This is a genomic window from Stenotrophomonas sp. LST15-1-1.1 (assembly GCF_040815575.1).
GTDB lineage: Bacteria > Pseudomonadota > Gammaproteobacteria > Xanthomonadales > Xanthomonadaceae > Stenotrophomonas > Stenotrophomonas lactitubi_B.
In genome coordinates this window covers 1-225,182 of record NZ_JBFPNJ010000001.1, presented here as the reverse complement: position 1 = coordinate 225,182, position 225,182 = coordinate 1, and the positions used below count along the sequence as shown (strand labels likewise).

The following is a 225,182-nucleotide window of genomic DNA, read 5'->3' as shown; positions in this document are numbered from 1 at the left end:
TGCCCCTTCCTGTTCGAGCAGGTCGGGCTGCGTCGGGTGTATTCCATGCTGGCACCGGATGCGAGCGCCCAGATCGTGGATACGTTGCACTCGATCGGGTTCAAGCAGGAAGGCGTGCTGCGCGACCATCATCTGGACGAAGCCGGCTGGCAGGATCGCCAGCTGTACGCACTGACTGCGCCAGCCTGGTTGCAGCGGCAGTCAGCGGAAAACTAGCGCACCCGCTCCAGCGAAGCATCCGCACCGGTCAACACGCTGCAGGCGTGGTCCTGCAGCTCCTCGGCGCTGGCATCATTACCGCTGCCTGGATCCAGCTGCGTTGCCAGCAGGATGAAGCCGGGGGCGCCGTGCACGTCCTCGTGCCCCGCCACCAGCAGGCTCCATTGGCCGACCTTGTCCACTCCGCTCAGGTCATAGGCCAGCAGGTTGAGCGGATTGGCGGTCAGTGCTTCGCCCGGCAGCAGCCGCGCCTGGTACCGATGGCCGCGCAGCGGCACAGGCAGCGGTGCCCACTGCGTGCCGAGGCTTGTGCGGTTGTCTTCCAGCGCACGCAGCACATCGCTGCGCAGGCAGTCGACGTGGATGTGCAGCTGATGCTGCGAACGGCCATGCGGTGAATTCAACGCCAGGCTGGCGACGCTGCGCGGCAGCGGCTGGCCCAGCGCCTGTTCGGTGCGTGTGCGGGCCTGCCAGGCGGCAGCGAAGTAATTGGGTGCGCCACGCCGGTACAACGCGGGGCTTTCGATTCCACTGACCTTGTCCAGCGGCATCAGCAGGAACTGATAGTGGCCGTGCGCGTCCTTGACCAGCACATCGCGGTGGTCGACAGCCGGGCGCACCTGCAGGCAATCGCCGCGTGGCGACTGTGCGCCCTGGCAATCACGCTCGATCAGGCGCCACAGCGCATCCGAATGCGCCGGCGGCGGCGCGGGGGGCACGCTGGTACAACCGGCCAGCAACATCAGGGGCAGCAGCAGAAATCGCACGGCAACAACTCACGGGATCAAGCGCGACATTCAGCGCCGCGCGCCATTCTAGCCAGTAGGATGTGGCAATCAGTAGGTGCCGAACGGCACTTCAACCACAACCGGGGCGCCCGCAGGCAGCAGCTGCAGGGTGTAGCGGTCCAGTGCGCCATCATCATCGGCCAGCGGCTGGCGGTGGAACTGCAGGCGATAATGGGCCTCACCCAGGCGTACCTCGCTGCCGTCGGCGGCCAGCGCAGCGGCGTCGGGCAGCAGCAGCCCGCCCAGATCGCTGTAGGCACCAGCAACATCGGCGAAACCATAGTCGGCCAGTTCATCCACCCGCTGCATCGCATAGACATGCGGCAGATACGGGCGCGCCGGGCTGCGGCCATTGCTGAGATCGGTCACCCCAGCCTGCGGCAGGTGGTACTGCTCGCGCAGCGCGGCAACACCCAGCGACTCGCTGGCCACCTGCAGGCAGCACACCGTGCGCTTGCCTTCACGGTCGAGGATGGCGAAGCGATCACCACGGGTTGCGGCCTGCGGCAGCATCGCGAAGGCCAGGTTGCGCTGCGCCGGCTGATAACCGGCTTCGCTCTGCAGGTTGCGCCAGCCACCAAACGCCGGCGTTTCGGCAGCGGGCGCTGCGACCGGTTCGGCGGCCACGGCTGCCTCTGCCATGCAAAGCAGCGACAGCAACGCCATCGCCTTCACTGCGTTCTGCCTGCCTCGCAAACTGCCTGCCGTCATACCCGATCCAACACCTGCACCGGACTGGCCCGGTCTGCCCGCCGGCGCGCTGCCGGCAACGCCGGCCACTATGCAGTGCGGCGGCCGCGCGGGCAATGACCCGAACGCTGCCGGGTTTCGCGCGGTCAGTGCTATCGTGCCGCCAATCCCCTGCGCAGGAGCGCCCGCATGACCATCCGCCTGACTCTGTTGCTGCCCGCCTCGGCCTTGTTGCTGTCGGCCTGTGTCAGCACTCCCGGCCCGGAGGTCAAGGGCAGTGGCCGCTGCGATGCCAGCCAGCTGGGCTGGGCCATCGGCCAGCCGGCCAACGAGCCGAACATCCGCCGCCTGTCCAGTGAAAGCGGCGCCGGCATGGTCAATCCCATCGGCCCGGCCACCATCACCACCAAGGACATCCGCCAGGACCGCCTGCGCGTGTTCGTGGACAAGGACAACATCATCACCGCCACCCGCTGCGAGTAAACGCGCCAGCGTCGTCGCACAGAGCCGGGCCCCTGCCCGGCTCCATCGCTCAGGGCTCGGTGTAGCCCGAGCACTCCGGCAGTGGCTGGTCCGGCTGGTAAGCCCCTGAGGTGAAGCGGAAGACGCGCGTGTAGCTGCACTCCGCATCCTGTTCGGTACGCAGGTCCTTCTTCTTCAATCGTCCTTTGGCCAGCGAGTCCCGCTGCGGCGATACCCCGGCCGGATAGTCGCTGGCCTCGGTGCGGTAGCGCAGCACGGGCATGTCCTGCCCTTCGGTTGCCAGCACAAGTTCCGCATCGAAACTGTACTCGTCGTGGCAAGCACCGGCGCGCTGATTGAAATCGCGCTCGCTGAAACAGGCCCGGATCATCTTGTTGGCCGACCACGCAACGGACAGCACGTCGGCGTCCACCTGGACGCCATCATCGAGATGACGGATGCGCGCCAGTTGCAGGGTCGATGCGCTGGCACCGCCGCCGGAATACATCGCGCGGGCCTCCAGCAGACCGCCGACCAGCACGTTCTGCAGTGCCGCCTGTTGCGGATCGGCCACGGCCTGACCTGCCCCCGCGCCGGGGGCCAGGCGCACGATGAAAGGCCAGACCCGCAGGTCGCCATCGTCAACCACCTCGATGGGGACGTGGCGCATCCGCGGTTCGGCTTCATCACCCGCACGCTCGGCGACTTCCAGCGCTGCCGGCTGGTATTCGCCCGTTGCAGGCAACGCCCGCACGCACCACTGGCCATCGGCAGTGCAGTAGCGCTCGGGGTCGTCCGCTCCCTGCTCGCCCTGCAGCAACAGCGCTTCCAGCCGGTTGCCCGCGGCATCCTGTTGAACGGGTGCGACGGCCTGCGCAAGCAGTGGAGCGGACAGCAGCAGTGTGCTCAGCACGGTGCGAATAATTGTTCTCTGCATCGCAATTCCTGCGCATCGGTGCGTGCCTACGGAACACGGATGGTAACGCAGAGAAGAACGGTCTCCCCGCATCAGTTTCCGATCACGTCGCAGGCGATGCAGTGAGCCACCAAGCGAACGGCATCCGGGGCTATCCGCTGATGCTACGCAGAATCGCAGGGGGAGCAAAATCATCATCGGCGTCTGATTGCAGGCCGCCGTCATTCCAACGCGACTGTTGGATCCACTCCAAGGCCTTCGCCACAAAATCATCAAAAGTACGTGCGAGAAGATATTTCGTATCTTCGTCACCCCCAAACGCAATCATCTGACCTTCAGACCCACCCGCATCGGGATCGAAGTCCAAGCCCATGTGATTTCCACCGCCGTCATGCGTGAGCGGTATCCAGCGCGCATTCGTGTACATGGGCTTCACCACTCCCGGAGGACTAGCCTCCATGAACTCAGCGCAGTCTTCATTCATCCCGTCAGCCTCGATCTCGCGCCATCCCTGCCACTGCCGCAGGATCTCCGCTATCGAGAGCATCTGATTTCCGAAAAGAAGACCGAACCCATCCTGTCCGTCGTGAATCGCCAGCATCTGCTTCAGCAGATCTGGCAGAACAACTCCCAACTGGGCCTCCAGTTCAATCAACTCACTTTCGGAAGCTCCTGGCCGTAGCCGCATCTCATCCAGACAGTTCTTCTCGAAAAGCGACGCTTTGATGGAAACCCATATTTCATCTGCGCTCTGCATCGATCCTGTATCCGTCTAAGGCGAGGGCTCAGGCTAGTGCCAAGGCGACGAGTCTGGAATACAAAGAATCCGAATTTTCGAAGCGTTTGCCATCAGTGCCCGTCGCAGTCGCGGCTACCCCACCCCCTCGCCTTCGACGTCTGGCCGATGCCGGGGTTGAAGGTATTGCTCGGGTCCAGCGTGCGGTAGAAGGCGGCCAGCGCCGGCTTGGCCGGATACAGGTGGCCGACGTTGTGCTCGGCCGGATACTCCGCACCGCGCTGGTCCAGCAATGCCCACATCGCGTGCTCGATGGCCATCGGGTCTTCACCCCTGCGCGCGATGTAGTCCTGGTGGAACACGTGGCACAGGAAGTGGCCGTAGTACAGCTTGTGCAACAGGCGGCCGTCGATGTCTGCCGGCAGCTGCTCGAACCAGTCGGCATCATCGCGGCGCAGCGCGATGTCCAGCGCGACGATGTCCTGCACCTGTTCGCGGTGCACTTCGCGGTAGCGCACCGCTGCACCGGCCACGGCAAAGCGATGCAGGAACGCCTTGCGTCCTTCGTCGGCCGTGCAGTGGAAGTAACCGCCTTCATGGCCGTTGAAGAAGCTGCGCAGCCACGCCTCGGTGGCGGCCGCATCCTGTGCGGAAACCTTCAGCAGCAGATGATGTTCATAACGCTGGCGGAACTCGCCCATGCGCTTGGGCAGGTGCGAAGGCAGCACACTGGTCAGCGCCTGCATCACCCGGTCGGTGACACCGCGCAGGCCAAGCCGTTCGAACCAGCCATCGACCCGGCTCTTCAGCGCGAATGCAGCCGGAACGCGCGCGGTACCGAGCTTGTCGATCAGCAGGAAACTGTCCTTGCCGTAACGCTCGCCGATGTCATAGGCATCACGGTGGATGTACTCGCCGGCGATGGGCAGACGCTCGAAGCCGGTCAGCAGCTGGCGGCGGATCGCGGTCAGGCTGTCGGTGCGGTTGCTGCCGATGTAGAAGACCTCGGCGGCCTCCTTCTCGAACGTATCCAGGCGCACAGCGAATACCGCCAACTTGCCTGCCGAACCGGCTGCCTCGAAATGGCGGCTGGGATCGGCATTGAAGCGAGCCGGGGTACCGGCGTCCACCTTGCGTACTTCCTCGGCGTAACGCGGATCGGAGGCGGCACGGCCATCCCCATTGCTGACGTCTGCAGCGCGGTAGTCACCGTCCTGCAGGCGCTGCAGGATCTGCTCGGGCGTGTCGCCCAGTGCGATGCCCAGATGGTTGACCAGTTGCAGTTCGCCCTGTGCGTCAACCTGTGCATACAGCGCCAGCTCGGTGTAGGCAGGGCCACGGCGCACCAGTGCGCCCCCGGAGTTGTTGCAGATACCGCCCAGCACCGAGGCCCCAATGCACGAAGAGCCGATCACCGAGTGCGGCTCGCGGCCCAGCGGTGCCAGCGTCTGCTCCAGGCGGTCCAGCGTCGCGCCGGGCAGGCACAGTACCTGCCGCCCTTCGTTCAACAGCTGGATGCCGGTCAGGCGCAAGGTGCTGACCAGCACGATCGGCCGGCCGTAGTCATCGCCATCCGGAGTGGAACCGCCGGTCAGGCCGGTATTGGCTGCCTGCAGGATGATCGCCGCGCCGCCCTGCACCGCCGCCTGCAGCACCTGCCACAGCTGCAGCAGCGTGCCGGGGCGCACCACCGCCAGTACCGGGCCGTCGCCGAAGCGATAGCCGCGACGGAAGCGGCGGGTGGCCTTGTCGCCGGTCAGTACGTGGCGGTGCCCCACCGCCGAACGCAACTGCGCCAGCACCGTATTGCGATCACTCATGGCAGGCGCACCAGCGAATCACGGCCGATATCGGCGATGCGGTGCGCACCGGTCAGTGTCATCGCCACGCGCATCTCCTTGGCGATCAGGTCCAGCAGGTTGGCCACGCCGGCCTCGCCCTGCGCGGCAAGCGCGTAGACGAAGGCGCGACCCAGCAGCACGGTATCGGCGCCCAGCGCCAGCATGCGCACGACGTCCAGCCCGGTGCGGATGCCGGAATCGGCAAGGATCTTCAGGTCGCCCTGCACGGCGTCGGCGATGGCGGGCAAGGCGCGTGCGGTGGACAGCACACCATCCAGCTGGCGACCGCCATGGTTGGAGACCACGATGCCATCGGCGCCGAAAGCGACCGCATCACGCGCATCGTCCGGGTCGAGGATGCCCTTGATCACCATCGGGCCCTTCCAGAATTCGCGGATCCACTCCAGGTCCTTCCACGAAATGGACGGATCGAAGTTGCTGCCCAGCCAGCCGATGTAGTCCTCCAGGCCCGTTGGGTTGCCACGGTAAGTGGAGATGTTGCCGAGGTCATGCGGGCGTCCGCGCAGGCCCACGTCCCACGCCCAGCGCGGATGAGTGATCGCCTGGCCGATGCGGCGCATTGCAGCATTCGGACCACTCATGCCCGAGTGTGCGTCACGATAGCGCGCGCCCGGCACCGGCATGTCGACCGTGAACACCAGGGTGGTCACACCCGCCGCCTGCGCGCGCTCCAGCGCATTGCGCATGAAACCGCGATCGCGCAGCACGTACAGCTGGAACCACATCGGGCGCTGGATCGCCGGCGCGACTTCTTCGATCGGGCACACCGACACCGTGGACAACGTAAACGGAATGCCGCGGCTGTCGGCTGCGCGCGCCGCCTGCACTTCGCCACGGCGGGCATACATGCCGGTCAGGCCGACCGGGGCAAGCGCCACCGGCATCGCCAGCTTCTCGCCGAACAGCTCGGTTTCCAGGCTCAGATCGGACATGTTGCGCAGGATGCGCTGGCGCAACGCGATGTCGGACAGGTCGGACACGTTGCGCTTCAGCGTGTGCTCGGCATACGCGCCACCATCGATGTAGTGGAACAGGAACGGCGGCAGCCGACGCTCGGCTGCTGCACGGTAATCGGTGGAGGCGGAAATGATCATGGGGTCAACCGTGTGGGGAAGGCAGGCGCGAGGCCCGCGTACGCCGGGCTTCGTTGTCGTCGAGCGTGCGCAGCGTGGTGTGCACGAACTCAAGATGGGCATGCGCGGCGGCGCGCGCACGTTCGGGATCGCCGGCCAGCACCGCATCCATCATTTCGCGGTGCTGGTCGGACAGCGGCGAGAAGGTCCTGGCCGAGGTGTACAGCTTTTCACGGCTCTGCGAGATGTTGGTCTGCAGCAGCTCGAACAACCCCCGCATCACCTGCAGCAGCACCAGGTTGTGCGACGCCTCGGCGATGGACAGGTGGAAGGCCGCGTCGGCCTCGGCTTCGCCGGTGGGGTCGTCCTTGCCATGCGCGTCCATCATGGTCTGGAACGCCTGGGCGATGCGCGCGCGGTCCTCGTCGGTGGCGCGCAGCGCCGCGTGCCAGGCCGTGGCGCCTTCCAGCGCGTGGCGGATTTCCAGCACGTCGAAGCGGTATTCCGGGTCGCCCTGGAACAGCGGCAGGTACGGTACCAGGGGTTCATCCAGCGCCTGCCGCGCACGCGCGGCGGGCTCGCTCACATAGGTTCCACCACCCACGCGTGCGGTCAGCAGACCGTGGCTGGCCAGCTGCGCGATGGCCTCGCGCAGCGCGGTGCGCGAGACCCCCAGCTGAACCGCCAGCGTGCGCTCGGCCGGCAGCCTGTCGCCCGGCTGCAACTGCTGTTCCTGCACCAGCGCACGCAGCTGCGCGGCCACCTTGTCCGAAACCCGTTGTGTGGTCATGGCGCCATTGTGGCCCGAAGCACGCCGCTGTTGGTCGGCCTGCTCTGCATGCTCAGGGAATCATCCAGGTCAGCCAGTAGGCCTGGGCCAGGGTGATCAGGCCGACCATCGTGGTGAAGATCAGGCTGTGCTTGACGGTGAAGCGGAACAGGTCCGACTCTTTGCCAGCAAGGCCCACCGCTGCACAGGCAATGGCAATGGACTGCGGCGAGATCATCTTGCCGGTGACGCCGCCGGTGGTGTTGGCCGCCACCAGCAGCACGTCGGACACGCCAATCTGCTGCGCGGTGGTGGCCTGCAGCGCCGAGAACAGCGCATTGGACGAGGTGTCCGAACCGGTCAGGAATACGCCGAGCCAGCCCAGGAACGGCGAGAAGAACGGGAACGCCTTGCCGGTGTGCGCCAGTGCCAGCGCCAGCGTGGCCGACAGGCCCGAATAGTTGGCGATGAAGGCGAACGCCAGCACCATGCCGATCGAGAAGATCGGCATGCGCAGTTCGCGCACGGTTTCACCGAAGGTCTGCAGCGCCGAGCGCGCGGGCATGCGCAAGGCGATGATCGCGATCACCGCGGCGAGGATGATCGAGGTACCGGTGGCCGAGAACCAGTCGAACTTGTACACCGCCTCATAGCTCAGCGGCGCTTCGACGATCGGCGGCATCTTCTGCACCATCTGGTCCAGGCCCGGCACCGGAATCTTCAGCACCCAGCTTTCAAGCGGGCCACCGGCTGCGAACAACGACTTGAACGGCTTGATGCTCCACACGGTGACCATCGCGGTGAGGATCAGGAACGGCGACCACGCCTTGGCGATCTGGCCAACGCTGTGGCGCGGTGCTTCCAGTGCCTGTGCCGCCGCCTCGGCGCTGGTTTCGGTATCGAAGCGGAAGATCCGTACCGGCTTCCAGCGGCGCAGGAACAGGGTCAGGCAGACCAACGATGCCAGCGACGCGGTGATGTCCGGCAGTTCCGGGCCGATGAAGTTGGAGGTCAGGTACTGGGCAATGGCGAACGAACCACCGGCCACCAGCACCGCCGGCCAGGTTTCCTTGATGCCACGCCAGCCATCCATGATCGCCATGATCCAGAACAGCACGATGATGGTCAGGAACGGCAGCTGGCGGCCGGCCATCTGGCCGATCTCGAAGGCATCCAGGCCGGTCACCTGCCCTGCCACGATGATCGGAATGCCCATTGCGCCGAACGCCACCGGCGCGGTGTTGACGATCAGGCACAGGCCGGCCGCATACAGCGGTTTGAAGCCCAGCCCGACCAGCAGCGCGGCGGTGATCGCCACCGGCGCACCGAACCCGGCCGCGCCTTCCAGGAAGGCACCGAAGGCGAAGCCGACCATCAGCATCTGTAGCCGCTGGTCTTCGGTGACCGACAGGATCGAGGCACGGATGATGTCGAACTGGCCGGTCTTGACCGAGACCTTGTACAGGAACACCGCGCCGATGATGATCCAGGCGATCGGCCACAGGCCATAGACGAAGCCGAAGCCCGCCGCGCCCAGCGCCTGCGCCACCGGCATGCGATAGAACAGCAGTGCCACGCCAAGCGCGATGGCCACGGTGATGGTGCCGGCGATCCAGCCCTTCATGCGCAGCACGGCCAGGGCAATGAAGAAGAAGGCGATCGGCAGCAGCGCGATCAGGCTCGACAACCACAGGTTGCCAGCGGGGTCGTACACGTGTTGCCAGGGCTGCATGAGGGCTCTCGACAGGAACAGGAGGTTCCCCACTGGGTGGGGGCGTCGCGTCCGCCATAATTGGTCATACCGATTTGACCGATGATCGGACCACAGGCGCGAATTGAACCGCCAATCCTGCGAAGAACCTATTAGACCATAGGGCTATACGAAATTATTGGTCGTACCAGTTTCCGCCCTACAGCTTCTTTTCCACCCGCCGGATCAGCGCGAGCACCAGCACGCACAGCACGCTGACGCCGAACGCGATCAGGTACTTGCCGATGCCCACGGCAATGCCGATGGCCGCCGCCATGATCAAAGAGCTGGCCGTGGTGAGCCCGCTGACCTGGTCCTCGCGATTGCCACGCAGGATGGTGCCGGCGGCGACGAAACCGACGCAGGCCACCACCGCTTCGATCAAGCGAACTGGGTCGACCTGCAGCAGATCGCGGTAGCGCTCCTGCTGGAAGTGTTCGGCCACCGAGTCACCGAGGCCGACGATCAGCGCAGCGGCACCGGCAATCAGCATGTGCGTGCGCAGGCCGGCAGCGTGCTTGCCCATCTCGCGCTCGACGCCCAGCACGCCGCCAAAGACCATGGCGGCGGCCACGCGCAGCAGAATGGACATGTCCTGGGTGAGTTCCATAGGGAGGCTCCGGTAGTTTCCCGGAGCGTTGCGCGGTGGCCGTGGGACGGCGGTGAAGGCGATGGCACGCCCTCTTCACCGCGCGGATTCATCCACGCATGGCATGGATCTGGTGATCACCGCCATGCCTACCCCTGTTGCACCCGGTTACTGCGCCAGATAGCCACCATCGATGGCGTAGTACGCGCCCGTCGCGAACGAGGCATCGTCGCTGGCCAGCCAGGCCACCAGCGCGGCCACTTCCTGCGGTGTCCCCAGTCGCTTCAGCGCATGCCGCCCTTCCAGCGTTGCACGCACCTTGGCGTCCATCTTTTCAAGCAATGGCGTGTTGATGAAGCCCGGGCCCACCGCATTGATGCGGATGCCATCGGCGGCGTGCTCCCATGCAGCCGTCTGGGTCAGGCCGACCACGCCGTGCTTGGCCGCCGCGTAGGCGGTCGAGCCGGCATAACCCACCTGGCCAAGGATGGACGCCATGTTGATGATGCTGCCGCCGCTGCCCGCCGCACGCATCGCCTGGATCTGCGCCCGCTGGCAAAGGAACACGCTGGTCAGGTTCACATCGACCACGCGTTTCCAGCCATCGATCGGATAGTCGCCGCTGCTTGCCGCAGGCCCGCCGATGCCCGCATTGTTCACCGCGATGTGCACGCCGCCCAGTTCCGTCACCGTGCGCTGTACCGCAGCTGCCACCGCCGCCTCGTCGGTGACATCCAGCGCGATGCCGACGGCCTCAGCACCCTGGCTGCGCAGCGCGGCTACTGTTGCATCCACCGCTTCCTGCTTCAGGTCCCATACCGAAATACGCGCACCCGATGCAGCGAGCGTTTCCGCTACCGCCAGGCCGATACCGGAAACACCACCGGTCACGATCGCGGTTTTTCCGTTGAGCTGGTAATCAATCATCTGTGGTCTCCATGTGGGGGAATCGATGCGGACAGAAACGTCCGACCTCATAGACACTACGCCTTTCTTCGTGACGAAAGCGCTGCATGGGGGATACTTGCGTGCATGCCCGGCCAAGAACCTCCCACGCGTACAGCCTGCGTTCCGCTTACTGCCGATGCCGAACGGCGCCTGGACACCGATTCCTGCCTGCCTGGCGACCTGTATGAGGTGATGCTCAGCGATTCCACGGTCGATCTTCTGTTCGACAGCGGTTTCCTCACCACCCTCAATACCCGGTTCGGCCTGCTCTTTGACCGCTACGAAGACGAATCGATCACCCGCGCCGAGCAGTTGCAGTACGCACGCGCATTGCTGCGCGGCCTTCAACTTGGCCGTAAATGCCAATCGATTGACCCGCTGGATATCGCATTCGGGCTGGCATTGGAGAAAATGACGGGAATCTATTTCTACCTCTGAAAGCGCAGGACCGATCCGCGCTGCAGGTGCACGATGGAACGTGCGGGCACATCGTCGCCGGCACCCGTCTTTTATTGTTGAGCGCCGAGCGATGTCCCGATATTTCACGTTTGCCGATTTCCGCCGCTTTGGCCAGCGCCATGGCTATGACTACCGCGCCGATCCCCGCTACCTGCGCGAAGAACAGTGGGCCGGCCACGGTGACCTGCACGAGCAGACCCTGCGCGGCGGCATGAGCCTGATCGCCTCGGACGTGCACAATCGTTTCGCCTACACCGCCACCGCGCATGAGCGCCCTGGCCTGGTCATCCGGCTGATGTTGCAGGGGCAGGTCGATGTGCAGGTCCCGCAGCGCAGTGGCTTCACCCTGCGCGCCGGCACGGCGGTCAGCACCAGTCACCGCGACCATATGGCGACGGTGGGTACGCATCCCGGCAACACCCGCCTGCGTGGCATCAGTCTGTTGGTGCCAGCCGATATGGATCCGGACGTGTTCCAGCAACCGCAATTGCAACAGGCGTTGCGCGCGCCACTGGAATGCCGCCACTGGGCCATCCCGCACACGATGCTGCCGACTCTCGCGCAGTTGTTCGAGAGCCCTTGGCAGGACGACCTTGATGCACTCTGGCGCGAGGGCGTGGCGCTGCAGGTGCTGACGGTGGGCCTGCAGGCCGATGATATGCACGTTGAAGGCGCACGCATGCTGCGTAGCGGCCAGCGCAACCGGCTCGAGCGCGTGCGGGCCTTCCTGCACGATGACCCCAGCCATGCGCACAGCCTGGTCGAGCTTGCCCAGTTGGCCTGCATGAGCCCCAGCGCGCTGCGCCGGCACTTCGTCCAGGAATATGGCTGCTCGGTGTTCGACTATCTGCACGAGCAGCGCATGCGTCACGCCGAGCAGGGCCTTCGTGAATCCGGCTGGAGCGTGGAGCGGGCCGCTGCAGAAACCGGCTATCGACATCCCAGCAACTTCGCCGCGGCATTCCGCAAGCGCTTCGGGCTGGTGCCCAGCCGCTGGCGCACCGGGCCGTCGAAGGTGGGGTGAAGCTCTGTGCGTTCCTGTCCGCGCTGGACCCTGCAGGGCCCAGCGCAGCATAAACGCTAGTGGATGCCGCTATCCTCCGCCGCCTGCATTACTACCGCAGGTACCTGGCAGGGCCGCTTTGGATCGCTGTCCACGCGCCAGCCTCGGCCCAGCAGGACACCTGAGTCGCCCTCGCCCCCACGCTGTTCCTTGCTGCAGTGAATGGCACTGGCCAGTACCTGGCCGTCAGCTCCAAGCCACTGGCGCACTCCATAGTTCGTGTCGTCCACGGCAATATCCAGCGACAGGGCGAGGATCCCAGGCACGCGATCGCCGCCTTCGCGCACAGGCACCCTGCCCATTGCACCGGATTCGAACCGGCGGCGCACCAGCGCGCGCTGGTTGCCATCGAACAGGGTGATCTCGCTTTTCCAGTCGCCATCGCGTCCGACGTGCTGGCGTGTCCAGACCCGCTCGGCCGACATCGGCAGGATCTGAGCATGGATCGGCGGCAACACCTCGCGACCATCGGCCAGCATCATCCCGTAGCTGCCGTCACGCAGGAAGATCAGATGCGCGGCCGTCAGCTCTTCGACCGAGCCGAAGGATGTCGCCACGACCTTCCCCTGCTGCATGTTGTAGAGGTGCGCGTTGCCTTCGTCATCGCCCAGCACCAGCAGGGGTGGAGCGATGTAGTCTTCCTGCAGGTGCAGGCCTGCTGGCATCAGGTGCGGCCGCAGATCGCCGCCGATCCACAGGCGCGGTGATCGTTCCCCCGCCAGCGTGCCAAGTACACCAGCATCGGTCGCGCGGTAGTCGACCACGTCTGCCTGCTCGAACAACACCCTGCCATCACAATCGAGGATCGCCGCGCCGACGCCAGCATAGGCATTGCGCAGCCGCCATGGAAACTGCGGATGGTCGTTGGAACCCAATGAGCGCGCCTGCGCGACCACCGTTCCCTGTGCGTCGATGATCGAATCGACCTCGCCTTCGGCGCGCAGCAGCCAGCGTCCCGGGCAATAGTCCATCATCGAGCCGGTGGCGCTCGCAGGCAGGGCGACGAAGCGGCCATCCTGCAGCAACCAACCACGCTCCGGCGCGTCGCTCTCAAGGCCGTTGGCATGGCGATTCATCTCCAGTGGTCTGTCTGCAGCACGATCGAACCTGACGCTGCTGCGATAACGTGGCCATCGCGCCACGCCCTGGTACAGCGCCCGGTCAACGCGCGTGCCCGCCGCATCGACACGCGCCCAGGTGTCCAGCTGTCGCAGCCACCAGCCGTCGTCGTCTGCTGGACGCGCCTCGTCGAAGATGGCGCTCAACAGCACCGCGCCCTTCTCATCCTGCACGCGGCATGGGGCCATTTCATAGTCGCCGCAGATCACGTACACCTTCCGATCTGCGAAGGATCCGCCCACCCATATCTCCTGCGCATCGATGTGCAGGACTTCGCGGCCGTCGAGGCTGAAGATGCGTGCCCCGCCATCGCGCCCCTGCCAGGCCATCCGATCCGACGCGATCACCATCCAATCACCAGCCTCGCGCATCGGTGGGAAATGCACCTTTCCCTGCACATCGGCCAACCCGGTTCCCAGGTAGTGCCCCTGCGCATCGCGCAGCTCAACCTTCCAGAGCACATCGCTGCCCTCAAGACGGTCGCCGTAGCGGATGCCTCCCGTGGACGCGTGCAGCAGCCGGCCTTCATCATCGAACCACTGCGAGCGCTGCGCTTTGCCGTTGCCTGTCTGCCGGTACCAGTCGCTGCGGTACCAGCGATCCGGTCCCAGCGGAATGATGTTCGAGCCATCAGGTGCCACCCGCAAGCGACCATCCGCACCCAGCAGTGGATCGCCTTCAAATCCGCTCGGCTGCGGCGCGAAGGCACCAGGACCGGCCATCGCCACACCGCAGGCCGACAGCGCGCAGCAGAGAAACATCCTTTTCATCGTTCACACCATCCAGAGCAGCGCTGCACGCTATGCGATGCTGGTGAACGATGCAATCGAAGCATTGCCGTTGCGCGGGCGGATGCCGACCTTGCGTCGGCATCCATCCCGGCAGAGTCAGCTCAATACACCGGCAGCTCGATGTAACTGGCCTGCGCGGCGCTGTGCCATACCCGCTGCGTGGCCTTCTGGTAGTCACCCGGCTTGGCCAGGTAGATGTTCGGCACATAGGTCTGCGGGTTGCGGTCGTACAGCGGGAACAGGCTGGACTGCACCTGCACCATCACCCGGTGGCCCTTCTGGAAGGTGTGGTTGGCATTGGGCAGGTCGAAGCGGTACGGCAGCACCTGGTTGGCCGCCAGCGCCTTGGGATCGCTGAAGCTCTCGCGGTAACGGCCACGGAAGATCGCCAGTGACACCGGCAGCTCATAGCCGCCCATCTCCGGCGTCGACGCCTCCTGGTCCGGATACACGTCGATCAGCTTCACCACCCAGTCGCTATCGGTGCCACTGGTGGACGCCTGCAGGTTCACCACCGGCGTGCCACCGATGCGCAGCGGCGCGGTCAACGGTTCGGTGATGAAGGTCAGCACGTCAGGCCGGCCATCGACAAAGCGCTGGTCCTTGACCAGCCAGGTGGTCCACATGTCGCGGTCGCCGAAGCGCACCGGCCGCGGCACGAACGGCACCGGCTTGGACGGGTCGGACACGTATTCCTCGAAGTCGCCCTCGCCCGCCGCCGGCGCCTGGAACGCCAGCTTGCCACCGGCACGCAGGTACAGCGGCTTGCTGCTTGCCGCGCACGCCTTCTCGCAGCTCCGCGGCCAGCCCTGCAGGCGGTCCCAGTGGTTTTCACCGGTGTTGTAGACCAGCACCGGTGGCGTATCGGCCTTCCGCGCGCCGTCCACAAGGTACTGGTCGAAGAACGGCTTGAGCACGTCGCGGCGGAACTGCAGCGCGGTATCGCCGTCGAACTTCAGCGCTCCAAGCTGGCTGCCGTCATAGTTCACCTGGCTGTGCCGCCACGGCCCCATCACCAGGTAGTTGTGTGTGTTGCCGGTATCGCGTCCTTCCATCGCCTGATAGGCATGGTTGGCGCCCCACATGTCCTCCTGGTCCCACAGGCCCTGCAGCCACATGGTCGGCACCTTCAACGGCGTCTTCGCCATCACCGCATCCAGCGCCTGGCCTTGCCAGAACGCATCGTATGCCGGGTGCTGCACCAGCTTCTTCCACCAGGTCAGCTGGTCCACGCCGGTGAAGCGTGCGTAGTCGCCGGCCGAGCCGATGCGCAGGAAGGTGCTGTAATCGTCGTAGCCCAGCGACGGCAGTGGCGTGCCCTTGCCGCGCTTCTCGGTCTGCATGGCGAAGTAGTTGAAATTGACCTGGCGGAAGGCGCCGTAGTTGAGCCAGTCGTCGCCCATCCAGCCATCGACCATCGGACTCTGTGGCGCTGCCACCTTCAGTGCCGGGTGCGGATCGGTCAGTGCCATCACCACGGTGAAGCCTTCATACGATGAACCGAGCATGCCGACCTTGCCGTTGGTTTCCGGCACATGCTTGACCAGCCAATCGATGGTGTCCCACGCATCGGTGGAATGATCGACCTTGGTACCGTTCAACGGCCCGCGCAGCGGCCGCGTCATCACATAGTCGCCTTCGGAGCCGTACTTGCCACGGATATCCTGGAACACGCGGATATAGCCGCCATCGACGAACACTTCATCGCCCTGCGGCAGCAGATCGCGCATGCGCGGAGAATCACTGCGGCTGGCGCGGCCGGCGGCGTCGTACGGTGTGCGGGTCAGCAGGATCGGCGCGTTGTGGGCGCCCTTGGGCACCACGATCACCGTATACAGCTTGGTGCCATCGCGCATCGGCACCATCACCACGCGCTTGTCGTAGTCGCGGCCCACATCGGGAGCGACGAAGGGTTTTCCGCTGATGTCCGGGGTCATCGGCGGCGTGTCGGCGGCCAGCACGGCGCTGGACAGGCTCAGGGCTACGGCAACAGCAACGGCACGCACACGCATGGACATCACCTCCCGGCAGGAAAGGCCCCAGCCTACTCCCGTAGCACCCGCCAAAGCGCGTGCCTGCTTTGCATTCTGCGGTGTTTACAGGCAGGACTGATGGCACATGTGCGGGCTGCGCCGCTGCGTTCGCCGGGCATGGCCCGGCGGATCCATCACGTCACCGGCACTTCATGCAACGCCAGCCAGCGCCAGCGCCCGTCTTCCTGCCGCAGCACCGCAAGCGATTCCCGCCATGTGGTTTCTCCCTCGCCTACGGCATGTCCCTCGCGATAGCGCAGCACCGCCAGCGGCGACGGGGCGTCGACCGCCTGCACAGCCTCGACGGCGATCTGCAGCCCAGGTCGTGCACCGTGGCCACCCGCGAACAACGCCTGTACTGCACTCCGGTCCAACCTGCGTCCGGCAATGCCGACCATGCTGAAGTCCGCGCAGAAATGCGCCATCAGATCGTCCAGTGCATCGGCCGCGATCTCCGCGCGGAACCAGGCCTGCAGCTTGTCGTGCAGAAGGTGGATTTCGTGTTCGGCGGTCATGTCCATCAAGCGGTCTCCGTCGTGGAAAGGGAATGCAGCTGCGCGCGGTGCAGCAGCGCCAGCGGCAACAGGGTGAGTGCGGCCGCCAGGCCCAGTGCCACGCCGGTGGCATGCGTCGGCCACCACTGCATGGCCAAGGCCAGCAGCAGGGCGATGGCGGCGGTACCCAGGCAGAAGCTGAGCTGGCGGTTGAGGTTCCACAGCGCACTGGCATCGCCCAGCGCCTCGGCGTCCACACCATGGAACGCCAGTGTCTGCGCGGTGCTGCTGCACAGGCTGCCACCCGCCCCCATCAAGGCGAACAGCATGACGGCCAGCACGAATGACGGCTGTGATTGCAGCGCCATCAGCAACAGACCGCTGGCCTGCAGGACCATGCCCAGCCGCAGCACCGTGCCCGGCCCGACGCGCACCAGCAGTCGCCGGCTGCCGGTGATTGCCAGTGCCGAGGCCAGCGCCCACGGCAGCATCAGGGCGCCGATCTGCGCGGCGCTGTAACCGGCGTGGTTCAACTGCAGGGTACTGGCCAACTGGCTGCCGATGAATACCCCCGGTACTGCCAGATACACCAGCATCGCCATGCGCAGGCCTCTGTGTGACAGCAGCGACCAGCGCAGCAGCGGCTGCGGCTGTCGGCGCGCATGGCGTAGATGGGCGATGGCCAGCACTGTCGCCAGCAGCAGCAACCCTGCACCGGCAAAGCGATGGCCGGGCTCACCCAGCCAGGTCAGCGCCAGCAGCAACGCGCCCAGCGCAGACATCGCGGTGGTCAACGCATAGCCCTGCAGGCGCGGCGCACTGCGCCGGCCATCTGCTGGCATCCACGCCAGTACCAGGGCGATCGCCAGCACCGCCAGTGGCAGGCTGGCCCACAGCACGCCGCGCCAGGACAGCCATTGCACCAGCAGGCCGCCAAGGGCCGGTGCCAGTGCCGGCACCAGCAGCGCCACCAGCAGGATGCGCCGGGTCAGCGCACCGCGTTGTTCAGGCGTGCACTGTCGGTACGCAGCCGCCTGCGCCACCGGAATCAGCAGGCCACCGGCCAGCCCCTGCAGCAACCGCCAGCCCAGCAACCCGCCAATGGACGGCGCGGCGCCGGCCAGGCCTGCGGCCACTGCGAACAGCAGCAGGGCCATCAGCAGCAGGCGACGCTCACCGCAGCGCGCGGCCAGCCACGGCGCCAGCGGAATCACCACGCTCAGGCCCAGCATGTAGGCGGTGCCCACCCAGGCCAGGGTGCCGATGTCCGCATGCAGCTCGGCCGCCAGTGCCGGATAGGCCACCGTGGCGATGAACATGTTGACCAGGTCCAGGGCGAACACCAGCAGGAAGATCGCCTCATGGCGCAGGCGCGGGGAAGGCATCAGCAGGCTCCAGCAATGAAGGCGCCAGCATGCCGTCCGGGCCTTGTTGGAAAAACACGACAACAGCTGCAACACTGTCAAACCTGTTTTGACAATGAGCCACCATGGTCAGCCTGGATCGCTTCGACATCTTCCGCGCCGTGGTCGAGGCGGGCAGCCTGACCGCCGCTGCCGAGCGCCTGGGCCTGAGCCGTGCAGTGGTCAGCTTCAACCTGAAGCGGCTGGAGCAGGAACTTGGCGTAACCCTGCTGCTGCGCAGCACCCGCCACCTCGCGCTGACCGAGGCCGGCGAACAGTTCCTGCAGCACTGCGTGCAGGCGCTGGATGCCGCGCAGGCGGCGATCGATGCCGCACGCCGCGACCAGCATCAGCTGCAGGGCATGCTGCGCCTGACCACCACCCCGGAGTACGCACAGCTGCGGCTGATTCCAGCACTGGAAGCCTTCCGTACGCAGCATCCAGCGCTGGCGCTGCATCTATCGACGTCACCGGCACCGGCCGACCTGATTCCCGAACGCTTCGATCTGGCGATCCGCCTCGGCCGCCTGCCGGACTCGGGACTGCATGCCAGCGAGCTGGAGCGGCATCCGCTGTGCGCAGTCGCCGCGCCCGCTTTGCTGGCTCGCCTGGGGTCCGCTGAAGCGGCGGACGATCCGGCACAGTTGGGCACCCTGCCCCGCCTTGGCTATCCGCGCCTGGCCGATGTGCCGGTGGTCGCGCCGGATGGCAGCGATGCCCTGTTCGCCACCAACCCGGGCAACGCAGTGATACGCGTGGATGGGGCCAGCAGCCTGCGTGCGTTTGCCCTTGCCGGTGCAGGCGTCACCGTGCTGCCACGCTGGCTGATCGAAGACGACCTCGCCCACGACCGCCTGCGGCCCGTTCTGCGCCAGCACCGATTTCCGCAGCAGAGCGTCTACGCGGTGTACCCGCACAGCAACCAGCCCTCGCCGAAGGTGCGGCAGCTGATCGATTTCCTGCGCGTGTGGTTTGGTGACGACGCCGGGTGAATCCCCCGCCCGCCGGGCCATGCCCGGCGAGCGCAGCGGCCCCCCGCAAACAAACACGGCCCCTTGCGGGGCCGTGTCTTCAAGCATCAACAACCCGCCGTATCAGCGCAGCACCTGCTCCACCAGCTGCACGTCCACGCTCTGCAGCGGCTCGGCAGCATTGCGCGACAGCTGCACCTGGTAGGTGCCGCCATCGATCTTCCATTGGCGAGCCTGTGCATCGTAATGGGCCAGGGTCTTCGGCTCGGCTTCGATGCGGATGCGGCGCTGCTCGCCCGGCTGCAGGTTCACCTTGTCGTAGCCGATCAGGCGGATCGGCGTGGTGCTGCCAGCCGGCAGCTTCAGGTACAGCTGGGCGACATCTGCACCGGCGCGCTTGCCGGTGTTGCGGATGTCGACGCTGGCGACCAGGCGCGAACCTTCCACGCTCACCTTCAGGTTTTCATAGGCGAACGAGGTGTAGGACAGGCCGTGGCCGAAGGCAAAGGTCGGGGTCAGGCCCTTGGCCGCCATCCACTTGTAGCCGACGTTGGCGCCTTCGATATCGAAATCGAACACATCGCCGAACGGCTTGGCCGGCTTGAAACCGAGGCCATCGATGTGCGGGCGCGGCAGCTGCGATTCGTCCACCACCCAGGTCACCGGCAGGCGGCCGGACGGATTGGCCTGGCCGGTCAGCAGTGCGGCAATGCCTTCACCGCCGCGGATGCCCGGGTACCAGGCCTGCAGCACCGCCGGTACCTGCGCCAGCCACGGCGTGCGCACCGGGCCATTGGTCTCCAGCACCAGCACGGTCTTCGGGTTGGCCTTGGCCACCGCCGAAATCAGCGCATCCTGGTTGTCCGGCAGCTGCATGTCCGGCAGGTCCACCGATTCGGCGGCCCACTGGGTAGCGAACACGATGGCCACATCCGCCTGTGCAGCGGCCTTGGCTGCAGCGGCAGCATTGGTGCCGTCCACATAGGTGATGGTGGCATCCGGACGCGCGGCACGCAGCGATTCCAACGGCGAGGACGGGTGGAAGATCACCGGGCCCGGCCAGGTGGTCGGCAGCACCCCCGGCACCGCGTTGGTGCCCTTGGCCGTGACGCCCACCATCGACGAACCACCGCCACCGATCACGCCCTTGTCGGCATGGCCACCGATGATGACGATGCGCTTGGCACTGTCGGCCAGCGGCAGCAGGCTGCCTTCATTGCGCAGCAGCACGCTGCCTTCTTCCACCGTGCGCTGGGCCACGGCGAAACCGGCTTCGGCGTCGACCTTCTGGTGCTGCGGCGGGTTGTCGAAGTTTCCGTGCAGGAACATCGTGCGCAGGATGCGCGCCACCATGTCGTTCAGGCGCGCCTGCGGCACCACGCCGCCGTGCACCGCCAGACGCAGCGGCTCATCGAAGAACACCGCTGCATCGAACACTTCACCGGCCGACTGCTGGTCCAGGCCGGCCAGCGCCGCCTTCGAACCGCTGTGTACGCCGCCCCAGTCGGACATCACGAAACCGGGGAATTTCCACTCCTGCTTCAGCACCTGGTTCATCAGGTAGCCGTTCTCGCAGCCGTAGGTGCCATTGATCTTGTTGTAGGAACACATCGCCACGCCCGGACGACCGGCTTCCAGCGCGATCTCGAACGCCAGCAGGTCCGATTCGTGCATGGCCTGTTCGCCGATGCGCACGTCGTGGAAGTTGCGGCGGGTCTCCATGTCGTTCAGCGCGAAGTGCTTCATCGAGGAGATCACGTGCTGGCTCTGCACGCCCTGGATCACCGCGCCGACCATCGAACCGGCCAGCAGCGGGTCTTCACCGGCGTATTCGAAGTTGCGGCCGTTGCGCGGGTCACGCTGCAGGTTGACGCTGCCGGACAGCAGGATGTTGAAGCGCTGCTGCCAGGCTTCGCGACCCATCGTTGCGCCACCGGCAAACGCAACACCGCGGTTCCAGGTGGACGCCGTGGACGGGCCCGACGGCATCGCCGTGGCGAAATCACCCGGGCGGATGCCACCCGGATTGGTCACGCCCACGCCGGCGTCAGCCGACTGCTGCGACGGAATGCCCAAGCGCGCCACACCCGGCACGAAACCGGCCGAGCCCACCGCACCTTCCGGCAACTTGCCACCATCCTTGCCCAACCCGAAGTAGCTGTGCAGCATCTGGAACTTCTCGTCCTCGGTCATCGCCTTCAGCAGCAGCGCAGCGCGTGCATCGGCAGTGAGCGTGGTATCCATCCACGGCTGCTCGCCCCCCTTGTCAGCCGCATAGGCCAGGGTCAGCAGGGTCGCACGCAGCGTGCTGCCTTCCACCTTGAACGGCGCACTGCTGGCAGCCTGGAAACCATCGCTGAAATAGCTGGCATCGGCTTCCAGAGCCACGCGTGCCGGGTCGAAGCCGGCAGCCTTCGCCGATTCACCGGCTACCGCACCGAGCAGCACCGCCGGGGCGCCGAGCCGCGAACGCGACACCAGCGCCGGCAGCTGCGTGGCACCGGCGCCTGCGTCGGTGTAGACCGCCACCGCATGGCGGCCGTCATCCAGGCGCAGGTAGTTCAGGCCCGGCTGGTCCGGGCCGGATTCGGCAGCGATCGGCAGCCGGGTCAACACGGCCTGGCCGTGCTGGGTCTGGCCATCATCCTTGCCGGCGGCGATGAAGCGGTACTGGTAGCCCAGGCCATCGGCCAGCAACTGCAGCGGATCGACCTGGCCGATGCCGCGCTGTACCTGGCGAACGCTGACCGCGTCCACCTGCAGGGTCTTCAACTGGGCAGCCAGGGCCGGCATCGCGTCCGCTGTCGGCGCCTGCTCCAGGGTCAGCACGGTGAAGGCGGCGGAGTCGGCCCAGGCCGGGGCGGCCAGTGCGGCAGACAGGGCCAGGGACAGGGCGAGCGGCTTTGTAAACGTTTTCATCGGCGGGCGTAATTCCGTTGCCAAGGCAATCGGTCCAGGGAAAGTGCCGCCGAAGGGTGCAGCGTCATGCCGCGCATGCGTTGCCGGGCAACGCCTTGCAGGCCAGAGGACGGACCGGTCTGCGCGCGGGACCCTCCTCCCGAGCGTGACAACCTGCCTGTCCGGGCCGCGCAGGGCGACCCATCATGTGAAGAGTGTGCGAGGGCGTTCATCGCTGTCAACAGGACCTAAGTCACAGGCGCTACCTGCACGATGGTTATCAGCCCATCACCGGCGGTCATCAGCGGGCCGCGCGAGGCTGCCGATAATGGATCTCCCCAGCGACGAATCGAGCCCATGACCGCACATCGCGACTTCGACCATCTCTGGCGCGACCGCTGTGACACCTCCAGCCAGCGCAGCCCGCGCGTGCTGATCCGGGTATTCGTCGCCCCCGGCGAGCTGGAACGCAGCGTGGCCTTCTACGAGCAGCTGCAGGGTGTGGTCGCCGATGCCGGCTTTCCGTTTCCCGAGGCGGGCCTGCGGCTGGCGATGGTCGGTGCGTTCCTGCTGATCGAAGGCTGCGACGAGGCGCTGGCGCCCTTCACGTCGACCACGGGTACGCTGCTGGTCGACGACGTCCGTCCGTATCACGACAGACTGGTGGCAGCTGGCGCCGAAATCATCTTCCCGCTGCAGGTGGTGCCCACCGGTGCGGCGTTCAATGCGGTGCATCCCGATGGCACCGTGGTCGAGTACGTGCACCATCGGCCGGACCCGCAGGGGCGCTGAGGTGGCGGCCGGGCTGCGCCCGGCACCCGCCGAGGCAACGGCGTAGGCAACTGCAACAGCCGAAGCAAAAGCTGGGTTGCTGTGGGTAGGCGAGGTAGGTCCGGTTGCGGGGGACGGCGCAAGTACGTCCATGTAGCCTCGGTCGCGCCATCCATGGCGCTCACGCCCCCGCAACCGGACCCACCCCGCCTTCGACAGTTCCCCGCTGCTGTTGGTAGGTGTCGACCTTGGTCGACACGGAGATCCACGCCATGCGTGGGTGTTTTTCTCATGAGCCTTTTGGACATACGTCATCCACGCATGGCGTGGATCTACAATTCCCCCATGTCCTCCCCCGCTCTGCCCTGGAATGGCACCCTGCTGCTGGATGCACACGTTGCCGTGCTGCAGGGCCACGCCGGCGACAGCGCTGCGCATGCGCACTACGCCCATCAACTGCTGCTGAGCGAAGGTGCGCCCTGGCAGGTCGAGATCGATGGCGTGCCGCAGCAGGGCCGGCGCGTGTGGCTGCCCTCCTTCCAGCCACACGCGATCCTGTCGGCTCCCACCGACGGCTGCACGGTGTTCCTCGAACCGGCGCATGCCGACCTCGAACAGATCCAGCAGCATCTGCAGTCGTTGCCAGGCAATGCCGCGCAGCTGCACGAGTGGCTGCCGCGCCTGAGCCGCCCGCAACCCCTGGACCGTCGCGTGCAGGCGGCGCTGGCCCGCATCACCCAGCACCTGCCCGGCCCGGTGCCGGCCGCCGATATCGCCGAGGCCGCGCATCTGTCGACCAGCCAGCTGCATCGGCGCTTCCAGTCCGACCTGGCCGTGACCCTGCGCGGCTGGGTGCTCTGGCAACGGCTGCGCAGCGCGCTGGCGCATCATCTGCGCGGGCACAGCCTGACCGACAGCGCACATGCCGCCGGTTTCGCCGACCTTCCCCATCTCTCGCGCAGTCTGCGCCGCATGTTCGGCATCGGCGCCGCACAACTGCAGGGCCTGCAGCTGCACGCGGCCTGACGCCCCGATCAACCGCGCCTGCGCAGGCCCTCCGGCAGCTCCGGCACATCGCCATGCGGCAGCTCGCGGAACGGCGCCAGCAGCTGTGCGGAATACGCCTGCGGATAGTCCGGCTGGCTGCCGATGCCCAGATCACGCTGCCCCAGCCGATAGCCCGGCGCATCGAACGCCGTTCCCAGCAAGTGGTCCCACACGGTCAGGAACAAGCCGAAATTGACGTCGCCCGCAGTGCCATAGCGGATGTGGTGGAAGCGATGCAGCGGCGCCCATGCCATCACCCTGCCCAGCACACCCGGGCGCATGTCCACGTTGGAATGCTGCAGCAGCAACTGGATCGCAATGGCAAACGCCAACACTGCGGCCACCGGCATCGGCATTCCCAGCAACAGCAGCGGCAATACGCCACCCACTGCTTCGGCGGCCTGGTGCAGCGGGTGTTTCATCAATCCATTGAAACCGTACATGCGGGTCACGCTGTGATGCACCGCATGCAGCCGCCACAACCAGCCGATGCGATGGCTGGCGTAGTGGACCAGGGTGATGCCAAGGTCAGCCGCGATGATCGCCACCAGCACCTGCAGCGCGAATGGCCACTGCGTCGGCCAGATGTGCCAGGGCACGATCACCGCCAGCAGCGGCACCGTGGCGATCGACAGCAGGTTCAGGCTTTCATTGACCAGCGCATGCAGGACGTCACGCAGGCGGTCGCCATGGTCGTGGTTGAACGCCGGATCGTATGGCCACATCCGCTCGGCAACGAACGACACCGCGATGGCGACAGCCAGCAAGGCAAGCAGCCACAACGGGTCACCGTGATGGTGACCGACCCAGCCGATGGCGGCTGCAACAAAACCCAGCAGGAACAACGGGGCATACAGGCGGAGCATCCAGTGCTTCATGGGCAACCCGGGAAGTGAGGGGCCTGCATGTTGGCGGGGCATACAGGTGGTCGGCTTGAACAAACGGCGCAACACCCCGCGTCATCCACCCACGCATGGCGTGGATCTACTGCGGCAAGGCCGGCTTTTCCGCATCCAGGCCACCCACTCCCCGGTAGATCCACGCCATGCGTGGATGCTTTACCTCCTTCAGCAAGCTGAAACCGCACCCTCCGATTTCATTAGTAACATTACTCACAAGCCGAGTAGCATGTCCGGTCTCAGCCCCTGATACCGGCCTGTCGATACTCGCTCCATGCCTGCCTTTTCCGCCCACTCCTGCCGCTTCCTGCCAGCCCGGCGCCTCCCCCGGAGGACCGGCTGATGGGCGCCGTCGTCGCCCTCGACCGCCTGCTGGACGGCCGCCAGGTCTGGCGCGGACCGGCACGCCAGGGCCAGGCCAGCGACCATCTGGCCAGCGGCCATCCGGCGCTGGACGCGCGCCTGCCCGGCGGTGGCTGGCCTGCCAGCGGGCTGTGCGAAGTGCTGCAGGCCGCACCCGGGGTCGGCGAACTGGCCTTGGTCTGGCCGGCGCTGGCAAAGCTGAGCCAGCGCGAACGGCCGATCGTGCTGGTCGCCCCGCCCTACCGCCCGCATGCCCCGGCATGGGCCGCTGCCGGGCTCGACCTGGCCCAGCTGCAGATCATCCACGCTGCACCAAAGCAGGCCCTGTGGGCGACCGAGCAGTGCCTGCGCTCTGCTGCCTGCGCCGCCGTGCTGTGCTGGCCGCAGCAGGCCGACGATCGCGCCCTGCGCCGCCTGCAGGTTGCCGCCGACAGCGGCCAGTGCCTGGGCTTCGTGTTCCGCGAGGCCCGCGCCGCCCGCAACCCCTCTCCGGCCAGCCTGCGCCTGCAGCTCGACCACGGCCAGGTGCGGGTGTTGAAGTGTCGCGGCGGGCTGCCACCGGCGCAGCCGTTGCCGCTGGCCATCGCCCACTGAGGCGGCGCCATGCACTGGGCCTGCCTGTTGTTGCCGCAGCTGGCGCTGGACAGCGTGCTGCGCCTGCAGCCCGATCCGCAGCGGCCGCTGGTGCTGCTGCAGGGGCCGGCGCAGCGTCGTGTGCTGCGTGCGGTCAGCCCTGCCGCGCGGGCAGCGGGGCTGCGCCCGGGCATGCTGCTGTCGGCTGCGCAGGTACTGGTGCAGGACCTGCAGCTGCATGACTACGATCCCAGCGCCGAACAGCACACCCGGCAGTTGCTGGCCAGTTGGCTGTATGCCACCAGTTCGCTGGTCAGCCTCGATTTTCCGCATGCGCTGGTGCTGGAAATCGGTGCCAGCCGTGCCCTGTTCGGCGATTGGCTGACGATCGAACAACGCCTGCGCAACGGCCTGCATGAACTTGGCTTCCGTCATCGCCTGGTCGCCGCTCCCAACCCGCATGCCGCGCGCGTGCTGGCCAATGTGCACGATGGCCTGGGTATCGATGCACAGCAGTTGCCCGCCGCACTGGCGCAGCTGCCGCTGGCGCGCAGTGGCCTGCCCGTTGATGCGGTGACCGTGCTGGCACGCTCCGGCCTGCGCACGCTGGGCGCGGCCTTCGACCTGCCACGCGAGAGCCTGGCCCGCCGTTTCGCCCCCGAGGTGCTGCAGCAGCTGGATGCCGTGCGCGGCCTGGGCAACGCGCCGTTGCGCTATTACCAGCCGCCGGACCGGTTCGATGCGCGCATCGAATTCGAATACGAGATCGAATCCAGCCAGGCCCTGCTGTTCCCGCTGCGGCGCCTGCTGCTGGACCTGGCCGCGTTCCTGTGTTCGCGCGATGGCGGCGTGCAGCGTTTCGACCTGCATTTCGAACACGACCTGCTGCCGGCCAGCGTGCTGACCATCGGCCTGCTGGCCCCCGAACGCGATGCGGCGCTGCTGTTCGAGATCGCGCGCAACCGCATGGAAGCCTTCGCCCTGCCCGCCGGCAGCCGTGCATTGCGCCTGCAGGCCGAGCAGCTGCCGCCGTTCGTGCCGGCCGCGCGCGACCTGTTCGACACGCGTCCAGCGCAGGCGATGCCATGGACGCAGCTGCGCGAGCGCCTGCGTGCACGCCTTGGCGATGACGCCGTGCAGCCACTGGCGGTGCAGGCCGACCACCGCCCTGAACGTGCCAGCGGTACCCAACCGCCGGCCAAGCCACCCGCCTGGTGGCCGTTGCGTCCCGGCTGGCTGCTGGATACGCCACAGCCACTGCGCGATCCGCGCCTGCGCATCGTCGCCGGGCCGGAGCGGATCGAATCGGGCTGGTGGGACCAGGCCGATGCGCGCCGCGACTATTACGTGGTGGAAACCGCACAGGGCCAGCGTGGCTGGGCCTTCCGCACGCGCAATGATCCGCATGCACCGTGGATGCTGCACGGCTGGTTCGGTTGAGCCCCATGCACACCGACCTGCCCGGATATGCCGAACTGCATTGCCTGTCGGCCTTCAGCTTCCAGCGCGGCGCGTCCACCGCTGAGGAGCTGTTCGCACGCGCCGCCGGACAGGGCTATCACGCACTGGCGATCACCGACGAATGCTCGCTGGCCGGCATCGTGCGGGCCTGGCAGGCGGCGAAGACGCATGGGGTGGCGCTGATCGTCGGCGCCGAATTCCAGGTTGAAGACGGGCCGAAGCTGGCCCTGCTGTGCACCGACCAGGCGGCCTATGCGGGGCTGTGCCAGCTGATCACCACCTGCCGCCGGCGGGCAGCCAAGGGCGAATACCGCTGCCTGCGTGAGGATCTGCAGGGACTCCCCGAGGGCCTGCTGTGCCTGTGGCTGGACCGGCAACCGGCGGCCACCGAACTGGAACTGCTGCGCCGTTGTTTTCCGCAGCGCCTGTGGCTGGCGGTGGAGCTGCACCACGAACACGATGACACGCGCCGGCTGCAGCAGCTGCAGGCTTTCGGCGAACGCCACCAGTTGCCGCTGGTCGCCAGTGGCGACGTGCACATGCACGTGCGCCGGCGCCGCGCCCTGCAGGACACGCTGACCGCGATCCGCCACCGCTGCAGCGTGGCCGAAGCCGGCTGGCGGCTGTTTGCCAACGGCGAGCGCCATCTGCGCCCACTTACCGCACTGGCCCAGCTGTATCCGCCCGGACTGCTGGCTGAAACCCTGCGCATCGCCGAACGCTGCCACTTCACCCTGGACCAGCTGGAATACACCTACCCGCGCGAACTGGTACCCGAAGGCCACGACCCGGACAGCTGGCTGCGCGTACTGGTCGAGCGCGGCATTCCGTGGCGTTGGCCAAAGGGCATCAAGCCCGCGCAACGTGAGCAGATCGAGCACGAACTGGCGCTGATCAAGCAGAAGCAGTACGCCTCCTATTTCCTCACCGTGCAGGACATCGTGCGTTTCGCCCGCAGCCAGGACATCCTCTGCCAGGGCCGCGGCTCGGCCGCCAATTCAACGGTGTGTTTCGTGCTGGGCGTGACCGAGATCGACCCTGCGCGCAGCAATCTGCTGTTCGAGCGCTTCATCTCCGCCGAGCGTGATGAACCACCGGACATCGACATCGACTTCGAGCACGAGCGCCGCGAGGAAGTACTGCAGTACGTGTTCAACCGCTATGGCCGCGAGCGTGCCGCGTTGACGGCGGTGGCGATCAGCTACCGTGGCCGCAGCGCGATCCGCGATGTCGCCCGTGCGCTTGGCCTGCCGATGGACCAGGTCAACGAACTGGGCGCAGCGATGGACCATTGGGGCGGCAACATTCCGCTGCCGGAAACCCTGCGCGAGCGCGGTTTCGATCCGGAGACACCGTTGATGCGGAGGCTGCTGGCGTTGACCGCCGAGCTGATCGATTTTCCGCGCCATCTGTCGCAGCATCCGGGTGGCTTCGTGATTTCCGAACACCCGTTGTCGACACTGGTGCCGGTGGAGAACGCGGCGATGGCAGACCGCACCGTCATCCAGTGGGACAAGGACGACCTGGATGCCACCGGCCTGATGAAGGTCGACTGCCTGGCACTGGGCATGCTCACCGCCATCCGCAAATGCCTGGCGATGCTGCAGCAGCACGGTCTGCACGAAGGACGCATGGATGCAATCCCGCCCAAGGACACAAAGACCTTCGACATGATCTGCGCCGCCGATACCATCGGCGTATTCCAGATCGAGTCGCGCGCGCAGATGGCGATGCTGCCACGCATGCAGCCGCGCACGTTCTATGACCTGGTGATCGAAGTAGCAATCGTGCGCCCCGGCCCGATCCAGGGCGACATGGTCCATCCTTACCTTGAGCGGCGGCGGATCCTGCGCGAACAAGGCCCTGAGGCACTGAACGATCCGGACAATCCACTCTACCCACCGCAGCTGGAACGCGTGTTCGCACGCACGCTGGGCGTACCGCTGTTCCAGGAACAGGTGATGCAGCTGGCGGTGGATGCAGCTGGTTACACCGCAGGCCAAGCCGATGCACTGCGCCGTTCGATGGCTGCCTGGAAGCGTCGTGGCGGCCTGGAACCGCACCGCGAAAAACTGTTGACGGGCATGCTGAAGAACGGCTTCAGCCGCGAATATGGCGAGCACCTGTTCGAGCAGATCAAGGGCTTCGGTGATTACGGTTTCCCGGAGAGCCATGCGGCCAGCTTTGCCCTGCTCACCTACAACAGCTGCTGGTTGAAGTGCCATCATCCGGCCGCGTTCACCGCCAGCCTGATCAACAGCCAGCCGCTGGGCTTCTACAGCCCCGACCAGCTGCTGCAGGATGCGCGCCGGCATGGCATCACGGTACTGCCGGTGGACGTGCGCCACAGCGACTGGGACTGCACGCTGGACTTCAGCAAAGGCGCGGCGGCAATCCGCCTCGGCCTGCGCCTGGTCGATGGATGCAGCGAACCGGCCGCGCAGGCCATCATGCGCGAACGCGCGCGGCGACCATTCGACGATGTCGGCGACCTCTGCCAGCGCACCGCACTGGATCGCCGCCAGCAGGGCCTGCTCGCCGATGCCGGCGCGCTGCGCGGCCTCAGCGGCCATCGCCACCGTGCGCGCTGGGATATCTCCGGCGTGGAGAACCGCCTGCCGTTGTTCGATCAGGCCCGTGCCACCACCGAAGCGCGCGTGGCCCTGCCCCTGCCCACCGCCTGGGAAGACATGCAGGCCGACTACCGCAGCACCGGTACCACCTTGGGCCGCCATCCGATGTCGTTCCTGCGCGCGCAGCTGCGAACCCGTGGCTGCCTGGATGCCGCACAGCTGGCCAGCCACGGCCATGGCCGGCGCGTGCGCATCGCCGGCCTGGTACGCATGCGCCAGCGCCCGCAGACCGCCAGCGGCGTCACGTTCCTTACCCTGGAAGATGAAACCGGCATGGTCAACGCCGTGGTCTGGCGACACCTGGCCGACCGCCAGCACCACATCCTGGTAGACACGCAGCTGATGCAGATCGATGGCCGACTGGAACGCGTGGATGGCGTGCAGCATGTGATCGTGCAGCGCATGCATTGCCTGGACGAACTGCTGCAGGGACTGCGCAGCCACAGCCGCGACTTCCATTGACGATACACATCGTCACACAACGAACTGGCCACGACCGACCGGATTCCGCTATCGTCGGTCACATCCAAGGAAGGAATACACAATGGCGCGTGCCCTGACCCTGACCACCCTGGTGGTCGCCATACTTGCGTTGCTCGTGTCCGGCTGGACCGCCTGGAACCTGCATCGCAGCCAGTCACCGCAACGCGTGATCGAAGCGCGCGGCCTGATCATCCACGATGCCAGCGGCCAGCCGCGGGTGATCCTCGGTGCACCGGTCCCCGATCCCCTCAGCCAGGGCCGTCCGCAGGGGCCGCGTGCCACCGCGCTGTCCGGCCTGATCCTGCTCGGCCCCGATGGTTCCGAGCGCGGCGGCTACGGCACCAGCGACCGGGGTGGCGAGGCGCTGCTCACCCTTGACGATGCCACCGGCACCACCGAAGTCTTCAAAGTGGTGGCCAACCCGGACCGCGGCGCCAGCCTGATGGTCAAGCACCAGAACAACACCGGCGCCATGCTGAGTTCCTGGCAGGGCAAGCCGGAGCTGGTGTTCCTCGACGACAGCGGCCAGTCCTACTACGTGCGCCCCGGCGCCAGTGCCGCGCCCTGATCTGCTTTTGCAGAGTCGAGCCATGCTCGACTTCTTTTGGCAGAAGCGGTCGAGCATGGCTCGACTCTACAAACAGCACACCGCCGCCAGGTCATCGGCCAACCGGCGCTGCTGCTGCGGGCCCAGTGCTGCACAGGTGATGCGCAGCCCATGCGCCGGTGCAGACACGGCAAAGACTTCACCCCCACGCACATGCCAGCCACGCGCCGCCAACGCCAGCACCTGTGGCGTGCTGCCGGCCGGCAGGGGCAGCCACAGATTCAAGCCTTCCATCGGCATGGGGGTCGGCAGCCCACGCGCCTGCAACAGCGCCTGCAGACCCTGCAGCCGCTGCTGGTAGCGCTCACCGGCCGCAGCGACCTTCGCCCGTTGCTGCGCCGACTCCAGTACCGAACTGGCCGCATCCTGCAACAGATGGCTGACCCAGCCGGTGCCCGCCGCCAGGCGCAGGCGCAGGCGCGCTGCGGTCTGCCCATCGCAGGCCAGCCAGGCCACGCGCAGGTCCGGGCCCAACGCCTTGGACAACGAACGCAGCAGCGCCCAACGCCGACCGTCCATCGGCAGCACCGAGTGATACGCCTGCTGCGAGAGCAGTGCGTAGTGATCGTCGATCAGCACCGCCACCTGCGGATAACCGGCCAGCAACTGGCGCAGCGCACGCGCCCGCTTCGCATCCAGGCTGGCACCGGTGGGATTGTGTGCGCGCGGGGTCAGCAGCACCGCACGTGCACCCGCATCCAATGCCTGCCGCAGTGATTCCACCTGCATGCCGTGCGCATCCACCGCCACCGGCAACGGCGCGTGTCCGGCCGCACCGAGGACATTGAGGCTGCCCAGGAAACAGGGATCCTCCACCGCGATGCGGTCGCCCGGCAGCAGCCACGCCGACAACAGACGCTCGATGCCATCGACCGCGCCATGGGTCAGTTCCAGCGCATAGCCCGGCGGGCAATCGGCATCCAGCGAGGCCCGCGCCAGGCGTTGCATGCGTGGATCGACCGTCTCCACCCCATACAAGCGCGAGGCCACCGCGGCCACGCGCAGGCTGGGCAGGCAACGCGGATCGGGATTGCCGCCGGCCAGGTCCTGCAGGGCCAGTCCGGGCACACTGCCCTCGCGTGCCATCGTCGCCGGCAGGCCGCGCACCACAGTGCCGCGACGCCCCGCCGTACTGGCCAGGCCTGCCGCGTCCAACCGCTTGTAGGCGGCGGCCACTGTATTGCGGTTGACCCCCAGCTGATCAGCCAGATCCCGCACCGGCGGCAGCACGCTGCCCGCCGCCAGATGGCCACTACCGATGCCCTCGCGGATGCTGTCGAAGATCGCTTCGGCGCTGCTCCCGGTGATTTTCATTTTGTCCTATGCCAAACTATCTCTTGTCCTGTGCCAGTGTATCCCACCCTGGCCACCCCGCACCGGAGGTGCCCCATGTCCCTCGCCCCCGCCGACTGGCCCGTCGCCCAGTCCGTCGAACAGATCGCCGCCAACCTGGCCACCGTTCGCCAGCGCATCGCCAGCGCCTGTGCCCGCGCCGGTCGTGATCCGGCCAGCGTGCGCCTGCTGCCGGTCAGCAAGACCGTCGATGAAGCACGCATCCGCATGGCCGTAGCCGCCGGTTGCCACGAGCTGGGCGAAAACAAGGTGCAGGAAGCGCAGCGAAAGGCCGAGTCCATGGCCGACCTGGGCGTGCACTGGTCGGTCATTGGCCACCTGCAGACCAACAAGGCCCGCTACGTCGCACGCTTCGCCAGCGAGTTCCAGGCGCTGGACAGCCTGCGCGTAGCCGAGGCGCTGCAGCAGCGGCTGCTGCTGGAGGACCGCACGCTGGAGGTGTTCGTACAGGTCAACACCTCGGCCGAGCCCAGCAAGTACGGCCTGGAGCCGGCCGCGGTGGCCGACTTCGTGCAGCAGCTGCCCGCCTTCGACCGCCTGCGCGTGCGCGGCCTGATGACCCTGGCCATCTTCACTCCCGAGGTGGAACGGGTGCGCGCCTGCTTCGTGCGCCTGCGGCAGCTGCGCGACCAGCTGCAGCAGACGGCGCCGGCTGGCCTCGACCTGTCGCAGCTGTCGATGGGCATGTCCGGTGACTTTGAAGTCGCCATCGAGGAAGGCGCCACCGTCGTCCGTGTCGGCCAGGCGATCTTCGGTGCCCGCTCCACGCCCGACAGCTTCTACTGGCCCGCCCCGGGAGCGTCGGCATGAAGCGCGCCGTTGCTCTTCAGCATGTGGCCTTTGAAGACCTCGGCACCCTGCAGCCGCTGCTGCTCGCGCAAGGGTGGCAGGTGAAGGTCCTGCAGGCAGGCGTGGATGCACTCGACGACGCCGAAGATGCCGATCTGCTGGTAGTGCTGGGTGGTCCGATCAGCGTCAACGATGCAGCCGCCTATCCGTTCCTCGCCGACAGCATCGCATTGCTGCAGCGTCGGCTGCAGCAGCAGCGTCCGACGCTCGGCATCTGTCTCGGCGCCCAGTTGATGGCGCGCGCACTGAACGCCGACGTCGCCCCCACCGGTGGCAAGGAAATTGGTTTCGCGCCGCTGCTGCTCACCGATGAAGGCCAACGCTCACCATTGCAGGCATTGCAGGGTATCCCGGTGCTGCACTGGCATGGCGAAGCCTTCGAACTGCCGGTGGGCGCACGCCGCCTCGCCAGCACGCCCGCCTGTCGCCACCAGGCCTTTGCCATCGGCCACCACGCCCTCGCCCTGCAATGCCATCCCGAACTGGACGCGCGCCAGTTCGAGCGCTGGCTGATCGGCCATGCACTGGAACTGGCCGAAGCTGGCATCGATCCCATCGACCTGCGCGCGCACGCCCGACGCTATGGCGGCCCCCTCGCCGCCGCCGCGACCGCGATGTTCCATCAGTGGCTGCACGATCTTCCGGAGATCCGCCCATGCATTACCGCCTGACCATCCAGCACAACGGCATCCATTGGGGCCATGTCGACTGCGACGGTCCCAACGCGCTGCAACGCATCGATGCCATCGCCGCACGCCTGCCCGCTGCCGAAGGCTTCACCCTGCAACGGCAGAAGGGAATCGGCGAGGAGCGCATCCTCTCCAGCACCGCCGATGGCCTGCGCGTGCTGGCCGCGCAGATCCAGTACCGCGACCTCTGACCCCGCTGGGGATGCTGCTTCCATCGCCGCAGCGCGCTGGCGGAGGCGCGACAGGAACGGGTGGTGCCGGTGGAGTACTACCTGCGCTAGGCGCTGTAGGCCTCGGCCTCGATCTCGAACAGCATTCCGTCCAACGCCAGCCGCGGCACCGGAATCAGCGTGCAGGTCGGTGCCTGGCGATTGGCCCAGCGTCGCCGCACCTGGCGGGCGATGATGCCCAGGCGATCCTCATCGTGGTCGACCACCAGGATCCGCAGTCGCGCAACATCGGTCAGGTCCGCATGGGCCGCGCGCAGCGCGGTCTGCAGATTGTCCAGTGCCTGCGACACCTGCTCCTCGAAACCGGGCGACAGGTTTCCCTGGTCGTCTTCGCCGCCCTGACCAGCGATGTGGATCACACGCGCCGGCAGTCGCACCACCGCCACATGCGAATATCCGTTGGCACTGGGATCGTGCAGGCCGGGGGGATCGAACAGATCCAGCAGGCCATGGCTGAAGTCCGGAGTGGTCAGCAGGTTCATATCGCATGCCTCGTGGGGAATGCGAGGCAGTCTGCGACCTCAACTGCTGTTGAGGTCAAACCCATTGCATGCAACAGAGCGGTCCACCACGCGCAATGATCGGCAGCAACAACATCACGTCCACGCCGGGTCCGCAGTGAAATCGATTGTCAGCCAGAACGTGCTGCCTCGCGCGTCCATCCGCACCGCGATCTCATCGCGCATCGCATCCACCTCGCCTACCGTGCCCAGTGGGGTCGACGGCGAGGTCAGGATGTGGATTTCGATGAACCGCATCCGCCCCATCTTCGCGACATGGCTGGTGAAGCCGGCATAGCCATGCTCGGCCACGAACGCCTGCATCACCTGCTGCACGCGCTCGTCCAGGTCATCGGGTGCCACCTGCAGCACTTCCCGCATCGCCTTCCACGCACTGCGCGCCGGCACCGGCAACACCGCCAGGCTGATCAACGCCAGCACCATCGAATCCAGATAAGGCACCCAGTGGTGCCACTGCCCACCGTGCAGCGCCAGCGCCAACACGAAGGCCAGCACCACCGCCAGGCTCATCAATCCACCCAGCAGCCAGCCACGCACATCCAGCCACAGCAATGCCGAGTGCAACCTGCGCGCACGCTGGGCCACGAACGCGGCCATGCCCAGGTTGCTGGCACTCAGCAGCGCCGCCCACCAGAGGGCGGGCCCGAACTTCACTTCGTGCCCGCCGGTGGTCAATCCAATCACCGCGTTGGCCAGCGCATACACGCAGGCCAACGACAGGATCACTCCGCCCAGCGCCTCGACCATCGGCTCCAGGTGCCAATAGCCGTACTGGAAGCGCGGGCTGTGCTCCCGCGCCACCAGCCGCAGCACCGACAACGACACCAGGGTCAGGGCTACGTCGACCAGGCTGTAGATGCCGTCGAACAGGATGGCCTGCGATCCCACCAGCAGGCCACCGATGAAGCCGACCGCGCTGACCGCCACGGTGACCCCGATCGAGAACTTCAGGATGCGTTGCTCGCGCGCGGTATCCATCGTTCGCCGAAGGGCCGACCGTACCGGCTCAGGCCTTCAGCACCTCCACCTTGTAGGACGGCACGTCGCCATCGCGCTCGATGATAAGGCCATGCACGTCCGACTCGAAACCCGGGAAGCGCGCGTTCTGCTCGCGGGCGATGCGCAGCGACTGGATGATCGGCTCGTCGCGGTCGCCGAAGCGCTCGCCCGGCATGATCGTCGGGATGCCCGGCGGGTACGGCACCAGCATCGTCGCAGCGATACGGCCACTGATCTGCTCGATGTCGACCCGCTCGATCTCGCCCTTCACCAGATGGTTGTAGGCATCGGCCGGATTCATCACCGGTGTCGGCAGGTCCACATACATCTCACGCATCACCTTGGCGACCGCGAACTCCTGGTTGAACGCATGCAGTGCATCGCACAGGTCACGCAGGCCCCAGCCGGCATAGGCGTGGGGATAATCGGCGGCCAGCGACGGCAAGGCCTGGCTCAGCGGCGCGTTGCGGTCGTACAGCTCCTTGAACGCCATCAGTTCGGTAACCAGCGTGCTCCACTTGCCCTTGGTGATGCCCATCGAGAACAGGAACAGCACCGAGTACAGGTTGGTCTTCTCCACGGTGATGCCGCGGCCCCACAGGAACTTGCTAAGTACTGCAGCCGGAATGCCAAGCTTGCCCATGCTGCCGTCCATCGACAGGCCCGGCGTCAGCAGGGTCACCTTGATCGGATCGATCAGCACATAGTCATCGACCAGGTTCTCGAACCCGTGCCAATGCGCATCGGGCTGCAGGTACCATTCCTCGCGCTTGGCGACCAGCGGCGCCGGCGTATCGCCCTTGTCCAGGCTGCGCTCGACCTTCGTCGGTTGCCACACGCTGAACCACCAGTCATCGCGGCCCAGATCGTCGCGTACGTGCAGCATCGCACGGCGGAAGGCGATCGCTTCGTCATGCATTTCCTGCACCAGCGAACGACCGGCATCGCCCTCCATCATCTTCGAGGCCACATCGCACGCGGCGATCACCCCGTAGTGCGGGCTGGTCGAGGTATGCATCATGAACGCTTCGTTGAAGCGCTCGGCATCCAGGTCGCGGCTGGCCGAGTTGCGCACATGGATCATCGACGCCTGCGAGAACGCCGCCAGCAGCTTGTGGGTCGAATGGGTGGTGAAGATGATCGCATCCTGCTCGCGCGGCTTGCCCTTGGCCATGCCGTAGTGATTTTCATAGAACGGATGGAATGCGGCATAGGCATACCAGGCCTCGTCGAAATGCAGGAAGTCGACCGCGCTGCCGATCTCTTCAGCGATCTTCTCGGCGTTGTAGCACAGGCCGTCGTAGGTCGAGTTGGTCACCACCGCGATACGCGGCTTGGAGCCGGCCTGGTAGGCCTGGCTGGCCAGCGGATTGGCGGCGATGCGCTGCTGCAGTGCTTCCGGAGTGAACTGGTCCAGGCTGATCGGCCCGATGATGCCGTGTGCATTGCGGCTGGGCGTGAAATACACCGGCACCGCACCGGTCATGATCAACGAATGCAGCAGCGACTTGTGGCAGTTCCGGTCAACGAACACCACGTCGCCGCGGGCCACAGTGCCGTGCCACACGATCTTGTTGGCCGTCGACGTACCGTTGGTGACGAAGAAGGTGTGGTCGGCACCGAAGTTGCGCGCGGCCTCGTTCTCCGCATCCTTGATCGGGCCGGTGTGGTCCAGCAGCGAGCCCAGTTCCGGCACTGAAATCGACAGATCGCTGCGCAGCGTGTTCTCACCATAGAACTGGTGGAAGGCGCGCCCGACCGGTGACTTGGTGAAGGCCACACCACCGGCATGGCCCGGCGTATGCCAGGAATAGTTCGACTCGGCGGCGTGATGGATCAGCGCCTTGAAGAACGGCGGCAGCAGGTTCTGCATGTAGTCTTCGGCTGCTCGCATCACCTGCCGCGAGATGAAGCTCTTGGTGTCTTCGAACAGGAAGATGAAGCCGTGGATGTACTTGAGCAGCTTGCTCGGCACCTTCTCGATGGTGCGTCGTTCGCCATACAGGAACACCGGAAGATTGGCGCGGCGCGCACTCTGTTCGCGCAGGAAGGCGGTCAGGCGCAGGAACTCGCCATCGACCTCCTCGCTGCCGTCGATCGAGATCAGCACCGCCGAGGCAGCCACGTAGGTGCGGGCGCCGGCACGGGCATCATCCAGGTTCAGGCCGCACAGCACGCGCTGGTCATTGCTGCGCAGTTCTTCCACCAGCGCGCGGATGAGGATGCCGCCGATGCGCGGCGAATCGTAGTCACCATCAATGACGATGACCGGATAATCCAGGGACTTGAAATACACGTTGATTCTCCTTGTCTAACTCAGGAACGCTGCGCGCCGGCCGAAATCGCCGCCGCCTCGCGGGAACGCTGCCGCTGCTGGCGACGCTCCTCGCTGAAGAAGGGATAGAACACAGTGATGAACAGCACGAACAGGAAGGCGTACTGCACGATCGTTCCCGACGAGCCATAGATCGCCCAGAGGCAGTACACGACCGTCAGGCTGGTCAGGGTCCAGAACGCACCGGTGTGCACCAGCGTGTGCGAACGTTCCACCACGAAATAGCAGGCGACGCACGAGTAGATGTACGGCAGCAGCGTCAGCACCACCGCTGCCGAGGTGATCACGTCGAACTGGGCCGAGGCGGTCTTCGAGGTGGAGGTCACCAGCACCGCCAGGGTCATCAGCACGGCCACGATCAGCACGCCCTTGACCGGCACGTCGTCCTTGTTGGTCTTGCTGAAGATGCTCGGGAACAGGCCATCATCGGAGGCCGCCTTGGCGCTCTGCGCGGTCAGCAGGATCCAGCCGCCCAGCGAGCCGGCGGCACCGACGAAGGCACACAGGCTGACCAGCGCTCCACCCCAACCACCTACGGCCTTGGCCGCTGCCAGCGCGAACGGTGCGTCGGACACCTGCAGCTCGCCGTTGGGCACCATGCCCATGATCACCGACGAGCTGGCGATGTAGGCGATGGCGGCCAGGAACACACCGGCCAGGGTGGCGCGGGCCACGTTCTTCTCCGGATTCTCGACCACGCCTGCCGTCACCGACGCCGACTCCACGCCGATGAAGGCCCACAGGGTCAACGCCGCGGCACTGGAGATCGCACCGAAGTTCGATTCGCCGGACACGTTGTAGGCGCCCTTGAAGATGTCGGCATCGAAGAAGAACCAGCCGAAGATGGCGATGCCCAGGATCGGCACCAGCGCGAAGCTGGTGGTGACCGTCTGCACGCGGCTGACGAATGCCGGGCCGATCATGTTGGCAAAGCTCAGCGCCCACACCAGGATCAGCACCGCGATGCAGCGCACCAGCGGCTCGGACAGGATCGGGAAGAAGTAGCTGAAGTAGCCCACCGCCGCGATGGGAATGGCCACGTTACCGATCCAGTTGGCGAACCAGTAGATGGTGTTGGTCTGGAAGCCCATGTAGGGACCGAACCAATCGCGCGCATACGCGTACGGGCCGCCCGCCTTGGGTGCCAGCTTGCCGAGCTTGGCGAACACGAAGGCCAGCAGCAGCGCACCGGCCGTGGTGATCAGCCAGCCCCATATCGAGGCGGTACCGATCTTGGCCAGGCTGGAGGGCAGCAGGAACACCCCTGAGCCCATCATGTTGCCGGCGACGAGGAAGGTGGCTCCGACCACCCCGATTTTCTTTGCTTCTGCCATGACAATCTCCTGTACCTGGCATGGGCCCGGTCGACCCGGGCGTGGGGAATGGCTGCGCTGGCGTACTGCCGCTGGCGCCTACTTGATGAAGTTGTATTGCAGGCTGCCCTGCACCCGGACCGTGTCGCCGCGCGCTCCACCCTGCTGCTGCAGGCGGCCGTACAGCAGCTCCATGCCCATCGTCCACGACGGTGCCGGGCTCCAGATCAGGTTGAACACGCCGTAGCGGCTTTGCCGGAATGCATCGGTCGGCAGCGCTGCATTGCGTTCCAGGGTCAGCTGTCCGTAGATCAGGTTCGAGCGCCACAGATCCGACCAGTAATGGGTGTAGCCGACGAAGCCACCGTGCAGGTCCAGCGCATCGATGCGGCCATCGGCCCCTACCACGGCATCCAGACCGGAGCCAGTGAGGTCGGCGGTGTAGCGGCTCAGGCCGCGGCCACCCAATGCGCCGAACAGCAGCAGATCGCGGTCCCCCACCGAGGCCGAGCCACTGAGCTGCGCGCCACCGGCAAAGACGCGGTCACGACGGACATCGCCGTCGTAGGCCAGATTGCGCGCCACGACGCCCAGCTGCAGGTGACCCCAGTCGCGCTCCATGCGCGCGATGGCACTCACATCCGGCAGTCGATTGACTGCCGCCATCGCCTCGCTGGCGCCAGCCAGCTCGGTATCCGGGTCTTCGGCGGCCAGCGTCAGGGTGTTGCCCTTGCCCAGCGCAAAGCTGTGATGGATGCCGGCCACGGGCAGGTAGCCGGCGCCGCCGGGGCCCGCAAAATCCAGCGTGTCGGGCAGGCTGTCCGGATCCATGAAACTGGAATAGCCATAGCCCGCGTAGGTGTTGCCCAGCTGGCCATAGGCATGGCGCAGACGGAATTCATAGCCATCGCTGCTGCCGAAGAAATCATTCTCCAGATAGAAGCGCAGGTTGCCGTGCGTGGTCGGCCGCCGCGCCTCGAAGCTGAAACGCGTCTGCTTGGCGTGGATGTTGAAGTTCGAAACATCCCGATGGTTGCCGCCCACCGGCATCGACGAAGGAATGAACTGATCCTCGTCCCCTGCCCCGCGCGAATCCGCAATCGCATCGAGCTTGGCATAGCCGCCAATGCGGATCACGGTGTCGGTGCCGGGAATGGCGAAGAAGCCTTTCAGGTCCGGATCGGTGGGGCCGGCGGCGCTGTCTGGACGCGAAGCCGCCGTTGAAGGATCGGCCACCGATTCACGCTGTGGCAGCACCGGCTGCGCAACGCCAGGCACCTGGGTGGGGTGAAGGATCCCACTGGTGGTTGGCACATTCAGGGTCGACTGCGCTGCTGCGGGCATCGGCGACGACGCGGCAACGGGAGCCGCAGCCGCACGTTGTTCGCGCCGTTCAAGCTGGTCCAGGCGCTGCTGCATGCTTTCCAGCGTCTGCCGCATCGCGTCGATCTCCCGACGCAACGCCTGCGCATCCTCCTGTGCATGCAACGGCATCGCTGCCATCGCCGCCAGACACCCCAGACTCAGTACCGCCAAGCGCATTGCATCCTCCCTGGACTGGAACTCCCGCTGTCTGCCCTGGCAGCGCGCGAGCGCTGCCCCGACCTCAACGAGCCGTTGCTGGAAATGCAGTTACTGCGTGGACGACCGTCGCCAGCCTGCGCGTTGCAGGCAACAGGGCAATGACGCTGTCCCGATTGCCAACACTGCGCCGGAGTCGCTCCCACTGCAGCAGTGCTGCCGAAGGGGTGGCGACCGCAGCGGACTGGGTAACAAGCGCTGGGTGAGAGTGTCGTGAATGGCATTGCGCGCACGTCCTCTCGAGGGCGTGACGTATGCGGCATCCATTGCGCAGTGACGCTGTATTCCATGCGCCAAGGCTAGTTCGACTGTCGTTTTTGGCCTTGATTGGGATCAAAGCGAAATGCTTGATGTCAGTCACGATTCAGACGTGACATCTGTTCACGACGTGCGCAGCCCTCATCGCCGGGAATGTCGCAGAAAGCAACAGGCCCGCACGTTGCCATGCGGGCCTGTCGCTCACTACAGCATGCCGGGATGCCTCAGCGTGGGCCGAGTACCGCCTGCAGATCGTTGCCCTGCGGTAGGCCGGCACGTCGCTGCACCTGGCCCTGCGCATCCTGGAACAGGATGCCCGGCGTACCCTGGAAGCCCATCTCCACCATCAGCACCTGGTTGGCATCCAGCTTGCCAGCGATCTCCCGGCTGATGTTGGGCAGCGGCTTGATGCCACCTCGATCGAACTGATGCTCGTTTTCCAGCAGTGCGGCGCTGGGATCGCGTGCGGCCATGATCGCCGCCGCCTTGGCCGGGCTGTCCTCGCGGATCACGCCGACCATGATGTGGCGCAACTGCACCTTTCCTGCATCCACCCAAGGCCGTGCCGCCTCCCAGAACTTGTGGCAATACGGACAGTTGGCGTCACTGAAGGTGTACACCACACGCGGCGCATCGGCCTTGCCGTCGCGTACCCAGGCACTGGCCTCGAGCTTGCTCCACATCTTGGCCGACATCGGCGCGGCAACCAGCTTCTCCAACGTCTCGGCTGCAACTTCATTGCCCTCGGCGTCGAACAGGCTGCCCACCAGCACATGCTTGCCATCGGCGGTCACGTAAGCCGCCGCCGGCTGCTGGCCGCCGACCATGCCGGCAAAGCCACGCAGGCCGCCCGGCGCATCGAATTCAGAGACCACCTCGAAGCCGTGCTTCTCGATGCCCTTCAGGACAGCCGGCAACTCACCCTTTTTGGCGGCTACCGATGCCGAAGCCGTTGCCGGTGCAGCGGCATCCTTGCCCGGCGGGGTCTGTGCCTGGCTGCAGGCAGCCAGCGCCAGCATGGCCGGCAGCATCAGCGTATGCGCGATGCGCGGGGAAATCGACAACATGGAAACTCCGTAGTGGGATGCCAGCGCAGGCTACCGCAGCCGGCGCAGTTTGTGTTCAAGACCGGCTTGGGTCAGTTCGCCGAGATGCAGCTCCTGCAACCGCCCCTGCGCATCGAAGAAGAGCGTGGAAGGAAAAGCCCGGACGTCCAGCGTGGTCGACGCAGCGGAAGCCTCATCCAGCAGGACGTTGCCCAGCGAAAGGTGTTCAGCGGCAAGAAAGGTCTGGACCTCCCCAGGGGTCTCGCCCTGGTTGAGGAAGACGAACTGGATATCGGCATGTTTCTGCTGGTCCGTCGCCAGCACCGGCATCTCCCGGCGGCACGGGCCACACCAGCTGGCCCACAGATTCAGTACCAGCGGCTTGCCATGAAACTGCTGCAGGTCAATCGCCCCGCCCTTCAGGTCGGCCACCTGCAGCGTCGGCAGTGGCATCTGCTTTGCCTGCCAGTACGCGAGCCCCTGGCTTGCCCCGCCCCACAACAACAACCCAACCAGCGCACCTGCCAGCACCGGCGCCCGCAACGGGCGCTGCCTGCGCAGCCGCCACAGCGCCCAGGCCAATCCAGCGCCAACGACAACGGGCAGGTGATACCCGCCATCGGCAATCTGCAGCATGCTCCAGGGCGCTTCACGATAGAGGCTGAAATGCGCTGCGACGAAGGACAGCCGGCCACACAGCAGTCCCACCAGCAACATGTCCAGCACCATTCCAGCCGCGGGCGGCCGGGCTTGGCCGCGCTCGCCACGCGACCAGATCCGCGCAATGGCCATCGCCAGCAACAGGAAGATCAGAATCAGTACCACCGGCATCGGCACCGGCCCAACACTCGACATCAGCTCACCCGCGCTCGCCTGCACAGACCGGCATGGTCAAAGCGTCGAGCCCGCGATGCAAGCACGACGCGCTCGACCTCGTTCATCAAGCAGCGTTGCGACCCAGTTGCGCGCCCGACGGGACACTCAGCCCACGCAGACTGCCGGCCACGGCAGGCGTCAATGGTCGGTCGCGGCGTTTGCTGCTGACGTGGCGGCGATAGTTGGCGGGCGTCATGCCGACAATACGCAGGAACAGCCGGCGGAATGCGCTCTGATCGGCGTAACCCACACCCCAGGCAACTTCGTCGATGCTGGCGCCATGCTGCAGCAACGTCTGCGCCTTGGCCACGCGCAGTCGCTGGCAGTACTCGATGGGTCTTAGCCCGGTCGCCTTCAGGAAACGACGCTGCAGGGTACGCGGCTCCAATCCCGAGATCTCACAGATCGCCCCCAGCGTGGCCCCACGTGCAGCCGTGGTATGCAACCAGCGCTGCGCCTTCAGCACGTCACGGTCGCCGTGGGCGAAGTTGGCACTGAATCGCTCCAGATCCTGCTGGATGCCGACCGGCACCACGATGCCCAACTGCTGTGCCACCGCGCTGGCCACGCCCTGGCCGTGCAGCCGGTACAGCAGGCGCAAGCCAAGGAAGCGCCACGCCTGGGCGCCGCCCACGGTAAGCAGATCTCCATCATCGACGAGCGCCCGCTCACTGGGCGCCCAGCTACCGACCTGCACCTGCAGCGCCGGATGCCGGTTGAGGTCAGGGCCGGAAACCGTACGCCCCGTCAGCAGACCGGCCCGCGCCAGCACACTGACACCGTCACCTGCGGCGGCCAGCAGGCTGCCGCCGTCGTAGTGGGCCCGCAACCAATCCAGCAGAACGTCCTCGGCACGCACCGACGCGCCGGAACTGACCTGCCCTGGCAAGGCGATCACCGCAGGAATGGCCGCGTCCAGCATCTCGGCACCGGCAATACGATGCACACCAGTATTGCTGGCGGGCACGATCCAGCGGGTCACCAGCACCCGCTTGCAGGGCCGCCGTTGCTGCTGCGCCAGTCGATTGGCGACGTGCGCCATTTCGGCAAGAACCGATGCAGCCGACGGGTCGCCTCCGGGGTATTCAACCACCGCAACCTCGACGAATCCCTCGTTCCTGATTCCCTCCACTCCCCACCTCCTCTTCCGGTTCAGGCCGTCGAGCGGCCGGTTCAGGCGCAGGGTAGGAACTGCCTTGCCCCGAGGGCTATGAAGAAAGTTGCAAAGTGTGCTGAATAGGCGGCGCCGGCGAAGCCTTGACTCTTGACCAGAGTCCAGGGATGACTATGCGCGGCAGGTCCCGAGGAGTCCGCCGTGAACATTGGTCAACTGGCACGCCAGGCAGGCGTCCCCATCGACACCGTCCGCTACTACGAACGTCAGCGGCTTCTGCCCACTGCTGCGCGCTCGGCAGGTGGCTACCGCATCTTCGGCGAGCAGGACCTGCGCCGTCTGCGCTTCATCCGCCGGGCAAAGGCGCTGGGCTTCAGTCTCGATGAGATCGGTGAACTGCTTTCCCTCAGTGACCATCCTCCGCAGGACATGGGCAGCGTGCGTGACACCGCGCGGATACGCCTGCAGGACATCGAACTGCGGATGGCAGAGCTGCAGCGCATGCATGGCGCCCTGTCCCAGCTGGTCGATGCCTGTCCCGGACATGGCGCGCTCGACCAGTGCCCGATCCTGGCTGCGCTGATCGGCGAAGACCGCTGAACCCTTCGCTTCTGCATCGATACCCGTGCTGCCCCGCATGCGGAAAACGCAGCTGCGCCATCGCGCGCGCTACGTGAAGAAAAGTGCAACAAAGCGCTTGCCAACCCCCGGGGGCACAGCTATTATTTCGCTCCTCAGCGACGTGGGGCCATAGCTCAGCTGGGAGAGCGCCTGCATGGCATGCAGGAGGTCAGCGGTTCGATCCCGCTTGGCTCCACCATACTTTCGGCATTAGGCCGTCGAAAGGTCGCAAAGAACATTGATGAGATCTGCGTCCCCATCGTCTAGAGGCCTAGGACATCACCCTTTCACGGTGGCGACCGGGGTTCGAATCCCCGTGGGGACGCCACTCATCATGAACAACGAGGACCCGGCCGATAACCGGGTCTTTTTTGTTCACCGCCCACCGGCATTCAGGTTGTGGCGTCGGAACGCTCCCTGCCCTTGTGGCAATGAACGATTCGATGAAAAAGCTTCAAAAAAAGCTTCCACAAATGTGAACAGGCAGGTATGATAGGCGGCTCGGTAACACGGGGCCATAGCTCAGCTGGGAGAGCGCCTGCATGGCATGCAGGAGGTCAGCGGTTCGATCCCGCTTGGCTCCACCACTTTCGACATTAGGCCGTCGAGAGTTCTACAACTTGAAGTTTTTCGTGCGTCCCCATCGTCTAGAGGCCTAGGACATCACCCTTTCACGGTGGCGACCGGGGTTCGAATCCCCGTGGGGACGCCAGTTTCAAAAAGGACCCTGCTCCCAGCAGGAATCCGACGTTTCATGGGGCCATAGCTCAGCTGGGAGAGCGCCTGCATGGCATGCAGGAGGTCAGCGGTTCGATCCCGCTTGGCTCCACCACTTTCGGCATTAGGCCGTCGAAAGTTCTACAACTTGAAGTTTTTCGTGCGTCCCCATCGTCTAGAGGCCTAGGACATCACCCTTTCACGGTGGCGACCGGGGTTCGAATCCCCGTGGGGACGCCAATCTTTGAAACCCCGGCCTCGGCCGGGGTTTTTCTTTGCCTGCGATTCCCGGATGACCGCAGATCAGAACCGGCGATACATGCCGATCGAGGCGGGCGCGGTCGGCGCAAAGCCAAACTGCGCATACAGCCGATGTGCCTCGCCATCGGCCAACAGGCTCACATACGCCGACGGCGGCAGGTTGCCCTGCATCCAGTCGCTCAGATGCTGCATCACCGCCTTGCCCAGGCCCCGCCCCTGCAGACGGGGCAGCACAGCGATATCGCAGACCTGCAGATGGCAACCGCCATCGCCGATGATCCGACCCATCGCTACCAGCTCGCTGCCCTGGTAGGCACAGACGCCGAAGACAGTGTTGGGCAATGCCCGCGTCGCCGCCTCATGGGTCTTTGCACTGAGGCCGGCCAGTGCACGCAGCTGGCAGTAGTCTTCGACCGTCGGCACCGCCTGGCGGAACTGGATCGTCTCTGGATCATTCATGCAACGTCTCCTGGAAGGTCGAGCTATCCTGCCGCATCCGCGTCGCAATCGCCGCGACCCATCTTCCGGCAGAGTCCCATGTGCTATTCCGCCCTGATCCGCGCCGACTACGCCAAGCTGGTGCGCGAGTTCGGCGCCGTCCTCTCCCTGGAGGAATTCGCCGAACTCTACGCGCATGATCCAGGCAAGAAGCGGCCGAAGACGCCGAAAGCCATGGACGACGGATTTGCGGGGGCGCGCACCGAACTGGGCCGCGACATCGTGGCGAAGATCCAGCAATGGCATGCACAGGAGCGGCAGCAGCTGCAGGCCGAACTGGAACGTCAGCTTGAACGTCGCGACATCGCCAATGCGACCCTGGCCACCCGGCCCACGCAGAAGGCGCGCAATGACCTGCGCGTTGCCGGCAACCGCATCGACCGCGCGCAGGCACGGCTGGACGACCTGCATCGGGAACAGCTACTGCCGCGTGACAGCCGTATTTTCCCCGGCACATACGCACCAGTGATGGTCAGCGAGAATGGCCGGCGCGTGATCAAGCCCATGCGCTATCAATGCCGGCTGCCGGACAAACCCGCGCGCAACGATGCGCTCTACCCAGGTACTTACAACGCACGGCGGGACAGCCTGGAAGGCTATTGGCGCGGGGCCTTCGGGCTGCGCCACGGCGTGGTGGTGGTACAGGCGTTCTACGAGCACGTACCTCGCCATGCCATTGCCGGCCGCAGCCTGCACAACGACGAGAAGGCGCAGGATGTGGTGCTGGAATTCCGCCCCGACCCGCCGCGCGACCTGCTGCTGGCCTGCCTGTGGGCGGAATGGGACGGTCCGGAAGGACGCCTGCTGTCTTTCGCCACCATCACCGATGGACCGTCAATCGATGTCGCCGCTGCCGGCCATGACCGGGGAGTACTGCCGATCCGCACCGAGCATCTGGACGCTTGGCTCAACCCGGACCCGGATGATCTGGCTGCGCAGTACGCCATCCTCGACGACCGCGAGGACATCCGTTACGTCTACGAGGAAGCCGCCTGAGCGGCGGGATCAGGCGTTGGCGCTGGAACGCCCAACGGCGCGGACCAGGGCCTTGGACAGATCAACGGACAGATAGGGCTTGATCAGCAGCACGCCGGATTGCATCGCGACCGGCAGTTGTTCAGCGGCCATGCCGGTGGCGAGCACGAACGGCACACCACGCGCCGTAAGCGCCGCAGCAACCGGCTCACTGGTCTCGTTGCGGGCCAAACGGTAATCCAGCAGGGCCACGTCAGGAGCGGTCTCTTCCAACACGCGCAGCGCCTCGGCAACGGACGCGGCCAGGCCGACGACCAGAGCGCCGGACTGCACCAGCTGCATCTGCAGCAGGGCCGCACTCATCTCGTCGTTTTCAACTACCAGCACCCGCAGGTCCTGCAACGCTGCCATAGCGCTATCGCTCCCGTGCCTGTTAAGCCTTCACAGTATAGCCAGCAGCCAGCCGATACCGACAATTCGACGCCATTTCGGCCCCGTTCGCCCGCACCTCTATGAACGCCCGCCGGGCTCGGGTACACTAGCCCGCTGCTGCCGGTGTGGCGGAATGGTATACGCAGCTGACTCAAAATCAGCCGGGGGTGACCCCATGAAGGTTCGAGTCCTTTCACCGGCACCACGATCAGAGGCCAGGTCTACGACCTGGCCTTTGTCGTTTCCGGCCTTGCCCTGCCCGACCGACGCCGCCGACACTGCAGCGATGGCAGTGCACTCCTCTCCCATCCTTCCTCCAGCGTTCCCGGCGCATCTGCGCGAACTGGCCCTGCAGGACGCGGTCGCCTGGTCGTACTATCTGTCGCTGCCAGGCGCGGTCGAGCACACTAGTTGGGGCGATGTCTCTGTAGAGGCTTTGCGGCGGCAGATCGTCGACCCTGCGCACACCACACGCTGCCGCCGCTGGGCGATCCTCGACAGTGACGACCAGCTGCTGGGCACCGTCGGCCTCAACGACATCGACATGGAGCACCACCGCGCCGAACTGGCCTACGACCTGTCCCCTGCCCACCAGGGACGCGGGCTGGCGACCGAAGCTGCGCGGGCGGTCGTCGCCTGGGCGCATACCGCACTTGGTTGCGTACGCATCCAGGCCACCGTGCTCGACAGCAACCTGCGATCCATTGCCGTGCTCGAACGCGTGGGCATGCAACGCGAGGGATTGCTGCGGTCCTATCGCCATGTCCGTGGGCAGCCGCGCGACTTCTGGATGTATGCGCGCACTCACCCGCAGCTGCATGGCGGCCAGGGCGACGACCGCGCCGCCCCATAGGCCGCGCTGGTCTGCGCCCTACACCACCCGCAGCGCCGGCGCATGCACGCCATGGCCATGGGCCGCCCCCGCCCCCGCGTGCACACGGAACCCTGCCACCGTCTGCAGCAGCTGAGAGGACTGCTCCTCCATGCTGCGCGCGGCCGCTGAGGCCTCTTCCACCAGTGCTGCATTCTGCTGCGTGCCCTGGTCGATCAGATCCACCGCGTGGTTCATCTGCTGGATGTCGTCGCTCTGCTGTTGCGCAGCGGCGCTGATCTCGGTCATCAGGTCACTGACCCGGCGCACGTCGACCACGATCTCGTCCATGGTCCGCCCTGCGCTCTCGACCTGCGCCGTTCCGGCGCCGACGTTGGCAACCGACGCATCGATCAGCTGCTTGATTTCCTTCGCCGCACCCGCCGAGCGCTGCGAGAGCTCGCGGATCTCGGTGGCGACCACGGCGAAACCACGACCATGCTCACCGGCACGCGCTGCTTCCACGGCCGCGTTCAATGCCAGGATGTTGGTCTGGAACGCAATGCCATCGATCACCCCGATGATGTCGACGATGCGCCGCGAGGAGGCGTTGATCACTGCCATCGTCGAGACCACTTCATGCACCACCTGGCCACCGCGTGCGGCCACGTCGGCGGCGCCACCGGCCAGTTGGCTGGCCTGGCGCGCGTTGGTCGCAGTGCGCTGCACGGTCTCGGCCAGCCCCTTCATCGACACGGCGGTTTCTTCCAGCGATGCGGCCTGCTGCTCGGTGCGCTGTGACAGGTCATTGTTGCCTTCGGCGATCTCGCTCGCACCCACTGCAATGGTGTCTGCGGCGAATTTGATCTGGCCGATGATCCCGGCCATCGCTTCGACCAGCGCGTTGACGCCGCCACACAGTTCGGCGATCAGGCCGCTCTTGTCGGCCATGGCGATGCTCCGGGTCAGGTCGCCCTCCTTCGCCGATGCCACTACCTCGCGCGTCTGCGCCACGGCGCGCTGCATGGCCTGGCTCTCATGTACCTGTGCGGTGATGTCGGTGGCGTACTTGACGACCTTGAACGGCCGCCCGCCCGCGTCGAGGATCGGGTTGTACGACGCCTGGATCCACACTTCGCGGCCACCTTTGCCCAGCCGCCGGTACTGGCCTGCGTCGTACTCGCCAGAGCCGAGCTTTTCCCAGAACCGGCGATACTCGACGCTGGCCCGGTAGTCGGGCTCGACGAACAGCGAATGATGCTGGCCGCGTACTTCTTCCAGCGTATAGCCGGTGGCGGCCAGGAAGTTCGCATTAGCCGTCAGGATGCGGCCATCCATGCTGAACTCGATGACTGCCTGCGATTTGTCGATGGCGGCCAGCTGCCCCGCCGACTCGGCTGCCTGCTGCTTCTGCGCCGTGATGTCAGTCGCGAACTTGACCACCTTGTATGGCCGCCCGTGCTGGTCAAGCACCGGGTTGTAGGAGGCCTGGATCCATATCTCGCGCCCACCCTTGCCGAAGCGCTGGTACTGCCCTGCATCGAATTCGCCGCGGCCCAGCCGCGCCCAGAAGTCACGGTATCCGCTACTGCGCGCGTGTTCGGGATCGACGAACAGAGAGTGATGCCTGCCCTGGATCTCATCCAGGCGATATCCCACCGCCTGCAGGAAGTTGTCATTGGCCTGCAGGATGGTGCCGTCGAGCGCGAACTCGATGACCGCCTGCACCCGATGCAGTGCAGCAACCTGGGCTTCAAGCTCGACGTGCCGCCGATGCTGCTCGGCTACCTCGGTGGCGCGGCGCTGCCTGCCCAACACCCCCTGCAGCGCGCGCAGGGGAGACCAACGGGTGAGCACTTCGACCGGCGCCTGAGCACCTTCCATGGAGCCTGAAATAAGCATCGTCTGATCCTCGGTGTCCGGGTAGCGGTTGCGACCCGCCGGACGGGATGCCCGGCGGCAACTTCGATTGCCTGGGACTGCAGACGCCGGAAGGCGTCACTCGAGCGACTGGCAGGAACAGTACGGCAGCTGCGATCGTCATCAAACAGCGGCGGAGCACACGGCACGGGCCGCCCATCGGAGGCAGCCTCGGGTCCGGCAGCGGGGGCCCGCAGCGGGCTCCAGAGAAGGTATCGGCGGGGCGGCCAAGTACTTTAGGGGGCCAGCCCCTGGTCGGCAGCGCGCCGCAGCCCCCAGCGCAGCAGCATCGTTGCCAGCACCGCCGGCAGGTAGCCCAGACCGCCGCAGACGACCAGCAGGGAGGGCTCCACCAGTGGCCCGCCGCCGCCGAGGAACCAGTTGCGAGTAGACAGGATGTACAACGCGAACGGCACCAGCAGCAACGGCGCCAGCCGCAACAGCTGCCACCGCCATCTGCCCGGCCCGATCCAGCCGGCCAGGGCACCCAGCACGGCACCTGCGGCGATGATGGGGGCGATTTCATCCATGACGCGCTTCCGGAAGTCTTCCTGCCACCATTCTGGACCAGCACCAACGAAAAGGGGATGCGGCAGGCACGCAGAAGGTTGCAATGACCATCGGGACATCCCGTGCCGGCGAGCTGCCGGCAGCATGCGCCCACTGACTGGATTCTCCCCTGGAGGCAGCATGCTTCGACGCTTGAGCGCCATCGCCATCCTCAGCCTGTACAGTGCCGGCGCATTGGCCAGCGACGCGGGCTTCCGCCCCAGCTTCCATCCCGACCAGCTGAAGGGGCCGCCCGTCGGTCGCCGCAATGAAGTACTGGTACTTGGGACAGCGCATCTGTCAGGACTGCCGAACACCTTCGAGCCGGCCATGCTGGAGCCGCTGCTGCAGCGCCTCGCGCGTTGGCGCCCGGACGCGATCGCCACCGAGAACCTGTCCGGCCTGCAGTGCGACTTCATGCGTCGCAATCCCAGCCGCTATGCCGAAAGCGTCGAATCCTACTGCGTTGATACCGACGCAGCCCACGTCGCCACCGGCCTCGACGTGCCCAGCGCCAACGTCGAGATGGAACGCCTGCTGTCGACGTGGCCGGCAGACCCGACAGCAGCGCAGCGTCGGCACCTGGCCGCAGTGTTCCTGGCCGCTGGCGAGCGCGGGTCGGCGCAGGTGCAATGGCTGCGCCTGCCTGTGCAGGACCGCATCACCGGCGACGGTCTGGATGCCGCACTGGTCGAGATGCTCGACAAGAGCCTGACCCGCCGCAACGAAACCAACCTGCTGGCGGCAGCCCTCGCTGCCCGGCTGGGGCTGGAACGCCTGTGGGCAGTGGACGACCACACCGCCGATTCGCCAACTCCGCCCGAGGATGAGAAGGCGGCGGGCGAAGCGCTCATGAAGGCCTGGGACAACCCGCAGGCAAACGCACGGCGGGACGCCGACAAGCCACTGTATGCCAACATCGGCAAGGTCGATGGCGTGCTGGACCTGTATCGCGCCTACAACCGCCCCGGCGTAGGCCTGCAGGCCTACCAGGCGGACTTTGGAGCCGCGCTGGCCGAACCCTCACCGCAGGGCTTTCGTCGCAACTATGTGGGCTACTGGGAAACCCGCAACCTGCGCATGGTCGCCAACATCCGCGAAGTGCTGGGCGAGCGGCCAGGAACCCGCCTGCTGGCCATCGTTGGCGCTTCGCACAAGGGCTACTACGAGGCCTACCTCAACATGATGCACGACGTGCAGTTGGTAGATGCCGAGGCGGTGCTGCGCTGAGGCCGTGGCGACGCGCACCTACAATGTTGAGTTTCCTGCACGGGAGTTCCAGCATGCTCAAGGTCATCGCCGAGGATTTCATACATCCTGACGCGGTCGAAATCGTCCTGCCGCTATACCGCGAGCTGGTTGCCTGCACGCGGAGCGAACCTCTGTGCATCGCCTACGACCTGTTCGTCGACCAGAAAGATCCCGGCCACTTCATATTCATTGAGCAGTGGCCGGATCGCGCAGCGCTGGACACTGATTGCGCAACCGAGCACTTCCGCCGCCTGGTTCCCCTGATCGATGCGCACCAGCGCAGTCCAGGCACGTTCCTGCTGATGGATCCGGCTGCGCTGTAGCCGTCCACCGCCCGCCCAGCGCTGCGTGCAGATCAAGGGCGTTGCTGCGCATCACGACGCCCGGCGCGCCAGATGGTCACGCTGGCAGCAACGATGCAGCCCAGCGTGACCAGCAGCATCACCGCTACGCCCCACTGCACCACGGGGACCAGCATCCGGGCCTGCTGATCATTGCGCAGCTGCTCCAGACGGAGCCAGCCGGAGACAGCCAGGAGCCAGCCGACAACGGCTGGCGCATAGGCACGAACTGCACTCAGGTTCCAGGACGTCATTTCGTTTTCCTGCGAAGGCGGGCGTTGGCGCAGTATTCGCCGCGCCCCTCTCACAGGCTGAGATCAACCGTCGCCGAGGTCGCTGCCGTCCGCGGGCGAGCCGCCGGGAAGTTCGCTGGTTTCGCCCTGCACCTGCACGTTGTTGCGGCCCATCGCCTTGGCCCGGTAGCACTGGGCATCCGCCGCCGCGACGGCCTGGTCCACGCTCATCCCGGTAGCAAGCGGCGCGATGCCGATGCTGGCGCCGATCCGCAGATGGTGCTGGTCCCAAGGTATGGACAGGTTGGACAGGGTATGCAGCAACTCACCGCCGATGCGCGCGGCTCGCCGTGGGCTGCACCCGGACAGGATCACCGCGAATTCGTCACCGCCCAGGCGCGCCACTACATCCGAATCGCGGACACCATGGCGCAGCACGCTGGCCACGGCCCACAGCACGGCATCGCCTGCCAGGTGGCCAAAGGTATCGTTGACTGGCTTGAACCGGTCAAGATCGATATACATCAACGACGCCGCCTGGCCGGTCCGCTCGACGCGGGTGATCGCCTGCTGCAGATGCACTTCGAAGCCGCGGCGGTTGCCCAGTTCGGTCAGCGGATCCATCTCGGCCAAGTGCCGCGCCTCACGTTGTCGGGCGCGCTGTTGCGTGTCATCGCGCAGTACCCACACGGCGCCGCGTACATGGCCCTCATCGTCGCGCAGCCAGGCCCGGGTCAGGTCCACCGGTACTGTCGCCGCTCCTATCTGCAACAGCAGATCCGCATGCAGGTCCACCGCATTGCCCTCTGGATCAAGCAGCACCGCTACGTCCAGCAACGACTGCGGGGCATACTCGGTGGTCAGTGCCAACACATCCTGCACGTTGTGCCCGGCCAGCGACAGCGCGCCATCGCCGGCAAGCAGACGCACCGCAGCGGCGTTGGCATATTCGATGCGGCCATCCAGTGCAACGCTGAGCACCAGGTCGGCGACGGCATCCAGAGTGATTCGACTGCGCTGTTCGCTTTCGAACAGGCGCTGCTCGCTGCTGCGCTGGGCGCTGACATCCTGGATCTGCGACACGAAATGCAGCGGCTCGCCGCGCTCGTTGCGTACCAGCGATACCGACAGCCGTGCCCAGATGGTGTTGCCGTCCCGGCCCACGTAGCGCTTTTCAAGGTGATAGTGGGTGCGCCGCCCCGCCAGCAGATCCTGCACCAGCGCCAGGTCGGTCTGCAGATCGGCCGGATGGGTCAACCGCTGGAAATCGACCTGCAGCAGCTCCTCGCGCGGATAACCAAGAATGCGGCACAGCGCATCGTTGACGTCCAGCCAGCGACCTTCCAGCGACACCAGTGCCATGCCCAGTGCCGCCGAGGTGAACGCACCGGCGAATTTGTCCGCGGCAAGTCGTGCCTCGGCGCGAGCCTGCAGGATTTCGGTGATGTCGATGGCCATGCCGACGTAGCCGATGCGCTCGCCATCGGCGCCATCCATGCGGCTGATCGACAGGCGCACCTGGCGACGCTGGCCATCCTTGCGCAACAACGTCCACTGCCGCGAATACGTCTGGCCATCGGCGCGCGTACTGAGTGCCTCGAACACACCCGGAACCTGGCCATCAGCGGTTGCCAACGGTTGCAGCCACGCCTGCAGTTCAACCGGGTCGTGGAAGGCGTCCAGCCGGCGCCCACCCACTACTTCAGCAGCGGTGTAGCCGAGCAGCCGCTGCGCACCCGTATTGAACAGGGTGATGGTGCCGTCGGTGTCGGTGGCGATCACCGCCACTTCGTCGGATGCATCCACCACTGCCTGCAGGCGCTGCCGCATTTCGGCCGCATCCTGACGCGCCTGCTGCAACTCGGTGACGTCGGCGTGGGCACCGGCCATCCACAGCGGCCGGCCCTGCCCGTCCCATTCGAATACCCGTCCGCGGTCGTGGATCCAGATCCACTCGCCGTTCCTGTGGCGCATCCGCAACAGGCAGACATAGTGGTCGGTGCGGCCATCGAAGTGGTCCTGCAACGCCGCATCGGACAGCGCCAGGTCATCCGGATGGACCAGCGCGATGAAGGTCTTCTGGCAGATCGGCTCCAGCTCGTCCAACCGGTAGCCGACGATCTCGGCCCAGCGTTCGTTGACCCGCATCTCTCCGCTCTGGACGTTCCATTCCCAGGTGCCGGCCGCGGTGCCCTCGATGATCATCGCCAGGCGGCGGCGCTCTTCGGCCAGTTCCTGCAACCGGCGCTCCAGCAGTGCGTTGCCGCTGTTGCCCTGATCGGCCATCAGCCACCTCCCCTGCAGACGCAGCTGCCCGCGGGCCGTGGCGAGGTGCCACAGCGGTCACGGAACCAGGCGGATGGTGCTGACGGCATGGCCTCCCCAGCGACAGCGGGGCCCCAGGCGCCCCTTCCAGCGCAAGTGTGCGCATTGCCGGGGAACATCGACAAGCCCCCCACCCGGCCCGCGCCGGATGGGGGACGGCAGACTCAGCTGCGCTTGGCCCGGGCGAAGGCCTCGGCGAGGGCATTGTTGGCGGGCGGCGCAGCCTGTGCCGGGCGTCCGCCGTTGCCCGGGGTGCGGCTCTGGCCACCGCGTCCCTGCCCGGGGTTGCCCGCATCGCGACGCGGCGCCTGCCCCTGGCTGCGTTCGTCACGACTGCCCGGGCGGCTGGTGGCCTGGCCGGGCGTATCGTCCAGGCGACGGGTCAGGGCAATGCGTTTGCGCGGCACATCCACCTCCAGCACCTTCACCTTGACGATGTCGCCGGCCTTGACCACGTCGCGCGGATCTTTCACGTAGGTATCGGACAGCGCCGAAATGTGGATCAGGCCGTCCTGGTGCACACCGATATCGACGAACGCACCGAACGCGGCCACGTTGCTGACCACACCTTCCAGCACCATGCCCTCGCGCAGGTCCTTGATGTCCTCGACGCCATCGGCAAAACGGGCCGCCTTGAACTCCGGGCGCGGATCACGGCCGGGCTTTTCCAGTTCCTTGAGGATGTCGCGCACGGTCGGCACACCGAACGTTTCGTCGGTGAACTGCTCGGCCTTCAATCCGCGCAGGAAACTGCCGTCGCCGATCAGCGCCTTGATCGGGCGCGCGGTGCTGGCCACGATGCGCTCGACCACTGGATAAGCTTCCGGATGCACCGACGATGCGTCCAGCGGCTCATCACCATCGGCGATACGCAGGAAACCTGCACATTGCTCGAACGTCTTCTCGCCCAACCGCGACACCTTCAACAGGTCCTTGCGACGCTTGAACGGACCGTTGTCATCGCGGTGGCGCACGATGTTCTCGGCCACCGTCGACGACAGGCCCGACACGCGCGACAGCAGCGCCGCCGAAGCAGTGTTTACGTACACGCCCACAGCATTCACGCAGTCTTCCACGCGCGCATCCAGCGCACGCGCCAGGCGGTACTGGTCCACGTCGTGCTGGTACTGCCCGACACCGATCGCCTTCGGCTCGATCTTCACCAGCTCGGCCAGCGGGTCCTGCAGGCGGCGCGCGATCGACACCGCGCCACGGATCGACACGTCCAGGTCCGGGAACTCCTTGGCCGCCGTTTCCGACGCCGAATAGACCGACGCCCCGGCTTCGCTGACCACGATTTTCTGCGGTGCGTTGTCACCCAGCGCCTTGATGGCTTCTCCGGCCAGCTTGTCGGTCTCGCGGCTGGCGGTGCCGTTGCCGATCGCGATCAGCTGTACGTTGTGCTTGGCACAGAGCTGCTTGATCGTCTGCAGCGACTGCTCCCACTGCCGACGGGGTTCGTGCGGGTAGATGGTATCGGTGGCAACCAGCTTGCCGGTGGCGTCGACCACGGCGATCTTGCAGCCGGTGCGGATGCCCGGGTCCAGCCCCAGCACGCTTTTCGGGCCGGCCGGCGCGGCCAGCAGCAGATCCTTGAGGTTGTCGCCAAACACGGCGATGGCTTCGGCCTCGGCCTTCTCGCGAGCCTGGTTGAACAGGTCCAGCAGCAGGTGCATGTGCAGCTTCGCCCGCCAGGTCAGGCGGCAGGCATCCAGCAGCCAGCGATCACCGGGGCGTCCCGCATCGCGGATGCCGGCGTTGTGCGCCACGCGCCCTTCGGCGTACTGATGACCGGCCTCGGCATCTTTGCCCGGGTCCAGTTCCAGGAACAGGATCTCCTCGCGACGCGCGCGGAACAGCGCCAACAACCGGTGCGAGGGGATCTTCGCCAGTGACTCGGCATGTTCGAAATAATCGCGGTACTTGGCGCCCTCGGTTTCCTTGCCCTCGGCAACGCGGGCACGGATCACGCCCTGCTCGCTCAACCAGCTGCGCAGTTCACCCACCAGCGTGGCGTCCTCGCCCCAGCGCTCCATCAGGATCGCGCGGGCACCTTCCAGCGCGGCCTTGGTATCGGCCACACCCTTGTCGGCATCCACGAACGTGGCCGCAACGACCTGCGGGTCCTGGGTCGGATCACCCAGTAGACCATCGGCCAGCGGCTCCAGCCCGGCTTCGCGGGCGATCTGCGCGCGGGTGCGACGCTTGGGCTTGTACGGCAGGTACAGGTCTTCCAGCCGGCTCTTGGTGTCGGCAGCGAGGATCTCGTTGCGCAGCTCATCGCTGAGCTTGCCCTGTTCGCCGATGCTGGCCAGCACCGCCGCACGGCGGTCTTCCAGTTCGCGCAGGTAGGTCAGGCGGGTTTCCAGGTTGCGCAGCTGGGTATCGTCCAAGCCGCCGGTGACTTCCTTGCGGTAGCGGGCGATGAACGGAACGCTGGCGCCTTCATCGAGCAGGCCGACGGCGGCGCTGACCTGGGCGGTCTGGGCACCGATTTCAACGGCGATGGTCTGGGCGATCTGTTGGGCGAGCTGGCGCTGGGCGTGCTTGGCGTCGTGCATTGTTTCCGGCCTGGGCCGCATTGCGGGAAAGGCCCATTCTTGCAATGCGCGGGCGGCAGGGACAAGGCGTTGACAGAACGGCGGTTCAGGCGGCGGGTCCGGATTGGACGCCGGCATCCTGGCAAAGGGGGCTCGGACTGGCCCCGGGGCTGGGATGCCGGCGCGGACGCGCGATGGTGAGGCGCGTCCTGCCGCGTAGTGCGAAGGTCAGCGGTAGTGGCGAGCGGCACGCTGCATGACGATGTCGTCACGCAGGCTCTCCAGCGCCATCAAGCGGACCTTGCCGACACCCTGCAGTTCCATGAACCGCTCCGTGTAGAACTCCGGCCCCAGCGCGGTATCGGCGCGGGATTTGCTGAAGCCATAGGGCACCACGCCCTTCTCGCCATCCTTGCTACCACCGACATAAAGAACGATTGCCATGTGATGTATTCCTCCAAATTGCTACTGCGTACTGCACACGATGAGCGGTACTTGCGAGCCCATCGGGATAGAGCTTACCGCGACCAAGCTGACTGGAACGTCACGAAGACTAATGACGATCGGTTGCATGCAGATGACTGCGGGATAGCAGCAGAATGCTTACGGATCTTTAACTTCCGTCTAACGAATGGAGGGTTTCCAGCCAACGGCGCAGCCCCTCGTGGGCGGGTTGGTTGGTCGCGGAATGCAAAAGCCGGATTACTGGGGCTGGCCGGGTGGGTAGGCATTACGGGGACGCCGTAAACCCATCCCTGGGGGCTTGGCCGCGGCATCCATGCCGCGGACACCCCGCAATGCCTACCCACCCGCCCGCTGACAGATTTCTGGTGTCTGCTGCCACCCACGGAAAAGAAAAAGAAGATCAAAAGCAAAAGCGGCTTGGCTGGCCGCTTTTTTGTAGAGCCGAGCCCAAGCTCGGCTGCTTTCAGGCCATTCCGCGAAGCCGAGCGCAGGCTCGGCTCTACACGAGCAAGCGCAGCGCGCGACCCGCTTCTGCTGTTCTTTTTCTTCTCCGTGGCTGGACGCGCCGAGAAACTGTCAGGGGCCGGGCGGGGTGGGTTCGCGGGACCGTTGGCGCCATGGATGGCGCCATCGAGCCCCCAGGGATGGGTTTACGGCGTGTCCCGCGAACCCACCCCGCCCGGCCCCATCACATGAACCGCATTTCGCGCCCACCCACGAGGGGCTGCGCCGTTGGCTGGAATCTACGGCCACCAGCCATGCCCGAACCGCGCGTAATGATCAGCCGCACGCTCGAACGGATTGCGCGCACTGACGCCACCACACAACAGATACACCGGCAGGTACAGCGGCCCCAGCACCAGGTACTGGTATACGTGCGCACGCTCGTGGTCATCCAGCCGGATCAACGGTTCCACGCCCCATCCCGCCTGATGCGCGTAGGTACGGCAGCACATGCCCAGGTCGTAGCCGGTGTGCAGGATCACGTTGCCCAGAGTGATCGCTCCGCCTGGCCCCCACGGCCAATGGTCGAACACCATCGCGCAGTCGCGACCGCTCCAGCGCATCTTCGCCCCCCCCAGCAACCCGGCCAGACCGCCAAGCAGGCCGATCAGGGTATTGGGCACGGTCCACAGCGCGCCCAGCACCTGCAGCGCGCGCAGCCAGATCAGCCAGGGGCGGTCAACGGCGTTCAATCGGCCTCGTTGGGAATCAGCAGCCACAGCAGCAGGTAGACCAGGATGCCCGGGAAGGCGGCCGACGCCAGCGAGACCACCACGTACAGCACCCGTACCAGGGTCGGGTTCCAGCCGAAACGATGGGCGATGCCGCCCATCACCCCGGCAATCATGCGGTCGTTCAGCGAGCGCGACAGGGTGCGCGGCACAGCGTTCATGGCGAGGTCTCCCGGCTGACTGGCTGCGGCCACTGTAGCGCCGGCCGTGTCTACGGCGTGCGTTGGCGCAACGCCTGCAGGCGCGCGCCGAACCACGCCGCAGAGGTCTGTTCGGGCTGGCCGGGGCAGCGGATCCGGTACGCCTTGCCACTCATGCTGCTCTGGCTGGCCGCACGCTCGATGAACTGCTCGGCGGTGTCGACCATGTCCTTCTTCAGCAGGTAGTCGTACTTGCGCTGCAGGTGCGAACGCGCCTCGGCGGGACCGTACCAGCTGCCGTTACGCTGGAACTGGCACTGGGAGCCGTCCAGGCTGCCAATCAGCTGCGTGATCTCGCGACGCGCATCGGTGCTCGGCGCTGCGTCGGCAAGGCCCGGCGCCAGAGCCAGAGCAATTGCGACCAAGGGGGGATACTTCATGGCGTGCGTTCCTTCAGCCAGTTGTCGATGGTCGCCGGCACTTCGCGCTGCGCGCGCCCGGACACGTAAATACCAATATGCCCACCGCGGAAACTGGACTCGGTGTAGTCCTGCGTACCCAGCCGGCCACGCATCGCACGTGATGCATCCGGCGGCACCAGGTGATCCTGTTCGGCGTAGATGTTGAGCACGGGCAGAGTCACTTGCGACAGATCCACCGCCTCTTCACCGATCTTCACCGTGCCGTTCATCAGCCCGTTGCCCTGATAGAACTGCTTGATGAACTCGCGGAACGCCTCGCCCGCCAGATCGGGCGAGTCGAAGATCCACTTTTCCATGCGCAGGAAATCTTCCAGCGCCGCCTTGTCATCGAGGATGTCGAGCAGGCCCACGTACTTCTGCACGTTCAGGCGGAACGGCTTGAGCATCAGGTAGCTGGCATTCATCAGATCGGCCGGGATGTTGCCCAGCGTGTCCACCAGCAGATCCACGTCCACCTGCTGCGCCCAGTGCGACAGCATGTTGTCGGCGGTCTGGAAATCGACCGGGGTGACCATGGTGATCAGGTTGCCCAGCTTCTGCCGGCGCAATGCGGCGTAGCACAGCGCGAACACGCCGCCCTGGCAGATGCCGAGCATATCGACCGGGCCACCGCTGCGCGCGCGCAGCGCATCCACCGCGCCATCGATGTAGCGCAGCAGGTAATCCTCAAGCGTCTGGTAGCGCTCTGAACGATCCGGATAGCCCCAGTCCAGCACGTACACGTCCTGGCCCAGCGCCAGCAGTTTCTGCACCAGTGAGCGATCGGCCTGCAGGTCCACCATGTATGGGCGGTTGACCAGCGCGTACACGATCAGCAGCGGCGGGCGACGGACCGGCGCGTTCTCGCCGACGAAGCGATACAGCACCACCTTGCCATCGCGCCAGACTTCCTCGCGGGCGGTGGCGCCATAGTCGACATCCTCCACCTGCGGCAACAGCTTCAACCCTTCCATCAGCTTGCGCTGCATGGCCAGGGTCTCCTGCATCAGGTCATCGGCATTGAAGCCCAGCGGTCCTTTCATGGCTTACGACTTCCGCGTGGTCGTGCGGGAGGTGGCCTTTTTCGCCGGCGTCTTCTTCGCGGCAGCCTTCTTTGCTGGTGCCTTCTTCGCGGGAGGCTTGCGCGCGACGGGCTTCACCCTGGCAGGCGCCGGCTGGGCCACCGGATCGACCGCATCGGTACCGGCAAGCACCGCCACCTGTGCCTGCAGCCGGCGCAGATTGCGCTCGAGCTCGGCGATGCGACGGTGGGCGGCATCCATCTCGGTGCGGGTCGGCAGGCCGATGCGTTCACTCATCTGTTCAACCTCGCGTTGCAGCCCCGCGCGCAGGCGCATCTGCGCATTGCCCAGCGCCGCGTAGATCTGCTGGAAGGGTGCAGACATGGCGACCTTGGCGTAGGCCTCCTCGGCCACTTCGATCCACAGGTCGAACATCGCCCGTGCGCTGGTCAGCTGGCTGCCGGGCTGCTCATGCTGGGCCAGGCGCTGCTCGAACAGGTCGAACGCCTCTTCCAGTGCCTGCTTGATCTGCTCGACATAGGCCTGCGAGTGATGCTGGTATTCCTCCTGCGCGCGCAGCAGGGCCTGCCACCGCGCCTGGTGCTCGCGGCCGGGCCCGAACGCCGGGCTCTGCAGCCAAGGACCGGCCAGCGTCTGCAACTGCTGGAACCACGCCGTGAACTCGGGCGGAGCAGCGCCGGCGTGGGTGCTGCCGCGGGCGCCCTGCAGCATCCACTGCAGCATGCCGTCGCCCTGCCCCTTCACCGCTTCACGCCAGGCCTGGGCAACCTCGGCACTGCTGGCATCGCGGCCGGCAAAGCGTGCAGCCACTTCCTGCATGGTGCCGTACCAGCTGCCAGCCTGTTCACGGAACCGCCGCACCGCCTCTTCCGGTGCGGCCGCACCGGTCTCGGGCAGCAGTTGGCCCCACCAGTCGAACAGGTGCTTCCAGCTGCCCGGATCGTCGCCAGCGGGAGTTCCCGGCACAGCCGCGTGGCGCAGGGCATCGCCCCAGGCGCCGAAGTACTGCCGGGCCAGGTTCTCGAAATCGCTGCTGCCGGGGTCGTTGGCCGAGCTGGTCATCGCGCTCCTCCGCAGGGCTGGATCATGGCTTGGGAATGCGCAAGGTCTTGCTGATCATCAGCGACCCGGACAGCGCGAACAGCAGCACCAACGGATGCAGCTGCCAGGGGCCGATCTGCCACTGGCCCAGCCACAGGTCGTGGCCGATGGCATCGGTGCCGGCGGCAATCGCCAGCACAATCACCAGCGCCAGGCTGGTGGGAATCGGCGTTCCCTCGAAGTACTTCACCTTGCCTTCGTCACCGCTCATCGCCTCGGCGGTCACGTTGTACCGGGCCAGGCGGCTGACGCCGCAGCAGACGAAGTAGCTCAGCACCAGCCAGTCCCAGCCGCCCTGCATGCCACAGGCATAGGCCAGCGCTGCGGGAGCAACACCGAAGGAAATCACGTCCGACAGCGAGTCCAGCTCGCGGCCCAGCGTTGAACTGGACTTGCGCCAGCGCGCGATGCGGCCGTCCAGTGCATCGAAAATGAAAGCCAGCGGGATCAGCGCCATGCCGAACAGCAGATAGCCGCGCTCGCCATCCTGCAGGAAACGCATCGCGGCAAACACCGCGCCGGTGCCGCAGAAAGCGTTGGCGAGGGTGAACCAGTCCGCCAGATGGAACTCGCGCAGCATCGAGAAGTGACGTTTCATGAAGTCTCACGGGGCATCAAGGCCCACAGGGTACCGCGAGCGCCGCCACCGGCAACAGCGTGGGCTGACCCCGCCCTTCACCCGTCACTCACCGATCCTCACCAGCGGTGAATTTTTCGCCACCCATCTTGACAGCCTAGGGGGGTGGCGCCTGCCAGCGCTTATCCACAAAGTTGCCCACGCGTAATCCACACCCCCTGTGGACAACTGGTTCTCACCGACTGCGACGCTGGACATTTCCTGATCACCCCGAGCCGGGGTTTCCCTACTTCCCAACCCGTTCGGCTGGCGCTATGGTCTGCGGCGGACCCGCCGCCGCCACGTCCGACTCCTTACCCACGGACGATGTTGATGCTGGATGCACGCACCCTGGCCGCGCAGTTGCGGCAGCCCCATGGCGAGGCCGCGCTGGCCGTGGCCGAATCGATGAACCGCAGCAATGGCGCCCTCAACCAGGCAGCAATCGCGTTGCTGGCGGTTGCTCCCGGAGAGCAGGTGCTGGAGATCGGCCCGGGCAACGCCGCCTTCGCGTCGCTGCTGCTGCAGGCCAGCGGCAGTCGCTACGTGGGCGTCGAGCTGTCCCGTGCCATGGTCGACGCCGGCAACCAGCATCTTGCCGCCAGCGGCCTGGCCGGGCGTGCCGCGCTGCGCGAGGGCGATGCCCATGCCCTGCCCTTGGCGGATGACTGCGTCGATGCTGCGCTGGCAGTCAACACGTTGTACTTCTGGCCGAACCTGGCCCCGGTACTGGATGAGCTGGCGCGGGTGCTGCATCGCGGCGGCCGGCTATGCCTGGCCTTCGGCGAGGCCGGATTCATGCGCAGCCTGCCCTTTGCCGGCGACTTTGAACTGCATGAGCTGGATGCCGTGGAGCTCGCGCTGCGGATGTCCGGTTTCAGCGTCACGGCCTGGCGCTCACATCGCGAATGCACGGCCGGCAATGACGGCCAACAGCGGGAAAGGCACTTCCACTTGCTGCTGGCGCGCCGTCGGTAGGGGCGGCCATGTCAAAGACGGCTGAAGGACCAGCTCTGCATGCGTCCATCCCGATAGGGCATCACCCCGTGGAAAGGGCGCGGATCGGCATCGAACACCAGCGGCAGGAAGTTGCGGTCGCCCTCCCACATCGGCAGCTGGTCGAGCTTGTCCACGTCCACCCACTCCAGGGTGCCTTCGTGGTTGCCGCCGTGCGGGGCACCCTCGAAGCTGTCGATGACGAACACGAAACCGAACCAGTCCTCGCCGTGCTTGCCGAAACCCGGCCAGCTGATGGTGCCGCGCAGGCGCATGGCGGTGCAGTCGATGCCGGCTTCCTCGGCGATTTCACGGCGCATGCCGGCGGCCACGTCCTCGGTCGGTTCGACCTTGCCGCCAAGTCCGTTGTACTTGCCCAGGTGGTGGTCGCCCGGACGGGTATTGCGATGGATCATCAGCACCTGGCGACGATCGGGCGACAGCACATAGCCCAGGGTGGCGACGATCGGGGTATACGGCATGTGCGAATCCGGCGGCTGGTCAGCCGTGGATTATGGCCGATCAGCGTACCAGTGACAGGCGACGGTCGCCGGCGCCCACGGTGTTGCCGTCAGGGTCACGGCGCAGGGTGGCCACGCCATGGCCGCGTTCGGCCAGGTATTCCAGCCATTTGCCGAGGAAGGTGTTCATCCGCATGCGATGGCTGATCAGCTCGGCCGGCGGCGGGTACAGGCCCATAGTGTCCTGCCAGCGGCGGCCGACGTAGCAGTGGGTGGTCTCGGCCTGGCGCGCGTCGCGGTACAGGCGGACGAAGGCCGATGGGTCCGGTTCACCGGTCACCGGGTCGGCCAGGTCGTAGGTCAGGCGCAGCTCCACCGTGTAGCGGTGGCACTCGATCACATCCAGACGCACATCCAGGCCATCGCCCACCGAGGAGACGTAGCTTCCCGCCACCAGCTCGGCCGGCGCGAACAGGCGCACCAGGTGGCGGTAGTTCTCCGCGTACAGCCCCATCAGCCAGCTCAGCCGGCTCAGGCGGGGAATACGCTCGGTACGGGGCAATGCTCGGGCCATGGGCTGATCCTACACGTTGGTGCTTCAACGTGGGGACGGTTCAACCCGCAGCCAAGCCGCCAACGGCGATCACCCCTGTAGAGCCGAGCCCGTGCTCGGCTGCTCTTCGGCCAGAACCCGGTGGCCCAGCCGAGCGTGGGCTCGGCTCTACAGGGCGCAGTTGAAGCGCCCATTGGCAGTGCCGACCGCTGGCCGGCAGCGCGGCGCGAGGGAAAAGATCAATACAGCTCGCGCTGCAATCCCAGCGTACCCAGCACCTTGCTGGAGATCTCTTCGATCGAGGTATGGGTGGTGCTGAGGGTCGGGATGCGTTCCATCTGGAACATGACCTCCGCCGCGGCCACCTCGCGCTTGCAGGTGTCCAGGTTGGCGTAGCGCGAATTGGGCCGGCGCTCCTGGCGGATCTGCTGCAGGCGGTCGGGGTCAATGGTCAGGCCGAACAGCTTGCGTCGGTAGTTGCGCAGCCGTGGCGGCAGACGGTCGCTCTCCAGGTCCTCGTCGGTCAACGGGTAGTTGGCCGCGCGCACCCCGTAGTGCAGCGCCAGGTAGATGCAGGTGGGCGTTTTGCCGGCCCGCGACACCGCCACCAGGATCACGTCGGCATCGTCGTAATTCACCGCGATGCCATCGTCATGGGTCAGCGCGAAGTTCATCGCGTTGATGCGCCGGTGGTAGGTGTCGAAGTCGACCATGCCGTGGGCCTGGCCGACCCGGTTCAGCCGGGAGCTGGACAGTTCGCGCTCCAGCGGCTCGATGAACGGGGCGAACACATCCAGCATCAGCGCCCCGCTTTCGGACAGGATCACGCTCAGGCTCTGGTCCACGCAGGAGTTCACCACGATCGGCCGGACCTGGTACCGCTCCCCCGCCGCCTGGATCCGGGCACAGGCTTCCCGGGCTTTTTCGGGGTCATCGACAAATGACATCCGGTCGGTAATGAAGCTGAACCCGGAGAACTGGGTCAGCAGGCTATGCCCAATGGTTTCAGCGGTGATACCGGTTCCATCGGAAACGTAGAACACCGGACGGATGGTCGACATGCGCGCATTTACCCCCTACGAAGCCTAAAAGGGCCGCCAACACAAGCTTGTGCCGACGGTGGTCTGCCCGGCATCATATCGACTTCTTCCTACGGACGCGGCCATTCAGCCCGCCTCGGGCGATGGCCAAACGGAGCATCGCGCTTGAACGAGAACATCCTGTGGTTGCACGAACTGCGTCTGGCCGACCTGGCCCGCGTAGGCGGCAAGAATTCCTCGCTGGGCGAGATGATCGGCAACCTGGCCGGTCTGGGCGTCTCCGTTCCTGGAGGTTATGCGACCACGTCTGAAGCCTTCAAGGACTTCATCGCGCACAACGACCTGTCCAAGCGCATCTTCGACAAGCTGGCCACGCTGGACGTCGAGGACGTCACTGCGCTGACCGCGGCCGGCAAGGAAATCCGCAGCTGGGTGATCGATGCGCCGCTGCAGCCGCAGCTGGACCAGGACATCCGCAGCGCCTACGCCAAGCTGAGCGCCGACAACGGTGGCGGCGACGTGGCCGTAGCCGTGCGTTCGTCGGCCACCGCCGAAGATCTGCCCGATGCCTCCTTCGCCGGTCAGCAGGAAACCTTCCTCAACGTCACCGGTGCCGACGATGTCGTGCACAAGGTCAAGGAAGTGTTCGCCTCGCTGTACAACGACCGCGCCATCGCCTACCGCGTGCACCACGGCTTCAAGCACGAGGACGTGTTCCTGTCGGCGGGCGTGCAGCTGATGGTGCGTTCCGGCGTCGGTTCCTCCGGCGTGCTGTTCACCCTGGACACCGAATCCGGCTTCCGCGACGTGGTGTTCGTCACCTCCTCGTTCGGCCTGGGCGAAATGGTCGTGCAGGGCGCGGTCAACCCGGACGAGTTCTACGTCTACAAGCCCACCCTGCAGGCCGGCAAACCGGCGATCCTGCGCCGTTCGCTCGGCAGCAAGGCAATCCGCATGGTGTATTCGGATGTTCCCGGCGAGCGCGTCAGGATCGAGGACACCCCGGCCGAACTGCGCACCACCTTCTCGATCAACGATGAAGACGTGGCCGAACTGTCGCGCCAAGCGCTGACCATCGAAAAGCACTACGGCCGCCCGATGGATATCGAGTGGGCCAAGGACGGTGTCAGCGGCAAGCTGTTCATCGTGCAGGCGCGCCCGGAAACTGTGAAGTCGCGCAGCCATGCCACCCAGATCGAGCGTTTCGCGCTGACCGAAAAGGGTGGCAACGTTCTCGCCGAAGGCCGCGCCGTCGGCGCCAAGATCGGTGCTGGCGTGGCCCGCGTGGTGAAGACGCTGGAAGACATGAACCGCGTGCAGCCGGGCGACGTGCTGATCGCCGACATGACCGATCCCGATTGGGAGCCGGTGATGAAGCGCGCATCGGCGATCGTCACCAACCGCGGTGGCCGTACCTGCCACGCCGCGATCATCGCCCGCGAGCTGGGCGTGCCGGCCGTGGTCGGTTCAGGCAACGCGACCAAGGTCATCGAAGATGGCCAGCTGGTCACCGTCAGCTGCGCTGAAGGTGATACCGGCTTCATCTACGAAGGCAAGCTCGGTTTCGAGCGCACCACCACCGATCTGGGCAACATGCCGCCGGCACCGTTGAAGATCATGATGAACGTGGCCAACCCGGAACGTGCCTTCGACTTCGGCCAGCTGCCGAACGCCGGCATCGGCCTGGCTCGCCTGGAAATGATCATCGCCAGCCACATCGGCATCCACCCCAACGCGCTGCTGGAATACGACCGCCAGGACGCCGCGACGAAGAAGAAGATCGACGAGAAGATCGCCGGTTATTCCGATCCGGTCGGCTTCTACGTGGACCGTCTGGCCGAAGGCATCGCCACCCTGACTGCCTCGGTCGCGCCGAACCCGGTGATCGTGCGCCTGTCGGACTTCAAGTCCAACGAGTACGCCAACCTGATCGGCGGCAGCGGCTACGAGCCGCACGAAGAGAACCCGATGATCGGCTTCCGCGGCGCCAGCCGTTACGTCGACCCGAGCTTCTCGGCCGCCTTCGCACTGGAGTGCAAGGCCGTGCTGCGCGTGCGCAACGAGATGGGCCTGGACAACCTGTGGGTCATGATCCCGTTCGTGCGCACCCTGGAAGAAGGCCGCAAGGTCGTCGAGGTGCTCGAACAGAACGGCCTGAAGCAGGGCGAGAACGGCCTGAAGATCATCATGATGTGCGAAGTGCCGTCCAACGCACTGCTCGCCGATGAGTTCCTGGAAATCTTCGATGGCTTCTCGATCGGCTCCAACGACCTGACCCAGCTGACCCTGGGCCTGGATCGCGACTCGTCGATCGTCGCGCACCTCTTCGACGAACGTAACCCGGCGGTAAAGAAGCTGCTGTCGATGGCGATCAAGTCGGCACGTGCCAAGGGCAAGTACGTCGGCATCTGCGGCCAGGGCCCGTCCGATCATCCGGATCTGGCCGAGTGGTTGATGCAGGAAGGCATCGAGTCGGTGTCGCTGAACCCGGACACCGTGGTCGATACCTGGCTGCGCCTGGCCAAGTTGAAGGCCAAGGGTTGATCCAGCTGCAAGCTGAATAAAGAAACCCCGCCTCGGCGGGGTTTCTTTTTTTGGGGAGGACCAACCGGGGCTGATGCGCCATTTGCAACTATTCCAGTAGGCCCCCTGAAATGGCCGACGCACACTTGGAGGACTAAAATCACTTCCCGGCAACTTTCGCCCCATGACCATCCCATTCGCACTTGGACTGTTCAACTACTCCGGTCCGTTGGCAGGAGCGCGGGAATTCCAGGAGTTTCACGAGTTTGCTATATCCATGCTCGAAGAGCGTGGAGTACAGGCCACCTACTTTGCGTCTGACGGAAAGGGCCACAGCAGCAATTTGGCGAAGCTGGGCAATGCAGCACATCGAAGACTTCTGGCCAGTGGCTTCAACGAGCTGACTCTCCTCAGTGTTGTCGCTGTCCCCAAAGGGAGTGACGCGCCCGCCTATGATCTGACGGCATCAGTGGATTTCTACTCTAGTCACGAGCTTGGAACGGAATTCGCTCTGTTTTCCAAGGACGCTCGCTTCCCTCTGGAACCGCAGTCCTTCCGGGAGCTCCTGGTGGGGCTGATCGCCCTGTATGACTGGGACTTCGGCTACGTCACTCAACCACCCTTCGAGCGCAGCCCGCAGGCCTACATCAGTGGCTACTGCGATGGAACCCAACCCAAGGACGAAGAAGACCGCAACCAGATCTGGTATGACGCTCCGCCGGAGGTGCGCCTGCGCAGGGCCCGCAACATTTTCCCCCTTAGCCTGCTGAATCCAGCGCAGCTGGTTGCGCCTGTGGCGCCCGGCAAGACACTGGCGGGGATACTGCAAGGTACTCCCGGCTGCACCTTGGACGAACTGGTGCCCGGCCGCCTCTGGCTCAGCACGGTAGAACCGCATCTGGTGCAGGGACTACGCTCGCTGCTCAAGGGTACAGGCGCATTGATCGAAGGCGGCTGACACCACGTTCATCCCGCCATGTCGATAATCTGCTCGCATGCAACCCGCCTCTGCGGGGTTTTTCGTTTCTGGCGTTCTTGAGCGCCGCGCCCGGTTCGACAAGGAGCCCGCATGATTGCTACTGCCCCACCCGCCCCCGCCACCACGTCCTGGTTCCATTCGCTCGACTGGGAGCGCCTGCTGGAAACCTACGGCGTGCCGTTGCTCGCTGCCATCGTCGTGTTGCTGGTCGGCATGTGGGTGGCGCGTCGCCTGTCCAATGCGATGCCCCGCGCGACCGCGCGCATGGGTGTGGACCCGATGCTGGGCAGTTTCCTGCGCAACGTGGTCTACGCGGCCTCGCTGGTGATCGTGGTGATCCTGGCCATCGGTACGCTGGGTGTGCAGATCACTCCGCTGCTGGCCGTGCTCGGCACCGCCGGCCTGGCCGTTGGCCTGGCACTGAAGGATTCGCTGTCGAACATCGCCTCGGGCGTAATGCTGGTGACCTTGCGCCCGTTCCGCGTAGGCGATGTGGTGACCATCGCCGGGCAGACCGGCACTGTGCGCGAGGTGCGCATTTTCCAGACCGTGATCACCGGTGCGGATAACCAGCACACCACCATTCCCAACACGCTGATCACCGCCGCACCGATCATCAACCTCACCGCAGAGCCCACCCGCCGCGTCGAGCTGGTGGTGGGCATCGGTTACGAAGACAACATCCAGCTGGCGCGTGATACCGCACTGGCGCTGATGAAAGCCGACCCGCGCGTGTTGCAGACGCCGGCACCCGACGTGGTGGTGTACGAGCTGGGGGCGCACGCGATCAATCTGGGCATCCGCTGCTACGTGAAATCGACCGATCACTTCGGCACCAAGGTCACCCTGCTGGAGCAGATCAAGCTGGGCTACGACAAGGCCGGCATCAACATCCCGTATCCGCAGCAGGACATGCACCTGTACCTGCATGGCAAGGATGGCGGCGTGGTCGAAGCTGACGCGCTGGTGCGCGACAGGCCCTGATCCAACCTGGTAGTGCCGACCAACGGTCGGCACCCACCCACCAGCATCGGTAGAGCCGGGCCATGCCCGGCGGACGCGGCATCAGGCCTGCACGGCCTCCTCCAGCGCCGGATAGTCGGTGAACCCGACCGCGCCACCGCCGAAGTACGTCGCGCGGTCGGGAAGATTCAGCTCCGCGCCCACGCGCAGGCGCTCGGGCAGATCCGGGTTGGCGATGAACGGCCGGCCAAAGCCGATCAGGTCGGCCCAGCCTTCCGCCAGCGCCTGCCCGGCACGCTCTGCGGTGTACTTGCCGGCGTAGATCAGCGTGCCCGGATAGATCATCCGCAGTGCCTGCTTGAACGCCACCGGCATCAACGGGGCGTCTTCCCAGTCGGCCTCGGCGATGTGCAGGTAACCCACGCCCAGCTCGCCCAGCAGGTGCGCGGCAGCCAGATAGGTCGCCTGCGGCGTGTCATCCACCGCCCCCTGCAGCGTGGTCAACGGCGCCAGACGCACGCCGACACGCTCGCCGCCAGCGACATCGACCACCGCCTGCACCACCTCGCGCAGGAAGCGCAGGCGATTCTGCAGCGCGCCGCCGTAGCCATCGGTGCGCTGGTTGGCCTGCGAGTCGATGAACTGGTTGATCAGGTAGCCGTTGGCACCATGCAACTCAACGCCATCAAAGCCAGCGGCCAGTGCATTGCGGGTCGCCTGCGCATAGTCGGCCACAATGCCCGGAATCTCTTCCACGCCCAGCGCACGCGGCATCGAGTGCTGGATCATCTCGCCCACGCCGGATTCCGGACCGGCACCGGCGGGGTCGACAAAGACCTTCACCCCTTCGGCCAACAGTGCCGAGGAAGAGACCGGCGCCGCGCCGTCCGGCTGCAGAGCAACATGGGACACCCGGCCTACATGCCAGAGCTGGGCATAGATGCGACCACCGGCCGCGTGCACGGCATCGGTGACCCTGCGCCAGCCCTGCACCTGTGCTTCGCTGTGAATGCCCGGGGTCCACGCATAGCCCTGGCCCTGCGAGCTGATCTGGGTGCCCTCGCTGACAATCAGGCCAGCACCGGCACGCTGGGCGTAGTACTCGGCCATCTGTGCGGTGGCAACATTGCCGGCAGCCGCACGCGAGCGGGTCATCGGCGGCATCACGATGCGGTTGGGCAGCGTCAGCGCGCCCAGGCGGTGGGGGGTGAACAACATGGCGGCATTCTCTTGCGGGGGATTGCCGGCAAGGATGGGGATCGCGCTGCGCGCGCAACAGGCGCGTTCGCGCAAAACAGTTGTGCCTGCCAAGCAAGGGTCAGAGCCCTTTCCTGCGGAAGGGGATCCGACCCTGTGCCAGGTCGGGGTCGGATCCCTTTCCGCAGGAAAGGGCTCTGACCCCATCGTTACAACGTCGGCTCGATCAACGCCGCACCGTGCGCGATGCGGTCATAGCAGGCGCGCACCACTTCCTCGCCGTACTTCAGCTCCAGCCGGCGCACGATGAAATGGCCGCGGGCCATGTCCTGGTAGTAGTCGGTGAACATGGTATTGAGCGTCGCGCCGGCTGCCGCACCGACGATCGGCACCGCCTGCGCGGCAAACTTCTCGGTGATCACCACACCGAAGCGCGCGGCGACCTTTTCCACCAGCTTGGCCAGCAGCTTGCCGGCTTCCTTCGGCGCAACGCCCAGGGTCAGGTCGCGCCCCGTCACCACGCGCCCGGCCAATTCGGCCGACAGGTGGCGCATCACATCGGTGGTGAAGCCACGGGCCAGGTAGTAGCCGGTCTCGCTGGCATCGTCGCGCGGCGAATTGCCGCCCAGCGCGAACACCTCCAGGCAGGCCTGGCGGGTGCTGAACTGCGATAGATCGAAGCCTTCGCTGCGGGCGACGTCGGCCACCGCACGCATCATGATCGTGGTCGACACCGGCAGCTCGATGAACAGCGCGGCGAAGCCGAACGCACCACCGACCGCGCCGGACGTCGCCGCCGCCAGTTTGTGCCAACGCGTCGAGGCGTTCTTGCCCGGAGTGTTGTCCATGCTCCACAGCGCGGCCTGCACCGATTTGGACAACGCCGCCTGCACCGCACCGTGGATGCGGTTGGAGACCGAGGTGGGAAGCGCCTTCACCGCGAACTCCAGCGGCGTCCCGACAAGGTTGGCCATGCGCGCGGTGATCGTGGGTGCTTCCAGCAGGGCTACTGCCCGCTGCAGGTCAGACCAGTCGCAGGCGTCGTGGGCGATATCACGGGGCAGCAGGATGGGCTCGTTCATGCGCCGATCTTAGCGCTGGAGAGTTGAACGGTTCGTGGTGGCCCGGTCGGAAGGGGCTATGATTCCTCCAGCCGCCCCGTATGCCGGGCGGCATGGATGAATCACTACAAGGACGCGCCATGTACGCACGAATGCTGCTGATCGGAACCCTCATCCTTGCCAGCCTCGGCTGGGCAGGCCAGGTGAACGCCGAAGGCCGCTGCCCGCCCGGCTCCTACCCCATCGGCAGCGAGACGGGGGTGATGGGGTGCGCGCCGATTCCTGGCGCTGGTGGTGAAAGCAGCGCTGGCATCGGACCTCCCACTCAGGGCAACAGAGTCAAAATGGTTCCTCAGTGGGTCGCATTTGCCCGTTCGCCGAACGGTCAGGTCATTGGCTGGAGTGTTCGCCAGCACAAGCAGAAGGCGGCCGACAAACAGGCGCTGAAGACCTGCAACAAGCGCAGCGGGGAGCAATGCGAAGTCATTGCCTCATTCACCGAAAGGTGCGCCTATGCGCTGCAGCACTACGAAACCGGTCAGTTCGAGGTGGTGTTCCGCAACGACAACGAAGTGGTGATGGGCAGCGAGGTCGCGCGCCAGACCTGCCCGAACGGCTGCCGATCTGTCCATTTCGAGTGCGCCAGGGCGTTCAACCTGTACGGCAGTGGTCCCGACCAAGGGCCGAATTGGTCTCCTTGACGGAAAGAGGAGCCCAGCGCTGCGGGGCCCATGCCTGACGGCTTTTTCGTCAACCCAGCGTAGCGCTCGCCGGGCATGGCCCGGCGCTACCGCAATCTTCAGGCGCCCGGCAGCCCCGACAGCGCGCCCATGAACTGGCGGTAGTGACGCAGTTCGTTGATCGAATCGTGCACATCGCTCAGCGCGGTGTGGTTGCTGTTCTTGCCTACGCCAGCGGCCACGGTCGGCGCCCAGCGCTTGGCCAGTTCCTTCACCGTGGACACGTCCAGGTTTCGATAGTGGAAGTACTTCTCAAGCCGCGGCATCTGCCGGTGCAGGAAGCGGCGGTCCTGGCAGATGGAGTTGCCCGACATCGGCGACACGCCGGCCGGAATCCACTGTGCCAGGAAGGCCACGGTCTGCGCTTCGGCCTGGCCGAGCGTCGTGGTGCTGTCGATGACACGCTGCCACAGGCCCGAACGACGATGCTGGTTGCGGTTCCACTCGTCCATCGCCTCCAGTGTTTCCAGCGGATGGTGGATGGCAAACTCCGGGCCCTCGGCCAGCACGTTGAGCTGGGCATCGGTGACCACGGTGGCGATCTCGATGATCGAATCGTTGTCGGTATCCAACCCGGTCATTTCCAGGTCGATCCAGATCAGTCGCTCGTTGGCCGCGCCGTTCTCTGCCATCGTGTCGCCTCGTTGCTGGGCAGGCACGAGGCCGGCCGGTAAAGGAAAGTGGCGGCCATCATACCCTTTCGCCACTCAGCCCTCGCCAGCGTGGTCCTCCAGCAGCAGCGGCGGCTTGCCGCGCTTGGCCCGGAAATAGTTGGTCAGGCGGTTGCCCGCCTCCTTGGCCAGCACGCCGGCATGGACCTCGACCCGGTGGTTATGGCGGGCATCACCGACCAGATCGAACACGCTGCCACAGGCGCCGGTCTTCGGATCGCTGGCGCCGTAGACCAGGCGCGCCACACGTGCATGCACGATCGCCATCGCGCACATTGCGCAGGGCTCCAGCGTGACATACAGCGTGCTGCCGATCAGGCGGTGATTGGCCAGCAGCCGCCCGCCCTCGCGCATGGCCACGATCTCGGCGTGCGCGCTGGGATCGTGCGAGGCGATGTTGAGGTTCCAGCCCTCGCCCAGCAGCTGGCCGTCGGCACCCACCAGCACTGCGCCGACAGGGATCTCATTGAACTCGCGTTGCGCACGTTCGGCCAATGCCAATGCGTGACGCATCCAGCTCTCGTCGACGTCGTGCACCGGCACGCCCAAGGCATCAGTCATGGCGTTTCTCGGATTCAAGGAGTGAGCGCGCGGCTAGTGTAACGCAGGCCTTTTGGCGCTTCCGCTGCCTGGATGTGAAGCACCGCGCCACGCCAACACTGCATCGCGACTTGATCTTGCGTGAAGACTCCTTCACGCTTCGCCAGCGCTTTCGACACTTGACGACGGTGCACTGCCGTTTACCGGCAACGATTTCACCTTTCGATCTCTACAGGGGGTAGTTTTGAACGCAGTTGCAGATACCACCGTGCAGGCCACCAGCCCTGCCGGAAAAGCCGCATGGATCACGCTGGCGATCGCTTGGTTGTGCTTCATCGTGCCGTTCCCCGGCCTGGGCCTGTTCCTGGGCTGGCCGTTGAACCTGGTGGCCTTCATCCTCGCCATCGTCGCAATGGCCAAGGGCGGCGCCATGAAGGGCCTGTTCCAGCTGCTGGGCTCGATCATCGTTTCGCCGATCGTGTACTTCGTCGGCCTGGCGATCTTTGCCGGCACCATGAGCGGCATCAGCGCGCAGAGCAAGGGCCAGCACGATGCGGCCGTCGCTGAAGCCAGCGTCTCGTCCGCCGCCGCGGAGGCAGATGCTGCCGCCAAGGCCACGGAAACCGCAGCCCCCGCAGTCGCCAGCGATGCCGCGATGGCACCCGCCTCGGCGCTGGAAGTGACCGCCACCACGATGTTCAGCGATTACCAGGACAACGAGATCGCTGCTGACGGCAAGTACAAGGGCAAGGCGCTGCTGGTTTCCGGCACGGTCGATTCGATCAGCTCGGACTTCATGGACAAGCCGGTCGTCCAGCTGAGCGCCAAGCCGTTCGGCTTCGTGCAGGCCAGCGACCTGCCGAAGGACGTGGCTGCCAGCCTGAAGAAGGGCCAGAAGGTCACGCTGGCCTGCACCGGCAATGGCGAAGTCATCGGCTTCCCGGCCGTGTCCGGCTGCACCGTGCAGTAAGGCACACAGCGAACGCTGATGCTCAGAGCCCCGCTTCGGCGGGGCTTTCTGTTTGTGGATATCACATCGGTACAATCCGGGTATTCCGAAGCACCTTGGCCTATCCCATGACCACCCTGCGCCCTTCCCGCGCCACCGATGGTGACGCGCTCGTCGATCTCTGGCGTCGCGCCGTCGACGCCACCCATGACTTCCTCAGTGTCGCTGACCGCCAAGCGATCGATGCTGAAGTTGCCGGCTTCCTGCCACAGGCGCCGCTGGTGGTGGCAGCCGACGACCAGGACCAGCCGCAGGGCTTCATGCTGATCGACGGCTCACACATGGAAGCGTTGTTCATCGATCCTGACGTGCGCGGAACCGGCATCGGCCGCCAGTTGCTGCTGCATGCGCTGGCCCTGCATCCGCAACTGACTACCGACGTCAATGCGCAGAATGCGCAGGCCGTGGGCTTCTATCGGCGCATGGGTTTCACCGAAACCGGTCGCTCGCCGCTGGATTCGCAGGGTCGTCCGTATCCCCTCATCCACCTGCGCCATCAAGGCTGACTGGCGCCCGGAGCGCCGGCCATTCCCCGATCAGGCAACCGCGTCGAACGCCGGCGAGTAGCGCACCTCGCCCTGCGCCATCGGCGGCTGCAGGCACAGGGCCTGGAAATACGCCGCCGGCACGCCCGGCAACACCAGATCCGGCACGGCACGAAAACCAAAACGCCCGTAATAGCCTGGCTCGCCCAACAGCACGCAGCCTCGCGCCCCCTGAGCACGCAATGCGTCGATCGCGGCCTGCATCAGCGCCGTGCCTACACCCCTTCCCTGCTGTTCTGGAAGCACGGAAATCGGCCCCAGCCCGAACCAGCCCTGGCTGCCGTCCTGTACGCGGACCGGGGAAATCGCGACATGCCCCACCAGTTGGCCCGCATCCTCTGCCACGAGCGAGATGCTCAACTCGCCCCGCTCACGCAATGCGCCGACGATGTGGTGTTCGGTGTGGCTGCTGTGCACAGCATCGCGGAACGCCATTTCGGTGAGCTCGTGAATGGCGACATGGTCGTCGATGGATTCTGGGCGGATTGCAAGGTTCATGGCAGGCACTTTGTCAGGGTAAGGAAGGTGTGAATTCATGATTCAAGTCACAAATTGATAGTGAGAGCCGATCGCGACATTGAAACGCCTTGGCGCTATCGAATCGCCTGTGCCGCAGTCGATTCACTGGCATCACCCTTCGCCGAATGCGTCAATAAATCGCCACCCTTGTCCAGAGACGGCTGGCGCCAGCTTTCCCGGGCACTCCATAATCGCCGGACCTGTCACCAGGGAAGGATGCATGGACATGGATGTACCACGCCGTTTCACGCCAAAGGGAGCGCATGAACGTCGAATCGCTCCTGATGCATGTCCCCCGCGCATCGAAGAGATTGCCGGATATGGCGCAAGCGGCGAGGAAACCCCGACGCGCTACCGGGTCGATCTGCGTGACGCGTTACTCTCAACCATGATCACTGCGCAGAATCTCGCGCGGAGAGTGGCCTGCTCCATATATCCCTCTATGCCCCAGGGAGGCCGACATTGCGCCCCAAGATGCTTCCGTGCCTTGCTCTGCTTCTATTGACCGCCTGCAACCCGGAGTCCGCCATGAACCAGGAACGTGCCGCTGCCGAAGCCGATGTCGCCCAGGGCGGGCGTGGCCTCGCCAAGCTCAACCCCAGCCCGCGCAAGGCCTATGAACTGGTGCTGCGCCTGAAGGATGCCCCCGGAGATTTCGCGGTGGTCGAGGGCGTTGCGCAGTACGACGTCATCAACGAAGACCAGTGCGGTCACATCGAGCCCGCCACAGGCACCGCAGCGCGCATCACCAGCCAGGAACCGGTGCAGCTGCGCAAGGTTGCCGATGGCGAGTATCGCGGCACGTTGTATGTGGACCGCATGCTGGATGAGGACTACTACGGCCGCGGCGTCTGCAGATGGGAATTCAGCGGAGCCGGTGCCATGCTGAAAGCAACCGGCGCCGAAGACGAAACTCGCTTCCTGACCTTCGTCGATGCCAAGCCGCTGACCGACGGCAGCGCGCATACGCTCTACTATCCGGATCTGGTCTATCCGCGGGCAGATCGCGTTCCCAATTTCCCGGCCAGTGGTGAGCCTGATCGCAGCGGCTATGCCGCCGACCTGCAGGACAAGCTGTTCACGATCAGCCTTTCTGCGAGTGAGGTCGCACCGTGACCATCACCTCCCAGGACTACGCTGCGTTATCCGATGACGCCTACAAGGACCGCGCCGTCGGCCGACGTGCACCCGGCCAGGAAGAAAAGGTCACGCTCAACGGCCATGAGTACAAAATACTCGAGCATGTCGACAACCGGCTCAACGGCTATCAGGGCACCGTCTATCAGCGCGTAGACAGCAAAGAGATCGTCATTGCCCATCGTGGCACGGAGGATATTGCCCGCGATGCGATCCTGACCGATGGCGGCATGGTAGTAGCGCGCACCAATGTGCAGGCACCTGACGCGATCGCATTGACCCAGAGAACGCTTGAATCTGCCGCACTCCAGTCCCGCTTGAATGGTGGACATACTCCCCAGGTCACCGTCACCGGCCACTCCCTCGGCGGCGCCCTTGCCCAGATCACCTCGCACCACTTCAACGTCAAGGGTGAGACCTTCAACGCCTATGGCGCGGTCAGCCTCAGCTACCGCATCCCCGAAGGCGGCAACACCATGATCAACCACGTCATGGCGTCCGATCCGGTCAGTGCTGCTTCGCCGCACTTCGGCCAGGTACGCATCTACGCCAACCCGGATGAGATCAAGAGGCTGTCAGCGGCCGGCTTCAGCAACCACCCGCTGCGCGACCTGATCCCGGATCGTCCAATCCTTGCAGCAGGCAGCTCGTTCGGCGCGCACAAGCTGGGCAACTTCCTCGGCGACGGCTCGGTCCTGAAGCATCCGGATACGCAGCAGCTGGCGAAAGACAACGCCAAGATGATCGAGGAGTACCGTGACGACGTGGAATCCCTGCGCAGTGGCGTTACCCGCGCAGCGCGCGGCATTCCCGGCGGCGCCATCGATCTGTACGACCACATCCGTGGCCCGCTGCAGCCCGGTGAGCCGGCACGCCGCGAAGCGGAGAGGAACGGCCATCACACCAGCATGCTGCGCATGGACGATGCCAACCATCTGGGCAACCCGCTGTTCAACGACGCGATCCGTGGCGTGCATGCCCAGGATGTGCGGGCCGGGCGCGTGTCGGACGTGATGAGCACGCAGCTGGCCGGCAGCCTTGCCGCCGAGATGCATGCTGCAGGCGGCAAGCGCATCGACGACGTGGTGATGAATGCCGATGCCTCGCGCAGCTTCGCGGTGCAGGGCCAGGGCGGTGACCCGGCACATCTGCGCGTGTCGGTGGACACTGCCGTGGCGATGAACACATCACTGGAGCAGAGCAGCCAACGGATTGATCAGCAGGCTGTCGAGCAGCGCCTGGCGCAGAACCGCGACCAGCAATTGGAGCAGCAGCAGAATCAGTCCCGCAGCATGCAGGCCTGACGAAAAAACGGGAGCCGATCGGTCAGCTCCCGTTTTTCTCTGAACTTGGCTATCAGGGGCTGGAAACCGCTGAGTTCGCCGCCGGCCCTGCCAGCACGTACGTATCGGGGCCCGAGTCCGGGAAACCGCCACAGGCCTTGTCGCCCGGCGCCACGGGATCACACGGCCACTGTGCGCGCGTCACCGTATCGCGCAGCTCGAAGCCCGTGCCGTTCCAGACCACGAAGGCCAGGTGCTCACGGTTCCAGTCGCTGAAGCTGTGCGGACCGGTCTTCTGCGGTGATTCCGGGTACTGCACGAACCAGCGCATGGCCGGTCCGTACTGCAACTTGCTGTGATCCAGGCTGATCTTGCCTTCGCGGGTGCGGTGACGGGCACGATCGGCCTCGGCGATCGACGGTGCCGCCGGCATCAGCTTTGCGGTGATGTTCTGCGGCACGCCATCGCTGCCAACCTGGTACACGCGCTGGCGGACGTAGGCCTGTCCGCAACTGCCGGCTGCGAGCCGGACAGGCTCTGCGGTGTTCTCGTTTGGCAGTGCGCCGTCGGCACAGTCGAACGGCGCCGAGACAAGATAGGTGGTCGTGGAAGCATCTGCGCCTTCAAACGAGCGCACCCAGATATCGCCCAGGCGCCCGATGAAGTCCGGACGTTGGCCCATGCCGGCCACGGCCTTGAACCATGCCTTCTGGCGCACTTCACGCTCGCGCCAGCTGCGCGGCAGGTGGATGTCCTGCTCGGGCAATGCCACCAGCAGCGCCGCCAGATGCGGCGGCAGCGTGCCCTGGCAGGCACCGATCATCAGATCGCCCTGCGGTGCCAGGCGCCCGGCCAGATCGACCGGGCAGCGCGCACCGAGCTGGCGCTCGGCGGCCTGGTCCGGTGCGAGCGGGATGATCGGTGGTGTGACAGGGGCTGGGGCTGACGGCGGGACTGGTGCCGGGGCCTGTGCGGTGTCGGGCACCTGTGCAGCGGCGGCAACGGGGGCCGGCACCTGCGTGGGAGCCGGTGGGGCTGCGACAGGCGTAGCTGGCGCAGCATTGGCGGAGGTAATGTCGGCCGCTGGTGCTGCCGCGGGCGCTGGCGCTGGCGCAACTGCGGGTTCGGCGGCGACGGCTTCTGGAGCAGCGTCCGTCGTCGATGCCGGCTGCGGTGCTGCTGCGGGCGGTATGGACGGCTCCGCCGCAGGTGCAGGTGCAGCAACCACGGCCGGCATCGGCTCAGGCGCGGCGACGGGTGCCGGTGCAGCAACAGCATCCGTTGCGATGTCAGCGGGCGTCTGCGCGTCCGCCGCGGCCACTAGCGGTGCTGGCACAGCCTCCTCGACGGCGGGAGCCGCCGGGGCGTCCGGTGCCTGCTGTGCGTGGGCCATGGCGGCAGCCAGTCCCAGCGGCAACAGCAACAGTGCCGAAGCGCGACCACGCTGGGCCACGTTGGAATGCAGGAAAGTGTTTCGCATGTTGTGTCCTTACAAAGAGATCCATGTAGGCACCCGAGGGTGCTCGGTGTCGTGCGATGGGCCCGCCGGTTTCCGACCTGCAGGCGGTTCCCAGATTACAGCGATCGCGGGCGGTTCTGCTCCTGCTCGCGAGTAACCGAAGCGGTCTGTTCCTGTCGGGAAGAGGCTTCGGCCGCCAACTGCTGGCTGCTCTGCTCGAGCGGCAACTGGGCGGCGACCTCGCGCTCGACCATCGAGCGCTGCATCGCCGGGTCGCCCATGACGCCCTGCACCGCAAACAGCGCCCTGCCGTCGGTACCGGCCACCACGTGATCGATACGGCTCATCCCTGCCTTCTGTGCGCTCAACGCCAGCGCCCCGGCCGCATTGTCCAGCTCCTGCTGGCTGCGCAGGCCACTCTGTGGACCCATCTGCTGCAGATGACCCCGTGCGTCGGTGAACAACCGGTTGCCGGCATGGGCCGGATCGGACATATCGCGCGCGCGCTCAGGCAACTGTGCAGGCTCGCCCACTTCGCCGCGGGCAAGCCGGTCCATCACGTCCGGGGTCAGCTTCTGCTGCCACGCCTCGAAACGCTTAAGCCGGTCCTCTACCCCGTTGATGGCGCCGTTGATGGCGTAGGTTGCCTCGCGCACGTCCTCGCGCGCGTGTTCCGGCACACGATTCTGCCATTGCCACACCGCGATGCGCCCAGCGTGTTCCGGCTGCGACGCCAGCTCGGGATGGTTGACCAGATCCAGATCCAGCGCGCTGCCGGCGCGCTCGTAGCTTTCCTTGCCGGTCAGCGGCAGATAACCGCGCCCGTGGTACTTGAGCGCATCACCGGGCGCATCGTTGCCCATCCGGCCGCCATACATCAGCTCGGCCAGGTCATCCGGACGCCCTCGCAGGGCTTCCTGGCGCGCAGACTCCAGCGCCTCGGTGCCATTGCGCCACGCCGCTTCGACCGGGATCTGCGAGATGCCCCGGGTATAATTGAAACTCTCGTTGAGCCGGCTCAGGCCACGCGACTCGTGCCCTGCCTGGGCCATGAAATTGGCCAGTTCAAGGGGGGAGTCGATGCCGGCTTTCGTCGCCTGCCGCAGCAGTTGCGACTCTCTATCGGTCGACACAGTGCAACTCCTGGATGTTCATCAGCGCGGATTCCTTTCCGCCGGTTGGAGCTTGGCTCATGGAAGCGACACCTCGGCGACACTGGACGGGTCGAAGTCCTCGAACCGCACCCTGCCCAGTTCCGCCACCGAGAAATCCCGGATGTTGGTCGCTTCGGTCTCGATGTCCACGACCTTGCGTCTCACCCCATCCACCCAGCAGGCCTTGTCCGCCGAGGCATAGCGGAACCGGTACGTGCTGCTCCAGCGCTCGCGGCTGCCGCCGTTGGTGATCACGCTGAAGGTGTCTTCCTCAACCATTGCATACGCAAAAGGGTCGCCAGCCAGGCCACCGCGGGTGGAACACGGCACCAGCTTGTCGTTGCGCGCGGCCAGCTGCCAGCGCCCGCGCCCGTCACCGCGCAGCAACAGCAGCACCCGGTTCGGTCCGTGCTGGCCGGGCACCAGCCCTTCCGGCGTTGGTTGGTCGATGACCAGAAGCTGGTACTCGATGCCATCGCCGTTGAGCTCGCCCCTGACGGCTTCCAGCAGGTTCGCACCGGACGGAACGAATGCCAGGGCATCGTCCATGTGTGCGCCAAACCTGTCGTCCATCCCCTCCCACTCCTTCAATGTCGTCTTGCCGATGCCCGCCTCCCTGGCCGGTCGGAACGCGGTGTCCCGGCTCGCCCGCGCCTGCGCTGATGCGGATCATAGCCCCGCGCACGGCGTGGCCGCGATAGTGGCAAGCGTCACCCGGTGCATGGGCTGACAGAGTCCTCATTGGACGGAAAAGCTCCTGCAATCGGCGGCACTGGCGCGTCATTTTTATGACGCGCGGGGAGCTTACCGCGAGGAGCTTCGCCGCGTCGAAGGTCGGGAGAAGCGAAAAGCGGAATTGATCACATAAAAACTGGGCTTAACGTGAATGGTGCCCTACCTGATGAACAGATCCGCGGTGCAGGCCGTGTTGGCGATCCTGCATTGATCCTGGGGCATCCGCTTCCACGCCGCCTTCGCGTTGCATTGCTGCATAGCGACAATGACCGCTCCCTGTTCGGACATGGCGGCGGCGACACTGGTGGTTTCAGTACCCAGCCCTGCGTGAGCGACCGCCACGCACTGCGCCTGGAACAGGGTCGCCAACGTGCATTCGCCCTTGCCGAATTCCCTGCACTCTTTCATGGACGCGCGCTTGGCCTTGCCGCGGGACCGCATCGAGTTGCTGATGAAAGTGTCACCGCGGGCATCCATCGCCACGCCGCGCACGGTCTGCGCCCAGTTGGGGCGATTGCTGTACGGCGAACCTGTGCTGCTCACGGGGATGGGCGCGCCCCCCTGCGCACCCTGGCCACCGATGGGATACATGCCCTGCGGGCAGCGGCCGATCAGATAGCCGCCCTTCGCGCCAATATCACCTTCACATCGGCAGCGCGAAGCTTGCCCTTGTCTTGGGGAGTCAACACGCTTGGGCACTGGTGGTTCCGTGGCGCGGTAGCTAGAACGCCTCGTAGACCGGCTCAGAACACGCTGAGTAAGCAATTTTGCACTGCGCCCCAGAAGGATCGATGCAGATCTTCTGCGCCTGCACGATGGCTTCCTTCATATCCTGCCCGCTCGCAACGCCACTACGCGCCCCATTCCCCTTGTTCTGAGGAACCAGCCAGGCTGCACACTGGTTTCTGTACGCGATGAGTATTCTGCAATCACGAGCAGCGTGCATTCCGCATCCCTCCAGAGCAACACGCTCCGCGTCCTCTTTCGTCGCCTTCCCTGTCGCAACACCTGCTTCAGACTTACTCGGCGAGGAAGCAATGGCGCCCCACGTCTTACGCCACTGCCCAATAGGTTCCGGCTCACGGCCGGCTCCCCCCGCCCCAAGAATCGGAGCGCACCCGCCGACTCCTTGATCGCCGATGGGGTACTGGCCGGCTGGGCATCGGCCCTCGGCATTCGCATTACCGGTAACGACGAGAACGACAAACGCCACCGTCAAGGCCAAAGAAATTGCAGTACCGCTCAAAGGCCTGAAGTCAGCCATTGCAAAGACTCTCCCAATATCGCTTTTGATCACCCTTTAACCTGATGCTCCGCGCCCGCAATCCTCCTTGAAGCCCTCCGCAGTACTTCGAGCAAATTTCAAGGAACCGGAGGCAACAAAATTCGCCAGATCAGCCCTCCTGAAAGAAGGGCTTGGTGCAGTCCGAGTGGAAAACAGAGCATTCCTGACTTCCCAAGCCCTTGCAATCCTTCACTGCCCGCTCCTGCGCCTGTTCTTTCGTCGCGCCGGTGTTGAACCTCATACCATTCTCCGGTCATGCAGCCCGGACAACCGCATAGCACTGGTTGTAGTAGGTAAAAACGACTGTGCAGTCCGTAGCTCCGCCTTGCCGGCATCGCTCGACGGCTTGGCGCTCTGCCGAAGCCTTAGCCTGATGCCCAGTAGCTGAACCTGCATCTCCACCAGGGGAGCTGGCGACAGCACCCCATGTCTTGACCCAATGCCCGGGATTCTCCTCAGGGGCGCTTTGTCCTGCGCCTGGTATGGGAGCGCAACCACCAACGCCTTGGTCGCCAATCGGGTACTGACCAGGAGGGCAGCGACCTTCAGCGAACGCCGAACTTATGTATACAGAGCCCAGCAGGACCAAGGATAGACACAGATGCTTCAAGGATACGCTTAGGTTCATCAGCTGAATCTCTACTTCCCATGACTCGGATTTGCCGCACCACGCTGACCGGGAATTGCTGAGCCGGGACCTCCCGTTCCACCAAACATATCCCCGTCACCGATTGCCGACCATGAAAGCTTGAGCCACAAGACAACTCTGCTGCCGCCAGCTGGAACAACTCAGACAGCAAGCTCAGCAATCAAGCTGCACTGCTGCTCAACGACTGCCGAAGCAACGTTCAATCCTCGATATAGTGCGGCGCACTGCATGAGGCATACAGCAGGATGCAACTCTGCCCGCCATCTTCCGCCTCGCACTGCCTCATCGAATCTTCCTTGGCCTTCTCAAGACTGCCCGCCCTGGAGGCATTAAGAACACCGCCGCGAGCCTTCAACTGAGAGATGTCCGGACCAGAGAACGCAGCGCATTGGTTATGGTAGGCCAGAAGTATCTGGCAGTCCCTTCCTCCCCTCTGCTCGCACTGAGCAAGCGCAATCCGACCTGCATCGGCCTTCGTTCCCATGGACTCAGCCACACCAATTGCGAGATTCGTACCCGGGATTGGCTTCTCATCCTTCGCAATAGCCCCCCAAGTAGTCGCCCAGCGGCCACTCGCTTGCGCGCCCGCACCACCTGCCGCCCCCGGAATCGGGGCGCAACCGCCAACTCCTTGATCACCGATAGGATACTGACCTGAAGGGCAACGCCCCTCCGCCATCACAGCCGACGGTGAAAAAGCCAGGATCGGCACCAAGAACAGAAGACTCAAAATTCACATTTGAATTCCAGGCAGTCTGACATTCACTTCACCTCGGCGTTTCCAAACTTCCCTGCGGTCTGTGCAGGAGAAGAAGATCCTGCACCACCCACCGCGTAGCCAGACATCTGCGATGCTCGCGCGCCACCTCCAACGCTCGCACTACCCTGATCCATTGCCGGCGGAGGAGGCGACATACCCGGCGGACGACCATCGGCACTCGGCGAGGCGCCGGCGCCGCCAACTACCTGCGAATATGCCATGAAGGTACCCAGTGTGCCCTGGAAGAACATCGCGGCCATTGGGGGCGCAATCAGGATCCAAGGTCGTCAAGATCAGACCAATGCCCACCCTGCTGCGTCGCCTGGCTGGACAAGCCGCTCTCAAACGCAGGGCCAAGAATCAGCTTCGTACCTGCCGATTCCAGCCAGAAAGCTTTGGCCACGCGGAACACCATGGCCAAGGCGATACCTGTCATTGCAGCCAGGACTGCCATGGAGAACAGCGCACCTTTGCCATAGAACAGCCGTCGCTGGAACAGTTACTTCGTCTGCTCCAACAACAAACCGAGGATGAACAATGGGCCAAGGCCAATGAACAGCGCGATTGCTATCTCATCCAACAGCAGCATTGAGCCTGCTGTGACGGCCGGACCTACGGCACCCAGCCCCATACATCACATGCCCCGCGCCTTCTGCCCCGTCGATGCCGGCCACGGCGGCGCTTCAAAGAACTTCCAGATTAGATGCCAACTCCATGACGGAGGCAACACGAAGTCGGCACCTACACGGTAACGGCCAACCTCGCAAAAATGCATTGCGTCATTGACCCACCTTCAATAGGACTGATAAATGGGCTCGCTGCATTCGGAATAAACTACCCGACAGTTGAGCCCACCTTTAGCTTCACACCGTTCCAATACCATCTTCTTCGACTGCTCAATTGTCGGAGAACCTGCGAAGCTCGTCCCACCTGCGCCGGCACCTGGTACAGCCGCTGCCGCGCATTGGTGCTTGTACGTAAAGGAGGCTGCACAAGCTCGGCCGCCACTGTTTGCACAAACTGCTATAGCGTCCCGTACCGCTTCGGACTTGCTCAACCTCCCTGCGGCTGCACCGGAAGCGCCATCAGGAGAAAGCGAGATGGCGCCCCAAGTTTTTATCCATTTACCACTGGGGCGAGCCGGAGCGGCCACCCCACCGCCACTTGGAATTGGCGCGCAGCCCTGAACACCTTGACCGCCTATCGGATACTGCCCCTGAGGACAACCGCCCTCTGCCTTTACCAATGTTGGGCACGACAAAGTCACCATCGCCAATACTGCATAAAGAACTGAGCACCGCAGAGAAAGCCTGGACATTCTTTACCTCAAGGTCAACATGACGGCTAACACGAAAGCTGAGCTTCAACTCGAGGATCCATACTTGCCAGTGGTCAGACCGTTGTTGGATGGGGGGGCAGAGGGAATGCTAGTCCCTGCCACTCTGGTCGAAGCATCTTGGCTACTGCTACCTGTCATCGCGGGCGCAGGTGCTGGATGACTACCCGGCGGACGACCATCAGCGCTTGGGGTAGCCGCCGCGCCGCCGCCTATCTGCGAATATGCCATGAAGGTGCCCAAGGTGCCCAGGAAGAACACGGCGGCCATTGGGGGCGCAGTCAGGATCAGGGTAGTCAGGATAAGCCCCATGCCGCCCTGCTGCATCGCTTGGCTGGACAGGCCGTTCTCGAAAGCAGGGCCGAGAATCAGTTTTGCGCCGATGGACTCAAGCCAGAATGCCTTGGACACGCGCAGCACCATATCCAATGCGATGCCGGTCATGGCGGCCAGTACCGCCATCGAGAATAGCGTTCCGATGCCGTAGAACAGCCACCGTTGGAACAGGGATTTGGTCTGCTCGAACAACAAGCAAAGGATGAACAGCGGACCCAGGCCAATGAAGAGGGCAATGGCCACCTCGTACAGAAGCAGCATCGAGCCTGCAGTAATTGCAGGCCCAGCCGTGCCAAGACCGACATACAGCATGGCCCGCGACTTCTCTTCAATCATCTCGGGATCGGCCATGACGTCGATCGCGTCAATACTGGCCAGCGCCACCTGCAGATAGGCCAGGTTGCCATCGTTCTGCTCTTCCGGGGACTTGTCACAGCAGTAATGACCCGGACCGCAGCCTTACACCAGCATCCTGCTGGTGATCTAGAAAATCGCATTGCCCCTCTTCAATGTCCGGGCAGGCGCACTCAAAATCAGCATCCAGCCGTCCGAAAAGTGGGAAGACCCCATCAAGAAGACGAACAAATCAAAGAGCAACTATCATCCGAGCAAGGATTAGATGCGAACGATCACTTGAAGGACTTGAACTCAGACATGCTGCATGCGGAGTAGATCACCGTACAACCGCTACCGGAACTCCGAACCTCACAGCCTTCCAACGCTTTCGATCTCGCCTGTTCGATTGTTGGCGCACTGAAGGTGTAAGTGATTCCCCGTCGTGATGGGTTGTAGACCGTCCCCACAAGTGCGGCGCATTGATTGTGGTAATCCAATAGCACCTTGCACCTCCGCCCACCTGCCCGCTGACACTGTGCAAGGCTGGTCGAAGTCGCCTCCCGCTTTGACTTTTCCGATTCTGCAACACCAACAGGCATGCTCCCACCGGGCAAGGGATCGGAGTCCTGCGCAATCGCGCCCCAGCGGGTCTCCCACTTGCCGGTGGGAACTGATGCGGGAATGGCCGGCCCTGACGACGGAATGGGAGCGCACCCCTGAACACCCTGCCCGCCGACGGGGTATTGCCCGGGCGGACAACCACCTTCAGCGAAGGCTGGGATTGTCCAAAATAGCACCAGCAGAAAAGTCAAATACTTCATGGCGATCATCTCAGTCCTTCAGAACACTAACCAACATTCGCATTCCCATACTTACCAGAGCCCTGGCTGGGTGCATCCTGATTTTGTTTGCTCATTACAGTGTAATTAGCAGCATTCCCACTCGCGCCACCGGCGGTGCTGCCACTGTTAGTGGTCTGCTCCGGCGTATGCTGACCCGGCGGACGCCCATCAGAGCTCGGGGTAGCCGCCGCGCCGCCGCCTATCTGCGAATATGCCATGAAGGTGCCCAAGGTGCCCTGGAAGAACACGGCAGCCATTGGGGGCGCAGTCAGGATCAGGGTCGTCAGGATAAGCCCCATGCCGCCCTGCTGCATCGCTTGGCTGGACAGTCCGTTCTCGAAAGCAGGGCCGAGAATCAGTTTTGCGCCGATGGACTCAAGCCAGAATGCCTTGGACACGCGCAGCACCATATCCAATGCGATGCCGGTCATGGCGGCCATTACCGCCATCGAGAATAGCATTCCGATGCCGTAGAACAGCCACCGTTGGAACAGGGATTTGGTCTGCTCGAACAACAAGCAAAGGATGAACAGCGGACCCAGGCCAATGAAGAGGGCAATGGCCACCTCGTACAGAAGCAGCATCGAGCCTGCAGCAATTGCAGGCCCGGCGTGCCAAAACCGACATACAACATGGCCCGCGACTTCACTTCAATCATCGGGGCCAGCGATGACGTCGCTCGCGTCAATATTTGCGAGCGCTACCTACAGATAGGCCGGGTTCTCGTCGTTCTGGTCTTCCGGCGAGTCATGAGAGGCGGTCACCACGAACGTAATGATGGCCCTATCCGGCAATCACGCTATCCGGTTGAACCTCGCGAACCGGAATGAAGTCGCCCAATGCAGAATATTCAGTACTTAACGAATTCAGGGGCAGTGCACGCCGTGTACACCGAGTGGCATCCTTCTCCCCCTCCCTTCCTGCAAACACTGTTCGCCAACTCAGCAGCCTTCTCAACGGTCTCGCCACCACCAAAACTCGTCCCCCCCCTGCCAGAGCTCGGGACTACAGCAGCGACACACTGATTCTTATAGGCGAATGAAGCTCGGCACCCCTGACCGCCGGACTCGATACACTGACCCATCGCCTCGCCCTCAGCTTCAGATTTGCTGCGCTTGCCGACAGCGACACCCGACTTACCATCGGGGGACACAGATATTGCCCCCCAAGTCTTGATCCACCGGCCTGTAGCACGGGGAGCAGTCGAATCACCTCCGCCTGCACCAGGAATGGGCGCACATCCCTGCACCCCCTGCCCACCAATCGGATACTGGCCGGCAGGGCAACCGCCTTCAGCGAAAGCAGTTGACTGAAATGCAACGAGGGATATCCCTCCAAGAACCAAACAAGCGCACAATCGTCTTGTATACCGTCTCAACATTACGCCCTCCCATCCCAGCTTTTAGCACCAACTACCATTAAATTCATCTTGCTGCGCCGAGCCTACCAGTATCGACCTGCGGACTAGTGGAGCCTCCGGAACTTCCGAAGCTACTCATCCGACCGGGGTCACTGCCGCTAGGAGAAGCGCTCGAATACGAAGGCTGCTCCGGCGTATGCTGACCCGGCGGACGCCCATCAGAGCTCGGGGTAGCCGCCGCGCCGCCGCCTATCTGCGAATATGCCATGAAGGTGCCCAAGGTGCCCTGGAAGAACACGGCAGCCATTGGGGGCGCAGTCAGGATCAGGGTCGTCAGGATAAGCCCCATGCCGCCCTGCTGCATCGCTTGGCTAGACAGTCCGTTCTCGAAAGCCGGGCCAAGAATCAGTTTTGCGCCGATGGACTCAAGCCAGAATGCCTTGGACACGCGCAGCACCATGTCCAATGCGATGCCGGTCATGGCGGCCAGTACCGCCATCGAGAATAGCGTTCCGATGCCGTAGAACAGCCACCGTTGGAACAGGGATTTGGTCTGCTCGAACAACAAGCAAAGGATGAACAGCGGACCCAGGCCAATGAAGAGGGCAATGGCCACCTCGTACAGAAGCAGCATCGAGCCTGCAGTAATTGCAGGCCCAGCCGTGCCAAGACCGACATACAGCATGGCCCGCGACTTCTCTTCAATCATCTCGGGATCGGCCATGACGTCGATCGCGTCAATACTGGCCAGCGCCACCTGCAGATAGGCCAGGTTCTCGTCAATCTGGTCTTCCGGCGAGTCATGGGAACCGGTCACCACGTACGTGATCTCGTCACGCACGTTCTTGGTCAGGAACGAGTGCAGGTTCGTCCCGAACATGCCCATGCTCGACGCCACGCTGACGATCAGCGCGGCACGTGCCATGTTGGTGACCAGAATCATCATCGAGTCCCGGCTTCGGCCGGTCACGATGCGGAAACCCTGGATCAGTACCCAGAGCGTCATCAGGACGAGTGAGATGCCAAGCACCCACTCCATCATGTTCCCCATCAACTCCAGGCCGAATTCACTGATTCGCTTCCGCAGGAAATTGAGGATCAGACGGAAAAACACGAAATCGCCAAGGGAATCAACGCGTGTGGCGATTCCAAGCAGTTCGTGCAGACCACCGGAAAACTCAAAGCTGGCGACCGATCTCATCATTGTCCACATTCCTTGGGCATACAGCCCGCTCCTACCCGATGACTGCCCCGGCGGAAGCCGGAGCAGCACATTTCCTTACTGGTCCAGTGCACCGGCCAGGATGGCCGTCTTGGCAACGTCGCGAACGAAGCGCGTTGCCGGATCACCCTTCAAGGCGGTCTTGCCGATCAGCTTCTGGTTGACCTTCAGAACCTCAATATAGGCATCGTACGACCGCATCTGGCCTTCCCACTTCTGGGTAGCAACAGCCAAGTCGTTGGCGGTGCGCAGCGATTCGCTGTCAGCGCCCTGAACCGTGCCTTGATTGTTGTTCCGCTGACGCTCCTTGAGGATGTCAGCCAGTGCGTGCTCCATGGTCGGCACGGTTTCGTTCAGGAAATCAATCGACTCGTTGTACTTGCGGTTTTCCATCATGCGGATGTTCACGCAGATCTGCTGCTGGCGCTTTTTCAGATCCTGGTCGCCGCTCAGACCGATCGTACTGATCAGCCCCGACAGCGAAAAATCCATACCTTGGCCGCCACAGGTTTCAGCAACCATGTATTTCGGATCAACCTTGACCAGCGGCTGCCCCTCAGGCAGCCCGATTGCGCGCAACTGCGCCTGGATCTGCACCAATGCCTGCTGATACTGCTTCATTGTGTCATCCCAGCGCTTCGCCTGCTTTCCGAACTCGATCAAGTCCTGGCCAGACTGCTTGTCGATGAGGCCCCACTCTTCAACCGCCTGCATCAAACCCGCGAAGTCGAAGACCGGCCAACCACTTGCCGACACAGGATTGGTCGAAAGCACCGCTGCGCACCCCAGCACCAGGGCAGCGAAACGCGAGCGGCGCGGGCCGCGGCCAGACCTGCGATTGTCGTTTGCCTTGTTCATGTCGTTCTCCACGGAAATGGAAGTCTTCATCGTCATCCCTGTTCGTTGGCGCTCAGGCCGCATCGGATTGGGCGGCAGCCTTGCCCGATCCCTTTCGATTCTTGTAGAAATCTTCCAGCCACTGCTCCGGCGTCAGCTCGTCCACGGTAATCCGTGCACGAACCGCTGCGCTCTGGAGCACGCGGTGCATGATGTCGATGTTGTCGGTCGATGCCGAGATCACCGACAGGATGTCATCCATGCCGCGCAGGTTGAGCTGACACACGCTCGAAGCGTGACCCTGTTTGACCAGGAAGCAGCGCGAACGCTCGTCCAGGGCGGTGACCACCTTGAACTCGGCCTCGGTCAGCTTCAGGCCCTCCATGTAGTCGCTCTTGCTGGCATTCGGGTTCGGCAGCAGGATCAAGGTGGCAGTCTGTTCGATCAGCGCGGCGGAGATATCGCTCTTCAGCGCATCCTCCGGACTCTGCGTCGCAAAGATACCCATACCATTCTGCTTTCGGATGGTCTTCTGCTTGTTCTTGGCGAACTCCTTCAGTCCACCCTCACCGTCCAGGATCTTCCAGAACTCGTCCATCACGTAGATCAACGGGCGACCGTCGATCAGCGACTCCAGTCGATGCAGCAGGTAATTGATGACCGGCACGCGCACTTCAGGGTTGTCGATGATGTCGGTGTAATCGAAACCAATAATGTTGGCCTTGCTCAGGTCCACGGTATCGACCGGGTTGTCGAACACCCAACCCAATGAGTTGCCTGATGTCCAGCGACGCATGCGTGCATACAAGCCGTCATCACCCATGTTGGGCAGGCTCTTCTGGAAATTGGTCATGCTGCGCAGGTGCATTGGTGTGTCGAGCATGCTCTCCACCGCGCGATAGATATCCTCTTCTTCGCGGGAGCTGTACTCACGCTTGCCTGCCAGCACCTTGATCAAGTCTGCCAGGAACTGCACATTGCCTTCGTTGTTCTCGCACTGGAACGGGTTGAACCCAGTCGGTGCACCGTTCTCCAGGGCGAGGTAGTTGCCGCCGCACGCGCGCACGAAAATCTCGGCACCGCGGTCTTTGTCGAAGAAGAATATAGTCGGTGATGGCTCGTACTTTTGCACCTGACTGAGCAGGAAGTTGATCAGCGCGGTCTTACCAGTACCCGATTTACCGATCACCATGGTGTTGGCGATCGCCTTCTCACCCAGGGAGTTCTCGGACGGATGGGTCGCGTGGAAGTTGAAGTAATACGGCTGGCCATTGGTGGTCTGCAGCGTAGTAACGCAATCGCCCCAAGGGTTGTTGTGCTGCTTGCCGGTGGCGAAGTTGTGCAGCGGCGACAAACCGAGGAAGTTGAGTGAGCTGACGTTGGCCAGACGAGTACGGAAACGCCAGTTGGCGGGAAGCTGCGAGTAGAACGATGAGGTGACGGCCAGGTCTTCCTTCGTCGTCACGAAGCCGGCGTTAGACAGCTCGGCGCGAGTCGAAGCAACGTTCTGAGACAGTCTGGCCTGGCTATCGCCGTACACCGCCATAAGGAAGTGGTACTCGCCCAGCACGAAATTACCCGATGACAAGTGATCCATCGCTTGGTCCAGCTCGACGATCTGACTTACGGCCTTGTCGCCGGAGGAGATCATCATGCCCTTGGTGCGATCGAGCACCTTCAGTGCATCCTGACGGCCCATCGGACTGAATGAGTGGGTGATGACGTACTCGAAGTCGAGATACTTCAGGCCATTGAGGATGCCTGGGTATGTGCCCTCGGCATACTCCTTGATGTTCAGGATGGCACCGAAGTGATTGGCACCATTCGGCGTGTTGATAACGAAGTCGCCGGTCTTGGCCGAGAACATGTGCCGGCTGACCGGCAGATAGTCCTTCACAGGGGCCGACAGCACCGGCACCGGCTCATCGATACGATTGATCAGGTAGCCGAACAACTCAAGTGTTTCCGAAAACACCACGCCGTTCTTTGCCTCGTACATGCCGAGGCGGTACGGCGCGTAGTCACGGATAACAGCTTCGACATTCCCGGCGAGCTCCATCAGCTTCTCTACTGCTTGCTCCTGTTCGGCGCGCAGCTTGTCGACGTTGGCGGATTTTTCCACGAAGCGCTTACCGGCCACCACCGGACGATAGATCATCGTCAAGTAGAGTTCGTTTTGCATGATGCGCTGCGAGGACAACATACCCATGTACTGATCGGATACGTCCTGGTTGAAACGCTGCTTGTAGTGACTCTTGCCTTTCAGCGTGCGGCGACGACGGATGTCATGAACCCAGAAGGCCACATTGACGAAATCCGGCGCTCGAAGAGTCTGCAGCAGCCGATTGAACGTGTTGTGTCGATGTTCAAGCTCCCACTCTTCACGTCCAACAAACGGCAACCCTTCCAGGTGCCACGTCAACAGGTAATCTCCGCCGGTGGTCTTCACCACATTCGGGGCTACATGCGACGACAAGGGAATGAATTCGCTGATGGACGTATCTGGGTTGAACATACGACTGCTTCCAAAAGGTACTGCCGACGAAAATTCGGAGTGGGCCAAGCGGGCGTCAGACGCCCACCTGGCCGGATCCAGCCCTCAATCCATTCGGGCCGGCTTGCTGCGGTAATGATTCGGATTGAACACCCACATTCCGTCGTGCTCGCGCACGTTGCGGACCCTGAGCTTGAACAGCAGGCGCAGCCCCAACAGCCGGAAGATCATCTCGTCACGCTTGGCCATCTGGCGCATGAAGAAGATGGCCACTGGGATGCTCAACAGGAACCAGAAGTTGGTGTACATGCTGAGGAGCAACAGCCCACCTGCCACCATGAAAAATGGCAGGTAAGGCACACCCAGGAACATCGCTGGGCGCGTGCACCCCCGGAACAGAACGTTCTTATGCACTGTAGTACTGAACGGCGTGTTTGATCATTTCAAACGCCATACCAGCACCATCTGTGCCACCGCTCACGTTGTCGCAGTTACCCGCTTCCTTGCCGAGCAGCATGCGTGCGATCTGGCCCGCGGCACCAATCAACACGCCGCCGATCAGGATCGGGGCGACATCACCAATGCGCTTGTGGGCAAAGGCGATCTGGTAGCCGGCAAAGATAACTGCGATCGTCACGACTGCGATCGAGGCCATGTTCAGCAGGCCATTGATGTTGGTAAAGAAGCCGCAGACCTTGCCGTCGGTACCACCGAAGTCAGGGCCGCCTGCCAAAGCCTGCGGAGCAAATACAGCGCCAGCGAATGCGACGGCCATCAGCATGGTCTTCAGCGTACGCTGGGCCTGGACGAGGTCGAGATTGAATCGCTTCATGGATTGATTTCCTTGTTGATGGACTAACACAACTGAATCGACCAGCCGGGGGACCGGTCGTACCACGACTTCGTCAGAACACGAAGGCCGCATCCCCTGCGGGAATCTGTTGCACTGGCATCTGTTGCGCCGGCGCGTTGTACATGTTGTTGGGGTCTGACGATGCGCCCTGCTGTCCCCAGGGCTGCAACATCACTGGGCTCTCGCCACCAGCTGCAGCGGCACCTGGCAACTGCGGCGGCATCATAGGCTGTCCGCCCTGCCCTGAAACGCCATTCGGCAACTGTTGCGGCAAGCCCTGCGGCGCCTGTTGCGCATAGCCGCCGTTTGGCTGCGCCTGCGGCTGCATCATGCGGTCGACTGAGCCCAGCACGACCCGCGACAACGCCTGATCGGCAAGATTCACCAGGCTGCCACGCGCCATCGCTCCCGTGGATGGATAGACCGTGTAAGCGCGTGCAGGATCGTTGGACGGCACATACACCGGCGCGCTGGCCTGGGCAACGATTCGCGCCTCGGCGGGCGATGCCGACTGAGGATGGTGTTCAACCTTGACTGTGCGGCGCTCGCCGCGGCTCACCACATCGATCGGCAATGCACCGTTGCTGGCCACCTGCTGTCCACGCCGCATCGAATCGTAGATCTTCTGCACATAACCGTGGCGGAAGCCCGTTTCGAAGTTGCCCGAGTAGTAGCAGCTGAATGACTTGCCCCAGTCTTTGCCCGAACGCTTGTAGCACTCGGCAAGGATGCGTGAGCCAGCCTGTAGGTTCGGGCACTGCTGAAATGCTTTTTCGTACGAGTCCAGTCCGTACTTGCCAAGGTTGTAGCGATTCACCTGAGCCAGCCCGATGGAGAAGTTGTATCCCTTTTCCTCGAGCATGCGCACAGTGGCCAATGCCTCGTCGAGTGTCTTGGGCTGGCGCACGAGCGCGCCACCGACTACGCCGATCGCATAAGGATTGCTGGACGATTCCACGTTGATGACGTGCTGCATCACGTCCATCGAGACGGCCATCTCGGGGCACGCCATCATTTCGAGTCCTGGCAACATTGCTCAACCCTCCTGCCCCTGGGCGCGCCCAGGATTGAAATCAATACCAGTGATATAGCGCGAGCCTGCATGCGCCTTGATATGCACGACGATATCGATGGTCATCATCAGCAGACGCTTGATGACGTTGAATTCGAGACCCGAACCTTCGTTGGACGCTTTTACCATCAGAGCCAACTGGTCCCAGGTCTGCTCCGGGCTGCCGGCGTGGCAGCTGGTGATTGAACCCGGGTGACCCGAGGCGCAGTTACGGATGAAATAGAACGCTTCATCACCACGCAGCTCGGCCAGGATGATTCGCTCCGGCTTCATACGCAGACAAGCTTCCATGCAGCTCTTGGCCGTCACGTTGCTCGCGCTCTGGCCGCCCTTGGAATACAGCAGATGCACAACGTTGGGCTGGGTCAGAAACAGCTCGCGCGCGTCTTCGATGGTGACCAAACGCTCGCTGTCCGGAATGTGGTTGACCAGCGCCTTCATGAAGGTGGTCTTGCCGCTGCCGGTGGCACCCGAGACGACGATGTTCTTGCGGTACATCACCGCGCGCCTGAAGAATTCAGCGTATTCGCGGGAATGCCGCAATTCCAGCAGCTCGCGATCCTGCTCGCTGACCCCACCATCCTGCTCGAGAATCTGGTTGAAGAAACCATCCTCGTGATACTGGGTGAGCGACTTGGTGTGCTTGGACGGCAGACGGATCGTGATTGATACCTTCCCAGCATCGCAGGCAGGCGGAATCACGAACTGCGCGCGCTGCCCGGTCGGGAACGTCAGGGACACCACCGGATCGGCATCGGTTATGCGCTGACCGGTGTTGCTCTCGTTGACCACCGCGGTGCAGAACTGCCGGGCCCGTTCGAACGTCAGGCCCGGCACATCCACGCACTGCCACCCTGCCCGCGTCTCCAGATACAACTCACCCGGACGGTTGATGCAGATTTCCGTCACTTCGGGTGAAGTCATGTACTCGGCGATGCCCAGCACTTCGTACTGATAGCGCAGGAAATCGCTGGAGACGAGGGCGAGAGGTGACACTTCGGCGTCCATGATCGTTCTTGGTTACCGGCGGGGGTTCAGTACGTTGGTGAAATCCACGTCTTTTGCGACGTAGACATTGATGATCGTGCCTTGGTTGATGGTGACCGTCGGCGGTCGACGGCCGCTGCTGAGCGCTTCGTTGGCCAGTCGCTCCATGGTGCGTGCGGTCGAGCTTTCATAGGGCGACTGGATCGTCATGCCGTTGTTGGCAACGGTGGTTGTCTCAGGCCCGTGCTCGGCCGCAGCGTACTTGAAGGCATCCGCGATCAGGCTGATCATCAGCGCCGAAGCAATGCGGCTGCCCCAGTGCGCGCTGTACTGACCCGGGTGACCAGCGCCACCCAAGCCGTCGACACCTGGGCTGGACATCGCCACGTCAATGCCATTCGGGGTGGTGATGCGATCCCAGATGACCTCAACGCGCTTGCCCGCTGGACCACCGCCGTAGGCACCGTAGATCTTCGAGCCCTTGGGCAGCAGCAGGCTACGGCCATTGATCGAATAAACGGGCTCAGTCAGCAGGCAGGACGTATATCCGGCCAAGTCGGTGATGATGCGGGTTTCCAGCACGCAGCGCAGATAGGTGCCACGCACCAGCAGCGCGTCAGGACTCTGGATGTACGTTGCGCTGGAAACATCATCGACATCCGGGCCTCTACGGACCCTGGAGGGCGCGCCGGTGCCGTTCTGCCCCTGCAGATTGGCGATCATCGCGCGCTGATATTCGCTCATGCCGCCACCAGCGGCGCCCTGCCCCTGTGCGTCACCCGCACCGGCACCCCCCGATGAACCGATGCGACGATCCAGCAGCGACGGGCCACGCTCGATTGGCCGCTCCTCACGATCATCACGCGGCGGCATGAAGCTCGAATTGCGGGAGGCGGCGGGAGGCGGCGGCAGTGCCGGCAACATCGGGATCGGCTCGGCAGCGGCCACCGCTTCGGACGGCGGTGCCGGAGCAACGTTCGGCAACTGCGGGGTACTTGCGCGCGCCACTTCCTTCGGCTTTGACACATCCTCTTTGTTGTCCTGCCCCTTGCGGAACAGCAGAAGGCCCATTGCCACCAGCAACACCACGATGCCGCCGAGGAACAGCAACGCCTTACGGTTCAAGCGCTGCTCTTCAGCAGAGCGCAGTTGCGGCGCACTGGCGTCCAGATCCGGCGCGGCGCCGGACCGGGCGTTGCCGAAATAGGGGTTGGCAGGTGCTTCAGGTGCAGCGCCGGGAGCGCTGCCATACGGACTATTGCTCTCGCCCTGCCCGTTGTTCGGATCGTTTCCGGGAGTGTTCTGCTGGCTCATTTCTTCACGTTCCTTCGCAGACCAACGACGTAATCGCCGTGGCGGATGACCAGGTACGGGTAGGTCCCGTGGACGATCAAGGTATTGCCTTCAACGGTGGTATTGACCACGAAGTCCTCACCGTACTCCTTCTCACGACCGAACACGGCCGGGAAGATACCCGTCTTGTATTCGGGAGAATTCGGCAGTTTCAGATAGGTGAAGCTGCCATCGTCGTAGGCGTTGACCGGAATCAGCCACCCCATCTTCTTCGCCTTGCTGGTCGAATAGGAGTAGTTGAAGTTGTACTGGCGATCCTTGGCCAGTTCGGTGCTGAGCAACGGCTGCGCTTCTTCCTCCACTGCCTCCTGCGCAACACCAAACACGGTGTCGTTCGGATAGATGAAGGCGATCTTGTACTGCACGCCAGAACGGCGGGCCTGTTCGAGCTGACGCCAGTCGGTGGCAACAACCTTCAACTCGAAGATGTACGAGTGGGTCGCAGTCCGCACCATCATGTTGGTGTCGACGTCGACGTTCTTCGGCTTGATATAGAACACGTTCTCGCGACGGGTCAGCTCCCAGCCACTGCTGAAACCGGTGCTGTAGTCGAGGATCTTTTCGTTCGGGCTCAGTTCGATCTGGGTGGTCAGACCCAGGCCGGTGCGAACCGGATAGATGCGATCCTTCTCATACTCGTAATGGTCCACCGCCTGTGCCATCGCTGCGGTGGAAAACACCAGCGACAGCAACGACAGCAGCGCCAATGCGCTTCCCCTGACTTTTCGACTACTCATCGGTTGCTTGCTCCATCAGCATTTCCGGTGGAATTGTTCGGTGCCGGCGGCATCGCCGGCTGCCCGGGCATGGCCTGCCCCGGCATCGTCTGACCCGGCATCGTCTGACCCTGCATCGGCTGGCCTTGCACCGGCTGCCCCTGCATCTGTTGCATCTGGCCATTGACCGGTGCCGCCACGGGCTGGCCGGTTGCCGGATCGATCATGGTCGCAGCGGCGGGGTTGTTCGGGTCGTAGATCCCTTGTGCCTGCTGCGCGGCCAACTGCGCCTGCTGCGCGGCCTGCTGTGCCTGGTCCTGCATGGCGCTGTCGTCCGGCACCGGCACGCCACGGGCGTAATCGTTGTCGACGCGATACTCGGTAACCTGGAAGGCCAGCGGATTGAGCACGCGATCCTGCTCGGACAGCGCGAGGTTCTGGTTGTACTCGAAGCGCATCGTCACCAGCTGGTTGTCCAGGTAGGTCGCGGCCCCCGTGCGCTTGTCGAGCAGACTGCGCTGGATGCGCACAGAGGCGCCCCGGAAGCTGCCATTCGCCTGCGCGCCGAGCGGGGTGATGCTGAGGATCTTGACCCGGATCGCCTTGCCGCGCCCGTACATCACGAACGGGTTCTGCGGATTGTTGCCGGCATAACGGAGCTTCATGCTCTGCGCCACCGGATCGCTGGACATCACAAACACCAGCTCCCAGTCGCGCAGGCCCATCACCGCCGAGTCGTACGACTCACGCGCCAGCACATACTGGGCGACGTTGCTGCGATTGACCGCTTCGTTGGTGGTGATCGTCTCACCCTGGAACGTGCCACGCAGCCGCGCAACCGTCGCCGTGCCCGTATAGGCATCGGCCATCACCAGGAACGGCACCTTCTCCTTCAACGGCAGCATGTAGTAGTAGCCACCGGCCAGCGCCAGCGACATCAGCAACGAACCGGTGGCGACCCACCAGGCACGACGCTCGCTGCGCCGGGCCATGTCGGCCACGGTGATCTCGTAGCTGACCGCCTTGGCGACCGACTGCTCGACCTTGGGGCTGTTGCCTGCATCCTTCTTGCGGAACATGGGTTCTTCCGTACTGCTGAAACATCAATGGGCGCGACGCCCCTGCGCCAGGCGCGGGGTGCGGCACGTTCGATGATTTCGACGCGGTCTCAGCTGCCGCTGCTGGCCTCAGGATCCTGGGCCGACGCGGTCGGCGTCGATCCAGCGCTCTGCACGACGATCTGGTTGCCGACGATGGAGACGGAAACGCCCTGCGCTGCATAGGCCGCCGTGAGATCGATCACGGCCTGCTGTGCGTTGGTGGTGTCGATCTCCGACACCGCGCCATACAGGGTGAAATCCGAACTAAGGCGATAATCCAGCGTGCGGCCGGAATCCTTGGCCCAGCGCTCGAGCATGGCCTTCAGCGTGCGATCCATTGGCGACGCCTGATAGACGTAGCTGGAGTACAGCGGAATCTCGGTCGGAGCCGTCGCGAAACGGTTGACCGGCTTCCAGCGTCCCCCGAAGTCGGGTGCGGGCTTGGTAGCACAACCTGCCACCATCAACGCCGCCACTGCGGCGATGGACATTTTTGCAATAAACGCCTGATTCATACGGGCTTCACTTTGACGTACGAAAAAGCAGTCCCGATGTTGGTCCCCTGGTCGTCCGGCACTGCGCGATGCACGCCGGAAACGTAACGAATGCACTGCTTAACAGCACATGGGCACGGTTCCCCTGCAGCTCGAAAGCTGCCAACCAAGTCGCGTGAAGCAACCTCATCCGAGGCCCCTCTCACGCACCCTCACCAACGTCGGAACCATCCCTGTTCCCATGGCTGAAACTCCTGGCCACTCTGAAAGCATGACGAATCACACAGATTCGCAAGCCATGCATAGATTCGCACAACCACACGTCAATTCCATGTCAGACAAATCTGAAATCTACCGACGTATGGCATTTTTTTGACGTGGCGCACTAATTCACTTCCATGAATGCGTGCATCCGTCACACTTTCAAGCCTGCAACTTAGACATCAAGCATCGGCACGTCAACCTTTGGCAGTAGTCGTGACGTGAAATAGCGGTCTTTGTAGTAGCGAATCTTGTCGCATTTGACGGGATGCGGAATGCCTTCGTACAGGAAGACCTCCTTGTCCGGCCCCATCGCCTTGAGCTCCTGCGGCAGCATCAGCGCGCGGCGCTCCTCGGTGAAGCTATGGGTCTTCTCACGCGCGTGGGTGACGTTCTTCTTGCGGATGGTCGTGTAGCCCAGCATGTCCGAATAGTCGTTGGCATCCTGCTGTTCGCGCGGGGCGTACAGGATCTGCAGCGCATGGTTGGTAATGATCGTGCGTGAGACTTCTCGGCCATAGGTGGCATCGAGCTGCGACATGCTCTGGATGATCGGCAGCAGGCGCACGTTGTAACCGGCCATGTAGGACACCGCCGAGGCGATGATTTCGACCTTGCCGATCGAGGTGAATTCGTCCATCAACAACAGGCACTGGTACTTCAGGTCCGGATTGGACTTGGGCAGTTCCTTGGTATTGAGGTTGATCAGCTGGCTGAAGAACAGGTTGATGATCAATCGGCTTTCGGCCAGCTTGTTGGGCTGGATGCCGATGTAGATGGTCATCTTCTTCTTGCGCACGTCGGTGAGCAGGAAGTCGTTGGTGCTGGTGGCCTTGTCCAGTACCGGGTTGATCCAGGGATTCAACGGTTCCTTGAAGGTGCCCAGGATCGAGGCGAAGGTCTCGTCGGCCTGGGACAGCATGTTGGCGAATGCCGAGCGCGCGTTGCTGCTCAGGAATGGACGCTCGGACAGGCCCTTGAGGAACTTCTTCAGGTCGCTGCCATCACCGGAGGACAGGCGGTAGACCGCACCCAGGGTCGGCGTGCCCTGCCCGCCCGGGAAGCCGCTGCTGCGCTCGTCATCCCAGTTCTCGAACAGATACAGGGTGAAGGCGATGAAGGCATTGCGCGCCTGGCTGATCCAGAACTTCTGGTCTTCCGAACCGTCGGGATAGAGCATCGCACCGATGCTCATCAGGTCCGACACCCGGAACGCCGGGTCGTCGGAGACGTAGCTGAGCGGGTTCCAGCGATGGGTACGGCGATCTTCGGCGAACGGGTTGAACAGGTAGATCTCCTGCCCCTGGCTGGCGCGCCAACCACTGGTCAGGTCGAAGTTCTCCTGTTTGATGTCCAGCACCACCAGCGATTCGCCGTACTCCAGCAGGTTCGGGATGACCACGCCGACGCCCTTGCCCGAACGGGTCGGGGCGGCCAGGATGACGAACTGCTGGCCATCCAGCCGCACCAGCTTGCCGCCATGGCTGCCGACCACGATGCTCTGGCCGCTCTTCTTGAACATGCCATGCTTGGCCAGATCGGCGCCGGTGGCAAAGCGCGCGTCACCGTGCAGCGAGCGCTTGTCCTTCTTCAACAGCACGACCAGGCCCACGATGGCCAGCACCAGCAGCGGCAGGCCGAAGCCCAGGTAGCCGGCCCATTTGATCTTGCCCACGAACGGGGCAACCTGCGGCTGGCCGATGGCGTGGAAATACTGGTAATAGGTATTCCAGGTGAGCAGCTTGGTATCCAGACCAAGCAGCAGCAGCGTCAGGTAACCGGAAAGCACGAACCCGAGCAGCAGGGTCGCCAGCGTGATGATGGCGATGAGCAGATACTTCTTACTGGACAACACCCGAATCCTCCATGATGCGCCCCAAGGGCGCGACGGCTTAGCGGCGGCGTCGCTGCGACGCCTTCTTCCGCAGGTTGACTTCATTCTCCAGCCCGGGCTCCACGCCCTCTTCCCGCACCAGTTCCTCAAGGTACCGGCGCGCATCGGCCAATGACATCAGGTCGGTCAGACGCTCCCCACCATCGACGATGACCGCATGGCCGACCACATCGCCGGGAGCGTACACCGGCTCGTGGGTCACCGCTACCAGACGGAAGCGGCCGCGTAGTTCCAGCTGATGGGTGTATTCCTGCATGTCTCATCTCCCTGATGGAATCCAGATGCCATTCCTGCAGCGTCCGATGATGCCTGCATGGCCGTGGTGGCGGCATGCAGACAGTCCGTACGACAATACACGCTTGCACCGGGACACGCTTGCACCGGGGAGATCGCAATGGACTGGGTAGCACGCGCTCGCACGCTGGCGATGGAGGCCCATGCCGGCCAGGTCGACAAGGCAGGACACCCCTACATCGGCCACGTTGGCCGGGTGGCCGCTACCGTGCGCGGCGATGATGACGCCGAGGTGGTGGCCTGGCTGCATGATGTACTTGAGGACTGCCCTGCCTTCGCTGAGCGGGTACAGGCCTTCCCAGACCCGTTGCAGCACGCGGTGCGGTTGCTCAGCAGGACGTCTGCGGCGGATGCCGCCACGTACTACGCGCGGATAGCGGCAGATCCGCTGGCGCTGAAGGTCAAACTGGCCGATATCGCCGACAACGCGGATGAAACGCGCTTGGCATCATTGGATGCCGCCACCGCCGAGCGCCTGCGCGACAAATACCGACAGGCGCTGGCGGCGCTTAGCCAGCATTCCACGCGGGCAGCACCACCCATCGAACACTGATTTACCTCCAGCCTGGCTGATGCCTGCTGCGGTGCAGCAGTACAATGTGGCGCTTCCCCGCCCCTTTGCGCCCCGCATGAGCCCCAATTCCCCTCTGGCCGCTCGGCTGACGCCGCGCCAGCGCACCCTGATCATCCTCGCCCTGTCGTTGGGCGGCTTCGCCATCGGCACCAGTGAGTTCGCCAGCATGGGCCTGATGCTGGAGATCAGCCGTGGCCTTTCGATCAGCGAAACACAGGTCGGCCACCTGATCAGCGCTTACGCCATCGGCGTGGTGGTGGGTGCACCGATCCTGGCCTTCGTCGGCGCCAGCTTCCCGCGCCGCAAGCTGCTGCTGGCGCTGATGGGGTTCTACGCCGTCGGCAATCTGGCCAGCGCGTTGGCACCGAACTACGGGACGATGCTGGTGGCGCGCTTCGTCGCTGGCCTGCCGCATGGCGCCTACTTCGGCGTGGCGATGCTGGTGGCGGCCGCAATCAGCCCGGCCGGCCAGCGCGGGCAAGCGATGTCGCGCGTGCTGCTCGGCCTGTCCGTGGCGATCCTGATCGGCAATCCGCTGACCACCTGGCTGGGCCAGCAGCTGAGCTGGCGCACCGCCTTCGCCCTTGTCAGCGTGCTGGCCATCGCCACGGTGGCGATGATCGCGCGCTTCCTGCTGCCCGACCCCGATGAGGTGCGGACCTCGCCGATGCGCGAGCTGCGCGCGTTCAATACCACCCAGGTGTGGCTGGCGCTGTCGATCGGCGCGGTGGGTTTTGCCGGCATGTTCTGCGTGTTCACCTATCTGGCGCCGACCCTGGTGCAGGTGACCGGCGTGGCCGAATCGTGGATGCCGCTGGCGGTGGGCGTGTTCGGCATCGGCGCGATCATCGGCAACATCGCCGGCGGCTGGCTGGTCGACAAGTTCCACTTCAAGGCCGCTGCGGTGGTGCTGGTGTGGTCGATCGTGATGCTGCTGCTGTACCCGCTGGCCGCCGAGTCGGTGTGGACCATCGGCCCGATGATCATCACCGTGGGCACGATGGGCGCCCTCGCTGCGGTGCTGCAGACCCGCCTGATGGACGTGGCCGGCGAAGCGCAGACCCTGGCCGCCGCCTCCAACCATGCGGCGTTCAACACCGCCAATGCGCTCGGCCCGTGGCTGGGCGGCATGGCGATCAGCGCCGGCTTCAGCCCGGCCACCACCGGTTACGTGGGTGCGGCGACTGCGGTCGGCGGCCTGCTGCTGTGGTGCGTGTCGGTGATGCTGGAGAAGAACCGCAAGGCCGCTGTCGCCGGTAGCCGCTGAGCCTCAGCTTCTCATCGCCTCGTTGATGCCCCACCATTTACGCAGATTGGCCGCAACCGGCGGCCGAGCGTCATGCTCAAGGATGCTCCGTGGCAGTTACTCCCCATAGACGCGAGAAGCTGCTCGATGATCTGCTTTCGCTGGGCCGCAACTGGGCCTTGGCGATCGCCATCGCCGGTGCCGGCGCGGCGGTGCACTACAGCGAATCGGTCTACGAGGCTGGGCTCTGGCGCGGGCTGCTGCCAACGCTGTGTTTCCTCGTCAGCGTGGTCTGGATCGTGCTGAGCATCATCCGCTTCGATCTGACGCTGCAACAGCATTTCGAACGCAAGCGCTCACGCTGGCTCAGCCGCATGCTGTATGTGGTGCTGCTGGGTGCTGGCATCACGGCAGTGTTCTTCGTGATGAAGCTGGCCGGGAACAACCATATCGCCAAGATGTGCGACTCGGTGGCAAACGAACTTGGCAGCCGCATCCATCGCTCTGAGGAGTGCCAGCGGCTGTTCAAGCACCGCGCCGAGTACCGGCGTCGCCTGGAAGCGGCGGACGGCGAGTTCGACTGAGGCGACCACGCTGCGCGTGCGGTAACCACAGTGCAGGCTGACGAACACGCGGCGTAGATCCGCCTTGCTGCAGAGTTGCGCACGCCAGCTCACCACGTGCGACACAGCCCTCATGCACCGCCAGATTTCCCCCACCTGCCACGATGCGATTGCCCTGCGGGCCGGCGCGCTGGGGAGCGTGCTGGGCGTGGTGCTGTTCAAGGTCTTTGCGTTGTCCGCCGCAGCAGCCGGCTCGATGATGACGGTGGGGCTGTGGCTGCTGGGATGCGTGCTGCTGGCGGTCTGGGCGCTGGCGGCCTGCCTGACCTGCCTGGCCCTGAGTCGGCGCGTGTTCGTGCTGATGCTCGCGCTGTCGACGGTGTTCCTGATCTGCATTGCCTGATCGGCTGCGGCCAGCTTCCGAGTATTCCCACAATTGTTATTTAATAACAAGTGCTGCCAGTCGGATTGCGCGTGCGCCGGGTCACGGATTGAATTCGATGGCCAGATCGGCCCCTTTCCGAGACCCTCATGCGCCTCCTGCAGCCCCTGTTCCGCTCCGCCCTCGGGGTTCTCGCACTCGCGTCGATCAGCGCCTGTGCCACCTATGATGATTCGGCCATGCATGCCGCCTGCCAGGAGTCGCCGCATGTGAAGGACCTGCCGCCGGAGGTTGCCGCCCGCGAAAGCCGATGCAGCAAGAGCGTTGAGGTCTGGTCGAGCGAGCGTAAAGGCAGCGACCAGCCGCTGGACCTGAGCGGGAAGAAGAAGGACCTCTGAAAGAGGGCGGCGCAGCCCTGTGCGGGCTGCGCCGGAACTCAGGCAATCGCCTCCCTGCCAACGGGGCACCCCCATTGCCGTACGGCCTGCGCCAGTCCCGTCGCATCGGCACCATCACTGGCCCAGGCGACAATGCCGTCCGGACGAACCAGCAGCGCGGACAGGCCCAGCGAATCGACAGCCGGCTGCTCGATCCACAGGATGCGGGTTCGTTCGATATCCGCCGCCTCTGAGCACGGGATAGCGGCATCGAACACCAGCAGCACCGCCTCCCCTGCGCGCAGCAGTTCACCCATGCGGCGACCATCGGCCAGCAGGAAATCCGGCGCGCTGCGGCCGACCAGCGGATGGGCCTGACCCAGATCCAGCTGCTGGCCCACACCCCACACGCGCTCGGCAAGATACGTGGCGCCATCGCGTGCTTCTGCCAGATCGGCCACGATGGCAGCCAATGCGCGTGAGCCCGCGCCCGGGCGCATCAGTGCGACCTGCGCGCGCGACCACTCCAGCACGCGGGCGCCGATCGGATGGCGTTCGGCCTGATAGGTATCCAACAGCGCTTCATCTGCGTCGCCGCGAACGACGGCGGCGAGCTTCCAGCCAAGATTCATCGCATCCCCCAGGCCCAGGTTCAGCCCCTGCCCGCCCAGCGGTGAATGCACATGCGCGGCATCGCCGGCCAACAGCACGCGGCCACGACGATAGGCGGTGGCTTGCCGTGCGCCGTCGGTCCAGGTGGTGGCCAGGTGCAGTGTGGTGATCGTTGCGTCGCGGCCGGAGATACGGCGCAGCAGCGCCTGTGCCGTATCGCGATCGAGTGGCTGGCGATGGCCTGCGCCGCTGTCGAAATCGGCCAGGGCGATGGTGCCCGGCGGATTGAAATTGCACATGCCCTGCGCGGTGGTGTGACGCCCAGGGCTGAGCACCGTCGGATCTTCCAGCTCAGCGCTGAGCGAGTGGCCAGTGAACTCCGGATCGGTACCGGCGAAGGCAAAGCCGCACTGCTTGCGCACGGTGCTGCGGCCACCGTCGCAGCCGACCAGCCAGCGCCCACTGAAGGTATGCCCACCCGTCCCGACCCGGACCTCGTCGGAACCCAACTGCACGTCCTGCACGCCCGCACCACGCAGGATCACCACGCCCAGCGCCTGCGCGCGCTCGGCCAGCACGGCCTCCAGCGACTGCAGTTCCACCGCCATCTGCGTGCCGACCGGGCTGGGCAGCCGCCAGGGCCAGCGATCGCTGTCGACGTTGTCCAGCGCGAATGGAATGCCGGCGAAGTGCCCACCCAGCCTGCGCGGCTGCGACAACCAATGCGCGGTGCCCGGCGGCGGCGGACCTTTCTCCGGCTTCAGCACCTGGCCGGCAGCGACGGCATCCAGCAGGCCGCGCCGGTCGAGCGCCTCCAGCGTGGGGGCATTCAATCCGCGCAGGCCGAAGGGCAGGCGCTTCAGCGGCGACTCCGGCGAGGCCGCCTGCTCCAGCACCAGCACCGAGCATCCCGCCTGGCCCAGTTCGCAGGCTAGGAACAGCCCAACCGGGCCAGCCCCGGCAATGACGACGTCGTACCGCATTGAAAATCCTCGTGAGCACCGGGTCGGCGCTATGGCGGGGACAATGTTACACTCGGTGTACGTTTCTACAAGTGAACCACCCATGACCCCGCCACCCGGCCGCCGTGAACAACGCAAAGCCGAGACCCGACAGGCGATTTCCGACGTCGCCACCCGGCTGATCATCGAGCGCGGCTTCGAGGCGGTGTCCATGAGCGAGATCGCCGACGCCGCCGGGGTGTCGCGCAAGACGGTGTTCAACTACTTCTCCAGCAAGGAACAGCTGGTGTTCGACCGCGATGAGGAAGCGCGGCAGCTGCTGCGCGAAGGCATGGCCGCGCGCGCATCCATGACGCCTCTGGCTGCCTTCCAGACGCTGGTGCGGGAACTGCTGGACACTGGCCATCCGCTGCTGCGGGTCAATGCCGGTGCAGCGTCGTTCTGGAAAACCGTGGCCCAGAGCGCGGTATTGGTGGCCCATGCGCGGCAGCTGCAGGCGCTGCTGACCGATGACCTGGCACAGTTGATGGCTGAGTCTGCGGGGCGACCCGTCGAGGATGCCGACGCGCGACTGGGTGCATCGATGCTGATGGCGTCGATGGTGACCGCCTACGAACAGGGACTGCGCGTGCTGTCGGACGGCGGCGATCCGCGGCAGGCGATGGTGCCGCTGATCGTGCGCGGCGCCACGGGGACGCTGGTGGCACTGGCCGGTACGCCCTATACGGACCCGTCCTCGTGTCCATAGCGCAATCGGGGGATGGGTACCGGGTCGTCGCAAATGCTAATCTTTCTCATTTGCAGCCACGTCGACAACGCCCATGCCCCATCTCCTGCCCCGCCAGAGCATTCTGTGCCTCACCACGACACTGGCCTTCGCTGCTACAGGCTATGCCGCCGACGCTCCGTCGAGGAGCGTGCAGGAGCTGGACAAGGTGGAGGTGCGCGGCCGCGCTCAGACGCTGTACCGGGTAGATGATGCCGCTGTCGGCACCCGTACCGATACCCCGCTGGAACTCGTGCCGCAGTCCATCCAGGTGCTGCCGCGCGAGCTGATCGACGACCAGGCCGCACGCCAGGTGACCGATCTCTATCGCAGCATCAGCGGCATCAGCTACTTCAGCTATGCCGGGGTGACCCTGCGTGGGTTCCGTCAGGAGAACGTGCTGTATGACGGCCTCCGCGGCGATCCCTATGCGGGCTTCTCGGTACCGCAGTTGTTCAACATCGAGCGGGTGGAGGTGCTGAAGGGGCCGGCCGGCGCGTTGTACGGCGGTGGCGACGCTGGCGGCGTGATCAACTATGTGACCCGCAAGCCGAAGGCCACTGCCGAGCGCCGCGTTGAACTGCAGGTGGGAAACAGGGATTTCCGCGCCGGCTCGATCGAAGGTACCGGTCCGTTGAATGCCACCGGCACGGTGCGCTACCGCGCCGGCCTGTATGGCGACAGCGAACAGGGCGTGCGCTGGAACACCGACAGTGAAAGCGTGATCGGCGATGCCTCGCTGGCCTTCGACGTGGGCGACACCGGCGAGTTGACGCTGCAATTCACTGACATCACCCAGAACCTTGGCGGCAACCGCCTGCGCGGTGTGCCGGTCGATGACAACGGCAATTTCCTGACTGACCGCCGCTGGAACCACAACGAAGCCAGCGATTTCCTGGACATGCGTGCCAAGGTGGCGCTGGCGCAGTACCGCTTCGCGCCGCGCGACGACCTGGACGTGGACGTCGCCGCACGCTGGTTCAGCAACAACGAACACCAGATGTACCACGAGCCGATGGGCCTGATCGACCGCGACCGCGATGGCGTGGCCGAATGGATGACCCGGCAGCTGCGCAACCAGATCCGCGACAACGAGGCGTTCACCGCCAACGCCAATGCGGTGTGGCGGGTAAGCACCGGTCCGGTGGAACACAAGGTGCTGTTCGGTGCGGACGTGTACCGGCTGGATGCGGATTTCACCGCGCAGACCGCCAACAGCGCCGACCTCGCCCGCGGCGCCGGCCCGGTGCGTGGCATTGATCTGTTCAACCCGGTGTACGGCGCCAGTACCTGGCACGACTACAACCTGTCGGCGCTGCCCTGGCGCAGCACCAGCACACGCAGCAAGCGCTATGGCGGGTATCTGCAGGATGAGCTTGCCTTGACCCCGCACTGGCACGTGCTGGCCGGCCTGCGCTGGGATGGGTTCAAGGATGATGACCGCATCGCCGGCAGCAGCGTGGACGGCAACGACATCAGCTGGCGGCTCGGCAGTACCTTCACCGTGCGCGATGGTCTGAACCTGTATGCCAACGTGGCCAGCGGCTTCGTACCGCAGTCAGCAGCAAACCAGAACTCCGCGGCAGGCGGACCGTTCGATGCAGAGCGCAGCAGGCAATGGGAAGTGGGCATGAAATCGCTGCTGGCCGAACGCGTGAGCCTGAACCTGGCGGCCTACCGCATCGACCGCAGCAACATCGTGCAGGCCACTGGCGAGGTCATCAATGGCGTGAACCAGCTGGCGGCGTTGGGCCTGGTGCGCAGCACCGGCATGGAACTGGATCTTCTGGCCGACGTGACCGAGCGCTGGGTGCTGAACCTGACCTACGCCTACAACGATGCGCGGGTGAAAGACGCGGGGCCCAACGGCATCACCAATGCCTCTGGCGACCGCTTCGCCAATGCACCGCGCAACAAGCTGGGCCTGTGGACGCGCTACGATCTGCCCGCGATCCGTTCGGCCGTCGGCTTTGGTGCCGACTACGTGGATGAGCGCATCAGCCTGGATGGCCAACGGGTGAAGCCGTACGCGGTGTTCGATATGAGCTGGAAAACCACGTGGAAGCAGTGGCAGTTCCAGGCCAACATCAAGAACCTGTTCGACAGGGTGTACGCGGCCAGCGGCTTCATCGAGCGCAACGGCCATTTCCCGGGCGAGCCGCGCCGGGTGTATGTGCAGGCCGGTTACACGTTCTGAACTGCGCAACGCTGCCTTGCAGGAGCGGGCCAGGTTCGACCCTGCGCTGTGATGTTGATCCGATGCGCAATCATCCCATCCGCATGGCAGGATTCTCCAGCGCCTGGATGTCGATCTCCTGCTGACGCTGCGTTGCCCGCTGCTGCCGTTCCATGCTGTCCGTCCCCATCTGCCGCAGCGACTGCTCCACCGGTGTCTGCACTGCCACGTCCGTGGGCATCGATGCGCGCAGGTGGGCGGGATCGCCCAGGTCTCCCTGCACCACGAACACGTTGCGGCCAGCGGGGCTGTCCGCCGTCTGCGCACTGAGCAGCACATGGTCGGCACGGTCCAGGTTGTTCTGACGGGCAAGGGCCATCACGCTGGCGGTCAGTCGTTCACTGCTTTCATCCGACGTGCGCCCCGCTCTCGCATCGATGCCGGCGACATGTCCGCTGACCTGTTGCAACAGGCCGTACTCGGCATGCCCCGGGCCAATGTCGGCCAGACGCGTGGGCGACCGCTGGAGATCCGGCAGGCCATCGACCGATGCGGTAAGCGGGCTGCGGGTGATGGTTCGGTACGAATCTTCCGGGTGGAACTGGGTGGCCTTCTGCTGGCGTTCCAGGCGGACTTCGCGGGCATCGTTGAGTTCGGCGATGCGGGCCGGATCGGTGATCTCGCGCAGCGAACTGTGCCCACCGCCGGAGGTGACACTGACCCACTTGCCGTCCTTTTCAAAGTACAACGCGTAGGAATTGAGGCCGCCAATGACGTTGGGGTCAACCGAGGAGCGGCCACCCAGAGCCTGAGTGACTTCATGGAACGTCAGCGTGCCGAGGTACTGGCTACCCTTGCTCAATCCCATCTGGGTGATGGCATCGCGGCTGGTACTTCCCACTCGCGGAAGTCCGGCCCCATCGTTGTCGAGCATGTTGGTCCAGATCTGCTCCAGCTTCTGCGGGCCGCTTTTTTCCAGTGCGGCCTGAAGGAGCACGCGAGGGGTCCAGCAGTTGGGGTCGAGACGATGCTGCTCGAACGCACGGTCGTGCGCGGTCATCACATCCTTGCCGGGCAGGTTCAAGGCAAGATCCGGGCGCTGCTGCTGCGACCAGTACTGCCGCAACACGAGGTCCTGCTTGAGCAGACTCTGTCCGAAGGCTTCCCATTGCCGTTCACTCAACACCGCATTGGGGAAGCGTGAACCATCGTCGTGCTGCGTTCTCGCATGTTCCTGTGCGTAGCTGTTTGCCACCCGCCCGGGCAGGCTGTCGTTGCGCACAACGCCCAACGCAAGCGTTCCATACCCGTCTGCACCGGGAAGTTGCGAAAGATAGTTCCAGTAGAGCTCCCGGTTGCCCGAATCCGCATAGGCAGTGAGGATCCTGATGTCCTTCTGGGTCAGTCCACCCATGACTTACTCCTTGAATTGTCTTCGGATCACCTGGCTTTGGTGCGTGCCAAGGCATCCCGTACCGCGTCTTCCATGCGCTTCCAGTCCTTCAGAAATGCCCGCTTGTAGTTCAAGGTGATCGAGAGCTTGTTCTCGACATCCACGAAATAGTGCGTACATCCTGCTGCCACCGGGTCTTCCAGGTCGATCACCCGATCACCTTCCAGGCGCACGCCATCACCCCGGAATCGGGTGGTCTCGCACTTCAGGAACGAGGTGAGCTGACCATCGTCACCGCGCGCAACGTACCAGTCATCTTCATAGGCCGGGTTGCGAACAGGAGGCTTGCCATAGCGGGCTTCGTAGTCCTTTGAGTAGCGGACCATCTTCTCTTCATCGATGGCATACGGGATCAGTCCCAGTGTCGGTGACCGGGCAATACGCAGGTCCAGGCGTGCCCGTGGATCACCTCGCTCCACCGATCCCTCCTCGGTGAGGGCCTCGTTGGACGACAGTCGGGCAAGCGAAGTTTCGATTGGAATCCTGTCGATGTAGTTCACCGCCACCGCGATCTCCTTGCGGAAATCATTCGTACGGGGGTTGGCCCGTGCGCCCGGTGCGGTTGGCGTCATGTCCGGCCATTCAATGACCAGCGAAACGCCTTCACCCGGCCATGGCGCGATCTGACTGTCCAGATAGTTGGCGGGGATACGGAAGGTGTTCGGCCCCAGCTTCACGTCCACGGGTGCGTTGGTATAGGTATGGCCGTTGAGGGTGCGGCCGGTCTGCGTTGCGCCGGACATGGCAGGATTCCTTTCGTTTTCGGTGGACGGCGCACGTGCGCAGGCACTGGCGCTAACGGCGATTGCGAGTGCGAGTGCCAGGCAGCGCCCGGAGGACATCGGGTGCATCGGGCCATTCCATTGCGGGGTCTGGAGCCACTATAGGCAATGAGAGATCAACGGGACAGGAACGTCATCACTACCCGCCCAGGATCAGATTTTCCCTACACATCTGCACCGTCTTGTCGGAGGCAGCCTTCAACGCCACTGCAGATCGACGTGGCATCGCGGGCAGGAGTGGTAGGCAGATGATGGACGGACCACGAGTGCGCCAACAATGCCGATCAGAATCGATAGAACGAGCATCCCCAGCACGCCCATCAGTACGAAACCGAATACCCCGCCAAGCAGCGCCAGAAGCATAAAGGCCCACCCGGAGCCAGACCAATGCCTGCGGCCATCGCTGATGGCCATCTGGCCGCGGTATCCGCAGGCAAGGCAGATTGCCGATGTTGTGCTGCCACGCGGCGTTGGCCGCGAAGACGGCTTCATACGCTACTCCGACCCACGATGCTACAAATAATGTAGCATACGAAATGTGGGGCGATTGCCATCCTGTAGACCGTTACAGGATGCGCCCAGGCGGGTAATGTCCCCCACACCTCTCCGCGACCAGTTCACCAAGCGCCTCAAAGAAGCGCGCTTGGCGATGGGTATTTCCCAGCGCGAGCTGGGCCGGCGCATTGGCTTGTCTGAGGACGTGGTGTCCAGCCGGGTGACACGTTACGAACAAGGCACGTCGGAGCCGGACTTTGCCACTGCCGGCAAGATGGCTGCCGAACTGGGCGTCCCTCTCGCCTATCTATTGGCCGATAGCGATGTACTGGCCAATGTCATTCTCGCCGCCGCCAGGATGCCGCACGCAGAACAGCGACGCCTGGCCGCTGAGTTGAAAGAGCGCGCGAAGCGGTCGAGCGGCGCAGAGCAAGCAGAAAGCGACAGCGAGTAGCACGGCGCTTGAACCGCAGGCATGGGGACGGAAGTCCCCACCCTGCCCGTTGCGGCGCACCAGTGAATCAAGGGTCAAGACAGCGCTCTACTTGGAGCGACAGCGCCTCGCAGGCGTCAAACAGACCGTCGACCAACGCCGCCGACGGATAGAAGCCCGGCTCATCGTTCTCCCGGGCCACATGTGCGGCGTGCAACATGGCAGTTAGCGCGGTGATGCCCGAGGCGCTACGGGTCGCCAAGGCCAGGTCGAATGCGCGGCCGGGTGTTAGGCGAGTATCGGCCCAAGGCTTGCCATCAGCACAGTGGTCTTTGCCATGGCCTTGCAGGAAAGTGAAGAACGCCGAGGGAGGCGCGGACTCGGCGGCATCGCTGAGTGCGTCCTCCATCTTTTCGGCGAGAGCATTGGGAAGATCGCGCACGGCATCGCCGAGCAGCGCGTGCAGACGGGGATAGTCGGGAAGCAGGTCAGGCATGGCAGCAACCTCGCGGTGTGGCCACCTGCAGATGCAAGGTGGCGGACGGTGCGGGTTGGCGTGCCGGATACATGACGCAAGAAGCCGACGGATCAAAGATCCCCACGCACCGTCCGCCATGAACTGGCAGGGCGTGCATTGTCGCGCATCATGTAAGTTCGAGACGCCAATCCCGGCCAAGGCGAGTGCCTTGGCGCAACCATCGTCCACGCGTTCTTTCAGCAGATCGAGGGGGAAATGCGTCGGAAAGTGGCATCAAGACTGGGACGAGAGCGCATTGATCCCAAAACGTGAACATCAACACCAATGCATTGTGCGGCCCGGAAGATTTCGTCAACGCCATAGGCCGCATGATGCTCCGCGGCTGTCGCTCCTGCTACTCATACGAGTAGATTCCGACAGCCATTGATCGCAGCTTACCTTCGCCGGATTCGTGTAAAGTCACGCCGATAGGTGCAACCCGCCGATCAATGGCGATTTTCTCGGGGAAAGAATATGCATTCCACAGCTGCAAAGATCACAATGCGAGCGGCGATGGTCGCTGTTCCGCTGCTGGCCGCAGGTTGTTTCATGCCCACCAAACAACCCGACGCAGCAATGGTCAAGCCGGCACCTGCAGATCGGGTATTTGCACTCCCCGACCAAGGCGCTTCCACCGGGAATGTGGTGGTAACCCGCGACATCGGCGCTGTTGGTAGCAAGTGTGCAATAGGCGTTATGGTCGATGAGCAGATGGCCGCCCATCTCAACACAGCCGAATCGGTCACCTTCGCACTGAAGCCAGGTCGGCACTTGCTGACGGTAACCGGAATTGACGGCCCTGGCCTGTGTTCATTCAATGCCACCAAATCCGCGCTGGCCAGACGCCGTTCGAGCGAGATCTTTGTAGATGCCGATACGACGCGGAGGTACCGGCTATCTTTCCCCGCAGTGGAATCACCGCCTGTGATCGAACCTGCGTTCTGACAACACGGTCTCGTTCCTTCACAAATGCAAACGCCCCTTTCGGGGCGTTTTTGCATTCTTGGCGGAGAGAGTGGGATTCGAACCCACGGAAGGTTTAACCCTTCGCCGGTTTTCAAGACCGGTGCCTTAAACCGCTCGGCCATCTCTCCGTATCGGCCCAGCCTGCTGGCCGGGCACGCATTCTCGCACGGCCGGGCGATTTGCCCAAGACCGTTGTTCCGTCGGGGCGGCGCCTCAGCCCGCGTCCACCGCCAACGCACCCAGCGCACTGGCCTTGATACGCTCCTTGGCCTTCTCGCAGGCGCCACCGCAATCCAGGCGCGAGGCCTCCAGCTGCGGCGGCAGGTGTTCGGCCAGGAAGTCGATGAATACCCGCACCGCCGGCAGCAGGCCGCGACGCGAGGCGAACACGGCATGGCACACGCCCTGGGGCAGCGACCAGTCCGGCAGCACCACTTCCAGCTCGCCGTTGCGCACGGCATCGGCGCAGACGGTTTCCGGCAGCATGGTGATGCCGAAGCCGTCCTTCACCATGCTCTGCAGCAGCGGGAAGTCGAAACCGGCCACGCGCGGCTGCAGGTCCACCCGGCGCACCGCGCCTTCCGGCCCATGCAGCTCCCAGCGCTGGCGCGCTTCGTCTTCGCTGATGCTGAGGGTTACGTGGTTGGCCAGCTCTTCCGGGTCCTTCGGGCGACCGGCGCGGTCCAGGTACTTCGGGCTGGCCACCAGCAGTTCCTGCACCTGGCCGAAGCTGCGCATCACCAAGCTGCCGTCGTCGTCCAGCCGCGAACGCACGCGCAGGGCGACGTCGTAGCCCTCGTTGATGATGTCGACACGGCGGTTGCTGATGTTCAGCTGCAGCCGCACCTTCGGGTACTGCTCGAGGAACTTGGGCAGCAGCTTGGGCAGCTGCATCTGCGCCAGCGATACCGGCACGCTGGCGCGCACCAGGCCGCGTGGCTCGGCGCTGAGGCGGTCCACCACCTCGCGCGCGGCCTGCGCCTCGGCCAGCATGGTCTGGGCGTGGCGGTGCACGCTGGTACCGACGTCGGTGACAGCAAAACGCCGCGTGGAGCGCTGCAGCAGGCGCACGCCCAGGTCGGTTTCCAGCTGGCTGATGCGGCGGCTCAGGCGCGACTTGGGGATGCCCAGTGCGCGCTCGGCGGCGGCGAAACCGCCGTGGTCGACCACCATCGCGAAGTAGTACAGATCATTCAGGTCATGCATACCCGAGTTCCATTGATAGAACAATACGTGGCATTCAACCACCTTTATCCCGTCGACGCAACAACCTATCGTTCTCTCCGTCGGCGGCAAGCCCGCCACCTCTCCCGAACATAGGTACTGCCATGAAGCTTCTGCACATCGACGCCAGCGTGCTTGGCGACAACTCCGTCTCCCGCCACCTGACCGCCGCCGTGGTGGCCCAGTTCAAGCAGCAGATCGACGGCCTGCAGGTTGATTATCGCGATCTTGACGCCAATCCGGTACCGCATCTGCGCAGCGGTTCGCTGGCCAAGACCGATGCCGCCGAGGCTGCCGATGCTGAACAGGTGCTCGAGCAGTTCCTGGCTGCCGACATCGTGGTGATCGGCGCGCCGATGTACAACTTCAGCGTGCCCTCCACCCTGAAGGCCTGGATCGACCGCGTGGCGGTGGCCGGGCGCACCTTCAAGTACACCGAGAACGGCCCGGTGGGCCTGGCCGGTGGCAAGCGGGTGATCGTGGTCAGCAGCCGTGGCGGCATCTACACCGATTCGCCGGCCGACTTCCAGGAGCCCTTCCTGCGCCAGACGTTCGCCTTCTGGGGCATCAACGACATCGAGTTCGTGCGTGCCGAGGGCATTGCCTATTCGCCGCAGCACCGCGAAGACGCGATTGCCGGTGCGCTGGCAGCGCTGCCGTCGCATGAGGCGGCGGAAGTGGCGGCGGCGTAATGCGTTCCAGCGTTCGGCGCCTCTCTCCCTCGTCTGGGCGCTGAACGCGGGCCGGGATTCCCTCCCCCATCCCGGCCCACCCTACCCTGGCGGCCCTGCTTTTGCGGGGCCGCTTTTTTTTGTAACCATGGCGCGATGAACTACATCGTGACGGCTGCGCACCGCAGCGAATTTCCGCACCCGATAGCCCTGCACCGTGGGCAGGCACTGGTGGTGGGCGAGCGTTATGAGGGGCCCGAGGGTTGGGAGGACTGGTTTCTGTGCGAGGCCGAGGGGCAGCAGCCGGGATTCGTGCCGGCACCGGTGATCGGTCGCGATGCGCAGGGTGGCGCGTTTGCCACGGAGGACTACTGCGCGCGGGAGCTGGATGTGGACCCGGGGCAGGCGCTGCGCGGGGTACGCACGCTCAATGGATGGGCGTGGTGCGTGCCGGCAGCTGGCGAGGCCGGTTGGGTACCGCTGGAGAAGCTGCGCTTGGTGGGTTGATGGATTGCGTCATCCACGCATGGCGTGGATCTACTGCAAAGCCCGGGCCTTCGGGTACATCGATGCCGCACCGCCTCAGTAGATCCACGCCATGCGTGGATGCAGCACCGCCTCAGTAGATCCACGCCATGCGTGGATGCCACACCGCATCAGTAGATCCACGCCATGCGTGGATGCGGTGCCGACATGGCCGGCACTCATCAAAAGGCCGCCGGGCATGGCCCGGCGCTACCGGCTGATCAGCCGATGGTTTCGATGCCGCCCATGTACGGGCGCAGGGCTTCGGGCACGGTGATGCTGCCGTCGGCGTTCTGGTAGTTCTCCATCACTGCGATCATCGCGCGGCCGACCGCCACGCCCGAGCCGTTCAGGGTGTGCGCCAGCTCCGGCTTGCCGGTGGCCGGGTTGCGCCAGCGGGCCTGCATGCGGCGGGCCTGGAAGTCGCCACAGTTCGAGCAGGAGGAAATCTCGCGGTAGGTCTCCTGCGACGGCAGCCAGACTTCCAGGTCGTAGGTCTTGATGGCCGAGAAGCCCATGTCGCCGGTGCACAGCAGCACCTTGCGGTACGGCAGGCCGAGCTTTTCCAGCACCACTTCGGCGCAGCGGGTCATGCGCTGGTGCTCGGCGTCGCTGTCTTCCGGGCGGCAGATCGAGACCAGCTCGACCTTCTCGAACTGGTGCTGGCGGATCATGCCGCGCACGTCGCGGCCGCCGCTGCCGGCTTCGGAACGGAAGCACAGCGAGTGGGCGGTCATGCGCAGCGGCAGGCGCTCGGCGTCGAGGATCTCGTCGCGGGCGATGTTGGTCAGCGAGATTTCCGAGGTCGAGATCAGGTAACGCTTCTGCTCACCCAGCTGGGTGATGAACATGTCCTCTTCGAACTTGGGCAGCTGGCCGGTGCCGTACAGGCTGTCGGCGTTGACGATCACCGGCACGTTGGTTTCCTGATACTCGTGCTCGCCGCTGTGCAGGTCGAGCATGAACTGGGCCAGGGCACGGTGCAGGCGCGCGATCGGGCCACGCAGCACGGTGAAGCGCGAGCCGGACAGCTTGGCCGCGGTCTCGCCGTCCAGCCACTTGTTGCGCGCGCCCAGTTCGACGTGGTCGAGCACCTTGAAATCGAACTGGCGCGGGGTGCCCCAGCGAGACTGCTCGACGTTCTCGCTCTCGTCGGCGCCGGCCGGCACGTCATCGGCGGGAATGTTCGGGATGCCCATCGAGATCGTGTCGATCTTCTCGCGCAGCACGTCGAGGGCCACTTCCGAGGCCTTCAGCTCATCGGCGAAGGCGGCCACCTCGGCCATGATGGCCGAAACGTCCTCGCCCTTGGCCTTGGCCTGGCCGATGGCCTTGGAGCGGCTGTTGCGCAGGCTCTGCAGTTCCTGGGTCCGCACCTGGATGCGCTTGCGATCGGCCTCCAGTGACTCCAGGGCAGACACGTCGAGCTCGAAGCCGCGGCTGGTGCGCAGGCGTTCGGCGAGGTCGGCGGGCTGGTGGCGGAGCAGGGCTGGATCAAGCATGGCGGGCGTCGTGGTGGGTAACAGGAACGGGATTATCGCCTGTTATACGGAATTCTGCCGCCCGGTTCATTCCGGCCGTGGCAGAATCAAGGCATTCCGTACTGGTCTGGTCCATGTCTGCTCCCCGTCCGTCGCCTGCCAAGTCGTTCACCGTGCATATTCCGCGCAACGCCCTGAAGATCGCCGGCATCGCCTTCGGCGTGGGCATCCTGCTGTTCGTGCTGGTCTGGCTGACCGGTCGCGACAAGGAATTCTTCCGCGCCGATCCGGCCGCGCAGACGCCGCAGGAAACCGCCCAGGTGGAACCGCTGCCCGAGCCGCTGGCCGCAGCGGCGGGTTCCAGCGACATGCCCGACGCCAAGCCGGCCCCGGTGCCGGACGAAGACGATGCGCCGAAGCTGGTGGAAACGGCCCCGCCGCCGCCCCCAGCCACGATTGAACCCGCCCCGGCCGCGCCGGGTACTGCGGCACCGGCAACTGCCAATGCGCAGCCGATGCCGATTGCCGGCCAGTCGCCGCCGCCGGCCTACCCGGCCGCCGCCCTGCGACGCGGCGAAGCCGGCAGCGTGGTGGTGCGCGTGGAGGTGGACGCCACCGGATACCCGAACAACGTGACGGTGATCCAGCGCAGCGGTTCGCGTGAACTGGACCGTGCGGCAACGGATGCGGTGCGTCGCTGGCGCTTCAGCCCGGCAGTGAGCAATGGGCAGCCGGTGCCCGGCAGCATTGAAGTGCCGTTCGACTTCAAGCCGCAGTAACTGAACGTTTCCCCGCAGAAAAGCTGAACCTTGCAGGTTGCGTTGACGCAATGCTGACACGCTGCGACGCCGCCTCGCGCAACACTCTGGGCGTCGTTACTGACGTGAGGAGTTTGCGATGACTGCCACCACCCACGAAAACCTTCATTCCCCTCAGCTGCAGCAGGATGGCGCGCTTGCGCCCCGCTCGGCCTCTCCTTGGCTGTGGCTGGCCCTGATCGTGGCGATGTTCGCCGCCGCTCTGGTCTGGCTGCGTTTCGCCAACCATGACGACGTTGCGCCTGCGCCGGTGAGCGAGCGCATGCTGCCGGCCACTGAAACGCCGGTTGCCACCATGCCTGCCCCCGCTACTCGCCAGGCCGCGCCCGCGCCGAGCGAGCGCAAGGCGGCCCCGGCTGTACGCAACCGTGAGGCGCGTCCGCTGGCCAGCAACAGCAAGCCCAGCTATCCGGCCGCCGCGCTGCGTAGTGGCGTGCAGGGCAGCGTAGTTGCCAGCTTGAACGTGGATACCCGCGGCAACGTGACCAATGCGGCGATCGTGTCGCGCAGCGGTGAACGCAGCCGCGACCTGGACCGTGCCGTGCTGAACACCTTGCAGGGCTGGAAGTTCGAGCCGGCCGTGCAGCAGGGCCGTGCCGTGGCCAGCGTGGTGCGCGTACCGGTGGATTTCCGCACCGAGCGTTGATCGTCGGTAACGCCTGAAATGGAAACGGAGGCTTCGGCCTCCGTTTTTTTCATGCGCAGAAGCATGCCAACCAAGGTTGGCATCTATCAGGCCATGTGATCCGCCAGGCCACGCCCGGCGGATGCGGTGCAGATCAGGACAGGTTGAAGCCGGCGCTGCGGGCCAGTCCGTCGAAGTCCGGGAAGGACGTTGCGACGTTGGCGATGTCGTTGATGCGTACTTCGCCATGGCTGATCTGACCCGCAATGGCGAAGGCCATCGCAATCCGATGATCGCCGTGGCTTTCAATGGTGCCACTGCCCAGCGACACGCCGCCGTGCAGGGTGGCGCCATCCTCGGTCTCGTCCACCTGCATGCCCAGCGCGCGCAGGCCGGTCGCCATCGCCGCCAGACGATCGGATTCCTTGACCCGCAGTTCGGCGGCGCCGGTCACCACGGTCTGCCCTTCAGCAGCGGCAGCAGCGACGAACAGGGCCGGGAACTCGTCGATCATGTCCGGCACCAGCTCCTCGGGAATACGCGCGCCCTTCAGCGGTGCGTAGCGCACCACCAGATCGGCCACCGGCTCGCCGCCCTGCTCTGCCGGATTCTCTTCGGTGATGTCCGCGCCCATCAGGCGCAGCGCGTGCAGTAGGCCGGTACGGCGCGGATTGAGGCCGACCTGCTTCAGGCGCAGCTCGGAGCCAGGAATGATGCTGGCTGCGACCAGGAAGAACGCGGCCGAGGAGAAGTCGGCCGGCACCACGATGTCGGTCGCGCGCAGGCGCTGGCCGCCACGCAGGCGCGCCTTGCCCGGCGAGAACGCGATGTCCACGCCGAACGCGGACAACATGCGCTCGGTGTAGTCGCGGGTCGGATGCGGTTCGGTCACGCTGGTCTCGCCGTGCGCGTAGAGGCCCGCCAGCAGCACGGCGGACTTGATCTGCGCGCTGGCCACCGGCGAGGCAAACTCGATGCCGTGCAGCGTCTGCCCGCCATGCACGTGCAGCGGCGGCGTGCCGTCCGCCTCGGTGTCGATCTTCGCGCCCATCTGTGACAGCGGGCCGGTGACGCGGCGCATCGGGCGCCCGGACAGCGATTCGTCGCCGACCAGCGTGCAGTCGAATGCCTGACCGGCCAGCAGGCCGGCCAGCAGACGCATGCCGGTGCCGGCGTTGCCGCAGTCCAGCGGCGCGCTGGGCGCCTGCAGGCCGTCGATGCCGACGCCATGCACGATGCGCTGCGACGCGCTGGGAGTTTCGATGCGCACGCCCAACTGGCTGAAGATGCGCGCGGTGGCGCGGGTGTCTTCGCCTTCCAGGAAGCCTTCGATATGCGAGGTACCATCGGCCAGCGCGGCGAACATCACCGAGCGGTGCGAGACCGACTTGTCGCCGGGAATGGTCAGGCTGCCCTGCAGGGGCTGCCCCTTGCGGGCGATCCAGTGCTGCGCGTTGCTCATCGTTGAATGGTTCCGTAAACGCCGGGTCGCCGGCGATGCATCAGGGGCGGCGGCCGCAGCCGCCGCAGCAGGGATCAGGGCACGGCCACCGGATAGGAGCCAAGCACCTTGATCTGCGCCGAGTGCGCTTCCAGTTCGGCCAGTGCGGCCTGCATCGGCGCGTCGTCGATGTGGCCGGCCAGATCGATGAAGAAGCCGTACTCCCACTTGCCGTGGTGCGAGGGACGCGACTCGATGCGGTTCATGCTGATGCCATGGCGCGCGAACGGGCTGAGCACATCGAACAGCGCGCCAGGCTTGTCATGGATGAACACCAGCACCGAGGTACGGTCGTGGCCGGAGGTCGGGAAGATGTTGCGGCCCACCACCAGGAAACGGGTGGTGTTGTCGGCATCGTTCTGGATGGGCTTGGTGACGACCTTCTTCAGGCCGTACACGTGGCCGGCGCTTTCGCCACCGATGGCTGCAGCGTCGTCGGCATTGCGCGCACGGCGCGCGCCTTCGGCGTTGCTGGCCACCGGGATCTTCTCGGCCTTGGGCAGGTTGGCGCGCATCCATGCCGAGGTCTGCATGAACGACTGTGGATGGCCGTAGACGCGTTCGATGTCTTCGATGCGGCCACTGCGCGACATCAGGTACTGCTGCACGCGCAGTTCCACTTCGCCGCAGATCTTCAGGTTGGAGGTGAGGAACATGTCCAGGGTGATCTGGATGGTGCCCTGCCCCGAGTTCTCCACCGGCACCACGCCGAAATCGGCGTTGCCCGCTTCCACTTCCTGGAACACTTCTTCGATGCTGGCCATCGGCAGGCCCAGCGCCGAGCGGCCGAAGTGCTTGAGCACGGCCTGCTGGCTGAAGGTGCCTTCCGGGCCGAGGTAGCCGATCTTCAACGGCTCCTGCTGGGCCAGGCAGGCCGACATGATTTCGCGGTAGACATGCACCAGCAGTTCGTCACTGAGCGGGCCTTCGTTGCGGTCCACCACCATGCGCAGCACCTGCGCTTCGCGTTCGGGGCGGTAGTAATCGACGGCGGCGGCGAGCTTGCCCTTGGCCTTGCCGACCTGGTGGGCGAACTGCGCGCGCTCGGCGATCAGGCTCTGGATGTCACGGTCGATCTGGTCGATCTTCGAACGCACATCGGCCAGTGCCAGTGGCGCCAGGGTCGGCACCGCGGTTGCCTTCGACTTGCCCTTGGGCTTGGAGGTGGCGCTGTCCTTGGCCGGTTCGGCCTTCTTCGACGCCTTCTTGCTGGGTTTGCTTGCCATCGGAATTCCTTGTTGCGGGGCGCGCACCCGACGATGCGCGCCGTTCATTGCTCAGCCGTGACGCTGCTGGAAATCGGCCATGAAGGCGACCAGCGCCTCGGCCCCGGCCAGCGGCATGGCGTTGTAGAGCGAAGCACGGATGCCACCGACCACCTTGTGACCCTTCAGCGCGAGCAGGCCGGCAGCCTTGGCATCGGCGACGAAGCGTGCATCGAGATCGGTGCTGGGCAGGAAGAACGGGATGTTCATCCGCGAGCGCGCCGAATGCGCGACCTCATTGCGATAGAAACCGCCGGAAGCATCGATGGCGCCGTACACCAGCGCGGCCTTGGCGGCGTTGCGCTTGGCGAACTCGACCACGCCCCCTTCGGCGAGCATCCATTTGAACACCAGGCCGGCCAGATACCAGTTCCAGGTGGGCGGTGTGTTGAGCATGGAGTCGCGGGCAACGTGCGAGCGGTAATCGAAGATGTCCGCGCGCGGCTGGCCACTGCGCTCCAGCAGGTCGCGACGGATGATCATCACCGCGACGCCGACGGGGCCAAGGTTCTTCTGCGCACCGGCATAGATCACGCCGTAGCGGCGCACATCCAGCGGCTCGCTGGCGATCGACGAGCTGAAATCGGCCACCAGCGGGACGTTGCCGGTCTCGGGCACATCACGGAACTCGACGCCGTGGATGGTCTCGTTGGCGGTGATGTGCACGTAGGCAGCATCGGGTGAAAGCTGCCAGCCGGCGCGCTCGGGCAACTGGCGATAGCCTTCGGCCTCGCTGCTGGCAGCAATGTTGACGTCCAAGTACGGGCTGGCCTGCTTGACCGCGGTCTTGCCCCAGTGGCCGGTGACCACGTAGTCCGCGCGCTGGCCGGGGCTGGCGAAGTTGAGCGGAATCAACGCCTGCTGGGTGGTGGCACCACCGGGCAGGAACAGCACCGCGTAGTCGTCGGGGATGTCGAGCAGGCGACGCAGGTCGGCCTCGGCCTCGGCGGCCACCGACATGAATTCCGGTCCGCGATGGCTCATTTCCACGATGGAGGCACCGCTACCGTGCCAGTCCAGCATTTCCGCCTGCGCCTGGCGCAGGACCGATTCCGGCAACGTCGCAGGGCCGGCACTGAAGTTGAACGCGCGCGTCATGGCACACCTGTGGGGCAAGACCCCTAGTATGCCGCACTGCACCAGCCTTGCGGCCTAGTGGCGCAAGGGAAATTTGGTTGCATCCGTATCCATTGGCCACCCGGCGGCGCATTGGAACGGGGTGTGGGCAATCGCCCGGTAGCGCCGGGCCATGCCCGGCGGATGCGGCTCAGCGCGCGCCGAACCAGAGCAGCAGGCTGAGCACGGCTGCCAGCAGCAACGCACTGCCCAGCAGCCACGGCCAGCGGCGCACCCGGCGTGGGGCCGCAGGCACCACGGGCGCCTGTTCGGCTTCGTCGTTGCCTTCGTCATCGGCCAGCGGCGGGCGACGGCGCGGGTCGTGCGGCACTTCCAGCACGAACCGGTGCTGGCCATCGAACACCACCTGGTCGCCAGCCTGCAGCCAGCAGTGTCGCACGGCAACGCCGTTGACCCGGGTGCCATCGGCACTGCCCAGGTCACGCAGCAATACCCGCTCGCCATGCACTTCCACCCGCGCGTGCTGGTCGGCGAAGGCAGGCTCGTCGATCTCGATGTCGACATCGCTGCCACGGCCGATCACCCGCGTGCGCGACAGGGGGTAGCTGCGGCCGTGATGCAGGCCACCGACACCGCGCAGCAGGCGCTGCTCGTCACCGCTGCCTTCAATGCTGGCGGCCGGCGCCGGCGCCTGCAGCAGGGTGTCGACCTCGCCCTGCAGGACCATTTCCACGCCGTCTACGTACACGGCGTCGCCGGCCCGCAGCAGGGCCATGCGCCGTACCGGGCGACCATTCACATGGATGCCGCGGATACCGTTGCCGACCTGCAGCCAGAGGCCGCGGTCGTCCATGCAGAACTGCGCGAGCAGCAGTGCGCCGTTGCCGGCATCACCGAGGCGCACGCTGCCGTTTGCCTGGCGTACGATGCGCTGCACCCCGGGCCGTAGCGGCTGGTCGGGCTGTTGTTGTTGACTGAAGTGGACTAGCAGGTTCTGCACGCGGCGCAGACTAGCAGGTTGGCCGCTCACGAAGAAGAACCTGCGATGAGCGCTTGGCGTGGGCGCTGTCGATGCGCACAATGCTCGCCCTCTCATTGATCCCCGCCCTGCGCCAGGAGTCTGCATGTCCACCATCGATGTCCGCCACGCCCACAGCCTGCCCGACACCCAGGCACGCGAAGCGATCGAACAGGTTGCCGCCAAGCTGAGTGAACGCTTCGGCCTGAAATCCTCGTGGGCCGCCGATGTGTTGAACTTCTCCGGCAGCGGCGTGGACGGAGCGATCGAACTGCAGCCGGGCGCGGTGCGGGTGACGGCCAAGCTGGGCTTCCTGCTGTCGGCGATGAAGGGCATGGTCGAAAGCGAGATCCAACGCGTGTTGAAGGAAAAGCTGGGCTGAACCTGTGCTGCGGCCATCACGGCCCAGCAACGGCGGCGCGCGCTACTCTCGGGGGTAGGCCCAACTCCCCCGGGAAGTGCGATGAACCGTTACGAGAATGACGACCGCCGCGACGACGATGCCGGCTTCGGCGACCAGGCAGAACGCTTTTCGCGCAAGCTGAGCGATTCGGCACAACAGGTCTGGCTGGCCGGACTTGGCGCCCTGGGGCGCGCGCAGGCAGAAGGAGGCCGCTTCTTCGATGGCCTGGTGAAGGAAGGCGAAGCCTGGGAAGCCCGCCGCCGTGAGCGTAGCGGCGAGCAGGAACCGGGCTGGCGTGACAACGTCGAGCACTCGCTGGACGAAGCGCGCGAGAAGGCCTCTGGAACCTGGGACAAGGTCAACAAGGCGTTCGATGACCAGGTACAGGGCGTGCTCAAGCGCCTGCACGTGCCGACCGCCGATCAGGTGACCGCGCTGGAAGCACGCATCGATGCGCTGACCGCGCGCCTGGCCAAGCTGGAACACCGTGCCTCCGCCGATGTCGATGCCCCCTCACCGGGCAGCCACCAGTCACCGGGCAGCACGCCCTGAACCGCCTTTGTTGCAACGCAATAAATTTTCGTTGACAATCGCGTAGAACCCGCCAATCGCTTCGGCTGCCGTTTGTTCCCTCCCCTCACGGCTTCAGGATTGGCGGGTTTTTCGTGTCTGGCGCGTGCGGATCTGCGGGCTGCATCACGCTTGCTGTCGGGGTCACCCTGACGCAATCAACCGGTCGGCCCTTTACACTGTGGGCTTCCGTTTTCGCCCCTTCCGTCGTCGCCCTGCATGCTTCCCTGGATTCTGGCCCTGCTGTCGGCCTTGCTTACCTGCACCCTGGCCACCGTCTATCTCTGGTGGTTCAAGCGCCGACGTACCGAAATGCAACTGGGCCTGCAGGCCCTGGCTGGCATGCACTGGCGCGAGTTTTCCACCCTGATCAAGCGCATGCTGCGCGAGCAGCGCGGCCTGCGTGAACTGCAGGACCCAAGCGAGGAAAGCCGCGAGCCGAGCAGCGATTTCCTGCTCAGCGACGGCCCGAACACCTGGCGGGTGTCGTGCAAGCACGGCCTGGCCTATCGCATCGGCACCGCTGCGGTGAACGAACTGGGCGCTGCCGCGCGACTGGCGGGCGCCAAGGGCGGCATGCTGATCACCGAAGGCCGGGTTGAGCGCGATGGTCTTGGCGCTGCGGAGAAGCAGGCGGTGGAAGTGATCGATGGTCCGCGCCTGTGGCCGCTGCTGCAGCCCTACCTGCCGGCCGATGTTGACACCCGCGTGCGCGCGATCGCCCGCCATGAAGCGCTGCGCCGCATCGCCATCGCTGCGCTGGCTTCAGTGACGCTGGGCCTGCTGGTTGGGCTTGGCCTGCAGGGCCTGCGTAGCGAACAAGCGGATCCGACTCCGGCACCCGCCGTCGCGCCTGTCGCGCCCCCGGCCGCACAGCCTTTGCCGACGCCCACCGCGCCGGACAAGGTTGCGGATGCACCTGGTCAGGCGGCTGCCGCACCCGCGCCGGCGCCGCGGAGCGCCGACGACGCGCGCAGCAATCCCAACCCCGACGCTGCCACGCTGGACCGCTACCAGGCCGAACTGGCCCGCGCGCTGGCCGGGCAATCCGGCATCGCCAGCGGCGTCTGGCTGACCCGGCAGACACTGGCGATCAACCGCACCGGCGAACTGGAAACAGTGTGGCCTCGCGTGTGCCAGGAAGTGCTTCGCTACCCTGCCCTGCGCAACGTGCGCGTGCAGCTCAACGCCCGCCCCGGCGTGGATGAGCCGGTGCGCTGGCGGCAGTGCGCGACGTATTGATCAGGCAGCATCCACGCATGGCGTGGATCTACCCGGGGTTCTCGCGCACCGCGTAATCCAAACCGGGATTCAGTAGATCCACGCCGGGCGTGTCTTCGCCCCTATCGCGCTCCGGGCGCGAAGCGGGCAACCAGATCCCAGGCATCCCCCAGGAACATCTGACGCACGCGGGTGATCGGCTGTTCGCCGCGCCAGGTCAGACGCTCGATCACCAGGCAGGCGGTACCGGGTTTCACGTCCAGCAGCTTGGCGGTGGGCGCGTCGGCACCCCAGGCGCTGATGCGGTGCTGGGCGCGTGTCCACGACACGTTCTGCAGCAGCCAGCTGCCCGGCGCGGTGGTGCCAAAGTCCACCTCCAGCACCTCGGGAACGCCGACCGGGCTGATCAGGCGATGCTCCAGCGCCAGCGGCCGGCCATCGGCCAGATGCAGGCAGCGCATCGCCAGCAGCTGTTCACTGCCCGCCAGTTCGACTTCACCGGCATTTGCTGCCTCGGCCAGGCGCAGTTCGCGCTGCAGCAGGCGGTAGCCGTACTGATGCCCGCGCGAGCCGACCTCCATGGCGATGTCCGGGATCTCCAGCGCCACCTGCTCCAGGTGCGGTGGCTGCCGGGCCACGAACGAACCCGCCCGGCGGCGGCGCTCGATCATGCCGCTCTCGGCCAGCGCGGTCAGCACCTTGTTCACCGTCATCCGCGAGCAACCGTACTGCTCCATCAGCTCGTGCTCGTACGGAATACGGAAGCCCGGCGCCCACTCCCCGCTGAGGATGCGGCTTTCCAGATCGCTGCGGATGCGCTGGTTGAGCGTGGCGGACTTGCTGGCCTTCACGTAGTGGGGTCTCGATGGTGGGAGGCGATCAGCCCAGCACGCCACGCAGGGCAGCGGCGAAGGCGGTGGTGATGGCCTCCCGCTGCAGGTGGCGGCCCTCGGCCACGCACTGGCGGCCATGGCGCCAGACCGATCGCAGCGCGCCATTACGTGCGGCGAACACCCAGCTGTCAAGCCATGCGTCACCCTGTCGCGCCTGCAGCGCGGGGTGCGCGGCATCCAGTTCAACCATGTCTGCGCTGGCGCCCACCTGCAGGCCAGCAGCCACGCCCAGCGCCTGTGCACCGCCCTGCAGTGCCCCATCAAACAGGAAGCGCCCGGTGCTGCGGCCGGCATCGGGGGCCAGTACGTTGCGACCCCGCAGGATCAGGCGCTGGCCGTATTCCAGCAGGCGCAGCTCTTCTGCGGCATCGATCAGCACGTTGGAATCGGAGCCGACACCGAAGCGCCCGCCCTCGCGCGCGAAGGCCTGCATCGGGAACAGCCCGTCGCCCAGATTGGCCTCGGTGATCGGACACAGACCGGCCACGGCCTTGCTGGCGACCATCTGCGCACGCTCGTCGTCGGTGATGTGGGTGGCGTGTACCAGGCACCAACGCGCATCGACCGGGGCATGTTCGTACAGCCACTGCACCGGGCGCATGCCGCTCCATGCCAGGCAGGCCGCGACCTCGCGCACCTGCTCGGCGATATGGATGTGTACCGGGCCATCAGTCAGCGGCAGCAGCGCGCTCAGCTCGTCGCCGGTCACCGCGCGCAGGCTGTGCGGGGCGATGCCGAGCACCGCATCGGGCAGCGTGGCCAGCGCGGTACGGGCGCCTTCGAGCAGCTGCGCGAACCCGTCCACGTCATGGATGAGGCGGCGCTGTGCCGGGTTCGGCGGCGCGCCACCGAAATCGGCGTGGGCATAGAACACCGGCAGCAACGTCAGGCCGATGCCGGTCTGCTCGGCTGCAGCAGCAATCTGCACGCTCATCTCGGCGCGATTGGCGTAGGGGCGGCCATCGGCATCGTGGTGCAGGTAGTGGAATTCGCCGACGCGGGTGAAGCCGCTTTCCAGCATCTCCATGTAGGCCTGGGCGGCGATGGCCTGCACTGCGTCCGGACGCAGATGGGCCAGGAAGCGGTACATCAGTTCGCGCCAGCTCCAGAAGCTGTCGCCGTCGCCGCCACCAATCTCGGTCAGCCCCGCCATGCCCCGCTGGAAGGCGTGGCTGTGCAGGTTCGGCAGGCCCGGCACCAGGATGTCCACGCGGGTGTCGCCCTGCTGCGCAGCCTGCCCACGCGTGACCGCGGCGATGCGCCCTTCCTGCACCTGCAGGCGGACATCGGCGGCCCAGCCGTCGGCCAACAGGGCATGGGCGGCATGGAAGGAGTGCGGGGAACGCGAATCGGACATGGCTGGACAACCCGAATTGGACGCCTATATTGTATAGACATATAAGCACAGCCGCGTTGTGGATGCCATGCACGTCGATACCCTCTGGTCCAACGTCCACCTGATGACCCTCGATGGCGAGGGGCTGGGTGTCCTGCACGATGCAGTACTGGCCGCCACCGATGGCCGCATCGTGCATGTCGGCCCCGCCGGCAGCGATGCCCACCTGCAGCCGACCACCCGCATCGACGGCGAAGGCCGCTGGATGTCGCCGGGCCTGATCGACTGCCACACCCACCTGGTCTACGCCGGCAACCGCGCCAACGAATTCGAGCAGCGCCTGCAGGGTGTGAGCTATGCCGAGATCGCCCGTGCCGGCGGCGGCATTGTCTCCACCGTACGCGCCACCCGCGCCGCCTCGCCAGAGCAGTTGGCACGCGAGAGCCGCCCTCGCCTGCTGGCGATGCGTGCCGAAGGCGTGACCACCATCGAAATCAAATCCGGCTACGGCCTGACCCTGCAGGACGAGCGCAAGCAGCTGCAGGTGGCCCGCGCGCTGGGCGAAGAATGCCGGGTAAACGTAGTGCCGACCTTCCTGGGGGCGCACGCGGTGCCGCCGGGCCGCGAGGCGCAGGAATACACCGACGAGGTGTGCGAGGTGATGATCCCCGCCATCGCTGCCGAAGGCCTGGCCGAAGCCGTGGACATCTTCTGCGAGAACATTGCGTTCTCGCCGGCACAGGCACGCCAGGTCTTCGAAACCGCGCGCGCGCACGGGCTGGCGATCAAGATCCACGCCGAACAGCTGAGCAACCAGCATGGCGCCGAACTGGCGGCCGGTTTCGGTGCGCTGTCGGCCGACCATATCGAACACCTGGACGACGCCGGCATTGCCGCGATGGCCGCCGCCGGCACCGTCGCCGTGCTGCTGCCCGGCGCGTTCTATTTCACCCGCGATACCACCCTGCCGCCGATCGCTGCGCTGCGCGCGGCCGGCGTACCGCTGGCGCTGGCCACCGACAGCAACCCGGGCACCTCGCCGCTGACCAGCCCGCTGCTGGCGATGAACATGGGCGCCACCCTGTTCCGCCTGACCGTGGACGAATGCATCGCCGGCTTCACCCGTGAAGCGGCACGCGCGCTGGGCCATGGCGAGCGCATCGGCCGCCTGGCCGTCGGCATGGACTGCGACCTGGCGATCTGGGACATCGACGCGCCCGCCGACCTGGTCTATCGCATTGGATTCAACCCGCTGCACGCGCGCGTGATGCGCGGACAGCCCGACCTGCCTGCCTCCTGGAGCAACACATGAGCAACACCCTGGTTCTTCGCCCCGGCCATGTCACCCTCGCCCAGTGGCGGCAGGCGTATCGCGGTGCGCCGCTGTCGCTCGACCCGGCGGCATTGCCGGCGGTGCGCGCCAGCGCTGCAACGGTGGCTGCCATCGTCGCCAAGGGCGCACCGGTGTATGGCATCAACACCGGTTTCGGCAAGCTGGCCAGCGTGCGCATCGAGCGCGAGGACTTGGCCACCCTGCAGCGGAACATCGTGCTTTCGCATGCCGCGGGCGTGGGCGAGCCGATGCCGGTGAATGTGGTGCGACTGATGATGGCGCTGAAGCTGGTCAGCCTGGCCCAGGGTGCTTCCGGCGTGCGCGAGGAAACGCTGCTGCTGCTGGAAGCCATGCTGGTGAAAGGCGTGCTGCCGGTGGTGCCGGCGCAGGGCTCGGTCGGTGCTTCGGGCGACCTGGCGCCGCTCTCGCACCTGGCCAGCGTGATGATCGGCGTCGGCGAGGCCTTCGTCGGCAATGAGCGCCTGCCTGCCGTGGACGCACTGGCACGCGCCGGCCTGCAGCCGGTGGAACTGGGCGCGAAGGAAGGCCTGGCCCTGCTCAACGGCACCCAGTTCTCCACCGCGTACGCACTGGCCGGCTTGTTTGAAATCGAAACCGTGTTCCAGGCCGCGCTGGTCACCGGCGCGCTGTCGGTGGAAGCAGCCAAGGGCTCGGATACGCCGTTCGATCCGCGCATCCATGCCCTTCGCGGCCAGCGCGGGCAGATCGCCACCGCCGCCACCCTGCGTAGGCTGATGCAGGACTCGGGTATCCGCGAATCGCACCGCGACAACGACGTGCGCGTGCAGGATCCCTACTGCCTGCGCTGCCAGCCGCAGGTGATGGGCGCGGCGCTGGACATCCTGCGCCAGGCCGCGACCACGCTGGAAATCGAAGCCAACGGCGTGTCCGACAATCCGCTGGTGTTTACCGAAACCGGTGAGGCGCTGTCCGGCGGCAACTTCCACGCCGAGCCGGTGGCCTTTGCCGCCGACATGCTGGCGATGGCGGTGTGCGAGATCGGCTCGATCAGCGAGCGCCGCCTGGCGATGCTGGTCGACCCGGCGCTGTCCGGCCTGCCAGCCTTCCTGACCCCGCGCCCCGGGTTGAATTCCGGCTTCATGATTCCGCAGGTGACTGCCGCTGCGCTGGTCTCGGAGAACAAGCAGCGCGCCTATCCGGCCAGTGTCGATTCGATCCCGACCTCGGCCAACCAGGAAGACCATGTGTCGATGGCCGCGCACGGCGCACGCCGCCTGATGCAGATGGCCGAGAACGCGGCCAACGTGATCGGCATCGAGCTGCTGGCCGCCGCGCAGGGCTGCGACTTCCATGCGCCGCTGCGCTCCAGCGCCGCGCTGGAAAACGTGCGCGCCACGCTGCGCGCACAGGTGCCGACGCTGGAAGAAGATCGCTACTTCCACCCGGACATGGTGATCGCGACCGATCTGGTCCGCAGCGGCGCACTGGCCGAGGGCCTGGTAGAGCTGCTGCCCACGGTGGAACCGCAGGCATGAGCGGCCATCCCGATTGGCTGACCGTGCACGAGGGCGATGCCCCGCTGATCGTCAGCTTCCCGCACACCGGCAGCGAACTGCCGCATGACCTGATCGGCGATTTCCATTCGCCGTGGTTGGCGCGTCGCGATGCAGACTGGTGGGTGCATGAGCTGTACGACTTCGCACGCGGCATGGGCGCGACCACCGTGCGCTCGGCCATCTCGCGCTCGGTGATCGATCTCAACCGCGATCCCAGCGGCGTGTCGTTGTACCCGGGCCAGAACACCACCGGCCTGTGCCCGCTGACCACCTTCGACAACCAGCCGCTGTACCACGCAGGTCGCGAACCGGACGACGCAGAAATTGCCCGGCGCCGCGACACCTATTTCGCGCCGTACCACGACGCCCTCGCCAAGCAGATCGCACGCCTGCGTGCACGCCACGGCACCGTGGTGGTGTACGACGCGCATTCGATCCGCTCGCACATCCCGCATCTGTTCGATGGCGAGCTGCCGCAGTTCAACCTCGGCACTGCCGGGCCGTCCGGTGCACCGGACACGTCGTGCGACAACGCGTTGAGCGATGTGGTGGAAAACCTGCTGAAGATCAGCGGCATGAGCCAAGTGCGCAATGGCCGCTTCAAGGGCGGCTGGATCACCCGCCACTACAGCAGCATCGCCGGTGGCGTGCACAGCCTGCAGATGGAACTGGCCTGCCGCGGTTACATGCACGAGCCGCTACCCGACCAGGTGGACGAGCACAGCTGGCCCACCCCACTCGACCCCGACCACGCCGCACCGCTGCGCCACACCCTGGCGCAGGTGCTCAACGCCTGCCTTGAATTCGCTACGAACCGGAGCGCCGCATGACCCGCAACGACCCGTCCCGCACCATCGCCGCCCCGACCGGCACCACGCTCAACGCAAAGAGCTGGCTGACCGAAGCGCCGCTGCGCATGCTGATGAACAACCTGCACCCGGACGTGGCCGAGCGGCCGCAGGAGCTGGTGGTATACGGCGGCATCGGCCGTGCCGCACGCGACTGGGAGAGCTTCGATGCCATCGTCGAAACCCTCAAGCGCCTGGACGACGACCAGACCCTGCTGGTGCAGTCGGGCAAGCCGGTGGGCGTGTTCCGCACCCATGCCGATGCACCGCGCGTGCTGATCGCCAATTCCAACCTGGTACCACGCTGGGCCAACTGGGACCACTTCAACGAGCTGGATAAGAAAGGGCTGGCGATGTATGGCCAGATGACGGCCGGCAGCTGGATCTACATCGGCGCGCAGGGCATCGTGCAGGGCACCTACGAAACCTTCGTGGAAATGGGCCGCCAGCACTACAACGGCAGCCTGGCCGGCAAGTGGCTGTTCACCGGCGGGCTGGGTGGCATGGGTGGCGCGCAGCCGCTGGCCGCGGTGATGGCCGGCGCCTCGTGCCTGGCGGTGGAATGCCGCAAGAGCAGCATCGAAATGCGCTTGCGTACCGGCTACCTGGATACCTGGACCGACGATCTGAATGAGGCGCTGCGCCTGATCGAAGAATCGTGCACCGCCAAAAAGCCGCTGTCGGTCGGCCTGCTCGGCAATGTTGCCGACGTGCTGGACGAACTGCTGATCCGCGGCGTGAAGCCGGACCTGCTGACCGACCAGACTTCCGCGCACGACCCGGTCAACGGCTACCTGCCGCAGGGCTGGACGGTGGAAGAATGGGATGCCAAGCGCGTAACCGCACCGAAGGAAGTGGAAAAGGCCGCGCGTGCGTCGATGGCCAACCACATCCGCGCCATGCTCGGTTTCCACTCACTGGGCGTGCCGACCGTGGACTACGGCAACAACCTGCGGCAGATGGCGCTGGAAGAAGGTGTCGAGGATGCGTTCGATTTCCCGGGTTTCGTGCCGGCCTACATCCGGCCGCTGTTCTGCCGTGGCATCGGCCCGTTCCGTTGGGCGGCGCTGAGCGGCGACCCGGAAGACATCGCCAAGACCGATGCCAAGGTGAAGGAGCTGATTCCGGACAACCCGCACCTGCACCGCTGGCTGGACATGGCCGCCGAGAAGATCAAGTTCCAGGGCCTGCCGGCGCGCATCTGCTGGGTCGGTCTGGGCGATCGTGATCGACTGGGCCTGGCCTTCAACGAGATGGTGGCCAACGGTGAACTGAAGGCGCCAGTGGTCATCGGTCGCGACCATCTGGACAGCGGCAGCGTGGCCTCGCCGAACCGCGAAACCGAAGCGATGGCCGACGGCTCCGATGCTGTGTCCGACTGGCCGCTGCTGAATGCCCTGCTCAACACCGCCAGTGGCGCGACGTGGGTGTCACTGCACCATGGCGGCGGCGTGGGTATGGGCTTCTCGCAGCACGCCGGCATGGTGATCGTCTGCGATGGCACTGAAGCGGCGGCCAAGCGCATTGCACGCGTGCTGTGGAATGACCCGGCCACCGGCGTGATGCGCCATGCCGATGCGGGGTATGAGATCGCGATTGAGTGCGCGAAGGAGAAGGGGTTGGATCTGCCGGGAATCCTGGGCTGATCGAGTGTCGCCGGGCGTGGCCCGGTGCTACGTTGAACGTGTGGTAGTGCCGGCCGCTGGCCGGCACCACCTGATGCTGGGACGCCCTGGTAGACGCCGACCTTGGTCGGCGCTCGCACCGCTACATCAGTGCCGAGGCGACCACCGATGCCTTTGCTCGAGTACTGTCCGACGCATCATCCTTCAGCGCTTCGATCAAGGAGATGACTTCTGCTGCGCCTTTGGTTGAGGCTTCATTCTTCAGGCAGGCAATCAACCTATCTCCGTATGGATCACTATTCAGCAATCTGCAGATGAACGTCTCCAACCATTCTGGTGCCACGGTACGCATGTACGGAGCTGATTGGACAAGCGCGGAAACCATCCTGTCGCCGTCGCTGTCCTCGACAAGATGAAGCAGCCCCCACATGACTTCTTCATGCGGAGTGTCATCGGCGAACATCGAGAAGAGGACTCCCAGCTCCCGACTGGAGAACTCCAGGCCTGACAGCGCCTGAACCGTCCGGTCAAATACCGCAACATCCTCAGAAGTGAGCATTCGCGAGGCCCGTAAAAGCTTCTCCAGAAGTTGGTCTTTCATCACAGCTTCGTTGGCGGAACCTGGCATTACTTGCACCGGTGCATCAGCGGAGTGATATCCGATTGTACGCACGCACCCTGGTAACGGTGGCATTGGCACCAAGAACCGCCAAGTATGACCAGCGTTACCGACCGAACTCTTTGGAGCCGTCCAACTGCTCGGCTCAGTTATCCCCGCTGCACGACGCCTGACCCAAAGGCAGCCGAGCATGGGCTCGGCTCTACATGATTGGGGCCTTCGGATCACTTCCGGGCCAGCGGCTTCACATTGTTCGCATAGCGTGGAAACGCAAGCGCGGCGAACTCCCTCAGCATGTGCAGGTGCGGCTGAAGCTTGAGCCTGCGCAAGTTGCCAATTGCGACTTCACCGCCGCAAACCAGCACTGGCTCAAATCCATACATCTCATCTGCCATCAAGTGCCCGCAAGTGCTCACAACCCTGTCGAAAGACAGCTCTTCGGCCCCACCCATCAGATCAAAGTCGTCAAGCTCCGCGCAAGCGAAGAATGCCTTGATGCCACCATTCTGCCGTGCGAGAGACTTGGGTCTCAAACAGTTCTGAAGAGCAAATACTTCACTGCGGATCGGATCGATACTCACGCCAGCGCCGGATGCTTCGCCGAACTTGCTCCCATCGATCGTCCTCTGGCAATTCTGGATCTCGAACAGATCTCCAGGGACGGCGACGAGGATGATGTCCTGAAGGCGGTGGCCCAGTCCGTCCTGGTTGCATCTCCCGCAAAGGAAGATGGATGGCGAAAGCCGGAATACGATTTCTCACGATTCATCGCGGATTGCGCAATAGCGGATGGCTTCCACGCAATCCGTTACGGTTCGACCCGGGAGGCCGAGGGAGGCAATGTTGTTTTCCTCTCTCCGCCCGCCGACATCTCTGGTCTTGTACGATTGGCCTCAGTCAGGACATTGATCCGCAAATGACCTGAACATGCACCATTACAGCGCCGATCAAGCAGCATCACGCTCAGGAAGTCAGGCCACCCGAATGAATCGACGCCGTCAACCCAGGCCTGGCGCCAATGTGATCACGCCGAAAGTGCCGCCACCCGTCGATATCCGGGGATACGCTGGGAGTACAGGCCGGCAAGATCATCGCCCGTTCGAACGTGAACGAAGTGTTGCTTCCCAATACTGACAAAGTTGGCCTTGGTCACGCTGTTCTGGAGGGTTCTTCCAGCTTCGACCGCCTTCAGCGCACTGATCCACAGCCACTCATCCCTCCCCTTGATGGCGTACCAGACCGGCATGCGGAATACACGCTCAAAGGCGATTGCCCTCCTCAGCTCATCATCCAGACTCAGCGTATAGAACAGGCGCCCATTCCATTCACTGGGTGATATGTTCTTGGCATCCACACCAATCATACCCAGCGCATCGAACAGCAGAAGGAAATCCGGGCGCTTGACCGAGCCAGTAAACAAACTGGCGAAGGTCTCCGGTTGTTGGCAGATCGCAACATAGGGTAGCCCCTCCCGCGCGAACCAGGCTGCCAACGCGCTCTCACCCTCCACTCCAGCAAGCGCACGTTGTTCTGCCGCTGTCAGCTCGTCCTTGCCCTCGTGCAGCGCCTGCATCCGCGTGCCGCCGTCCTCGGCAACTGCATCTCCCAAGCTGTCACGGCCCTCGGGGCAATTTCGTGGCAGCGAGGATTCACTCGGACCCCTGCCAGGATCGACGGCACTTGGGCCATACCAATCCGCCATCGGCTTTCCATGGCAAACCATGTCACCGCGGAGGTATTGACCGATGTGCTCATCAGCGAGCGCATAGATGAGATCGACAGTCCAATCATCGATCTCTGCGCCGATCGAGATCTCGCAAAGGTTTGACTTGGTGTCGTAGAAGACACGCTCTACCGTGTACTGCAATCTCCAGTTCTTCAACGCCTCGACAAAGTTTTGCAACTCGTCCAGTTCGCGCGGATTGTCATAGCGACTGTCAATGAACGGGTATTCCGGCCTGCCTTCCATGTGTATTGCTTCCTGTCCAAGGTCCTGTACGCAACTCGATCTGTTTCGACATTGCAGCGATTACGGGACCGGCTATCTGTTGATCCCAATCCGCTATCGGCAGAGCCGGCAAAAGCTTGAGCGTGCCGGTACGCATCGTCTGCTTGTGCAGGGCTCCGGGCCAAGGCGTGTGCGAAATGTAATTCCGAGCCACCGAAGTGTCTGACGGTCCACCTCATATGCACCGGACAGGAAATGGCATGACCACAAGGCGGAGCCGAGCATGGCTCGGCTCTGCATGAAGCATGGGTGCGCAGGCCCATACGCAGGCGGTGGGTGACGCGGGACCGCCGACCTGTTAACTTGCACGCCACTTTCGTGGTTTACAGCATTCCCGCATGTCGCTCTCGCCGTACCGCCCCACCCCGTCGCTGCTGTTCCTGGCCGTTTCCCTCGGCCTTTCCTCCACCGCCGCCGCCGCCCCACAGGCCACCACGCTGGACGCGGTGCAGGTCACTGCCGCCGACGCCAGCATGCAGGCGCGCGAGGCGCTGAAGCGAGTGCCGGGCGCCAGCAACGTGATCGACGTGGCCAAGGCGGACAGCCGCCTGTCCAGCAGCGCCGACGTGTTGGCCTACCAGCCCGGCATCAGCGCGCAATCGCCGGGCAACGAAGGCACCAAGGTGTCGATCCGCGGCTCGGGCATCAACCGCGGCCCAGGTGCACATGCTTCCGGCATTGCGGTGTCGATCGACGGCCTGCCGCTGACCGGCCCGGGCGGCACGCCCTACGAACTGCTGGAACCGTTGTGGCTGTCGCGTGTGGAAGTACTGCGCGGGGCGAACGGTTTCGAACGCGGCGCGCTGGCACTGGGCGGTGCCATCGACTACATCAGCCGCAGCGGCCGCGATTCGGCCGGCGTGCAGCTGCACTACGAAGCGGGCAGCCGTGGCTACCAGAAACTCGGCCTCAGCTGGGGCCGCGTCAGCGGCGACGTCGATTACTTCCTGGCCTACACCGATACCGAATTCGACGGCTACCAGCGCCACGCGTCCGGCGATGGCAAGGGGGCGATGGCCAACATCGGCTGGCAGATCACACCCGACCTGCAGACCCGCTTCTTCGTGCGCTACCGCGAAACCAACCACGAAACACCTGGGCGCCTGACCCGCGACCAGATCCGCAACGATCCGCGCGCGGCGAACCCGGCCAACCTGGCCATCGATGCGCGCCGTCCGCAACCGGGCAGCACCTGGGTGGGCAATGTCACCACGCTGCAGATCGACGAGGATTCCTCGCTGCAGGCCGGGCTGGTCTATCACAAGTATCCGATGGACTTGAACGAAAGCCTGTACCGCCAGCAGCTGGACTACGCCAACCTCAACGCTACGCTGGACTACCGCCGCCGGCATTCGCTGTTTGGCCTGGACAGCGAGACCACCATCGACCTGCGCGTCACCCACGACCTGGATGCGGACGTGCGCGAGTCGCTGCGCTTTGCCAACAACGGTTATGCCGCCGGCACCCGCACGCGCGACTTCCGCCACCACGGCACCGACAGCACGCTGCATATCGGCAACAACCTGGCCGTGAATGAGCGCCTGCGCGTGCAGACCGGTTTTGCGCTGATCAACACCCGCCGCGATGTGCAGGTCACCTGGCCGAGCAGTGGTGGCCGCCTGCGCGACCACGACTGGGATTACGCGCCGCGGCTGGGCTTCACCTGGCAGCAGACACCGCAGACGCAGTGGTTCGGCAACCTCAGCCGTTCGGTGGAGGCGCCACATCCGTGGTCGATGATCTGGGGCTCGAACCAGTACTTCGGCGCGGGTAATGGTCCGTCCACCGGCCGCCAGCGCGCGCCGGTGCCGATGCAGAACCAGACTGCCACCACGCTGGAACTCGGCGCACGCGGCGACGCGTCGCTGGGCCGCTGGGAACTGACCGGCTACTACGCGCACGTGAACCATGAACTGCTGAGTGTGGAACTGCAGCCGGTGCCGAACCTGTTCATCGCCGAGAACAACGCCAGTCCCACCGTGCACCGCGGCATCGAGGCCGGACTGGACAGCACCTTGTGGCAGGCCGCACCAGGCCGTTTGTCGCTGCGCCAGGCCTATACCTTCAGCGATTTCCGCTATCGCCATGACACGCGCTTCGGCAGCAACCGCCTGCCGGGTCTGCCGCGCCATGCGTACCAAGCCGAACTTCGCTTCGACCACGCCTCGGGCCTGTATGCAGCACTGAACACCGAGTATGCCTCGCGCATCGCAGTGGACTACGCCAACAGCTACTGGGCCGACAGCCACGTCATCTTCGGCAGCCGCATCGGTTACGACGCACCGGGCGGCCGCTGGCAACTGTGGGCGGAAATGCGCAACATCGGCGACCGCCATTACGCCGCCACCGTCACCCCCGGTTACAACGATGCCGGCAAGGACGTGGCACGCTCGACGCCCGGCGAAGGCCGCGGCGTGTATGCGGGCGTGCGCTGGCGCTTCGACTGATTCGTAACGGAGCGCCGGGCATTGCCCGGCGCTCCCGAGATCACGCAATGCGCCAGGACGGCAGGCGCTCACTGCGCCGCCAGACCGTGGGCGCGAAGCCCATCATCAACAGCCCCGCCAGCCACTTCGGCGACGTACTGAGCAGCGTCGACGTCAACGCTGCATCCAGCGGAGCGGCCTCCTCCTGCCAAGGGTTGTAGCCGAGGTAGATGATGCTGCCTGCCCACCACAGCAGAGCCACCCCCAGTCCCACCAGCAGCAGCGCCATCGTGCGGCAGGTCCAGCGCTGCGATGTGGTGCCCCACTCGCGGGAAATGGCGACCAGCAGGGCAACCACCAGCAACGACACCAGCGCCACCAGGCCGATGTCCACTTTGTGCCCGATGCGTTCATAGGTGCAGGCGCGGCATTGGGCTTCTTCCGCGACCGCCTCCGTTGTGGGCGGGGCCGCCGTGGGTCCCGACTGGGCCAGCACCGCGAAGGGCATCAACAGGGCGAGCATCGCCACCATCAACCAACGAACGAACTTCCTGTTACTGCGTGCAGCGACATCCATGCGCTTCTCCTTGCGTGTGATTGAAATTCAACGTGGTGGCAGATCCCGCTACAAGGCCTTGAACACCTGCATCAGGCTGACCGCACCGGGCGCCAGCTCCTGCGCAAGCCAGCCCAGACCGGCGAAGAACACCAGCAGGCCCAGCAGCGGCCAGATCGTATGGGACAGGCACAGCCGCCACCAGCCCTGCTCCTGCATCCCCTGCATACGCTTGTACAGACCACCGGCGATGGCTGCATCCACCAGCAGTTCGGCCATCAGCACCGGCGCCGACCAGACCACCCAGACACTGGCCAGGAGCACCGTAGCCACCAGCGCGATGATGCCGAGAATGGCCAGCAACGGCAGACCTGCCTCGCCGTCGGCTACGTCCAGCAACGACGTGCTGCCGGCGCTCGTGCTGGAAGACGTTGCGGCTTCGCTCCAGGAAGCGGATGCGCCACCACCGCCGGAATGCCCACCGCTGCCACTCCACGGCGATCCCTGGTGGCTGCCACCGCCTCCGGGCCCGGAACCCAATCGGTCGGCCACCGCATCCCAGCGCCACCGGATCCAGATCCACATCAGCAGCAGGAACACGCCATAGGCCATCAGCACGGACAGTGGATAGCGCAGCAGCATCGCATCCATGCCCGCCAGGCGAAGCGCGTGCGAGGCAAGGAATCCGGCAGCGCCGGTGAGCACAACGATCAAGGCCATCTGCAGCCGCGGCCAGCCGTGATGCTGCAATTGCCGTCGCGCGCGCATTGTTTCTGCGTTGCGGCTGCCCGGCAGCGAAACGGGCTGGCGTCCGCGCCTCATGCCACCGCCTTGGTCACTGCCTCGATGCGATGGCCATCAGGATCGATCACGAAGGCGGCGTAGTAGTGGTCGCCGTAATCCGGGCGCAGGCCAGCAGGTCCGTTGTCCCGGCCTCCGGTTGCCAAGGCCGCTCGATGGAAGGCATCAACGGCCGCACGCGTGGTTGCCGCCAACGCCAGATGGAAGCCCGGTCCCGGCGCCGCCGCATCGTCGCGCAGCTTCAGGCAGAGCAGGTCTTCATCATCGACCAGGCCATAGCCGATCGCGGTGTCGTCTTCGAAAACGCGGCGATAGCCCAGGGCCGCAAGCACCGCATCATAGAAGCGGCCTGCAGCATGCAGATCGCGAACCCCGAAAGAAAGATGGTGCAGCATGCGGACATCCTTGCCTGGCACGCGGGTAATGGTTGGCGGATTGTAACCACGAATCGAGGCCGCCGCCTCCCAGCCCACTTCAGCGCTGGATGCTGCAATGCAGGGCGACGATGCGGGCGGCGACATTGCGACTGGTCCATCGTGGCATCCAACCAGGGATCGCCATGAGTCTCCCGCGCGGGCGCGGGTGATTCAAGCGGGGGGTGCAGCCGCCTTCAACAACTGCGCCGCCACCCGGTCGAACGGGGCGATGTCCTGCAGTGCACGGCTCATGGCCACCGCACCTTCCACGCTGGCGATCACCAGGCTGGCCAACCCGTTCGCCGCCGCAGGTTCGTGGCCGTCGACGATGAAGGCATTGGACAGGTGCCCCTGCCAGCGCACGAATACTTCGGCGGCCGCCGCACGCGGCTGGCTCGGCATGGCCTCCACCGGCTCCTCGACAGCCGCCGCCAGCACCGGGCAGCCGGCGCGAAAACCGGTGCGCAGCAGGCGCTCGCGCCACAGCGCCAGGAACTGCTGCAACCCCTGCACCGCACCGCCCTTCAGCAGCTCCATCAGCAGCGCCTCCACCTTGTCGCCGGCCATGGTGGTGGCCCGCGCCAGCAGTTCCTGCTTGCCGCCGGGGAAGTGGTGGTAGGTGGACCCCAGCGGCGCTTCGGCCAGCTTGGTCACTTCGCGGATGCTGGTGGCATTGAGGCCCACCCGCGCGAGCATCTGCGCCGCGGCATCGATCACACGCTGGGGGGCATCGGATGATCGCGGACTCACGGCAGGCTCCTTGCTAAGACAGTCGTCATAGACTAGCGTATCGACCGTTCTATAACAGTCGTAATAACCATGAATCTCTGGTTCCGCCTGCTCCACCTGCTGCTGTGCAGCCTGTTCCGACCGCAGCTGGACGCGCCATTCGGGGTCTCGCGCCTCTCTTTCCGGGTACTGCCCAACGACCTGGACAGCAACCTGCACATGACCAACGGCCGCTACTGGAACATCTTCGACCTGGGCCGGCTGGACCTGATCCTGCGCATGGGGCTGGGCAAGGTGGCGCTGCGTGAGAAATGGGCGCCGATCGTTGGCGCCGGCACCATCCAGTTCCGCCGGGAGCTGAAGCCGTTCCAGCGTTTCACCCTGGAAACGCGGCTGGTTGGTTGGGTCGGCACGCGCGGCATCATGGAGCAGCGCGTACTGATCGGCCCGGAGCAGAAAACCGCGACGCGTGCGCTGCTGATCACTGGCATCTACGACCGCCGCGCGCGACAGTTCGTCGGCATGCCGCAGATGATGGAATCGATCGGCGTGGTTGCTCCGCCCTCGCCGGCCCTGAGTGCAGCAGCCCAGGCATTGCTGGCTGCCGATCTGGCGTTGAAGCAGGACCATGATTGACCCGAGCCGCGCAGATCAGGGTGCAGACGCCTCCAGCATCCTGGGTGTCACGAGGGTGATCTGCGTGCGGCCACCCACATGCAGCACATACTCGAAGGTCTGCCGCATCTGACTGTACGCGCCACCTTCGGGCGCGCCGTAGTTGGCGCCGACGCTCACGGTGTGCCGACCGGGCGTCAGTGGTTTGAGCATCAGCCAGTAACCATCGGCCGCCGCCAATCGCGAATCGTCGTCGTCCGGATCCATGTGGAAGCATCCTTCGCTCTTCACCCGATGCAGGCGCATGTCACCCAACGGCTGCCCGTCCAGCAGCACCACAGCGCTGACCAGATAATCGTTGTTGATCGCCGCGCCGGCCTGCAGCTCCTCGCAGGTGACGTCTTCCCCGGTCTGGTAGCTGGCCATGTTGATGATGGGCAGCAACAGGTGTCTCCCCTCGGGCACTACGCACTGCCTGCGTGGCTGGAAGCGGCCATTGGTCCCTGCCAGGTTCCAGACCGGTCCCTCCTGGCCCAGCTCGCACAGGCGGCCGTCGGGATCCATGTAGGGCGCCACCCTCTGCGCATTGGCCCAGCGCCACCAACGGGCGGTCCATTCGCTCAGGGAAACGCCATCCACTGCTTCCCGTGTGACCGCTGACGCTGCAGGTGCAGCCATGGCGCTCGCTTGACCTGCAAGCATCAGTACCGTGGCCACGCCGGCCAAGCGCAGCCTGCTGCCGATTCCGTTCTGCATTCCCTGCCTCGTCGTCCCTGGCGGCCACCATGCGCGGCCGGCTCGGCAGACACTGTATCGCAGCGCCGCCGCGCCGGTGAACTACGCCCGCGGCATGTTCTTGGTCACGCAATGGATGCCGCCGCCTCCGCCGGCAATCGCATCGATATCCACCTGCTCGATGGCGCGACCGGGATACAGCTCTTCCAGCAGTTCACGGCAGTAACCATCGGCCTTCGCGTCACCAAACTGCGGTACGATCACCGCACCGTTGATCGGCAGGTAATTGATGTAGCCGCGGGCCAGATCGTCGTTGTCGCGCGTGTGCACATTGTCGCGCCCGCCCAGCGGCGGCGGCAGCGCATGCACCTGCAACCTGCGACCGTCGGCATCGGTGGCTTCTCGCAGGATCTGCAGATGCTCGCGGGTCAGATCGTAATCGTAAGATTCCGGGTCGTTGTCCAGGTTGGCGATCACCACGCCGGGGCGCACGAAGCGGGCGTAGAAATCCACGTGCGCATCGGTGATGTCTTCGCCAGCGATGCCGGGCAACCAGATCACCTTGCGCAGGCCCAGGTGGTGCTTCATCTCCGCTTCGATATCCGCGCGTGACCAGCCCGGATTGCGGTTGCGGTTCACCCAGCAGCTCTCGGTCAGGATCGCGGTGCCGTGGCCATCGACTTCGATGCCACCGCCCTCGCCCACCAGATCGCTTTCCAGCAGCGTCGCGCCGGTCATCTGCGCCAGCCACGGTGCCACTGCACCATCATTGCGCGCACTCTGCTTGCCGCCCCAGCCATTGAAGTTGAAGTCGACCAGGCCAAGCCCGCCCTTGCCATCGATAACGAAACAGCCGCCGTAGTCGCGCACCCAGATATCGTCCAGCGGCACGTCGAGGAATTCGATGTTGTCACTGCCGCAGCGTTCCTGCGCCTGCCGGCGCTGTGCAGGACGGCACAACACGCTGACCGGCTGATGGCGGGCGATGGTGCGCGCCAGCCGGGCAACAGCATCGTTCACCGCATCGGCCTGCGCGCCCCATACCCGCGGCTGTGCGGCGAAGGCCAGGAACACGCGCTCCTGCGGACCGTGTTCATCGGGCATCTGCCACCGGGCAGGCGCAGCGCCACGGGCACGGGCGGGCAGTCCGGCCAGACCCCGCGCGGCCAGGCCGCCCAGTCCGGCGGTAGCGGCGAGTTGGGTGATGAAATGGCGACGGGTAGACATGACAGGCTCCAAAGGCGGACCGTGAAGTCCAGCTGATCGATTCAGGCGCACCGGCTGATGCGCGACAGAACCATGTTGCCCTTGCGAATTGACGATAACAAACGATAGATTCAGCGGAAATACGATCAGCCAGACTTATCAATCATGCTCAAGCATTGGCCCCCACTGAATGCTCTGCGCGGCTTCGAGGCTGCCGCCCGGCTCGGCAGCTTCCATCGTGCCGCCGAGGAGCTGCACCTGAGCCAGTCGGCCATCAGCCAGCAGATCCGCGGGCTGGAAGATTCCCTGGAACAGCCGCTGTTCTTCCGCCAGGGCCGCAGCGTAGCCCTCACCGATGCCGGCATTGACCTGCTGGAAACCACGCAGTCGCTGTTGCGGCAGCTGGCCAGTGGCATCCGTAGGCTCGATCAGTACCGCAAGCCGAATCAACTGATCGTCAACACCAGCCCCGCCTTCGCGCGCCACTGGCTGGTACCGCGGCTGGGCGACTTCCGCCGCCAGCATCCACAGGCCGATCTGTGGCTGCTGACCAGCGAAGAAGCGCCGGACATGACCGCACAGACGCTGGACATCAGCGTTCGCGATGATCTGCAGGCACAGGCGCATTGCGAGCATCGCATGCTGCTGCAGGACCGGCTGTATCCGGCCTGCCACCCCAGCGTGCTGGCGCTCCCCGTTGCCGAGCGCAGCACCCTGCATGGCGAGCGCGAAATGGACTGGAGCCAGTGGCAGGTGCAGGGCGGCGTGGATGTCGGCCAGCAACGCGAAGGCCTGAACTTCTCCGAGCCAGGACAACTGCTGGATGCCGCGTGCCAGGGCCTGGGCATCGCACTGGTCAGCGAACTGCTGGCCGCACCGGCACGCGCGCAGGGCCTGCTGCAGCCGCTGGATGAGGCCTATGTGCGCGGACCGCGCTGGAGCTGGTTGCTGCACGAGGACAGCGCCCGCGATCCGCTGGTGATGCGGTTCTGTGAGTGGCTGCTGGCGGAACTGGCGATAGGGTAGCGCCGACCGCTGGCCGGCAATCCGTTCTGCATGCAGCTTGAGGTTGCCGGCCAGCGGCCTGCACTACCTGCCTCAGCGCTTGGGCACGTTCGTCTGAGCGCGCTTGATCGCCGCCTCGGCCAGCGGTGCCATCAGCGCATAGCCTTTCGCCGTCGGGTGCACGCCATCGGTTGCCAACTGCGCATCCAGTCCACCGGCACGGTTGGTCATCGCTGCGTAATAGTCCAGATAGACCAGACCCCGTGCATCGGCATGGCGCTTCAGCGCAGCATTCAACGCACGCACCTTGGGCGCAGGCATGATGCCCGGCATCCACGGGTACTCGCTGACCGGCAACACCGACGCCAGCACCACCGCGATGCCATGCGCCTTCGCCAGGTCCAGCATGGCCTGCAGGTTGTCCTCGATCATCGCCTGCGTGGCCGGACCGGTGTTGCCGGCGATGTCATTGGTGCCGGCCAGTATCACCACCACATTCGGGCGCAGCGCCAGCACATCCTGCGAAAAGCGCACCAGCATCTGCGCGGTGGTCTGCCCGCTGATGCCACGATTGATGTAGCCCTTGCCCGGGAAGAAGGTGCTGCTGCCGTCCGCACCCCAGCCTTCGGTGATCGAATCGCCGAAAAACACCACGCGCGGGTGGCCGGCCAGCGGTGGCGGCAACGCGGCATTGGCCGCGCGGTACTTCTGCAGTTGTGGCCAGTCGGACAGGCGCTGCTGCATGAAACGCACCTCGTCCGGCTGCACCTGCTCGACCGGCCTGGTCAGCAGCGGAGTGCTGGCCGCCTGCACCATCATTGGCGTGGCCAGCGCTGCCATGAGCAGACCAGCCGGTAGCCACACCATTGAAACCTTCCTGCGCATGAGCACCCTCCGCTGTCGACACGGGCAGTCTAGCGCCACCTGCGGAGGATCACTTTGCCGATGCAGCCGCCCTTGCTGCCACACCGGTCACCTTCGCCGGCATCCACATGCCCGGCGTCCAGCCACCGGCCTCCAGGATCGCCTTCGGGTTGTCCTGCTGGATCAGCGCACGCACAGCATCGCGCTTGTTGTCGGCCTGCAGGTAATACGCCTTGGCGATGCGATACCCCACCCAGTAACCGAGGTCGTAGGGCTCCTGCGAACCAGGCGTGTAGTTGTACAGCCAGGGCTTCAGATCGGTGTTGTCCATATCCAGCGCGAACGCGCTTTCGATATGCACTTCCCTGCCCCGCGTCCAGCCTGCATGCCGACCATTGCCGACGTTGCCGGAGATCAGTTCGGCGATGAACTCGGCAACACCCTCGCCCAACGACTCGCGCAGCACTGTCGCCCGCGGGTCGCCTGCTTCGTACTCGCTCACGCCGGTCTGCTGGATATGCACGTACTCGTGCGCGATCACGTGCACGAAGCGGTCCTGCGCGTTGGCGTTCATGAAGTCGGCCGCGCACAGCGCTTCCAGACCGATCACCACCCCGTTCGGATACGTCATGCCCACCGGTTTGCCGCGTCCCACCACGATCGCTAACGGCGGGAACTTCGCCTGTGGGTAGATCGCCTGCAGATTGGCGAACACCTGCACCAGTCGCTGCCGCACCGCAGGCAACTCCGCCAGGCAGGCCCGTCCATTGGCATACACCGCAGACTCGCGCGCCATCGCCTCGGCCATGCGCTCGGCGGTCACCCGGCGCAGCTTCGCGAACTGGGCCAGGCTCGGCGTGCCCTGTGCCAGATACTGCCCCAACTGGGCCACGCTGGGCTTGCCACCGGCCGCCTCGTACAGCGCGTAGAAGCGGGTGGCGTCGGAGGTCAGGATTTCAGGTCCCGGCACCGCCGCCTGGGTGGTGCCGACCACCCCGCCGAGGGCCAGGGCAAGCAGGCAACGCAACGACACGAACATGGCTCCGTCCTTGGTGGAGTGCACGCGAAGCGCGCAATCTATCACCGTGCCGGCGCATGCGCTGCCGTATCGTGCAACGCCCTGCTCTGCTGTGCCAGACTCGCGGCGACCGGCTGCCATGGAAGCAAGGGGAAGACAGGATGATGATCGTTCCAGCCTACTGGGCCGAAGCCCGTCTGCAGGACAGGTACAGGGGCCGGCCAGTGGTGGTTCGCCGGTTCGGCTGGTCCGACGAAGACCAGGATGCCGCACAGGCCCACGCCGATGCGCGTGCACGCGAAGCACTCGATGACATCCTCAGCGGCCAGTCCGTGCCGCGTCGCGAGCGACGGACCAACTACGGTGTCGAAGGCATCCCGATCCGCGAGCAGATCGTGCAGCGCAGGGATGATGTCATCATCACCCGCAACAGTTACGGCGCGCTGTGCCTGAACACCCCCGACGTGCTGTTTGCCGACATCGACCACGTGCCCACTCCGTCGGGCTGCGCTTTGCCACTGCTCGGCGCACTGGGACTGCTGGCAGCCGGTGCGCTGATCGGCGGCGCCCTGGGCAACTTCAACATCGGCCTGGCGGCCGGCGGCATCGCGATGGTGGTGGTCAACCAGATCCTGTCGGGACGGCGCAAGCGACGACTGGCCCGGTCCGGCGGCGTCGAAGGCCTCGCGCTGCAGCGCGTACAGGCGTTCGTCGAACACCATCCCGACTGGCATCTGCGTGCCTACCGCACCCCGGCCGGGCTGCGCGTGCTGGCGATGCATGCCACGTTCGAACCACAGGATGCGCAGGTGCATGCCTTCTTCAAGGCACTGGGCACCGACACGTTGTATGCACGCATGTGCACGCTGCAGCATTGCTTCCGTGCGCGGCTGACACCAAAACCGTGGCGGCTTGGCATCATCGCGCGTATCCGTCCACCGGTGGCGGCCTGGTCGGCCGAACAGGCCAGCAACCCCGACCGCCTGGCCTGGATTGCCGAATACGAAAGGGAAAGTGCCGGTTTCGCCGCATGCGCCTATGTGCGCAGTTTCGGCGATGAGCGACGTGTGGACGCCAAGGCCGAACGTGTGCGCGACCTGCACGATCGGATGTCGCGCGCACTGGATAACCTGCCGCTGGGATGAGCGCGGATCTCGCTCAGCGGGCGCCCTGCACGAAGGGCTGACCCGCCAATGTGGTTCCCACCTGCAGAGCGACCTGCTGCCCATCCTTGGCGAACGTACTGCTGCAGTTGCTGCCGCCCTTCTGGCAGCCCACTTCCGGGAAACCCTCCAGTGCTTCGGGCGCGTCGCGTGGCGGGCTCGCCTGCCATCCTGCGGCATCAAGCAGGCGCTTGGCTTTGGTATAGGGCATGCCGGGGGTGATGCCCAGCGCCGCCAGCTCACCGGGCAGCGGCTGGCCGAATGCAGCGACCGGAACAACGGACATCGACAGCGATACGGCGAGGATGAAGGCCTTCATGGAGCGAACCCGTAGCAGACATCAGATGCCCAGCGTACCGCAGCTTTGTGGCCGGTCCATGCCTGCATCACAGATGGTTACGCAACACCCACAGGGGGATACCTGGAGACGATGGCTGAAACAGAAAGGCCGCCCCGGAGGGCGGCCTTGCCGGACTACTTTGCGTTCTTCACGTAAGTGTCGAACCAGTTGAGCATTTCATGGACCAGCTGCTCGTTCGATTCCAACGCGGTGTACCAATGCGGCTCGTTCGGCAGCATCACCAGGCGGGTGGTACCACCATTGCCGCGGATCGCCTGGTACAGCTTGCGCGACTGGAACGGCTCGGTGCCTGGGTTGGCATCGTCCTCGCCATGGACCAGCAGCAGCGGCAGCTTGATCTTGTCGGCGTAGAAGAACGGCGAGGCCTTCAGGTACACATCCTGCGCCTGCCACACCGAGCGACGCTCGTTCTGGAAGCCGAACGGGGTGAAGGTCTTGTTGTACGAACCACTGGTCGCCACACCGGCCTTGAACAGATTGGTGTGGGCGATCAGGTTGGCAGTCATCAGGCCACCATGGCTGTGGCCGGTCACGCCGATGCGGTTGCGGTCAACCATGCCCAGCTCCACCGCCTTGTCCACCGCCGCCTTGGCGTCGGCCTCCAGCTGTTCCAGATAGGTGTCGTAGGCGTTCTTCGGGTCACCGACGATCGGGAACGAGGCGTTGTCGATGATCGCGTAGCCGGCCAGCAGCATCAGGCGGTACGGCTGCAGACGGGTGAAGGTCTGCTGCGAACCGGAGACCTGGCCGGCCTGTGCGGCATTGGCGAAGTCGGCCGGGTATGCGTACAGGATCGCCGGTACACGCTGGCCTTCCTTGTAACCCGGCGGCGTGTACAGGGTGAACGACAGGTCCACGCCATCGGCGCGCTTGTAGGTCACCAGGCGTTTCTGGATCTGCCGCACTTCCGGGGTCGGGTCGACCAGCTTGGTCAAGGCGGTCGCCGTGGACGCAAACTGCGCCTCACCTGCCTTCGCATTGGCCACCGCCTCACCCTGCTGGCGGATGAAGGCATTCGGCGGATCGATCACCGACTGGTGCCACGTCAAGTAGCGCCCCGGCGTGCTGCTGAAGCCAAGGAACTGCTCGTAGGCGTCGGCACTGCTGCGGAACAAGCGCTCGCTCTTCAGCGACCCCAGATCCAGGCGGTCCAGGAACGGACGGTCGCCCTGCGGCGACGCGCCCTGCCCGCGCAGGAAGACAGTGTTGCCCTCCTGGCGCACCACCGGCGCACCGCTGGGCAGGCGCTTGAACACCAGGTTGCCCGGGTTGCCGTACAGCTCATCGCTGGACATGTCCCACAGCAGTCGCCCTTCCTTCTTCGGCTGGTCCACATCGACGATGCGGGCCTGCATCCAGTGGCGGTTCTCGTCGTTCTCGAACTGGAACGACACGGCCGGGTCGGCCGACCACGCAAACCCCTCGAAGCGCTGTGCAGTGCGGGCGATTTCCACCGGCTTGCCGGTGAACGGGGCCTTCAGCATCAGCACGCGATCGCGATGCGGCACGCTCACCTTCCAGTCGCCCTTGTCCAGCGCTTCGGCATAGACCAGGGTGGCCGGATCGGTGGAGCGCCAGTCGTAACCCCGCGGACCTTCCGGCACACCGTGTACCGGCACGCGATCGGCCAGCGGCAGGCTCGCCAGAACCGTATTGCGGCCATTGGCCAGGTCCAGCACCGCCACATCATTGGCGAAGCGCTGGTAGGTCACCGCATGCGAGAACGGCGCCTTCAGGGTCTCGGTCAGCACATGCACGCCATCGGGTGCGGCGTTGACGTCGTTGTACAGCGCCGGCTGGCCAACCGGGCGCACGCTGCCGACAGCGGCATCGACCACCGCCAGCTGCGAGGCACCGTAATAGGCGAACAGCTTTTCATCGTGCACGCTGGTCAGCGTGTCACGCGCTTCATAGGTGCTGCTCTCGCCACTGCTGCCCAGCGACTCCTGCGCGTCCGGACCGGTGGGCGTACCGCCGTTGGACGGCGCCGGCCCCTGGTTGGCCGGCACCAGCTTCACCAGCAGGTTCTGGCTGCCGCCCAGCCACTGCACCGTGCTGCCGAAGATGGGGTTCAACTGCACGTTCGGCACCTGCTTCACCTGGCCGGTGGCGGCGTCGCCCACCCACAGCTGCACGCTGGTATCGACGGCATTCTGGAAGGCGAAACGGCTGCCATCGGCCGACCACTGTGCGCCACCTGCGCACCCCTGCGGCAGGTTCACCTTGGTGCTCTTGCCGCTGACGATCTCGACCAGGGTGAAGTCGGCCACACAGGCCGGAATGCCATAGCCACCGGGCGTGTCGTGGCGGCTGCGGTTCTTCGGTTCCAGGCGCACGCCGGCCAGCTTCAGGTACGGCTGGGCCACGCGGGTGATGGACGGATAGGTCTGCGCGGTGGTCAGCAGCAGGCGCTGGCCGCTGGGGTCGATGTTCGGTGCCGGCGGCGGCGGCGCCTTGAGTACCTTGAGCAGGTGTTCCGGCGGCTTGGCGTAGTCGGCGAAGGCCGGGCCGGCGGCCAGCAGGCCGAGTGTAGCAACGGCAACGGCCGCCGCCAGAGAGGTACGACGGATGAGCATCCTTTTCCCCTGGGAGTGAGTTGGGTACCCGCGCCGCGGGCATGGGCCGAATCTAACACCCCCGGCCCACCGGCAAATGGGCCGGAAGGGCTAGTCGCCCCATCCTGCAAAGCGTGGCCCTGCCTGGCCCGGCCCACTCCCTGGATACCCCTCGCCTACTGCCGCGCGTGCAACTCCCACGTGGACAGATAATCGGGGTCGATCACCGTCACGCCACTGGACCGCAACTGGTACTCACCCGGCGCGGCCGGCAGGTACTGGTCCAGCATCGGTGGCAGGTAGCGCTCATGTCCGTCATCGCCATCGGCCAGCACCAGCCCCTCTTCGGCACTGACCCTCAGCACGGTGCCGGCAAACTGCTCCAGCCCCTGTACCTGGCCATCGCCACCAAAACGGGTAACGCCCACCAGCACCAGCTTGCCAATCATCTGCTCGGCCTTGGCATCATCCAGATCCAAGGGCGGCAGGGCTCCTCTCGATTCGTTGCTCATCGTGCACCTCGGAAGCCTGCGTGGACATCGTGGACGAGATGCGCGCCCAGTGCTGCGAACAAAGCAGCGTCGTGGGGCGACTCGCATGCATGTAGTGGCTCTGCGCATTGCGGGATGCAGAGCCAACCATCGGTGCTCAACTCACGGAAGAATTCTGTCTGAGGCTGCATGAACCGCAGCAACGTCTTCAGCATGTCTGCCCACACCAGCGCACGCTGCCTGCGCGATAGGCTGGTCGCTGATGCGGTAGGTATACGCGTGAACAGGACTGTGCATCGCGGGCCTCCTTGCCGAGGGGAGTGGCCTCGCAGGACCACGTTCAACGCTGCGCAAACGTGCCGGAAACAAGCTGGCGGGTGTCGGTCGCGGGAAAGCGGCAGGGAGGCCTGCGATTCAAGACCACGCCAGTGCTTGATCGACACACGGCTGGATGCTGCCACCTCTCACGGAATGAGGAAGTGAAGAAAATTCCATGGCATCCAGAGCCGACTGCGCGCCGCCAGGGAGAGCCCGGCGCTGGCAACTCCGCTTGCAGCAAACACCTGAGGTCCGAAGCGCCCGGCCCCGGTGCCAGCAATCGTCAATTCCATTTAACCTGTGATTCACCTGGCCCACTTTAGGGTCAGCGCTCAACATGCAGGGAACGCTTATGCTTGGGTACGCATTCACACGGCCGTGGACAATCGTCCTAAGTGCGGCCTCGCTCTGCGCCTGCGCACACGCGACTGACCATTCGTCGACTTCTCAAGGACCCGCTACCATGGCATCGACTGCCTCCGACGCCGCAACGCCGTCTGCGCTCACCGCAGATCAGCTTCTTTTGCGCCTGCTGGATCTGATCAAGGACACCACCTCCACCCGTGAACTGACCCTTGAACGGGTATCGCAGGCCATGCAGGCGCCCGCGCAGAGTTTCGGCCCAGGTCATTTCGGCTACGGCGGCACGCTGACGCCGGAATGGAGCTACGGCCTGGAAATCAAGACGGGTGGCGCCGCCGATACGCGCCTGGATCTTAATTTCATCGATACCACCGCCGAGCGCAAAGCCAACGCATCGGCGATCTGCCAGGTCGACTTCGACCAGTTCGCCTCGGGTCTGCAGGCCGCGGGCTTCAAGCGTGAAACCATCCGAGGCGAGCACGGCCGCGTCATCCATGACCGTTTCGATCGCCCGAACCTGAGCATCAAGGTCGACACGATGGCTGAGAATCCGACCCCGTCTGGCGAGCCGGCACATGCCTGCGTCCGCCTTGTCACCGTGCAGTAAGGAGCAGCGCACCATGCCTACGCTTTCAGCGGATACGGAACGCCTGCTGACCGAATTTGCAGGAAAACCCGATGTAACGACCGATCAGGTCGACAACCTTCGCAAGGCCATCGCCAACTCTCCGGCGCTGGCAACCCAGGTCGACTCGGCCATCGCTGCCGGTCATCTGCAGCGCTTTGAGCTGCTGCCTGCCGACAGCAGTGTGGGCGGCGAGTACGACGGCGGCGCAAAGACGATCAGCCTGCCGGCATCCAGTCTGTCCACACCAGCGGGGGACAGGCACGACGCGGCAGAGCTGACCTTCGTACTGGGCCATGAGCTGCAGCATGGGTTCAATGATGCAGCGACCGAACGGGCCTATAAGCAGTTTGATTCCGATATTGCAGACATTGCCGCACGCGATTCGACCCACGACTACACCCAGGCCATCGGCACCCTGCTCGCAGCCAACCGGCGCGACGAGGCATCGGCGAACATCGAGGGCTGGAATGCGCTGGTCGGCATGGTCAAGACCGCCAAACCGGACGCCACGCTGGAAGATCTCTACAAAGCAAGTACCCGTGCAGAGGAGTTCGTGCGCGTGCAGCCCGGCCCGCCGATGACCTATGCCGCGCATCCGGACCTGATGCTCAATGCAGACCTGAGCATGACCGCCACTGCCGCCAACATCGAGGGCATGGGCAAGCACTACTACGACGAAGGTGTGTCGTCGCGGCTGGGTCCCAACGGCAATTCGGATTACCAGAACTACTACGCCACCGATGCCATCGGCCGCGCCTGCAAGGAAGAAGCCAAGAACCCCGCACCCGATGGCATCAGCCGGATGTCGGTGAACATGGCACAGCTCGGCCTGCAGGAAAGCCTGCTGGAACAGAACGGTCTCTCTCTGGGTAAAGGCACGCCACCACGGCAGCCCTACTTCGATACCAGCACCTCGCCGTCCACGCTGCACTATTTCGACCACACCGAGGGCACCTACGCCCACGTGCCCATCACTGCACAGGCAACCACACCCGTGCCGACCGAAGCGCAGGCTGCGCCGTTGGCGGGTGGCAACGACCGTGCCCTGCACGATCAGATCCGCGGCAAGGTGGCAGAGCTGGATGCCGCCAACGGCCGCAGCTTCGACGCCTCCAGTGAACGCCTGAGCGCAAGCCTGCTGGTACTGGCCCGCGAGAACGGCCTGGACCGCGTGGATCATGTGGTGCTCAGCCGGCAGGCAGGCGATGTCGCTGCGGCGCAGAACGTGTTCGTGGTGAAGGGCGCGCTGGATGATCCTGCGTCGCTGCGTGCATCGGCAGCCACGGCCGAAGCCGCGCAGCGGCCGGTGCAGGAAAGCCTGGACAGCCTTGCCGTCGTCAACCAGCGCCAGGCCGAACACGCCTCGCAGGAACAGACGCGCCAGCAGGTACAGGAGCAGCAGCGCAGCGCGCTGTCGCATTGACTGTGTACATCGGGTCCTGCAGGTTGCCGCGCTGCTGCGGCAGCCTGCATTCCCGAGCACTGCAACGCGGCCTCCTGCAGCCGGTCAGCCTTTCATCAACGCATGCGACGCCCAGTCGAATGCGCCGGTATGCAGTGCGAAATAGCCTGTGGGCAGATGTACGGATACCTCCGCCAGTCCTTTCCTGAGCGCATCGTGCCCGATCATCTGGCCAGCGGCGTCCTGGCGCGTGACATGCAGTCGCTCACCGGCGCCGTAAGCCAGAACATACTCGTGCTCGATGTCGCCCGCCCACATGGAACACGAATAGAACACGATCGACTGCCCGAGCTCGGCAGCAACCGATTGCAGCCATCGGCGGAAGTCAGCGGGTGGACGTTCCTCCTCCATTCCCAGCTCAGCCAGGTAAGCATGCAACTGCGCGGACACCTCAGTGTCCGGCGTCGTGAACCGGTCCGGGATCAGCGTATTCCAAGCAACCCCGTTGTTCATTCCGTAAGCGTTGGGATGACCTACCGGCCGAAGCACCAGCAGGCCCTCTGCTCCCACATCGTGCTTCCACTCCCTGCGATACCAGGCATGGTCCGGCAATCGGCGGACAACGTAGGCAACGTGCGCAAGCGGTGACTGCGCGGCCCAGGCAACAGCACGCTCGGTGGCGGCAATGAAAATCGTATTGGCGCCCCAGCTCATGCGCGGCTACCGGGCTGGATCAGGAACGGGTGGAACGGGGTGCATGGATTCATGCGCGGATCGTACCGGATGGTCGGTCCACTGTCCGCCAGCCGCGGGCCGGCGCAACCCAGGCACCCGCCACGCTAGAATGCGCACATGCGTACCGTCCATGCCCTTCGCTACATCACCCCCTTGCGGGAAGGTGGCTCACTGCCTGCCGTGGTCGAGACCGACGACGACGGAATGGCCGTACTCAAGTTCCGTGGTGCCGGCCAAGGGCCAAAGGCGCTGATCGCCGAACTGATCGCGGGCGAGATGGCGCGCGCGGTGGGCCTGCCGATTCCGGAGATCCTGTTCGTGGAGCTGGACAGCGAGTTCGCCCGCACCGAGCCCGACCCGGAGATCCAGGACCTGATCCGCGCCAGCGAAGGCCTGAACCTGGGCCTGGATTACCTGCCCGGCGCGATCAACTACGACCCGGCGGCGATGCCGGTGGACGCTGACCTGGCATCGCGCATCGTCTGGTTCGATGCGTTCACCAGCAACGTCGACCGCACCACGCGCAATCCGAACCTGATGGTGTGGCACCGCAAGCTGTATCTGATCGACCACGGCGCGGCGATGTACTTCCATCACGACTGGGCCAACGCCGGCGATGCCTGCGAGAAGCCATTCGTGCTGATCCGCGACCACGTGCTGCTGTCGTTCGCCAGCCGCATCGCCGAGGTGGATGCCGAACTGGCTGCGCGCCTGCCGGATGCGGAAATCGAGCGCATCGTCGGCCTGGTGCCGGACAGCTGGCTGATCGATGAGCCGGCCTTCGACAGCCCCCAGGCCTACCGGCAGGGCTACATCAACTACCTGAAGCATCGCCTGAAGGTGCGTACGGTATTCGTGCAGGAGGCCATCCGTGCCCACGCTGCACACGTATGACTATGCGGTCATCCGCGTGGTACCGCGGGTGGAACGCGAGGAGTTCATCAACGTCGGCGTGATCGTGTCCTGCCCGGGCGCACGTCACCTGGAAGCGGCGATCGAGATCGACGCTGCGCGCCTGCAGGCCTTCGCGCCGGCACTGGATATTGAAGCGCTGCAGCCGTGGCTGGATGCCATCGTGGCGATCTGCCGGGGCGATGCCGGCGCCGGCCCGATCGCGCAGCTGCCCGCGCGCGCGCGCTTCCATTTCCTGACCGCCAAGCGCAGCTCGGTGGTACAGATGTCCAGCACACATGTGGGCCGCACGGCGGACCCGGCGGGCGTGGTCGAACACCTGATGGCGAAGATGGTACGGGTGCCGACCTAGCGCGCTATTTGCCGCCCCCCCCCAGCGTGCGTTCGGTGTTGCTGTCATTCCCTGTACGCCAGTGGTCGGTGCTCAAGCGTACGCCATCACGGGCTTTTCCGATTCACCGCAACGGTCACCGCGAAGTAGGGAATCGCGCTCCACTGCCCGCGCGGATGATGCAGCGATTCCACGCCCATGCCGATCTGGTAATTGACGCTGCCCGGTTGCTGGCGCCAGAAATAGGGTGCGCCGTTGCTCCAGCCACAGCAGACGTACGTCAATGACGGCATGCCGAAGGTCTGCTGCAGGTAGGCTTCAATCCTCGCCGCCGAAGCGCCGCTGACGCGATACCGCGCTTCCATCGGCTGGAGGTAGGAAGCATCGTCCTGCGTGCAGCCAACGTATTCCAGCTCGGCGGGTTTTTTCCCCATCGCCTGCAGAAAATCCTGGCAGACGGTGTCGGGCCGGGCCAGGCCTTCGGCGCGGCCGTGCAACTCCCACTCGGCGATCGCAGCGGCGGGCGTCTGTGCGCTGGCGGTGACGACGCTGCCGATCAGCACCAGCAAGCCAACGCCGCATCCGAGGCGGGCAGAACAGGACGCGGAAAGATGCAACACGGTGATGGCAGATCCTCTGCAGGCATGGCGAGACGTCATCGTAAACGACCGACGCCACCACTCGCTGCGCACGCTTCGATCAACGCTCACGTGCCATGCTCTGTTCGGTGAAGCGCGCCACGCAGAACTCCAGGAAGCTGCGTAGCTTCGGCGTCACCTGTCGATGGCGGGGATACAGCAGGTTGATCGAGGTGGACACGGGCACGAATCGAGGCAGCACCTCCACCAGTTCGCCGCGCGCCAGAACAGCAGACATCATCTCGAACGGCTGCAGGATCAGTCCCAGCCCACCGACCGCAGCACTCAGCAGCGGCTCGGCCTGGTTGACCATGAAGCGACTGGAGACCGGCACGGTCAACACCCCGCCCTGTGGGTCATGGAAGCTCCACCGCGTGCGGATCACCGAGTGGGCGAAGCCCAGGCATTCGTGCCGGCTCAGATCCTGCGGGTGGACTATTGGTGGGCGCGTGGCCAGATAGCCGGGGGCGGCGCACAGGGCCAGCGGGTACGGCCCAAGACGCCGCGCGACCAGCCCGCTGTCGGCGAGATCACCGGTGCGGAACACCAAGTCGTAGCCGTCTTCAACCACGTTGACCAGGCTGTTGGACAGGTTCAGATCCACCTGCACGTCGGGATACTGCTGCATGTAGGCCACCACCGCCGGCCCCAGCGCATGCACGCCGAAGGTGACCGGCGCACTGATCCGCAGCCGGCCCATCGGTCGCCCGCGCGCGATCTCAGCCAGCTGCTCGGCACTCTCCACTTCCTCCAGGATGACCCGGGCGCGGGCCAGGTACGCCTGCCCGAAGTCGGTCAGGCTCTGCTTGCGCGTGGTGCGGTTGAGCAGGCGCACGCCCAGATGCTGCTCCAGCGTCTGCACATGCTTGCCGACCAGTTGCGGCGACAGGTCCAATGCCTCGGCAGCGGCGGCGAACGAACCAACCTCGGCCACTTTGGTGAAGCTGCGCAGGGGTACGATCAGGTCCATTGCAAACTATTGTTTTCCAATGAAACGCCAGATTACCCCTTCTTTCGTTCGCCGGCCAGGCGCACAGTAGCGCTCTGTTCCCTCTGCCCGGCCACCGGCCGGCGTTCCCTTTGGAGACCTTACATGACCCAGGTTGTCCGCATCCACGCCTATGGCGACGCCGATGTGCTGCGCGTTGACGATATCGACGTACCCGCTCCCGCCGCCGATGAGATCCAGATCCGGGTCAAGGCCATCGGCCTGAACCGCGCCGAGGTGATGTTCCGCAACGGCGCCTATCTGCAGCAGGCAGAGTTCCCGAGCCGCCTGGGCTATGAAGCGGCGGGTCTGGTTGAGGCCGTAGGCAGCGCGGTGACCGGCTTCGCTGTCGGCGATGCTGTCAGCGTCGTGCCGCCGCTGGATATCGCCCGCTGGGGCACTTACGGCGAGCTGGCCAACGTGCCGGCACGACTGGTGGTGAAACACCCGTCGTCGCTGGGCTTCGAGCAGGCCGCTGCAGTGTGGATGCAGTACGTCACCGCCTGGGGTGCACTGCTGGAGCAGGCCAAGCTGGGTGCCGGCGATTTCGTCATTATCACTGCAGCGTCAAGCAGCGTTGGCCTGGCTGCCATCCAGGTCGCCAATGCGGTGGGCGCAACGCCGATCGCGGTAACCCTTGGCCCGGGCAAGCGCCAGGCGCTGCTCGATGCCGGCGCCGCTCATGTCATCGCCACCCAGGAGCAGGACCTGGTAGCCGAAGTTGCCCGCATCACCGCAGGCGCTGGCGCACGCGTGGTATTCGATCCCATCGGCGGCCCGCAGTTCGTACCGCTCACCGAGGCGATGGCACGCGGCGGCATCCTGCTGGAGTATGGCGCGCTGAGCAGCGAGCCGACGCCGTTCCCGCTGTTCAACGTATTGGGCAAGTCGCTGACGCTGAAGGGCTACCTGTACTCGGAAATCGTGTCCGATGACGCGGCGCTGGCGCGTGCGAAGGCGTTCATCGTCGATGGCCTGGACAAGGGCGTGCTGGCACCGCTGATCGCCAAGGTGTTTACGTTCGCGCAGATCCAGGACGCGCACCGCTACCTGGAATCGAACGAGCAGATCGGCAAGGTGGTGGTGACGCTGTAACACCCTGACGGCAGCGACGGACCCACCACGGGCACGTCGCTGCCGCCGTCTCAAGCCAGTGACGGCCCGCGGTTCTCCTGCTGGCGGCTGTCGAGGGCGAGTTGCTGCTCGCGCTGCCGGTTGTCACCGGCCAGATCGCTCACCATGTCGTCCATCGAACGTGCGGGCTGCGCCGTATCCACACTGGCGCGTTCACCGGGAATCATCCCGGCGACCCACAGGCGATCTCCGGCCATCATTACCCGGTCGACGCGCCCGGCGTCGTCGATGCCATTGCGCTTGGACTCCAGCACGGCCTGCATGACGTGCTCATCGCCAATGACTCCGGGCACTCCCTGGCGGATGCGCTCGAACAGCGCTGCATCCTTGGCTGACAGCGACTCCACGCCACTGCGCTGCGGCAGCTGTTCCTGTGCGGCGGGGTCAGCGACCGGTGGATTCGCCGCAGCCTGCTGCCGCGCTTGTACCTGCTCCGGCTGGAACTCCGCCCGCGTATAGGGCGGACGCTGCGGCGGCCAGTTCTCCGCGCGGTCGAATTCGGTGGTGGGGGCAAACTCCCGCGCCACCGCTGCGTCGTTCAACTGCCGGCGCGCATCTTCATCAATGGTGTTGCCCGGGCGCAGGGGCAGGCCGTAGTCCTGCTGGAAGTCGCGCATGGCCGCCTGCATGCCGGCATCAAACGTGCGCGCATCGCGCTCGGCACGTGGGTTCGGTTCGGCAAGGTACCCCAGCGCCTCCAGCTGGCGGCGCATCTCGAACACCGGCTCGCCCTTCTCGCCTGGGCGCAGGTTACCGTCGGCCAGTGGCCCGGTCAGGTCGGTCACCGTCCGGCGCTTGAAGTCCGGATCGACCGCCAGCGTGTCGGTGCGCATGCGCTCCAGCAATGCATCGTCGATGCGGCCATTGGCCGGATTGATGCCCCGTTCGGTCTGGAAGCGGCGCACGGCCTGCTCGGTGGATGAACCGAAGTCACCGTCGGGCTTGATCGCGGCATTGGCGTTGTTGCGGATGTCCAGCCGCTGCAGGTACTGCTGTGCTTCCAGCACCTGCTGGTTGGCGTCACCACGGTGCAGGTCCATCGCACCAGCGGGCCCCTGATGGATCGGCATCGGCATCTGGAAGCCCGGCTGCTGCACGCGCTGGACCAGGCCGGCGACCTGCGCTTCCCATCCGGTGGCGAGCGTGGCGATGGTGTCTGGATGGGGGCTGCCGTTGTTCAGCTCACCGCCATTGACCGAGGCCCTCGCCTGCCGGTAGTCGACATGGTTGGCGTTGACGTTGTCGGACAGCCGCGCGCCGAACATGCCATCGCGCATCCCCACCACCAGCACCTTGGTGGCGATTTCCGCTTCGGCCGCCCGCTGCGGATGCTCGACCAGTTCGCGGCCCATTCCCAGCGCCTCGCCCAGCCGCTCGTAGTTGTTGACGTGGGTCAGGTGGGCAAAGCCCCGGCCGAAATACTCTTCACCGCCGAAGTAGCGCAGATCCACCGCCTGCTTCCTGCCCCAGTCTTCCTCGGGCGCGGCGAAATCGCGCGATTCGTGCTGCGCTGTGGCCAGCACATAGGCAATCTGCCGGTGGTCGGTAATGCCATTGTCGATGCAGGTACGGACGATCATCTCGACCGACTGGTCCCGGGTCAGGCCGAAGCCTGACCCACCCTTTCCATAGCCTTCGCTCATCCTTCAGCTCTCCAGTTTCGGTACGCATCCGTTCGTCGGGGGAAGACCTACTTCAGCAGGTCCGATTCGGTAGGGGCCTCGCCCTTGCAGGTGTCATAGCGGCGCATCAGCAGCGTGCGTGGCTCGGTTCCGCGCAGCTGGATGACCTTGTCCTCCCGCTCGCACGGGCTGACCTTGCCGCGCAGGACGACCCGTCCGTTGTCGATATGGTCGATGTCACGTCCGCCGATGGCGTCTTCCAATGCCCTGGCACGCACGTAGCGGTTGCCCTTGGCATCAAACAGGTAGAACGCGTGGACGGGAACGTTGTAGACACCGTTGTTGTCCTGCCACACCTGCAGATCTGGCAAGCCATCGCCGTTGAAGTCAGAAGCGGTCAGCAGCACGGCGGCCGCAGCATGGGCATTGGCACCGGCGCGGGTCAGGCGTGGCTGCACGCCCGTGACTGCAACCTTTCGGCCGCCACGGGTCACGCCCATGCTCCGCACCTGGCAGGTTGTCACGTTGCCGGTGCCGCTGCAGTCGGCCACCTGGAAGACCACCTGCAGCGCAGGCGTGATCCTGCCCTCGCCGGGCTGCAGGACGATCCTGCCCTGCCTATCAGGCGCGGCATCCGCGGTATGGGGGGCGACCTGGCGGGGTGCGGGGGCGACCTTTGCTTCAGCGACCAGCGCCGCCGCACCTCCATCCTGCAGCTGGCGGGCACGCAGCAGGGTCATGTGCGTACGGCACTGCTGTGCATCCAGTTGGGCAGCGGCATTGCCGCCCTCTGGGCAACGGCTGTCGCGCTGGCGCAGCCATTGCCGCTGCAGATCGCGAAGTAGCTGCTGATCACCGGCTGCCATCGTGGAGCGCGCAGCGCTGTAGGCGACGTTGAGCGCATCGTCGTGCACCTTGAATTCAGCATCGACACAGCGACGGCGAGCGTCCGCCACCGTGCCTGCGCTCGCCATGCACGGCGCATAGGCGGGGCTCAGGAAGCGCGCATCGCCAGCGATCAGTTCGGCGCCGCTGGGCAGCTTGCGTACGGCGGGCGGGGGCGAGGCCTGCGCGGTTGCCCACAGGCAAGGGCCAAGCAGAAGCAGCCCAGCCAGCAATCGAGTGGCACGCCCCGGCAGGCGTTCAGAGTTCAGCATGCGTTTCCTTCCTTGGGGGCTTTGGCCAACCCCGTCCTGTTCTGATGATGGATCGTGCACGCTCACCCACGCAACTTCGGCGACGGCGGTCACCTCCCACCAGCCGCCCACGGATCGCCGGCGCTATTCCGGCAACGCATACGCCATCACATAATCCCCCGCCGGCGTCTCCATGAAATGGTGCCCACCGGCCATGATCACCACGTACTGCCGCCCGCCCTGCTCATACACCATCGGGTTGGCCTGGCCGCCCGCCGGCAGCTTGGTATGCCACAGCTCCTTGCCGGTCTTCAGGTCGATGGCGCGCAGCAGGTCGTCGGTCGCTGCGGCGATGAAGATCAGGCCGCTGGCGGTCACTACCGAACCGCCATTGTTCGGCGTGCCGATTTCAATGGGCAGGCCGGAGCGGATGCCGAAGGGCCCGTTGCCGCGTGCGCTGCCGAACGGCCGGTCCCACAGCAGCTTGCCGCTGCGCAGGTCGATCGCACGGATGCCGCCATAGGGTGGCTGCTTGCACAGCAGGCCGGTGAACGGCAGCCGCCAACCGGCGTTGACGTCGATGCCATAGGGCGTCCCCACCTGTGGGTCCCCTGCCCCTTCGGCACCGCCCCTATCAGCGCGGACCTGCTCGCGCGGCAGCCAGCCTTTACGGTCGGCCTCGGCGCGCGGCACCAGCCGGTTGTAGTTGGGCATGTCGTTGTAGTTGGCCACGATCACGCCGCGCCGCGTATCGATGGCCACGCTGCCCCAGTCCGAGCCGCCGTTGTAGCCGGGGTACTCGATGGAGTGGTGATCGCTGCTGGGCGGTGTGTAGAAACCTTCGTAATGCGCCTTGCGGAACTGGATGCGGCAGACCAGCTGGTCGATGGGAGTGATGCCCCACATGTCGCGCTCGGTCAGCGCGTCGTCGCGCCGCAGCGTGTGGTACAGCGAGAACAGCTGGGTGGCGGCACGCTGCTCGGGCTCTACACCGCCCTGCGGCACCTTGCGCTCTTCGGCCGGGGTCAGCAGCTGGCCGTTGCGACGGTCGAGGATGTACATGTCGCCCTGCTTGGTGGGCAGCAGGATCGCCGGCACCTTGCCCGATGCCGTCGGATAGTCGATCAGGCTGGCCTGTGAGCCGAGGTCGTAATCCCAGACGTCCTTGCGCACCGCCTGGAAATGCCAAACCGGCTTGCCGGTGGCCACATCGATGGCGACCAGCGAGGTCGCGTATCTGTTCTGGTTTTCCGTGCGCGAGCCACTCCAGTAGTCGCCCGCGGCATTGCCCATCGGCAGGTACACCAGCCCCAGCGCTTCATCGCCAGTCGCGGTGGTCCACATGTTCGGTGTGCCACGCGTATAGGTCTGCTCGCGCGGTGGCAGACCGCTGCGCTCGGGCTGGTCCATGTCCCACGCCCAGCGCAGCTTGCCGCTGATCGCATCGTAGGCCTGGATGACGCCGGAAGGCGCGTCGCGGCGCTGGCCGTCCAGTACCTGGTGGCCGGTGACGATGACACCGCGGACGATTGCTGGTGGCGAGGTGATCGAGACGTAACCCGGTGGCACCTCGCCCATGCCCAGGGTGATGTCGACCTGGCCGTTGTTGCCGAAGTTGGCGCAGGGGTGACCGCTGTCTGCATCCACCGCGATCAGGCGGCCGTCCAGCGTGCCTTCGATGATGCGTGCGCTGCACGCTGCGCGGCTGCCGGGCGCCGCGCTCCGGCTGATACGGGTCGGCGGCGGTGCGGGCAGCGCCAGATCGGCGGCGACGTCAGCCAGCGCGGCATCGGCGAGGGTCGGTGCGCTGGGCTGTTCGTAGTAAGACACGCCACGGCAGGCGGCCGTGTACGGGATCGAGGCATCCTTCACCTTTGGATCGAACCGCCATAGTTCCTTGCCGCTGCCGGCATCGAGGGCGATCAGCTGATTGCGCGCGGTGCACAGGTACAGCCGATCACCGATCTTCAATGGCGTGGTTTCCGCCCCCCAGCGCTTCTTCGGCAGGTCGCCGGTACGGAACTGCCAAGCCAGTTGCAGTGTTCCCACGTTGTCAGGAGTGATCTGCTGCAGCGGCGAATAACGGGTCGCCGCATTGCTTCGACCCCACGCCGGCCAGTCGCCCTCCGCCGGCTGGTCGGCCGGCTGCAGACCGGTGGTGTCACGGGTTGGATCGAGCCCGGCGCTGACCGCCGGCTCCGGGAACGGCTGATGCCCGTCGACCAGGCCATGGGGTGCGAACGCGAGGCCGAAGGCGGCCACGAACACCAGCATCAGCACAGCGGCCACGCTGCGCGACAGGCGCCTGGATACCGGCCCCTGGAGGGTTGGTGCCAGCAATGCCAGGACGATGCCGAGGGCGGTCACCAAGCCCAGCCGTGGCACCCAGCGCCAGTACTCGCTGCCCGATTCCCACCAGGTCCACAGCAGGCTGCCGATGAACACCAGTGCATACAGCAGCGCACCACTACGGCGATTGCCCCATAACAGGATGCCGCAGACCAGAAGGCCGAGACCGGCGATGGCGTAGTACCAGGAGCCCCCGAGGCTGGCCAGCCAGCCACCGAGCCCGCCGATGATCAGGCCGAGCACGATCAGCAACAGGGCCATCACCGTGATCAGCGGGTGGCGGGAGGTGGGCGTGGCGACGGAAGCGGACTGCGGCGTGGCGGACATCGTCGATCTCCGGGGGCAGCATGCGCCCTTATGCCACCGTCACCGTGAAGTGCGTGCGTATTTTCGACGGCAGACACGACGACGCCGGCACAAGGCCGGCGTCGTCGGGTACCTCAGCATCGCGGCAGGATCACTCCTGCGCGGCGTCCTCGCTGCTGGCAGCAGCCGGTGCGCCGTCGGTCGCGGCCGGGGTAGCGGCAGCCACCTCGTCCTCGTCCTCGTCGATCGAGGCATCCATCCGCTCCACCGCCTGCAGCTTCTCGTCCTTGGACAGACGGATCAGGGTCACGCCCTGGGTGTTGCGGCCGACGCGGCTGATTTCCGAACCACGGGTACGCACCAGGGTGCCGCCGTCGGAGATCAGCAGGACTTCATCGTCGGTCCCCATCAGCACCGCGGCAACCAGCTTGCCATTGCGCTCGGTGGTCTGGATGCCGATCACGCCCTGCGTGCCACGCCCCTTGCGCGGGTAGTCCGGCAGCGGGGTGCGCTTGCCGTAGCCGTTTTCGGTGGCGGTGAGGATGTAACGCAGGTTGGCGTCGTCGGCACCTTCGATCACCGCGTCGCCGGCGGCCTCCTCGACACCGTTGTCGTCCTCGCTCTCATCCTCGACGCCGCCAGCACTCTCGGCCACGATCAGGCTGACCACTTCCTCGCCGGCCGGCATCTTGATGCCGCGCACGCCGGTAGCGGTACGGCCCATCGAGCGGACCTTGTCTTCACCGAAGCGCACGGTCTTGCCGTTGGAGGCGAACAGCAGGATGTCACGCTCGCCATCGGTCAGGCCGACGCCGACCAGGGCATCGCCCTCGTCGAGGTTGATCGCGATCTTGCCGCGGGCCAGACGGAAGGCGAACTCGCCCAGCGGGGTCTTCTTGACCGTACCGTTCTTGGTAGCGAAGAACACGAACTGGCCATCGGCGTACTCGCGCACCGGCAACACGGCCTGCACGCGTTCGCCGGGCTCCAGCGGGATCCAGTTGATGATCGGACGACCGCGGGCGTTGGAACCGGCTTCGGGCAGCTGGTACACCGGCAGCCAGAACACCTTGCCCGAACTGGTGAAGGTCAACAGCGTATCGTGCGTGTTGACCAGCCACAGCTGTTCGATGAAATCCTCTTCCTTGGTCGACGCCGCGCTACGGCCACGTCCGCCACGGCGCTGCGCGCGGTACACGCTCACCGGTTGGCGCTTCACGTAGCCGGCGTGGGAGACGGTGACCACCACGTCTTCCGGGGCGATCAGGTCGAGGATGTCGAGATCTTCCTCGCTGTGGCGGATCTCGGTACGGCGCTCGTCACCGAACTCGGCACGCACGTTGATCAGCTCTTCGCGGATCACCTGCAGCAGGCGGTCGGGATCTTCCAGGATATGGATCAGCCCGGCAATCACTTCCAGCAGCTGCTTGTATTCCTCGGTCAGGCGGTCCTGCTCCAGCCCGGTCAGGCGGTGCAGGCGCATTTCCAGGATCTGGGTCGCCTGGATCTCGGTCAGCTGGTAGCCGCCTTCGATCAGGCCCACACCCTTGGGCAGGTCATCGGGACGCGAGGCTTCGGCACCGGCGGCGCCGAGCATCGAACCGACCAGACCCGGTTCCCACAGGCGCGCAAGCATGCGCTCGCGTGCCTCGGTGGGGTTCGGCGAGGTCTTGATCAGTTCGATCATCTCGTCGATGTTGGCCAGCGCAACGGTCAGGCCTTCCAGCACGTGGGCACGGGCGCGCGCCTTGCGCAGCTCGAACACGGTGCGGCGGGTGACCACTTCGCGACGGTGGCGGACGAAGGCCTCCAGCATCTGCTTGAGGTTCATCAACTGCGGGCGGCCGTCGACCAGCGCCACCATGTTGATGCCGAACACCGACTCCATCTGGGTCTGCTGGTAGAGGTTGTTGAGCACAACCTCGGCCGACTCGCCGCGCTTGATTTCGATGTAGATGCGCATGCCGTCCTTGTCGGACTCATCGCGCAGCTCGCTGATGCCTTCGATCTTCTTTTCCTTGACCAGCTCGGCGATCTTCTCGATCAGACGCGCCTTGTTCACCTGGTAAGGAATTTCAGTGACGATGATCGATTCGCGGCCGTTGTCGGCCACTTCGACATCCGCCTTGGCACGGATGCGCACGCGGCCACGGCCGGTGCGGTAGCCGGCGATGATGCCGGCGGTGCCGTTGATGATGCCTGCGGTCGGGAAATCCGGGCCCGGGATGAACTCCATCAGGCCGTCGATATCGATTTCCGGATTGTCGATCAGCGCGATGCAGGCATTGATCGATTCGGTGAGGTTGTGCGGCGGAATGTTGGTCGCCATGCCCACCGCGATACCGGCCGAACCATTGACCAGCAGGTTCGGGAACCGGGTCGGCATGACCGTCGGCTCCAGTTCCTTTTCGTCGTAGTTGGGCTGGAAATCGACGGTTTCCTTGTCGATGTCCGCCATCAGCTCATGCGCGAGCCGCGACATGCGCGCCTCGGTGTATCGCATCGCCGCAGCGGAGTCGCCGTCGACCGAACCGAAGTTACCCTGGCCATCGACCAGCATGTAACGCAGCGAGAACGGCTGTGCCAACCGCACCAGCGTGTCGTACACCGACTGGTCGCCATGCGGGTGGTACTTACCGATGACGTCACCGACGATACGTGCCGACTTGAAGTAGGGCTTGTTGCTGTGCGCGTTGAGTTCATTCATCGCAAACAGCACACGACGATGCACCGGCTTGAGGCCATCGCGCGCATCTGGCAGCGCGCGCCCCACGATCACGCTCATGGCGTAATCGAGGTAGCTCTTGCGCATCTCGTCTTCCAGGTTGACCTGGATGATTTCCTTGGCGGTTTCTGCCATTCGGGTTCCGTTGTCTGGTAGCGGTCCAGTCCGGCGCATCCACCCGGGGGCGGTCGTGCCGGAACCTCGATTCAACCGCTGGATTCTACCACACGGGGCCGTTTTCCGCCTGCCTTTACGGTGATTTTACCGGCACAAATCAGGAACTTAGGGGTTTGCCGGCCAACGGCCGGCACTACCGGACGCTGGGCCGGGGCGCTTTCCCGTGGAAAGGCTCCCGCCCCTGCCTGGGTCAACCGCCGAAGGCGGCCCGCATGTTCTCTGCGGTCGGGTTCAGGATCACACCACGCTCGGTCACGATGGCATCGATCAGCTCGCCCGGGGTGACATCGAACACCGGGTTCCAGGCGGCGATGCCCTCGGCCACGGTGCGGGTGCCGCCCACGCCGTACAGTTCGCCCGGATCACGCTGTTCGATCTCGATCTGGCTGCCGTCCACGGTATCCATGTCCACCGTCGAGGACGGTGCCACGACCATGAACTTCACCCCGTGGTGGCGGGCCGCGATGGCCAGCTGGTAGGTGCCGATCTTGTTGGCGGTATCGCCGTTGGCGCAGATCCGGTCGGCGCCAACGATCACCCACTGCACGGCACCGGTCTTCATCAGGTGCGAAGCGGCCGAGTCGGCGATCAGGGTCGCGTCGATGCCGTCCTGCTGCAGCTCCCACACGGTCAGGCGCGCACCCTGCAGCCACGGCCGGGTCTCGCCGGCAAACACACGGGCGATTCGGTCCTGGGCCATGCCGGCGCGGATCACGCCCAGCGCCGTACCGAAGCCGGCGGTGGCCAGCGAACCGGTGTTGCAATGGGTCAGCACACCGCTGCCGGCCTCGATCAGGCCCGCACCGAGTGCGCCCATATGGCGGTTGGCCGCAAGGTCTTCTTCGGCGATGGCCTGTGCCTCGGCCTCCAGCAGCGCCTTCCAGTCGGCACCGGCGGCACTCAGGCAACGTCGCATGCGTGCCAGCGCCCAGGCCAGGTTCACCGCGGTCGGGCGCGAAGCGTTCAGCCGCTGCAGCGCTGGCGCCAGCTGCTGCAGGGCATGCGCGCCGTCGGCAGCCTGCACATCACGTGCGGCCAGCACCACACCCCAGGCGGCGGCGATGCCGATGGCCGGCGCACCGCGCACCGTCAGGGCGTGGATGGCGGCAGCCACCTCATCGCTGTCATGGCAGGCCACATGCTCGACCACGAACGGCAGCTTGCGCTGGTCAAGCAGTTGCAGGGCATCGCCGGTCCACAGGATCGGGCGGATGTGGTCGTAGCGGGCGTAGTCGAGGTCGGTGGCGGTATTCATGGGCCCATTGTAGGGCCACGCCACGCGCGGATGGACCCGTCGGGATTCAGTTCACCGAGAATTCGGCGCGGCAGCCGCCGTCGACCCAGATGCCGTTGCGGTTCCAGCCCCAGGTACTGCCTTCCTCGCACGGGGTGCTGGAAAGCTGGCTGGAGAGGGTGGCACTGGTGGAGATGCTGGCGCCACAGAAGCGGCGCTTCTTGGACTTGGATTCGCAGGTCAGCCGACGCGGCATGTCGACGAAACGGCCCTGCTCGTCGGCCACCTCGAAGTCCCCTTGGCAACCCCGGGTGGTCCATACCTCATTGCGCTTGTAGCCCCAGCCCTGCCCTTCCCGGCATGGCAGCACCGACAGCTGGCGCAGCAACCGCACCGGCGCACCATCCAGGCGTACCGGGCAACTCTGCGGGCGACCGTTGGATTCACAGCGCACCACCCGTCGCACCAGACGCTTGCGGCCCTCGGTCGACGGCGCCGCCGCATCCGTCTCTGCCGGGCGCGCGCGGAACTCGGCACGGCAGCCCAGGGTCACCCACACGCCACTGCGGTCGGTGCCCCACTCGCTGCCACGGATGCAGCTGTTGCTGGACAACTGCCGGATCAGGTCGACGCCGTTGCTGACATCGATATCGCAGTGCACCCAGCCCATGTCGCGGGATTCGCAGGTCACCACTTCGCTGTCATAGCCAAGCGACTGCGCCGATGCGGTCGACGGAAGCAGGCCACCCCATATCGCCACGGAGTACATCGGTGCCGCTACGACCGCGAACCACTTGACCAAAGCCTTCCCCATGAATGGATGAACCACGACGCAAGTGTGCGGTATCGGCTGTGATAAGAGCATCATCGTGCTTGCTGAATCAAGCGCGACAAAGCGCGTTTTCGTTCAGCCTGCCAGGTCCATGGGAAAACGTCGGGTCATGCGTGGGCGAAATCGAATGCAAGTACATCTGCAATGCGCGGGGTACGGTGCATCGCCATCAACAGGCGATCAATGCCAACGGCAACACCGGCACAGTCGGGCATCAAAGGCAGTGCACCCAACAGCGCTTCATCAAGCGCGGGCTGCACCTGCCCCCGCGCGTGACGGCGCTGCAGGTCATGCTGAAAACGCGCGCGCTGTTCAGCCGCATCGTTCAGTTCGTGATAACCATTGGCCAGCTCCACCGCGCCCAGGTACAGCTCGAAACGCTCGGCCAACGGCGGCGCGCCGGCGCGGATGCGCGCCAATGCCGCCTGGCTGGCGGGCCAGTCGTGGACGACGGTCATGACCGCGTCATCGAAATGCGGTTGGATACGGTGGGTCATCAGCAGATCCAGCCAGTCATCGCGGGTCAGGCCCACCGGATCGATGTGCACTTCGCCCAGCGCGGCGCGCAGCGCTGCCTCATCGGCATCGAACGGGTCCACGCCTGCGTGCTGCTGGAACAGTTCGCGATAGCTCAGCACACGCAACGTCGCGCTGCGCCCCACCAGCGCCAGTGCCTGTCCCACCAGTTCCGCGGTTTCCTGCAGCAGCCGATGGTGGTCCCAGCCAACCCGATACCACTCCAGCATGGTGAACTCGGGATTGTGGCGGCCACCTGCTTCGCCATTGCGGAACACCCGGCCCAGTTCATAGCAGTCGCCCACGCCGGCAGCGAGCAGTCGCTTGAGCGGGAACTCCGGCGAGGTGCGCAGCCAACGGCGTCGACCGCCCGCATCGACGTGGCCGCTGAAATCGGTGTGGAAACTGTCGATGTTCGGCTCGGTGTTGCCCGCCACCGACAGGATCGGCGTTTCCACCTCCAGCACGCCGCGCTCGGCAAAGAAGCGCCGTACCAGTGCATTGAGGGTGGCCCGCTGTTGCAGGCTGCGCAGCAGTGCCTCGCTCACAGGATGCCCTCCGGGCGCGGATGGTCCAGCGGCAGGGTCAGCAGATCGCGGGTGTCATCGATGTAGCCACTGGCCAAATACAAGCGACGCGCCAGTTCGTTGTGATGGTTGACCTCCAGCCGCAGCCGGCTGACCCCGCGCCCCCGCGCGCGCTGTTCGCAGATGGCCAGCGCCCGCTTGCCACGGCCACGGCCACGTGCGCGTTGGCTGAGATAGAGCTCGTCCAGCAGCATGAAATGGCCGCCCTGCTCCAGGCTGAAGCCCATCGCGATCACCGCATAGCCAACGACGGCTGCGGCCTCGTCCAGCCACAGCAGTACTTCGCCGTTGCGCGGATCGGCCAGCAGCGCATCGACACCACGGCGCACGCGCGCATCGTCGAATTCGATCTTGTCTTCGGCGTAGAAATCGCGCATCAACGCGATCAGCAGTTCCTCGTCGGCACGGGTGGCCAGGCGGAAATCCAGCGGGGCGGTCTGCATCAGTGTTCCTTTGCGGTTGCGTGCCGGGCGCCTGCGCACCCGGCGGGTTCATCACTCGTGTTCGGCCAGATAGGCCAGCAGACGCTCTTCATCCCACACCGGAACGCCCAGCGCTTGCGCCTTGTCCAGTTTGGAACCCGCCTCGGTGCCGGCAACCACGAAACTGGTCTTCTTCGACACGCTGCCGGACACCTTGGCGCCCAGCGCCTCCAGGCGCTCCTTGGCGGTATCGCGATTGAGCTGGGCCAGCGTGCCAGTGAGCACCACCGTCTGCCCGTCCAGCGGTCCGGCGACCACTTCGGCCAGGGCCGGTGCGCTGGCCAGGATGTTTTTCATCTCCACTTCGGCTGCCAGCAGCATCGCGCCATGGCCCTCGCTGTCCAGCCAGTCAGCGACGCCGCGCGCGGTGTCATCGGGCAGGCCTGCGTTGACGAACTGGCCGTGCTCGGCGTCCAGCACCGATTGTGCGCTGGGCAATGCGGCGACCAGCTTCTCGGCACGCAGGCGGGTGATGCCGGGAATCTCCGCTTCAACCAGCAGTTGCGCCAGGTCAAGACCCTCGCGCAGCTTTGCGCTCGGCGGATGCACGTCGCTGATACGTACCTGCCCCACCTGCAGCAGTGCATCGATGGCCTGCTGGTTGCCCTCCTGTTCGAAGAAGTGGCCCAGCGAGCGCGCCACCTCGCCGCCAATATCCGGCACGCGCTTGAACAGTGGCCACGGCAGACGGCGGATCAACGCCAGATCGCCAAACCACTGTGCCAGTGCCTTGGCGGTACTTTCGCCAACGTGCTCGATGCCCAGTGCGAACAGCAGTCGCTCCAGCGTCGCGTCACGGCTGGCGTCGATCGCAGCAATCAGGTTGTCGGCCCACTTGGTGGCGATCTTCTTCGTGTTCCATTCGAAGGTTGCCGGCTGCGCCAGTGCCTGCGCGCGCCATTGCGCATCGTTGCCGTCCAGCTTCAACACAGCGTTGAGCACCGCGCCGCTGCCTTCGGCCGGCAGGTGCAGTTTCAGGCTGGCCGCAAGTGCCGATGGGTCTTCAGCATCCAGCACCAGCTTCAGGTGCAGCAGCTGGTCACGGGTGAGGCGGTACAGATCGGCCACGCTCTTGACGATGCCGGCGTCCACCAGGGTTTCGATGTACTTGTCGCCAAGGCCGTCGATATCCATCGCACGTCGGGAGGCGAAGTGGGCGATCGCTTCCTTGCGCTGTGCCGGGCAGGACAGCTCGCCCGAGCAGCGCCAGGCAGCAGCGCCTTCCTCGCGCACGATCTCCGAGCCGCATACCGGGCAGCTGGTCGGCATCTGCCAGGGCGTGGTACCCGCAGGGCGGCGATCAAGGATGACGCTGACCACTTCCGGGATCACATCGCCGGCACGTCGCACGATCACGCTGTCGCCCACACGTACGTCCAGTCGTGCGATCTGGTCAGCGTTGTGCAGGGTGGCGTTGGAGACGATCACCCCAGCCACCGCGACCGGCGCAAGACGCGCCACCGGCGTGGCAGCACCGGTGCGGCCGATCTGGATTTCGATGGCCTCCAGCGTGGTGCTCTGTTCCTGCGCCGGGAACTTGTGCGCGATGGCCCAGCGCGGTGCGCGCGATACGAAACCCATGGTCTGCTGACCGGCGCGGTCATCGAGCTTGTAGACCACGCCATCGATATCGAATGCCAGGCTGTCGCGACGCTCGCCGATGTCCCGGTAATAGGCCAACAGGCCGTCGCTGCCTTCCACCACCTTGCACAGGTCGCTGACGGGGAATCCCCATTCGCGCAGCTGTGCCAGCGTGCCCGAATGGGTATCGGGCAGCTCACCGCCTTGCACTTCACCGGTACCGTAGGTGAAGAAACTGAGCCTGCGCTGCGCGCTGATCTTCGGGTCGAGCTGGCGCAGCGAGCCGGCGGCGGCGTTGCGCGGATTGGCCAGCACCTTGCCGCCGTGCAGGCGTGCACGCTCGTTGTAGGCCTCGAAGTCGGCGCGGGCCATGTAGACCTCACCGCGCACTTCCAGAACATCCGGCCAGCCCTTGCCTTTCAGGCGCTTGGGAATGTCGCCGATCTCGCGCAGATTGGCGGTCACGTCCTCGCCGGTGCTGCCATCGCCACGGGTGGCGCCCAGTACGAAATGGCCGTCTTCGTAACGCAGGCTGATCGCCAGGCCGTCCATCTTCGGTTCGGCGGAAAAACGCAGGGTGCCGCGGCGCAAACGCTCATCGATGCGGCGCACGAAGTCGGCCACTTCCTCATCGCTGAAGGCATTGGACAGCGACAGCATCGGCACGGCATGGGTGACTTCGGGGAAGCGTCCCGACGGCCGGGCGCCCACCTGCTGGGTGGGGCTGTCGGCACGGGCGAGATCAGGATGCTCGCGCTCCAGCGCCTCCAGCTCACGCACCAGACGGTCATAGTCGACGTCGGGGATCTCCGGTGCATCCAGCTCGTGATAGGCGCGGTTGGCCTGGGCGATCTGCCGGCGCAGGTCTTCGGCACGTTCGGCGGGGCTGGGGCTCATCGGAATCCGCGGGTTCTGGGATGGCCGTGAATTCTACCGCGCCTGCGCGCAGCAGCTTGTAGAGTCGAACCGTGCTGGACAGGCGGCGAACAGCAGTGCCGCATGGCTCGACTGCACAACGCTTGCCGGCACTCGCTGCCAGCGCTAGCGTGCGTCGGTCGCCCTTCAGGAACCGCGCCTGTGACCCTGCCCGCCTCCCGCCGCCACTTCCTGCAACTGGCCGGCGCCGGTCTCGCCCTTGCCAGCAGCGGCCTGCCCCGGTCGGCCCAGGCACAGCCGGCGACCATTGCGCCGCCACCCGCCGATGCGGGCGCGGTGCTGCTGAACTTCAACGAATGCCCCTATGGCCCCTCGCCGGCCGCCCAGCAGGCGGCGCGCGACAGCATCGCCAGCTGCGGCCGTTACCGCTTCGCCCTGGCCGGTGAGGTGCGCGACGCATTCATCGCCCAGGCCGGCATTCCCGCCGACCATGTGCGCCTGTATCCGGGCTCCAGCGAACCGCTGAACCGTGCGGCGACATTGTGGACCGGCCCGCAGTCGGGCCTGGTGGTGGCCGACCCGACCTTCGAGACCCTGGGCGAGATGGCAGCCGCGCGCGGCGCGCATGTACAGAAGGTGCCGCTGCGCAGCGATGGTGCGCACGACCTGCGCGCGATGGTGGCCGCCGCGCACGCGCGACCGACCGGCCTGCTGTACGTGTGCAATCCCAATAACCCCACCGGCTCGATCAGCCCCGCCGACGAACTGGCCTGGCTGCTGGCACACAAGCCGGTCGGCACCCGCGTGCTGCTGGACGAGGCCTATCTGCAGTACAGCGAACAGCCCAGCCTGATTGCACAGGTGGCCCGGCGCGATGACCTGATCGTGCTGCGCACGTTCTCCAAGCTGTACGGCATGGCCGGCCTGCGCCTTGGCGTGGCGGCGGCATATCCCGAGCGCCTGCGCGAGCTGGCCAGCCTGGGCGAAAATCCGCTGCCGGTGCCTGCCCTGGCGGCGGCACTGGCCAGCCTGCGTGACCCGCAGCTGATCCCGCAGCGACGCCTGCAGAATGCCAAGGCCCGGCAGACCACCATCGCCTGGCTGGGCAAGCGTGGCTTCCACTGCCTGCCGACGGAAGCGAACTGCTTCGTGGTGGATGTACAGCGCGACGGCGCGGCCTTCGCCAAGGCCATGGCGGACAACGGCGTGGTGATTGGCCGCAGCTGGCCGATCTGGCCACAACGCGTGCGCGTGACCGTGGGTACCGAGGAAGAGATGGTGCGCTTCCGCGACGCGTTCGCGAAGGTGGCGGGCGTGCCGGCGTAGATCGCATCCACGCATGGCGTGGATCTACTGGTCTGGTGGGTGCCGACCGTTGGTCGGCACGCCCGGATTTACCAGCGCGGGGTCTTGGTCAGCGGCGGGGCCTGGTGCTGGCGGTCATAGGCGCGCAGCTCATCACGGATATGCGCGATGCGCTGGCGACCGAGCGCGTTGCGGCCGTCATCCAGTACCACGCCATCCAGCAGCTCGGCCATGCGCTGCACGGTCGGCAGCATCTTCTCCCAGGCGTCCAGCGCGGTCAGCGGCGCCGGCAGGGTCAGGAAGAAGGCGATGGCCGGGGTTTCCATGGCGCGGATGTTGCCCATGTCGAAGCTGCCCGGCTTCATGATGCTGGCCATCGAGAAGATCGGGCCGCGCTCGGGATGCCCCTCCACCAGCCGGTGGAACACATTCATGTGGCCAAACACCAGGCCGGTCTTTTCCGCTGCCACGACGATGTCTTCGCCACGCAGCTGTTCGCCGGCGCGGGCGGCCACGAACAGCGAAACGATCTTGTCGAAATCCTGGGTCGCGCGCTTGCCCAGGTCGCTGGCAGCGCCATCAACGTCGGGCAGACCCAGCTCGGCCTGCTCGACCGTCTCGCCCATGCCAGGCTCTACGCGACCGTCGGCCACGGGCACGCCATCCTCGCCCAGCACCGGCTCACGACGCTCGCCGCTGGTCGGCTCGGCGCTATCGAGGCGGCGGCCTTGGGGCTTCTTTTTCGGGCGGCCAAACAGGAAGATCGCAGCGACCAACAGCAGGCCGGCGGCCAGGATGCCGATGCGCAACAGTGCCGTGTCGGACATTCGTTAGGTTCTCCGGCTAGTTCATTCAGGTAACTAGGATGGCACGTCAGGCCGCGCCCGCCAATCGCGCGGCTTCTTCCAGGTCCACGCTGACCAGGCGGCTGACGCCCGGTTCGCGCATCGTCACGCCCGACAACTGGTGCGCCGCTTCCATCGTGGCCTTGTTGTGGCTGACGAACAGGAACTGCACCTTCTCGCTCATTTCCTTGACCATGTTGGCCAGGCGGCCGACGTTGGCTTCATCCAGCGGCGCGTCCACCTCGTCCAACAGGCAGAACGGCGCCGGGTTGAGCTGGAAGATCGCAAACACCAGCGCCACGGCGGTCATCGCCTTTTCACCGCCGGACAGCAGCGAGATGCTCGACACCCGCTTGCCCGGGGGGCGCGCCATGATGGTCACACCGGTGTCCAGAAGGTCTTCGCCGGTCAGTTCCAGGTAGGCGTGGCCGCCACCGAACAGGCGCGGATACAGCGCCTGCACACCGGCATTGACCCGATCGAAGGTGTCCTTGAAACGGCCGCGGGTCTCGCGGTCGATCTTGCGGATCGCATCTTCCAGGGTCTCCAGCGCCGTAGTCAGATCAACGTGCTGGGCGTCCAGATACTCCGAGCGCTGCGAGGCTTCGCCATATTCGTGGATCGCGGCCAGGTTGACCGGCTCCAGCCGGCGCATGCGGCCATCGATCTGGTGCACGGCTTGTTCCCAGTCGCCCAGGCGCGCCTCTTCGGGCAGCGTGTTGATCACATCCTGCAGCACGAAACCGGCCTTCTCCACCGCACCCTGCAGTGTTTCGGCACTGAGCACCAATGCCTGCTGGTCCAGCTTGCGCTGCGAAATTCGCTCGCGCTGGGCCAACGCCTGCTCGTCGCGCTGGTGGCGGGTCTGCTCGTAATTGCGCAGCTCGGCGTCGATGCCATCCAGCAGCGTGCGCGCTTCGGTCAGCACGCGATCGGCACGCACACGCTCTTCCAGCGCGTTCTGGTGCTCTGCCTGCAGTGACTCGACCGGTGTATCGCCTTCGTCCAGCTGCGAATGCAGTTCGCCCAGGCGCGAATCAAGCTGGCCACGCTGGGTGCTCATGCGTTCCAGTGCCTGGTTCAACGAGGCCACCTGGGCACGCTGCGATTCCAGGGTCAGCGCCAACGCATGCGAACGCTCGCGCACCGCACGGGCGGCGTCGCGGGCCAGATCACGCGCCTCGGTCAACTGACGGCGTTCGCCCTCCAGACCCTGCCGGTTCGACTCCAGGTCGCCCATGCTGTTGACCGCATTCTCCAGCCGCGAACGCGCTTCCCGCGCCTGCTCGCGATTGACGTCCAGGGTCTCCAACAACTGGCTGAGCTCGCCTTCGATGCGGTCGATGCGCGTACGTGCCGCCTCGACCTTGCCCTGCTGGCCCTGCAGCTGGCCCGCCAGTTCGGATACCGCACGATGTGCCAGGTACAGCGCCCGCTGCGCATCCTCGCGCTGCTGTTCGGCCGCCAACAGGTGCTCACGGAAACCGGCCAGCTGTTCTTCCAGTTCGGCTTCGCGCGACTGCAGCTGCTCGATCTGCTCGCGCAGTTCATTGATTTCGCGTTCGCGCAGCAGCGCGCCCTGCTTGGCGGCGCCGGAGCGCGACACGCGCACCCAGCCCTCGCCCAGGTGCTCACCGCCCTGGGTAATGATGGAATCGCCCTCAGGCAGGCTGGCCTGCAGCGCATTGGCTTCGGCCAGGTCGCGCGCGCCGTGCAGGCGCGCAAGCAGGCGACGGATCGGCGCCGGGCCACGCACACGTGCAGCCAGCGAGGTCGGTGCGACCTTCAGGTCCGCGCCGTCATTGGCGACCAGCGCGATGCGGCCTTCGCCCAGCTCGCCCAACGCATCGACCAGGCTGGCCGGGTCGTCGACCAGCACGCCTTCGATCAACTGACCGAGGGCGCTTTCCACTGCGTTTTCCCAGCCGGCATCGACATCCAGGCGTTCGCCGACGCGTGCGGCCGAATCCAGGCCACGCGACTTCAGCCACGCCACCGCCGCGCCCTGCTCCTGGCCGAGTGCGGCCTGCTGCAGGGTTTCCAGCGAGGACAGGCGACCGCGCAGGCCATTGACCTGCTTGCGCAGCTCGGCCAGTTCGTTCTGGCCGTTGCGCTGCTGCTCCTGCACGGCGGCGACACCGTGCTTGCGCTCCTCGACCTGTTCGGTCAGTTCATCCAGCGCGGTCTTCTGCGTCTCGTGCTGCAGGTGCAGCTGCTCGAAGACCTCGTCCAGCGCATCCACGTCCAGGCCAGCGCGCTCGGCCGCCAGCGCTTCGCGGCGGCGATCGGCATCAAGGATCTGCTTGTCCAGGTAGTCCACGCGGGTGCGCTCGACCTCACCGGCGCGCGAGGCCTCCGAACTCTGGGAGGTGTGCTGCTCCCAACGCTGCTGCCAATCGGACAGCCGCGTTTCGGCCTCGCGCAGGCCTTCCTGCTTGATCTCGTTCTCTTCCTGCAGCGCTTCCAACTGCGGGGTGGCCGCATCGACCGCTTCGCGCAGCACCAGCAGCTTGGCTTCATCACCACTGATGTGCTGGCCCAGTTCGGCCAGTGCCTGGCGGGTTTCATCGCGCGCCTTGTGCAGGCGCTGCGACAGTTCGCGCTGGTGCTGGATCTGCTGTTCGAGACGGGCCAGTGTGCTGCCCACCTGGTAGACCTCGGCCTGCGCGGCATTGAGCGCGTCTGCAGCCTCCTCGCGACGCACACGCGAGGTCTCGATCCGCGCCTCGGCGTCACGCTGGTCGGCGATCAGTTGCTGCAGCTTGGTTTCTTCCTGCGACAGGCCTTCGCGCAGCTTGGACAGGCGACCATCCAGGCCGCGGTATTCCAGCGCCTTCCACTCGGCGTCCTTGACCCGGCGCTCTTCCTGCAGCGTCTGGTACTGCTCGGCCTGTTTGGCCTGCCGCTTGAGGTGTTCAAGCTGCTTGGTGATTTCCTCGCGCAGGTCGCCCAGGCGGTCCAGGTTCTCGCGCGTGTGGCGGATGCGGGTCTCGGTTTCCTTTCGGCGCTCCTTGTACTTGGAGATGCCTGCAGCCTCTTCCAGGTACACGCGCAGGTCTTCCGGGCGCGCCTCGATGATCTGACTGATCATGCCCTGCTCGATGATCGAGTAGCTGCGCGGGCCCAGGCCGGTGCCGAGGAACAGGTCGGTGATGTCGCGGCGGCGGCACTTGGTGCCGTTGAGGTAGTAGTTGCTGCTGCCGTCACGGCTGACGGTGCGCTTGACCGAGATCTCGTTGAACGAGGCGTACTCGCCGGAAATCGTGTGATCCGAGTTGTCGAAGATCAGCTCGACCGTGGCCTGCGACACCGGCTTGCGGGCATTGGAACCGGAGAAGATCACGTCGGTAAGCGAGTCACCACGCAGGCGGCTGGCCGAGCTCTCGCCCATGACCCAGCGCACCGCATCGATGATGTTGGACTTGCCGCAGCCATTGGGGCCTACCACGCCGGTCATGTTGGTCGGCAGGTGCAGGGTGGTCGGATCGACGAAGGACTTGAAGCCGGACAGCTTGATCGTGGAAAGACGCATGGCGTGATTGGGTTCCGGGCAAGGGCCTTACGGCCGCCACCATAGTGGATGTCAGGTCAGCCAGCACCTCAAGCCCTTGATTTCAAAAGAATTCAACAAGGCCAAGGGTGACGCAATGGAATGAGTATAGCGGGGCCAATGTTCCACGGGCGGGATGACCGGGGGAGGAAGCTCCGCGCTCATGCCTGCTCCTGCTCTCCGGCGTGGCCGCAGGCCGCCCCGGATGCCGCCCCCTGCCCGGAAAATGAGAGCAACGTGTTGATATTCATGGATTCATGCTCGGTCCGCCGGCACATGCGTCTCACCCCAAGCACCGGCCCGACCCGGTCACTTTCGTCCAAAACAAAACGGGCACCCTTGCGGGCGCCCGTTCTGGTGATACCAAGCCTTGCGGCGTGGGATCAGGCCTTTTCGGCTTCAACCACGACCTTGACGGTGGTCTCGACGTCCGCGTGCAGGTGCACCAGGACTTCGTACTCGCCAATGTTGCGGAAGGCGCCTTCGCCCAGGATGACTTCGCTCTTGCTCAGCGGCAGGCCGGCAGCGGTGAAGGCATCGGCGATTTCGCGCGCACCGACCGAGCCGTACAGCTTGCCTTCGGTCGAAGCGTTGGCGGCGACGGTCACGCTCGCGCCTTCCAGCTTGGCCTTGCGGGCTTCGGCTTCAGCGTGGATGGACTGGGCCTTGGCTTCGTACTCGGCGCGCTTGGCTTCGAACTCGGCCTTGTTGCTCTCGGTGGCCGGAACGGCCTTGCCCTGCGGCACGAGGAAGTTACGGCCGTAGCCCGGCTTCACGTCGACCAGGTCGCCCAGGTTGCCGAGGTTGGTGACTTTCTGCAGGAGGATCAGCTGCATGGTATTGCTCCAGATAAGTTATTCGTTAGCGAGGCGCGGGCCCCGCAACAAAGGCTGTCCGAATAGCTGGCACAGCGGGGGCAGCGCGAAGCTGCCCCGCCGGCATCAGACGTCGTGGTTGTCGGTGTACGGAATCAGGGCCAGGAAGCGAGCGCGCTTGACGGCGGTCGCCAGCTGACGCTGGTACTTCGACTTGGTACCGGTGACGCGGCTCGGCACGATCTTGCCGTTCTCGGTCAGGTACTGGCGCAGGGTGTTGAGATCCTTGTAGTCGATCTCCTTGACACCTTCGGCCGTGAACTTGCAGAACTTGCGGCGACGGAAGAACTTGGACATGTCAGTGCTCCTTAGGCGGCCGAAGCGGCGTCGTCGCCGGCATCGTTGTCAGCGGCGGGGGTGGTTTCGCCTTCTTCGTCATCACGACGACGACGCTCACCACGCTCGGGCTTGTCGCCCTTCTCGTCCTTGCTCTTCATGATCAGCGACTGCTCGGTGTCAGCCTCGTCACGCTTGATGACCAGGTTGCGCAGCACGGCGTCGTTGAAGCGGAAGCTCTCGGTCAGTTCGGTCAGAACGGCCTGGTCGACTTCGATGTTCAGCAGCACGTAGTGCGCCTTCACCAGGTTCTGGATCGGGTACGCCAGCTGGCGGCGGCCCCAGTCTTCCAGACGGTGGATGGTGCCGTTGCCGTTCTCGACCAGCGACTTGTAGCGCTCGATCATGGCCGGGACCTGCTCGCTCTGGTCCGGGTGGACCATGAACACGATTTCGTAATGACGACTCATGTTTTTCTACCTTTCGGATGTGGCCTTGCGGCCGGACAGCCCCCCGCCGTTGATACCGCGGTGGGGCAAGGGATCCTGCCAGGGAGGCAGGAAGCCGCGCATTATGGCGCAGATGGGAGGCGTGAACAAGGCACTGAGCTTCAGGGGCCAATGAGGGGCCGCAGGCGGCGCCCCGAAATCCAACCAATTTCCTTGAAATTCAACAACCTGAACTACGCCATATCAACATGAAGCCGGTGCTGGCCACACTCCAGGCACTGGAACAGGCAACCGACCATCTGCCCCTCGCGTGTCAGGTGCTGCAGCACCCAGTCGGCATCACGCGGGTTGACCGCCGCCACGTCGGGCCGGACCTCGGCCAGGATCGGCGTCAGGTCATCGCTGCCGGCATAGCCCAAGAACGCACAAGGAGTATTGCAGTGGGTCAGCCAGACCGGCTGCTGCCAGGAGAAGTAACCCGGGGTACGCTCGCAGATCTCCAGCAACTGCTCGCGGGGAATGGTCGGTGGCGGATCGGCCGGGTCCGGCGACACGCCCTCGATGTCGCTCCAGCCGATGAAATCGCCCTGGAAACGTTCAACGGCCCGGCCGTTGGCGATGCACCAGGGACACAGATAGCCCGGCGCATCGCCGGCACAATAGAACGTGCACAGGTAGCGCAGCGCCCGCGGCTCGCCACAGCAATCGCAGACACCCGCCACCTCCTCGAAGGAGATCGCGTAGGCGTTGGGAGAATAAGCAAAAACCGGTCGTTCCATCCGTGGATCCTCTGCGCTAACGTCCAGCCATGGACCGACTCACACGAATCCGAGACTGGATCAACCGCGACAATGGTCGCCTGTTCCGTGTGGGCAACGGCCCGATCAGCGGCGCTACGGCCTTGGGCTTTCTGAGCTTGATGGCGGCACTGCTGATGCATCTTCTGCACGACGCCACAGGGCTGCCAGGCGCCTATGCAGCGGCCTGCCTGCTGACAGGCGGCGCGTTGTTGGCCTGGGACGCCCGGCGCAGCCGCCGCTGACCGGGGCCTGGGGCGCCGCAACGTCCGTGCCGACCAGGTCAGCCCCCACTCAAGCGGGGCTCAGGCCTTGTCGGCGTCGGTGGTGAAGCTCTCGCCGCAGCCGCACTCGGCGGTGGCATTCGGGTTGCTGAACGTGAAGGTCTCGCTCAGGCCGTGCTTGCCGAAGTCGATCACAGTGCCGTCCACCAGGGCCAGGCTCTTGGCGTCGACGTAGATCTTCACCCCGTCCTGGTCGAACACGGTGTCGTCCGCGCGCTCGTCGCGGGCCAGGTCGGTGATGTGGCCCCAGCCCGAGCAGCCGGTCTTGGTCACGCCAAAACGCAGGCCCAGCGCGCCGGGGGTCTGGGCGACGAAGCGCTGCACGCGCTCGAAGGCAATAGGGGTCAGGCGGACAGCCATGAGGGATCACTCCAGAGGTACCGGGACATTATAGGGAGCCGATGACCGCAGAAATGCCTCGCAAGCAGAACGCTGCAACCGGTAAACTCCCGTGTTCATAGATCGAGTCGATCAGCAGAGGATTCAAGTCATGACGGTGGTCAGCGTTGAACATGCGCTTGCCGGGAAGATCCCGGAAGGTGGCGAAGTCACGGTACGCGGTTGGGTGCGCACGGTGCGCGGTTCAGCAAATCTGGCTTTCGTGAATGTGACCGACGGCTCCTGCTTCGCCCCGATCCAGGTCGTGGCCGGCGACGCGCTGGCCAACTTCGACGAGATCAAGCGCCTCACCACCGGCTGCTCGCTGGTGGCCACCGGTACCTTGGTGAAGTCGCAGGGCAAGGGCCAGTCGTTCGAGATCCAGGCCAGCGCGGTCGAGGTGGTCGGCTGGGTCGAAGACCCGCTCACCTACCCGATCCAGCCCAAGCCGATGACGCCGGAGTTCCTGCGTGAAGTGGCGCACCTGCGCCCGCGCACCAACCTGTTCGGCGCGGTCACCCGCATCCGCAACTGCCTGGCCCAGGCCGTGCACCGCTTCTTCCACGAGAACGGCTTCAACTGGATCAGCACCCCGATCATCACCACCTCCGACGCCGAAGGCGCCGGCCAGATGTTCCGCGTATCCACCCTGGACATGGTGAACCTGCCGCGTGACGCGCAGGGCGGGATCGACTTCAGCCGCGATTTCTTCGGCAAGGAAACCTTCCTGACCGTGTCCGGCCAGCTGAACGTCGAGGCCTACTGCCTGGCGCTGAGCAAGGTGTACACCTTCGGCCCGACCTTCCGCGCCGAGAACAGCCACACCACCCGCCACCTGGCGGAGTTCTGGATGATCGAGCCGGAAATCGCCTTCGCCGACCTGGCCGAAGACGCGCGCCTGGCCGAAGAATTCCTGAAGTACCTGTTCCGCGCGGTGCTCAACGAGCGCGGCGACGACCTGGCCTTCATCGCCGAGCGCGTGGACAAGAACGCGATCACCAAGCTGGAAGACTTCATCAACGCGCCGTTCGAGCGCATCGACTACACCGATGCGGTCAGCCTGCTGCAGAAGTCGGGCCGGAAGTTCGACTTCCCGGTCGAATGGGGCCTGGACCTGCAGACCGAGCACGAGCGCTGGCTGACCGAGGAACACGTCGGTCGCCCGGTGGTGGTGACCAACTACCCCGAGCACATCAAGGCCTTCTACATGCGCCTGAACGACGACGGCAGGACGGTCGCGGCGATGGACGTGCTGGCCCCGGGCATCGGCGAGATCATCGGCGGCAGCCAGCGCGAAGAGCGCCTGGATGTGCTGGATGCACGCATGGCGCAGTTCGGCCTGGATCGCGAACACTACAGCTGGTACCGCGATTTCCGCCGCTACGGCTCGGTACCGCACGCCGGCTTCGGCCTGGGCTTCGAGCGCCTGGTGGTCTATGTGTGCGGCCTGTCCAACATCCGCGATGCGATCCCCTACCCGCGCGCCCCGGGCAGCGCGGACTTCTAAGCCCACACGCACGACCACGGAGGTACTGCCCCCATGACCCTGTTCTTCGCCCTGTGTTTCGTCGGCGTTGCAGTGGCCGGGTTCAGTGCCTTCGTGATCTTCTGGCCGCTGACCCTGGTGCATGTGCGCGATCGCCATCCGGCGTTGGCGCAGCGCTTCGGCAGTGGCGCCTTCCTCAAGCCCGACGCGCTGGGCTGGCTGCTGCGGCGCGAATACCGCACCCAGCCGGACCGCTCGCTGTCCGGGCTGGCGACGCCCGCCTGGGTATCGCTGCTGACCCTGCTGGCCGGACTGGGCATGGCTGCCCTGCTCTGGCTGGCCTCGCTCTGGTAAGACACACATGAACGACCTTTCCCACGTCCGTGACAGCTGGTGGCTGGCCAGCCTCGGCAACACCCTGATCTGGGCACGCCTGCGCATCCGCGAAGCCGGCACCGCTGAAGTACTCGACAGCGATGGCAATACGCTGAGCTATGACAGCGAAGACACCGCCCGCTCGCAGCTGTTCGACGCCGAGTTCGTCGAGTACGACGGCCTGGACGAAGAAGATGCGCTGGTCCGCGGCTTCTCGCTGCATGAAGTGCAGCCACCGCAGGCGGGCAGCGACGAAGGCCTGCGCGGGCGCATGGTGCAGTCGCTCGGCAGCCGCGCCTGAGGCCGGCCGATGTTCACCCCGCGCGCTTTCACCGAGACCGACCTGCTGTGGCTGGATCGCCTGCTGGCGCGTGATCCATTCGTTACCGTGCTTACCGCCGGTGGCGATGGCCTTCCGGAGCTGACCCGGCTGCCCGTGCTGTACCAGCGCGACGGCGTCCACATCGAGCTGCGCGGCCACTGGGCACGTGCCAACCCGCAGGCGCGCCACAACGGTGCGGCCAAGGTGCTGGTGGACGGGCCGCATGGCTATGTCTCGGCCAGCTGGTACCCGGACAAGGAGCCTGCCGCGCGGGTGCCTACTTGGAACTACGCCGCCGCCGAGCTGCGTGGCCAGCTGCAGACCTTCAACGATACCGATGCGCTGGCACAGCTGGTCAGCGATACCGGCGACCGCTTCGAAGCCAGCGTCGGCCAGGACTGGCGGTTCGAACCCGAGCGTGACGACCACCGCCGCCAGCTGCGCGGCATCGTCGGCTTCCGCTTCACCGTTGAGCAGGTGCAGCTGACGTTGAAGCTGAGCCAGAACCACCCCGAGGCCAACCAGCAGGCGGTGATGGCCGAGCTGGAACGCCTGGACAATCCGCATTCCATCGAACTGGCGCAGTGGATGCGCCGGTATCGCGACGAAGCCGCCGCTGGCAGCTGAGCGCCCAGTTTCCCGCGACGACGCGACCAGAACGGCCGCGCCTTGCCCCCACCCGACGTCAGGGACCCCGAACATGAAAGACATCTACAAGCTGCTGCAGAACAACCGTGACTGGGCGGACCGCATCGAGAAGGAAGATCCGGAGTTCTTCCATCAGCTGGCCAAGCAGCAGCATCCGGAATACCTGTGGATCGGCTGCTCCGACTCGCGCGTGCCGGCCAACCAGATCATCGGCATGGCCCCGGGCGAAGTGTTCGTGCATCGCAACGTGGCCAACGTGGTGGCCCACACCGACCTGAACTGCCTGAGCGTGGTGCAGTACGCCGTGGACCAGCTGAAGGTGAAGCACATCCTGATCGTCGGCCATTACGGCTGTGGTGGCGTACATGCTTGCCTGCACAACACCCGCGTCGGCCTGGCTGACAACTGGCTGCGCCACGTCGGTGATGTCATGCAGAAGCACACCGCCATCCTCGATGCGATCGAGACCGACGAACTCAAGCACGCACGCCTGTGCGAACTGAACGTGATCGAGCAGGTCGCCAACCTGTGCCGCTCGACGATCGTGCAGGACGCCTGGGCCCGCGGCCAGAAGCTGATGGTGCACGGCTGGGTCTACAGCCTCAAGGATGGCCGCGTACGCGAGATGGGCATCGACGTCGGCTCCCAGGAAGACCTGCAGCCGGCCTATGAAAAGGCGTTGTCCTATGTTCCGCGCAAGGGCAAGCGCGACTGATCCCCCGGGGAAGACACCATGCTCGCTTCGCCAATAAACCTGCATGCCTGGATCGAGGAAAACCGGCACCTGTTGAAGCCGCCGGTCGGCAACAAGATGATCGACAACGGCGATTTCATCGTGATGGTGGTCGGCGGGCCGAACAGCCGCACCGATTTCCACTACGACGAAGGCCCGGAGTGGTTTTACCAGCTGGAAGGCGAGATGGTGCTGAAGGTGCAGGAGGATGGCGCGGTACGCGATATCCCGATCCGCGCCGGCGAGATCTTCCTGCTGCCGGGCAAGGTGCCGCACTCACCGCGGCGCCCACCCGGCGGCGTCGGCCTGGTGGTGGAACGCAAGCGCCTGCCGCATGAGCGCGACGGCGTGATCTGGCATTGCGAGCGCTGCAACCACAAGCTGTACGAAGAGTATTTCACGCTGCAGAACATCGAGACCGACCTGCCGAAGGTGTTCGCGCGCTACCAGGCCAGCCTGGAACTGCGCACCTGCAGCGAGTGCGGCCACGTGGATCCGTTGCCGGCACCGGCGGCGGCCTGACAGCGCTACCGGGCATCGCCCCTGTAGAGCCGAGCCCATGCTCGGCTGTCGGGCCGCGAAGCCGAGCATGGGCTCGGCTCTACAGCAAGAGCGGCACGGAGGCCCCAGGCGCTACACTGACAGCCCCGTTGCAGCCTGTTGCCCGACCATGTCCGACCTGCTCAGCCGCACCCACGCTATTGCCCTTGATGCCGCCGATCCGCTGCGGCCGCTGCGGCAGGAATTCCTGATTCCGCGCCACGGTGGTGGTGAGCAGACCTACTTCGTCGGCAACTCGCTGGGCCTGCAACCGCGCGGCGCGCAGGCCGCGGTGCAGGAAGTGATGAAGCAGTGGGGCGAACTGGCGGTGGAAGGCCACTTCACCGGGCCGACCCAATGGCTGTCGTACCACCGCCTGGTCAGCGCGCAGCTGGCGCGCGTGGTCGGTGCGCTGCCCAGCGAAGTGGTGGCGATGAACACACTGAGCGTGAACCTGCACCTGATGATGGTCAGCTTCTACCGGCCCACGGCCGAACGCCCGGTGATCCTGATGGAGGCCGGCGCCTTCCCCACCGATCGCCATGCGGTGGAGGCACAGATCCGCTTCCATGGCTTCGACCCGGCCGACTGCCTGGTGGAAGTGCAGCCGGATGAAGCCAACGGCACGATCTCGATGGCCGCGATCGAACGCGCGATCGCCACGCACGGTCCGCGCCTGGCGCTGGTGCTGTGGCCCGGCGTGCAGTACCGCAGCGGCCAGGCCTTCGACATGGATGCGATCACCCGCGCAGCACGCCTGCAGGGCGCACGCATCGGCTTCGACCTGGCGCACTCGGTCGGCAATCTGCCACTGCACCTGCATGACGTCGCCCCGGACTTCGCCGTGTGGTGCCACTACAAATACCTCAACAGCGGCCCGGGCGCCGTGGCCGGTGCCTTCGTGCACGAACGCCATCATCGCGACACCACGCTGCCGCGCTTTGCCGGTTGGTGGGGCCATGACGAAGCCACCCGCTTCCAGATGGCACCACAGTTCCAGCCCGCCGTCGGCGCCGAGGGCTGGCAGCTGAGCAATCCGCCGATCCTCGGCCTGGCGCCGCTGCGTGCGTCGCTGGACCTGTTCGAACGTGCCGGCATGGACTCGCTGCGCAGCAAGTCGCTGGCATTGACCGGCCTGCTCGACGCACTGGTGCGCGCGCGCCTGCCGCAGGTACTGGAGATCGTCACCCCGGCCGAACCCGAGCGCCGCGGCTGCCAGCTGTCGCTGCGTGTGATCGGCGGCCGCGAGCGTGGGCGCGCCCTGTTCGAGCACCTGCGTGCGATTGGCGTGCTGGGTGACTGGCGCGAACCGGATGTGATCCGCATCTCACCTGCTCCGCTCTACAACCGCTACCTGGATGTGCACCACTTCGTCGAAGAAGTGGAAGCCTGGGCCGGCCTGTAAGCCGCCCTCCCCCTCTTGCTGGACAGTTCGTTGATCGCACATGCATCCCGCTCGCTGAGCATTGTCGGCGCCGGCCTGGCCGGATCCCTGCTCGCCATCCTGCTGTCACGGCAGGGCTGGCGCATCACCCTGTACGAACGCCGTGGCGATCCGCGCATCGCCGACTATGAGAGCGGCCGTTCGATCAATCTGGCCCTGGCCGAGCGCGGACGCAACGCGTTGCGCCAGGCCGGCGTGGAAGACGAAGTGATGGCACGCGCGGTGATGATGCGCGGGCGCATGGTGCATCCGCGCGAAGGCGAGCCGCAGCTGCAGCGCTATGGCCGCGATGACAGCGAAGTGATCTGGTCGATCCATCGCAGCGACCTGAACACCACACTGCTGGAACTGGCCGAACAGGCCGGTGCCACCGTGCATTTCCACCGCCGCCTGCACACGGTGGATTTCGATGCCGGCTACGCGCGCTTCATCGATGATCGTGACGACAGCCCGCACGATATCCGCTTCGATACGCTGGTGGGTGCCGACGGCGCAGGCTCGGCATTGCGCGCGGCGATGAACCGGCGCGAACCGCTGGGAGAGGACATTGCCTTCCTCGACCATTCCTACAAGGAACTGGAAATCCCGCCGAGCGACGATGGTGGCTTCCGCATCGAGCGCAATGCCCTGCACATCTGGCCTCGCGGCCACTACATGTGCATCGCCCTGCCCAACCACGAGGGCACGTTCACCGTGACCCTGTTCCTGCCCAACCAGGGCGATCCGAGCTTCGCTACCGTCAACACCGGCGCACAGGCTGAAGCACTGTTCGCGCGCGAGTTCGCCGATGCCCTGCCGCTGATTCCCAACCTGCGTGCAGACTGGGAGCAGCATCCGCCGGGCCTGCTCGGCACGCTCACCCTGGAGCGCTGGCACCAGCAGGACCGCGCCGTACTGATCGGCGATGCCGCGCACGCCATGGTGCCGTTCCACGGCCAGGGCATGAACTGCGCGTTCGAAGACTGCGTGGCACTGGCCCGCCATCTGATGGAGGCAGATGACCTGCAGAGTGCGTTCGCCGCGTTCGAAGCCGAGCGCAAACCGAACGCGCGCGCGATCCAGCAGATGGCACTGGATAACTATCTTGAGATGCGCGACCGGGTGGCCGATCCGTCCTTCCTGCTGCAGCGCGAGCTGGAACAGGAACTGCAGCGGCGCTGGCCGACGCGTTTCGTGCCGCATTACACGATGGTGACGTTCCTGCACACGCCCTATGCCGAGGCACTGCGCCGCACCGATATCCAGCGTGACATGCTGATCGCCGCCACTGCCGGCCACGACACGCTGGACGACATCGACTGGAACGCACTGGAGGCGCAGATCCATGTGCGGCTGCCGGTGCTGGAGGGCGCGCACTGATGGCCGACAGCTTCCTGTTCTACGACCTGGAAACCTTCGGCCAGGATCCGCGCCGTACCCGCATCGCCCAGTACGCGGCGATCCGCACCGACAGCGATCTCAATGAGATCGACACCCCGGTCAGCTTCTTCGTCCGCCCGGCTGACGATCTGCTGCCCTCGCCGATGGCCACGATGGTCACCGGCATCACCCCGCAGCAGGCGTTGGCCGAAGGCATCAGCGAAGCCGAAGCATTCGATCGCATCAACGAGCAGCTCTCGCGCCCCGGCACCTGTGCGCTGGGCTACAACACCCTCCGCTTCGATGACGAGTTCATCCGCTACGGTCTGTTCCGCAACTTCCACGACCCGTACGAACGCGAGTGGCGCAACGGCAATTCGCGCTGGGACCTGCTGGACATGCTGCGACTGATGCATGCCATCCGTCCGGACGGCATCCACTGGCCCAAGCGCGAGGACGGCGCCACGTCGTTCAAACTCGAACACCTGGCCGAGGCCAATGGCGTGCGCGAGGGCGATGCCCACGAAGCACTGTCGGACGTGCGCGCCACGATAGGCATGGCGCGCCTGTTCAAGCAGTCACAGCCGCGCCTGTGGGACTACGCGTTGAAGCTGCGCGACAAGCGCTTTGTCGGCAGCCTGCTCGACATCACCGCGTTGAAGCCGGTGCTGCATGTCTCGATGCGCTACCCGGCCAGCCGCCTGTGCGCCGCGCCGGTGTTGCCGCTGGCGGTACATCCGACCATCAACAACCGGGTCATCGTGTTCGACCTCGACGGCGACATCGATGACCTGCTGGAACTGCCTGCCGAGGTGATCGCCCAGCGCCTGTACCTGCGTGCCAGCGAGCTGCCCGAAGGCGTAGCCCGGGTGCCGTTGAAGGAAGTGCACCTGAACAAGGTGCCGGCGCTGGTGGCCTGGAACCACCTGCGCGCCGATGACCACGCACGACTCGGGCTGGACGTGGCAGCGATCGAAGCCAAGGCCGAACGACTGCGCGCGTTCGCACCACAGTTGGCCGAGAAGGCGCGCCAGGTCTACAACCAGCCGCGCGCGGCGAGCGTTTCCGACGTGGACGCGTCACTGTACGACGGCTTCCTCGGCGCCGGCGACAAGTCGTTGCTGGCACTGGCACGGACCACGCCGGCCGAGCAGCTGGCAGCATTGGAGGGCCGCTTCCGCGATCCGCGCCTGCCCGAGCTGCTGTTCCGCTACCGTGCCCGCAATCATCCCGGCAGCCTTGCACCGGAAGAACGCGAGCGCTGGAATGCCTATCGCCGTCAGCGCCTGCTCGGCGAGGAAGGCATGGGCGAACTCAACCTGGCCCAGTACCAGCAGCAGCTCGACGCGCTGGCGGCCGAAGCACCCGACGATGCCCGCCGCGCCGCGCTGCTGCGATCGCTGCACGACTGGAGCCAGCACCTGCAGGAGGACCTGTGAGCACCTATTTCTCCGATGCCAGTTTCAAGTTCCTGCGCAGCCTGGCGCTGCACAACGACAAGACCTGGTTCAACGACCATCGCCAGCAGTACGAAGACCACGTGCGGCAGCCGTTCCTGCGCCTGCTGGGCGACCTGCAGCCGGCGCTGACCGAGGTGAGCGACCACTTCCGTGCAGACACCCGTGGCGTGGGCGGTTCATTGTTTCGCATCCACCGCGATGCGCGTTTCTCCAACGATAAGTCACCGTACAAAACCTGGCAGGGTGCGCGCCTGTTCCATGAGCGTCGGCGTGAAGTGGCCGCGCCCTCGTTCTACGTGCACCTGCAACCGGGCGAGAGCTTCGTCGGCGCCGGGCTGTGGCATCCCGAACCGGAAACCCAGCGCCGCGTCCGCCACTTCATCCTCGACAACCCCGGCAGCTGGAAGGCAGCGGCGCATGCACCGGCGCTGCGCAAGCGTTTCGACTTCGAGGAAACCGAGAAGCTGGTGCGTCCACCGCGCGGCTTCCCGGCCGACTTCGAATTCATCGATGACCTCAAGCACCGCAACTGGGTGATGTGGCGTTCGCTGGACGATGCGACGATGACCGGCCCGCGCCTGCTGTCCACGCTCGGCAAGGACCTGGCGGCGCTGGGCCCGTTCGTCGACTACCTGTGCGCTGCACTGGATCTGGAGTTCTGATGGCACTGGCGCGACAACGCCGCACGCTGGGCCGCACGGGCCTGGCCGTTTCGCCGATCGGCCTGGGCTGTTCCGGTTTCTGGGGACACCGCCGTTTCTCCGAGGCGGCGGCTGCCGAAGTGGTCGAGCACGCACTGGCGCATGGCGTGAACCTGCTCGACACAGGCCACAACTACTCGGGCTTCCATGCTGAGCCACGCCTGGGCCGGATCCTGCGCCCCCTGCTGGCGCGCTACCCGCGTGATTCACTGGTCATCTCCAGCAAGGGCGGCACGCTGACCGGCCAGGCCGGCATCAGCGGCGCCGAGCAGCGCAACTTCTCGGCCGCAGCGATCACCGCCAGCTGCGAGGCCTCGCTGCGCAACCTCGGCCTGGACTACCTCGATATCTACCAGTTGCACGGTGCCAGCGAGGAAGACATCAACGATGACCTGCTGGCCGCCCTGCAGCGCCTGCGCGAACGCGGCCTGATCCGGCACACCGGCATCAACACGCACTCCGCGTCGACATTGCGCTGGATGATCGCCAATCCGACGCTCTTCGACGTGGTTCTGCTCGACTACAACGCCCTCCAGCAGGACCGCGAGCCCCTGATCGATCAGCTGCAGGCAGTCGGCATCGGCGTGCTGGCGGGCACGGTACTGGCGCAGGGCCATCTACTGCCCGCTCGACCACGCCTGCCGCGCCTGGCCGACGCCTGGTACCTGGCCCGCGCCTGGCTCAAGCCGAGCAGCCGTCAATTGATGCGCAGCGCACGCCAGATGCGCAGGGCCGTGGCCGCCATCCACAGCCAGCGTCCTGCCCAGACCGCCTTCGCCTATGCGCTGGGCCATCCTGGCGTGGCCAGCGGCATCCTCGGCACCACCCGCATCCGGAGCCTGGACGAAGTACTGGCCACGCGACTGGACGCATTGACCCTGGCCGAGCGCCAGTTGCTGATCGACGCATTCGGGGATGGCCGCGGCTCGCCCAGTCATTGAGTCTTCACCCGCAACTGCCGCCGTTGCGGCAGTCTGTGCGGCATGAAGAAACTCACTGCGCTCGCAATCCTGCTGGTCATGGCCGTGGCGGCCTGGTGGTTCGGCGGCCCGTACCTGACCGTGCATGGCCTGTCGAAGGCCATCGAACAACGGGACACCGCGCGTCTGGAACGCTATGTGGATTTCCCACGCGTACGTACCAGCCTGCGCGCCCAGCTCAATGATTACCTGGTGCGCCAGGCCGGCCCCGAGGTGGCTGCCAGCCCCTTCGGCGCCCTGCTGTACGGGTTGGGCGACCAGCTGGGCGGTGCCGCGGTGGACACGATGGTCACCCCCACCGGCATCGGCGCGATGCTGCAGGGCCACGTGCTGTGGAAGCGCGGCCGCAATGAACTGCAGGGTGGCGATGCCTTCGGCACGACCGAACCGGCGCGACCGCTGAAGAACGCCAAACACCATTTCGAAGCCCTCGACCGCTTCGTGGTCGACGTCGATCGCGGCCCCGGCCAGCCACCATTGAAGGTAGTGCTGGAACCGCAGGGTCTGCGCTGGAAGGTGGTGGACCTGCAGCTGGGGATGTCAGCCACGCCGTAAAACCGGTAGCGCCGGGCCATCCCCGGCGTTTCCATGGGCGCCGCTGCGCTCGCCGGGGATTGCCCGGCGCTACCACCTCACCCCTCGTTGGCCACACCGTGCGGCACATGGCCAGCGGCAACATGTTCACGCGCACTGTCGATGTTGTGCTGCGAATCATCAAAGAAGATATCGGCACCGAACGCCTGCAGGAACGGGCCCTTGTGCCGCCCACCGAGGAACAATGCCTCGTCCAGGCGCACACCCCATTCGCGCAGGGTGCGGATTACCCGCTCGTGCGCCGGTGCAGAACGCGCGGTGACCAGCGCCGTGCGGATGGGCGCGCTGTCGCCGGCCGGGAATACCTCCTGCAACGTGTGCAGCGCAGAGAGGAAACCGCGGAACGGACCGCCACTGAGTGGCTCGCGTGCACGCTCGCGTTCGTGCCGGCCGAAGGCTTCCACGCCCTGCTCGCGCGAGATGCGCTCGCTCTCATCGCCGAAGATCACCGCATCACCGTCGAAGGCGATGCGCAGCTGCCCGGCCGGGCGGGTGATGTCGATCTGGTCAGCGGCAGCGGCTGCGGTCTCGCCCGGTGGCTTGGGCAGGATGGTCGCCGCAGCGATGCCATGGCGCAGCGCGCTGCGTACCGATTCCGGGTTGGCCGACAGGAACAGGTCGGTGCCGAACGGCTTCACGTATGGCCACGTCGGCTCACCGGCGGTGAAGGTCGCGCGGATGATGCCCAGCCCATAGTGCTGGATGGAATTGAAGATGCGCAGGCCGGTGTCGGCCGAGTTGCGTGACAGCAGGATCACTTCCACGCGCGGGTTCTCGGGGCTGGCGCCCTGGTTCAGCGCCAGCAGCTTGCGCACCACCGGGAAGGCCACGCCCGGCCCGAGGATGTCGTCCTCGTGCTGGCGCTGGTACTCGGCATAGGCGGCCACGCCATCGCTCTCGAACAGCGCATGGCTTTCTTCCAGGTCGAACAGCGCACGCGAGGTCACCGCGACGGTCAGCAAACGGGGGGAGTTGTCGCCCATCGGTGGGGTCCTTCAAGCGGTCGGCAGTGCCGGCCGCCTATTGTCGTCAAAAAACGAACTGTTCGCTCAGGATCCGGTCTTCCAGGTTGTGCTCCGGGTCGAACAGCAGGGTCACCCGGTGCTCGCGCGACTCGCGGATCGTCACTTCGACCACATCACGGGTCTCGTGCGAATCGGCGGTGACGCTGACCGGACGCTTGTAGGGATCGAGCACGCGGAAGCGCACTTCGGTGTCGGCCTTGAGGATGGCGCCGCGCCAGCGCCGCGGGCGATACGGGGCCAGCGGCGTCAGGGCGATGGTGTGCGAGCCCAGCGGCAGCACCGGTCCATGCGCCGAGTAGTTGTAGGCGGTGCTTCCGGCCGGGGTCGCCACCAGCACGCCATCGCCGATCAGTTCGCCCACCCGCTCCTGGCCATTGAGGTCGATGCCGATATGCGCCGCCTGCCGGGTCTGGCGCAGCAGCGAGACGTCGTTGTAGGCCAGCGACCCGGTGGTGGTGCCCGATTCGGTCAGCGCCACCATTTCCAGCGGCCGCAGGTGGGCCGGCTCGGCACGGGCGATACGCGCGTGCACGTCGTCGTCGCCACGGTACTGGTTCATCAGGAAACCTACCGTGCCCAGCTTCATGCCGAATACCGGTTTGCCCAGGTGTCCGTGCCGATGCAGGGTCTGCAGCATGAAGCCATCGCCACCGAGCGGACACAGCACGTCGGCCTGGTCGGGCGGGTGGTCGCCATAGCGCGAGACCATCGCTGCGCGGGCCATCTGCGCCGGTTCGGTGGTACTGGCCAGGAAAGCGATGCGGGGGGTGTCGCTCATCGGTGGATCCGGGGAGGTTTGATGGAGAGCATAACCGAGCGCCGGGAGTTGGACCCCGTGGGGCGGATGACCGGCAGGTTCACGGCCGGCGTCGGGTCAGGTGGTCGCAAAGGTCAAGGGCAGAAACAGAACGGCCCCGCTTTCGCGGGGCCGTTCCGGTTCACGCACGCCAGGCCGCGCCTGGCGCTACATCACTTACGCACCGTGGGCAGCGAGCTGACCCAGACGCTGGACCGCGACCGAAACCGTCGGGTAGTCCAGGGTCTTCTGCTCGGCCAGTTCGGCCAGCATCGCCAGGGTGAAGCGCAGGCTGCTGTCGTCACGACCGATCCATGCAGCCACCTTGGCTTCAGCGGTGCTGCCCTTGGTGGCCAGCACCTGGCCGGCCAGGCTGCGATGGTGTGCAGCCAGCTCGTCGCGCAGCACGCCACGTGCCACCGCGTGCCAGCGGCCGTTGACCTCCAGCGCGTCGATCTGCTCGAACAGCCACGGCAGCTGCAGGGCGTCGCCCAGGCGGAAGTGGATCTTGGAGACATCCACCGGCTTCAGCTTGCGGGTACGGGCCAGTTCGATGATGTCGAACGCCGGCTCCAGGAAGTGCAGTTCGGCCAGCTGCTGTGCCAGTGCCGACGGCAGGCCCTTTTCCTTCCACTCGGCCACCAGGGCTTCGTAGGTCGGACGCTGCGAATCCGGCAGCACACCCGAAGCAACACGGATGTCGTTGAACGGACCCTGGTAGCGGTTGACCGCCTCGGTGATGCCCGGCATCGGGCCCGGGCGCGACAGCAGCCAGCGCACGAACGAACGCTGCAGCTTCCAGATCACTTCCAGCGCATCGATCTGCACCGACTCCGGCAGGGTGCCGTCGAGGGCATCGATCTGCGCCCACAGCGCGCGTGCATCCAGCGTTTCGCGGCTGATGGTGTAGGCCTTGGCGACCTCGGCAATGGAACGGCCGGTGTCTTCCTGCATGCGCATCAGGAAGGTGGCGCCCATGCGGTTGATGGTCTGGTTGGTCACGGCCGTGGCGATGATTTCGCGCTTCAGGCGGTGACGCTCCATCGCGTCGGCGTACTTCTTCTGCAGCGGGGTCGGGAAGTAGCGCTGCAGTTCCTTGGACAGGTACGGATCTTCCGGGATGTCCGAATCCAGCAGCTGGGCGAACGCCACCAGCTTGGAATAGGACAGCAGCACCGACAGTTCCGGACGGGTCAGGCCCTGGCCGCGCGCCTTGCGCTGGGACAGCTCGGCATCGGACGGCAGGAACTCGATCTGGCGATCCAGCAGGCCCTGCTGTTCCAGCGTACGGATGAAGTGCTGCTTGGAACCCAGGCGCTTGACCGCCATCCGCTCCATCAGGCTCAGGGCCTGGTTCTGGCGGTAGTTGTCATTGAGCACCAGTGCGGCGACTTCGTCGGTCATCGACGCCAGCAGCTTGTTGCGCTGCTCGACGGTCAGCTTCTTGGCCCGCACCACATCGTTGAGCAGGATCTTGATGTTGACTTCATGGTCGGAGGTATCCACACCGGCCGAGTTGTCGATGAAGTCGGTGTTGAGCAGCACGCCGGCCTGGGCGGCTTCGATGCGGCCCAGCTGGGTCATGCCCAGGTTGCCGCCCTCGCCCACCACCTTGCAGCGCAGCTCGCCACCGTTCACGCGCAGGGCGTTGTTGGCGCGGTCGCCGACATCGCTGTGCTGCTCGCTGGCGGCCTTGACGTAGGTACCGATGCCGCCGTTCCACAGCAGGTCGACCGGTGCCTTCAGGATCGCGCTCATCAGGTCATTCGGCGACAGCGCCTTGACGCTCTCGTCCAGGCCCAGCACCTCACGCACCTGCGGGGTGATCTCGATCGACTTCAGGCTGCGCGGATACACGCCGCCGCCCTTGCTGATCAGCTTGGCGTCGTAGTCCGCCCAGCTCGAACGCGGCACGGTGAACAGACGCTCACGTTCGACGAACGTGGTCGCTGCATCCGGGTTCGGGTCCAGGAAGATGTGGCGGTGGTCGAACGCAGCGACCAGGCGGATGTGGCGCGACAACAGCATGCCGTTGCCGAACACGTCGCCGGACATGTCGCCGACGCCGACCGCGGTGAAGTCCTGGGTCTGGCTGTCACGGCCCAGTGCACGGAAGTGGCGCTTGACCGACTCCCATGCGCCGCGCGCGGTGATACCCATGCCCTTGTGGTCGTAGCCGACCGAACCACCGGAGGCGAACGCATCGCCCATCCAGAAGCCGTGCGCGATGGCCAGGCCGTTGGCGATGTCGGAGAAGGTCGCGGTGCCCTTGTCGGCGGCCACCACCAGGTACGGATCGTCCATGTCGTGGCGCACGACATCCACCGGCGGCACGATCTTGTTGTTGACGATGTTGTCGGTGATGTCCAGCAGGCCCTGGATGAACAGCTTGTAGCAGGCCACACCGTTGGCGAAGATCGCATCGCGATCGCCGTTCACCGGCGGCATCTTGGCGAAGAAGCCGCCCTTCGCGCCGACCGGCACGATGACGGTGTTCTTGACCATCTGCGCCTTGACCAGGCCCAGCACTTCGGTACGGAAGTCTTCGCGACGATCCGACCAGCGCAGGCCGCCACGGGCGACGGCACCGAAGCGCAGGTGGGTACCTTCCACGCGCGGGCCATACACGAAGATTTCGCGGTACGGGCGCGGCTTCGGCAGGTCCGGCACCAGGGCCGAATCGAACTTGAAGCTGATGACATGGCCGTGCTGGCCGTTGCCATCGGTCTGGTAATAGCTGGTGCGCAGGGTCGCATCGATCACGCCCATGAAGGAACGCAGGATGCGGTCCTCGTCCAGGCTCGACACGCGGTCCATCAGCTTCAGCAGCGCTTCGCGCGCGGCCTGCATCTGCGCATCGCGGTCACCCTTGCGGGCGTCGACCACGGTCTTGAGCACCTTCAGGGTGGCCTCGTCGCCGGCAGCCAGCACGTCGAGGTGGGCCTTCAGCTGCGCCTGGCCGGTGGCGATGTCTTCCTTGCTTTCATGACCGGTGGCCGGATCGAAGCGGGCTTCGAACAGTTCGACCAGCAGGCGTGCCAGCAGCGGGTAGCGGGTGAAGGTACCTTCCACGTACGCCTGCGAGAACGGCACGCCGGTCTGCAGCAGGTACTTGCAGTAGCCACGCAGCATGGCGACCTGGCGCCAGTGCAGGCCGGCCGCCAGCACCAGGCGGTTGAAGGCATCGTTCTCGGCATCGCCGTGCCAGACGCGGGCAAAGGTCTCACCGAAGGCTTCATCGACGCTGGCCGCATCGATCGCACCGGCGGTCGACTCGACTTCGAAGTCCTGCACGTACACCGGCGCGTTGTCCACCGACAGGCGGTACGGACGCTCGGCGATCACGCGCAGGCCCATGTTTTCCATCATCGGCAGCGCGTCCGACAGCGGGATGTCATCCAGCTGGCGGTACAGCTTCAGGCGCAGGCCATCGCCGGATTCGCGCGGCACGGCCTGCAGGCTCAGGCGCAGGTCGTCCGGGCCGGTCAGCGCATCGAGCTGGCTGACATCGTTGGCGGCAACGGCGGTGCTGTTGTCTTCGATGTAACCGGCCGGCAGCGCCTTGCCGATACGCGCAGCAATGCGCAGGCCTTCGGCTTCGCCATGGCGGGTGACCAGCGCTTCGCGCAGATCGTCCTGCCAGTTGCGCAGCACCTGGGCCAGCTTCTGCTCCAGTTCGGCGGTATCGACGTCGAGCATTTCGCCCGGCTTCGGACGCACGATCAGGTGCACCTGGGCCAACGGCGATTCACCCAGCACCACCGAGCTGTCCACGTACTCGCCGTGCAGCGCGTCCTTGAGCATCGCTTCGATGCGCAGGCGCACGTCGGTGTTGAAACGCTCGCGCGGCAGGTAGACCAGCGCGGAAATGAAACGGCTGTACTTGTCACGACGCAGGAACAGGCGGCTGCGCACACGCTCCTGCAGGCCCAGCACGCCCATCGCGGTGCGGAACAGTTCGTCCTCGCTGGACTGGAACAGTTCTTCGCGCGGCAGGGTTTCCAGGATGTGGCGCAGGGCCTTGCCGCTATGGCTGGAGCCAGCCAGGCCGGACTGCTTCATCACGTGTTCGTAGCGCTGGCGCACCAGCGGGATTTCCCACGGGCGGCGGTTGTAGGCGCTGGAGGTGAACAGGCCAAGGAAGCGCTGTTCGCCGATGATCTTGCCCTTGGCGTCGAATTCCAGCACGCCGATGTAGTCCATGTAGCCAGCGCGGTGCACGCGCGAACGGGCATTGGTCTTGGTCAGGATCAGCGCGTCCTTCAGCCCGGACGTGGTGTTCAGGCCTTGGGCGGCCAGGGTTTTGACCGGACGCGCGGCCGACTTGTCCTTGCCGCGCATCAGGCCCAGGCCCGTGTCGTTCAGCGGCGCCAGCACGTCTTCCTTGCCCTGCTTCTCGACGCGGTATTCGCGGTAACCGAAGAAGGTGAAGTGGTTGTCGGCGGCCCAGCGCAGGAATTCCTGTGCTTCCTTGCGCGAGGCAGCGTCGACCGGCAGCTGGCGGCTGCCGAGGTCTTCGGCCAGTGCCAGTGCCTTGTCCTGCATCGGCTGCCAGTCACGCACGATGGCGCGCACTTCATCCAGCGCCTTGTTGATGGCCTGCTCGATGTCCGCCATGGCTTCGGCCGGCTGGCGGTCGATCTCCAGCAGCATCACCGATTCCAGCTGGCCCTCGCCGACCTTGGTCAGCTTGCCGGCCTTGTCACGGGTGAACTGCAGCACCGGGTGGCCCAGTACATGCACGCCAACGCCATGCTCGGCCAGCGACATGGTCACAGTGTCGACCAGGAACGGCATGTCGTCGTTGATGATCTGCAGCACGGTGTGCGGCGATTCCCAACCGTTGGCCTTCACCGTCGGGTTGAAGACGCGGACGTTGGCCTTGCCGGACTTGCGGGCGCGGGCGAATTCCAGCGTTTCGGCAGCAAGCGCGGCCCATTCCTCAGCGCTGTGATGGGGGAACTCGTCGGCCTCCATGCGCTTGTAGAAGCTGGAGGCGAATGCCACTGCCTCGGCCTGAGCGGCCGCGGGGTAACGCTTGCGCAAGGCCGTGTACACCGGCTCCAGGGAGAAACCAGCGGTCACTGCGACCTCCGACTCAACTGGTTTGCTTTTGTTTTTCACGGTCTTGGCTGCGGTTTTTTGCGGTTTCATGGCAGAGCGGCGCGCTTGCTCAGTTGGGAAAATGAAATTGTAGCCCTACCGCACGAAAAGGCCTTGCTGCAGGACGGAATAACCAGATTCGGGTTTGCTGCGGTTTAGACGCCCTATTCAGTTCGCACCGGTATGGGCATCGCGGTCGCACAGCGTTGCCGACAGGATCGGCAAAACGTGTTACCGGAAGACACATGCGGCGACATCGGCGCGATTCCACAATCCTGAACTGGACGGTATAGTCCACCGCGTGAATCCGGCCTACCTTCCTGTCGCCCTCGATGCGCGTGATGAGCGCGTGTTCGATGCCGTGCGCGAACTGCTTGCCCAACAGGGCATGCAGATGAGCATGGACGCGGTCGCCCAGCACGCCGGGTGTTCAAAGCAGACCCTGTACTCGCGTTACGGCAACAAGCAGGCCCTGCTGCGGCGGGTGATGCAGCGCCACGTCGGTCACGCGACCGGGGCCATGCTGCGTGCACTCCGCGGTGACGACCTGCGTGGCAGCCTGCTGCAGTTCGCCACCGACTTCCTGGAGCACTTCAACCAGCCCCACGTCGGCCAGGCCTGCCGCCTGATCGCCGCCGATGCAGCACAGTTTCCCGAAGAGGCGCGTACGCTGTACCGGCATGGCGCCGGCGCGCTGACGCTTCATCTTGCTGAATGGATTGAAACCGTTTGCAGTCGCGGTCTGCTGCGGCATGACGACCCGCACTTCATGGCCGAACTGCTGCTGAGCATGATCGCCGGTCAGGATTTCGACAAACAGCGCTTCCATACCGCCCATCGTGATGACGCTGCGTTGCGTCGGCGCTGGGCAGAGTTCTCCGTCGATGGCTTCCTGCGTGCGTTCGCGCCGCAGCCCTCGCCGGCCCCGTCTTCAAACCAACCCCGGAGTTCCTCCTGATGACCGCCCCACTCCGCACCCTTGCCTTGACGTGCGCCGTCGCTGTCGCCGTAGCTGCCTGCAAGAAGCCGGAACAGCCGACGCCCCCACCGCCGGAGGTGGGCGTGATCGACGCCAAGCCGCAGACCCTGCCGCTGCAGCGCGAGCTGGTCGGTCGCCTGTCGCCGTTCCGCAGCGCCGATGTGCGCGCCCGCGTACCTGGCGTGCTGCTCAAGCGCGTCTATCAGGAAGGCAGCGAGGTCAAGCAGGGCCAGACCCTGTTCCTGATCGATCCGGCACCGCTGCGCGCCTCGCTCAGCGCCTCCGAAGCCCAGCTGGCGTCGGCCCGCGCGACCTACGCCAACGCCAAGGTCGCCGCTGACCGCGCGCGCTCGCTGGCACCGCAGAAGTTCGTGTCCAAGGCCGACCTGGACAACGCCGAGTCGGCCGAGCGCACCGCGCTGGCCGCGGTCAAGCAGGCCGAAGCCTCGGTGACCAGCAGCCGCATCAGCCTGGGCTACACCAACGTCACCGCCCCGATCAGCGGCGTGGCCAACAAGCAGCAGGTGACCGAGGGCGCGCTGGTCGGCCAGGGCGACGTGACCCTGCTGACCACTGTGGACCAGCTCGACCCGCTGTACGTGAACTTCTCGCTGAGCGTGGATGAACTGACCCAGCTGCGTGCGCAGCAGGCCAAGGGCACGCTGGCCCTGTCCGGCGACGGCAAGGCCACGGTCAACGTCAAGCTGGCCGATGGCAGCACCTACAGCGAGCCGGGCACGCTGGACTTCTCCTCGACCACGGTCGACCCGGCCACCGGCGCGGTATCGCTGCGTGCGGTGCTGCCGAACCCGCAGAAGATCCTGCTGCCGGGTGCCTTCGTCAGCTTCCAGGCCAACCTGGGCGAGCGCAACAACGCCTACCTGGTGCCGCAGCAGGCGCTGCTGCGCGATACCACCGGCGGCTATGTGATGGTGGTCGGCGCCGACGGCAAGGTCGTCCGCAAGAACGTCAAGACCGACGGCGCGCAGAACGGCAACTGGCTGGTCAGCGAGGGCCTGGCCGCTGGTGACAAGGTGGTCGTCGCCGGCGTGCAGAAGGTCAAGGAAGGCACGCCGGCCACGGCCAAGCCGTGGACCCCGGGCCAGGACGCCAACGGCAAGCCTGCCGCCGGCGACGCTGCTCCGGGCGCGCCTGCCACGGCTCCGGCCGACGCCAAGGCACCGGCCAAGACTGACCAGGCCGACAAGGCCGAGCCGGCCGCCACCGAATCGAACAAGCAGTAACGGGACCTTCCGTCATGCCTAAATTTTTCATCGAACATCCAGTCTTCGCCTGGGTGGTGGCGATCCTGATCTCGCTCAGCGGCGTGATCGCGATCCTCAACCTCGGCGTAGAGTCCTACCCCAACATCGCCCCGCCGCAGGTGACCGTCTCGGCCACCTATCCGGGCGCGAGCGCGGACACCACGGAGAAGTCGGTCACCCAGGTGATCGAGCAGCAGCTGACCGGTATCGATCACCTGCTGTACTTCAGCTCCTCGTCTGCGTCCAACGGCCGCGCCTCGATCACCCTGACCTTCGAGACCGGTACCGATCCGGACATCGCCCAGGTGCAGGTGCAGAACAAGGTATCGCTGGCCACGCCGCGACTGCCTTCGGAAGTCACCCAGCAGGGCGTGGTGGTGGCCAAGGCCAACGCCGGCTTCCTGATGGTGGTGGCGCTGCAGTCCGATACGCCGACCATCAACCGTGACGCGCTGAACGACATCGTCGGCTCGCGCGTGCTCGACCAGGTCTCGCGCATCCCCGGCGTCGGCAGCACCCAGCAGTTCGGTTCCGAGTACGCCATGAACATCTGGCTCAACCCGGAAAAGATGCAGGGCTATGGCCTGTCGGCCAGCCAGGTGCTGGCGGCGGTACGCGCGCAGAACGTGCAGTTCGCCGCCGGTGCACTGGGCTCCGACCCGTCGCCGGAAGGCCAGCACTTCACTGCCACGGTATCGGCCGAAGGCCGCTTCAGCTCGCCGCAGGAGTTCGAGAACATCATCCTGCGCGCCAATGCTGATGGCTCGCGCGTGCTGTTGAAGGACATCGCCCGCGTTGCCTTCGGCGCCAACAACTACGGCTTCGATACACAGTACAACGGCAAGCCGACCGGCGCCTTCGCGATCCAGCTGCTGCCGGGCGCCAACGCCCTGAACGTGGCCGAGGCCGTGCGCGGCAAGATGGACGAGCTGCAGCCCAGCTTCCCGGCCGGCGTCACCTGGTTCTCGCCGTACGACAGCACCACCTTCGTCAAGATCTCGATCCAGGAAGTGGTCAAGACCCTGTTCGAAGCGGTGTTGCTGGTGTTCCTGGTGATGCTGATCTTCCTGCAGAACTTCCGCGCCACCCTGATCCCGACCCTGGTCATTCCGGTGGCCCTGCTGGGTACGTTCCTGGGCATGTGGATGATCGGCTTCACGATCAACCAGCTGACCCTGTTCGCGATGGTGCTGGCGATCGGCATCGTGGTCGATGACGCGATCGTGGTGATCGAGAACGTCGAACGCATCATGACCGAGGAAGGCCTGGCGCCGAAGCCGGCAACGCAGAAGGCGATGACCCAGATCACCGGCGCGGTGGTGGCCATCACCGTGGTGCTGGCGGCGGTGTTCATCCCCTCGGCCCTGCAGGGCGGTGCGGCCGGTGAGATCTACAAGCAGTTCGCCCTGACCATCGCCATCTCGATGGCGTTCTCGGCGTTCCTGGCACTGGGCTTCACCCCGGCGCTGTGCGCAACGTTCCTCAAGCCGACGCACAACGACAACCCGAACATCGTCTACCGCACCTTCAACAAGTACTACGACAAGATCAGCCACACCTATGTGGGCCATATCACCTCGGCGGTGCGCCATGCACCACGCTGGATGATCCTGTTCGTGGTGTTGACCGCGCTGTGTGGCTTCCTGTTCACCCGCATGCCGGGCAGCTTCCTGCCGGAAGAAGACCAGGGCTATGCACTGGCGATCGTGCAGTTGCCGCCGGGCTCGACCAAGAGCCAGACCAACGAAGCGTTCGCACAGATGCGTGGCATCCTGGAAAAGCAGGATGGCTATGAAGGCATGCTGCAGGTGGCCGGCTTCAGCTTCGTCGGTTCCGGCGAGAACGTGGGCATGGGCTTCATCCGCCTGAAGCCGTGGGAAGAGCGCAAGTTCACTGCTCCGGAATTCATCCAGAACATGAACGGCGCGTTCTACGGCATCAAGGAAGCGCAGATCTTCGTGGTCAACCTGCCGACCGTGCAGGGCCTTGGCCAGTTCGGTGGCTTCGACATGTGGCTGCAGGACCGTAGTGGTGCCGGTTACGAGCAGTTGACCCAGGCCCGCAACATCCTGCTCGGCCAGGCCGCGCAGAAGCCGGACCATCTGGTCGGCGTGCGCCCGAACGGCCTGGAAAACGCCCCGCAGCTGCAGCTGCACGTGGACCGCGTGCAGGCGCAGTCGATGGGCATGTCGGTGTCGGACGTGTACAGCACCATCCAGCTGATGCTGGCGCCGGTGTACGTCAACGACTTCTTCTACGAAGGCCGCATCAAGCGCGTGACCATGCAGGCCGATGGTCCGTACCGCACCGGCCAGGAATCGCTGAAGAGCTTCTACAGCCCGTCCAGCCTGACCACCAATGCCGATGGCACCAACGCGATGATCCCGTTGAGCACGGTGGTCAAGTCCGAATGGGTCTCGGCACCGCCGTCGCTGAGCCGCTACAACGGCTACTCGGCAATCAACATCGTCGGTTCGCAGGCACCGGGCACCAGCTCGGGTGAAGCGATGCAGACCATGGAAGGCATCGTCAACGACGACCTGCCGGCGGGCTTCGGCTACGACTGGTCCGGCCTGTCCTACCAGGAAATCCTGGCCGGCAACGCCGCGACGCTGCTGCTGGTGCTGTCCATCGTGGTGGTGTTCCTGTGCCTGGCCGCGCTGTATGAAAGCTGGTCGATCCCGGTGGCAGTGCTGCTGGTGGTACCGCTCGGCGTGCTGGGTGCACTCGCCCTGTCGATGATGCGTGGCCTGCCGAATGACCTGTTCTTCAAGATCGGCCTGATCACGGTGATCGGCCTGGCCGCGAAGAACGCGATCCTGATCGTGGAGTTCGCGGTGGAGCAGCGTGCGGCGGGCAAGACACTGCGCGATGCCACCATCGAAGCGGCGCGCCTGCGCTTCCGCCCGATCCTGATGACGTCCTTCGCGTTCATCATGGGCGTCATCCCGATGGCGATCTCCACCGGTGCCGGCGCCAACTCGCGTCACGCCATCGGCACCGGCGTGATCGGCGGCATGCTGTTCGCCACCCTGCTCGGCCTGTTGATGATCCCGGTGTTCTTCGTGGTCGTGCGGCGCATGCTGGGCGACAAGCTGGATGAACCGTCGAAGGAATTCCTCGGCCGCCAGCGTGATGCGGAATCCGCCCACCGCCCGGATCGTTGATCCGGCGGTGAGTTGAAACAAGAAAGGCCCCGGAGCGATCCGGGGCCTTTTTTTCGTCGCTGCTTTTGAATCCATGCCAACCAGGGTTGGCATCTACCAGAGCAGCGGCATGCCCGGTAGCCGCCAACCTTGGTTGGCGCTCTCCAAGGCGACGGTTCAGCGCAGCATGGCGGTCACCACGCACACAGCCACGAGAATCAGCGCGGCCCACTGCATCGGCACGAAGAAGAAATGATGGGGTGCGGCCTCACCCTTCTGCCGGGGCACACGGTTCAGCCACAGGCCCAGCAGCACGTTCACTACCGCACCGATGCCACCGCCCAGCAGCACCTGCTGCAGCGGAATGTTGCCCTTGGGGCCGTCGTGCGGGAAGAAGTACGCCAGCAACAGGATGCCTGCGATCGGCGTCACCAGCGTCATGAAGCCCCAGCCGCGGTAGATCATGCGGTATCTCCAGAAAAACGATACGCATTAGAGCAGCAGGAATTCTGGGAGGCCAGAGGCAGGTACGCGATCCGGGCAGAACACCATCCACGCATGGCGTGGATCTACGGCCGCGCCGCCATTGCAGCGGCGCGGCACGGGAAAATCAACGCAGACCGGTCTCGTTGCGGGCGATCACCAGGCGCTGGATCTCCGATGTGCCTTCGTAGATCTCGGTGATCTTGGCATCACGGAAGTAGCGCTCCAGCGGCATTTCCTTGGAATAGCCCATGCCGCCATGGATCTGCACCGCCTGGTGGGTGATCCACATCGCCGCTTCCGAAGCGGTCAGCTTGGCGATCGCGGCCTCGTTGCTGAAGCGCTTGCCCTCTCCCTTCACCCATGCCGCACGCAGGGTCAGCAGCAGCGCTGCGTCCAGCTTGCACTTCATGTCGGCGATCTTCGCCTGGGTCATCTGGAAGGTACCGATGGCCGCACCGAAAGCCTTGCGGTCCTTCACGTACTCCAGGGTCGCTTCATAGGCGGCACGCGCAATGCCGATCGCCTGCGAGGCGATGCCGATGCGGCCGGCGTCGAGCACGCCCATGGCGATCTTGAAGCCCTCGCCTTCCTGGCCCAGCACGTCTTCCGGCTGCGCCACGTAGTCGTTGAACTCGATCTCGCAGGTGGCCGAGGCGCGGATGCCCAGCTTCGGTTCGGTCTTGCCGCGGCCGAACCCGGCCTTGTCGGTGTCGATCATGAAGGCCGTGATGCCGCGCGCGCCCTTGTCAGGCTCGCTCATCGCGAACAGCACGATGTACTTGGCCACCGGGCCCGAAGTGATCCAGCTCTTCTTGCCGTTGATCACATAGCTGCCGTCGGCCTGCTTGATCGCACGGCAACGCATCGCGGTGGCGTCCGAACCCGACTGCGGCTCGGTCAGCGCGAACGCACCGATGGCCTCGCCCTCGGCGATGGCGCGCACGTATTTCTGCTTCTGCGCTTCACTGCCATGGGTCAGGATGCCATTGCAGAACAGCGAATTGTTGACCGACATGATGGTCGAATGCGCAGCATCACCGGCGGCGACCTCCACCATCGCCAGCACGTACGCGATCGGGTCCATGCCTGCGCCACCATACTCGGACGGCACTTCGATGCCCATCAGGCCGTTCTCGCCCAGCAGGCGGATGTTGTCCAGCGGGAACTCGCCCGTACGGTCATGGTGCTCCGCACTCGGTGCGATCTTTTCCTGCGCGATGCGACGCGCCACGTCCTGCAGCATCAACTGCTCTTCGGTAAAGCTGAAATCCACAACACCCTCCCGGGTACATGATGTTATGGGCCGCGCAGCGCGCGCCCAGGTGCCCCGATTGTACCGGGGCCGCGCGTCGGCGGCTGACTGGCGGGGAGCTGCGACTTGACCGCAAGGGGCGCGGTCGGCGAATATATCTCTATATCGCGATAGGTGGATATTTATGGATCTGGAAGACTGGTCGACCCGCCTGAAGGTGTTCGCCGACGCTACCCGTGTGCGCCTGCTGGCGCTGCTGGAGCAGGAAGAGCTGACCGTGGCCGAGCTCTCGGCCATCACCCGGCTGGCGCAGCCGCGGGTGTCCACTCATCTGGCGCGCCTGAAGGAAGCCGGCCTGGTGCGCGACCGCCGCGCGGGCGTGTCGGCCTATTACCGCTTCGACGAGGCCCAGCTGGACCCGGCGCAACGTGCATTGTGGCACGCCCTGAGCAACGGAAGCGACGACCCGCTGCTGCGCCAGGATGCTGAACGGGTCGCTGCGGTGCTCGCCCACCGCGCTTCGGACCAGAACTGGGCCGACAGCGTGGCCGGTGACATGGAACGCCACTACTCTCCGGGGCGCACCTGGGAAGCGCTGGCGCGCACCGCGCTGCCGTTGCTGGAAACCGGCGACGTGCTGGATATCGCCTCCGGCGACGGTGTGTTGGCCGAACTGGTTGCCCCGCACGCCCGGCGTTACGTGTGCATCGACACCAGTGCGCGCGTCGTGGCCGCCGCCAGCGAACGCCTGCGTCGCCTGCCCAATGTGGAAGTGCGCGAGGGCGACATGCATGCCCTGCCCTTCAAGGACCGCAGCTTCGACCTGGTCGTGCTGATGCACGCGCTGACCTACGCCAGCAAGCCGGCGCAGGCCGTCACCGAGGCCGCGCGCGTGCTGCGCCCCGGCGGTCGCCTGCTGCTGTGCAGCCTGGCCCGCCACGAGCACAAGGCCGCGGTCGATGCCTATGGCCACGTCAACCTCGGCTTCAGCGACAAGGAACTGAAGAAGTTCGTCGACAAGGCCGGCCTGCAGGTCTCCAACCTGGAAACGGTCACCCGCGAAAAGCGCCCGCCGCATTTCGAAGTGATTTCGCTGATCGCCAACAAGCCCTGAGGTCGACATGCCCGCCCTGCCCTGGCTGCACCCGGAACGTGTGGAATCGCTGCTCGCTGCCCTGCGTGATCGCATCCTGATCATCGACGGCGCGATGGGCACGATGATCCAGCGACATGGCCTGCAGGAAGAGGACTATCGGGGCGAGCGCTTCGCCGGCGGTTACGACCACGCCCATGGCCCCGGCTGCGACCATGGCGGAACACCGGAAGGTCACGACCTGAAAGGCAACAACGATCTGTTGCTGCTGACCCGGCCGGAAGTCATCGCCGGCATCCACACCGCCTACCTGGAAGCAGGCGCGGACCTGGTGGAAACCAACACCTTCAACGCCACCTCGGTCAGCCAGGCCGACTACCACCTCGAACACCTGGTGTACGAGCTGAACAAGGCGGGCGCTGCCGTTGCCCGTGCCTGTTGTGATGCGGTGGCGGCGACCACGCCGGGCAAGCCGCGCTTCGTCATCGGTGTGCTCGGCCCGACCAGCCGCACCGCTTCGATCAGCCCGGACGTCAACGATCCCGGTTTCCGCAACACCAGTTTCGACGAGCTTCGCAGTACCTACCGCGAAGCCATCGATGGCCTGATCGATGGTGGCGCCGACACGATCATGGTCGAGACCATCTTCGATACGCTCAACGCCAAGGCCGCGCTGTATGCCATCGAGGAAGCCTTCGATGCACGCGGCGCGCGGCTGCCGATCATGATTTCCGGCACCATCACCGATGCCTCCGGGCGCACCCTGTCCGGGCAGACCGCCGAGGCCTTCCAGGCCTCGCTGGCGCATGCACGGCCGTTGTCGATCGGCCTGAACTGCGCGCTCGGCGCCGACGCCATGCGCCCGCATGTGGAAACGCTGTCGCAGGTGTCGGACTGCTACGTCAGCGCCCATCCCAATGCCGGCCTGCCCAATGCGTTCGGTGAGTACGACGAAACACCCGAGGAAATGGCGGCCACCCTGCGCGGCTTTGCCGAAGACGGCCTGCTGAACCTGGTCGGCGGCTGCTGCGGCTCCACCCCGGACCACATCCGCGCGATCGCGCTGGCGGTGGCCGGGCTGCCGCCGCGCGCCCTGCCTGCCGGCCAGGTCCAGGCCGCATGAGCAGCACTGCCACCGCCACCCACCTTCCGCCCTGTTGCCGCTGAGCCGCCGCCCGCCATGACACCTGTCCGCCCTACCCGCCTGTCCGGCCTGGAACCGCTGGTCATCACGCCGGACCTGCTGTTCGTCAACGTCGGTGAACGCACCAACGTCACCGGCAGTGCGCAGTTCCGCAAGCTGATCAAGGAAGGCCGTTACGAAGAAGCGGTGGACGTGGCCCGGCAGCAGGTGGCCAGCGGCGCACAGATCCTCGACGTCAACATGGACGAGGGCCTGATCGATTCGGAAGCGGCAATGACCCGCTACCTCAACCTGATCATGTCCGAGCCGGACATCGCCCGAATTCCGGTGATGGTCGATTCCTCCAAATGGAGCGTGATCGAGGCTGGCCTGAAGTGCCTGCAGGGCAAGAGCGTGGTCAATTCGATCTCGCTGAAGGAAGGCGAGGACCTGTTCCGCGAGCATGCGCGCAAGGTACTGCGCTACGGCGCCGCTGCGGTGGTGATGGCCTTCGATGAGGCCGGGCAGGCCGACACCTGCGCGCGCAAGGTCGAAATCTGCACCCGCGCCTATCGCCTGCTGGTCGATGAGATCGGCTTCCCGCCGCAGGACATCATCTTCGACCCGAACATCTTCGCCGTCGCCACCGGCATTGAAGAGCATGACAACTACGCGGTCGACTTCATCGAAGCCACCCGCATCATCAAGCAGACGCTGCCGCACTGCCATGTGTCCGGTGGCGTGTCGAATGTTTCGTTCTCGTTCCGTGGCAACGAGACCGTGCGCCAGGCGATCCACTCGGTGTTCCTGTACCACGCGATCGCCGCGGGCATGGACATGGGCATTGTCAACGCCGGCGCCATGCCGATCTACGACGAACTGGAACCGGACCTGCGCGAGCGGGTGGAGGACGTGATCCTCAACCGTCGCCGTGATGCCACCGAGCGCCTGCTTGAAATCGCCGAGCGCTACAAGGGCAGCAAGGGTGCGGCGAAGACCGAAGACCTGGCCTGGCGCGAGAAACCAGTGGACGCACGCTTGGCGCATGCGCTGGTGCATGGCCTGGACGCGTGGGTGGAAGCCGATACCGAAGAGGCCCGGCAGCGCTCCAGCCGCCCGCTGGACGTGATCGAAGGCCCGCTGATGGATGGCATGAACGTGGTCGGCGATCTGTTCGGTGCCGGCAAGATGTTCCTGCCGCAGGTGGTGAAGTCGGCACGGGTGATGAAGAAAGCGGTGGCCTACCTGCTGCCCTACATCGAAGCGGAGAAGGCTCGCAGCGGCGATACCGCCCGCAGCAATGGCAGGATCATCATGGCCACGGTCAAGGGCGATGTGCACGACATCGGCAAGAACATCGTCGGCGTGGTCCTGGCCTGCAACAACTTCGAGGTGATCGATCTCGGCGTGATGGTACCGGCGCAGAAGATCCTGGATGCCGCACGCGAGCACCACGCCGACATCATCGGCCTGTCCGGCCTGATCACGCCGTCGCTGGAGGAAATGAGCCATGTCGCCCGTGAGATGCAGAGACAAGGCTTCGATCTGCCACTGATGATCGGCGGCGCGACCACCTCGCGTGCGCACACCGCGCTGAAGATCGACCCACATTACAAGGCGCCGACGGTCTGGGTGAAGGATGCCTCGCGTGCCGTCGGCGTGGCACAATCGCTGATCTCGCGCGAGTTGCGCGATGCGTTCGTCGCTGCCAACGAGGCGGACTACGCCGAGATCCGTACCCGCCACCGCAACCGCGGCGACGCCAAGCGACTGGTCTCGCTGGAACATGCACGCGGCCAGAAGTTCCACGGTGACTGGGAGGCGTACACGCCGCCCGCGCCGAAGCAACCAGGCCTGCATGTATTCGATGACTACCCGCTGGCCGAGCTGGTGCCCTACATCGATTGGACGCCGTTCTTCCAGGCGTGGGAGCTGGCCGGCAAGTACCCGGCCATCCTCACCGATGAGATCGTCGGCACCCAGGCCAGCGAGCTGTACCAGGACGCGCGCGCGATGCTCGACCGCATCGTCAACGAGAAGTGGCTGCAGGCCAAGGCCGTGTTCGGCCTGTGGCCCGCCAACAGCATCGGCGACGACGTACGTGTGCAGCATCCCGATGGCGAGGCCACCCTGCACTTCCTGCGGCAACAGGTGGACAAGCCTGCCGAACGCCCGGATTTCTGCCTTGCCGATTTCATCGCCCCGATCGACAGCGGCAAGCAGGACTGGATCGGCGCCTTCGCGGTCACCGCCGGCATCGGTATCGACGCGCACGTGGCCCGTTTCGAAGCTGACCACGACGACTACAACGCGATCCTGCTGAAGGCGCTCGCCGACCGCTTTGCCGAAGCCCTGGCCGAACGCCTGCACCAGCGCGTACGCACCAGCTTCTGGGGTTACGATCACGCCGAAACGCTCGACAACGAAGCGCTGATCGACGAAAAGTACCGCGGCATCCGCCCCGCGCCCGGCTACCCCGCCTGCCCCGAGCACAGCGAAAAGCGCCGATTGTTCGACCTGCTGGGCGCGGAAACCAACGCCGGCATGCAGCTGACCGAAAGCTTCGCGATGCTGCCGACCGCAGCGGTGTCGGGCTATTACTTCAGCCACCCGCAGAGCCAGTATTTCGTGGTCGGTCGTCTCGGTCGCGAGCAGGTCATCGATTACGCACGCCGCAAGGGCGTGGACCGCGCGCAGGCCGAGCGCTGGCTGGCATCGAACCTCGACTACGACCCGGAATGAAAAAGGGGACGGAGGGGACTACGTCGTTTGTGCGATAAACGACTTAATCCCCTCCGTCCCCTTTTATGCCGGTGCTTACCAGACCAGGTCGTCGGGCACCTGGTACTGCGGGTCGGCGTAGGGATCGTCCTCGGCCGGCGCATCCGGGTCGACCTTCAACGCCACCGAAGCTGCAAACACCGCTTCAGACTGGGCCAGAACCTCGGCCGTCACCAGCAGGTAGCGACCGTTGAGCTGGACCACACCCAGTTCACCGGCGTTGAGTGCCTTGAGCTGCTCGGCGGTGACGTAGATGCGCTTGATCTTGCCGCCATAGGGGAAGTGGCGCGCGATATCGGCCGCTTCAGCATTCAGGGCCTTGTCCTTCAGCAGTTCTTCCAGCTTCACCTTGGCCTCGCGGCGCTGGCGTGCTTCTTCCTGCTTCAGGCGCTCGGTCTCGATGCGCTCTTCCTTTTCGCGCTGGGCACGGATCGCGTAGGCCTTGGCCAGATCCATTTCCTCGGCGGTACGCGGCTTGCGCGGACCCTGCCCGTGGCCCTGGCCACGCGGCTGGCCGGGCTTGCCCGGACCACCATTGCCATGCGCCCGCCGCTCGCCGGGCTTGTGTTCGCCCCTGCCAGCCTGCTGCGGCTTTCCATTGCCAGCGCCACCCTTGCCCTGCGGGCGGCCATCACGGCGGGGGCCATCATTCTTGCGCTCGGGCTTGGGCGCGGGCTTGAAGCCCAGGCCCATCAGCTGGTCGCGGAGGGTATCGCTCATAGGATATGGATCAGTAGTGCGGCGGCGGCGGTTCGCTCGCCGGATCAGAAGAATTCAATGCATTGCGGACCTTGCCCAGGTCCTCCAGCAGCACGCGCAGGATGCCGGCATTGCGGCTGCCTTCCATGCGCGCGTCTGCAAGTGCATCGCTCAGTTCGGCCAGCGCGTGTTCCTGGAAGGACACGCGCATCTCCAGCTCGACCAGGCGCGCTTCCAGCGCCTGCTCGCGTTCGGTCGGTACTTCAGACATGCAGCGAACGCCCCCGGCCTATGCCGTAATACGCAAGGCCAGCGGCCTCGACGTCGGCCGGCTCGTACAGATTGCGGCCATCGAACACCACCGCATCCTTCAGCCGCTCGCGCAGCATCTGGAAATCGGGGCTGCGGAACTGCTTCCACTCGGTCACCACGACCAGCGCATCGGCACCCTGCAGCGCGTCCTCGGCGCTGTCACAGAACACCAGATCGTCGCGCTCGCCGAAGATCCGCTGCGATTCATGCATCGCCTCCGGATCGTACGCGCGCACGGTCGCACCGCCTTCCCACAACTGGGCCAGCAGGCGGCGGCTGGAGGCCTCGCGCATGTCGTCGGTGTTCGGCTTGAACGCCAGGCCCCACACGGCAAACGTCCTGCCGCGCACGCCTTCGTCCTCACCCTTGTCGTAGTGGCGCTGGATCAGGGCGAACAGATGCCCCTTCTGCGACTCATTGACTGCCTCGACCGCGTTCAGCAGCTTCGGCTCAAGGCCGGCCTGCTGCGCGGTGCGGGCCAGTGCCTGCACATCCTTGGGGAAACACGAACCGCCGTACCCGGCCCCCGGATAGATGAAGTGCCAGCCGATGCGCGGGTCCGAACCGATGCCCTGGCGGACCTGCTCGACATCGGCGCCGACGCGCTCGGCAATGTTGGCGATCTCGTTCATGAACGAAATCTTGGTGGCCAGCATTGCATTGGCGGCGTACTTGGTCAGCTCGGCCGAACGCACGTCCATCTCCACCACGCGATCATGGTTGCGATTGAACGGTGCGTACAGGCGCCGCATCACGGCGACCGACTCGGCATTGGTGGCACCGATGATGATGCGGTCAGGCCGCATGCAGTCGGCAACGGCGTCGCCTTCCTTCAGGAATTCAGGGTTGGACACCACATCGAAGGCGATATCCGCGCCACGTGCTGCCAGTTCCTCGGCGATGGCCGTACGCACCTTGTCGGCGGTGCCCACCGGCACCGTCGACTTGTTGACCACTACGGTCGGCACCGAGATGTGCCGGCCGATGGTGCGGGCCACGGCCAGCACGTACTGCAGGTCCGCGCTGCCATCCTCGTCCGGCGGCGTGCCCACGGCGATGAACACCACCTGGCCGTGGCCGATGGCGGTCGCCGCGTCGGTGGTGAACACCAGCCGCGACGCGGCGTGGTTGGTCTTCACCATCGGCTCCAGGCCGGGCTCGTAGATCGGGATGATGCCCCGGTTGAGGCCATCCACCTTGGCCTGGTCGATATCGACACAGACCACCTGGTGGCCGACGTCGGCCAGGCAGGTGCCGGTCACCAGGCCTACATAACCGGTACCAAAAATCGCAACGCGCATATCCGTGCTGACTCCGTGGTGGCTTACGGCAGAACGCCCAGCAACTCGACGTCGAAGGTCAGGGTGGCGTTCGGACCGATCGGGCCACCCGGGGTGCCGTTCTCGCCGTACGCCAGCTCACCCGGGATCCAGAAGCGGTACTTCGAACCGACCGGCATCAGGGCCACGCCCTCGGTCCAGCCCTTGATGACCTGGTCCAGACCGAATTCGGCCGGACCACGGCCTGCGGAACTATCGAACACGGTGCCGTTGAGCAGCTTGCCTTCGTAGTTCACGCGCACCTTGCTGGACGGCAACGGACGCTCGCCGCTGCCGGGGCGGATCACCTGGTACTGCAGGCCCGACGGGGTGGTCACCACGCCCGGCTGGGTCTTGTTCTTGGCCAGGAATGCATTGCCTTCCTGACGGTTGGTCTGCGCAGCCTGTGCGGCCTTGGCCTGCATCTCGGCCTGCTTGGTGCCCATGAACGCCTGGATGGTGGCAGTGGCGTCAGCTTCGGTCATCTTCGGCTGGCCCTTGCTCAGGCCAGTGTTGATCGCGTCAAACAGCGAGGCGGTATCGATATCGTCCTTCAGCTGTGCCAGCGACGGACCCACCGAATAGGCGCCGATCATCTGCGCGACCTTGACCCGGTCGACCTTCGCCGGCTGCGAGCCCGGCGCGACGCCCGGGACCTGCTGGCCGCTGCGGGCCATCACGACCTGGCGCAGGGCGGCATCGGTGGCCTTGGCCTGTTCCTGGGTGATCTGCGGCTGCAGGCCTTCGAAGGAACGTTCCACGGCAGTGCGCAGCGCGGCCGCATCGATTTCATCGGCGATCGGCGCGAACGACTTGGCCACATCCAGGCCAATGGCGTAGCCGAGCTTCTGCTTGGGGGAATTCAAGGGTGCGGTCTCCTTGGCGGCCGAGGGAGCGGCCGGTTGTTGCGACAGGGCGACACCGGAGGTGCCCATCGCCAGAATCAGAACCGACGCCGCGGCGCCGCGCATTCCCATTTTCATTCGCTGCATTCCTGGAAGTGACTGGACGCCGACGTCGGCGCGAAAACACGTATTGTCGCACGCATGCCGTCGATGTCGAGGCATCCGTGCCGTGATTCAATGTGCAGCTGGTGCCGCAAGCGCCTTGTCGATGGCCGCTTTCAGCTGCGGATCCTCCGGGGTGACCTTGCTGGCGAACTGGGCAATGACCCGGCCATCGCGACCGACCAGATATTTGTGGAAATTCCAGGCAGGCGCTACACCGGTGGCGGCGGTCAAGCGCTGGTAAAGCGGCGTGGCCTGCGCGCCGGTCACGTGCACCTTTTCGAACATCGGGAACTTCACACCATAAGTAAGCGTGCAGAAATCCTGGATCTGCTTTTCGTCGCCCGGCTCCTGTCCCTTGAAATCGTTGGACGGGAAGCCGAGCACGGCAAATCCTTTGCCGGCGTACTGCTTCTGCAGCGCTTCAAGGCCTTCGTACTGCGGGGTATAGCCGCACTTGCTGGCGGTATTGACCACCAGCAGCACCTGGCCGTGGTAACGCTGCTGCAGGTTGACCTGCTGCTTGCCCGCCAGCGGCCGATACGACAGATCCAGCAGATCGGCGGCAAATGCGCCAGCCGACGTGGCCAGGCCAGTGGCCAGCAGGGTCAACAGGGACAAGCCGCGAAGGCGGCGCGAGGAGGCAGTCGACAAAGGCATGGGAGACGTTCCGCGGTAGCCGTTCCAGGGGTCCGGCCGTGACCGGCCGGGAATCGGCCGAACTATAGCACCGGGGTCTGCATGCCCCTGCAGCGCACACAGCGCCGGGCTTTGCGCGACTTGGCGGAAGGCTGCTGGGGGCCGTTTCACCGCGACGGTGATGACATAGCATGGACATGGCTGAATGGGAGGCTGGCCGAAAACAGTCCGCCGAAGTTAGTTTTTTCAATGAAAATCAAATAGTTGAATAATTATTTCGGTGCCATGACCACCCCTGCCATCAGTTGGGTAGGGGCAGGACTTGCACACAGGCGTGCCGGTGTTATAGTTGCATACAACACCAGTCACCTGAGACAGGGGGAAACATGAACACCCGGATGCGTCGCAGCCTCACCGCCCCCGCGGTCACCGCGGTATCAACCCTGTTCGTCCTGGTCTGGCTGGCCATGCCGGCCCCACCGGCCGCTTCCTCCCCCGCCCTTTCCGAAGACAGTACGCAGGACGCAGCAGCAACCACGGCAGGGAATGCCGCTCCCTCCCCCTCCCCCCCGCGTCGGCTGCACAGCTCCCTGTCCATGCCGTATTTCTCGTTCGCACAGCCGCTGACCCCACGGAGCTGAATATGAGCGACATCCAGTGGAGCGACGGCGCTCCCATCTACCGCCAGCTGAAGGAACGTGTGATCGCCATGATGCTTGACGGAATCCTCAAGCCGGGCGATGCCCTTCCTTCGGTGCGCCAGGTGGCCGCCGATTACCAGCTCAACCCCATCACCGTTTCGCGCGCCTACCAGGAGCTGGCCGATGAAGGCCTGGTCGAGAAGCGCCGCGGCCTGGGCATGTTCATGACCGAACAGGCGGCCACGCAGCTGCGCAGCAGCGAGCGCGAACGCTTCCTCAACGAAGAATGGCCGGCCGTTCTGGAGCGCATCCAGCGACTGGGCCTGAGTCTCGACGAATTGTTGCCCCAGGGGAAATTCTGATGAATGCCAGTCCCACTACCGCTGTGCCAAGCGACGCTGTCATTACCGCCCGTGGCCTTCGCAAGGCTTACAAGAACACGCTCGCGCTCGACAACGCCAGCTTCTCCATACCGGCCGGCCGCATCATCGGCCTGATCGGTCCCAATGGTGCCGGCAAGACCACCGCGCTGAAGGCGGTGCTCGGCCTGACCTCGGTGGAAGGCGAGCTGAGCGTGCTCGGCCGTGACCCGCGTGCGCACCGCGACGATCTGATGAACGACATCTGCTTCATCGCCGATGTCGCCGTGCTGCCGCGCTGGCTGAAGGTGCGTGAGGCGATCGACTTCGTCGCCGGCGTGCACCCGCGCTTCGATCGTGCCCGTTGCGAGCGCTTTTTGGCCAATACCAAGCTGCAGCCCAAGCAGCGCGTGCGTGAACTGTCCAAGGGCATGATCGTGCAGCTGCACCTGGCCCTGGTGATGGCCATCGACGCCAAGGTGCTGGTGCTGGACGAACCCACGCTCGGCCTGGACATCCTGTACCGCAAGGAGTTCTACCAGCGCCTGCTGGAAGACTACTTCGACGAGCAGAAGACCATCATCGTCACCACCCACCAGGTGGAAGAGATCGAGCACATCCTCACCGACGTGATGTTCATCCGCGACGGCCGCATCGTGCTCAATGCGGAAATGGACGAGGTCGGCGAGCGTTATACCGAGCTGCTGGTCGGCGCCGATCAGCTTGAAACCGCCCGCGCACTGAAGCCCATCGACGAGCGTAGCCAGGCCTTCGGCAAGACCGTCCTGCTGTTCGACGGGGTGCCACGCAGCCAGCTGGCCAGCCTGGGTGAAACCCGCAACGCCGGCCTTGCCGATCTGTTCGTCGCTGTCATGAAGGGGACCTACGCATGAATGCCGTCAACCATCCTGTCAGCCCTGCAGGCACCCTGCGCTGGCTGCTCAAGCGCGAATACTGGGAAAACCGCGGTGGTTTCCTGTACGCCCCGGTGATCGCCGGCATCGTCTCGCTGCTGATGAGCAGCATCGGCATCGGCCTGGGCCTGTTCGCCCTGCATCGTGCCGCGCGCGACGGTGGCCTGCACATCGACGGCGAGAGCGTGAACATCAATGGTCTGGATCTGGCCGTGCTGACCCGCGACATCAGCGCCAAGGACATGGCCGACCTAGGCAACGGCCTGGACCTGGCGATGGTACTGACCTCGTCATGGCCGCTGATCGTGCTCGCGTTCGTGGTGTTCTTCTACTGCCTGGGCGCGCTGTATGACGACCGCCGCGACCGCAGCATCCTGTTCTGGAAGTCGCTGCCGCTGTCGGATACCCAGACGGTGCTGTCCAAGGTGTTCAGTGCACTGATCGTCGCACCGCTCATCGCCATCATCGCGTCCAGCCTGACACTGCTCGTGTTCATGCTGGTGCTGTGCCTGGTAGTGGTCTCCCATGGCGGTGACGCGATGCAGCTGATCATCGGCCCGGCCAACCCGATGAGCCTGGTGCTGGGCATGTTCGTGTCCATCCCGGTATACGCCCTGTGGGCGCTGCCTACTGCCGGCTGGCTGCTGCTGTGCTCGGCCTGGGCCAAGAGCAAGCCGTTCCTGTGGGCGGTCATGCTGCCGCTGTTCGCCGGCATCATCGTCAGCACCACCAAGCTGATGCACCTGTTCGACCTGACCACCGGCTGGTTCTGGCAGCACATCGTCGGTCGCCTGCTGTTGGGTGCGATGCCGGGGATGGACCTGCTGTACCGCGCCGGTGGCGGCGAATCCAGGCAGGATCTGGACTCGATCGTGGCGCTGATGGCGCCCGCCGCCCAGCTGAAGTCGCTGGCAATGCCCGACCTGTGGATCGGCGCGGCCTTCGGCGTGGTCTTCATCTTCATCGCCATCCGCCTGCGCAAGCGCGCTGGCGAAATCTGATCTTCAACCTGGAGGCATCACCCATGCGTTCCTTGATTGCCTGTAGTGCGCTGTTGCTGTTGCCCCTGTCGGCGCTGGCCGCCGATGCACCGAACTGCAAGTTCTCCGCGCCGCGCGCGCTGAAGATCGACACCGCCGGCGCCAAGGCGGTGGTGTTCGAGATCAACCAGCATGACCTGAAAGTGGTCGCCAGCGCTGGCGGTGGCCAGCTCGAGGGCCGCGCCTGCGCTTCCAACAAGGACTGGCTGGACCAGCTGGTGCTGGACCAGCGGCGCGTGGGTGACAAGCTGGTGGTAAGCCTGCGCCGCGACAGCCGCGACTCGCTGTCGATGGGCAACAGCTACGCCTGGCTGGACATCCGTGGCAGCGTGCCGGACAACCTGCCGCTGCAGTTCAAGATCGGCTCCGGTGATGGCAGCATCGAGAACGCGCAGTCGCTGAGCATGGACGTGGGCTCCGGTGATGGCATCGCCCGCGGCACCCGGGGCAGCGTGCATGCCGCCGTAGGCTCGGGCGACCTGGACGTTGATGGCGCCGCGTCGTTCAACCTGCTCTCGCTGGGTTCGGGCGACGTCAACGCCCGCAACATCGGCGGTGATGCCAGCGTCGGCACCGTCGGCTCCGGTGACCTGAAGGTCACCGACGTGCGCGGCAACGCGCGGCTGGATACCGTCGGCTCCGGCGACATCGGCTTCAAGCAGGTGCAGGGCAACGTCGAGATCGGTGTGGTCGGCTCCGGCAATGTCGAGATCGAACAGGTCGGCGGCAATGTCCGTGTGCGCAGCCACGGCTCGGGTGATATCGACGTCGATGGCGTGCGCGGCAATCTCACCGTCGAGCACAGCGGCAGCGGCGACGTCCAGCATCGCAGCGTCGCCGGCACCGTCACCCTGCCCCGCGGCAAGTAACACCCAACCATCCGATTCGAGGGGAATGCCATGAACCTGCTGCGCCTGCTGCCTGCTGCCCTGCTGTGCCTGCCGCTGATCGCCTGTGGCGACACCTCCAGCCCCGACAAGACCGCCGGCAAGGCGGTGGCCGAGACCGCCGGCGGTGTCGGCCAGACCGTCAAGGAAGCGATGGACGACGCCCGCAAGGAAATCGCCGAGGGCAACATCAAGATCTCCGCCGACAACCAGCCGCGCGCGGAGATCACCCCGCAGGGACAGCTGCTGATCGGCGGCAAGCAGGTGACGCTGGACGATGGCCAGCGCCGCCAGCTGCTCGATTACCGCGGCCATGTGGTGGCGGTGGCGATGGACGGCATGGATGTGGGCCTGGCGGGCGCCAAGCTCGGTGCCAACGCTGCCGGTGAAGCACTGAAGGGCATCTTCAGCGGCGACAGCGAAGGCATCGAGAAGCGGATCAACGCCGAGGCCGCCAAGATCGAAGCGCAGGCCAAGCGCATCTGCGACCGCATGCCGGCCATGCTGGCCAGCCAGCAGGCGCTGGCGGCCTCGCTGCCGGCGTTCAAGCCCTACGCCACGATGGACCAGAGCGATGTGGACGACTGCGGCAAGGACACCGTCGTCAACCGCTGACCCTGTGACAGATCAGCGCACCCGGCCGGCAGCGCACCTGCGTTGCCGGCCGCTGCGCCCCGGCAGGCTTACAATGGCGGCTCCGGATGCACTCCATTGAACCGCCATGAAAAAGCTGTTTCTGCTGCTGGCCGCCCTGCTCTGCCTGGGCCTGGTCGGCTGTGACCAGGACTACCGCAACCACCGCGCCGAGCGCGGCAAACCCAAGATCTCGGTCAGCGAGAGCATCGTGACCGTGCGCCGCCAGCCGGCGCCGAACATCATCATCCTGCCCGACGGGCAGATGAAGATCGACGAGATCCTGATCCCGCTCAACGCCGAGCAGAAGCAGATGCTGCAGACGATGTTCGGCAAGCTGCAGGTGCTGCGCCAGAACACGCTGGTGGCCGCCCCGGCCGATCCCAACATGCAGCCGGTGAAGATCGTGCCACCGGAAGGCATGCAGGTGATTCCGCCGGACCTGGTGCAGACCATTCCCGAGTTCAAGGATTACACCGAAACCTTCGGCAACATCGTCGCCGACCGTCGCTGAAACGAGAACGCCGCCCTCCCGGGCGGCGTTTCCGTTTGTAGGGCCGAGCATAGGCTCGGCTCTACAGAGTGCAGATTGCAGATCAGCCGCCGGCGCCACCACCGCCGGCCTGGATACCGCCGGCGGTCAGCGCGGTCGGGTCCAGCAGCCGGCGCAGCTCCGCCTCGGCCAGACCACTGTCTTCCAGCGCCACGTCCAGCACCGGGCGCTGCTCCTTGTAGGCACGCTTGGCGATCGCTGCGGCCTTCTCGTAGCCGATGATCGGGTTCAGCGCGGTCACCAGGATCGGATTGCGCGCCAGCGCTTCGGCCACGCGATCCTCGCGCACCTTCAGTCCGGCAATGGCGCTGTCGGCCAGCAGGGTCGACACATTGGCCAGCAGGCCGATGCCATCGAGCAGGTTCACCGCGATCAGCGGCAGCGTCACATTGAGCTGGAAATTGCCGGTCTGGCCGGCCACGGTGATCGCCGTGTGGTGGCCGATCACCTGCGCGCAGGCCATCACCGTCGCCTCCGGAATCACCGGATTGACCTTGCCCGGCATGATCGAGGACCCCGGCTGCAGTGCCGGCAGTTCGATCTCGCCCAGGCCCGCCAGCGGACCGGCATTCATCCAGCGCAGGTCGTTGGCGATCTTGATCAGGGCCACCGCCAGCGCGTTGAGCTGGCCCGACAGTTCCACCGCATCATCCTGCGCGGCCAGGCCTTCGAACTTGTTCTCGGCGCTGTCGAACTTGAAGCCGGTCTGCTGCTTCAGCGCCTTGGCCACCTGCGCGCCAAAGCGCGGGTCGGCATTGATGCCGGTGCCGATGGCGGTACCGCCCAGCGGCAGGCGGCGCACGCGTTTCAGGCTGTCCTCGATGCGCTCCTGTGCCGAGGCCAGCTGCGCCGACCACGCACCAAATTCCTGTTCGAAGGTCAGCGGCATCGCGTCCATCAGGTGGGTGCGGCCGGTCTTGACCACCTTGCGCAGGCTGCGGCCCTTCTTGTCCAGCGTCCTGCGCAGGTGCACCAGCGCCGGCAGCAGCTGCTCATGGGTCGCCAGCACGGCCGACACGCGCAGCGCCGTCGGAATCACGTCGTTGGAGCTCTGCCCCTGGTTGACGTGATCGTTCGGGTGCACGGCGGTCTTGCCTGCCTTGCCGGCACGGTTGGCCAGCGTGGCGATGACCTCGTTGGCATTCATGTTCGACGACGTGCCCGAGCCGGTCTGGTAGACGTCGATCGGGAACTGCGCGTCCCACGTGCCGTCCGCTACTTCGGCAGCGGCGGACTGGATGGCCTTGGCCACCGTCTTGGGCAAGTGGCCCAGCTCGGCGTTGACGCCGGCGGCGGCTCCCTTGACCAGGCCCAGTGCGCGGATGAAGCCGCGCGGCATGCGCTGGCCCGACACCGGGAAATTCTGTACAGCGCGCTGGGTCTGCGCGCCCCACAGGGCGTCGGCAGGCACCTGCAGTTCGCCCATGCTGTCGTGCTCGATCCGGAAACCCTTGGGGGCGCTCTTGCTTGCAGCTTTGCTCATTGCATCAACTCCGCACTACTTCGGTTGGGGAAAGGGAAGCGGCGGCTGGCAGGGTGCGCTTCCCGGGCTGGCGGCTGCGACAACGATACTCCCTTGTCCGCAGCGTGGGATGGCGAGGACGGGCCAGATCGTTTCATCCGCAGGGCCGATTGTGTTGTAGAGCCGAGCCCACGCTCGGCTGCATCTGCGGTCTGGCGTCTGAGGAGCAGCCGAGCGTAGGCTCGGCTCTACAGGGCGCTCCCGCCCGGCACGTCGTAGAATATCGGCCCCGCCGCTCGTCCCAGCCCTGCCGACATGTCCGAATCCGCCCTGCTCGCCCTGTCCCCGCTCGATGGCCGCTATGCCGGCAAGGTCGACGCCCTGCGCCCGATCTTCTCCGAGTACGGCCTGATCAAGGCCCGTGTCACGGTCGAAGTGGAGTGGCTGCTGGCCCTGGCCGCCGAGCCGGGCATCGTCGAGCTGGCCGCGTTCTCCGATGCCGCGATCGCCCGCCTGCGTGCACTGGCCAGCGGCTTCAGCCCGGCCCAGGCCGCTCGGGTGAAGGAGATCGAGCGCACCACCAACCATGACGTCAAGGCGGTGGAGTACTTCATCAAGGAGCAGCTGAAGGACGATGCCGAGCTGGCACCGGCGCTGGAGTTCGTGCATTTCGCCTGCACCAGCGAAGACATCAACAACCTCAGCTACGGCCTGATGCTGGAGCAGGCCCGCCGCGAGGTGCTGCTGCCGACCCTGGACGGCGTCGCCGACGCACTGCGCACGCTGGCCCACGCCCAGGCCGGCCAGCCGATGCTGTCGCGCACCCACGGCCAGACCGCCTCGCCGACCACTCTGGGCAAGGAGCTGGCCAACGTGGTCGCCCGCCTGGAGCGCCAGCGCCGGCAGATCGCTGCCGTCGAGCTGACCGGCAAGATCAACGGCGCGGTCGGCAACTACAACGCACACATCGCCAGCTACCCGGACGTGGACTGGCCGGCCTTCGCCGAGCGCTTCGTCACCGGCCTGGGCCTGGTGTTCAACCCGTACACCACGCAGATCGAGCCGCACGACAACATCGCCGAGATCGGTGATGCCGCCCGTCGCGCCAACATCATCCTGATCGACCTGGCCCGCGACATCTGGGGTTACGTCTCGCTGGGCTACTTCAAGCAGCGCCTGAAGGAAGGCGAAGTCGGTTCGTCGACGATGCCGCACAAGGTCAACCCGATCGATTTCGAGAACGCCGAGGGCAACTTCGGCATCGCCAACGCGCTGTTCGAGCATTTCAGCGCGAAGCTGCCGATCAGCCGCTGGCAGCGCGACCTGACCGATTCGACCGTGCTGCGCGCGCTGGGCACCGCATTCGGCCACAGCCAGGTGGCGCTGGATTCGCTGGCCAAGGGCCTGGGCAAGCTGGAAGTGAACCCGCAGCGCCTCGACGCCGATCTGGATGCGGCCTGGGAAGTGCTGGCCGAGGCCGTGCAGACGGTGATGCGGCGCCATGGCCTGCCGAACCCGTACGAGCAGCTGAAGGCGCTGACCCGTGGCCAGGGCATCACGGCAGAGTCGATGCGCACGTTCGTGCAGGGGTTGGAGCTGCCGGCTGATGCCAAGCAGCGCCTGCTGGAGATGACCCCGGGCAGCTATACCGGTCTGGCGGAGTCGCTGGCGAAGAAGATCTAAGGGGTTTCCTTTGCGGCGGCGGCCGCGGGCGCTGCCTGCGGCAGGCAACGGCAACGGCAACGTCAAAGGCGGCTCTGGATTGCTGCTAGCTGGGCGGGTCGGGATGGGCCAGCGGGACACGCCGTAAACCTGTGGTGGTCAAGTACTTCTGGACACTCTCAAGGGGCGTTCAGGCCACCTGCGCTTCGTGGAGCGCAGGTGGCACAAGGCCGTTGGCACTGTGCAGCCGACGGTGGTTGTACCAGTTCACAAA

Annotated in this window: 216 protein-coding genes and 8 tRNA genes (1 of these 224 running past the window's edge); 93 read left to right on the top strand and 131 right to left on the bottom strand. The window is 65.2% G+C overall.

The features are described 5' to 3' along the window. A protein-coding gene (locus MRBLST15_RS01115; protein ID WP_367784746.1) for a GNAT family N-acetyltransferase crosses the window boundary here: on the top strand, positions 1 to 216 show its end. The gene continues 390 nt to the left of window position 1, outside the view; only the last 216 of its 606 coding nucleotides appear in the window; the start codon falls outside the window, past its left edge; its stop codon occupies positions 214 to 216. Here MRBLST15_RS01115 and MRBLST15_RS01110 read toward each other — a convergent pair. Both MRBLST15_RS01110 and MRBLST15_RS01105 read right to left on the bottom strand, forming a co-directional pair. Further along, positions 213 to 962, bottom strand: coding sequence for a CDP-diacylglycerol diphosphatase (locus MRBLST15_RS01110; RefSeq protein ID WP_367785518.1), 750 nt, complete (start codon positions 960 to 962; stop codon positions 213 to 215). The genes MRBLST15_RS01115 and MRBLST15_RS01110 overlap by 4 nt on opposite strands. Before the next feature lie 93 nt (positions 963 to 1,055). After that, positions 1,056 to 1,718 carry a decarboxylase gene (locus MRBLST15_RS01105; protein WP_265953102.1) on the bottom strand — a complete coding sequence of 221 codons (663 nt, stop codon included), beginning with the start codon at positions 1,716 to 1,718 and terminating at the stop codon, positions 1,056 to 1,058. Positions 1,719 to 1,886: 168 nt separating this feature from the next. Between MRBLST15_RS01105 and MRBLST15_RS01100 the strand changes: the two genes are divergently transcribed. After that, positions 1,887 to 2,180: a hypothetical protein gene (locus tag MRBLST15_RS01100; protein WP_025878511.1), complete on the top strand. Its 294-nt coding sequence runs from the start codon at positions 1,887 to 1,889 to the stop codon at positions 2,178 to 2,180. Positions 2,181 to 2,229: 49 nt separating this feature from the next. Here the strand turns inward: MRBLST15_RS01100 and MRBLST15_RS01095 are convergent, their stop codons facing one another. The 8 genes from MRBLST15_RS01095 to MRBLST15_RS01060 form a co-directional block, all read right to left on the bottom strand. Then, on the bottom strand, positions 2,230 to 3,096 hold the full coding sequence (locus MRBLST15_RS01095) for a hypothetical protein (RefSeq protein WP_367784743.1): 867 nt from the start codon (positions 3,094 to 3,096) through the stop codon (positions 2,230 to 2,232). Between the two features lie 130 nt (positions 3,097 to 3,226). Then, complete coding sequence (locus tag MRBLST15_RS01090) at positions 3,227 to 3,832, bottom strand: SMI1/KNR4 family protein (RefSeq protein ID WP_367784741.1); 606 nt, start codon at positions 3,830 to 3,832, stop codon at positions 3,227 to 3,229. A gap of 92 nt (positions 3,833 to 3,924) precedes the next feature. Continuing rightward, positions 3,925 to 5,631, bottom strand: a complete 1,707-nt coding sequence (gene dld, locus MRBLST15_RS01085) for a D-lactate dehydrogenase (protein ID WP_367784739.1) — start codon at positions 5,629 to 5,631, stop codon at positions 3,925 to 3,927. Beyond that, positions 5,628 to 6,767, bottom strand: a complete 1,140-nt coding sequence (gene lldD / locus MRBLST15_RS01080) for an FMN-dependent L-lactate dehydrogenase LldD (protein ID WP_100552785.1) — start codon at positions 6,765 to 6,767, stop codon at positions 5,628 to 5,630. The genes dld and lldD overlap by 4 nt, the downstream gene beginning before the upstream one ends. A 4-nt stretch (positions 6,768 to 6,771) precedes the next feature. Continuing rightward, complete coding sequence (gene lldR / locus MRBLST15_RS01075) at positions 6,772 to 7,536, bottom strand: transcriptional regulator LldR (RefSeq protein WP_367784736.1); 765 nt, start codon at positions 7,534 to 7,536, stop codon at positions 6,772 to 6,774. A gap of 52 nt (positions 7,537 to 7,588) precedes the next feature. After that, on the bottom strand, positions 7,589 to 9,247 hold the full coding sequence (lldP, locus tag MRBLST15_RS01070) for an L-lactate permease (RefSeq protein WP_265953106.1): 1,659 nt from the start codon (positions 9,245 to 9,247) through the stop codon (positions 7,589 to 7,591). Between the two features lie 178 nt (positions 9,248 to 9,425). After that, on the bottom strand, positions 9,426 to 9,875 hold the full coding sequence (locus MRBLST15_RS01065; protein ID WP_367784734.1) for an MgtC/SapB family protein: 450 nt from the start codon (positions 9,873 to 9,875) through the stop codon (positions 9,426 to 9,428). A 147-nt stretch (positions 9,876 to 10,022) separates the two neighbouring features. Continuing rightward, positions 10,023 to 10,781: an SDR family NAD(P)-dependent oxidoreductase gene (locus MRBLST15_RS01060; protein WP_367784732.1), complete on the bottom strand. Its 759-nt coding sequence runs from the start codon at positions 10,779 to 10,781 to the stop codon at positions 10,023 to 10,025. Between the two features lie 105 nt (positions 10,782 to 10,886). Between MRBLST15_RS01060 and MRBLST15_RS01055 the strand changes: the two genes are divergently transcribed. Together MRBLST15_RS01055 and MRBLST15_RS01050 are read left to right on the top strand one after the other, a co-directional pair. After that, on the top strand, positions 10,887 to 11,240 hold the full coding sequence (locus tag MRBLST15_RS01055) for a hypothetical protein (RefSeq protein ID WP_367784730.1): 354 nt from the start codon (positions 10,887 to 10,889) through the stop codon (positions 11,238 to 11,240). Positions 11,241 to 11,331: 91 nt separating this feature from the next. Next, positions 11,332 to 12,285 (top strand): helix-turn-helix transcriptional regulator, encoded by a 954-nt coding sequence (locus MRBLST15_RS01050; protein ID WP_367784728.1) that lies wholly within the window; start codon positions 11,332 to 11,334, stop codon positions 12,283 to 12,285. A 56-nt stretch (positions 12,286 to 12,341) separates the two neighbouring features. Here the strand turns inward: MRBLST15_RS01050 and MRBLST15_RS01045 are convergent, their stop codons facing one another. From MRBLST15_RS01045 to MRBLST15_RS01030, 4 genes are all read right to left on the bottom strand, one after another. Continuing rightward, complete coding sequence (locus tag MRBLST15_RS01045; RefSeq protein ID WP_367784726.1) at positions 12,342 to 14,213, bottom strand: hypothetical protein; 1,872 nt, start codon at positions 14,211 to 14,213, stop codon at positions 12,342 to 12,344. A 122-nt stretch (positions 14,214 to 14,335) separates the two neighbouring features. After that, on the bottom strand, positions 14,336 to 16,246 hold the full coding sequence (locus MRBLST15_RS01040) for a CocE/NonD family hydrolase (protein WP_367784724.1): 1,911 nt from the start codon (positions 16,244 to 16,246) through the stop codon (positions 14,336 to 14,338). 155 nt (positions 16,247 to 16,401) lie between these two features. After that, a complete protein-coding gene (locus MRBLST15_RS01035) occupies positions 16,402 to 16,788 on the bottom strand; it encodes a DUF4440 domain-containing protein (protein ID WP_367784722.1) in 387 nt (128 codons plus the stop codon). Then, the gene (locus tag MRBLST15_RS01030; protein WP_367784720.1) at positions 16,788 to 18,146 is read right to left on the bottom strand and encodes an MFS transporter; all 1,359 of its coding nucleotides are present in this window, start codon (positions 18,144 to 18,146) and stop codon (positions 16,788 to 16,790) included. Before MRBLST15_RS01030 ends, MRBLST15_RS01035 begins: the two co-directional genes overlap by 1 nt. 104 nt (positions 18,147 to 18,250) lie before the next feature. On the opposite strand from MRBLST15_RS01030, the gene MRBLST15_RS01025 reads away from it, so the two are divergent. Next, positions 18,251 to 19,156 carry a LysR family transcriptional regulator gene (locus MRBLST15_RS01025; protein ID WP_265954882.1) on the top strand — a complete coding sequence of 302 codons (906 nt, stop codon included), beginning with the start codon at positions 18,251 to 18,253 and terminating at the stop codon, positions 19,154 to 19,156. Between the two features lie 102 nt (positions 19,157 to 19,258). Here the strand turns inward: MRBLST15_RS01025 and MRBLST15_RS01020 are convergent, their stop codons facing one another. After that, the gene (locus MRBLST15_RS01020) at positions 19,259 to 22,054 is read right to left on the bottom strand and encodes a beta-glucosidase family protein (RefSeq protein ID WP_265954880.1); all 2,796 of its coding nucleotides are present in this window, start codon (positions 22,052 to 22,054) and stop codon (positions 19,259 to 19,261) included. 336 nt (positions 22,055 to 22,390) lie between these two features. Here MRBLST15_RS01020 and MRBLST15_RS01015 point away from each other — a divergent pair, with 336 nt between their 5' ends. Beyond that, on the top strand, positions 22,391 to 22,825 hold the full coding sequence (locus MRBLST15_RS01015) for a VOC family protein (protein WP_367784718.1): 435 nt from the start codon (positions 22,391 to 22,393) through the stop codon (positions 22,823 to 22,825). Positions 22,826 to 23,125: 300 nt separating this feature from the next. Next, on the top strand, positions 23,126 to 23,830 hold the full coding sequence (locus tag MRBLST15_RS01010; protein ID WP_367784716.1) for a helix-turn-helix domain-containing protein: 705 nt from the start codon (positions 23,126 to 23,128) through the stop codon (positions 23,828 to 23,830). Between the two features lie 8 nt (positions 23,831 to 23,838). On the opposite strand, the gene MRBLST15_RS01005 is transcribed toward MRBLST15_RS01010, so the two are convergent. Beyond that, on the bottom strand, positions 23,839 to 24,717 hold the full coding sequence (locus MRBLST15_RS01005) for a sterol desaturase family protein (RefSeq protein WP_367784714.1): 879 nt from the start codon (positions 24,715 to 24,717) through the stop codon (positions 23,839 to 23,841). Between the two features lie 375 nt (positions 24,718 to 25,092). Here MRBLST15_RS01005 and imuA point away from each other — a divergent pair, with 375 nt between their 5' ends. From imuA to MRBLST15_RS00985, 4 genes are all read left to right on the top strand, one after another. Then, on the top strand, positions 25,093 to 25,707 hold the full coding sequence (gene imuA, locus MRBLST15_RS01000) for a translesion DNA synthesis-associated protein ImuA (protein WP_089235964.1): 615 nt from the start codon (positions 25,093 to 25,095) through the stop codon (positions 25,705 to 25,707). Positions 25,708 to 25,716: 9 nt separating this feature from the next. After that, positions 25,717 to 27,126 carry a Y-family DNA polymerase gene (locus MRBLST15_RS00995; RefSeq protein ID WP_367784712.1) on the top strand — a complete coding sequence of 470 codons (1,410 nt, stop codon included), beginning with the start codon at positions 25,717 to 25,719 and terminating at the stop codon, positions 27,124 to 27,126. A 5-nt stretch (positions 27,127 to 27,131) separates the two neighbouring features. After that, positions 27,132 to 30,242, top strand: a complete 3,111-nt coding sequence (locus MRBLST15_RS00990; RefSeq protein ID WP_367784710.1) for an error-prone DNA polymerase — start codon at positions 27,132 to 27,134, stop codon at positions 30,240 to 30,242. 82 nt (positions 30,243 to 30,324) lie between these two features. Then, positions 30,325 to 30,831, top strand: coding sequence for a hypothetical protein (locus tag MRBLST15_RS00985; RefSeq protein WP_099821509.1), 507 nt, complete (start codon positions 30,325 to 30,327; stop codon positions 30,829 to 30,831). A 66-nt stretch (positions 30,832 to 30,897) separates the two neighbouring features. Here MRBLST15_RS00985 and ptsJ read toward each other — a convergent pair whose 3' ends face one another. Further along, positions 30,898 to 32,184, bottom strand: a complete 1,287-nt coding sequence (gene ptsJ, locus MRBLST15_RS00980; protein ID WP_367784708.1) for a transcriptional regulator PtsJ — start codon at positions 32,182 to 32,184, stop codon at positions 30,898 to 30,900. A gap of 75 nt (positions 32,185 to 32,259) precedes the next feature. Here ptsJ and MRBLST15_RS00975 point away from each other — a divergent pair, with 75 nt between their 5' ends. From MRBLST15_RS00975 to MRBLST15_RS00965, 3 genes are read left to right on the top strand one after another with little or no spacing between them, the layout of a single operon-like run. Continuing rightward, positions 32,260 to 33,033 carry a YggS family pyridoxal phosphate-dependent enzyme gene (locus tag MRBLST15_RS00975; protein ID WP_367784706.1) on the top strand — a complete coding sequence of 258 codons (774 nt, stop codon included), beginning with the start codon at positions 32,260 to 32,262 and terminating at the stop codon, positions 33,031 to 33,033. Next, positions 33,030 to 33,743: a glutamine amidotransferase gene (locus MRBLST15_RS00970; protein ID WP_265952888.1), complete on the top strand. Its 714-nt coding sequence runs from the start codon at positions 33,030 to 33,032 to the stop codon at positions 33,741 to 33,743. The genes MRBLST15_RS00975 and MRBLST15_RS00970 overlap by 4 nt, the downstream gene beginning before the upstream one ends. Further along, positions 33,728 to 33,952 (top strand): hypothetical protein, encoded by a 225-nt coding sequence (locus tag MRBLST15_RS00965; protein WP_032975245.1) that lies wholly within the window; start codon positions 33,728 to 33,730, stop codon positions 33,950 to 33,952. The genes MRBLST15_RS00970 and MRBLST15_RS00965 overlap by 16 nt, the downstream gene beginning before the upstream one ends. An 86-nt stretch (positions 33,953 to 34,038) precedes the next feature. Here the strand turns inward: MRBLST15_RS00965 and MRBLST15_RS00960 are convergent, their stop codons facing one another. The 8 genes from MRBLST15_RS00960 to MRBLST15_RS00925 form a co-directional block, all read right to left on the bottom strand. Continuing rightward, the gene (locus MRBLST15_RS00960) at positions 34,039 to 34,473 is read right to left on the bottom strand and encodes a RidA family protein (protein ID WP_367784703.1); all 435 of its coding nucleotides are present in this window, start codon (positions 34,471 to 34,473) and stop codon (positions 34,039 to 34,041) included. Positions 34,474 to 34,587: 114 nt separating this feature from the next. Further along, positions 34,588 to 35,490, bottom strand: a complete 903-nt coding sequence (locus MRBLST15_RS00955; RefSeq protein WP_367784701.1) for a cation diffusion facilitator family transporter — start codon at positions 35,488 to 35,490, stop codon at positions 34,588 to 34,590. A 28-nt stretch (positions 35,491 to 35,518) separates the two neighbouring features. Further along, the gene (locus MRBLST15_RS00950) at positions 35,519 to 37,807 is read right to left on the bottom strand and encodes an Orn/Lys/Arg decarboxylase N-terminal domain-containing protein (protein WP_367784699.1); all 2,289 of its coding nucleotides are present in this window, start codon (positions 37,805 to 37,807) and stop codon (positions 35,519 to 35,521) included. A gap of 20 nt (positions 37,808 to 37,827) precedes the next feature. Continuing rightward, on the bottom strand, positions 37,828 to 39,180 hold the full coding sequence (gene adiC, locus MRBLST15_RS00945; RefSeq protein WP_180167379.1) for an arginine/agmatine antiporter: 1,353 nt from the start codon (positions 39,178 to 39,180) through the stop codon (positions 37,828 to 37,830). Positions 39,181 to 39,258: 78 nt separating this feature from the next. After that, entirely contained in the window at positions 39,259 to 40,701 is a 1,443-nt protein-coding gene (locus MRBLST15_RS00940; RefSeq protein ID WP_367784697.1) for a DcaP family trimeric outer membrane transporter, read from the bottom strand. Positions 40,702 to 41,222: 521 nt separating this feature from the next. Then, positions 41,223 to 42,065 carry a thiol:disulfide interchange protein DsbG gene (gene dsbG / locus MRBLST15_RS00935; RefSeq protein ID WP_265952895.1) on the bottom strand — a complete coding sequence of 281 codons (843 nt, stop codon included), beginning with the start codon at positions 42,063 to 42,065 and terminating at the stop codon, positions 41,223 to 41,225. 30 nt (positions 42,066 to 42,095) lie between these two features. After that, the gene (locus tag MRBLST15_RS00930; RefSeq protein WP_367784694.1) at positions 42,096 to 42,899 is read right to left on the bottom strand and encodes a redoxin family protein; all 804 of its coding nucleotides are present in this window, start codon (positions 42,897 to 42,899) and stop codon (positions 42,096 to 42,098) included. Between the two features lie 85 nt (positions 42,900 to 42,984). After that, positions 42,985 to 44,052 carry a GlxA family transcriptional regulator gene (locus MRBLST15_RS00925; protein ID WP_367784692.1) on the bottom strand — a complete coding sequence of 356 codons (1,068 nt, stop codon included), beginning with the start codon at positions 44,050 to 44,052 and terminating at the stop codon, positions 42,985 to 42,987. A gap of 183 nt (positions 44,053 to 44,235) precedes the next feature. Here MRBLST15_RS00925 and MRBLST15_RS00920 point away from each other — a divergent pair, with 183 nt between their 5' ends. From MRBLST15_RS00920 to MRBLST15_RS00890, 7 genes are all read left to right on the top strand, one after another. After that, on the top strand, positions 44,236 to 44,634 hold the full coding sequence (locus MRBLST15_RS00920) for a MerR family transcriptional regulator (protein WP_265952897.1): 399 nt from the start codon (positions 44,236 to 44,238) through the stop codon (positions 44,632 to 44,634). Positions 44,635 to 44,778: 144 nt separating this feature from the next. Further along, a tRNA-Ala gene (locus MRBLST15_RS00915) sits at positions 44,779 to 44,854 on the top strand. A gap of 53 nt (positions 44,855 to 44,907) precedes the next feature. Then, positions 44,908 to 44,983 (top strand) — tRNA-Glu (locus MRBLST15_RS00910). A 183-nt stretch (positions 44,984 to 45,166) separates the two neighbouring features. Further along, positions 45,167 to 45,242: transfer RNA gene (locus tag MRBLST15_RS00905), tRNA-Ala, on the top strand. Positions 45,243 to 45,291: 49 nt separating this feature from the next. Further along, positions 45,292 to 45,367: transfer RNA gene (locus MRBLST15_RS00900), tRNA-Glu, on the top strand. 44 nt (positions 45,368 to 45,411) lie between these two features. Further along, positions 45,412 to 45,487, top strand: a tRNA-Ala gene (locus tag MRBLST15_RS00895). A gap of 49 nt (positions 45,488 to 45,536) precedes the next feature. Beyond that, positions 45,537 to 45,612: transfer RNA gene (locus MRBLST15_RS00890), tRNA-Glu, on the top strand. A gap of 63 nt (positions 45,613 to 45,675) precedes the next feature. Here MRBLST15_RS00890 and MRBLST15_RS00885 read toward each other — a convergent pair. Further along, a complete protein-coding gene (locus tag MRBLST15_RS00885; protein WP_312704325.1) occupies positions 45,676 to 46,092 on the bottom strand; it encodes a GNAT family N-acetyltransferase in 417 nt (138 codons plus the stop codon). Between the two features lie 78 nt (positions 46,093 to 46,170). Here MRBLST15_RS00885 and MRBLST15_RS00880 point away from each other — a divergent pair, with 78 nt between their 5' ends. After that, entirely contained in the window at positions 46,171 to 47,127 is a 957-nt protein-coding gene (locus MRBLST15_RS00880; protein ID WP_367784689.1) for an SOS response-associated peptidase family protein, read from the top strand. Positions 47,128 to 47,136: 9 nt separating this feature from the next. Here MRBLST15_RS00880 and MRBLST15_RS00875 read toward each other — a convergent pair whose 3' ends face one another. Further along, on the bottom strand, positions 47,137 to 47,517 hold the full coding sequence (locus MRBLST15_RS00875) for a response regulator (RefSeq protein ID WP_265952901.1): 381 nt from the start codon (positions 47,515 to 47,517) through the stop codon (positions 47,137 to 47,139). Positions 47,518 to 47,657: 140 nt separating this feature from the next. Here MRBLST15_RS00875 and MRBLST15_RS00870 point away from each other — a divergent pair. Continuing rightward, a tRNA-Leu gene (locus tag MRBLST15_RS00870) sits at positions 47,658 to 47,743 on the top strand. Positions 47,744 to 47,824: 81 nt separating this feature from the next. Beyond that, entirely contained in the window at positions 47,825 to 48,391 is a 567-nt protein-coding gene (locus MRBLST15_RS00865; protein WP_414716127.1) for a GNAT family N-acetyltransferase, read from the top strand. Between the two features lie 18 nt (positions 48,392 to 48,409). On the opposite strand, the gene MRBLST15_RS00860 is transcribed toward MRBLST15_RS00865, so the two are convergent. After that, positions 48,410 to 50,251: a methyl-accepting chemotaxis protein gene (locus MRBLST15_RS00860; RefSeq protein ID WP_265952903.1), complete on the bottom strand. Its 1,842-nt coding sequence runs from the start codon at positions 50,249 to 50,251 to the stop codon at positions 48,410 to 48,412. Between the two features lie 254 nt (positions 50,252 to 50,505). Next, on the bottom strand, positions 50,506 to 50,799 hold the full coding sequence (locus tag MRBLST15_RS00855) for a hypothetical protein (protein WP_367784685.1): 294 nt from the start codon (positions 50,797 to 50,799) through the stop codon (positions 50,506 to 50,508). A 160-nt stretch (positions 50,800 to 50,959) separates the two neighbouring features. On the opposite strand from MRBLST15_RS00855, the gene MRBLST15_RS00850 reads away from it, so the two are divergent. After that, positions 50,960 to 52,048: a DUF5694 domain-containing protein gene (locus MRBLST15_RS00850; RefSeq protein ID WP_367784683.1), complete on the top strand. Its 1,089-nt coding sequence runs from the start codon at positions 50,960 to 50,962 to the stop codon at positions 52,046 to 52,048. Positions 52,049 to 52,101: 53 nt separating this feature from the next. After that, complete coding sequence (locus MRBLST15_RS00845; protein WP_367784681.1) at positions 52,102 to 52,392, top strand: putative quinol monooxygenase; 291 nt, start codon at positions 52,102 to 52,104, stop codon at positions 52,390 to 52,392. Positions 52,393 to 52,424: 32 nt separating this feature from the next. On the opposite strand, the gene MRBLST15_RS00840 is transcribed toward MRBLST15_RS00845, so the two are convergent. The 10 genes from MRBLST15_RS00840 to MRBLST15_RS00795 form a co-directional block, all read right to left on the bottom strand. Continuing rightward, on the bottom strand, positions 52,425 to 52,664 hold the full coding sequence (locus MRBLST15_RS00840; protein WP_265952907.1) for a hypothetical protein: 240 nt from the start codon (positions 52,662 to 52,664) through the stop codon (positions 52,425 to 52,427). A 63-nt stretch (positions 52,665 to 52,727) separates the two neighbouring features. Further along, positions 52,728 to 54,929: a PAS domain S-box protein gene (locus MRBLST15_RS00835; RefSeq protein ID WP_367784679.1), complete on the bottom strand. Its 2,202-nt coding sequence runs from the start codon at positions 54,927 to 54,929 to the stop codon at positions 52,728 to 52,730. Between the two features lie 203 nt (positions 54,930 to 55,132). Beyond that, positions 55,133 to 57,529 (bottom strand): Tex family protein, encoded by a 2,397-nt coding sequence (locus MRBLST15_RS00830; protein ID WP_367784677.1) that lies wholly within the window; start codon positions 57,527 to 57,529, stop codon positions 55,133 to 55,135. Between the two features lie 207 nt (positions 57,530 to 57,736). After that, positions 57,737 to 57,952 carry a hypothetical protein gene (locus tag MRBLST15_RS00825; RefSeq protein ID WP_025879252.1) on the bottom strand — a complete coding sequence of 72 codons (216 nt, stop codon included), beginning with the start codon at positions 57,950 to 57,952 and terminating at the stop codon, positions 57,737 to 57,739. A 764-nt stretch (positions 57,953 to 58,716) separates the two neighbouring features. After that, on the bottom strand, positions 58,717 to 59,169 hold the full coding sequence (locus MRBLST15_RS00820; protein ID WP_367784675.1) for a hypothetical protein: 453 nt from the start codon (positions 59,167 to 59,169) through the stop codon (positions 58,717 to 58,719). Continuing rightward, entirely contained in the window at positions 59,166 to 59,369 is a 204-nt protein-coding gene (locus tag MRBLST15_RS00815; RefSeq protein ID WP_025879254.1) for a PspC domain-containing protein, read from the bottom strand. The genes MRBLST15_RS00820 and MRBLST15_RS00815 overlap by 4 nt, the downstream gene beginning before the upstream one ends. 50 nt (positions 59,370 to 59,419) lie before the next feature. Further along, complete coding sequence (locus MRBLST15_RS00810; protein WP_367784673.1) at positions 59,420 to 59,788, bottom strand: YfeK family protein; 369 nt, start codon at positions 59,786 to 59,788, stop codon at positions 59,420 to 59,422. Next, positions 59,785 to 60,852 (bottom strand): class III poly(R)-hydroxyalkanoic acid synthase subunit PhaC, encoded by a 1,068-nt coding sequence (locus MRBLST15_RS00805; RefSeq protein WP_367784671.1) that lies wholly within the window; start codon positions 60,850 to 60,852, stop codon positions 59,785 to 59,787. Before MRBLST15_RS00805 ends, MRBLST15_RS00810 begins: the two co-directional genes overlap by 4 nt. Before the next feature lie 3 nt (positions 60,853 to 60,855). Next, positions 60,856 to 61,914 carry a class III poly(R)-hydroxyalkanoic acid synthase subunit PhaE gene (phaE, locus tag MRBLST15_RS00800; protein WP_312704316.1) on the bottom strand — a complete coding sequence of 353 codons (1,059 nt, stop codon included), beginning with the start codon at positions 61,912 to 61,914 and terminating at the stop codon, positions 60,856 to 60,858. A gap of 22 nt (positions 61,915 to 61,936) precedes the next feature. Beyond that, positions 61,937 to 62,551, bottom strand: coding sequence for a CDP-alcohol phosphatidyltransferase family protein (locus MRBLST15_RS00795; protein WP_025879258.1), 615 nt, complete (start codon positions 62,549 to 62,551; stop codon positions 61,937 to 61,939). Positions 62,552 to 62,896: 345 nt separating this feature from the next. Between MRBLST15_RS00795 and MRBLST15_RS00790 the strand changes: the two genes are divergently transcribed. Further along, positions 62,897 to 63,547 carry a class I SAM-dependent methyltransferase gene (locus MRBLST15_RS00790; RefSeq protein ID WP_367784669.1) on the top strand — a complete coding sequence of 217 codons (651 nt, stop codon included), beginning with the start codon at positions 62,897 to 62,899 and terminating at the stop codon, positions 63,545 to 63,547. 11 nt (positions 63,548 to 63,558) lie between these two features. On the opposite strand, the gene MRBLST15_RS00785 is transcribed toward MRBLST15_RS00790, so the two are convergent. The 3 genes from MRBLST15_RS00785 to ppsR all read right to left on the bottom strand — a co-directional run bounded on the left by MRBLST15_RS00785 (position 63,559) and on the right by ppsR (position 65,640). Beyond that, complete coding sequence (locus MRBLST15_RS00785; protein WP_093819148.1) at positions 63,559 to 64,047, bottom strand: NUDIX hydrolase; 489 nt, start codon at positions 64,045 to 64,047, stop codon at positions 63,559 to 63,561. Positions 64,048 to 64,087: 40 nt separating this feature from the next. After that, entirely contained in the window at positions 64,088 to 64,600 is a 513-nt protein-coding gene (locus MRBLST15_RS00780; protein WP_025879261.1) for a DUF1249 domain-containing protein, read from the bottom strand. A gap of 218 nt (positions 64,601 to 64,818) precedes the next feature. After that, positions 64,819 to 65,640, bottom strand: a complete 822-nt coding sequence (ppsR, locus tag MRBLST15_RS00775; RefSeq protein ID WP_089236004.1) for a posphoenolpyruvate synthetase regulatory kinase/phosphorylase PpsR — start codon at positions 65,638 to 65,640, stop codon at positions 64,819 to 64,821. Positions 65,641 to 65,784: 144 nt separating this feature from the next. Here ppsR and ppsA point away from each other — a divergent pair, with 144 nt between their 5' ends. From ppsA to MRBLST15_RS00760, 3 genes are all read left to right on the top strand, one after another. Further along, a complete protein-coding gene (gene ppsA, locus MRBLST15_RS00770) occupies positions 65,785 to 68,163 on the top strand; it encodes a phosphoenolpyruvate synthase (RefSeq protein WP_089236005.1) in 2,379 nt (792 codons plus the stop codon). Positions 68,164 to 68,326: 163 nt separating this feature from the next. Next, complete coding sequence (locus MRBLST15_RS00765; RefSeq protein WP_312704314.1) at positions 68,327 to 69,100, top strand: hypothetical protein; 774 nt, start codon at positions 68,327 to 68,329, stop codon at positions 69,098 to 69,100. Positions 69,101 to 69,211: 111 nt separating this feature from the next. Next, complete coding sequence (locus MRBLST15_RS00760; RefSeq protein WP_367784666.1) at positions 69,212 to 70,105, top strand: mechanosensitive ion channel family protein; 894 nt, start codon at positions 69,212 to 69,214, stop codon at positions 70,103 to 70,105. A gap of 81 nt (positions 70,106 to 70,186) precedes the next feature. Here the strand turns inward: MRBLST15_RS00760 and MRBLST15_RS00755 are convergent, their stop codons facing one another. Beyond that, positions 70,187 to 71,302 (bottom strand): alkene reductase, encoded by a 1,116-nt coding sequence (locus tag MRBLST15_RS00755; protein WP_367784664.1) that lies wholly within the window; start codon positions 71,300 to 71,302, stop codon positions 70,187 to 70,189. 188 nt (positions 71,303 to 71,490) lie between these two features. Further along, on the bottom strand, positions 71,491 to 72,363 hold the full coding sequence (locus MRBLST15_RS00750) for an EcsC family protein (RefSeq protein WP_367784662.1): 873 nt from the start codon (positions 72,361 to 72,363) through the stop codon (positions 71,491 to 71,493). Between the two features lie 119 nt (positions 72,364 to 72,482). On the opposite strand from MRBLST15_RS00750, the gene MRBLST15_RS00745 reads away from it, so the two are divergent. Next, entirely contained in the window at positions 72,483 to 73,043 is a 561-nt protein-coding gene (locus MRBLST15_RS00745; RefSeq protein ID WP_367784660.1) for a DUF4189 domain-containing protein, read from the top strand. A 98-nt stretch (positions 73,044 to 73,141) separates the two neighbouring features. Here MRBLST15_RS00745 and orn read toward each other — a convergent pair whose 3' ends face one another. Further along, complete coding sequence (gene orn / locus MRBLST15_RS00740) at positions 73,142 to 73,714, bottom strand: oligoribonuclease (RefSeq protein WP_367784658.1); 573 nt, start codon at positions 73,712 to 73,714, stop codon at positions 73,142 to 73,144. 75 nt (positions 73,715 to 73,789) lie between these two features. Continuing rightward, positions 73,790 to 74,314 carry a tRNA adenosine(34) deaminase TadA gene (gene tadA / locus MRBLST15_RS00735; RefSeq protein WP_265954820.1) on the bottom strand — a complete coding sequence of 175 codons (525 nt, stop codon included), beginning with the start codon at positions 74,312 to 74,314 and terminating at the stop codon, positions 73,790 to 73,792. A 223-nt stretch (positions 74,315 to 74,537) separates the two neighbouring features. Between tadA and MRBLST15_RS00730 the strand changes: the two genes are divergently transcribed. Next, the gene (locus tag MRBLST15_RS00730) at positions 74,538 to 75,263 is read left to right on the top strand and encodes an OB-fold protein (RefSeq protein ID WP_265954819.1); all 726 of its coding nucleotides are present in this window, start codon (positions 74,538 to 74,540) and stop codon (positions 75,261 to 75,263) included. Between the two features lie 107 nt (positions 75,264 to 75,370). Beyond that, positions 75,371 to 75,808: an acetyltransferase gene (locus tag MRBLST15_RS00725; RefSeq protein ID WP_367784655.1), complete on the top strand. Its 438-nt coding sequence runs from the start codon at positions 75,371 to 75,373 to the stop codon at positions 75,806 to 75,808. A 30-nt stretch (positions 75,809 to 75,838) separates the two neighbouring features. Here the strand turns inward: MRBLST15_RS00725 and MRBLST15_RS00720 are convergent, their stop codons facing one another. Beyond that, the gene (locus MRBLST15_RS00720) at positions 75,839 to 76,345 is read right to left on the bottom strand and encodes a GNAT family N-acetyltransferase (RefSeq protein WP_367784652.1); all 507 of its coding nucleotides are present in this window, start codon (positions 76,343 to 76,345) and stop codon (positions 75,839 to 75,841) included. Positions 76,346 to 76,828: 483 nt separating this feature from the next. Here MRBLST15_RS00720 and MRBLST15_RS00715 point away from each other — a divergent pair, with 483 nt between their 5' ends. Together MRBLST15_RS00715 and MRBLST15_RS00710 are read left to right on the top strand one after the other, a co-directional pair. Then, positions 76,829 to 77,482, top strand: coding sequence for a hypothetical protein (locus MRBLST15_RS00715; protein WP_132824819.1), 654 nt, complete (start codon positions 76,829 to 76,831; stop codon positions 77,480 to 77,482). Then, positions 77,479 to 78,807 carry an XVIPCD domain-containing protein gene (locus MRBLST15_RS00710; protein ID WP_367784650.1) on the top strand — a complete coding sequence of 443 codons (1,329 nt, stop codon included), beginning with the start codon at positions 77,479 to 77,481 and terminating at the stop codon, positions 78,805 to 78,807. The genes MRBLST15_RS00715 and MRBLST15_RS00710 overlap by 4 nt, the downstream gene beginning before the upstream one ends. A gap of 52 nt (positions 78,808 to 78,859) precedes the next feature. On the opposite strand, the gene MRBLST15_RS00705 is transcribed toward MRBLST15_RS00710, so the two are convergent. The 8 genes from MRBLST15_RS00705 to MRBLST15_RS00675 all read right to left on the bottom strand — a co-directional run bounded on the left by MRBLST15_RS00705 (position 78,860) and on the right by MRBLST15_RS00675 (position 84,747). Then, positions 78,860 to 79,801 (bottom strand): hypothetical protein, encoded by a 942-nt coding sequence (locus tag MRBLST15_RS00705; protein ID WP_367784648.1) that lies wholly within the window; start codon positions 79,799 to 79,801, stop codon positions 78,860 to 78,862. Positions 79,802 to 80,361: 560 nt separating this feature from the next. Next, positions 80,362 to 81,378: an XVIPCD domain-containing protein gene (locus MRBLST15_RS00700; RefSeq protein WP_367784646.1), complete on the bottom strand. Its 1,017-nt coding sequence runs from the start codon at positions 81,376 to 81,378 to the stop codon at positions 80,362 to 80,364. Positions 81,379 to 81,435: 57 nt separating this feature from the next. Beyond that, on the bottom strand, positions 81,436 to 81,972 hold the full coding sequence (locus MRBLST15_RS00695) for a hypothetical protein (RefSeq protein WP_032952144.1): 537 nt from the start codon (positions 81,970 to 81,972) through the stop codon (positions 81,436 to 81,438). Between the two features lie 321 nt (positions 81,973 to 82,293). Beyond that, entirely contained in the window at positions 82,294 to 82,833 is a 540-nt protein-coding gene (locus tag MRBLST15_RS00690) for a DUF4189 domain-containing protein (RefSeq protein ID WP_367784643.1), read from the bottom strand. Between the two features lie 22 nt (positions 82,834 to 82,855). Beyond that, positions 82,856 to 83,398: a DUF4189 domain-containing protein gene (locus MRBLST15_RS00685; RefSeq protein WP_367784641.1), complete on the bottom strand. Its 543-nt coding sequence runs from the start codon at positions 83,396 to 83,398 to the stop codon at positions 82,856 to 82,858. A 130-nt stretch (positions 83,399 to 83,528) separates the two neighbouring features. Continuing rightward, positions 83,529 to 83,660, bottom strand: coding sequence for a hypothetical protein (locus MRBLST15_RS21040; RefSeq protein WP_414716118.1), 132 nt, complete (start codon positions 83,658 to 83,660; stop codon positions 83,529 to 83,531). A gap of 12 nt (positions 83,661 to 83,672) precedes the next feature. After that, positions 83,673 to 84,047 carry a DUF4189 domain-containing protein gene (locus tag MRBLST15_RS00680; RefSeq protein WP_414716117.1) on the bottom strand — a complete coding sequence of 125 codons (375 nt, stop codon included), beginning with the start codon at positions 84,045 to 84,047 and terminating at the stop codon, positions 83,673 to 83,675. A 220-nt stretch (positions 84,048 to 84,267) separates the two neighbouring features. Beyond that, on the bottom strand, positions 84,268 to 84,747 hold the full coding sequence (locus MRBLST15_RS00675; protein WP_367785517.1) for a DUF4189 domain-containing protein: 480 nt from the start codon (positions 84,745 to 84,747) through the stop codon (positions 84,268 to 84,270). A 382-nt stretch (positions 84,748 to 85,129) separates the two neighbouring features. Here MRBLST15_RS00675 and MRBLST15_RS00670 point away from each other — a divergent pair, with 382 nt between their 5' ends. Then, a complete protein-coding gene (locus tag MRBLST15_RS00670) occupies positions 85,130 to 85,420 on the top strand; it encodes a hypothetical protein (RefSeq protein ID WP_367784639.1) in 291 nt (96 codons plus the stop codon). A 201-nt stretch (positions 85,421 to 85,621) separates the two neighbouring features. Here MRBLST15_RS00670 and MRBLST15_RS00665 read toward each other — a convergent pair whose 3' ends face one another. The 18 genes from MRBLST15_RS00665 to MRBLST15_RS00580 all read right to left on the bottom strand — a co-directional run bounded on the left by MRBLST15_RS00665 (position 85,622) and on the right by MRBLST15_RS00580 (position 102,577). After that, positions 85,622 to 86,098, bottom strand: coding sequence for a DUF4189 domain-containing protein (locus MRBLST15_RS00665; RefSeq protein ID WP_367785516.1), 477 nt, complete (start codon positions 86,096 to 86,098; stop codon positions 85,622 to 85,624). A gap of 93 nt (positions 86,099 to 86,191) precedes the next feature. Further along, positions 86,192 to 86,851 (bottom strand): type IV secretion system protein, encoded by a 660-nt coding sequence (locus MRBLST15_RS00660; RefSeq protein ID WP_367784637.1) that lies wholly within the window; start codon positions 86,849 to 86,851, stop codon positions 86,192 to 86,194. A 278-nt stretch (positions 86,852 to 87,129) separates the two neighbouring features. Beyond that, complete coding sequence (locus tag MRBLST15_RS00655; RefSeq protein ID WP_367785515.1) at positions 87,130 to 87,657, bottom strand: DUF4189 domain-containing protein; 528 nt, start codon at positions 87,655 to 87,657, stop codon at positions 87,130 to 87,132. A gap of 26 nt (positions 87,658 to 87,683) precedes the next feature. Then, the gene (locus MRBLST15_RS00650) at positions 87,684 to 88,262 is read right to left on the bottom strand and encodes a type IV secretion system protein (protein WP_367784635.1); all 579 of its coding nucleotides are present in this window, start codon (positions 88,260 to 88,262) and stop codon (positions 87,684 to 87,686) included. Positions 88,263 to 88,528: 266 nt separating this feature from the next. Continuing rightward, on the bottom strand, positions 88,529 to 89,059 hold the full coding sequence (locus tag MRBLST15_RS00645; RefSeq protein WP_164281292.1) for a DUF4189 domain-containing protein: 531 nt from the start codon (positions 89,057 to 89,059) through the stop codon (positions 88,529 to 88,531). Positions 89,060 to 89,102: 43 nt separating this feature from the next. Next, complete coding sequence (locus MRBLST15_RS00640; protein WP_367784633.1) at positions 89,103 to 90,242, bottom strand: type IV secretion system protein; 1,140 nt, start codon at positions 90,240 to 90,242, stop codon at positions 89,103 to 89,105. A gap of 75 nt (positions 90,243 to 90,317) precedes the next feature. After that, a complete protein-coding gene (locus MRBLST15_RS00635) occupies positions 90,318 to 91,148 on the bottom strand; it encodes a hypothetical protein (RefSeq protein WP_367784631.1) in 831 nt (276 codons plus the stop codon). A gap of 22 nt (positions 91,149 to 91,170) precedes the next feature. Continuing rightward, complete coding sequence (locus tag MRBLST15_RS00630) at positions 91,171 to 93,612, bottom strand: VirB4 family type IV secretion/conjugal transfer ATPase (protein WP_089236021.1); 2,442 nt, start codon at positions 93,610 to 93,612, stop codon at positions 91,171 to 91,173. A gap of 84 nt (positions 93,613 to 93,696) precedes the next feature. Further along, entirely contained in the window at positions 93,697 to 94,005 is a 309-nt protein-coding gene (locus tag MRBLST15_RS00625) for a type IV secretion system protein VirB3 (protein WP_089236022.1), read from the bottom strand. Beyond that, positions 93,998 to 94,423 (bottom strand): TrbC/VirB2 family protein, encoded by a 426-nt coding sequence (locus tag MRBLST15_RS00620; protein ID WP_367784629.1) that lies wholly within the window; start codon positions 94,421 to 94,423, stop codon positions 93,998 to 94,000. Before MRBLST15_RS00620 ends, MRBLST15_RS00625 begins: the two co-directional genes overlap by 8 nt. A 73-nt stretch (positions 94,424 to 94,496) precedes the next feature. Further along, positions 94,497 to 95,477: a lytic transglycosylase domain-containing protein gene (locus MRBLST15_RS21035; protein ID WP_394122590.1), complete on the bottom strand. Its 981-nt coding sequence runs from the start codon at positions 95,475 to 95,477 to the stop codon at positions 94,497 to 94,499. Between the two features lie 3 nt (positions 95,478 to 95,480). Then, positions 95,481 to 96,524: a P-type DNA transfer ATPase VirB11 gene (virB11, locus tag MRBLST15_RS00610; protein WP_089236025.1), complete on the bottom strand. Its 1,044-nt coding sequence runs from the start codon at positions 96,522 to 96,524 to the stop codon at positions 95,481 to 95,483. A 12-nt stretch (positions 96,525 to 96,536) separates the two neighbouring features. Beyond that, a complete protein-coding gene (locus MRBLST15_RS00605; protein WP_367784627.1) occupies positions 96,537 to 97,817 on the bottom strand; it encodes a TrbI/VirB10 family protein in 1,281 nt (426 codons plus the stop codon). Then, complete coding sequence (locus MRBLST15_RS00600; protein WP_367784625.1) at positions 97,814 to 98,593, bottom strand: TrbG/VirB9 family P-type conjugative transfer protein; 780 nt, start codon at positions 98,591 to 98,593, stop codon at positions 97,814 to 97,816. Before MRBLST15_RS00600 ends, MRBLST15_RS00605 begins: the two co-directional genes overlap by 4 nt. Further along, a complete protein-coding gene (locus MRBLST15_RS00595) occupies positions 98,590 to 99,651 on the bottom strand; it encodes a virB8 family protein (RefSeq protein ID WP_367784623.1) in 1,062 nt (353 codons plus the stop codon). The genes MRBLST15_RS00600 and MRBLST15_RS00595 overlap by 4 nt, the downstream gene beginning before the upstream one ends. An 89-nt stretch (positions 99,652 to 99,740) precedes the next feature. Further along, positions 99,741 to 100,187: a hypothetical protein gene (locus MRBLST15_RS00590; RefSeq protein ID WP_025878721.1), complete on the bottom strand. Its 447-nt coding sequence runs from the start codon at positions 100,185 to 100,187 to the stop codon at positions 99,741 to 99,743. Positions 100,188 to 100,602: 415 nt separating this feature from the next. Further along, entirely contained in the window at positions 100,603 to 102,282 is a 1,680-nt protein-coding gene (locus MRBLST15_RS00585) for a type IV secretory system conjugative DNA transfer family protein (protein ID WP_033831430.1), read from the bottom strand. Between the two features lie 37 nt (positions 102,283 to 102,319). Further along, complete coding sequence (locus tag MRBLST15_RS00580; RefSeq protein ID WP_312704297.1) at positions 102,320 to 102,577, bottom strand: hypothetical protein; 258 nt, start codon at positions 102,575 to 102,577, stop codon at positions 102,320 to 102,322. A gap of 138 nt (positions 102,578 to 102,715) precedes the next feature. On the opposite strand from MRBLST15_RS00580, the gene MRBLST15_RS00575 reads away from it, so the two are divergent. From MRBLST15_RS00575 to MRBLST15_RS00555, 5 genes are all read left to right on the top strand, one after another. Further along, the gene (locus MRBLST15_RS00575) at positions 102,716 to 103,168 is read left to right on the top strand and encodes a phosphohydrolase (protein WP_367784620.1); all 453 of its coding nucleotides are present in this window, start codon (positions 102,716 to 102,718) and stop codon (positions 103,166 to 103,168) included. 76 nt (positions 103,169 to 103,244) lie between these two features. Then, positions 103,245 to 104,456 carry an MFS transporter gene (locus MRBLST15_RS00570; protein ID WP_312704295.1) on the top strand — a complete coding sequence of 404 codons (1,212 nt, stop codon included), beginning with the start codon at positions 103,245 to 103,247 and terminating at the stop codon, positions 104,454 to 104,456. An 89-nt stretch (positions 104,457 to 104,545) separates the two neighbouring features. Then, a complete protein-coding gene (locus tag MRBLST15_RS00565; protein WP_367784618.1) occupies positions 104,546 to 105,019 on the top strand; it encodes a hypothetical protein in 474 nt (157 codons plus the stop codon). 112 nt (positions 105,020 to 105,131) lie between these two features. After that, entirely contained in the window at positions 105,132 to 105,401 is a 270-nt protein-coding gene (locus tag MRBLST15_RS00560) for a hypothetical protein (protein ID WP_367784616.1), read from the top strand. Between the two features lie 128 nt (positions 105,402 to 105,529). Next, positions 105,530 to 105,778 (top strand): hypothetical protein, encoded by a 249-nt coding sequence (locus MRBLST15_RS00555; RefSeq protein WP_089236036.1) that lies wholly within the window; start codon positions 105,530 to 105,532, stop codon positions 105,776 to 105,778. Positions 105,779 to 105,816: 38 nt separating this feature from the next. On the opposite strand, the gene MRBLST15_RS00550 is transcribed toward MRBLST15_RS00555, so the two are convergent. Beyond that, entirely contained in the window at positions 105,817 to 107,352 is a 1,536-nt protein-coding gene (locus MRBLST15_RS00550) for an FAD-dependent monooxygenase (protein WP_367784614.1), read from the bottom strand. Positions 107,353 to 107,434: 82 nt separating this feature from the next. On the opposite strand from MRBLST15_RS00550, the gene MRBLST15_RS00545 reads away from it, so the two are divergent. Next, positions 107,435 to 108,079 (top strand): TetR/AcrR family transcriptional regulator, encoded by a 645-nt coding sequence (locus tag MRBLST15_RS00545; protein WP_367784612.1) that lies wholly within the window; start codon positions 107,435 to 107,437, stop codon positions 108,077 to 108,079. A 73-nt stretch (positions 108,080 to 108,152) separates the two neighbouring features. Then, positions 108,153 to 110,294 carry a TonB-dependent siderophore receptor gene (locus MRBLST15_RS00540; protein ID WP_414716116.1) on the top strand — a complete coding sequence of 714 codons (2,142 nt, stop codon included), beginning with the start codon at positions 108,153 to 108,155 and terminating at the stop codon, positions 110,292 to 110,294. Between the two features lie 70 nt (positions 110,295 to 110,364). Here the strand turns inward: MRBLST15_RS00540 and MRBLST15_RS00535 are convergent, their stop codons facing one another. From MRBLST15_RS00535 to MRBLST15_RS00525, 3 genes are all read right to left on the bottom strand, one after another. Then, complete coding sequence (locus MRBLST15_RS00535) at positions 110,365 to 111,687, bottom strand: XVIPCD domain-containing protein (RefSeq protein WP_367784610.1); 1,323 nt, start codon at positions 111,685 to 111,687, stop codon at positions 110,365 to 110,367. 26 nt (positions 111,688 to 111,713) lie between these two features. Continuing rightward, positions 111,714 to 112,577, bottom strand: a complete 864-nt coding sequence (locus MRBLST15_RS00530) for a hypothetical protein (RefSeq protein ID WP_312704288.1) — start codon at positions 112,575 to 112,577, stop codon at positions 111,714 to 111,716. Positions 112,578 to 112,706: 129 nt separating this feature from the next. Then, on the bottom strand, positions 112,707 to 113,000 hold the full coding sequence (locus MRBLST15_RS00525; protein WP_367784608.1) for a hypothetical protein: 294 nt from the start codon (positions 112,998 to 113,000) through the stop codon (positions 112,707 to 112,709). 97 nt (positions 113,001 to 113,097) lie between these two features. Here MRBLST15_RS00525 and MRBLST15_RS00520 point away from each other — a divergent pair, with 97 nt between their 5' ends. After that, positions 113,098 to 113,457: a helix-turn-helix domain-containing protein gene (locus MRBLST15_RS00520; RefSeq protein ID WP_312704287.1), complete on the top strand. Its 360-nt coding sequence runs from the start codon at positions 113,098 to 113,100 to the stop codon at positions 113,455 to 113,457. 67 nt (positions 113,458 to 113,524) lie between these two features. On the opposite strand, the gene MRBLST15_RS00515 is transcribed toward MRBLST15_RS00520, so the two are convergent. Beyond that, on the bottom strand, positions 113,525 to 113,932 hold the full coding sequence (locus MRBLST15_RS00515; protein ID WP_312704286.1) for a hypothetical protein: 408 nt from the start codon (positions 113,930 to 113,932) through the stop codon (positions 113,525 to 113,527). 495 nt (positions 113,933 to 114,427) lie between these two features. Between MRBLST15_RS00515 and MRBLST15_RS00510 the strand changes: the two genes are divergently transcribed. Then, a complete protein-coding gene (locus MRBLST15_RS00510) occupies positions 114,428 to 114,898 on the top strand; it encodes a hypothetical protein (protein WP_312704285.1) in 471 nt (156 codons plus the stop codon). A gap of 59 nt (positions 114,899 to 114,957) precedes the next feature. Here the strand turns inward: MRBLST15_RS00510 and MRBLST15_RS00505 are convergent. Together MRBLST15_RS00505 and MRBLST15_RS00500 are read right to left on the bottom strand one after the other, a co-directional pair. Continuing rightward, a tRNA-Ser gene (locus tag MRBLST15_RS00505) sits at positions 114,958 to 115,047 on the bottom strand. A gap of 85 nt (positions 115,048 to 115,132) precedes the next feature. Next, positions 115,133 to 116,125: a LysR family transcriptional regulator gene (locus tag MRBLST15_RS00500; protein ID WP_025878750.1), complete on the bottom strand. Its 993-nt coding sequence runs from the start codon at positions 116,123 to 116,125 to the stop codon at positions 115,133 to 115,135. Positions 116,126 to 116,247: 122 nt separating this feature from the next. On the opposite strand from MRBLST15_RS00500, the gene MRBLST15_RS00495 reads away from it, so the two are divergent. Beyond that, on the top strand, positions 116,248 to 116,835 hold the full coding sequence (locus MRBLST15_RS00495; protein WP_367784605.1) for an FMN-dependent NADH-azoreductase: 588 nt from the start codon (positions 116,248 to 116,250) through the stop codon (positions 116,833 to 116,835). A 135-nt stretch (positions 116,836 to 116,970) separates the two neighbouring features. Next, positions 116,971 to 117,321, top strand: a complete 351-nt coding sequence (locus MRBLST15_RS00490; RefSeq protein ID WP_367784603.1) for a ligand-binding protein SH3 — start codon at positions 116,971 to 116,973, stop codon at positions 117,319 to 117,321. Positions 117,322 to 117,560: 239 nt separating this feature from the next. Here the strand turns inward: MRBLST15_RS00490 and serS are convergent, their stop codons facing one another. Further along, entirely contained in the window at positions 117,561 to 118,841 is a 1,281-nt protein-coding gene (gene serS, locus MRBLST15_RS00485) for a serine--tRNA ligase (RefSeq protein ID WP_108266847.1), read from the bottom strand. A 113-nt stretch (positions 118,842 to 118,954) separates the two neighbouring features. Between serS and MRBLST15_RS00480 the strand changes: the two genes are divergently transcribed. Next, positions 118,955 to 119,599 (top strand): energy transducer TonB, encoded by a 645-nt coding sequence (locus tag MRBLST15_RS00480; protein WP_180166508.1) that lies wholly within the window; start codon positions 118,955 to 118,957, stop codon positions 119,597 to 119,599. A 118-nt stretch (positions 119,600 to 119,717) separates the two neighbouring features. Then, positions 119,718 to 120,284, top strand: a complete 567-nt coding sequence (locus tag MRBLST15_RS00475) for an energy transducer TonB (protein WP_367784600.1) — start codon at positions 119,718 to 119,720, stop codon at positions 120,282 to 120,284. Positions 120,285 to 120,417: 133 nt separating this feature from the next. Here the strand turns inward: MRBLST15_RS00475 and aroA are convergent, their stop codons facing one another. The 4 genes from aroA to MRBLST15_RS00455 form a co-directional block, all read right to left on the bottom strand. Continuing rightward, on the bottom strand, positions 120,418 to 121,725 hold the full coding sequence (gene aroA, locus MRBLST15_RS00470) for a 3-phosphoshikimate 1-carboxyvinyltransferase (protein ID WP_367784598.1): 1,308 nt from the start codon (positions 121,723 to 121,725) through the stop codon (positions 120,418 to 120,420). A gap of 74 nt (positions 121,726 to 121,799) precedes the next feature. After that, positions 121,800 to 122,990 (bottom strand): prephenate dehydratase, encoded by a 1,191-nt coding sequence (gene pheA / locus MRBLST15_RS00465; protein ID WP_025878757.1) that lies wholly within the window; start codon positions 122,988 to 122,990, stop codon positions 121,800 to 121,802. Between the two features lie 51 nt (positions 122,991 to 123,041). Then, entirely contained in the window at positions 123,042 to 124,127 is a 1,086-nt protein-coding gene (gene serC, locus MRBLST15_RS00460; protein WP_367784596.1) for a 3-phosphoserine/phosphohydroxythreonine transaminase, read from the bottom strand. 169 nt (positions 124,128 to 124,296) lie between these two features. Beyond that, complete coding sequence (locus MRBLST15_RS00455) at positions 124,297 to 125,106, bottom strand: FHA domain-containing protein (protein ID WP_265951306.1); 810 nt, start codon at positions 125,104 to 125,106, stop codon at positions 124,297 to 124,299. A gap of 124 nt (positions 125,107 to 125,230) precedes the next feature. Between MRBLST15_RS00455 and MRBLST15_RS00450 the strand changes: the two genes are divergently transcribed. The 3 genes from MRBLST15_RS00450 (at position 125,231) to MRBLST15_RS00440 (ending at position 127,339) form a co-directional block, all read left to right on the top strand. Then, a complete protein-coding gene (locus MRBLST15_RS00450; protein WP_236510410.1) occupies positions 125,231 to 125,506 on the top strand; it encodes a polyhydroxyalkanoic acid system family protein in 276 nt (91 codons plus the stop codon). Positions 125,507 to 125,587: 81 nt separating this feature from the next. Beyond that, complete coding sequence (locus MRBLST15_RS00445; RefSeq protein ID WP_099820722.1) at positions 125,588 to 126,079, top strand: phasin family protein; 492 nt, start codon at positions 125,588 to 125,590, stop codon at positions 126,077 to 126,079. 237 nt (positions 126,080 to 126,316) lie between these two features. Beyond that, complete coding sequence (locus MRBLST15_RS00440; protein ID WP_367784594.1) at positions 126,317 to 127,339, top strand: restriction endonuclease; 1,023 nt, start codon at positions 126,317 to 126,319, stop codon at positions 127,337 to 127,339. A gap of 101 nt (positions 127,340 to 127,440) precedes the next feature. On the opposite strand, the gene hutC is transcribed toward MRBLST15_RS00440, so the two are convergent. Both hutC and MRBLST15_RS00430 read right to left on the bottom strand, forming a co-directional pair. After that, entirely contained in the window at positions 127,441 to 128,169 is a 729-nt protein-coding gene (gene hutC / locus MRBLST15_RS00435) for a histidine utilization repressor (RefSeq protein WP_367784592.1), read from the bottom strand. Between the two features lie 28 nt (positions 128,170 to 128,197). After that, entirely contained in the window at positions 128,198 to 129,568 is a 1,371-nt protein-coding gene (locus MRBLST15_RS00430; protein WP_367784590.1) for a formimidoylglutamate deiminase, read from the bottom strand. Positions 129,569 to 129,635: 67 nt separating this feature from the next. Between MRBLST15_RS00430 and hutI the strand changes: the two genes are divergently transcribed. The 4 genes from hutI to hutU are packed head-to-tail and all read left to right on the top strand — an operon-like array spanning position 129,636 to position 134,912. Next, positions 129,636 to 130,859, top strand: a complete 1,224-nt coding sequence (gene hutI / locus MRBLST15_RS00425; protein WP_367784588.1) for an imidazolonepropionase — start codon at positions 129,636 to 129,638, stop codon at positions 130,857 to 130,859. Continuing rightward, positions 130,856 to 132,397 (top strand): histidine ammonia-lyase, encoded by a 1,542-nt coding sequence (gene hutH / locus MRBLST15_RS00420; protein WP_367784586.1) that lies wholly within the window; start codon positions 130,856 to 130,858, stop codon positions 132,395 to 132,397. Before hutI ends, hutH begins: the two co-directional genes overlap by 4 nt. Then, entirely contained in the window at positions 132,394 to 133,248 is an 855-nt protein-coding gene (gene hutG / locus MRBLST15_RS00415) for an N-formylglutamate deformylase (protein WP_108266867.1), read from the top strand. The genes hutH and hutG overlap by 4 nt, the downstream gene beginning before the upstream one ends. Next, on the top strand, positions 133,245 to 134,912 hold the full coding sequence (hutU, locus tag MRBLST15_RS00410; protein ID WP_367784584.1) for a urocanate hydratase: 1,668 nt from the start codon (positions 133,245 to 133,247) through the stop codon (positions 134,910 to 134,912). Before hutG ends, hutU begins: the two co-directional genes overlap by 4 nt. Positions 134,913 to 135,033: 121 nt before the next feature. On the opposite strand, the gene MRBLST15_RS00405 is transcribed toward hutU, so the two are convergent. Together MRBLST15_RS00405 and MRBLST15_RS00400 are read right to left on the bottom strand one after the other, a co-directional pair. Then, positions 135,034 to 135,492 (bottom strand): Imm30 family immunity protein, encoded by a 459-nt coding sequence (locus MRBLST15_RS00405; RefSeq protein WP_367784582.1) that lies wholly within the window; start codon positions 135,490 to 135,492, stop codon positions 135,034 to 135,036. A gap of 242 nt (positions 135,493 to 135,734) precedes the next feature. Next, a complete protein-coding gene (locus MRBLST15_RS00400; protein WP_318263630.1) occupies positions 135,735 to 135,962 on the bottom strand; it encodes a T6SS immunity protein Tdi1 domain-containing protein in 228 nt (75 codons plus the stop codon). On the opposite strand from MRBLST15_RS00400, the gene MRBLST15_RS00395 reads away from it, so the two are divergent. After that, positions 135,909 to 136,430 (top strand): RES family NAD+ phosphorylase, encoded by a 522-nt coding sequence (locus tag MRBLST15_RS00395; RefSeq protein ID WP_367784579.1) that lies wholly within the window; start codon positions 135,909 to 135,911, stop codon positions 136,428 to 136,430. The genes MRBLST15_RS00400 and MRBLST15_RS00395 overlap by 54 nt on opposite strands. A gap of 104 nt (positions 136,431 to 136,534) precedes the next feature. Here MRBLST15_RS00395 and MRBLST15_RS00390 read toward each other — a convergent pair whose 3' ends face one another. Further along, on the bottom strand, positions 136,535 to 137,479 hold the full coding sequence (locus MRBLST15_RS00390) for a hypothetical protein (RefSeq protein ID WP_367784577.1): 945 nt from the start codon (positions 137,477 to 137,479) through the stop codon (positions 136,535 to 136,537). Between the two features lie 377 nt (positions 137,480 to 137,856). On the opposite strand from MRBLST15_RS00390, the gene MRBLST15_RS00385 reads away from it, so the two are divergent. Then, positions 137,857 to 139,965 (top strand): TonB-dependent receptor family protein, encoded by a 2,109-nt coding sequence (locus tag MRBLST15_RS00385; RefSeq protein WP_367784575.1) that lies wholly within the window; start codon positions 137,857 to 137,859, stop codon positions 139,963 to 139,965. Between the two features lie 40 nt (positions 139,966 to 140,005). Here MRBLST15_RS00385 and MRBLST15_RS00380 read toward each other — a convergent pair whose 3' ends face one another. The 4 genes from MRBLST15_RS00380 to MRBLST15_RS00365 form a co-directional block, all read right to left on the bottom strand. Further along, positions 140,006 to 140,521 (bottom strand): hypothetical protein, encoded by a 516-nt coding sequence (locus tag MRBLST15_RS00380; protein ID WP_367784573.1) that lies wholly within the window; start codon positions 140,519 to 140,521, stop codon positions 140,006 to 140,008. A 48-nt stretch (positions 140,522 to 140,569) separates the two neighbouring features. Next, a complete protein-coding gene (locus tag MRBLST15_RS00375; RefSeq protein ID WP_367784571.1) occupies positions 140,570 to 141,322 on the bottom strand; it encodes a hypothetical protein in 753 nt (250 codons plus the stop codon). Further along, complete coding sequence (locus MRBLST15_RS00370) at positions 141,319 to 141,696, bottom strand: VOC family protein (RefSeq protein WP_312704340.1); 378 nt, start codon at positions 141,694 to 141,696, stop codon at positions 141,319 to 141,321. Before MRBLST15_RS00370 ends, MRBLST15_RS00375 begins: the two co-directional genes overlap by 4 nt. Positions 141,697 to 141,888: 192 nt before the next feature. Continuing rightward, entirely contained in the window at positions 141,889 to 142,467 is a 579-nt protein-coding gene (locus MRBLST15_RS00365; protein WP_367784569.1) for a TetR/AcrR family transcriptional regulator, read from the bottom strand. Positions 142,468 to 142,536: 69 nt separating this feature from the next. On the opposite strand from MRBLST15_RS00365, the gene MRBLST15_RS00360 reads away from it, so the two are divergent. Then, positions 142,537 to 143,082 carry a thioesterase family protein gene (locus MRBLST15_RS00360; protein WP_367784567.1) on the top strand — a complete coding sequence of 182 codons (546 nt, stop codon included), beginning with the start codon at positions 142,537 to 142,539 and terminating at the stop codon, positions 143,080 to 143,082. A 15-nt stretch (positions 143,083 to 143,097) separates the two neighbouring features. Here the strand turns inward: MRBLST15_RS00360 and MRBLST15_RS00355 are convergent, their stop codons facing one another. Then, the gene (locus tag MRBLST15_RS00355) at positions 143,098 to 143,817 is read right to left on the bottom strand and encodes a hypothetical protein (RefSeq protein WP_367784565.1); all 720 of its coding nucleotides are present in this window, start codon (positions 143,815 to 143,817) and stop codon (positions 143,098 to 143,100) included. 81 nt (positions 143,818 to 143,898) lie between these two features. Beyond that, on the bottom strand, positions 143,899 to 145,023 hold the full coding sequence (locus tag MRBLST15_RS00350; protein ID WP_367784563.1) for an agmatine deiminase family protein: 1,125 nt from the start codon (positions 145,021 to 145,023) through the stop codon (positions 143,899 to 143,901). A 144-nt stretch (positions 145,024 to 145,167) separates the two neighbouring features. Between MRBLST15_RS00350 and MRBLST15_RS00345 the strand changes: the two genes are divergently transcribed. Then, positions 145,168 to 146,028: a LysR family transcriptional regulator gene (locus MRBLST15_RS00345; protein ID WP_367784561.1), complete on the top strand. Its 861-nt coding sequence runs from the start codon at positions 145,168 to 145,170 to the stop codon at positions 146,026 to 146,028. 72 nt (positions 146,029 to 146,100) lie between these two features. Here the strand turns inward: MRBLST15_RS00345 and MRBLST15_RS00340 are convergent, their stop codons facing one another. Together MRBLST15_RS00340 and MRBLST15_RS00335 are read right to left on the bottom strand one after the other, a co-directional pair. After that, positions 146,101 to 146,847: an SGNH/GDSL hydrolase family protein gene (locus tag MRBLST15_RS00340; protein WP_265951341.1), complete on the bottom strand. Its 747-nt coding sequence runs from the start codon at positions 146,845 to 146,847 to the stop codon at positions 146,101 to 146,103. A gap of 94 nt (positions 146,848 to 146,941) precedes the next feature. Continuing rightward, positions 146,942 to 147,910 carry a DUF2268 domain-containing putative Zn-dependent protease gene (locus tag MRBLST15_RS00335; RefSeq protein WP_367784560.1) on the bottom strand — a complete coding sequence of 323 codons (969 nt, stop codon included), beginning with the start codon at positions 147,908 to 147,910 and terminating at the stop codon, positions 146,942 to 146,944. 140 nt (positions 147,911 to 148,050) lie between these two features. On the opposite strand from MRBLST15_RS00335, the gene MRBLST15_RS00330 reads away from it, so the two are divergent. Beyond that, positions 148,051 to 149,034, top strand: a complete 984-nt coding sequence (locus MRBLST15_RS00330; protein WP_367784558.1) for a hypothetical protein — start codon at positions 148,051 to 148,053, stop codon at positions 149,032 to 149,034. Between the two features lie 13 nt (positions 149,035 to 149,047). Here the strand turns inward: MRBLST15_RS00330 and MRBLST15_RS00325 are convergent, their stop codons facing one another. The 3 genes from MRBLST15_RS00325 to MRBLST15_RS00315 all read right to left on the bottom strand — a co-directional run bounded on the left by MRBLST15_RS00325 (position 149,048) and on the right by MRBLST15_RS00315 (position 152,480). Next, positions 149,048 to 149,371, bottom strand: coding sequence for a hypothetical protein (locus tag MRBLST15_RS00325; RefSeq protein ID WP_265951325.1), 324 nt, complete (start codon positions 149,369 to 149,371; stop codon positions 149,048 to 149,050). A 155-nt stretch (positions 149,372 to 149,526) separates the two neighbouring features. Then, on the bottom strand, positions 149,527 to 151,989 hold the full coding sequence (locus MRBLST15_RS00320) for a S9 family peptidase (RefSeq protein WP_367784556.1): 2,463 nt from the start codon (positions 151,987 to 151,989) through the stop codon (positions 149,527 to 149,529). A gap of 155 nt (positions 151,990 to 152,144) precedes the next feature. Continuing rightward, complete coding sequence (locus MRBLST15_RS00315) at positions 152,145 to 152,480, bottom strand: hypothetical protein (protein WP_089236083.1); 336 nt, start codon at positions 152,478 to 152,480, stop codon at positions 152,145 to 152,147. 760 nt (positions 152,481 to 153,240) lie between these two features. Here MRBLST15_RS00315 and MRBLST15_RS00310 point away from each other — a divergent pair. Then, positions 153,241 to 153,747, top strand: coding sequence for a hypothetical protein (locus tag MRBLST15_RS00310; protein WP_367784554.1), 507 nt, complete (start codon positions 153,241 to 153,243; stop codon positions 153,745 to 153,747). 13 nt (positions 153,748 to 153,760) lie between these two features. Continuing rightward, complete coding sequence (locus tag MRBLST15_RS00305; RefSeq protein WP_367784552.1) at positions 153,761 to 155,191, top strand: XVIPCD domain-containing protein; 1,431 nt, start codon at positions 153,761 to 153,763, stop codon at positions 155,189 to 155,191. A gap of 84 nt (positions 155,192 to 155,275) precedes the next feature. Here MRBLST15_RS00305 and MRBLST15_RS00300 read toward each other — a convergent pair whose 3' ends face one another. Next, positions 155,276 to 155,884, bottom strand: a complete 609-nt coding sequence (locus tag MRBLST15_RS00300) for a hypothetical protein (RefSeq protein WP_367784550.1) — start codon at positions 155,882 to 155,884, stop codon at positions 155,276 to 155,278. A 138-nt stretch (positions 155,885 to 156,022) separates the two neighbouring features. Here MRBLST15_RS00300 and MRBLST15_RS00295 point away from each other — a divergent pair, with 138 nt between their 5' ends. Both MRBLST15_RS00295 and MRBLST15_RS00290 read left to right on the top strand, forming a co-directional pair. Then, positions 156,023 to 156,799, top strand: a complete 777-nt coding sequence (locus MRBLST15_RS00295) for a HipA family kinase (RefSeq protein ID WP_367784548.1) — start codon at positions 156,023 to 156,025, stop codon at positions 156,797 to 156,799. Beyond that, positions 156,777 to 157,169: a DUF3037 domain-containing protein gene (locus MRBLST15_RS00290; protein WP_100446167.1), complete on the top strand. Its 393-nt coding sequence runs from the start codon at positions 156,777 to 156,779 to the stop codon at positions 157,167 to 157,169. Before MRBLST15_RS00295 ends, MRBLST15_RS00290 begins: the two co-directional genes overlap by 23 nt. Positions 157,170 to 157,255: 86 nt before the next feature. Here the strand turns inward: MRBLST15_RS00290 and MRBLST15_RS00285 are convergent, their stop codons facing one another. After that, positions 157,256 to 157,711 carry a DUF4952 domain-containing protein gene (locus MRBLST15_RS00285; RefSeq protein WP_312704338.1) on the bottom strand — a complete coding sequence of 152 codons (456 nt, stop codon included), beginning with the start codon at positions 157,709 to 157,711 and terminating at the stop codon, positions 157,256 to 157,258. A 136-nt stretch (positions 157,712 to 157,847) separates the two neighbouring features. Next, a complete protein-coding gene (locus MRBLST15_RS00280) occupies positions 157,848 to 158,756 on the bottom strand; it encodes a LysR family transcriptional regulator (RefSeq protein ID WP_312704241.1) in 909 nt (302 codons plus the stop codon). 123 nt (positions 158,757 to 158,879) lie between these two features. Here MRBLST15_RS00280 and MRBLST15_RS00275 point away from each other — a divergent pair, with 123 nt between their 5' ends. Continuing rightward, entirely contained in the window at positions 158,880 to 159,869 is a 990-nt protein-coding gene (locus MRBLST15_RS00275; protein WP_367784545.1) for a zinc-dependent alcohol dehydrogenase family protein, read from the top strand. Between the two features lie 50 nt (positions 159,870 to 159,919). Here MRBLST15_RS00275 and MRBLST15_RS00270 read toward each other — a convergent pair whose 3' ends face one another. From MRBLST15_RS00270 to ligA, 9 genes are all read right to left on the bottom strand, one after another. Continuing rightward, complete coding sequence (locus tag MRBLST15_RS00270) at positions 159,920 to 161,551, bottom strand: peptidoglycan-binding protein (protein ID WP_367784543.1); 1,632 nt, start codon at positions 161,549 to 161,551, stop codon at positions 159,920 to 159,922. A 47-nt stretch (positions 161,552 to 161,598) separates the two neighbouring features. Then, positions 161,599 to 162,687: a lysozyme inhibitor LprI family protein gene (locus MRBLST15_RS00265; protein WP_367784541.1), complete on the bottom strand. Its 1,089-nt coding sequence runs from the start codon at positions 162,685 to 162,687 to the stop codon at positions 161,599 to 161,601. A 123-nt stretch (positions 162,688 to 162,810) separates the two neighbouring features. Further along, entirely contained in the window at positions 162,811 to 165,342 is a 2,532-nt protein-coding gene (locus MRBLST15_RS00260; RefSeq protein WP_367784539.1) for a membrane-bound PQQ-dependent dehydrogenase, glucose/quinate/shikimate family, read from the bottom strand. Between the two features lie 130 nt (positions 165,343 to 165,472). Then, on the bottom strand, positions 165,473 to 168,181 hold the full coding sequence (gene gyrA, locus MRBLST15_RS00255) for a DNA gyrase subunit A (protein WP_312704236.1): 2,709 nt from the start codon (positions 168,179 to 168,181) through the stop codon (positions 165,473 to 165,475). A gap of 232 nt (positions 168,182 to 168,413) precedes the next feature. Further along, positions 168,414 to 169,478: an S-methyl-5-thioribose-1-phosphate isomerase gene (gene mtnA, locus MRBLST15_RS00250; protein ID WP_367784537.1), complete on the bottom strand. Its 1,065-nt coding sequence runs from the start codon at positions 169,476 to 169,478 to the stop codon at positions 168,414 to 168,416. Between the two features lie 46 nt (positions 169,479 to 169,524). Further along, on the bottom strand, positions 169,525 to 170,259 hold the full coding sequence (locus MRBLST15_RS00245; protein ID WP_367785513.1) for a DUF3011 domain-containing protein: 735 nt from the start codon (positions 170,257 to 170,259) through the stop codon (positions 169,525 to 169,527). 137 nt (positions 170,260 to 170,396) lie between these two features. Further along, on the bottom strand, positions 170,397 to 171,353 hold the full coding sequence (gene epmA, locus MRBLST15_RS00240) for an EF-P lysine aminoacylase EpmA (protein WP_367784535.1): 957 nt from the start codon (positions 171,351 to 171,353) through the stop codon (positions 170,397 to 170,399). Continuing rightward, on the bottom strand, positions 171,350 to 171,835 hold the full coding sequence (locus MRBLST15_RS00235) for a GNAT family N-acetyltransferase (protein ID WP_312704233.1): 486 nt from the start codon (positions 171,833 to 171,835) through the stop codon (positions 171,350 to 171,352). Before MRBLST15_RS00235 ends, epmA begins: the two co-directional genes overlap by 4 nt. A 51-nt stretch (positions 171,836 to 171,886) precedes the next feature. Further along, positions 171,887 to 174,358: an NAD-dependent DNA ligase LigA gene (ligA, locus tag MRBLST15_RS00230; protein ID WP_367785512.1), complete on the bottom strand. Its 2,472-nt coding sequence runs from the start codon at positions 174,356 to 174,358 to the stop codon at positions 171,887 to 171,889. A 174-nt stretch (positions 174,359 to 174,532) separates the two neighbouring features. Between ligA and MRBLST15_RS00225 the strand changes: the two genes are divergently transcribed. Beyond that, positions 174,533 to 175,657, top strand: a complete 1,125-nt coding sequence (locus tag MRBLST15_RS00225) for a pyridoxal phosphate-dependent aminotransferase (RefSeq protein WP_367784533.1) — start codon at positions 174,533 to 174,535, stop codon at positions 175,655 to 175,657. A gap of 68 nt (positions 175,658 to 175,725) precedes the next feature. Here the strand turns inward: MRBLST15_RS00225 and zipA are convergent, their stop codons facing one another. The 6 genes from zipA to MRBLST15_RS00195 all read right to left on the bottom strand — a co-directional run bounded on the left by zipA (position 175,726) and on the right by MRBLST15_RS00195 (position 182,410). Continuing rightward, positions 175,726 to 176,463, bottom strand: coding sequence for a cell division protein ZipA (gene zipA, locus MRBLST15_RS00220; protein WP_312704231.1), 738 nt, complete (start codon positions 176,461 to 176,463; stop codon positions 175,726 to 175,728). Between the two features lie 46 nt (positions 176,464 to 176,509). Then, complete coding sequence (gene smc / locus MRBLST15_RS00215) at positions 176,510 to 180,013, bottom strand: chromosome segregation protein SMC (RefSeq protein ID WP_367784531.1); 3,504 nt, start codon at positions 180,011 to 180,013, stop codon at positions 176,510 to 176,512. 401 nt (positions 180,014 to 180,414) lie between these two features. Beyond that, complete coding sequence (gene rplI / locus MRBLST15_RS00210) at positions 180,415 to 180,867, bottom strand: 50S ribosomal protein L9 (protein ID WP_312704230.1); 453 nt, start codon at positions 180,865 to 180,867, stop codon at positions 180,415 to 180,417. A gap of 105 nt (positions 180,868 to 180,972) precedes the next feature. After that, positions 180,973 to 181,203 (bottom strand): 30S ribosomal protein S18, encoded by a 231-nt coding sequence (gene rpsR / locus MRBLST15_RS00205; RefSeq protein ID WP_002804494.1) that lies wholly within the window; start codon positions 181,201 to 181,203, stop codon positions 180,973 to 180,975. Between the two features lie 11 nt (positions 181,204 to 181,214). Then, complete coding sequence (gene rpsF, locus MRBLST15_RS00200; protein ID WP_025876882.1) at positions 181,215 to 181,652, bottom strand: 30S ribosomal protein S6; 438 nt, start codon at positions 181,650 to 181,652, stop codon at positions 181,215 to 181,217. Positions 181,653 to 181,864: 212 nt separating this feature from the next. Continuing rightward, a complete protein-coding gene (locus tag MRBLST15_RS00195; protein ID WP_367784517.1) occupies positions 181,865 to 182,410 on the bottom strand; it encodes a CbrC family protein in 546 nt (181 codons plus the stop codon). 29 nt (positions 182,411 to 182,439) lie between these two features. Here MRBLST15_RS00195 and MRBLST15_RS00190 point away from each other — a divergent pair, with 29 nt between their 5' ends. Further along, a complete protein-coding gene (locus MRBLST15_RS00190) occupies positions 182,440 to 182,673 on the top strand; it encodes a hypothetical protein (protein WP_265955115.1) in 234 nt (77 codons plus the stop codon). Positions 182,674 to 182,733: 60 nt separating this feature from the next. Here MRBLST15_RS00190 and MRBLST15_RS00185 read toward each other — a convergent pair whose 3' ends face one another. Next, complete coding sequence (locus MRBLST15_RS00185) at positions 182,734 to 183,072, bottom strand: HesB/IscA family protein (RefSeq protein WP_171954515.1); 339 nt, start codon at positions 183,070 to 183,072, stop codon at positions 182,734 to 182,736. Between the two features lie 130 nt (positions 183,073 to 183,202). On the opposite strand from MRBLST15_RS00185, the gene asnS reads away from it, so the two are divergent. The 12 genes from asnS (at position 183,203) to MRBLST15_RS00125 (ending at position 193,693) form a co-directional block, all read left to right on the top strand. Next, positions 183,203 to 184,597, top strand: coding sequence for an asparagine--tRNA ligase (gene asnS / locus MRBLST15_RS00180; protein WP_340569547.1), 1,395 nt, complete (start codon positions 183,203 to 183,205; stop codon positions 184,595 to 184,597). A 33-nt stretch (positions 184,598 to 184,630) separates the two neighbouring features. Next, positions 184,631 to 184,930 carry a hypothetical protein gene (locus MRBLST15_RS00175; protein WP_006376524.1) on the top strand — a complete coding sequence of 100 codons (300 nt, stop codon included), beginning with the start codon at positions 184,631 to 184,633 and terminating at the stop codon, positions 184,928 to 184,930. A 7-nt stretch (positions 184,931 to 184,937) separates the two neighbouring features. Then, positions 184,938 to 185,252: a hypothetical protein gene (locus tag MRBLST15_RS00170; RefSeq protein WP_025876872.1), complete on the top strand. Its 315-nt coding sequence runs from the start codon at positions 184,938 to 184,940 to the stop codon at positions 185,250 to 185,252. Positions 185,253 to 185,261: 9 nt separating this feature from the next. Beyond that, positions 185,262 to 185,900 carry an FMN-binding negative transcriptional regulator gene (locus MRBLST15_RS00165; protein ID WP_367784513.1) on the top strand — a complete coding sequence of 213 codons (639 nt, stop codon included), beginning with the start codon at positions 185,262 to 185,264 and terminating at the stop codon, positions 185,898 to 185,900. Between the two features lie 73 nt (positions 185,901 to 185,973). Further along, positions 185,974 to 186,636 (top strand): carbonate dehydratase, encoded by a 663-nt coding sequence (gene can, locus MRBLST15_RS00160; RefSeq protein ID WP_367784511.1) that lies wholly within the window; start codon positions 185,974 to 185,976, stop codon positions 186,634 to 186,636. Positions 186,637 to 186,654: 18 nt separating this feature from the next. Continuing rightward, positions 186,655 to 187,176 (top strand): 3-hydroxyanthranilate 3,4-dioxygenase, encoded by a 522-nt coding sequence (locus MRBLST15_RS00155; RefSeq protein WP_265955130.1) that lies wholly within the window; start codon positions 186,655 to 186,657, stop codon positions 187,174 to 187,176. 148 nt (positions 187,177 to 187,324) lie between these two features. Further along, positions 187,325 to 188,599 (top strand): kynureninase, encoded by a 1,275-nt coding sequence (kynU, locus tag MRBLST15_RS00150; protein ID WP_367784509.1) that lies wholly within the window; start codon positions 187,325 to 187,327, stop codon positions 188,597 to 188,599. 30 nt (positions 188,600 to 188,629) lie between these two features. Continuing rightward, positions 188,630 to 189,997: an FAD-dependent oxidoreductase gene (locus MRBLST15_RS00145; protein WP_367784507.1), complete on the top strand. Its 1,368-nt coding sequence runs from the start codon at positions 188,630 to 188,632 to the stop codon at positions 189,995 to 189,997. Continuing rightward, positions 189,997 to 191,436: an exodeoxyribonuclease I gene (gene sbcB, locus MRBLST15_RS00140; RefSeq protein ID WP_367784505.1), complete on the top strand. Its 1,440-nt coding sequence runs from the start codon at positions 189,997 to 189,999 to the stop codon at positions 191,434 to 191,436. The genes MRBLST15_RS00145 and sbcB overlap by 1 nt, the downstream gene beginning before the upstream one ends. Next, entirely contained in the window at positions 191,433 to 192,119 is a 687-nt protein-coding gene (locus tag MRBLST15_RS00135) for a DUF2461 domain-containing protein (RefSeq protein WP_176020270.1), read from the top strand. The genes sbcB and MRBLST15_RS00135 overlap by 4 nt, the downstream gene beginning before the upstream one ends. Then, positions 192,119 to 193,099 (top strand): aldo/keto reductase, encoded by a 981-nt coding sequence (locus MRBLST15_RS00130; protein ID WP_367784503.1) that lies wholly within the window; start codon positions 192,119 to 192,121, stop codon positions 193,097 to 193,099. Before MRBLST15_RS00135 ends, MRBLST15_RS00130 begins: the two co-directional genes overlap by 1 nt. 42 nt (positions 193,100 to 193,141) lie before the next feature. Next, the gene (locus MRBLST15_RS00125; RefSeq protein ID WP_312704221.1) at positions 193,142 to 193,693 is read left to right on the top strand and encodes a DUF2939 domain-containing protein; all 552 of its coding nucleotides are present in this window, start codon (positions 193,142 to 193,144) and stop codon (positions 193,691 to 193,693) included. A gap of 77 nt (positions 193,694 to 193,770) precedes the next feature. Here MRBLST15_RS00125 and MRBLST15_RS00120 read toward each other — a convergent pair whose 3' ends face one another. The 3 genes from MRBLST15_RS00120 to MRBLST15_RS00110 form a co-directional block, all read right to left on the bottom strand. Beyond that, positions 193,771 to 194,715 carry a 5'-nucleotidase gene (locus MRBLST15_RS00120; protein ID WP_033831508.1) on the bottom strand — a complete coding sequence of 315 codons (945 nt, stop codon included), beginning with the start codon at positions 194,713 to 194,715 and terminating at the stop codon, positions 193,771 to 193,773. 46 nt (positions 194,716 to 194,761) lie between these two features. Continuing rightward, positions 194,762 to 195,535 carry an NAD kinase gene (locus MRBLST15_RS00115; RefSeq protein ID WP_367784500.1) on the bottom strand — a complete coding sequence of 258 codons (774 nt, stop codon included), beginning with the start codon at positions 195,533 to 195,535 and terminating at the stop codon, positions 194,762 to 194,764. Positions 195,536 to 195,730: 195 nt separating this feature from the next. Beyond that, positions 195,731 to 200,707, bottom strand: coding sequence for an NAD-glutamate dehydrogenase (locus MRBLST15_RS00110; RefSeq protein WP_367784498.1), 4,977 nt, complete (start codon positions 200,705 to 200,707; stop codon positions 195,731 to 195,733). Positions 200,708 to 200,957: 250 nt separating this feature from the next. Between MRBLST15_RS00110 and MRBLST15_RS00105 the strand changes: the two genes are divergently transcribed. The 3 genes from MRBLST15_RS00105 to MRBLST15_RS00095 are packed head-to-tail and all read left to right on the top strand — an operon-like array spanning position 200,958 to position 206,067. Then, positions 200,958 to 201,614: a TetR/AcrR family transcriptional regulator gene (locus MRBLST15_RS00105; RefSeq protein WP_312704219.1), complete on the top strand. Its 657-nt coding sequence runs from the start codon at positions 200,958 to 200,960 to the stop codon at positions 201,612 to 201,614. Beyond that, the gene (locus tag MRBLST15_RS00100) at positions 201,614 to 202,879 is read left to right on the top strand and encodes an efflux RND transporter periplasmic adaptor subunit (protein ID WP_367784496.1); all 1,266 of its coding nucleotides are present in this window, start codon (positions 201,614 to 201,616) and stop codon (positions 202,877 to 202,879) included. Before MRBLST15_RS00105 ends, MRBLST15_RS00100 begins: the two co-directional genes overlap by 1 nt. A gap of 14 nt (positions 202,880 to 202,893) precedes the next feature. Continuing rightward, positions 202,894 to 206,067, top strand: a complete 3,174-nt coding sequence (locus MRBLST15_RS00095) for a multidrug efflux RND transporter permease subunit (RefSeq protein WP_025876842.1) — start codon at positions 202,894 to 202,896, stop codon at positions 206,065 to 206,067. Positions 206,068 to 206,223: 156 nt separating this feature from the next. On the opposite strand, the gene MRBLST15_RS00090 is transcribed toward MRBLST15_RS00095, so the two are convergent. Together MRBLST15_RS00090 and MRBLST15_RS00085 are read right to left on the bottom strand one after the other, a co-directional pair. Beyond that, complete coding sequence (locus tag MRBLST15_RS00090; protein WP_367784494.1) at positions 206,224 to 206,511, bottom strand: hypothetical protein; 288 nt, start codon at positions 206,509 to 206,511, stop codon at positions 206,224 to 206,226. A 145-nt stretch (positions 206,512 to 206,656) separates the two neighbouring features. After that, positions 206,657 to 207,805, bottom strand: coding sequence for an acyl-CoA dehydrogenase family protein (locus tag MRBLST15_RS00085; RefSeq protein ID WP_265952562.1), 1,149 nt, complete (start codon positions 207,803 to 207,805; stop codon positions 206,657 to 206,659). 163 nt (positions 207,806 to 207,968) lie between these two features. On the opposite strand from MRBLST15_RS00085, the gene MRBLST15_RS00080 reads away from it, so the two are divergent. The 3 genes from MRBLST15_RS00080 to metH are packed head-to-tail and all read left to right on the top strand — an operon-like array spanning position 207,969 to position 212,742. Next, on the top strand, positions 207,969 to 208,898 hold the full coding sequence (locus MRBLST15_RS00080) for an ArsR/SmtB family transcription factor (RefSeq protein ID WP_089236121.1): 930 nt from the start codon (positions 207,969 to 207,971) through the stop codon (positions 208,896 to 208,898). 7 nt (positions 208,899 to 208,905) lie between these two features. Then, on the top strand, positions 208,906 to 210,000 hold the full coding sequence (locus MRBLST15_RS00075) for a homocysteine S-methyltransferase family protein (RefSeq protein ID WP_265952561.1): 1,095 nt from the start codon (positions 208,906 to 208,908) through the stop codon (positions 209,998 to 210,000). A gap of 57 nt (positions 210,001 to 210,057) precedes the next feature. Then, the gene (gene metH, locus MRBLST15_RS00070) at positions 210,058 to 212,742 is read left to right on the top strand and encodes a methionine synthase (protein WP_265952560.1); all 2,685 of its coding nucleotides are present in this window, start codon (positions 210,058 to 210,060) and stop codon (positions 212,740 to 212,742) included. A gap of 75 nt (positions 212,743 to 212,817) precedes the next feature. Here metH and MRBLST15_RS00065 read toward each other — a convergent pair whose 3' ends face one another. The 5 genes from MRBLST15_RS00065 to MRBLST15_RS00045 all read right to left on the bottom strand — a co-directional run bounded on the left by MRBLST15_RS00065 (position 212,818) and on the right by MRBLST15_RS00045 (position 216,778). After that, positions 212,818 to 213,501 carry a DUF2058 domain-containing protein gene (locus MRBLST15_RS00065; protein ID WP_265952559.1) on the bottom strand — a complete coding sequence of 228 codons (684 nt, stop codon included), beginning with the start codon at positions 213,499 to 213,501 and terminating at the stop codon, positions 212,818 to 212,820. A gap of 10 nt (positions 213,502 to 213,511) precedes the next feature. After that, positions 213,512 to 213,751 (bottom strand): SlyX family protein, encoded by a 240-nt coding sequence (locus MRBLST15_RS00060; RefSeq protein ID WP_025876828.1) that lies wholly within the window; start codon positions 213,749 to 213,751, stop codon positions 213,512 to 213,514. Then, entirely contained in the window at positions 213,744 to 215,093 is a 1,350-nt protein-coding gene (locus MRBLST15_RS00055) for a UDP-glucose dehydrogenase family protein (protein WP_265952557.1), read from the bottom strand. Before MRBLST15_RS00055 ends, MRBLST15_RS00060 begins: the two co-directional genes overlap by 8 nt. Before the next feature lie 23 nt (positions 215,094 to 215,116). Next, a complete protein-coding gene (locus MRBLST15_RS00050) occupies positions 215,117 to 216,094 on the bottom strand; it encodes an FKBP-type peptidyl-prolyl cis-trans isomerase N-terminal domain-containing protein (protein ID WP_099820787.1) in 978 nt (325 codons plus the stop codon). 96 nt (positions 216,095 to 216,190) lie between these two features. After that, positions 216,191 to 216,778, bottom strand: coding sequence for a glutathione peroxidase (locus tag MRBLST15_RS00045; RefSeq protein ID WP_312704215.1), 588 nt, complete (start codon positions 216,776 to 216,778; stop codon positions 216,191 to 216,193). A gap of 622 nt (positions 216,779 to 217,400) precedes the next feature. On the opposite strand from MRBLST15_RS00045, the gene MRBLST15_RS00040 reads away from it, so the two are divergent. The 6 genes from MRBLST15_RS00040 (at position 217,401) to MRBLST15_RS00015 (ending at position 221,745) form a co-directional block, all read left to right on the top strand. Continuing rightward, entirely contained in the window at positions 217,401 to 217,760 is a 360-nt protein-coding gene (locus MRBLST15_RS00040) for a GntR family transcriptional regulator (RefSeq protein ID WP_012511573.1), read from the top strand. Then, on the top strand, positions 217,760 to 218,650 hold the full coding sequence (locus tag MRBLST15_RS00035; RefSeq protein ID WP_089236130.1) for an ABC transporter ATP-binding protein: 891 nt from the start codon (positions 217,760 to 217,762) through the stop codon (positions 218,648 to 218,650). Before MRBLST15_RS00040 ends, MRBLST15_RS00035 begins: the two co-directional genes overlap by 1 nt. Further along, on the top strand, positions 218,647 to 219,672 hold the full coding sequence (locus MRBLST15_RS00030; RefSeq protein WP_312704214.1) for a hypothetical protein: 1,026 nt from the start codon (positions 218,647 to 218,649) through the stop codon (positions 219,670 to 219,672). Before MRBLST15_RS00035 ends, MRBLST15_RS00030 begins: the two co-directional genes overlap by 4 nt. A 23-nt stretch (positions 219,673 to 219,695) precedes the next feature. Then, positions 219,696 to 220,580 (top strand): GIN domain-containing protein, encoded by an 885-nt coding sequence (locus MRBLST15_RS00025; protein WP_367784487.1) that lies wholly within the window; start codon positions 219,696 to 219,698, stop codon positions 220,578 to 220,580. A gap of 30 nt (positions 220,581 to 220,610) precedes the next feature. After that, positions 220,611 to 221,213: a DUF2884 family protein gene (locus MRBLST15_RS00020; protein ID WP_265955589.1), complete on the top strand. Its 603-nt coding sequence runs from the start codon at positions 220,611 to 220,613 to the stop codon at positions 221,211 to 221,213. A gap of 106 nt (positions 221,214 to 221,319) precedes the next feature. Beyond that, on the top strand, positions 221,320 to 221,745 hold the full coding sequence (locus tag MRBLST15_RS00015; protein ID WP_032951937.1) for a hypothetical protein: 426 nt from the start codon (positions 221,320 to 221,322) through the stop codon (positions 221,743 to 221,745). A gap of 82 nt (positions 221,746 to 221,827) precedes the next feature. Here the strand turns inward: MRBLST15_RS00015 and MRBLST15_RS00010 are convergent, their stop codons facing one another. After that, complete coding sequence (locus MRBLST15_RS00010; RefSeq protein ID WP_265955591.1) at positions 221,828 to 223,267, bottom strand: class II fumarate hydratase; 1,440 nt, start codon at positions 223,265 to 223,267, stop codon at positions 221,828 to 221,830. Between the two features lie 294 nt (positions 223,268 to 223,561). On the opposite strand from MRBLST15_RS00010, the gene purB reads away from it, so the two are divergent. Beyond that, the gene (gene purB, locus MRBLST15_RS00005; RefSeq protein ID WP_367784483.1) at positions 223,562 to 224,929 is read left to right on the top strand and encodes an adenylosuccinate lyase; all 1,368 of its coding nucleotides are present in this window, start codon (positions 223,562 to 223,564) and stop codon (positions 224,927 to 224,929) included. The last annotated feature ends 253 nt before the right edge of the window (positions 224,930 to 225,182 follow it).

Bases quoted from the DNA above. Each gene is read 5' to 3' on its own strand.
- MRBLST15_RS01110 (WP_367785518.1), bottom strand. From the start codon at position 962: ATGTTGCTGGCCGGTTGTACCAGCGTGCCCCCCGCGCCGCCGCCGGCG.
- MRBLST15_RS01105 (WP_265953102.1), bottom strand. From the start codon at position 1,718: ATGACGGCAGGCAGTTTGCGAGGCAGGCAGAACGCAGTGAAGGCGATG.
- MRBLST15_RS01100 (WP_025878511.1), top strand. From the start codon at position 1,887: ATGACCATCCGCCTGACTCTGTTGCTGCCCGCCTCGGCCTTGTTGCTG.
- MRBLST15_RS01095 (WP_367784743.1), bottom strand. From the start codon at position 3,096: ATGCAGAGAACAATTATTCGCACCGTGCTGAGCACACTGCTGCTGTCC.
- MRBLST15_RS01090 (WP_367784741.1), bottom strand. From the start codon at position 3,832: ATGCAGAGCGCAGATGAAATATGGGTTTCCATCAAAGCGTCGCTTTTC.
- dld (WP_367784739.1), bottom strand. From the start codon at position 5,631: ATGAGTGATCGCAATACGGTGCTGGCGCAGTTGCGTTCGGCGGTGGGG.
- lldD (WP_100552785.1), bottom strand. From the start codon at position 6,767: ATGATCATTTCCGCCTCCACCGATTACCGTGCAGCAGCCGAGCGTCGG.
- lldR (WP_367784736.1), bottom strand. From the start codon at position 7,536: ATGACCACACAACGGGTTTCGGACAAGGTGGCCGCGCAGCTGCGTGCG.
- lldP (WP_265953106.1), bottom strand. From the start codon at position 9,247: ATGCAGCCCTGGCAACACGTGTACGACCCCGCTGGCAACCTGTGGTTG.
- MRBLST15_RS01065 (WP_367784734.1), bottom strand. From the start codon at position 9,875: ATGGAACTCACCCAGGACATGTCCATTCTGCTGCGCGTGGCCGCCGCC.
- MRBLST15_RS01060 (WP_367784732.1), bottom strand. From the start codon at position 10,781: ATGATTGATTACCAGCTCAACGGAAAAACCGCGATCGTGACCGGTGGT.
- MRBLST15_RS01055 (WP_367784730.1), top strand. From the start codon at position 10,887: ATGCCCGGCCAAGAACCTCCCACGCGTACAGCCTGCGTTCCGCTTACT.
- MRBLST15_RS01050 (WP_367784728.1), top strand. From the start codon at position 11,332: ATGTCCCGATATTTCACGTTTGCCGATTTCCGCCGCTTTGGCCAGCGC.
- MRBLST15_RS01045 (WP_367784726.1), bottom strand. From the start codon at position 14,213: ATGAAAAGGATGTTTCTCTGCTGCGCGCTGTCGGCCTGCGGTGTGGCG.
- MRBLST15_RS01040 (WP_367784724.1), bottom strand. From the start codon at position 16,246: ATGCGTGTGCGTGCCGTTGCTGTTGCCGTAGCCCTGAGCCTGTCCAGC.
- MRBLST15_RS01035 (WP_367784722.1), bottom strand. From the start codon at position 16,788: ATGGACATGACCGCCGAACACGAAATCCACCTTCTGCACGACAAGCTG.
- MRBLST15_RS01030 (WP_367784720.1), bottom strand. From the start codon at position 18,146: ATGCCTTCCCCGCGCCTGCGCCATGAGGCGATCTTCCTGCTGGTGTTC.
- MRBLST15_RS01025 (WP_265954882.1), top strand. From the start codon at position 18,251: ATGGTCAGCCTGGATCGCTTCGACATCTTCCGCGCCGTGGTCGAGGCG.
- MRBLST15_RS01020 (WP_265954880.1), bottom strand. From the start codon at position 22,054: ATGAAAACGTTTACAAAGCCGCTCGCCCTGTCCCTGGCCCTGTCTGCC.
- MRBLST15_RS01015 (WP_367784718.1), top strand. From the start codon at position 22,391: ATGACCGCACATCGCGACTTCGACCATCTCTGGCGCGACCGCTGTGAC.
- MRBLST15_RS01010 (WP_367784716.1), top strand. From the start codon at position 23,126: ATGGCGTGGATCTACAATTCCCCCATGTCCTCCCCCGCTCTGCCCTGG.
- MRBLST15_RS01005 (WP_367784714.1), bottom strand. From the start codon at position 24,717: ATGCTCCGCCTGTATGCCCCGTTGTTCCTGCTGGGTTTTGTTGCAGCC.
- imuA (WP_089235964.1), top strand. From the start codon at position 25,093: ATGGGCGCCGTCGTCGCCCTCGACCGCCTGCTGGACGGCCGCCAGGTC.
- MRBLST15_RS00995 (WP_367784712.1), top strand. From the start codon at position 25,717: ATGCACTGGGCCTGCCTGTTGTTGCCGCAGCTGGCGCTGGACAGCGTG.
- MRBLST15_RS00990 (WP_367784710.1), top strand. From the start codon at position 27,132: ATGCACACCGACCTGCCCGGATATGCCGAACTGCATTGCCTGTCGGCC.
- MRBLST15_RS00985 (WP_099821509.1), top strand. From the start codon at position 30,325: ATGGCGCGTGCCCTGACCCTGACCACCCTGGTGGTCGCCATACTTGCG.
- ptsJ (WP_367784708.1), bottom strand. From the start codon at position 32,184: ATGAAAATCACCGGGAGCAGCGCCGAAGCGATCTTCGACAGCATCCGC.
- MRBLST15_RS00975 (WP_367784706.1), top strand. From the start codon at position 32,260: ATGTCCCTCGCCCCCGCCGACTGGCCCGTCGCCCAGTCCGTCGAACAG.
- MRBLST15_RS00970 (WP_265952888.1), top strand. From the start codon at position 33,030: ATGAAGCGCGCCGTTGCTCTTCAGCATGTGGCCTTTGAAGACCTCGGC.
- MRBLST15_RS00965 (WP_032975245.1), top strand. From the start codon at position 33,728: ATGCATTACCGCCTGACCATCCAGCACAACGGCATCCATTGGGGCCAT.
- MRBLST15_RS00960 (WP_367784703.1), bottom strand. From the start codon at position 34,473: ATGAACCTGCTGACCACTCCGGACTTCAGCCATGGCCTGCTGGATCTG.
- MRBLST15_RS00955 (WP_367784701.1), bottom strand. From the start codon at position 35,490: ATGGATACCGCGCGCGAGCAACGCATCCTGAAGTTCTCGATCGGGGTC.
- adiC (WP_180167379.1), bottom strand. From the start codon at position 39,180: ATGGCAGAAGCAAAGAAAATCGGGGTGGTCGGAGCCACCTTCCTCGTC.
- MRBLST15_RS00940 (WP_367784697.1), bottom strand. From the start codon at position 40,701: ATGCGCTTGGCGGTACTGAGTCTGGGGTGTCTGGCGGCGATGGCAGCG.
- dsbG (WP_265952895.1), bottom strand. From the start codon at position 42,065: ATGTTGTCGATTTCCCCGCGCATCGCGCATACGCTGATGCTGCCGGCC.
- MRBLST15_RS00930 (WP_367784694.1), bottom strand. From the start codon at position 42,899: ATGTCGAGTGTTGGGCCGGTGCCGATGCCGGTGGTACTGATTCTGATC.
- MRBLST15_RS00885 (WP_312704325.1), bottom strand. From the start codon at position 46,092: ATGAATGATCCAGAGACGATCCAGTTCCGCCAGGCGGTGCCGACGGTC.
- MRBLST15_RS00880 (WP_367784689.1), top strand. From the start codon at position 46,171: ATGTGCTATTCCGCCCTGATCCGCGCCGACTACGCCAAGCTGGTGCGC.
- MRBLST15_RS00875 (WP_265952901.1), bottom strand. From the start codon at position 47,517: ATGGCAGCGTTGCAGGACCTGCGGGTGCTGGTAGTTGAAAACGACGAG.
- MRBLST15_RS00865 (WP_414716127.1), top strand. From the start codon at position 47,825: ATGGCAGTGCACTCCTCTCCCATCCTTCCTCCAGCGTTCCCGGCGCAT.
- MRBLST15_RS00860 (WP_265952903.1), bottom strand. From the start codon at position 50,251: ATGCTTATTTCAGGCTCCATGGAAGGTGCTCAGGCGCCGGTCGAAGTG.
- MRBLST15_RS00855 (WP_367784685.1), bottom strand. From the start codon at position 50,799: ATGGATGAAATCGCCCCCATCATCGCCGCAGGTGCCGTGCTGGGTGCC.
- MRBLST15_RS00850 (WP_367784683.1), top strand. From the start codon at position 50,960: ATGCTTCGACGCTTGAGCGCCATCGCCATCCTCAGCCTGTACAGTGCC.
- MRBLST15_RS00845 (WP_367784681.1), top strand. From the start codon at position 52,102: ATGCTCAAGGTCATCGCCGAGGATTTCATACATCCTGACGCGGTCGAA.
- MRBLST15_RS00840 (WP_265952907.1), bottom strand. From the start codon at position 52,664: ATGACGTCCTGGAACCTGAGTGCAGTTCGTGCCTATGCGCCAGCCGTT.
- MRBLST15_RS00835 (WP_367784679.1), bottom strand. From the start codon at position 54,929: ATGGCCGATCAGGGCAACAGCGGCAACGCACTGCTGGAGCGCCGGTTG.
- MRBLST15_RS00830 (WP_367784677.1), bottom strand. From the start codon at position 57,529: ATGCACGACGCCAAGCACGCCCAGCGCCAGCTCGCCCAACAGATCGCC.
- MRBLST15_RS00825 (WP_025879252.1), bottom strand. From the start codon at position 57,952: ATGGCAATCGTTCTTTATGTCGGTGGTAGCAAGGATGGCGAGAAGGGC.
- MRBLST15_RS00815 (WP_025879254.1), bottom strand. From the start codon at position 59,369: ATGAACGCTGTGCCGCGCACCCTGTCGCGCTCGCTGAACGACCGCATG.
- MRBLST15_RS00810 (WP_367784673.1), bottom strand. From the start codon at position 59,788: ATGAAGTATCCCCCCTTGGTCGCAATTGCTCTGGCTCTGGCGCCGGGC.
- MRBLST15_RS00805 (WP_367784671.1), bottom strand. From the start codon at position 60,852: ATGAAAGGACCGCTGGGCTTCAATGCCGATGACCTGATGCAGGAGACC.
- phaE (WP_312704316.1), bottom strand. From the start codon at position 61,914: ATGACCAGCTCGGCCAACGACCCCGGCAGCAGCGATTTCGAGAACCTG.
- MRBLST15_RS00795 (WP_025879258.1), bottom strand. From the start codon at position 62,551: ATGAAACGTCACTTCTCGATGCTGCGCGAGTTCCATCTGGCGGACTGG.
- MRBLST15_RS00790 (WP_367784669.1), top strand. From the start codon at position 62,897: ATGTTGATGCTGGATGCACGCACCCTGGCCGCGCAGTTGCGGCAGCCC.
- MRBLST15_RS00785 (WP_093819148.1), bottom strand. From the start codon at position 64,047: ATGCCGTATACCCCGATCGTCGCCACCCTGGGCTATGTGCTGTCGCCC.
- MRBLST15_RS00780 (WP_025879261.1), bottom strand. From the start codon at position 64,600: ATGGCCCGAGCATTGCCCCGTACCGAGCGTATTCCCCGCCTGAGCCGG.
- ppsR (WP_089236004.1), bottom strand. From the start codon at position 65,640: ATGTCGACCATCCGTCCGGTGTTCTACGTTTCCGATGGAACCGGTATC.
- MRBLST15_RS00765 (WP_312704314.1), top strand. From the start codon at position 68,327: ATGACCATCCCATTCGCACTTGGACTGTTCAACTACTCCGGTCCGTTG.
- MRBLST15_RS00760 (WP_367784666.1), top strand. From the start codon at position 69,212: ATGATTGCTACTGCCCCACCCGCCCCCGCCACCACGTCCTGGTTCCAT.
- MRBLST15_RS00755 (WP_367784664.1), bottom strand. From the start codon at position 71,302: ATGTTGTTCACCCCCCACCGCCTGGGCGCGCTGACGCTGCCCAACCGC.
- MRBLST15_RS00750 (WP_367784662.1), bottom strand. From the start codon at position 72,363: ATGAACGAGCCCATCCTGCTGCCCCGTGATATCGCCCACGACGCCTGC.
- MRBLST15_RS00745 (WP_367784660.1), top strand. From the start codon at position 72,483: ATGTACGCACGAATGCTGCTGATCGGAACCCTCATCCTTGCCAGCCTC.
- orn (WP_367784658.1), bottom strand. From the start codon at position 73,714: ATGGCAGAGAACGGCGCGGCCAACGAGCGACTGATCTGGATCGACCTG.
- tadA (WP_265954820.1), bottom strand. From the start codon at position 74,314: ATGACTGATGCCTTGGGCGTGCCGGTGCACGACGTCGACGAGAGCTGG.
- MRBLST15_RS00725 (WP_367784655.1), top strand. From the start codon at position 75,371: ATGACCACCCTGCGCCCTTCCCGCGCCACCGATGGTGACGCGCTCGTC.
- MRBLST15_RS00720 (WP_367784652.1), bottom strand. From the start codon at position 76,345: ATGAACCTTGCAATCCGCCCAGAATCCATCGACGACCATGTCGCCATT.
- MRBLST15_RS00695 (WP_032952144.1), bottom strand. From the start codon at position 81,972: ATGGACGACAGGTTTGGCGCACACATGGACGATGCCCTGGCATTCGTT.
- MRBLST15_RS00685 (WP_367784641.1), bottom strand. From the start codon at position 83,398: ATGGCTGACTTCAGGCCTTTGAGCGGTACTGCAATTTCTTTGGCCTTG.
- MRBLST15_RS21040 (WP_414716118.1), bottom strand. From the start codon at position 83,660: ATGAGGTTCAACACCGGCGCGACGAAAGAACAGGCGCAGGAGCGGGCA.
- MRBLST15_RS00680 (WP_414716117.1), bottom strand. From the start codon at position 84,047: ATGAACCTAAGCGTATCCTTGAAGCATCTGTGTCTATCCTTGGTCCTG.
- MRBLST15_RS00675 (WP_367785517.1), bottom strand. From the start codon at position 84,747: ATGGCGGAGGGGCGTTGCCCTTCAGGTCAGTATCCTATCGGTGATCAA.
- MRBLST15_RS00670 (WP_367784639.1), top strand. From the start codon at position 85,130: ATGCCCACCCTGCTGCGTCGCCTGGCTGGACAAGCCGCTCTCAAACGC.
- MRBLST15_RS00665 (WP_367785516.1), bottom strand. From the start codon at position 86,098: ATGGTGACTTTGTCGTGCCCAACATTGGTAAAGGCAGAGGGCGGTTGT.
- MRBLST15_RS00660 (WP_367784637.1), bottom strand. From the start codon at position 86,851: ATGGCCGATCCCGAGATGATTGAAGAGAAGTCGCGGGCCATGCTGTAT.
- MRBLST15_RS00655 (WP_367785515.1), bottom strand. From the start codon at position 87,657: ATGAAGTATTTGACTTTTCTGCTGGTGCTATTTTGGACAATCCCAGCC.
- MRBLST15_RS00650 (WP_367784635.1), bottom strand. From the start codon at position 88,262: ATGCTGCTTCTGTACGAGGTGGCCATTGCCCTCTTCATTGGCCTGGGT.
- MRBLST15_RS00645 (WP_164281292.1), bottom strand. From the start codon at position 89,059: ATGTTGAGACGGTATACAAGACGATTGTGCGCTTGTTTGGTTCTTGGA.
- MRBLST15_RS00640 (WP_367784633.1), bottom strand. From the start codon at position 90,242: ATGATGAGATCGGTCGCCAGCTTTGAGTTTTCCGGTGGTCTGCACGAA.
- MRBLST15_RS00635 (WP_367784631.1), bottom strand. From the start codon at position 91,148: ATGAAGACTTCCATTTCCGTGGAGAACGACATGAACAAGGCAAACGAC.
- MRBLST15_RS00630 (WP_089236021.1), bottom strand. From the start codon at position 93,612: ATGTTCAACCCAGATACGTCCATCAGCGAATTCATTCCCTTGTCGTCG.
- MRBLST15_RS00620 (WP_367784629.1), bottom strand. From the start codon at position 94,423: ATGAAGCGATTCAATCTCGACCTCGTCCAGGCCCAGCGTACGCTGAAG.
- MRBLST15_RS21035 (WP_394122590.1), bottom strand. From the start codon at position 95,477: ATGTTGCCAGGACTCGAAATGATGGCGTGCCCCGAGATGGCCGTCTCG.
- virB11 (WP_089236025.1), bottom strand. From the start codon at position 96,524: ATGGACGCCGAAGTGTCACCTCTCGCCCTCGTCTCCAGCGATTTCCTG.
- MRBLST15_RS00605 (WP_367784627.1), bottom strand. From the start codon at position 97,817: ATGAGCCAGCAGAACACTCCCGGAAACGATCCGAACAACGGGCAGGGC.
- MRBLST15_RS00600 (WP_367784625.1), bottom strand. From the start codon at position 98,593: ATGAGTAGTCGAAAAGTCAGGGGAAGCGCATTGGCGCTGCTGTCGTTG.
- MRBLST15_RS00595 (WP_367784623.1), bottom strand. From the start codon at position 99,651: ATGTTCCGCAAGAAGGATGCAGGCAACAGCCCCAAGGTCGAGCAGTCG.
- MRBLST15_RS00590 (WP_025878721.1), bottom strand. From the start codon at position 100,187: ATGAATCAGGCGTTTATTGCAAAAATGTCCATCGCCGCAGTGGCGGCG.
- MRBLST15_RS00580 (WP_312704297.1), bottom strand. From the start codon at position 102,577: ATGCAGGAATACACCCATCAGCTGGAACTACGCGGCCGCTTCCGTCTG.
- MRBLST15_RS00575 (WP_367784620.1), top strand. From the start codon at position 102,716: ATGGACTGGGTAGCACGCGCTCGCACGCTGGCGATGGAGGCCCATGCC.
- MRBLST15_RS00570 (WP_312704295.1), top strand. From the start codon at position 103,245: ATGAGCCCCAATTCCCCTCTGGCCGCTCGGCTGACGCCGCGCCAGCGC.
- MRBLST15_RS00560 (WP_367784616.1), top strand. From the start codon at position 105,132: ATGCACCGCCAGATTTCCCCCACCTGCCACGATGCGATTGCCCTGCGG.
- MRBLST15_RS00555 (WP_089236036.1), top strand. From the start codon at position 105,530: ATGCGCCTCCTGCAGCCCCTGTTCCGCTCCGCCCTCGGGGTTCTCGCA.
- MRBLST15_RS00550 (WP_367784614.1), bottom strand. From the start codon at position 107,352: ATGCGGTACGACGTCGTCATTGCCGGGGCTGGCCCGGTTGGGCTGTTC.
- MRBLST15_RS00545 (WP_367784612.1), top strand. From the start codon at position 107,435: ATGACCCCGCCACCCGGCCGCCGTGAACAACGCAAAGCCGAGACCCGA.
- MRBLST15_RS00540 (WP_414716116.1), top strand. From the start codon at position 108,153: ATGCCCCATCTCCTGCCCCGCCAGAGCATTCTGTGCCTCACCACGACA.
- MRBLST15_RS00535 (WP_367784610.1), bottom strand. From the start codon at position 111,687: ATGGGTGGACTGACCCAGAAGGACATCAGGATCCTCACTGCCTATGCG.
- MRBLST15_RS00530 (WP_312704288.1), bottom strand. From the start codon at position 112,577: ATGCACCCGATGTCCTCCGGGCGCTGCCTGGCACTCGCACTCGCAATC.
- MRBLST15_RS00525 (WP_367784608.1), bottom strand. From the start codon at position 113,000: ATGAAGCCGTCTTCGCGGCCAACGCCGCGTGGCAGCACAACATCGGCA.
- MRBLST15_RS00520 (WP_312704287.1), top strand. From the start codon at position 113,098: ATGTCCCCCACACCTCTCCGCGACCAGTTCACCAAGCGCCTCAAAGAA.
- MRBLST15_RS00515 (WP_312704286.1), bottom strand. From the start codon at position 113,932: ATGCCTGACCTGCTTCCCGACTATCCCCGTCTGCACGCGCTGCTCGGC.
- MRBLST15_RS00510 (WP_312704285.1), top strand. From the start codon at position 114,428: ATGCATTCCACAGCTGCAAAGATCACAATGCGAGCGGCGATGGTCGCT.
- MRBLST15_RS00500 (WP_025878750.1), bottom strand. From the start codon at position 116,125: ATGCATGACCTGAATGATCTGTACTACTTCGCGATGGTGGTCGACCAC.
- MRBLST15_RS00495 (WP_367784605.1), top strand. From the start codon at position 116,248: ATGAAGCTTCTGCACATCGACGCCAGCGTGCTTGGCGACAACTCCGTC.
- MRBLST15_RS00490 (WP_367784603.1), top strand. From the start codon at position 116,971: ATGAACTACATCGTGACGGCTGCGCACCGCAGCGAATTTCCGCACCCG.
- serS (WP_108266847.1), bottom strand. From the start codon at position 118,841: ATGCTTGATCCAGCCCTGCTCCGCCACCAGCCCGCCGACCTCGCCGAA.
- MRBLST15_RS00480 (WP_180166508.1), top strand. From the start codon at position 118,955: ATGTCTGCTCCCCGTCCGTCGCCTGCCAAGTCGTTCACCGTGCATATT.
- MRBLST15_RS00475 (WP_367784600.1), top strand. From the start codon at position 119,718: ATGACTGCCACCACCCACGAAAACCTTCATTCCCCTCAGCTGCAGCAG.
- aroA (WP_367784598.1), bottom strand. From the start codon at position 121,725: ATGAGCAACGCGCAGCACTGGATCGCCCGCAAGGGGCAGCCCCTGCAG.
- pheA (WP_025878757.1), bottom strand. From the start codon at position 122,990: ATGGCAAGCAAACCCAGCAAGAAGGCGTCGAAGAAGGCCGAACCGGCC.
- serC (WP_367784596.1), bottom strand. From the start codon at position 124,127: ATGACGCGCGCGTTCAACTTCAGTGCCGGCCCTGCGACGTTGCCGGAA.
- MRBLST15_RS00450 (WP_236510410.1), top strand. From the start codon at position 125,231: ATGTCCACCATCGATGTCCGCCACGCCCACAGCCTGCCCGACACCCAG.
- MRBLST15_RS00445 (WP_099820722.1), top strand. From the start codon at position 125,588: ATGAACCGTTACGAGAATGACGACCGCCGCGACGACGATGCCGGCTTC.
- MRBLST15_RS00440 (WP_367784594.1), top strand. From the start codon at position 126,317: ATGCTTCCCTGGATTCTGGCCCTGCTGTCGGCCTTGCTTACCTGCACC.
- MRBLST15_RS00430 (WP_367784590.1), bottom strand. From the start codon at position 129,568: ATGTCCGATTCGCGTTCCCCGCACTCCTTCCATGCCGCCCATGCCCTG.
- hutI (WP_367784588.1), top strand. From the start codon at position 129,636: ATGCACGTCGATACCCTCTGGTCCAACGTCCACCTGATGACCCTCGAT.
- hutH (WP_367784586.1), top strand. From the start codon at position 130,856: ATGAGCAACACCCTGGTTCTTCGCCCCGGCCATGTCACCCTCGCCCAG.
- hutG (WP_108266867.1), top strand. From the start codon at position 132,394: ATGAGCGGCCATCCCGATTGGCTGACCGTGCACGAGGGCGATGCCCCG.
- hutU (WP_367784584.1), top strand. From the start codon at position 133,245: ATGACCCGCAACGACCCGTCCCGCACCATCGCCGCCCCGACCGGCACC.
- MRBLST15_RS00405 (WP_367784582.1), bottom strand. From the start codon at position 135,492: ATGAAAGACCAACTTCTGGAGAAGCTTTTACGGGCCTCGCGAATGCTC.
- MRBLST15_RS00400 (WP_318263630.1), bottom strand. From the start codon at position 135,962: ATGGGTGGGGCCGAAGAGCTGTCTTTCGACAGGGTTGTGAGCACTTGC.
- MRBLST15_RS00390 (WP_367784577.1), bottom strand. From the start codon at position 137,479: ATGGAAGGCAGGCCGGAATACCCGTTCATTGACAGTCGCTATGACAAT.
- MRBLST15_RS00385 (WP_367784575.1), top strand. From the start codon at position 137,857: ATGTCGCTCTCGCCGTACCGCCCCACCCCGTCGCTGCTGTTCCTGGCC.
- MRBLST15_RS00380 (WP_367784573.1), bottom strand. From the start codon at position 140,521: ATGGATGTCGCTGCACGCAGTAACAGGAAGTTCGTTCGTTGGTTGATG.
- MRBLST15_RS00375 (WP_367784571.1), bottom strand. From the start codon at position 141,322: ATGAGGCGCGGACGCCAGCCCGTTTCGCTGCCGGGCAGCCGCAACGCA.
- MRBLST15_RS00370 (WP_312704340.1), bottom strand. From the start codon at position 141,696: ATGCTGCACCATCTTTCTTTCGGGGTTCGCGATCTGCATGCTGCAGGC.
- MRBLST15_RS00360 (WP_367784567.1), top strand. From the start codon at position 142,537: ATGAATCTCTGGTTCCGCCTGCTCCACCTGCTGCTGTGCAGCCTGTTC.
- MRBLST15_RS00355 (WP_367784565.1), bottom strand. From the start codon at position 143,817: ATGCAGAACGGAATCGGCAGCAGGCTGCGCTTGGCCGGCGTGGCCACG.
- MRBLST15_RS00350 (WP_367784563.1), bottom strand. From the start codon at position 145,023: ATGTCTACCCGTCGCCATTTCATCACCCAACTCGCCGCTACCGCCGGA.
- MRBLST15_RS00345 (WP_367784561.1), top strand. From the start codon at position 145,168: ATGCTCAAGCATTGGCCCCCACTGAATGCTCTGCGCGGCTTCGAGGCT.
- MRBLST15_RS00340 (WP_265951341.1), bottom strand. From the start codon at position 146,847: ATGGCAGCGCTGGCCACGCCAATGATGGTGCAGGCGGCCAGCACTCCG.
- MRBLST15_RS00335 (WP_367784560.1), bottom strand. From the start codon at position 147,910: ATGTTCGTGTCGTTGCGTTGCCTGCTTGCCCTGGCCCTCGGCGGGGTG.
- MRBLST15_RS00330 (WP_367784558.1), top strand. From the start codon at position 148,051: ATGATGATCGTTCCAGCCTACTGGGCCGAAGCCCGTCTGCAGGACAGG.
- MRBLST15_RS00325 (WP_265951325.1), bottom strand. From the start codon at position 149,371: ATGAAGGCCTTCATCCTCGCCGTATCGCTGTCGATGTCCGTTGTTCCG.
- MRBLST15_RS00320 (WP_367784556.1), bottom strand. From the start codon at position 151,989: ATGCTCATCCGTCGTACCTCTCTGGCGGCGGCCGTTGCCGTTGCTACA.
- MRBLST15_RS00315 (WP_089236083.1), bottom strand. From the start codon at position 152,480: ATGAGCAACGAATCGAGAGGAGCCCTGCCGCCCTTGGATCTGGATGAT.
- MRBLST15_RS00310 (WP_367784554.1), top strand. From the start codon at position 153,241: ATGGCATCGACTGCCTCCGACGCCGCAACGCCGTCTGCGCTCACCGCA.
- MRBLST15_RS00305 (WP_367784552.1), top strand. From the start codon at position 153,761: ATGCCTACGCTTTCAGCGGATACGGAACGCCTGCTGACCGAATTTGCA.
- MRBLST15_RS00300 (WP_367784550.1), bottom strand. From the start codon at position 155,884: ATGAGCTGGGGCGCCAATACGATTTTCATTGCCGCCACCGAGCGTGCT.
- MRBLST15_RS00295 (WP_367784548.1), top strand. From the start codon at position 156,023: ATGCGTACCGTCCATGCCCTTCGCTACATCACCCCCTTGCGGGAAGGT.
- MRBLST15_RS00280 (WP_312704241.1), bottom strand. From the start codon at position 158,756: ATGGACCTGATCGTACCCCTGCGCAGCTTCACCAAAGTGGCCGAGGTT.
- MRBLST15_RS00275 (WP_367784545.1), top strand. From the start codon at position 158,880: ATGACCCAGGTTGTCCGCATCCACGCCTATGGCGACGCCGATGTGCTG.
- MRBLST15_RS00270 (WP_367784543.1), bottom strand. From the start codon at position 161,551: ATGAGCGAAGGCTATGGAAAGGGTGGGTCAGGCTTCGGCCTGACCCGG.
- MRBLST15_RS00265 (WP_367784541.1), bottom strand. From the start codon at position 162,687: ATGCTGAACTCTGAACGCCTGCCGGGGCGTGCCACTCGATTGCTGGCT.
- MRBLST15_RS00260 (WP_367784539.1), bottom strand. From the start codon at position 165,342: ATGTCCGCCACGCCGCAGTCCGCTTCCGTCGCCACGCCCACCTCCCGC.
- gyrA (WP_312704236.1), bottom strand. From the start codon at position 168,181: ATGGCAGAAACCGCCAAGGAAATCATCCAGGTCAACCTGGAAGACGAG.
- mtnA (WP_367784537.1), bottom strand. From the start codon at position 169,478: ATGAATACCGCCACCGACCTCGACTACGCCCGCTACGACCACATCCGC.
- MRBLST15_RS00235 (WP_312704233.1), bottom strand. From the start codon at position 171,835: ATGCAGACCGCCCCGCTGGATTTCCGCCTGGCCACCCGTGCCGACGAG.
- zipA (WP_312704231.1), bottom strand. From the start codon at position 176,463: ATGTCCGACACGGCACTGTTGCGCATCGGCATCCTGGCCGCCGGCCTG.
- smc (WP_367784531.1), bottom strand. From the start codon at position 180,013: ATGCGTCTTTCCACGATCAAGCTGTCCGGCTTCAAGTCCTTCGTCGAT.
- rplI (WP_312704230.1), bottom strand. From the start codon at position 180,867: ATGCAGCTGATCCTCCTGCAGAAAGTCACCAACCTCGGCAACCTGGGC.
- rpsR (WP_002804494.1), bottom strand. From the start codon at position 181,203: ATGTCCAAGTTCTTCCGTCGCCGCAAGTTCTGCAAGTTCACGGCCGAA.
- rpsF (WP_025876882.1), bottom strand. From the start codon at position 181,652: ATGAGTCGTCATTACGAAATCGTGTTCATGGTCCACCCGGACCAGAGC.
- MRBLST15_RS00195 (WP_367784517.1), bottom strand. From the start codon at position 182,410: ATGGAACGACCGGTTTTTGCTTATTCTCCCAACGCCTACGCGATCTCC.
- MRBLST15_RS00190 (WP_265955115.1), top strand. From the start codon at position 182,440: ATGGACCGACTCACACGAATCCGAGACTGGATCAACCGCGACAATGGT.
- MRBLST15_RS00185 (WP_171954515.1), bottom strand. From the start codon at position 183,072: ATGGCTGTCCGCCTGACCCCTATTGCCTTCGAGCGCGTGCAGCGCTTC.
- asnS (WP_340569547.1), top strand. From the start codon at position 183,203: ATGACGGTGGTCAGCGTTGAACATGCGCTTGCCGGGAAGATCCCGGAA.
- MRBLST15_RS00175 (WP_006376524.1), top strand. From the start codon at position 184,631: ATGACCCTGTTCTTCGCCCTGTGTTTCGTCGGCGTTGCAGTGGCCGGG.
- MRBLST15_RS00170 (WP_025876872.1), top strand. From the start codon at position 184,938: ATGAACGACCTTTCCCACGTCCGTGACAGCTGGTGGCTGGCCAGCCTC.
- MRBLST15_RS00165 (WP_367784513.1), top strand. From the start codon at position 185,262: ATGTTCACCCCGCGCGCTTTCACCGAGACCGACCTGCTGTGGCTGGAT.
- can (WP_367784511.1), top strand. From the start codon at position 185,974: ATGAAAGACATCTACAAGCTGCTGCAGAACAACCGTGACTGGGCGGAC.
- MRBLST15_RS00155 (WP_265955130.1), top strand. From the start codon at position 186,655: ATGCTCGCTTCGCCAATAAACCTGCATGCCTGGATCGAGGAAAACCGG.
- kynU (WP_367784509.1), top strand. From the start codon at position 187,325: ATGTCCGACCTGCTCAGCCGCACCCACGCTATTGCCCTTGATGCCGCC.
- sbcB (WP_367784505.1), top strand. From the start codon at position 189,997: ATGGCCGACAGCTTCCTGTTCTACGACCTGGAAACCTTCGGCCAGGAT.
- MRBLST15_RS00130 (WP_367784503.1), top strand. From the start codon at position 192,119: ATGGCACTGGCGCGACAACGCCGCACGCTGGGCCGCACGGGCCTGGCC.
- MRBLST15_RS00125 (WP_312704221.1), top strand. From the start codon at position 193,142: ATGAAGAAACTCACTGCGCTCGCAATCCTGCTGGTCATGGCCGTGGCG.
- MRBLST15_RS00120 (WP_033831508.1), bottom strand. From the start codon at position 194,715: ATGGGCGACAACTCCCCCCGTTTGCTGACCGTCGCGGTGACCTCGCGT.
- MRBLST15_RS00115 (WP_367784500.1), bottom strand. From the start codon at position 195,535: ATGAGCGACACCCCCCGCATCGCTTTCCTGGCCAGTACCACCGAACCG.
- MRBLST15_RS00110 (WP_367784498.1), bottom strand. From the start codon at position 200,707: ATGAAACCGCAAAAAACCGCAGCCAAGACCGTGAAAAACAAAAGCAAA.
- MRBLST15_RS00100 (WP_367784496.1), top strand. From the start codon at position 201,614: ATGACCGCCCCACTCCGCACCCTTGCCTTGACGTGCGCCGTCGCTGTC.
- MRBLST15_RS00095 (WP_025876842.1), top strand. From the start codon at position 202,894: ATGCCTAAATTTTTCATCGAACATCCAGTCTTCGCCTGGGTGGTGGCG.
- MRBLST15_RS00090 (WP_367784494.1), bottom strand. From the start codon at position 206,511: ATGATCTACCGCGGCTGGGGCTTCATGACGCTGGTGACGCCGATCGCA.
- MRBLST15_RS00080 (WP_089236121.1), top strand. From the start codon at position 207,969: ATGGATCTGGAAGACTGGTCGACCCGCCTGAAGGTGTTCGCCGACGCT.
- MRBLST15_RS00075 (WP_265952561.1), top strand. From the start codon at position 208,906: ATGCCCGCCCTGCCCTGGCTGCACCCGGAACGTGTGGAATCGCTGCTC.
- metH (WP_265952560.1), top strand. From the start codon at position 210,058: ATGACACCTGTCCGCCCTACCCGCCTGTCCGGCCTGGAACCGCTGGTC.
- MRBLST15_RS00065 (WP_265952559.1), bottom strand. From the start codon at position 213,501: ATGAGCGATACCCTCCGCGACCAGCTGATGGGCCTGGGCTTCAAGCCC.
- MRBLST15_RS00060 (WP_025876828.1), bottom strand. From the start codon at position 213,751: ATGTCTGAAGTACCGACCGAACGCGAGCAGGCGCTGGAAGCGCGCCTG.
- MRBLST15_RS00055 (WP_265952557.1), bottom strand. From the start codon at position 215,093: ATGCGCGTTGCGATTTTTGGTACCGGTTATGTAGGCCTGGTGACCGGC.
- MRBLST15_RS00050 (WP_099820787.1), bottom strand. From the start codon at position 216,094: ATGAAAATGGGAATGCGCGGCGCCGCGGCGTCGGTTCTGATTCTGGCG.
- MRBLST15_RS00045 (WP_312704215.1), bottom strand. From the start codon at position 216,778: ATGCCTTTGTCGACTGCCTCCTCGCGCCGCCTTCGCGGCTTGTCCCTG.
- MRBLST15_RS00040 (WP_012511573.1), top strand. From the start codon at position 217,401: ATGAGCGACATCCAGTGGAGCGACGGCGCTCCCATCTACCGCCAGCTG.
- MRBLST15_RS00035 (WP_089236130.1), top strand. From the start codon at position 217,760: ATGAATGCCAGTCCCACTACCGCTGTGCCAAGCGACGCTGTCATTACC.
- MRBLST15_RS00030 (WP_312704214.1), top strand. From the start codon at position 218,647: ATGAATGCCGTCAACCATCCTGTCAGCCCTGCAGGCACCCTGCGCTGG.
- MRBLST15_RS00025 (WP_367784487.1), top strand. From the start codon at position 219,696: ATGCGTTCCTTGATTGCCTGTAGTGCGCTGTTGCTGTTGCCCCTGTCG.
- MRBLST15_RS00020 (WP_265955589.1), top strand. From the start codon at position 220,611: ATGAACCTGCTGCGCCTGCTGCCTGCTGCCCTGCTGTGCCTGCCGCTG.
- MRBLST15_RS00015 (WP_032951937.1), top strand. From the start codon at position 221,320: ATGAAAAAGCTGTTTCTGCTGCTGGCCGCCCTGCTCTGCCTGGGCCTG.
- MRBLST15_RS00010 (WP_265955591.1), bottom strand. From the start codon at position 223,267: ATGAGCAAAGCTGCAAGCAAGAGCGCCCCCAAGGGTTTCCGGATCGAG.
- purB (WP_367784483.1), top strand. From the start codon at position 223,562: ATGTCCGAATCCGCCCTGCTCGCCCTGTCCCCGCTCGATGGCCGCTAT.